157 protein-coding genes, 1 tRNA gene and 5 pseudogenes (2 of these 163 cut by a window edge) are annotated in these 230686 nt (G+C 71.2%); 60 read left to right on the top strand and 103 right to left on the bottom strand.

Features of this window, described 5'->3' with window-relative positions; genetic code table 11:
- The 3 genes in view from drmA to drmC are tightly spaced (each overlapping or abutting the next) and all read left to right on the top strand, a layout consistent with a single transcriptional unit that may run on beyond the window.
- On the top strand, positions 1–2150 hold the 3' portion of the coding sequence (gene drmA / locus WMF19_RS18855; protein ID WP_437900360.1) for a DISARM system helicase DrmA. Its footprint begins 1225 nt before the window's first position; only the last 2150 of its 3375 coding nucleotides appear in the window; the start codon falls outside the window, past its left edge; its stop codon occupies positions 2148–2150.
- A complete protein-coding gene (drmB, locus tag WMF19_RS18850; protein ID WP_437900359.1) occupies positions 2150–4030 on the top strand; it encodes a DrmB family protein in 1881 nt (626 codons plus the stop codon). The genes drmA and drmB overlap by 1 nt, the downstream gene beginning before the upstream one ends.
- Positions 4027–4824 carry a DISARM system phospholipase D-like protein DrmC gene (drmC, locus tag WMF19_RS18845; protein WP_437900358.1) on the top strand — a complete coding sequence of 266 codons (798 nt, stop codon included), beginning with the start codon at positions 4027–4029 and terminating at the stop codon, positions 4822–4824. The genes drmB and drmC overlap by 4 nt, the downstream gene beginning before the upstream one ends.
- A 195-nt stretch (positions 4825–5019) precedes the next feature.
- Here the strand turns inward: drmC and WMF19_RS18840 are convergent, their stop codons facing one another.
- The 4 genes and pseudogenes from WMF19_RS18840 to WMF19_RS18825 form a co-directional block, all read right to left on the bottom strand.
- Complete coding sequence (locus WMF19_RS18840; protein ID WP_437900357.1) at positions 5020–6255, bottom strand: AAA family ATPase; 1236 nt, start codon at positions 6253–6255, stop codon at positions 5020–5022.
- Positions 6256–6458: 203 nt separating this feature from the next.
- Complete coding sequence (locus WMF19_RS18835; protein ID WP_437900356.1) at positions 6459–6632, bottom strand: hypothetical protein; 174 nt, start codon at positions 6630–6632, stop codon at positions 6459–6461.
- 229 nt (positions 6633–6861) lie between these two features.
- Positions 6862–7559: pseudogene (locus WMF19_RS18830) on the bottom strand (phospholipase D-like domain-containing protein); the annotation flags it as partial.
- A gap of 44 nt (positions 7560–7603) precedes the next feature.
- A pseudogene (locus WMF19_RS18825) lies at positions 7604–8140 on the bottom strand (IS701 family transposase); the annotation flags it as partial.
- Positions 8141–8418: 278 nt separating this feature from the next.
- On the opposite strand from WMF19_RS18825, the gene WMF19_RS18820 reads away from it, so the two are divergent.
- Positions 8419–9405 (top strand): hypothetical protein, encoded by a 987-nt coding sequence (locus tag WMF19_RS18820; RefSeq protein WP_437900355.1) that lies wholly within the window; start codon positions 8419–8421, stop codon positions 9403–9405.
- Between the two features lie 2 nt (positions 9406–9407).
- Here the strand turns inward: WMF19_RS18820 and WMF19_RS18815 are convergent, their stop codons facing one another.
- Positions 9408–10151 (bottom strand): SDR family NAD(P)-dependent oxidoreductase, encoded by a 744-nt coding sequence (locus WMF19_RS18815; protein ID WP_437900354.1) that lies wholly within the window; start codon positions 10149–10151, stop codon positions 9408–9410.
- On the bottom strand, positions 10136–10936 hold the full coding sequence (locus tag WMF19_RS18810; RefSeq protein WP_437900353.1) for a 2OG-Fe(II) oxygenase: 801 nt from the start codon (positions 10934–10936) through the stop codon (positions 10136–10138). The genes WMF19_RS18815 and WMF19_RS18810 overlap by 16 nt, the downstream gene beginning before the upstream one ends.
- Positions 10937–11014: 78 nt before the next feature.
- Here WMF19_RS18810 and WMF19_RS18805 point away from each other — a divergent pair, with 78 nt between their 5' ends.
- The gene (locus WMF19_RS18805; protein WP_437900352.1) at positions 11015–11731 is read left to right on the top strand and encodes a hypothetical protein; all 717 of its coding nucleotides are present in this window, start codon (positions 11015–11017) and stop codon (positions 11729–11731) included.
- Positions 11732–11737: 6 nt separating this feature from the next.
- On the opposite strand, the gene WMF19_RS18800 is transcribed toward WMF19_RS18805, so the two are convergent.
- From WMF19_RS18800 to WMF19_RS18705, 20 genes and pseudogenes are all read right to left on the bottom strand, one after another.
- On the bottom strand, positions 11738–14389 hold the full coding sequence (locus WMF19_RS18800; protein ID WP_437900351.1) for a DUF2169 family type VI secretion system accessory protein: 2652 nt from the start codon (positions 14387–14389) through the stop codon (positions 11738–11740).
- 43 nt (positions 14390–14432) lie between these two features.
- Positions 14433–17321 carry a type VI secretion system Vgr family protein gene (locus WMF19_RS18795; protein WP_437900350.1) on the bottom strand — a complete coding sequence of 963 codons (2889 nt, stop codon included), beginning with the start codon at positions 17319–17321 and terminating at the stop codon, positions 14433–14435.
- 21 nt (positions 17322–17342) lie between these two features.
- Entirely contained in the window at positions 17343–19655 is a 2313-nt protein-coding gene (locus WMF19_RS18790) for a type VI secretion system Vgr family protein (RefSeq protein ID WP_437900349.1), read from the bottom strand.
- A gap of 14 nt (positions 19656–19669) precedes the next feature.
- Positions 19670–21988 (bottom strand): type VI secretion system Vgr family protein, encoded by a 2319-nt coding sequence (locus tag WMF19_RS18785; RefSeq protein WP_437900348.1) that lies wholly within the window; start codon positions 21986–21988, stop codon positions 19670–19672.
- 24 nt (positions 21989–22012) lie between these two features.
- Positions 22013–22417 (bottom strand): DUF4150 domain-containing protein, encoded by a 405-nt coding sequence (locus WMF19_RS18780; RefSeq protein WP_437294882.1) that lies wholly within the window; start codon positions 22415–22417, stop codon positions 22013–22015.
- Positions 22418–22422: 5 nt separating this feature from the next.
- Positions 22423–23130, bottom strand: a complete 708-nt coding sequence (locus tag WMF19_RS18775; protein ID WP_437900347.1) for a DUF3540 domain-containing protein — start codon at positions 23128–23130, stop codon at positions 22423–22425.
- Positions 23131–23156: 26 nt separating this feature from the next.
- Positions 23157–24179: a pentapeptide repeat-containing protein gene (locus WMF19_RS18770; protein WP_437900346.1), complete on the bottom strand. Its 1023-nt coding sequence runs from the start codon at positions 24177–24179 to the stop codon at positions 23157–23159.
- Between the two features lie 410 nt (positions 24180–24589).
- Positions 24590–24926 (bottom strand): annotated as a pseudogene (locus WMF19_RS18765) (IS66 family transposase); the annotation flags it as partial.
- Positions 24927–25049: 123 nt separating this feature from the next.
- Positions 25050–26570 (bottom strand): glycine betaine ABC transporter substrate-binding protein, encoded by a 1521-nt coding sequence (locus WMF19_RS18760; protein ID WP_437900345.1) that lies wholly within the window; start codon positions 26568–26570, stop codon positions 25050–25052.
- Positions 26567–27361: an ATP-binding cassette domain-containing protein gene (locus WMF19_RS18755; RefSeq protein WP_437900344.1), complete on the bottom strand. Its 795-nt coding sequence runs from the start codon at positions 27359–27361 to the stop codon at positions 26567–26569. The genes WMF19_RS18760 and WMF19_RS18755 overlap by 4 nt, the downstream gene beginning before the upstream one ends.
- Positions 27358–28647: an SUMF1/EgtB/PvdO family nonheme iron enzyme gene (locus tag WMF19_RS18750; RefSeq protein WP_437900343.1), complete on the bottom strand. Its 1290-nt coding sequence runs from the start codon at positions 28645–28647 to the stop codon at positions 27358–27360. Before WMF19_RS18750 ends, WMF19_RS18755 begins: the two co-directional genes overlap by 4 nt.
- Positions 28644–29555 (bottom strand): L-histidine N(alpha)-methyltransferase, encoded by a 912-nt coding sequence (egtD, locus tag WMF19_RS18745; protein ID WP_437900342.1) that lies wholly within the window; start codon positions 29553–29555, stop codon positions 28644–28646. Before egtD ends, WMF19_RS18750 begins: the two co-directional genes overlap by 4 nt.
- Positions 29556–29818: 263 nt before the next feature.
- Positions 29819–30475 (bottom strand): DUF1294 domain-containing protein, encoded by a 657-nt coding sequence (locus WMF19_RS18740; RefSeq protein WP_437900341.1) that lies wholly within the window; start codon positions 30473–30475, stop codon positions 29819–29821.
- A 337-nt stretch (positions 30476–30812) separates the two neighbouring features.
- Positions 30813–32132 (bottom strand): peptidylglycine alpha-amidating monooxygenase, encoded by a 1320-nt coding sequence (locus tag WMF19_RS18735; protein WP_437900340.1) that lies wholly within the window; start codon positions 32130–32132, stop codon positions 30813–30815.
- A gap of 1063 nt (positions 32133–33195) precedes the next feature.
- Complete coding sequence (locus WMF19_RS18730) at positions 33196–34740, bottom strand: hypothetical protein (protein ID WP_437900339.1); 1545 nt, start codon at positions 34738–34740, stop codon at positions 33196–33198.
- 221 nt (positions 34741–34961) lie between these two features.
- Positions 34962–35159, bottom strand: coding sequence for a hypothetical protein (locus WMF19_RS18725; protein WP_437900338.1), 198 nt, complete (start codon positions 35157–35159; stop codon positions 34962–34964).
- Positions 35160–35252: 93 nt separating this feature from the next.
- Entirely contained in the window at positions 35253–36029 is a 777-nt protein-coding gene (locus tag WMF19_RS18720; protein ID WP_437901646.1) for a transposase, read from the bottom strand.
- Between the two features lie 478 nt (positions 36030–36507).
- Entirely contained in the window at positions 36508–37365 is an 858-nt protein-coding gene (locus tag WMF19_RS18715; protein ID WP_437900337.1) for a hypothetical protein, read from the bottom strand.
- A 304-nt stretch (positions 37366–37669) separates the two neighbouring features.
- Positions 37670–39277: an SPFH domain-containing protein gene (locus WMF19_RS18710; protein WP_437900336.1), complete on the bottom strand. Its 1608-nt coding sequence runs from the start codon at positions 39275–39277 to the stop codon at positions 37670–37672.
- Positions 39278–39604: 327 nt separating this feature from the next.
- Complete coding sequence (locus WMF19_RS18705) at positions 39605–40444, bottom strand: SDR family NAD(P)-dependent oxidoreductase (protein ID WP_437900335.1); 840 nt, start codon at positions 40442–40444, stop codon at positions 39605–39607.
- 136 nt (positions 40445–40580) lie between these two features.
- Between WMF19_RS18705 and WMF19_RS18700 the strand changes: the two are divergent.
- Both WMF19_RS18700 and WMF19_RS18695 read left to right on the top strand, forming a co-directional pair.
- Positions 40581–40808, top strand: a pseudogene (locus tag WMF19_RS18700) (DUF3072 domain-containing protein); the annotation flags it as partial.
- The gene (locus tag WMF19_RS18695) at positions 40803–41048 is read left to right on the top strand and encodes a DUF3072 domain-containing protein (RefSeq protein WP_437901645.1); all 246 of its coding nucleotides are present in this window, start codon (positions 40803–40805) and stop codon (positions 41046–41048) included. The pseudogene WMF19_RS18700 and the gene WMF19_RS18695, both read left to right, overlap by 6 nt.
- 72 nt (positions 41049–41120) lie before the next feature.
- Here the strand turns inward: WMF19_RS18695 and WMF19_RS18690 are convergent, their stop codons facing one another.
- Positions 41121–41843 (bottom strand): hypothetical protein, encoded by a 723-nt coding sequence (locus WMF19_RS18690; protein ID WP_437900334.1) that lies wholly within the window; start codon positions 41841–41843, stop codon positions 41121–41123.
- 198 nt (positions 41844–42041) lie between these two features.
- Entirely contained in the window at positions 42042–43001 is a 960-nt protein-coding gene (locus WMF19_RS18685) for a LysR substrate-binding domain-containing protein (RefSeq protein WP_437900333.1), read from the bottom strand.
- Between the two features lie 123 nt (positions 43002–43124).
- On the opposite strand from WMF19_RS18685, the gene WMF19_RS18680 reads away from it, so the two are divergent.
- Positions 43125–43973, top strand: coding sequence for an oxidoreductase (locus WMF19_RS18680; protein WP_437900332.1), 849 nt, complete (start codon positions 43125–43127; stop codon positions 43971–43973).
- A gap of 329 nt (positions 43974–44302) precedes the next feature.
- Entirely contained in the window at positions 44303–44668 is a 366-nt protein-coding gene (locus WMF19_RS18675) for a LysE family translocator (RefSeq protein WP_437900331.1), read from the top strand.
- 225 nt (positions 44669–44893) lie between these two features.
- Here the strand turns inward: WMF19_RS18675 and WMF19_RS18670 are convergent, their stop codons facing one another.
- The 4 genes from WMF19_RS18670 to WMF19_RS18655 all read right to left on the bottom strand — a co-directional run bounded on the left by WMF19_RS18670 (position 44894) and on the right by WMF19_RS18655 (position 53571).
- Positions 44894–46705: a response regulator gene (locus WMF19_RS18670; RefSeq protein ID WP_437900330.1), complete on the bottom strand. Its 1812-nt coding sequence runs from the start codon at positions 46703–46705 to the stop codon at positions 44894–44896.
- Between the two features lie 118 nt (positions 46706–46823).
- Entirely contained in the window at positions 46824–52049 is a 5226-nt protein-coding gene (locus WMF19_RS18665) for an AAA family ATPase (RefSeq protein ID WP_437900329.1), read from the bottom strand.
- Entirely contained in the window at positions 52046–53083 is a 1038-nt protein-coding gene (locus tag WMF19_RS18660; protein ID WP_437894351.1) for an IS3 family transposase, read from the bottom strand. The genes WMF19_RS18665 and WMF19_RS18660 overlap by 4 nt, the downstream gene beginning before the upstream one ends.
- Positions 53080–53571, bottom strand: coding sequence for a hypothetical protein (locus WMF19_RS18655; RefSeq protein WP_437894350.1), 492 nt, complete (start codon positions 53569–53571; stop codon positions 53080–53082). Before WMF19_RS18655 ends, WMF19_RS18660 begins: the two co-directional genes overlap by 4 nt.
- A 131-nt stretch (positions 53572–53702) precedes the next feature.
- On the opposite strand from WMF19_RS18655, the gene WMF19_RS18650 reads away from it, so the two are divergent.
- Positions 53703–53861 (top strand): hypothetical protein, encoded by a 159-nt coding sequence (locus WMF19_RS18650; protein WP_437901807.1) that lies wholly within the window; start codon positions 53703–53705, stop codon positions 53859–53861.
- On the opposite strand, the pseudogene WMF19_RS18645 reads toward WMF19_RS18650, so the two are convergent.
- Positions 53816–54406: pseudogene (locus tag WMF19_RS18645) on the bottom strand (serine/threonine-protein kinase); the annotation flags it as partial. The gene WMF19_RS18650 and the pseudogene WMF19_RS18645 overlap by 46 nt on opposite strands.
- Before the next feature lie 245 nt (positions 54407–54651).
- Positions 54652–55128 (bottom strand): hypothetical protein, encoded by a 477-nt coding sequence (locus WMF19_RS18640; RefSeq protein ID WP_437900328.1) that lies wholly within the window; start codon positions 55126–55128, stop codon positions 54652–54654.
- A 336-nt stretch (positions 55129–55464) separates the two neighbouring features.
- Here WMF19_RS18640 and WMF19_RS18635 point away from each other — a divergent pair, with 336 nt between their 5' ends.
- Positions 55465–55962 carry a hypothetical protein gene (locus WMF19_RS18635; protein WP_437900327.1) on the top strand — a complete coding sequence of 166 codons (498 nt, stop codon included), beginning with the start codon at positions 55465–55467 and terminating at the stop codon, positions 55960–55962.
- 332 nt (positions 55963–56294) lie between these two features.
- On the opposite strand, the gene WMF19_RS18630 is transcribed toward WMF19_RS18635, so the two are convergent.
- Complete coding sequence (locus tag WMF19_RS18630; protein WP_437900326.1) at positions 56295–57392, bottom strand: hypothetical protein; 1098 nt, start codon at positions 57390–57392, stop codon at positions 56295–56297.
- Between the two features lie 304 nt (positions 57393–57696).
- On the opposite strand from WMF19_RS18630, the gene WMF19_RS18625 reads away from it, so the two are divergent.
- The 3 genes from WMF19_RS18625 (at position 57697) to WMF19_RS18615 (ending at position 61481) form a co-directional block, all read left to right on the top strand.
- Positions 57697–58284, top strand: a complete 588-nt coding sequence (locus WMF19_RS18625; protein WP_437900325.1) for a LysE family translocator — start codon at positions 57697–57699, stop codon at positions 58282–58284.
- A 3-nt stretch (positions 58285–58287) separates the two neighbouring features.
- Positions 58288–59727: a PLP-dependent aminotransferase family protein gene (locus tag WMF19_RS18620; RefSeq protein ID WP_437900324.1), complete on the top strand. Its 1440-nt coding sequence runs from the start codon at positions 58288–58290 to the stop codon at positions 59725–59727.
- A 491-nt stretch (positions 59728–60218) separates the two neighbouring features.
- Positions 60219–61481, top strand: coding sequence for a kelch repeat-containing protein (locus WMF19_RS18615; protein WP_437900323.1), 1263 nt, complete (start codon positions 60219–60221; stop codon positions 61479–61481).
- A 66-nt stretch (positions 61482–61547) separates the two neighbouring features.
- On the opposite strand, the gene WMF19_RS18610 is transcribed toward WMF19_RS18615, so the two are convergent.
- Positions 61548–62243 (bottom strand): O-methyltransferase, encoded by a 696-nt coding sequence (locus WMF19_RS18610; RefSeq protein ID WP_437900322.1) that lies wholly within the window; start codon positions 62241–62243, stop codon positions 61548–61550.
- A gap of 132 nt (positions 62244–62375) precedes the next feature.
- Between WMF19_RS18610 and WMF19_RS18605 the strand changes: the two genes are divergently transcribed.
- Together WMF19_RS18605 and WMF19_RS18600 are read left to right on the top strand one after the other, a co-directional pair.
- Complete coding sequence (locus WMF19_RS18605; RefSeq protein ID WP_437329939.1) at positions 62376–63287, top strand: LysR family transcriptional regulator; 912 nt, start codon at positions 62376–62378, stop codon at positions 63285–63287.
- Positions 63288–63625: 338 nt separating this feature from the next.
- Positions 63626–65143, top strand: a complete 1518-nt coding sequence (locus WMF19_RS18600) for a glycosyl hydrolase family 8 (protein ID WP_437900321.1) — start codon at positions 63626–63628, stop codon at positions 65141–65143.
- A 143-nt stretch (positions 65144–65286) separates the two neighbouring features.
- Here the strand turns inward: WMF19_RS18600 and WMF19_RS18595 are convergent, their stop codons facing one another.
- The 3 genes from WMF19_RS18595 to WMF19_RS18585 form a co-directional block, all read right to left on the bottom strand.
- On the bottom strand, positions 65287–66489 hold the full coding sequence (locus WMF19_RS18595) for a hypothetical protein (RefSeq protein ID WP_437900320.1): 1203 nt from the start codon (positions 66487–66489) through the stop codon (positions 65287–65289).
- A 139-nt stretch (positions 66490–66628) separates the two neighbouring features.
- Complete coding sequence (locus WMF19_RS18590; RefSeq protein ID WP_437900319.1) at positions 66629–71269, bottom strand: sigma 54-interacting transcriptional regulator; 4641 nt, start codon at positions 71267–71269, stop codon at positions 66629–66631.
- A 37-nt stretch (positions 71270–71306) separates the two neighbouring features.
- The gene (locus WMF19_RS18585) at positions 71307–72758 is read right to left on the bottom strand and encodes a hypothetical protein (protein WP_437900318.1); all 1452 of its coding nucleotides are present in this window, start codon (positions 72756–72758) and stop codon (positions 71307–71309) included.
- Positions 72759–73084: 326 nt separating this feature from the next.
- On the opposite strand from WMF19_RS18585, the gene WMF19_RS18580 reads away from it, so the two are divergent.
- The 4 genes from WMF19_RS18580 to WMF19_RS18565 all read left to right on the top strand — a co-directional run bounded on the left by WMF19_RS18580 (position 73085) and on the right by WMF19_RS18565 (position 77280).
- Positions 73085–73819 (top strand): type 1 glutamine amidotransferase domain-containing protein, encoded by a 735-nt coding sequence (locus WMF19_RS18580; RefSeq protein WP_437900317.1) that lies wholly within the window; start codon positions 73085–73087, stop codon positions 73817–73819.
- 866 nt (positions 73820–74685) lie between these two features.
- Positions 74686–75036 (top strand): hypothetical protein, encoded by a 351-nt coding sequence (locus WMF19_RS18575; RefSeq protein WP_437900316.1) that lies wholly within the window; start codon positions 74686–74688, stop codon positions 75034–75036.
- 220 nt (positions 75037–75256) lie between these two features.
- The gene (locus WMF19_RS18570; protein WP_437900315.1) at positions 75257–76237 is read left to right on the top strand and encodes an MbnP family protein; all 981 of its coding nucleotides are present in this window, start codon (positions 75257–75259) and stop codon (positions 76235–76237) included.
- Entirely contained in the window at positions 76234–77280 is a 1047-nt protein-coding gene (locus WMF19_RS18565) for a cytochrome-c peroxidase (protein WP_437900314.1), read from the top strand. Before WMF19_RS18570 ends, WMF19_RS18565 begins: the two co-directional genes overlap by 4 nt.
- A 138-nt stretch (positions 77281–77418) precedes the next feature.
- Here WMF19_RS18565 and WMF19_RS18560 read toward each other — a convergent pair whose 3' ends face one another.
- From WMF19_RS18560 to WMF19_RS18540, 5 genes are all read right to left on the bottom strand, one after another.
- A complete protein-coding gene (locus tag WMF19_RS18560) occupies positions 77419–78315 on the bottom strand; it encodes a hypothetical protein (protein WP_437900313.1) in 897 nt (298 codons plus the stop codon).
- Between the two features lie 86 nt (positions 78316–78401).
- Complete coding sequence (locus WMF19_RS18555) at positions 78402–79493, bottom strand: hypothetical protein (RefSeq protein ID WP_437900312.1); 1092 nt, start codon at positions 79491–79493, stop codon at positions 78402–78404.
- 427 nt (positions 79494–79920) lie between these two features.
- The gene (locus WMF19_RS18550) at positions 79921–82683 is read right to left on the bottom strand and encodes a hypothetical protein (RefSeq protein WP_437900311.1); all 2763 of its coding nucleotides are present in this window, start codon (positions 82681–82683) and stop codon (positions 79921–79923) included.
- Positions 82680–86633: an RHS repeat-associated core domain-containing protein gene (locus tag WMF19_RS18545; protein WP_437900310.1), complete on the bottom strand. Its 3954-nt coding sequence runs from the start codon at positions 86631–86633 to the stop codon at positions 82680–82682. The genes WMF19_RS18550 and WMF19_RS18545 overlap by 4 nt, the downstream gene beginning before the upstream one ends.
- 289 nt (positions 86634–86922) lie before the next feature.
- Positions 86923–88659, bottom strand: a complete 1737-nt coding sequence (locus WMF19_RS18540; protein WP_437900309.1) for a DUF6178 family protein — start codon at positions 88657–88659, stop codon at positions 86923–86925.
- 242 nt (positions 88660–88901) lie between these two features.
- On the opposite strand from WMF19_RS18540, the gene WMF19_RS18535 reads away from it, so the two are divergent.
- Positions 88902–89096 carry a hypothetical protein gene (locus WMF19_RS18535; RefSeq protein WP_437900308.1) on the top strand — a complete coding sequence of 65 codons (195 nt, stop codon included), beginning with the start codon at positions 88902–88904 and terminating at the stop codon, positions 89094–89096.
- A gap of 184 nt (positions 89097–89280) precedes the next feature.
- On the top strand, positions 89281–89406 hold the full coding sequence (locus WMF19_RS18530) for a hypothetical protein (RefSeq protein WP_437900307.1): 126 nt from the start codon (positions 89281–89283) through the stop codon (positions 89404–89406).
- A 457-nt stretch (positions 89407–89863) separates the two neighbouring features.
- On the opposite strand, the gene WMF19_RS18525 is transcribed toward WMF19_RS18530, so the two are convergent.
- Positions 89864–89939: transfer RNA gene (locus WMF19_RS18525), tRNA-Lys, on the bottom strand.
- Positions 89940–90168: 229 nt separating this feature from the next.
- Between WMF19_RS18525 and WMF19_RS18520 the strand changes: the two genes are divergently transcribed.
- Positions 90169–90924 (top strand): S1 RNA-binding domain-containing protein, encoded by a 756-nt coding sequence (locus WMF19_RS18520; protein ID WP_272098390.1) that lies wholly within the window; start codon positions 90169–90171, stop codon positions 90922–90924.
- A 488-nt stretch (positions 90925–91412) separates the two neighbouring features.
- Here WMF19_RS18520 and WMF19_RS18515 read toward each other — a convergent pair whose 3' ends face one another.
- Positions 91413–91607, bottom strand: a complete 195-nt coding sequence (locus WMF19_RS18515; protein WP_272098389.1) for a hypothetical protein — start codon at positions 91605–91607, stop codon at positions 91413–91415.
- 4 nt (positions 91608–91611) lie between these two features.
- Here WMF19_RS18515 and WMF19_RS18510 point away from each other — a divergent pair, with 4 nt between their 5' ends.
- Positions 91612–93132, top strand: coding sequence for a L,D-transpeptidase (locus WMF19_RS18510; protein ID WP_437900306.1), 1521 nt, complete (start codon positions 91612–91614; stop codon positions 93130–93132).
- 180 nt (positions 93133–93312) lie between these two features.
- Here the strand turns inward: WMF19_RS18510 and WMF19_RS18505 are convergent, their stop codons facing one another.
- Entirely contained in the window at positions 93313–93762 is a 450-nt protein-coding gene (locus WMF19_RS18505) for an acyltransferase (protein ID WP_272098387.1), read from the bottom strand.
- A 471-nt stretch (positions 93763–94233) separates the two neighbouring features.
- Between WMF19_RS18505 and WMF19_RS18500 the strand changes: the two genes are divergently transcribed.
- Positions 94234–94971 (top strand): hypothetical protein, encoded by a 738-nt coding sequence (locus tag WMF19_RS18500; protein WP_437900305.1) that lies wholly within the window; start codon positions 94234–94236, stop codon positions 94969–94971.
- Positions 94972–95175: 204 nt separating this feature from the next.
- Here WMF19_RS18500 and WMF19_RS18495 read toward each other — a convergent pair whose 3' ends face one another.
- On the bottom strand, positions 95176–95568 hold the full coding sequence (locus WMF19_RS18495) for a response regulator (RefSeq protein ID WP_437900304.1): 393 nt from the start codon (positions 95566–95568) through the stop codon (positions 95176–95178).
- Positions 95569–95776: 208 nt separating this feature from the next.
- A complete protein-coding gene (locus WMF19_RS18490) occupies positions 95777–96211 on the bottom strand; it encodes a DUF309 domain-containing protein (RefSeq protein WP_437900303.1) in 435 nt (144 codons plus the stop codon).
- An 82-nt stretch (positions 96212–96293) separates the two neighbouring features.
- On the opposite strand from WMF19_RS18490, the gene WMF19_RS18485 reads away from it, so the two are divergent.
- Positions 96294–96470 carry a hypothetical protein gene (locus tag WMF19_RS18485; protein WP_437900302.1) on the top strand — a complete coding sequence of 59 codons (177 nt, stop codon included), beginning with the start codon at positions 96294–96296 and terminating at the stop codon, positions 96468–96470.
- Between the two features lie 41 nt (positions 96471–96511).
- Here WMF19_RS18485 and hflX read toward each other — a convergent pair whose 3' ends face one another.
- From hflX to glgA, 6 genes are all read right to left on the bottom strand, one after another.
- Positions 96512–97942 carry a GTPase HflX gene (hflX, locus tag WMF19_RS18480; RefSeq protein ID WP_437900301.1) on the bottom strand — a complete coding sequence of 477 codons (1431 nt, stop codon included), beginning with the start codon at positions 97940–97942 and terminating at the stop codon, positions 96512–96514.
- A 219-nt stretch (positions 97943–98161) separates the two neighbouring features.
- Positions 98162–100084 (bottom strand): GAF domain-containing protein, encoded by a 1923-nt coding sequence (locus WMF19_RS18475; RefSeq protein WP_437900300.1) that lies wholly within the window; start codon positions 100082–100084, stop codon positions 98162–98164.
- A gap of 351 nt (positions 100085–100435) precedes the next feature.
- The gene (locus WMF19_RS18470) at positions 100436–101806 is read right to left on the bottom strand and encodes a WD40/YVTN/BNR-like repeat-containing protein (protein ID WP_437900299.1); all 1371 of its coding nucleotides are present in this window, start codon (positions 101804–101806) and stop codon (positions 100436–100438) included.
- A gap of 122 nt (positions 101807–101928) precedes the next feature.
- Entirely contained in the window at positions 101929–102390 is a 462-nt protein-coding gene (locus WMF19_RS18465) for a FixH family protein (RefSeq protein WP_437900298.1), read from the bottom strand.
- Positions 102383–103378 (bottom strand): hypothetical protein, encoded by a 996-nt coding sequence (locus WMF19_RS18460; RefSeq protein ID WP_437900297.1) that lies wholly within the window; start codon positions 103376–103378, stop codon positions 102383–102385. The genes WMF19_RS18465 and WMF19_RS18460 overlap by 8 nt, the downstream gene beginning before the upstream one ends.
- Positions 103379–103526: 148 nt before the next feature.
- Positions 103527–104981 (bottom strand): glycogen synthase GlgA, encoded by a 1455-nt coding sequence (gene glgA / locus WMF19_RS18455; RefSeq protein ID WP_437900296.1) that lies wholly within the window; start codon positions 104979–104981, stop codon positions 103527–103529.
- Between the two features lie 567 nt (positions 104982–105548).
- Here glgA and WMF19_RS18450 point away from each other — a divergent pair.
- The 5 genes from WMF19_RS18450 (at position 105549) to WMF19_RS18430 (ending at position 113218) form a co-directional block, all read left to right on the top strand.
- A complete protein-coding gene (locus WMF19_RS18450; protein WP_437900295.1) occupies positions 105549–106745 on the top strand; it encodes a vWA domain-containing protein in 1197 nt (398 codons plus the stop codon).
- Positions 106746–106833: 88 nt separating this feature from the next.
- A complete protein-coding gene (locus WMF19_RS18445) occupies positions 106834–107886 on the top strand; it encodes an RluA family pseudouridine synthase (protein WP_437900294.1) in 1053 nt (350 codons plus the stop codon).
- 253 nt (positions 107887–108139) lie between these two features.
- A complete protein-coding gene (locus WMF19_RS18440; protein ID WP_437900293.1) occupies positions 108140–109081 on the top strand; it encodes a hypothetical protein in 942 nt (313 codons plus the stop codon).
- A gap of 126 nt (positions 109082–109207) precedes the next feature.
- Positions 109208–111157, top strand: a complete 1950-nt coding sequence (locus WMF19_RS18435) for a molybdopterin-dependent oxidoreductase (protein WP_437900292.1) — start codon at positions 109208–109210, stop codon at positions 111155–111157.
- Between the two features lie 132 nt (positions 111158–111289).
- Entirely contained in the window at positions 111290–113218 is a 1929-nt protein-coding gene (locus WMF19_RS18430) for a hypothetical protein (protein WP_437900291.1), read from the top strand.
- Between the two features lie 98 nt (positions 113219–113316).
- On the opposite strand, the gene WMF19_RS18425 is transcribed toward WMF19_RS18430, so the two are convergent.
- Positions 113317–114900: a hypothetical protein gene (locus WMF19_RS18425; RefSeq protein ID WP_437900290.1), complete on the bottom strand. Its 1584-nt coding sequence runs from the start codon at positions 114898–114900 to the stop codon at positions 113317–113319.
- A 197-nt stretch (positions 114901–115097) separates the two neighbouring features.
- Between WMF19_RS18425 and WMF19_RS18420 the strand changes: the two genes are divergently transcribed.
- Positions 115098–115598 carry a DUF4112 domain-containing protein gene (locus tag WMF19_RS18420; protein ID WP_437900289.1) on the top strand — a complete coding sequence of 167 codons (501 nt, stop codon included), beginning with the start codon at positions 115098–115100 and terminating at the stop codon, positions 115596–115598.
- A gap of 212 nt (positions 115599–115810) precedes the next feature.
- Here WMF19_RS18420 and WMF19_RS18415 read toward each other — a convergent pair whose 3' ends face one another.
- The 9 genes from WMF19_RS18415 to WMF19_RS18375 all read right to left on the bottom strand — a co-directional run bounded on the left by WMF19_RS18415 (position 115811) and on the right by WMF19_RS18375 (position 127693).
- Positions 115811–116515: a Bax inhibitor-1/YccA family protein gene (locus WMF19_RS18415; protein ID WP_272098369.1), complete on the bottom strand. Its 705-nt coding sequence runs from the start codon at positions 116513–116515 to the stop codon at positions 115811–115813.
- Positions 116516–116793: 278 nt separating this feature from the next.
- Positions 116794–117138, bottom strand: coding sequence for a hypothetical protein (locus WMF19_RS18410; protein WP_437900288.1), 345 nt, complete (start codon positions 117136–117138; stop codon positions 116794–116796).
- Between the two features lie 214 nt (positions 117139–117352).
- Positions 117353–118798: a ParA family protein gene (locus WMF19_RS18405; protein ID WP_437900287.1), complete on the bottom strand. Its 1446-nt coding sequence runs from the start codon at positions 118796–118798 to the stop codon at positions 117353–117355.
- A gap of 191 nt (positions 118799–118989) precedes the next feature.
- The gene (gene purH / locus WMF19_RS18400) at positions 118990–120558 is read right to left on the bottom strand and encodes a bifunctional phosphoribosylaminoimidazolecarboxamide formyltransferase/IMP cyclohydrolase (RefSeq protein ID WP_437900286.1); all 1569 of its coding nucleotides are present in this window, start codon (positions 120556–120558) and stop codon (positions 118990–118992) included.
- A gap of 63 nt (positions 120559–120621) precedes the next feature.
- On the bottom strand, positions 120622–123114 hold the full coding sequence (lon, locus tag WMF19_RS18395; protein ID WP_437802429.1) for an endopeptidase La: 2493 nt from the start codon (positions 123112–123114) through the stop codon (positions 120622–120624).
- A gap of 206 nt (positions 123115–123320) precedes the next feature.
- On the bottom strand, positions 123321–124577 hold the full coding sequence (clpX, locus tag WMF19_RS18390; protein WP_437329885.1) for an ATP-dependent Clp protease ATP-binding subunit ClpX: 1257 nt from the start codon (positions 124575–124577) through the stop codon (positions 123321–123323).
- Positions 124578–125058: 481 nt separating this feature from the next.
- On the bottom strand, positions 125059–125703 hold the full coding sequence (locus tag WMF19_RS18385; RefSeq protein ID WP_012235778.1) for an ATP-dependent Clp protease proteolytic subunit: 645 nt from the start codon (positions 125701–125703) through the stop codon (positions 125059–125061).
- 295 nt (positions 125704–125998) lie between these two features.
- Positions 125999–127267, bottom strand: a complete 1269-nt coding sequence (tig, locus tag WMF19_RS18380; protein WP_437900285.1) for a trigger factor — start codon at positions 127265–127267, stop codon at positions 125999–126001.
- 264 nt (positions 127268–127531) lie between these two features.
- Positions 127532–127693 carry a transcriptional regulator gene (locus WMF19_RS18375; RefSeq protein ID WP_272098363.1) on the bottom strand — a complete coding sequence of 54 codons (162 nt, stop codon included), beginning with the start codon at positions 127691–127693 and terminating at the stop codon, positions 127532–127534.
- Positions 127694–128355: 662 nt separating this feature from the next.
- Here WMF19_RS18375 and WMF19_RS18370 point away from each other — a divergent pair.
- Together WMF19_RS18370 and WMF19_RS18365 are read left to right on the top strand one after the other, a co-directional pair.
- A complete protein-coding gene (locus WMF19_RS18370) occupies positions 128356–129291 on the top strand; it encodes a ParA family protein (protein WP_437900284.1) in 936 nt (311 codons plus the stop codon).
- Positions 129288–130199, top strand: coding sequence for a ParB/RepB/Spo0J family partition protein (locus WMF19_RS18365; RefSeq protein ID WP_437900283.1), 912 nt, complete (start codon positions 129288–129290; stop codon positions 130197–130199). The genes WMF19_RS18370 and WMF19_RS18365 overlap by 4 nt, the downstream gene beginning before the upstream one ends.
- Positions 130200–130219: 20 nt before the next feature.
- Here the strand turns inward: WMF19_RS18365 and WMF19_RS18360 are convergent, their stop codons facing one another.
- The 4 genes from WMF19_RS18360 to WMF19_RS18345 are packed head-to-tail and all read right to left on the bottom strand — an operon-like array spanning position 130220 to position 135322.
- Positions 130220–131308 (bottom strand): tetratricopeptide repeat protein, encoded by a 1089-nt coding sequence (locus WMF19_RS18360; RefSeq protein ID WP_437900282.1) that lies wholly within the window; start codon positions 131306–131308, stop codon positions 130220–130222.
- Entirely contained in the window at positions 131305–134166 is a 2862-nt protein-coding gene (glnD, locus tag WMF19_RS18355) for a [protein-PII] uridylyltransferase (protein ID WP_437900281.1), read from the bottom strand. The genes WMF19_RS18360 and glnD overlap by 4 nt, the downstream gene beginning before the upstream one ends.
- Before the next feature lie 19 nt (positions 134167–134185).
- Positions 134186–135019, bottom strand: coding sequence for a CheR family methyltransferase (locus WMF19_RS18350; protein WP_437900280.1), 834 nt, complete (start codon positions 135017–135019; stop codon positions 134186–134188).
- Between the two features lie 15 nt (positions 135020–135034).
- Positions 135035–135322, bottom strand: coding sequence for a hypothetical protein (locus WMF19_RS18345; RefSeq protein WP_044965043.1), 288 nt, complete (start codon positions 135320–135322; stop codon positions 135035–135037).
- 111 nt (positions 135323–135433) lie between these two features.
- On the opposite strand from WMF19_RS18345, the gene WMF19_RS18340 reads away from it, so the two are divergent.
- The gene (locus WMF19_RS18340) at positions 135434–136354 is read left to right on the top strand and encodes an ABC transporter ATP-binding protein (RefSeq protein ID WP_437900279.1); all 921 of its coding nucleotides are present in this window, start codon (positions 135434–135436) and stop codon (positions 136352–136354) included.
- 66 nt (positions 136355–136420) lie between these two features.
- Here WMF19_RS18340 and WMF19_RS18335 read toward each other — a convergent pair whose 3' ends face one another.
- Entirely contained in the window at positions 136421–136573 is a 153-nt protein-coding gene (locus WMF19_RS18335) for a hypothetical protein (protein WP_437901806.1), read from the bottom strand.
- Between the two features lie 49 nt (positions 136574–136622).
- On the opposite strand from WMF19_RS18335, the gene crcB reads away from it, so the two are divergent.
- Positions 136623–137006, top strand: a complete 384-nt coding sequence (gene crcB / locus WMF19_RS18330; RefSeq protein ID WP_437900278.1) for a fluoride efflux transporter CrcB — start codon at positions 136623–136625, stop codon at positions 137004–137006.
- A 69-nt stretch (positions 137007–137075) separates the two neighbouring features.
- On the opposite strand, the gene WMF19_RS18325 is transcribed toward crcB, so the two are convergent.
- The 4 genes from WMF19_RS18325 to rpsB form a co-directional block, all read right to left on the bottom strand.
- Entirely contained in the window at positions 137076–138077 is a 1002-nt protein-coding gene (locus WMF19_RS18325) for a hypothetical protein (protein ID WP_437900277.1), read from the bottom strand.
- A 546-nt stretch (positions 138078–138623) separates the two neighbouring features.
- Positions 138624–139568 carry a polysaccharide deacetylase family protein gene (locus WMF19_RS18320; protein ID WP_437900276.1) on the bottom strand — a complete coding sequence of 315 codons (945 nt, stop codon included), beginning with the start codon at positions 139566–139568 and terminating at the stop codon, positions 138624–138626.
- A gap of 9 nt (positions 139569–139577) precedes the next feature.
- Positions 139578–140528 carry a translation elongation factor Ts gene (gene tsf / locus WMF19_RS18315; RefSeq protein ID WP_437900275.1) on the bottom strand — a complete coding sequence of 317 codons (951 nt, stop codon included), beginning with the start codon at positions 140526–140528 and terminating at the stop codon, positions 139578–139580.
- A gap of 271 nt (positions 140529–140799) precedes the next feature.
- Positions 140800–141639, bottom strand: a complete 840-nt coding sequence (rpsB, locus tag WMF19_RS18310; RefSeq protein ID WP_437804226.1) for a 30S ribosomal protein S2 — start codon at positions 141637–141639, stop codon at positions 140800–140802.
- Between the two features lie 496 nt (positions 141640–142135).
- On the opposite strand from rpsB, the gene WMF19_RS18305 reads away from it, so the two are divergent.
- Both WMF19_RS18305 and WMF19_RS18300 read left to right on the top strand, forming a co-directional pair.
- A complete protein-coding gene (locus WMF19_RS18305; protein WP_437900274.1) occupies positions 142136–144238 on the top strand; it encodes an IPT/TIG domain-containing protein in 2103 nt (700 codons plus the stop codon).
- Entirely contained in the window at positions 144238–146292 is a 2055-nt protein-coding gene (locus WMF19_RS18300; protein WP_437900273.1) for an IgGFc-binding protein, read from the top strand. The genes WMF19_RS18305 and WMF19_RS18300 overlap by 1 nt, the downstream gene beginning before the upstream one ends.
- 10 nt (positions 146293–146302) lie before the next feature.
- On the opposite strand, the gene mutS is transcribed toward WMF19_RS18300, so the two are convergent.
- The 3 genes from mutS to WMF19_RS18285 form a co-directional block, all read right to left on the bottom strand.
- Positions 146303–149077, bottom strand: coding sequence for a DNA mismatch repair protein MutS (gene mutS, locus WMF19_RS18295; RefSeq protein ID WP_437900272.1), 2775 nt, complete (start codon positions 149075–149077; stop codon positions 146303–146305).
- A 117-nt stretch (positions 149078–149194) separates the two neighbouring features.
- Positions 149195–152074 carry a hypothetical protein gene (locus tag WMF19_RS18290; RefSeq protein WP_437900271.1) on the bottom strand — a complete coding sequence of 960 codons (2880 nt, stop codon included), beginning with the start codon at positions 152072–152074 and terminating at the stop codon, positions 149195–149197.
- Positions 152071–153801: a hypothetical protein gene (locus WMF19_RS18285; RefSeq protein ID WP_437900270.1), complete on the bottom strand. Its 1731-nt coding sequence runs from the start codon at positions 153799–153801 to the stop codon at positions 152071–152073. Before WMF19_RS18285 ends, WMF19_RS18290 begins: the two co-directional genes overlap by 4 nt.
- A gap of 465 nt (positions 153802–154266) precedes the next feature.
- Between WMF19_RS18285 and WMF19_RS18280 the strand changes: the two genes are divergently transcribed.
- The 6 genes from WMF19_RS18280 (at position 154267) to WMF19_RS18255 (ending at position 163449) form a co-directional block, all read left to right on the top strand.
- Positions 154267–155604 (top strand): PP2C family protein-serine/threonine phosphatase, encoded by a 1338-nt coding sequence (locus WMF19_RS18280; RefSeq protein WP_437900269.1) that lies wholly within the window; start codon positions 154267–154269, stop codon positions 155602–155604.
- A 402-nt stretch (positions 155605–156006) separates the two neighbouring features.
- Positions 156007–157014: a hypothetical protein gene (locus WMF19_RS18275; RefSeq protein ID WP_437900268.1), complete on the top strand. Its 1008-nt coding sequence runs from the start codon at positions 156007–156009 to the stop codon at positions 157012–157014.
- 56 nt (positions 157015–157070) lie between these two features.
- A complete protein-coding gene (locus WMF19_RS18270) occupies positions 157071–157226 on the top strand; it encodes a hypothetical protein (protein WP_437900267.1) in 156 nt (51 codons plus the stop codon).
- 97 nt (positions 157227–157323) lie between these two features.
- Positions 157324–161382, top strand: coding sequence for a serine/threonine-protein kinase (locus WMF19_RS18265; protein WP_437900266.1), 4059 nt, complete (start codon positions 157324–157326; stop codon positions 161380–161382).
- A gap of 33 nt (positions 161383–161415) precedes the next feature.
- Entirely contained in the window at positions 161416–162153 is a 738-nt protein-coding gene (locus WMF19_RS18260; RefSeq protein ID WP_437900265.1) for an OmpH family outer membrane protein, read from the top strand.
- Between the two features lie 120 nt (positions 162154–162273).
- The gene (locus tag WMF19_RS18255) at positions 162274–163449 is read left to right on the top strand and encodes a hypothetical protein (protein WP_437900264.1); all 1176 of its coding nucleotides are present in this window, start codon (positions 162274–162276) and stop codon (positions 163447–163449) included.
- A 30-nt stretch (positions 163450–163479) separates the two neighbouring features.
- Here WMF19_RS18255 and WMF19_RS18250 read toward each other — a convergent pair whose 3' ends face one another.
- The gene (locus tag WMF19_RS18250; protein WP_437900263.1) at positions 163480–164568 is read right to left on the bottom strand and encodes a PEGA domain-containing protein; all 1089 of its coding nucleotides are present in this window, start codon (positions 164566–164568) and stop codon (positions 163480–163482) included.
- 77 nt (positions 164569–164645) lie between these two features.
- Entirely contained in the window at positions 164646–166748 is a 2103-nt protein-coding gene (locus WMF19_RS18245) for a hypothetical protein (protein WP_437900262.1), read from the bottom strand.
- A gap of 64 nt (positions 166749–166812) precedes the next feature.
- On the opposite strand from WMF19_RS18245, the gene WMF19_RS18240 reads away from it, so the two are divergent.
- From WMF19_RS18240 to WMF19_RS18230, 3 genes are all read left to right on the top strand, one after another.
- Positions 166813–167265 (top strand): hypothetical protein, encoded by a 453-nt coding sequence (locus tag WMF19_RS18240; RefSeq protein ID WP_437900261.1) that lies wholly within the window; start codon positions 166813–166815, stop codon positions 167263–167265.
- 67 nt (positions 167266–167332) lie between these two features.
- A complete protein-coding gene (locus WMF19_RS18235; protein ID WP_437900260.1) occupies positions 167333–169018 on the top strand; it encodes a hypothetical protein in 1686 nt (561 codons plus the stop codon).
- A gap of 264 nt (positions 169019–169282) precedes the next feature.
- Positions 169283–171013, top strand: a complete 1731-nt coding sequence (locus WMF19_RS18230) for a glycoside hydrolase family 43 protein (protein ID WP_437900259.1) — start codon at positions 169283–169285, stop codon at positions 171011–171013.
- 47 nt (positions 171014–171060) lie between these two features.
- On the opposite strand, the gene WMF19_RS18225 is transcribed toward WMF19_RS18230, so the two are convergent.
- From WMF19_RS18225 to WMF19_RS18180, 10 genes are all read right to left on the bottom strand, one after another.
- The gene (locus WMF19_RS18225; protein WP_437900258.1) at positions 171061–173739 is read right to left on the bottom strand and encodes a hypothetical protein; all 2679 of its coding nucleotides are present in this window, start codon (positions 173737–173739) and stop codon (positions 171061–171063) included.
- Positions 173740–174035: 296 nt separating this feature from the next.
- Entirely contained in the window at positions 174036–178337 is a 4302-nt protein-coding gene (locus WMF19_RS18220) for an RHS repeat-associated core domain-containing protein (protein WP_437900257.1), read from the bottom strand.
- 70 nt (positions 178338–178407) lie between these two features.
- Positions 178408–178980 (bottom strand): hypothetical protein, encoded by a 573-nt coding sequence (locus tag WMF19_RS18215; protein WP_437900256.1) that lies wholly within the window; start codon positions 178978–178980, stop codon positions 178408–178410.
- Positions 178980–181745, bottom strand: a complete 2766-nt coding sequence (locus tag WMF19_RS18210; RefSeq protein WP_437900255.1) for a type VI secretion system Vgr family protein — start codon at positions 181743–181745, stop codon at positions 178980–178982. Before WMF19_RS18210 ends, WMF19_RS18215 begins: the two co-directional genes overlap by 1 nt.
- A gap of 13 nt (positions 181746–181758) precedes the next feature.
- Entirely contained in the window at positions 181759–184032 is a 2274-nt protein-coding gene (locus tag WMF19_RS18205) for a type VI secretion system Vgr family protein (RefSeq protein WP_437900254.1), read from the bottom strand.
- Positions 184033–184072: 40 nt separating this feature from the next.
- Positions 184073–186298 (bottom strand): type VI secretion system Vgr family protein, encoded by a 2226-nt coding sequence (locus tag WMF19_RS18200; RefSeq protein ID WP_437900253.1) that lies wholly within the window; start codon positions 186296–186298, stop codon positions 184073–184075.
- A 164-nt stretch (positions 186299–186462) separates the two neighbouring features.
- Positions 186463–187266, bottom strand: a complete 804-nt coding sequence (locus WMF19_RS18195; RefSeq protein WP_437900252.1) for a hypothetical protein — start codon at positions 187264–187266, stop codon at positions 186463–186465.
- Between the two features lie 302 nt (positions 187267–187568).
- Positions 187569–192383, bottom strand: a complete 4815-nt coding sequence (locus WMF19_RS18190) for a hypothetical protein (protein WP_437900251.1) — start codon at positions 192381–192383, stop codon at positions 187569–187571.
- Positions 192384–192829: 446 nt separating this feature from the next.
- Positions 192830–194758 (bottom strand): ATP-binding protein, encoded by a 1929-nt coding sequence (locus WMF19_RS18185; protein ID WP_437900250.1) that lies wholly within the window; start codon positions 194756–194758, stop codon positions 192830–192832.
- A gap of 108 nt (positions 194759–194866) precedes the next feature.
- Entirely contained in the window at positions 194867–195076 is a 210-nt protein-coding gene (locus WMF19_RS18180) for a hypothetical protein (RefSeq protein WP_437900249.1), read from the bottom strand.
- A 629-nt stretch (positions 195077–195705) separates the two neighbouring features.
- Between WMF19_RS18180 and WMF19_RS18175 the strand changes: the two genes are divergently transcribed.
- The gene (locus tag WMF19_RS18175) at positions 195706–199710 is read left to right on the top strand and encodes an RHS repeat-associated core domain-containing protein (protein WP_437900248.1); all 4005 of its coding nucleotides are present in this window, start codon (positions 195706–195708) and stop codon (positions 199708–199710) included.
- Positions 199711–199822: 112 nt separating this feature from the next.
- On the top strand, positions 199823–201475 hold the full coding sequence (locus WMF19_RS18170) for a hypothetical protein (protein WP_437900247.1): 1653 nt from the start codon (positions 199823–199825) through the stop codon (positions 201473–201475).
- Positions 201476–201710: 235 nt separating this feature from the next.
- Here WMF19_RS18170 and WMF19_RS18165 read toward each other — a convergent pair whose 3' ends face one another.
- The 4 genes from WMF19_RS18165 to WMF19_RS18150 all read right to left on the bottom strand — a co-directional run bounded on the left by WMF19_RS18165 (position 201711) and on the right by WMF19_RS18150 (position 206737).
- Positions 201711–202772 (bottom strand): beta-ketoacyl synthase N-terminal-like domain-containing protein, encoded by a 1062-nt coding sequence (locus WMF19_RS18165; RefSeq protein ID WP_437900246.1) that lies wholly within the window; start codon positions 202770–202772, stop codon positions 201711–201713.
- The gene (locus WMF19_RS18160) at positions 202769–203800 is read right to left on the bottom strand and encodes a DUF2169 family type VI secretion system accessory protein (RefSeq protein ID WP_437900245.1); all 1032 of its coding nucleotides are present in this window, start codon (positions 203798–203800) and stop codon (positions 202769–202771) included. Before WMF19_RS18160 ends, WMF19_RS18165 begins: the two co-directional genes overlap by 4 nt.
- Before the next feature lie 63 nt (positions 203801–203863).
- A complete protein-coding gene (locus WMF19_RS18155) occupies positions 203864–205321 on the bottom strand; it encodes a YkgJ family cysteine cluster protein (RefSeq protein WP_437900244.1) in 1458 nt (485 codons plus the stop codon).
- Between the two features lie 111 nt (positions 205322–205432).
- Positions 205433–206737, bottom strand: coding sequence for a DUF1566 domain-containing protein (locus WMF19_RS18150; RefSeq protein ID WP_437900243.1), 1305 nt, complete (start codon positions 206735–206737; stop codon positions 205433–205435).
- A 561-nt stretch (positions 206738–207298) separates the two neighbouring features.
- Here WMF19_RS18150 and WMF19_RS18145 point away from each other — a divergent pair.
- The 3 genes from WMF19_RS18145 to WMF19_RS18135 are packed head-to-tail and all read left to right on the top strand — an operon-like array spanning position 207299 to position 210965.
- The gene (locus WMF19_RS18145) at positions 207299–208318 is read left to right on the top strand and encodes a sugar-binding protein (protein WP_437329839.1); all 1020 of its coding nucleotides are present in this window, start codon (positions 207299–207301) and stop codon (positions 208316–208318) included.
- Between the two features lie 32 nt (positions 208319–208350).
- Entirely contained in the window at positions 208351–209853 is a 1503-nt protein-coding gene (locus tag WMF19_RS18140) for a sugar ABC transporter ATP-binding protein (RefSeq protein WP_437901644.1), read from the top strand.
- A complete protein-coding gene (locus tag WMF19_RS18135; RefSeq protein WP_437900242.1) occupies positions 209850–210965 on the top strand; it encodes an ABC transporter permease in 1116 nt (371 codons plus the stop codon). The genes WMF19_RS18140 and WMF19_RS18135 overlap by 4 nt, the downstream gene beginning before the upstream one ends.
- A gap of 286 nt (positions 210966–211251) precedes the next feature.
- Here WMF19_RS18135 and WMF19_RS18130 read toward each other — a convergent pair whose 3' ends face one another.
- Entirely contained in the window at positions 211252–212253 is a 1002-nt protein-coding gene (locus WMF19_RS18130) for a hypothetical protein (protein ID WP_437900241.1), read from the bottom strand.
- Between the two features lie 105 nt (positions 212254–212358).
- On the opposite strand from WMF19_RS18130, the gene WMF19_RS18125 reads away from it, so the two are divergent.
- Positions 212359–213435 carry a glycosyltransferase family protein gene (locus WMF19_RS18125; protein ID WP_437329836.1) on the top strand — a complete coding sequence of 359 codons (1077 nt, stop codon included), beginning with the start codon at positions 212359–212361 and terminating at the stop codon, positions 213433–213435.
- A gap of 50 nt (positions 213436–213485) precedes the next feature.
- On the opposite strand, the gene WMF19_RS18120 is transcribed toward WMF19_RS18125, so the two are convergent.
- On the bottom strand, positions 213486–213746 hold the full coding sequence (locus WMF19_RS18120; protein WP_437329835.1) for a hypothetical protein: 261 nt from the start codon (positions 213744–213746) through the stop codon (positions 213486–213488).
- Between the two features lie 110 nt (positions 213747–213856).
- Positions 213857–214648, bottom strand: a complete 792-nt coding sequence (locus tag WMF19_RS18115; RefSeq protein WP_437900240.1) for a Stp1/IreP family PP2C-type Ser/Thr phosphatase — start codon at positions 214646–214648, stop codon at positions 213857–213859.
- A gap of 58 nt (positions 214649–214706) precedes the next feature.
- Here WMF19_RS18115 and WMF19_RS18110 point away from each other — a divergent pair, with 58 nt between their 5' ends.
- Positions 214707–216092: an aldehyde dehydrogenase family protein gene (locus WMF19_RS18110; protein WP_437901643.1), complete on the top strand. Its 1386-nt coding sequence runs from the start codon at positions 214707–214709 to the stop codon at positions 216090–216092.
- A 112-nt stretch (positions 216093–216204) separates the two neighbouring features.
- A complete protein-coding gene (locus tag WMF19_RS18105; protein WP_437329833.1) occupies positions 216205–216633 on the top strand; it encodes a VOC family protein in 429 nt (142 codons plus the stop codon).
- 132 nt (positions 216634–216765) lie between these two features.
- Here the strand turns inward: WMF19_RS18105 and WMF19_RS18100 are convergent, their stop codons facing one another.
- The 3 genes from WMF19_RS18100 to WMF19_RS18090 all read right to left on the bottom strand — a co-directional run bounded on the left by WMF19_RS18100 (position 216766) and on the right by WMF19_RS18090 (position 221377).
- Complete coding sequence (locus tag WMF19_RS18100; RefSeq protein ID WP_437900239.1) at positions 216766–219510, bottom strand: hypothetical protein; 2745 nt, start codon at positions 219508–219510, stop codon at positions 216766–216768.
- Positions 219511–219815: 305 nt separating this feature from the next.
- Positions 219816–220427, bottom strand: coding sequence for a 30S ribosomal protein S4 (gene rpsD, locus WMF19_RS18095; protein ID WP_437900238.1), 612 nt, complete (start codon positions 220425–220427; stop codon positions 219816–219818).
- 167 nt (positions 220428–220594) lie between these two features.
- Positions 220595–221377 (bottom strand): class I SAM-dependent methyltransferase, encoded by a 783-nt coding sequence (locus WMF19_RS18090; protein ID WP_437900237.1) that lies wholly within the window; start codon positions 221375–221377, stop codon positions 220595–220597.
- A 535-nt stretch (positions 221378–221912) separates the two neighbouring features.
- On the opposite strand from WMF19_RS18090, the gene WMF19_RS18085 reads away from it, so the two are divergent.
- On the top strand, positions 221913–222455 hold the full coding sequence (locus tag WMF19_RS18085; RefSeq protein ID WP_272098307.1) for a PadR family transcriptional regulator: 543 nt from the start codon (positions 221913–221915) through the stop codon (positions 222453–222455).
- A 17-nt stretch (positions 222456–222472) separates the two neighbouring features.
- Here the strand turns inward: WMF19_RS18085 and WMF19_RS18080 are convergent, their stop codons facing one another.
- From WMF19_RS18080 to WMF19_RS18070, 3 genes are all read right to left on the bottom strand, one after another.
- On the bottom strand, positions 222473–223003 hold the full coding sequence (locus tag WMF19_RS18080; protein WP_437900236.1) for a GNAT family N-acetyltransferase: 531 nt from the start codon (positions 223001–223003) through the stop codon (positions 222473–222475).
- 132 nt (positions 223004–223135) lie between these two features.
- Positions 223136–224269 carry a UTP--glucose-1-phosphate uridylyltransferase gene (locus WMF19_RS18075; protein ID WP_437900235.1) on the bottom strand — a complete coding sequence of 378 codons (1134 nt, stop codon included), beginning with the start codon at positions 224267–224269 and terminating at the stop codon, positions 223136–223138.
- A gap of 425 nt (positions 224270–224694) precedes the next feature.
- Entirely contained in the window at positions 224695–226194 is a 1500-nt protein-coding gene (locus WMF19_RS18070; RefSeq protein ID WP_437900234.1) for an O-antigen ligase family protein, read from the bottom strand.
- A gap of 260 nt (positions 226195–226454) precedes the next feature.
- Between WMF19_RS18070 and WMF19_RS18065 the strand changes: the two genes are divergently transcribed.
- Both WMF19_RS18065 and WMF19_RS18060 read left to right on the top strand, forming a co-directional pair.
- Positions 226455–227060 (top strand): polysaccharide biosynthesis/export family protein, encoded by a 606-nt coding sequence (locus WMF19_RS18065; RefSeq protein ID WP_272098302.1) that lies wholly within the window; start codon positions 226455–226457, stop codon positions 227058–227060.
- A 194-nt stretch (positions 227061–227254) separates the two neighbouring features.
- On the top strand, positions 227255–228436 hold the full coding sequence (locus WMF19_RS18060; RefSeq protein WP_437900233.1) for a hypothetical protein: 1182 nt from the start codon (positions 227255–227257) through the stop codon (positions 228434–228436).
- 97 nt (positions 228437–228533) lie between these two features.
- Here WMF19_RS18060 and WMF19_RS18055 read toward each other — a convergent pair whose 3' ends face one another.
- Positions 228534–229070, bottom strand: a complete 537-nt coding sequence (locus WMF19_RS18055; protein WP_437329823.1) for a VOC family protein — start codon at positions 229068–229070, stop codon at positions 228534–228536.
- 342 nt (positions 229071–229412) lie between these two features.
- Here WMF19_RS18055 and WMF19_RS18050 point away from each other — a divergent pair, with 342 nt between their 5' ends.
- Positions 229413–230432 (top strand): AraC family transcriptional regulator, encoded by a 1020-nt coding sequence (locus WMF19_RS18050; protein ID WP_437900232.1) that lies wholly within the window; start codon positions 229413–229415, stop codon positions 230430–230432.
- Positions 230433–230452: 20 nt separating this feature from the next.
- On the top strand, positions 230453–230686 hold the start of the coding sequence (locus WMF19_RS18045; RefSeq protein ID WP_437900231.1) for a fused MFS/spermidine synthase. Its footprint extends 429 nt past the window's final position; only the first 234 of its 663 coding nucleotides appear in the window; the start codon lies at positions 230453–230455; its stop codon lies beyond the right edge, outside the window.

Raw genomic sequence — 230686 nt, 5'->3', positions numbered from 1 at the left:
TATTGAACCTGCCGTCGGTCGTGGACGCGAGCCACCCCGAGCGGAAGCTCGCGGAGCTCATCTACTTTCCTACCGGCGGCGGCAAGACCGAGGCCTACCTGGGCCTCATCGCATTCGTGCTCCTGCTCCGACGCCTCCGCGGGCGAGGGACGCCGCACGAGGGGCGCGGGGTCGCGGTCCTGCTCCGGTACACGCTGCGGCTCCTGACGCTGGACCAGCTCGGGCGCGCGGCCACCTTGATATGCGCACTGGAAGAGCTCCGGCGCCGGTACCCCAAGGAGCTCGGCAACGCCCGGTTCACCGTTGGCCTCTGGGTCGGCGCGAGCGCCAGCGCCAACCGGCTGAAGGACGTGCACGAGGCGCTCTCCGACTACACGCCGGGCAGGACCGACTCCCCCTTCCCGCTCACGACCTGCCCGTGGTGCGGCGAAGCCATCAAGATCCAGAACATCAAGCTCGTCGACGCCGAGGGGAAGCCGACTAAGAAGAGCTTCGCGCGCGCCGCCGTCTACTGCGACGACGCGAAGTGCCTTTACACCGAGGCGAGGACGCCCGGCCTCGGCCTCCCGGTACTGTTCGTCGACGAGCAGATCTACCAGGAGGTCCCCAGCTTCCTCGTCGCCACCGTCGACAAGTTCGCGATGATGCCCTGGCTCGGCGACGCCGGCATGCTGTTCGGCCGAGCCACGCACCTCGACGCGCAGCGGGCCTACGGCGTGATGCACGATCCCAGGCCCGGCGCCAAGCCGCTCCCCGAGGGGCTCCCGCCCCCCGAGCTCATCGTGCAGGACGAGCTGCACCTGATCAGCGGCCCGCTCGGCACGATGGTGGGCCTCTACGAGGCCGCGGTCGACTACCTCTGCGAGCACCCCATCGGCGGCGCGCCCCGGCCGCCGAAGGTGGTCTGCTCGACGGCGACGGTCCGGCGCGCGCGCGAGCAGATCAAGGCGCTCTTCGGGCGCACGATGGTCCTCTTCCCGCCCCGCGGCATCGCCGAAGGCGACACCTTCTTCTCCGAGGTCGAGCGCGACGAGCCCGGCCGGCTGTACGTGGGCGTCGGCGCTCCCGGCCGCGCGCTCCGCGCGGTCTCGGTGCGCTCCTACGCGGCGCTGCTCGCCGCCTCGCGGAAGCACTTCGATCCAAAGGGCGAGCCGAAGCAGCCGGCCGACCCGTACATGACGCTCATCGGGTACTTCAACAGCCTGCGCGAGCTCGGCGGCATGCGGCGCCTCGTCGAGGACGAGGTGCGCAACCGCGTCGACAACATCGAGGAGGAGAAGCGACCGTTGCTCTTCCTCGGGCCGCACCCGTGGGCCAGGAACCGCAACCTTGAGATGCCCGCCGAGCTCACGTCCCGGGAGCGGACGGAGAACGTCAAGGAGACGAAGCAGCGCCTCAACGCCCGGCGCACCTCGACCTCCCCCGAGCCGCTCGACGTGGTGCTCGCCTCCAACATGATCTCGGTCGGCCTGGACGTCGACCGCCTGGGCCTGATGGTCGTAACGGGCCAGCCGAAGACGACAAGCGAGTACATCCAGGCGACGAGCCGCGTCGGGCGAACCTACCCGGGCCTGGTCGTCACCTGCCTGAACGTCATGCGGCCGCGCGATCGCTCGCATTACGAGCGCTTCGTCGCGTACCACGAGAGCCTGTACCGCGAGGTCGAGGCGACGAGCGTCACACCGTTCAGCGGCCAGGCGCTGGATCGAGGCCTCGTGGGCAGCCTCCTGTCGATGATCCGGCACGGCGTCGCCCGGATGGAGCCCCCGACGGGCGTGATGAGCATCCACGAGCAGCGGCCCGCGGCCGAGGCCATGGTCGCCTGGATGGTCGCGCGGGCCAGCCATCACCGTCACTTCCCCGAGAAGCAGTCCGAGGACCGGATCGCCGAGCTGGTGCGCGCGCGCGGCCGGAGCTTCCTCGACGCGTGGGAGCGCGTCGTCGACAAGGCGCGCACGGGCGCGGCGAGGCGCGTCTACAGCAAGAACGACCGCGCCGGCCAGGAGGGCCTCCACCTCCTGTTCACGGCGAGCGACGATCCGCCCGACGACCACGACGCGCGGTACTTCCAGGTCCCGACGTCCATGCGCGACGTCGAGCCGAGCGTGCATGTCTGGCTGCGGTTCAAGCAGCTCGACGAGAGGGGCTGATGAACGATCCGAAGAAGAGGAAGGACGCCCGCAGGGCATTGCGTTCGGACGGTCAGCTCCGGCAGAGCCAGCTCGTCAGCACGTTCGGCCCCGGCGCGATGGTCGACCTTGTCGATCGCGCGGTCGTCATCGGCGGCCTGGAGCACTGGAGCTATGGCGCCAAGGGGTATGTCGCGCTGGACGACCCTCGGCTCCGGCGCTCGCTCATCCCCCGCCTGAAGGCGCTCGATCCGGACCTCGATCTGGCGCGCGAGGGCTATTTCCGCATGGCCCCCGAGGGCGACGCGCGCAACCACCATCCGAGCGTCGGCGTCCGCGCGCTCGAGTTTCCCCGGTGGTTCGTCTGCCAGAAGTGCCGCCGCCTGGCGCGGGCGTCGGAGCAGTTCGAGAACAAGAACGGTCGTTATCGCCACGAGTGCGCGAAAAACAAGTGGTCGAGCGTCGTGCCGGTCCGCTTCGTCGCCGCGTGCAAGCGCGGGCACCTGTCGGATTTCCCGTGGATCCCGTTCGCGCACCTGGGCCGAGAGGGCGTGTGCGACCGGCCGGAGCTCTACCTGGAGGAGAGGGCGATCGGCGATATCGCGCGCATCCTCGTGCACTGCAAGAATTGCGACGCAACGACGCCCATGAGCAAGGCGACGGTGCTGCCCTACAACTGCAACGGGGATCGCCCCTGGCTCGGCGGGCGCGCGGCGAGCGAGCCGTGCGACCAGCGCAGCGAGCTGCTCGTCCGCACGGCGTCGCACGCGTACTTCGGGCAGGTCGTGAGCGCGCTGCGCCTCCCGGACCCGGAGCCCGACCCGCTGCGCCAGCGGCTGCGAGACAAGGACGTCTGGAAGGCCGTCCAGAAGGTCAAGACGGCGGAGCAGCTCTCGATGATCGCCGGGCTCATGGAGCACGTCGCGAGCGCGATAGGCGACGCTCCGGCGGAGAAGGTGCTCGCGGCGATCCGCGCCGAGAACGAGGCCACGACCGCGACATCGGAGCGCCCCTTGCGCAGCGCGGAGTACGACCGGCTGGTCCACGCACCGACCGAGCAGCCTGGAGCGGTCCCTGACCGGGGTGTCCAGTTCGCGGCGTACCGGGTGCCGAAGCCGCGCATCGAGCTGCCGCCGGGTGTTGGTGGCCTCGTCGTCGTCCCCGAGCTCCGCGAGGTGCGCGTGCAGGTGAGCTTCAGCCGGTTCGACTCGATCGGCGCCAACCTGCAGGGGGAGTACGAGTTCGCGGGGCGCAAGGTAAAGCCGACCGTGCTCACGCTCCCCACGGGAAACGAGAAGTGGCTCCCGGCCGCCGAGGTCCGCGGCGAGGGCGTCTTCGTGGAGCTGGACGAGAAGGCGCTCTCCGACTGGGAGAAGCGTGACGCCGTGAAAGAGCGCACCAAGCAGCTCGAGCGAGCCTTTGGCTTGGACAAGAGGGGCGAGTTTCCGGGCATCCGGTTCTTCCTGCTGCACTCGCTCTCGCACCTCTTGCTCACCGCGGTGAGCCTCGAGTGCGGCTATGCCGCCAGCGCCATCCGGGAGCGCATCTATTGCGGCCAGGCCGAGGTCGATGGGCCCAACATGGCCGCCGTGATGCTCACGACGGGCACGACCGGCAGCGAGGGCACCCTGGGCGGGCTCGTCGAGGAGGGGCGGAGGATCCAGCATCACCTGCGCGAGGCGTGGGATCTCGGGCGGCTCTGCTCGAACGACCCCGTCTGCGCGGCGCACGACCCGAGCTCCGAGTCGAGCGATCGCCGCACGGAGGGCGCCGCGTGTCACGGTTGCCTCTACATCGCCGAGTGCTCCTGCGAGTGGTTCAACCGGTTCCTCGACCGCGCGCTCGTCGTGCCCACTATCGGCAACGACCCCGAGCTGGCCTTCTTCCGGGAGCGTCCATGAGCGGCGCCGCCGGCTCCCGGCCCACGTTGAAGCACGTCGGCACCGGGGTGCTCGCGGCGCTCCGGGAGGCGATCGCGTCGGGGCTCTTGCGGACCCCGGTGGACCGGGCGTCGCTGGTCGGCCTGGGCATCCGGCATCAGGTCGAGACGATCGAGCACGCGCTCGCCGGCCACAAGGTGGCCGCGTGCCTTGCGATCCTCGACGTCGCGCTCGCCGAGCGCGAGACCCGCCGACCGGCGCCGGAGCTCGTGTGGACGGGCCCTGACGTGCCCGTCGGGACCGCCCGAGACACGGCGGTCGTGCTGCGGTCGCTGTTCGAGGGCGCGCAGGAGAGCGTTCTCCTCGCCGGCTACAGCTTCGATCACGCCGAGGATGTGCTGGCGCCGCTGTACAGCGCGATGCGGAGCCGCCGGGTCGACGCCCGGTTCTTCATCGACATTCCGCAGATCGAGCGCCGCGCCTCCGCGGATGCGCACCTCACGCGGTACTTCAGCAAATTCCTCGCCGAGAGCTGGCCGTTCGGCGAGCCTCGCCCGCGCCTCTACTACGACAAGCGTGCGCTCGCGCCCGGCCCGCCGTACTGCAGCCTGCACGCGAAGTGCGTCGTCGTGGACAGCGCGAAGGCCTTCGTGTCCAGCGCGAACTTCACGCAGCGAGGCCAGGAGAGAAACATCGAGGTCGGCGTCCTCATCGAGGACCCTCGCTTCGCGAGCTACCTGGCTGGGCAGTGGCTCGGCTTGATCGACGCGCGCATCGTGGGCGAATACACAAAGCATAAGCTCGACCAGCCCTAGCGCAGCGCTGCCGGAGTCGATGGCATGAAGGATCGCGACGTCGCCAGCCAGCCGCGTGCTCCCGTCGGCTCCAGCTCAAGGCCCGAGCACGTCGAGGAGGCGACCGAGGTCCGGACAACGGCTCAGCACCTCGGCGCGTCGCGCGGCGTCTGGTTTGATCCGCAGGCTCGTCCTCGTAGGCGATGACGATCGATCTCACGACACGGACGTCCCGTCTTGAGGAGGCGACTCCAGCATGCCTCGGGCGCGCAGCTCCGACAGCGAATATTCCTTGAGCCAGGCGTCGAGCAGCTCGCCGTCGAGCGTCTCCACGGTGACGCCGGCGTCGCTCGAAAAGCGCGTGATGCCGAGCGACGCGGCGGGGTCCTCCAGGTGATCGAGCAGGCGGTCGGCGTGCGTGGCCACCAGGATCGGGGTCTTCTCCGCGCGCGACTCCATCACCTTCACGAGCCGCCGCATCGCCCTGGGGTGGAGGCTCCGCTCCGGCTCATCGAACGCGATCAGCGCGGGGCTGTCCGGCGCGTGCAGCGCGGCGAGCATCGCCAGGTAGACGCGCATGCCTTCGCTCATGTCGTCGAGGTAGAGGGTCGCCCCCGAGCGCTTGTCGCGCCACGTCAGGGTGATCACGCCTCGGCCGGGCCCGGGAGGGAATCGCATCTCGTCGCACCAGGGAAAGACGGCCTGCAGGTCGGCGAGCAGCGCGCTCCACGTGTCAGCGTATTCCTGCGAGAGGGTGTGAAGCGCGTTGAGGAGGTCGCGCCCAGACCGCTTGATGCGGCGCGTCCGCTCGACGGGCCGAGCGCCGATGGGCTCGTGCGCGCCCTCAACGCCGTCGGGGGCGGCGCCGAGGGCGAACGACGGATAGAAGGCGATGCTTTGCAGTGCCTCCTTGACGTGCATCGGCGTCGGGTAACGCACCTCGTCCGAGATGGCCGCGAGGCTGGAGTTCGTGAGCATCGCGCTGTCCGACTCCACCGGGGCCACGATATCGTTCTTCTTTGTCTGGACATTGGCCGCCCAGGACGCGGCGCCGCCCTTCAGCGCGATGAACGGACGCTGGTCGAAGCCGTTCTTGTAAACCCGGACCTCCTCGTCGAGGACGGTAGGGCTCGCCCTGACGCTCCCGAAGCGGATCATGTATTCGACCGGCGCCCTCTCCCGCTGAAAGACGGGCGAGCGCTCCGAGAAGCGGGTAAGCAGCTCGATCTCGGTGCTCGTCCCGGCCCACGCGACAGCGGCCCATCCGCCCCGATCGAGGATCGCCCGCCCGGCCCGCCCGCCCGCGGCTGCGCAGATCATCGCGACTCCATCCAGGATGGAGCTCTTGCCGCTGGCGTTCTCGCCGATGAGCACCAGCGGTTTGCCTGGAGGCAGCGAGATCTCCACGTCCTTGAGCGCGCGGAAGCCTTGGATGCGGATCTTCTCGAGCATGGCGGCGCTCGCCGTCTATCGCGCGGATGCGGTTCGTCGTCCAGATCTCACGCACGCCGAAGCCACGGGGACGGGCCCAGGACTCCCACGCGCTGCGCAGCGGCCGATCGCTCGGAGCGCCGCCGACGATCCGTTCGCCGCGTTCGACGAGGCGCCGAGCGCCTCGCAGGGCCGGGCACAAGCGACAAACGTGTGGACGCTGACTACACCGCCAGCCACCGCACCGTCCCCGCGACGTCGAGCAGAAAGCTCTCGACGACCTCCAACGCGAATCTCTCGGGGAGGCAGTCCTGGAACTTCGATAGCCGGTAGCCCGGCAACCTGGCGAGCACGGCCTGGCGCAGGTCGGGTGCGTCCCAGAAGGCCGATGACGACATCCTGCCGATCGTCCTACGAACGCTCTCGTGACCGATCCCGTCACCCTCGATGCGAAGCTGGAAGTTGTCGGCGACGACCTTCCAACCTTCCGCGACCTCGAACCCGTACTTGAGCGTGTGATTCACACGGCCGCCCGCGAAGGTCCACCAGCGGGCGACGCTGCCGTCGATCTGCACGGCGTGGCCCGCTCGCCGGAGCAGATCGCCCAGATCTCCTCGCTTCTCCTATCACCGATGGCGCGGCGTTCGTTGCCTGCTCGACGCGCGCGAGGAACTCCTCACGGTTGTACGGCACGAAGTCGCCGCTGTTCCAGTAGCTCTCGAAGACGGCGGCGACCTTGGCGATGACATCCGGGTTGCGGGCGCCGGACACGCGAACGTTCCACTCGAGCCCGCTCGTCTGCGCGGTGTGCGTCAGGTTGGAGGAGCCGATATAGGCGGTCGAGAAGCCCGACGCGCGATGAAACAGCCACGCCTTCGCGTGCAGGCGAGTCGTCCCCGTGTCGTACGACACGCACACGTCGGCGCCGATCTTGCGGAGCGCCTCGAGCGCCGTCGCTTCGGTCGATCCCGTGTACGTAGTCGTCAGCACCCGCAGCGCGCGGCCCGCCTCACAGTGCACGCGGAGCGCCTCGAGCAGCGGGGCGATGCCGCTCCGGCGGACGAACGCCATGACGACGTCGATGCGGTCCGCCGAGCGAACCTCGGTCAGGAGCTGGTGGCCCCCCTCGGCTCGCCAGGCGCGTTGGTGAGCAGCGCCGTGTCGAGGAGCGGGATGAGCGGCTCGGGGATCGTCTCCTGGCTGCCGCCCGGCTGGCGCCCGACAATGGCGTGGAGCACCGTCGCCGGCTCGACGGGCGCCTCGGGTTGGAGCTCCGCGCCGGCGATCTCCTGGTCGATCTGCTCGACGAGCCTCCGCGCCAGGCGCCATGCAGCATCTGCATCGCCAGCTGCGACTTGGTCTGGAACGCGACATCCTCCGGAACGTGAGCGTCCTGCCTCCGCGCCGGATCGCTGCACCACGCTTCTGGCAAGTAAAGACGACGATCCAGAATCACATGTCCACGTGGGCTCGTGTAGCTGAGGAACACACCGATCTGGCAGTTCTCGATCTTGCCTGCCGTCCCGCCGTATTGCCGCTGCACGCCGACAGACTTCGTGCCTTTCTTGAGGAAGCCCGTTTCATCCAGTACGCCGATGCCCTGCGGATCGCCGAACTGCTCGATCGTGAAGTCCAGCAGGAGATCGCGCGCCGCATCCGCGCTCCAGTCCGCACTGTACAGCAGCCGCTGCACGCGATCGGGCGTGCGGTCCCCGATGGCCTCGGCCAACTGCCAACCGTTCCGCCTCGCCGCCGGCCCCATCAGCGAGCGCACGTACTTGATCGCCTGCTTGCGCGGCTCGCTGCGCGCGAACAGCGCCGCGAATCGCGCGTGAAATGCCTCAAAATCTGCTGCCAGCGCGTCCCACGCGGCCGCTGCTGGCAGCTCGCTCGCCCCCGGATCCATGCGCGGACCCTGGGTCTAACCTGATCGATGTCGAGGTGCGGCTGTAGTACTAGCGCTTCCTACCCGCCACCGCGGAGATCAAGCTGGCCGATATGGGGCTCGACGCGTCCGCTGATGCCGGGCCTCCACCTGCTCGCGCAGGCCGGGGAGCCGACGACGACGCTCTGAACCTTGAGGTTGCCTCTTCCTCCCCGATAGCGCCGGGGTCAAGATGCCGATCGGGATGGTCGCGGTCAGGGTGACCACCGCTGCCTGAACTGGTCGCCGAGGGCCCCGTAATGCCGGACACGACGAACGACCCACCCCTCTCCCTCGAACGCTTCGGCGAGGTGTCGGCCTACCTGATTCATTTCAAGGGCGTCGATCAGGCGGTGGTCCTCGACCGGCTCGCCGTGCGCCCCGAGGACCTGCTCTCCGCCCGGAAGAAGTGGACGGACGTCCTCAGCCGCGACGTGGAGCGCGAGGAGACGTCGCTCGCGCTCGTCATGGCAAAGGCGTACCGGCGGACGAAGGAGCGCCTCGACGCAGAGCGCCCCGACCTCGCGTCCATCGGGCAGTGGTCCCGTCATCTTGAGCTGCACGACGACGAAACGTCGAAGAAGGACGACACGTCAACCTCCGCACAGGCTCCCCCTGTCGCCTCGACGAGCACAGCCTCCAGCGAGGGCTCGCTCACCGTGCCGGACCCTGGTCCACCTCCAGCGGTACGCGCGGACGAGCCGCGCTTTGCCATGGGCTCCGGTACGCCGGGGCCCCTGTCGCCCGCGGTCGAGGAGCGCGCGACGGGGGCGCCCCGTTCTGTCGGGCCGGTCGATCTCGACGGCACGTTGCCCGTGAACGTGACGTCTCCCTTCGCGCAGGCCCTCCCCGCCGTCTGGACGAACGCAGCCCGGCCCGCTCCTTCGAGAGCCCACGAGGGCCGCATGGAGACCGCCTTGCCGTTCAGGAGCCCTGGCACAAGCGCGCTGCCCCCCACGCCCCCGGGCTCCCCACCGCCGGACGGCGCGCCTGCTGCGCCCTCCGCGCCGCACGCCCCCATGGCCCTGACCCTCAAGCAGTACGCTTCGCTGTGCGTCGACTGCGAGCTCGATCCCGCGGGCCGCGCCGCCATCGCCCGGCGCTATGGGCTGACGCCCGAGCAGCATGCTCACCTCGACGTCCAGTTTCGCTGGCTGTTCGCTGCCCAGCCCGCACAGCTCGACGCCTTCCGGCAGGCGTGCTCCGTCTACCGGGCCTGGTGCGAGCAGAACGCCCGCCGCCGCTGAGGTCAGGGCGTGAGGCGCTCTCCGTGCTCGTCGATCACGAGCACCTTCCCCGCGATGTCTTCCTCTGCGAGCCGGATGATCGCAGAGACCACGCGCGCTGTCGCGATTTGGCCCGGAAAGCTGCCAGGCGCGACGGCGTTGGCGCGCACCCCGAACACCGAGAACTCCTCCGCCATGTGGCACGTGAGGTAGTTCAAGGCGGCCTTGGACGCGCTGTACATGCTCTGGTTGCACCCCTTGAAGATCTGGAGCCCAGAGATGCTCGACACGTTCACCACGCTCCGCGACCGGGCGAGGTTCTCGTCCCGGCGGTCGCGCCAGAATCGCTCGGCCACGAGCGCGGCGAGGCGGATGGGGACCATCACGTTCATCTCGAGCTGCGATCGCAGCCGGTCCTTCTGCCGCTCCGCGTCGAGCAGCGGGCCCAAGAACGTCACGTCCGCCGCGGCGTTGACGAGCACGTCGACACGCCCGAAATGGGCGAGCGCGAGATCCACGACCCGGCTCGGGCCGTCCTCGTGCGAGAGATCCTGCTGGATCGCGAAGACAGGGTGATCGTTCTCCGGCACCCGCAGAGAGGGGTCGAGCGGGTCGCGCAGCCACTCGAGCTGCGAGGGCGTGTCGGGGTGCCTCGCGCGATAGACCGCAGCGATATCGAAGCGGGCCGCCAGCCCGCGGCAGAACGCGGAGCCGAGCACCCCGCCGGCGCCGGTGAGGAGGCAGACCGGCTTCATCGGCTCCGCCATGGCTCGATGCTCCGCGCGCCGTGGCGCGCTTCGGCCTGCGCCCGGGGGACGTGCAGCCAGAGGATGACGCTGTTCCGCGGGCTCCGGCGGTTGCTCAGGAACGCGTGGCAGGAGAAAGGGGTGCAGGCGAAGCAGAGGAGCGAGTTGTTGAGAGGAGGCACCACCGCCGCGGGGCGCGACACCGGGCTGTGGAGGCTGGAGTAGAGGCCCGTCTCCCCACCGTCGCCCGGGGACCAGGGGTCGTTGGCCAGATAGAAGAGCAGCGCCGCCGCCCGGACCGTCTCGCGCGGGACGAGCGACGACGAGTCGAGCGGATCCGCGGGCCCATGCTGGTAGTTGCAGAGCGCGGAATCCGAGAGGTTCACCCCGTCGGCCTTCGGTTGATCGACGAACCACCCCGGGTTGAGATCGTTGTGGACCCAACCGTCTCCGCTGCCCACGGGGTGATGATGGAGCGCAGCGTCGACGTCGCCCGTGGCCTCGATGCCCCAGAGGCCCGCGATCATGTCGTGCCAGCCTCGTGAAACGAAGAGCGCGAGCGCCCCCGTCGTCTCCCGTGTCAGCGCCTTCACGTGGGCGCCGTAACCGGGGACGGTCCTCGCGAAGCGGTGGGTAGGGGGAGACGTGGTGGCCGCCTCGCCGAGACCGCGGCTGAGCTCGCTGCGGAACGCCTCCTCCACGTCGCGGTAAACGTCCGGTGCGAGCACGCCCTCCCCGACGATATGGGGGAAGGGGCGCGCTCGCTGCCAGAGCCGGCGTCCGCTGAGGATGGTCTCGCGGTGCATGGCCAAGCGCCGACGATACAACAGGGTGCGCGCCGCGTCGACCTGGCGGTGCGGGACCGCTCGTATACGATCGGACCCATGCGCAGGGCTGTGAAGGACATCGCCGGCTTCCTCGAGCGCGCCGAGATCCTCGATCCGGACACGGCGGTCCGGGGCTACATCGGCGATCAGCAAGTCACGGTCGTGCTGACGCAGAAGGAGCACGGGGACCTGGACCTCAGGTCGACCGAGGCGACTGTCCCCGTCGAGGATGGGATCCTCATCAACTTCTCTATCCGGCCGCTCACGTCCCAAGACCGGCGGGAGATCCAGCGCGGGCTCATGGTGACGCACCGGACCGGCGACGCATCGTTCGACGACGCCTTCGTGGTGGAAGGCGCGCCGGAGCGGCTGATCCGCGAGATCGTCGACGACGAGGAGGTCCGGCGTGACCTCCTGGCGCTCAAGCCTGACAACGTGCTCACCACCCCGACCGCCTGGATGGTCCACCTGTACCACTGGGTCGAGGATCCCGCCGAGGCCGCCATCATGGTGCGGCTGGCGGCGCGGATCGGCGCGCTCACCTCGGAGATCGCCCGGCGCCAGCGGGCCGACGTGGGCCGCCTGGACACCTCCGGCTTCCGCGGCGCGCTCCCGCTGGGGACGCGAGAGCGGGACGAGGAGGAGCTCCAGCAGTTCAGGCTCCGGATGGCGAAGCGACATGCGCACCGCAGGCGCGCCGCAATCCGCCTGGCGGCGATCATCCTCGCTTCCCTCCTCGCGGGTGGCATCGCGTTGGCTTGGTTCGCCCGTTAGCCCGCTTCAGTCGAGGTCCTGGACCTTGGTCGCGTAGAGCGGCTTCGTGCGCACGCGCGTGACGATAGCCTGATCGAACTGGACCCGCTCGTGCGCGTGCGTCAGCGCCATGTCGGCCTGGTAGAGGTTCGCGCCGCGGACGTCGGCGCCGGAGAGGTCCGCCTTCGAGAGCATGGCCTCGAAGAGATCGGCCCCGACCAGGTTCGCCCGGGTGAGGTTGGCGCGGATGAACCGCGACTGTCGCGCCGAGAGGTGGTAGAGGCGGGCGTCCTCCAGGTTGCAATCGCTGAAATCGGCCAGCGGCGCGCGCGCGCCGCTGAAGTCGCAGCCGACAAGGCTCGTGCCCCGGAGACAGGCCTCCTCCAGCACGGCATCGCGGAAGTCGCAGCCGCGGAGATCGGTGCCCTCCACCACCCGCAAACTCCTGGCGTGGCTCTTCGCGAATACCGCCTCGGAGGCGCGGCAGCCGAAGAGGGTGACGCCGGCGAGCTCGGCGCCGGTGAAGTCGACCCGGTCGAGCCCGCACTTCATGAACACCGCGTCGAGGAGGAACGCCTCGCGGAAGCTGGTCCCGGCGAGATCGAGGCCGTCGAGCATCAGCCCCTCGCCCCGGACGCCGCGGAACGAGCACGCGTCGATCGTAGCCTCGATCAGGACCACGTGCTCCAGGTTCGCCCCGTCGAAGCTCACACGCGCGAGCCGAGTGGCGATGAGCTGGGCTTCCTTGAGCTGGCAGCCGGCGAGGCTCGTCCGGGAGCACTCCGCCTTGGAGAGGTTCGCCCCCTTTAGGTTGGCCCCGTCGAGGCGCGTATCCACGAGGACCGCGCGCACCAGCACCGCGCGCTCCAGGTTGGCCCCGGAGAGGTTGGCCCCCGTGAGGTTGCAGCGCTCCATGAGCGCCTCGCGGAGGTCGGCCCCCGGGAGATCGATGCCGGCGAGATCCGCGCCGGTGAGATCCCGGCCGGCCAGGCTCTCCCCGCGGGCGTGCGCAGCGCGGAGCTCCTCCCACAGGCGGCGGCTCTCCGCGGGGCTACGCAGATCGGGCTCGGAGCGATCCTGGGCGTTCATCCGGTACGCTTCGAGCCGGCCACGGTCCTGTTCCCGGATCCTCTCCACGAACGCTGGATCGGCCAGGTACCCGTCAATCTCGCTGGCGTCGAAGCCGGCGGTGCGGCTGTCCTCCGCCAGCTTGCGCATCCTGGCGAGGTCGTTCTCGGCGGTCGGCTCGGGCGGCCCCCCCTTGAACGGCCCGCGCCACTCCTTCTTGATCTCCTTGAAGTCGATACCGTAATCCGCGCAGATCTGCTCGAGCGTCGCCTCCATCTCCAGCTGGGCCTCCTCGGCCTGCCTCTGCTTCTCGCGGAGATCCTTCTCGATCTGCTCGACCCGCTCCAAAAGCTCCTCGATCGGGCCATCGGTGTCGATGGGGGGGGTCGGGACGGGCCCGTGCTGGTCCGGATCGAGCCCGTACGCGACGAGCAGGGCGCGCGCGGCCTCCACGTGCCGCTCACCCTTCTTCATCATGTTCTTGTAGGTGATGTTCTCCTGCGCCACGAGATCCTCCACCTCGTCGCGCGGCGAGGGCGGCCGCTTCATGCCGCCCCGCAGATCGGACATGAGCGGCCGGTCGTCGAGCGAGGCGATGGCGCCGTGCTCCTTGCTGAGCCGCCGCTCGAGGACGCGGGCGTAGTGCTCCGCCGGCTTGGGCCGGCCCAGATCCTCGCACGCCATGTAGAGCAGCGACACGTCGGCGGCGTCGTCCTCGCGGATGGGCGCGCTGCCGTGGAAGACGAGGACACCGTGCGCGGCTTCCGGGAAGAGCCAGAGCGTGTCGAGCGACATGGGGACGTCGGCGTCGACCTCGTCGCCGCTCCGCCGCTTCCGCCGCATCATGCAGCGGAGCTGGACCTCCGGGAGCTTGAACTTGAGCTCCGGTTTCTCGGGGTGGAGGTTCCTGAGCACCAGCTCCTCGTCGCCGCGGAAGAAGCCCTGGATCTGCTGATCAGGAGGGGCGACGTTGAAGAAGCTCCAGTCGAGGTTTCTCGCGAGCCCCGGGTAGTAATTGTCGAGCCACTCCTTGTCGTACGTGCCCGCCTTCTGCATGCGCTGCGGCCACGTGATGTCGTAGGGATCGAAGCCGACCGGGTCGGGCGTCTGCGACATCGACGTGATGAGCCTCTTGGGGTTCTCGATGTTGGGCAGCGGCGTACCTTCCTTGGGCCGGTACCCCTTCCCCACGGGGTTCGGCTTGAACTCCTCGCCGCCGAACGCATCTTCCCACCGGATGCTCTTGGCCACGAAGGGCTCGGGCTCGGTGGGGACGCCTCGCTTCCAGACCCGATCGCCCACGACAGCGATCTCCTTGAGGAGCCTCCCGTCGAGCTCCAACGCCGCGCGCACCACGTGCTGCGGTTTGCCCTGCGGCGCATGGGCGGTGGCGCGTATCAGGATCTCGCCGTTGCGCTTGGGCATGGAGGCGTCGAGCGGCGTCTCCTTGAGGATCTTGCCGACGAGGAGCCACAACGCCGACTCGGTCAAGGGATACCGGGGCTCGGCGAACGGAAACAGGATGAGCCCCGTCACGCCGAGCTTGTAACGATTGTTGTAGTCGAAGGGTCGGGAGAGGATGCCGATCTGGTTGGGCTTTACGACACGCACGTCGTCACCTTGTCTGGAGGCGCATCGAGCGCTGGGGACTTCATCAGGGACCAGGACCAGGGCCGCCGGGACCGGGGCCGGGACCACCGGGGCCAGGACCAGGGCCGCCTGGACCGGGGCCGGGACCACCGGGGCCGGGACCACCAGGTCCAGGTCCTGGACCGGGACCGCCGGGGCCGGGACCCGGACCACCGGGGCCAGGGCCGGGACCGCCAGGGCCAGGGCCGGGACCGCCGGGACCAGGACCCGGACCGCCGGGGCCAGGGCCGGGACCGCCGGGGCCAGGGCCGGGACCAGGGCCGGGACCGCCGGGGCCAGGGCCGGGTCCGCCGGGGCCAGGGCCGGGACCGCCAGGGCCAGGGCCGGGACCGCCGGGACCAGGACCAGGACCCGGACCGCCGGGACCAGGACCCGGACCGCCGGGGCCAGGGCCGGGACCGCCAGGGCCAGGGCCGGGACCGCCGGGACCAGGACCCGGACCGCCGGGGCCAGGGCCGGGACCGCCGGGACCAGGACCCGGACCGCCGGGACCAGGACCCGGACCGCCGGGACCAGGACCCGGCGCACCGGGGCCGGGGCCGGGACCACCCGGACCAGGACCCGGACCGCCGGGACCAGGGCCGGGACCACCGCCGGGGCCGGGACCACCACCCACCTGCGTCTGCCCGGACTGCTTGGCCTTCAGCGCGGTCCGACGCGCGAAGAGCACCCCGTAAAGCTTCTCGTCGGCGTCGGCGTTTCGTGCATCGAAGACCTTGCCATCGATCTTCACGCCATAGACGGCGGCGTGCACGGCCACGCCCCGGATCCAGTTGATCGTGAGGGCTTGCGACATCACGCCGATGCCGACCTTGCAGAGGTAAGCCCACCCGTTCTGCCCGCCGATGCCCTCCCACCAATCGTCCACGGTCATCTGACCGCCCGTCGCGATCAGCTTCACGCCGCCGAGGCCCGTCACGGTCCCTGACGCGGGGGTCACCATCGTGATCCCCGCCGACGCGCTCTTCGTATAGGTCGCGGGGGTGGAGACGTTGATGGCGCCGGAGACGCTCTGGACCAGCGAGCCGCCGATCTTCTCCGTCGTGCCGCCCGAAATGGTCTGGGTGCGGCCGCCGTTGATCGTCTCGGTCAGGCCGGTGTTCACGGTGCGCGTCTCGCCGCCGGAGATCGTCTGCTCGAGGCCGCCGTCGATGCTCTGCGTCGAGCCGGCCGAGATGGTCTGTTTCATCCCCGAGTTGATCGTCTCGGTGAACGACCCGAAGACGTGGGTAGCCTGGTTCGAGCTGTATGTCTCGGTCAGGTCGCCCGTGACGTCCTCGTTCTGGGTGCCGTCCACGGAGAGGTCCCGCTTGCCGCCGGCGTTGTGCAGCCCGTCTCCGCCGGTGGAGAGCACGATGTTGTGATCGCCGAGCCCCTTGTGGGCGCCGAGGTGGAGGAACGTGCTCTCGGGCGGCGTCGAGACGTCGATATACTGCTCGCCCTCGCGATCCTCGATCTCGATCCGGCTCAGGCTGCCGGTCTGCACGACGTTCCGCGTACGGTTTCGCGAGGTGACCGTGCTCGGGGTCGTCAGCGCGGGCGCGGCGCCCACGATGTAGGGCCGGTCGGGGTCGCCGTGGACGAAGGCCACGAGCACCTCGGTGCCCTTCCGGAGGGGGAAGTGGTACCCTTCGGGCGCGCCGCCGTGGGGCTGCGCCATCCGCAGCCAGGCCGACGCCTTCCCGGCCGGGTTCTTGGCCTCGTCGAACAGGAGGCGCACGCGGTAGCGCCCCTCGGCGTCGATCTGCGCGTAAGGGCTCTCGGCTCCCCCGTCCACCACAGCGCTCTCGACCCCGCGCATCGCCGGCCACGGCGTGCGCCGCTCGGGCCTGTACTGCACGTCGCGGGGCTGCGTCTCCACGGTGACGTGGTAGCCGTCGTCATCGACCGAGAGGCCCAGATAGCGGGACAGCGCGGGATCGGCCCCGTGCTCCCTGCCCACGTGGACGATCCGGCAGATCTGGTACTTCTGGTTGAGGTCGTCGCGCGGATGATCCACGAGATCGAAGCAGAGCCCCGCGTGGAGCCCGCCCACCCGGCCGCGCCCGTGGAAGCGGACCTGGGCCGTGCGCTGCGCCTCCGCGCGTACGGAGGCGAGGCGGTCGGCCTCTTCCTGATCGTACAGGTTGTCCTCGAACCGGACGAGCCGCTCGAACCCGACGGCGACGTTCGACTGCATAGCGCGGATGCCGAGCGCCGGCTTGAGGTAGTCGTAGTCGCCGAGCTCGACGTCCGCGGTCACGCCGGCGTGCACGCGGCGCCACGTGATCATGCGCTCGCCGGCCGAGACGTCATCGAACCCGCTCGGGTAATAGCGGACTCTCCCCGCGGGCGCGTCCTCGTGCCGGTGGGATTCGTCGCAGATGACGAGCTTGTCGCCCCCGTCCTCCTGCAGGAAATAGTAATAGATGCCCTCCCGCTCCATCCAGCGGTGCAAGAAGTCGAGATCGCTCTCCTGGTACTGGCAGACGTGCTTCCGCGGGGCGTAGGCCGCGCCGAGCCGAAGCTCGTACGACGAGATCTCGTTCTCCCGGAGGATGGCCTCGATGATGTCGGGCACCGACTTGTCGACGAAGACACGGCTGTGGTGCCCGAAGGAGAGCGCGTGGAGCTTCGGGGCCAGGGTGAGGCGGTAGACCCGGTGGTCATCGCGGGCGAGCAGCAGTGCGACCTCGAACAGGAGTCCATGGAGCACACCGTCGCCGTACATGAGCTTGCCGGGCTCGCCCAGGGCTCCGTCGAGGTCGGAGGGCTCGACCGTCTGCTCCGGAGCAGGCTCGACCATCACGCGGAGGCTGTAGGGGCGGCCGAGCTCCTCCTCGCACGAGAACCAGAGGACGCGATACGGCCCGCCCGGGAGGGCGTCACAGACGAAGTGGAACTCGGTTTTCATGGTCCCATCCCCTCCATCGCCTCAGAGGAAGGTCACGAACCCGAGCACGAAGGTGGCCCCAAAGACCGTGCCGATCTTCGCCCCCGACTTCAACTGGACGCCGTTGTTCTGGAGCACGAGCCCTGCGCCCTCGTACTTCCTCCACACCCTGTCGAGCCGCGCGCCGGTGGCGGCGGCCGCGATGGCGGCGATGTTGATGTTGATGACGTTCGGCCGGAACAGGATGTTGTAGGTCTTGGTGTCCGCGCTCGCGACCGCGAAGAAGGAGCTGTCGATGTTCGTCTGGCCTCCGGGGGCGTTCATGAGCCAGGAGTTCGCCAGCATGTTCATGGGTCCGTCCGTCTTCAGGGTGAAGCCGCCGTCGGCCTTCACCGTGTACATCCCGCCGCTCGTGACCACGGCGCCGCCGGTGATGGTCTGGGACTGAGCCCCGTTGATCGACTCGGTCGTCCCGCCGTTGATGGTCTGCGTGCGCCCGCCGTTGATGGTCTCGGTGACGCCGCCGGACGCTGTGCGCTTCTCTCCCCCCTGGATTGACTGCTTGAGCCCGCCGGTGATGGTCTGGTTCAGCCCGGCGTGGATGGTCTGCGTGGCGCCGGCATCGATGGTCTCCTGGAACGCGGCGGAGACGTGGGTGGACTGGTTTGCGTGGTACGCCTCGGTCAGCTTCCCCTTCACGTCCTCGTTCTGATCACCGCCGATGGTGATGTCGCGGTTGCCCCCTGTGTGGATCAGGCCGTCGCCGCTCGTGGAGAGCACGACGTTGTGGTCGCCGAGGCCCGCGTGCGCGCCGAGGTGGAGGAACGTCTCCTCGGGAGGGGTCGAGACGTCGATGTACTGCTGCCCGTCGCGATCCTCGATCTCGAGGCGGCTTTTGCCGCCGGTCTCGACGACGTTCTGGGTGTTGTTGGCGCGCGTCACGGGGGAGGGCGTGAGCCTGTTGGGGACGGCGCCGGCGATCACCGGGCGATCCGGATCGCCGCCGATGAAGGTCACGAGCACCTCCGTCCCCTTGCGGAGAGGCAGGTGCCAACCCTCCTGTTTGCCCCCGTGCGGCTGGATCATCCGGATGCGCGTCGAGGCCTTGCCCGCGGGCGACGCGTTCTCGTCCATCATCAGCTTGACGAGGTAGCGGCCGTGCTCGTCGATCTGCGCATAGCGGTCGCTGCCCGGCCCGTCGACCATGCCGAGCTCGAGGCCGGCCCGCGGCCAAGGGGTGATACGCGGCAGGCGGAACTGCACGTCCGATTCGATCGCCTCGACCTCGATCCGGAGAGCTTCCCCCTCGAGCGCCGCCGTCTCTTCCGGCTGGAAGAAGGAGATCAGCCGACCATCCCGGTCGCCGATCTGACCGAGGCGCCGGAGGCGCACCGCGAGGTACGCTCGATTGAGCGCGAAGGTCGGGTGACGGTCGATCTCGAACGTGAAGCCCGCGTGGAGGAGCAGCACCCGGCCCGCGCCCAGGTAGCGCCGGCGCCGGCTCTTCTCCAGCTCGGCGCGCAGACCGGCGACGCGGGCGGCCCCGCCCTGATCCAGCTCGTTCGGCGCCCACCTCCGGACCTTCGCCGAGAGCCCCGGCGCGACGGGCTCGGAGGCGCCGATCGTCGCGTCGGGCGTGAGGTAGTTGTAGTCGGCCTCCCCCACCTCGGCGGGCAGCGCCCGCTGCGAGGCGCAGAAGAAGCCGAGGTGCCGCCTCGCCGAGACGTCGGCCCCGATCGTCGGATGGTAGGGGATCGGGTGATCGCTGCTCGGCTCGTGGTCCGCGGCCGAGTCGCAGAACGTGAGCTTGCTCCCCTGGTGCTTGTGATCGAAGAAGTAGTAGATCCCCTCGCGCTCCAGCCATCGCTGGATGAAATCGAGATCGCTCTCCTGGTACTGGCAGACGTGCTCACGCTTCGGGTACGACTTGCGGAGCTTGAGCGCGTATGTGCTCGCCGCGATGCCCGCCTTCTCCAGCACCTCCCCGAGGATGTCCGGGAAGGCCTTGTCGATGAAGACGCGGTTGTGGGCCGAGCGCCGCAGGAACCACAGCGCGGGGACGAGGCGGAGCCGGAAGACGGGGCTCGGGGCGTCCTCGAGCAGTTCGACCTCCGCGATCTGCCCGGCGATCTCCGTCACGCCGGCGTCCGCGACGCCCTCCGTCCCGTCCGATCCGAGCGCGAGCGTGCAGGGCTCGCCGAGCAGGCCCTCCGGGCTCAGGTCGAGGCTGTCGTCGGCCTCCAGGTGGAAGCAGACGTCGTACTCGAAGCAGCGCCCGAGTTCCTCGTCGCCGCGCAGCGCGAGCACGCGGGGTTGGCCGGGGATGGCGTCACAGGAGAGGGTAAAGAGATCCATTCACAGCCTCCGCCCTAGCCGCCCCACGCGTGGAACCCGCCCTTGTGCTGGGAGAACGCGTGGCTCGAGATGCCGATCCCGTCCGTGGTCAGCATGGCGAGGGCCGTCGCCCTGATGTAGTTGGAGATGGTGTGCTTGAGGCCGAACACATCGGCCTTGACGCCGATGAGCTCGACGTACAGCCCCATGGCGTCGATCTTGTGCCCGGTGATGGTGAGCTGCTTCTCGAAGAAGACCCTGTACTCGCCTCCGGCGAGCTGGAATTCGCTGTCGAGGCGCCGCTGCCCACCCGGGGCGAGGAGGTTGAAGCCGCCGGTCGCGATCATGGTCATGCTCGCGGGCGTCGAGACCTCGAAGCCCCCGGCGGCGGTGACGAAGTAACCCGCGGGGGTCGAGATGGTGGCGCCGCCCGAGATCGTCTGGGTCAGGTCGCCGGAGATCGTCTCCACCGACGATCCCGTGATCGTCTGGGTCCGGCCGCCCGAGAGCGTCTCCTGCTGCCCCCCGTCGACGGTGCGCAGCTCGCCGCCGGAGATCGTCTGCTGGACGCCGCCGTCGATGGTCTGCGTGGAGCCGGCGTGGATGGTCTGCGTCGCGCCGCCGTCGATGGTCTCCGTGAGCGAGCCGTCCACCGTCGTCTCCTGATCGGCGTGGTAGCTCTCGTTGACGTTGCCCTTCACGGACTCGTTCTGCTTGCCGCCGACCGTGATGTCACGCGTGCCGCCGGTGTGCATCGAGGTATCGCCGCTCGTCGAGAGGACGTAGTTGTGCGAGCCCAGGCCGGCGTGCGCGCCCAGGTGGAGGAAGGTCTTCTCCGGCGGCGTGGAGATGTCGACGTACTCGGAGCCTTGCTTGTCCTCGATCTCGATGCGGCTCAGGCCGCCCGTCTGCACCACGTTCTGCGAGTGGTTGGCCTGGACCACCGGGCTCGGCGTCGTCTTATTCGGCGTCACCCCGACGATCACGGGCTGGTCTGGATCGCCTCGCAGGAAGCCGACCTGCACCTCGGTGCCCTTGCGCAGCGGCAGGTGCATGCCCTCGGGATTGCCCGCGTGCGGCTGGAGCATGCGCAGGCGCGTGGAGGCGGCGCCGTCGGGCAGCCCGCTCTCGTCGAGCAGGATCCGCACGAGGTAGCGCCCGTGCCCGTCGAGCTGGGCGAACTCCGACTCGGCGCTCCCGTCGATGCGCGCCCGCACAGTGCCGGAGATCCGAGGCCAGGGCGTCAGCGACGGCGGGGTCAAGTGCTGGCTCGCGTCGACCAGCTTGACCTCGCACTCGTACAGCAGGCGATCGGAGGAGATGGCCTCGCCTCCGCCGGCACGAACGGGGCCGCCAGCCACGCGGGCCTCGCTGCCCCTGTGGACGATCTCCGTCACCAGATAAGCCTTGTTGAGCTCGCCGCGCGGGTGCTCCACGAGGTCGAATACGAACCCGGGCATGAGCCCGAACACGCGTCCCCTGGCCTGGCAAGTGGTGCGCCCGGCGAGGTATTCCAGCGCGCGCGTCTTGGCGTGGCTCTCCGACCGCTCGGGCCGGTCTTCGTTGACCTTGAAGAAGTGGACGTCCCCTCCCACGCTCGCCGGGGTGGCGTCCGCAGACCCCGTGACCGCGAGCTGGGGGTGGAGCGGATCGTAATCGGTGACGGTGACCCTCCGGGGCGTCACCTCGTGGCGCCACCGGAAGGTCCGCAGCGCCTCCCCCGCACTGACGTCGTCCTCGCCCTGCGGCACGAACCTCACCGGCTCCGTGCGAGCCTCCGAGTGGCTCGACTTGCAGTCGGTGAGGATCAGCTTCTCTCCGTCGTCGCCCTGCTCGAAGAAGTAGTACGCGCCCACGCGCTCGAGCCACCGGGTCAGGAAGACGAGACGGCTCTCGCGGATCTGGCACACGTGCGGGAGCGCCGGGTACTTGCCGGTCAGGCGCAGCTCGAAGTCGCTGGAGGAGAGCCCGCCATCCTGGAGCGTCTTCTCGAGGATGTCGGGGAGCGCCATGTCGATGAACACCCGGCTGTGCTCGCCCAGCGAGAGGCCCCACAGCTTCGGCACGAGGTCGAGCCGGAAAATCGAGTGCTGCGCCAGATCCTCGACGAGCTCGAAGGCGGCCACCGTGCCCGAGTAGGTGCTGTGGGGAGCGTCCGGGCGGTCGTGATGGATGGTGAGCTTGGCCCTCTGGCCCGTGGCACCGTCGAGTCCGAGCCCGAGGCCATCGGCCAGGGGCACGGAGACCCGGATCTGGAACCGGTAAGGTCGGTTCAGCGCCTCGTGGCCGTCGAACGCGACCACCATCGCGCTCTCGGGAAGGAACCCTGCCGAGATCTCGTAGAGTCGGGGCATGAGGGTGCCTCCAGGGTAGGGAGCCTACGGGGCGAGCAAGAGGACCATCACCTGGCTGGGGACCGCTCGCATGCCCGGGCAGTTGGTGTTGTTCTGGATACCGACGCTCGTGAGCCGGGTCGCCGGCTGGCCGCCCACGAGGACCGTGAACGCGGCGGTGACGTGCCGGTTGGGCCCCATGACGGTGCCCGACGCGACGCCGGTGGCAACGCCCGCGTTGTCGCCGTTCGACATCGCGGTGGAGCTCGACATGTTATGCGCGGGGGCGTACATGAAGAGCACGTTGGGCACGGGCTTCGTCACCGTGGGCCCCATGCCAACGTTGGGATAGGGAATGGGCACGGGCGCAGGCGCCGGGGGCGCGGGCGTCAGGCACACGTCGGGAAAGCCCATGTCTACTCCCATCATCTGCGTGTTGGCGAAACACATGGTCGTTACCCGACGTGGACCTGCGCGGCGTCGAACTTCACGAGCTGCTCCGCCGTGGTGACGGCGTTCTCCCCGTGGATGTGGACGAGGTTCTCGGCGCGACGGTCGATGTTCTTCGCCTCCACCCGGTCGAGCTCGTCGGTCCGGCGCAGGAAGTTGACGGCCCGCTGGTAGATCCTCCCGGCGATCGTGTCGAACGTCTCGGCGACCACCCGCACCTTCTTCGTCTTCGTCGTGATGGAGTGCCCGACCAGATCGAGGAGCGAGGAGAAGGCCACTCTCACGTCCGCCGCGTCGACCTCAACCGCGCCGACGTGCACCCCGAGCGCCTCGGGCGATGCGAGGTCGACGCCTTCCTTGGCGAGGACGCGGAGCCGGCCGTTGGGCACGCTCAGGGACACGTCCCGGTCGAAGACCAGCTTGGTCTCGCCGGCGTGACCGCGCCGGAGGACGGCGAGCACGTACGCCTCGTCCCGCGAGCCCACGACGAGCACGCGATCCCCGGGCGCCGGGGAGACGATGCAGGAAGGGGCGATCTCGACGTCTCGCTCGCCCGTCGACGTCGCCACCCGCACCCTCTGCCCGGCGCGGGCCAGCACCGTGCCTAGATCCGTTGTCACGTCCGGCTCGGTGGGGAAGAGCGCCCGCGCGGATCGAGCGGTGGGCAAGACATGCACGGGGGAGCTCTCCACAGTTTCGGCTGCGATGGCCATGGTCGTTCCTTTTGCTCGCGAGAAGCCTAAAGCGCAGGGGTGAAGTTCTCGGCCCGCGCGCGCTCTTCGTCGGTTCCGAGCGCCACGGCGCGCGTGGGGATGGTGGCGCCGGCATCCTTGACGCCGTGCAGGATGGCGCGAAACATCTTCGCTCGCATGAAATTCGCGTTCTCCAGGTTCGACCCCGAGAGATCGGCGTAGGTCACGTCGGCGCCCACGAAGGAGCCGCCGCGCGCATTGATGCCTCGGAGCGCCGCTTCACGGAGCCGGGCCCCCGAGAAGTCGGCCCGCGAGACGTTCGCGCCGTCGAAGAGCGCCTGTTCGAGGGAGGTGCCGCGAAAGCTCGCGCCCTCGGCGTTGGCTTCGATGAACATGGCGCGCGCGCAGCTCGCCTCGTCCAGCCTGGCACCGGAGAGGTTGGCCCCCTTGAAGTTCGCCTGGACGAGCTGCGCCCGCTCCAGGATCGCTCCGGAGAAGTCCGACTCCTGGAGCTGGCAGAGCTCGAAGACGAACCCGGCGAGGTTCATCCCACGAAACCCGCACTTGTTGAGGACAGCCATCTCGAGGCGCAGGCCATCGATGGCAATCGTCCGGAAGTCGACGTCGGAGACGAAGGTGCGCTTCAAGACGGCTCCCCGGAGGTCCATCCCGTCCATCGGAGCCTCGGAGATGATCGTCCGATCGATGGCTGACCGCGCGAACGAGGCGCCGGACAGGTCGCTCCTGAAGACCGTCAGCATGACGATGGGCGTCTCGTCGAAGCGGGCCCCCCGCGCCAGGCTCTCCGTGAGCTTGGTGAGCTGGACGTTGGCCCCGACGAACGAGGCACCCGACAGATCGCACTTGTGGAAGGCGGTATGGTGACAATCGGCGCCCGCAAGGACGGCATCGCGGAGGTCGCACTCGATGAGTACGGCCTCCTTGAGCCTTGCCCCGTTCAGGCGGGCACGAGCCAGGTTGCCCTTCGAGAAGAGGCCGCCCGAGAGATCGACGCCCGAGTAATCCTGGTCTGCGAGGTCCAGCCCATCGCAGAACTCGCCCGAACGCACGCGAGCTGCCAGATCTGCCCCCTTCACACGCCGACCGCTATCAGCTTCGTGCGTGCGCGTCAAGGTCCCCCCTGCCCCGCGATCGTCGTCCTGTAGAGCGACGCTATACTATTCCTCTCCGAAATCTGCCTCAAGGTCACACCCTGACCATGATCGTGTACCCTCAATCGTCCGCAACCACGAAAATCGCGGCGATTTCAGCGTAGCGCGCCTCGCCGCCGCGGCGTAGGTCGTCCGAGCGGTGGGGCCTTCGGACCCGCGCACCGCGCGGGGAGCGTCGCGCGGATGGCTTCGCCGAGGCTCGCGAATGCGGGAAGGCATCCCGCATCCGGCTCATCCATCTCCGCGAGCGTCAAGCGTCGCTGACCGGCATCGTCGTCGCGGTACGCGGGTCGTGCCGCTTCAACGTCAGCGCCCTTATCGGAGCCCACGAATAGATAGTTTTTTCTTCCGAGGGCTACACGTCTTAGCTGCCGCTCGACCTCGCCCGTTATCTATCTCGAAGCGTCCATCCGTGAAGCAGCGCCGCCACGCGGCCTCCTGGTTGATGGCGTACTGGGTAGCGATGTAGAGCGGCGTGCCTGGCACGAGCCGCAGGTGCAGCTCGTGAATCCACTGATACAGCTCGTCCACAACGGGGAGCGACCGCTCCTGCCGGTGCGTCAGGCGCGCGTCCGTGGACAGCGCCTCCTCTTTGCAGGTCGCCTCGATTCGGTAGATGGCCTTGAAGTACGAGAGCGCCGCTGACGTCGATACCCTTCGACATGGGCCGACGGTCTTAGAACGCGCGTTCCACCTCAAGGCCGATCGCGCCACGCCAAACGTGCGAGCCCCGACGGCCGGCCCGCGGGGGGCCCAGCGCAGAAGAACTCAGCGCCGCAATTCGCCGAGGAAACGGGCGGCCACCGCGGCCGGCGAGCCCTTCTTCTCGTCCACGGCCGCGTTCATCCGGCGCATCTTCTGCGCGTCGATCGTCCCCGACAGCCCGCGCAGCGCCTCCAGCACCTCCGGGCGGGTGCGCGCGAGCCGATCGCTCACCAGCACGAGCGCGTCGTACGGCGGGATGGCCCGGCGATCGTCCTCCAGCAGCACCAGATCGTCGACGATGATCCGCCCGTCGGTCGAGAAGGCGGTGATCACGTCCACCTGCTCCGCCCGCAGCGCCTCGTAGAGCAGCGACGGATCCATGCTCCGTGCCTCGCCGAACGCGAGGCCGTACATGCGCTCGATGGCGCGCCACTCCGGCCGCTGGAAGATCTCGTAGTCGCCCCCCACCCGCAGCGATCGCGCCCGCGCCCCGAGATCGCTGATGCGCCGGATCCCCAGCCGCTCGGCCTCGGCCCGCCGCATGGCGAGCGCGTAGGAGTTCTCGAACCCGAGCGCGGCGGCCACGTGGACGTCGTACCGATCGAGCAGCTCCCTCTCCACCGTGGCCAGCACCGACGCGCGGTCCGCGCCCTCCGTGCTCCGTCCCAGGACGTTCGCCCAGAGGGTGCCCGAGTAGTCGACGTAGACGTCGATCTCGCCGTTCTTCAGCGCGTCGAACACCACCGTCGATCCGAGCGATCCCAGCGTCCGCGCCGGCACGCCGGCGACGCGCTCGATCCTCCCGGCGACGATGCCGGCGAGGATGTACTGCTCGGTGAAGGTCTTGGCGCCGACGGTGATGGACACCTGATCGCGCGCGAGGAGGGCGCGCACGACCGGGGTGGCCGCGAAGACCGCGAGCCCGGCGAAGCCGCCGAGGCACAGCAGCACGAGGCGCCGGCTGTGGCGCGTGACGCCGGCGAGCAGGCCACGCACCAGGCCGTCCAGCACCAGCGCGAGCCCGGCCGAGGCCACACAGCCGATCAGCACGGCCGTGTAGTTGCGCGTCTGCAGCCCGCTGAAGATGTAGTCACCAAGGCTCGGCGCCCCGACCGGCGTGGAGAGCGTGGCGGTGCCCACCGTCAGCACCGCCGCCGTGCGCACGCCGGCCACGATCACCGGGAGCGCCAGCGGCAGCTCGACGCGGCGGAGCTGCTCGCGGGGCGTCATCCCCACGCCGCGCGCGGCCTCGATCACCGCCGGATCGAGGCCCGAGAGGCCGGCCGCCGTGTTCCTGAGGACCGGCAAGAGGCTGTAGAGGAAGAGGCCGATCAGCGCCGGCAGGTAACCGATGCTGCGCGCGCCCAGGGCCGCGAGCACGGGCACCATGAAGGCCAGGAGCGCCAGGCTCGGGATGGTCTGGACCACGCTCGCCACGCCCAGCACCGGCCCCTCCAGGCGGCGCGATCGCGTGACCAGCACGCCCAGCGGGACGCTCACGGCCACGCCCAGCGCCAGGGCGACCAGCGTGAGCCCGAGGTGGGCGGCGAGGTAGCGCGGGAGGAGGGCGAGCTGCTCCTTCACGAAGCGTCGCCTCCAGCGATCGTTCGCGCGGGCGCGCCCGCGATCAGCGACTCGACGGCGCGCGCCTGATCGAGCGGGCCGCGCACCAGATCGGCCACGTAGTCGTCGGCCGGCGCGCGCACCAGATCGCGGCCGGGCGCGAGCTGCAGGAGGCGCCCGCCGCGCATCACGCCCACGCGATCGCCGAGGAGCAGCGCCTCGACGACGTCGTGCGTGACGAAGATCGCCGAGAACCCCAGGCTCCGGCGCACCCGCGCGAACGATCGCTGGAGGCGCTCGCGCGTGATCGGATCGAGCGCGCCGAACGGCTCGTCGAGCAGCAGCACGCCCGGCTCGGCCGCCAGCGCCCGCGCCACGGCCACGCGCTGCGCCTGGCCGCCGGAGAGCGCGTCGGGCCGCCGATCGCGGACCTCGGCTGGATCCAGCTCGACCAGCTCCAGCAGCGTGTCCACCCGACAACGGATGCGCCTCGCGTCCCAGCCGAGGAGCGCCGGCGTGATGCCCACGTTCTCGGCGACCGTCAGGTGCGGGAAGAGCCCGAGCCGCTGGAACACGTAACCGATGCGGCGCCGGAGCGCGTGCGGCGGCACGGTGGTCACGTCCTCGCCCTCGACGCGGATGCGACCCGAGCTCGGCTCGATGAGCCGGTTCGTCATCTTCAGCGTCGTGGTCTTCCCCGATCCCGACCCGCCCAGCAGGACCACCAGCTCGCCCGGCTCGACGCGCAGGGAGACGCTGTCGACAGCGACGATTCCATCGTAGCGCTTGGTCACCTGATCGAGCTCGATCATCGCCGCCGAGAGCGTGGCTCCTCGCGTACGACCCGGAAGCTCGAAAAGACATGGGGATAGTCCCGGCGATACCAGTTGCGGAAGCTCGGCCGGAGGAAGCCCTCGTCGGTCGCCCACGAGGCGCCGAAGACGACGTCGTGCTCCCCGTCGAAGAAATCCGCCGAGTACCCGGGGTACGTGCGGGCGTACGCGACGAAGCCGGGCAAGGGCGCGAAGGGCGTGGACGTCCACTCCCAGCCATTGCCCACCAGCTCCTCGACGCCGAACGCGCTGGCGCCGTCCGGGTGGCTGCCCGTCGGCACCGGCGACCATCCGCGAAAGCCGAAGTGGCCATGACGCGGCTCGCCCGGCGCGTGCCCCCACGGACGCGCGCGCACACCGCCGCTCGGCTCGCCGAACGCGGCGCGGCGCAGCTCGGCCTCGGTCGCCAGGCGCCCACCGCGCCAGACTGCATAGGCGCGCGCCTGCTCGCCCGAGACCTGCGCCGGCCAGCCCGACGCGACCTCGAAGGAGACCGGCCCGAAGATCGTCTTCACCGCCAGCCCGCCTCCGCCGCGCACGAACGTACGGGGCGTGAGCGCGGCCCGCGCACCGTCTTCCATCGCCTCGAGGAAGGCCAGGTAATCGCCGTTCCGCACCGGCAACGAGTCGATGGTGAAGCCCGGGACATCGATCTCCGCACGCCCGAACTCGTTGTCCCAGCCGAACGGGATCGCCTCGAAGTCCGCGCCGATCACCACGCGGCCCGCCGGGACGCGCCGGGGCTCGGCCGCGCGCCCCCCGCCGCCCACGAACGCGGGCGCGCCGTCGGGGCGCCGCGCGTTGCCGTGCTCCTGGAGCATGTACATCAGCGTCTCGTGGTGCATCCGCTCGTGCTCGATCACGAGCTGGAGGATCCGCCCCCGCGCGCCGAGCACGTCCTCGGCGCGCGCCAGCACGTCGGGGATGCGCGCCCGCACGGCGCGGCGGACCTCGTCGCGGTACGCGATCACCTCGGCGACCGCCGGCCACGCGTCCCTCGACGCGGCGCGGGCGCCGTCCTCGCCGGCCGGATCGATGCCGCGCTCGAACAGCACGTCGAAATCGCTCCGCATGGGCCCGAGCCCGAGGACGCCTCGGCCGATCTGGTTCCACGCGAAGGCCGGGAGGTGCCCCAGGTAGAACGCGAAGGGATGTCGCAGCGCGATGGGCCGATGCCCCATCGACGCCTCCGGGACGAGCGCGAACAGCTCGTCGCTGCGGCGCCACGCGGCGGCGAGGAGCGCCTCGAACGAGGCCTCCGTCACGCGTCGCTCCGCCGGAGCAGGGCCAGCGCGAAGAGCTGGTCGGGATCGGTGTGCCACGAAGACACAACGAGCCCTCCGGCCCGGGCCGAGGCCTGGAGCGAGTCGCGCGTGAACTTGCAGCTCACCTCGGTGCGGATCTCGGCGCCGCGCTCGAGATCGAGCCGCAGATCGAGCGCCGGGATCTGCACGCGCATCCGCCGCGTGGCCACGAGGCGCATCTCGATCCACGCCCGCGCCGCGTCGTAGAAGGCGCGGTGCGCGAACGCGTCGGGCGCGAAATTCGCCCCGAAGCGCCGGTTGATCACGCGGAGCGCGTTGCGGTTGAAGGCCGCCGTCACGCCCTCCGGATCGTCGTACGCGGCCTCCAGGCGGGCCGTATCCTTGACCAGATCGACGCCGACGAGGAGCGCGTCCGACGGCTCCATGACGCGCGCGACCTCGCGGAAGAAGGCGCGCCGCTCGTCGGGGTAGAGGTTGCCGATGGTGCCCGCGAGGAAGAGCACGAGGCGCCCCCCGCCCCGGCCGAGCCGCGGCAGGTCGGTCGTGAAATCACCGATCACGCCGCGGAACGTGTACTCCGGGTAGTCGGTGCGGAGGCGGCCGATCGACGTCTCCAGGAAGAGCCCGTTCACGTCCAGCATCGTGCACGTCTCGCCGCCGCCCACCCACCGCCAGGCGTCGAGCAGGATGCGGATCTTGCGGCCCGCGCCGCTGCCCAGCTCGACGAGGCGCCGCGGCCGGACGGCGCGCAGGATGTCTCCGGCGCGCTGCTCGAGGATGCCGACCTCCGTGCGCGTCGGGTAGTAGACCGCGAGGTTGGTGATCTGCTCGAACAGCTCGCTCCCGAAATCGTCGTAGAAGTAGACGGGCGGGATCTCGGGCAGCGATCGTGTGAGGCTCTCGCGCAACCGAGCGCGCTCATCGGGTGAAGGGTACGCATCCTCCGCAAATGTGGAGCTCAACAGGACCTCCTTGAGGGAGCGCTGGGCAGCACGTCCATTGGGAGGAGAGCGGCGGACGTCAAGCCGTCGCGAGCTTGTCCGCCTCGGCGAGAATCAACACCGGCACCAGGGAAGTCTTGGAGGCATGTCCACCGCGAGACGAGTGCCACTCGTCTTTTCTTGGAGGCATGTCCACCGCGAGACGACATCAAAGCGGATGGGGGTAGCGCTCATGGGAGTCTCCGGGAGTCATTGAGGGGCAGGGCATCCCGGTCGGCGGCCAGCGGCGCCGTGACCCTGTCGATCCCCGCACGGGCGCCGGCGCCATGGTCGGAGGCCAGGTAGCCGAGGCCGGCGACGTTCAGCGCCAGCGTCAGCCAGAACACGACGCGGAAGGAGCGCTTGCTGGATTTGTGGCGCAGCAACTGCTGCGCATACAGCGCGCCTGGCCAACCGCCGACCAGCGCCAGCAGGTGCAGGGTCTGCTCCGGCGTGCGCCAGGCGCCGCGCGCGGCGGCGCGCTTGTCCTTGTAATAGACCAGCAGCGTCACCAGGCTGGCGCCGAGGTAGAGCCAGGGCAGCACACGCGGCACCCGCCCCAGGGCGGCCAGCGCTGTCACCAGCGCGAGGAAGGGCAGCGCCACCAGCAGGGCGCGGCTCGCCGGGCCCAGGCTGGCGCTGGCGCCGGCCAGTTCGACGTCCTCGGCGCGGGCGCGGCCCTGCGCGTCGCGAGCCGCACGATAGCGGACCGTGGCGCCCACCGCGGGGCGCTGGCCGCGCGGCAGCGACTTGATGTGCACAAAGGCCTCGGGGCCGCCGTCGGCCGGCGCGATAAAGCCAAAGCCCTTGTCGTCCAGCCAGCGGACGATTTTTCCGGTGTTGCGCATGGGGTCTCCTCGAAGTGCGGGCGCCGGGTCAGCTCGGTGCGGCGGGGCCGTCAGCGGCCCCAGCGGGGTCACCGGATGGGGCCGTGTTCCGCGCACCATCCTAACGCGGCCAGCGGGGGCGGCGGCACATCAAGCGGAAGCTCGAGGGTCTGAGCCCTGTCGGCGCCCTCGATTCCGGCGGCCTGAGCGGCCGTTCGGGGTGGCGCGCGGATCGAAGAGACCCTCGAAGGCGCCCGGCGGCGCGCGCGGTGCTCCTGTTCGCCAGGCTTACGAGCGCTCTCACCGAACGGCGCGCGCCTCCGCTCGGGCACAGGCCGCGCGTCTTTCACGAGCTGGTCTATTTTGTCGTCACACAGGACACGTCGTCCGCCGGAGAAGTCCAGTCCCCCACCGTTGACTCCAGCTCTTGAGACGGATAGTACATCACGAAATTATAACACATCTCATCCAGCGTCCGGTCCCCGAATTCCACGGCACTGTTGCCCGGGTTGTCCCACGCGCAACGCGTCCTCACGGTGTCGCCGCCTCGAAGGATGGTATCGTTATCGTACCAGATCTGGTTGTCGAAGTTCCACGGATCGGCGAGCCCCAGGTTGCTCGGCTCGCTGCCGTCCGTGGGCACCGTGTTGCTCGACAGGTGCTTGCCGAGGGTGTGCATGTGCGGCATGACACTGATTACCGAGAGCGCCCCCATATCCGGCGGGAACTGGTAATCGCAGCTCACGTCGAACGAGCCGTGAGGCGGGATGTTGATGTCTTCTGTGCCGAACATGAAGATGCCGGCGTCGTTGGGGCGGAGCTCCGTCGTCGTGCAGACGTCGAAGCCGGTGCTGTCTTGCTGCCCGTCGAGGCCCTTGATGTTGCTGTAGTGCACCTGGATTGTGAAGTGTGCCGTGTCTTCCAGCGGGAAGCCCGCCTCTGGCGGCAGCTCCATGGCCTTGCCGCCGGGCGCCCAGACGGCCAAAAGAGCCCCCATGATGTCGCCCCCATTGCACGGCGTGGGCGTCGAGGGAGACGCCTCATCCGCCTTGAAGAGCAGGATATGGTGTACAATGGTGCTGTTGTCGATGTGGGGCACGACCCCGACGAGGTGTCGTTTCTGGCCGATCTCTACATCGACCCCATAACACATATACTGGTCCTGGACGCCCTTCGGCATGACGTAAGGCGCGGACGGCGCTAGCAGGACATCCGGTGTGCAGCTCAGGGTCGGAGGGTCGATGGTTCCGCCGCCGCCCGGGTCGACGCACGTGTCTTTACCGGCCGGCATGCCGGCGGCGATCCATTGATCGAAGATCGCGAGCTCCGCGGCGGTCAGGCGCTCGGTCGGGGGCGGAGGCATGGGGCGCGCGGTGTCGCGGGCGCGTGCGGCGACGAGCTCGTAGACCTTCTTGTTGGGATCGCTCACCGCGGGCGCGACCAGATCGCTCCGGTCGACCAGCGGGAACGGCGCGCCGAACTTCGGGGACGCCCCGTGACAGGTCTGGCACTTCGTCGAGAGGATCTTGTCGACGTCGCACGGCAGCGCTTCCGCGTTGCCGTTCTGCGGACCGGAGCCGGATGAGCCGCTGCTGCCCTTCTCGGCGTCGCTGCACGCGACGACCACGAGAGCGGATAGGAAGGACAGCGCCGAGAACAAATAACGACTACGATTCATGCGAGCTCCTCGGGGAAAAGTGCGACCTGAACCGGCGTTCGAGGGTATCGATCGCTGATCTGCGGCTTTTCGGAAGGGCGGTCGAAGACCGAGATTCCGAAAAACGCCGTCGAATCGGGTGGAAGAAGAACGCGCGCCGCGAGCTCCCGAGAACAGCGGGAGACTTGGCGCGTGAGAGCACCGGCGACCCAGGTCTACGGACGGGCCGGCGACCTGGCGTCGGTGCTCCTTCGGTGAGTGCCCGCCCGCTCTGAGATCGTTCAACGGTGCGCGTGTACCTCGAAGATGTCCTCGCCTGCCCTTGTGGCGGTCGGCGTCGGGTGATCGCGGACCTTCACGATCCCGAGGTGGTGACCGCTATCTTGGTCCACCTGGGGCTGTAGGTCCGATCCGGCGGCACCGTCCAACCGGGTGATGAGGACGAGCTGCTGGTGTCGCTGCCCCCGGCGCCTGATGCTGACGTTCCGCCGTCGTCGCCGCCGTCGCTCGCGCCATGGCCGTCTTCGGGAACGATGACGGTGCCAGTAGGGTACAGCTATACGGTAGGATGCCTTCTTGGTGCTACGTCGCAGTAATTCCAGGCGTTTCAGGCGTGGAAGACCTGCCCCATCGCATAAGGCCCGTTCTGTCAATGAGCTCGTACAGTCGGACTGCACGAGTCAGGAACGGCTCCGAGAATCTTGACTTTGCGGAACGCGTTTGCTTGTCCTATCCTCCACGTCGAACCCGTCGCACGCCGCGGAGAAGCGTCGCTCTCGGCGCTCGAAAGCCGCGTCGGGACTGTCCTTGTGCTCGAAAGGCCGCGCAAGATACGCTCCACCTGCGAGTGCGAGCTGGGTACACGCATCGAGCGCGGAGGGCTCGGCTGCAGTTGCGACGCGAAGGCGGGTTCGGCTGGCGAATGTCGCTGCGGAGAGACGTGCCGCTGCAGCTCGTGTCAATGCGGTGCAGGGGCTGACTGCAGCGTGAGCACGAACACATCGGCGGCCGGCTCCGCCGATGCGTCATGACGACTGCACACTAGCCACGATGAGCCGGTCCGCATTTTCGCGGACCGGCTGCCCTAGCAACGTGCGGGAAGCCACGCGATCCATGCGACGCGATTTCCCCCTGCGTCACCGCTACCTGCGATCATCAGCGTGGAGCCGGTCCACACCTGGGACGCCAAGCTGAGGTGCACACCCGAAAGTTCGGCTCCGCCTTCGCGAAGCTCTCGACCGATGTCCCGCACTCCACCGCAATCCCACAGCACGGCGTCCCTAGCGGACCGTCCGAGTCTGCTCAAACCTACCTGAACGGAACCGTCGGAGCTCTGCCCTTGAATCCAGCTCTCGTCGTGTCCGGGCAGCGCATCGAGCCGAACGAAGCCATCCGCCTCGCTCCAACGAAACGAACTCCGCTCGGGTTCCAGAGCTGCTCCCGCGGTAACGGACAGCTGGCCGTAGATCGTGCTCCCGTCGTCGCTGAGGCTACCCAGCACGAGCTTCAGCCAGTAGGCACGCCCCATCACCCAATCGACGGGGGGCTCCAGGCGTGTGCTGCCCGCCGTCGCGCTCCAGCGGTATAGCGCTTCGCCGTCGGTGCCGAAGGCCAGGCGTCCGTCGCCCGTCGCGGAGACGACGCTCGGTACGTCGAGGGACACCATGCCCGTCTCCTCGGTCCAGCGAAATGCCGTCACTCCCTCGGAGCTCTCGTCATGACATCCCCCGAACGCGATGCTCCCGTCGTGGGAGATGCTGCTCGCCGAACAGTAGGGAAACTCAGGGATGCCGGTCAGGGGCAGGACGCGGTCCGGGGCTAACCACAGGAAGCCTTTTCCGTCGTCTCCATATCCCGCCATCGTGGCGAAGTCCTCGCTCACAGCCGAGCAGCCGGCGCGAGCAGGCCAGCCGAGCGTGGTGAGCAGCTCGAATCCGCGGCTCTCCGTCCATTGGAACCACCTCGAGTGGCCGTCGCCCGCCTCTACGTCAGCTTGGAGCTCGACGCTTCCGAGCGCGGCACTCCCGTCGGCGCTCACGAAATCGATTTGGCCGTTCCACATCGGCTCGGAAGGCCCGAACGGAACGTCGCCGGTCTCCTCGGTCCAGCGGTAGAACGAGACTGGGCCGAACTGGATCCCGTTCGGGATCGCCTCGATGTTCATCACTTCGCCGAAGAGGCTCTTGCCATCGCCGCTCAAGCGCGACGGGGCATACATTCCGACCGCAGGAGCGGAGTAGGGCAGCCGGGTTGTCCCTGCTTCGGGGGTCCAAAGGAACCGCACTCCGGTGGTGAAGTCGCTGTCAGTATCGGCCGACGCCGAGAATCCAGCCACGACCGACCCGTTGATGTCCGCGCCGATCCAATCCGTAGAATAGTAAACTCCTGCACGCGGCGTGGTGCTCGCCGGATCGATCGGACCGACAACCACGAATCGAACGTCGGGGTTGGGAGGCTCGCCGCCATCGCCGAGCTCGCCGGACGACCCGCCGTCTTCAGCACTGCCCGCCGCGCCGCCGTCTTCTGTCGCGGCGCCACCCTCGCCGGTCAAAGGTGCGTCTCCGAGCGGTTGCTCCACCTCCTGACAAGCGAAAGCTGCGACGACCAACGGTGCCAGCGTTCGGACCATGCGCGAGGTAGGCATCGGAGCTCTCATGTTGGGGCGGATAGGAAACCATAGAGCTCTCGCCCGCGTCAAGCCCCGCGGGAACGGCGCCGGGCGAGCCGTCTATCGCGCATCAAACACCCGGCCTGCCCCGTCGCAGGGCCCGCGCGCCGTGCATTGGGTGCAGCTCTGGCTCGACGACCGCGACGTGCGTTTGCCATGACGGGCTCGGGCCGGGTGCCCACCTACGCCGCGTCGAACCCGAACGCCATCGGTTCCCACGTTGGATCGCGCGCGGGTGCTGCCGTTCGGGGCTGCGAGGGCAAGTTCAGATGATCGAGGATGCGGCGCACCACCGCTGAGTCGGTGATCGTCGAAAGCACGCGCATCCTCCGTTCGCATCTCGGGCAGCGGAGCGCATCGAAGCCGAACGAACGCTTCATGAGCACGGCCCACTCGACGTAGCGCGACGTTGCGAACAACTCCCCTTCGAGCAGCCGCCCCCAGTGCAAGACCGAGATCAGGGTCGGCTCAACTCACACCGTGGGCTCGGCATGCGCGAGCGACCTCGCTGAGAGCGCCGGCGGAGCGCACGGCGACGCGGGCGCGGGCGATGCGGGCGCGGGCGCGGCGGGCAGAGGCGCGTGCCCCGCGCACGGCTCAGACTTCGCGGCGCGGGCCGGAGGTTTGGGTGTCACGAGAGAGCGCCACGACGAGCGAGGCGCGAACACGCCATGGTATCTCACAAGCGGGATCTTCGGCGGAGGAATCAAAGCCGCGAGCCGGGCCATGAACTCCATTGGACTCATGACGCGGTGAGTGCGTCCCCGCCGAGGTGTCTTCAGCAAGTACGCTATACGCCCATCGGGCAGGAGCTCGATTCGATCGAGTGCGAAGGCCGGGCGGGAGCAGTGCCGCACGAGCCTCTCGCGCGCGGATCGTCGACCGCCGTCATCCGCTGCGATGCGCACCGCGCAATGCACGTCGAACCCGTCGCACGCCGCGGAGAAGCGTCGCTCTCGGCGCTCGAAAGCCGCGTGGGGACTGTCCTTGTGCTCGAAAGGCCGCGCAAGATACGCTCCACCGAAATAAAGACACGGCTCTCGCCGTGTCTTCGTGGTGGAGGCGCTGGGAATCGAAACGCCTGCCGAGGGTGGGCATCCGCAGGGATCGCGTAGGTTTCCGCATGAATCGCGAGCGGCAACCGTGCCATCGACGGCGGCTAAGTGCGCGAAGCCTCGTGAGCCGGACGAATCGCAGACGAAACCGGCAGACCCCCGGACGGTGCTGCTCGGCCAGCTCGCGGAAGGCATCAGGGCGGCGCTCGCCGAAGGTGACTTGGAGGCGGCGCGCATCGCCCACGAGACCATCGGGCCGCTGCTCGGCGCGCCAGGGGCCGACGCGGCCGGCGTCATCGACCTCGCCGCCGAAAGCGGCCGGTTGGGCCCGCGTTGGGCCACACCGGAAGCTAGCGCGGTCGAGCATCGACCCGAACCAATTGAAATCATTAACCTTCATGCCGATCCCTCCGCGGCACCAGGGAAGTCTTGGAGGCACGTCCATCGCGAGACGAGTGCTACTCGTCTTTTCTTGGAGGCATGTCCACCGCGAGACGAGCGCCACTCGTCTTTTCTTGGAGCCACGTCCACCGCGAGACGAGTGCTACTCGTCTTTTCTTGGAGGCATGTCCACCGCGAGACGAGTGCCACTCGTCTTTTCTTGGAGCCACGTCCACCGCGAGACGAGTGCCACTCGTCTCCCGCGTGGAGGAGCCGGCTCACCCGGATGGGTTCACGGCGTGCTGCCCGCTCCGAGCGGTGGCGCCGGGACGGCTTCGGGCTTTGTGGCGGGGGCTCTTCGACGGGGCTTCGCGAGGTCGTCGGCCATCTCGACGTACGGCGCCAGCAGGAACGCGGCCAGCGCCTCGCTCCCCGGGATCTCCGGGTCGGCGTGGCTCTCGATCTTCTGGATCAGGCTCCGCAGCGCATCCCGGGCGGCGCTCCACTGCGGCCGGCCGTCGGTCGGCCCGCCCTCCTTGGCGAGGACCACGGTCGTGAAGCCGTAGGCCTCGCCGAAGCGCGCGTGGGCGGCGACGAGCTGCCGGTAGTGCCGGGTCCCGCCGAACTGCTCGATCACCGCCTGCGCGCGCTCCTCCTCCAGCGCCCTCATCCGCTGCACCATCGCGGCCCACTGGACCCGGGGCCGGCGCGTGATGAACCGAAGCCCCTCGGGCGCCGGAAAGAGCTGCCCGTACAGCCAGCGCGCATCGGACGGCGACGGCGTCTGCCCATCCTCCGAAAGCCCGGCGGCGCCCGCGTTCCACTGCTCGAGCGCGCGCCATCGGTCGTCGCTGTCGGTGTTCGCCGCGCTCCGCTCGGCCTCGCTCGTCCCGGAATGGCGCTGGTCGGCCTGCGCGCTCGCCCGCACGCCGCGGAAATCCTGAAGCTCTGTCGCGGCCGCGTCGAAGCGCTTCCACGGCCTGTCGATGTGCGGCGGCAGCGCCGCGATGGGCTCGATCCCCCTGGGCAGCGGCGCGTCGCCCTCCTTGCGCTTACCGCCCTTGGGCCGGAGCACCGCCGCGATGCGCGCGCTCATCTGATCTCGGAGACCGATCACGTCGTCCGCGACGAGCTCCTGGGGGAGGACCATGGTCGAAAACATCGGTAGTTCACTCACGGGGGAAACCTCCTGTGATGTCTGATCGGTTCTGGCCTGCCGCCGCGGCGACACGCCGTGGTTTCGTTGCGGCGTGGCTGCACGGCAACCCACGTGCCGGCGCGAGATGCGTGGAGGTCTCGGCGAAACGCCTCAGACAGCGAGGAGCTGAGCGCAATGCCCTGTCATGATCCGCAACGGATTGCGCTGTTGCGCAACGCTCCCGTCGGCGCGTCACGACCGCTCGTGTGGGGGACTCGCGACGCACATGGTTGGCCGATCCGCATGAAGTCGCGTTTCACGTCGCCGGGCTCAACGCCGGCTGCTGTCCGGCCCGCTCTCCTCGGTCAGCTCCGCCTTCTGCGCGCGCCGGCGGCACCTCGAGCCCTGCAGCGCGGGCCAGCCCCATCACTCCCTCCACGGCCGCCGCGATGTATCCGAACGGGTTCGCCCCATCGACGGCCGTGATGTGCACCTCTCCCATCCGCTGCTGGAACGCGGCGGCGAGCGCCGGCATCTGCTGCGCGACCGTCAACCGGATGACCTCCGGCGACACGGTGTTCTCGATCTCCCGGAGCGCCCGCGCGCGGTCGAGCTCGATCTCCTGCGTGAGCCGCGCCTTCCTCGCCTCGATCTCGGCGATGGCGAGCTCGGCCTCGGCCACGAGCCGGCGCGCGCCCGCGATCGCCGCGCGCTGCCTGAGCAGGTCGATCTCATGCGCGCTCGCGGCCATCTTCGCCGCGTGGCGCGCCGCCGCCGCCTCCGCCTCGAGCGTCGTCTTCTCGATCTCGGCCCTCAGCGTGAGCGCCGCGATCTGCTGATCGTGGGCCAGCCGCGTCTCCTTCAGCCGCGCCTCGGCCGCGAGCTCCTCGAGCTTGCCCTGCTCGCTCGTCGCCTGTCGCTGCTGCTTGAGGCCGACGTCGGCCGCGAGCTTCCTGAGCTCGATCTCGCTGTCGAGCGTGATCTGCCGCTCCCGGGCCGCCCGCTCGGACACGAGCTTCGCCTCCGACACCCGCGCCTCGGAGGCGAGCTCGTCGAGCCGGGCCTTCTCGCTGGTCTCCTGGCGTCGCGTGCGCAGCTCGACCTCGGCGGAGAGCTTGGTCAGCTCGATCGCGCGCTGCGCCTCGGCCTCGCCCTGCCGGACCGCGCGCTCGGTGAGCAGCGACGCCTCCCTGGCCTTCCGCTCCTGCTCCTGCCGATAGTGCGCCTGCAGGTTGCCGAACACCGCCGGAGAGAGGATGCGCACGTCCTGGATCTCGATGGTATCGATGAGGACGCCCCACCCCTTGTCGGTGGCGTCCTCGGTGCTGCCGCGCCCGGAGACGACGGGCACGATCTCTCGTATCAGCTCGCTGGCGAGCCCTTCCTTCCGCCGCGTCAGGCATTCCTCGACGGAGAGGTTCGCGACCAGCCGGCGCACGGCGCCGGCAAACATGTCCACGAGCAACGCCTCGAGCTTCTCCTGCGCGCGCTCCGGGAACGAGAAGTTCAGCATCCGGAACGCGATGAGCGGCTCCACGATGCGGTAGACGGCGAGCCCAGTGACCTCGACACCGACCTTCTCGAGGGTGACCTGGTCGGCCGTGAACTGGAGCTTCTGGACCGTGGTCGGCACGACGGCGACGCTGTCGCCCGGGAGCTTGAAGCACGACGCGCCCTGACCGGAGGTGGGCCGGAGGCTACCCCGCCGCATGTGAATCAGGTACTCGCTCGGCTTCGCGCTGATACGGCCCCACTTCTTGAGCTTCTCTGGATCTTCGGCCGGCTTGCCGGCGCGCCAGCCCTGATCGTACCGCCCGCGACCGGCCGCCCCGTTCCCGTGATCGTCCGCGTGGAGGATCGGCGCGGCGCCGCCCGGCACGCCGCCCTCGTGGATGATGACCCTGCGCTGCTCGATGTGCGTCATGACCTCTACCTCGCGAGTCCGGCTTTCGCAGGAAGCGGGCCACTCAGGGGGCACGGCGAAAGAGGCGTTTCAGGGCCGCGCCGCGCGCCGCCGACCCGCGATAGGCGAGGCGCCGATCCAGAATGGAGCGCAGCGCCGATCCAGGATGGAGCGCTGTCGCCCGGCCGCCCGGCCGCGGCGGTGGCCGCCTCCTCCTGCGGCGAGGCATCACGCCGATCTCGGCCGCCCGCCACGATGGTCCGGCCCGCCGGGTAGCGGCGAACAGTCCGGGCGATTTTCGTGACCCGATCGGCGTCGCGCGCTTCGCGCGGCTGCCCGACCGCCGCGTCACAACCAGGGAATTACCCGGCGGTGCTGTACGAGCTCACCATGAACCACGCGCGCCGACTCGGCGGGTTCCGTGCAGATCCAGAGGACGTTCTTTGCGGCGTCCGCCGGCGACTGCGCCGACGACATGTCGTCGAACCACGGGCGCGACGCGTCGGTGTCCACGAGCCCGGGGCAGAGCGCGGCGATGGTGAGCCCGCGCTCTGTGGCCTCGGCCTGTCGCTGGCGCGCATAGATCTTCATCGAGGCGACCTGCGCGACCTTGGACGGGATATTGATCCACGCCGGCCAGTGGTGGAGCTCTGCTTCGCCGCGCTCGACCAGCTCGACGTACTCGTCCATGACGCGCTCGATGTCCTCGAGAGATCGCGTGGCGGGGTCGAAGCGGTCGTGCAGCCGCGAATCCAGCTTGCCGAGGGAGCCGAAGGAGCTCGCGACCACGAGGAACCGCCCGCCGTCGCGCAGCAGGTGCCCGAAGGCGCGGATCATCCGGTAGGTGCCGTGGTTGTTCGTGTCGATGAAGGTGCGGACCTGGACCGCCTGGGGCACGTCCTTCCCGATGCGCGCGGCCGCGTTCGAGAGCACGATATCTATCCCGCCGTGACGGCGCGCCACCGTCTCGGCCAGGGCCTGGACGCTGGCGTCGTCGGTCACGTCCAGCCGGGCCAGGGACGGCTGCAGGCCTTGCTCGCGCAGGCGCGCCACGGCCGCCTCGCCGCGCTCCGGATCCCGGGCCCCCAGGTACACGGTGCTGCCCGGCGGCAACTCCTGGCACAGACGGGCCACCATCGCGTAACCAAGGCCCTGGTTCGCGCCTGTAACGAGTGCGATTTTCGACATCGATCCCTCCTCACCCTCGCGCCGCGAAGACGTGGTGTTCGAGGAGTGTTACCCCAGCCTGGCTCGGGGCGCGACGATCGTCGTTCGGCGTCCTCGCGGGCTTGCCACGCGCCCTCCCGGGATTAGGAAACCGGAGATGAGCACGAAAAGAGACCAGCAGGCCGCCGATCCCAGGGCAGCGGGGCAAGCAGGCGAACAGCGGCCGTCGAACGTCCAGAAGGATCCGCGCGACTGGAAGACGGGCGACGAGCCGATGACGGGCGCGCAGGCGTCGTACCTGCACACGCTCGCGGAGCAGCAGGGCGAAGAGGTCCCCGAGGACCTGACCAAGGCGGAGGCGTCCGAGAAGATCGACGAATTGCGGGACGCCGTGGGCGTCTCCGGCGGCGCGGAGGCGGCCGCCGGCGTCGAGAACACGCGCAAGGACCCCGAGCAGTGGAAGACGGGCGACGAGCCGATGACAGGCGCGCAGGCATCGTATCTCCAGACGCTCTCCCAGGAGGCGGGCGTGGACTTCGAGGCGAACCTGACCAAGGCGGAGGCGTCGAAGCGCATCGACGAGCTGCAGGCGAGGACCGGGCGCGGGCAGAAGCTGCGGGAGTGACCGGAAGGGCGCTTCAGCTCGCCGCCCCGGAGGCGTGGGATCTCCGCTGAACGTCGCGCGCCCGTTCGCCTTCTATTGCTGCGAGCGCTGATAGGTATTCCCGAAGTCGTCCTGCACCACGACGGCGAGCCCGTCCACCGCCTCCACCTCGAGCTTTTCGTCGATCACCCGCGTTCGAAAGGCCCAGCCGGCGGGGAGCGTCAACGTCTCGCCGAGCTTCGCGAGCGAGGCCTCGTCCTGCTGCACCTCCTGCACGCTGTACGACTGCATGTCGTAGATCGCGCCCTCCGGATCGACGAGCTCGTAAACGGCTTTGCCCGCGTCGTAGCCCCACGTCGTGTCCCGTCGCACGGTGCGTGTCTCGTATGGCTTCGCCTTGCTCGAGGCCTTGGCGAGCGCGACGGTGAGCGTGCCCGTCTTGCGCATCTCGATGCCGCCGAGCGTGCGCACCTCCGGATCGAGCACCTTCGAGCCTTCGAAGCTGTCGATCATCCAGTGGCGCGGGCCGTTCATGACCACCACGTCCGCCATCGTATCGGCCTTCACCTGGGCCTCATCGACCGCGACCCACGCCGCCTCGGGGCACTCGTTCAAGCCCTGCGTGTTGTACACGTCGATCCTCACCGATCTCGCGCCGAGATCCGCGTCGCCGAGCAGGATCTCGCAGTAACGGCTCCCCCGCAGGGCCTCCTGCGCGGGCACGGGCGTCTCGGTTTCGACGGGCGCCGTGCTGCCACAGCCGGCCGCAGCGAGAAGGAGCGAGAGGAAAAGGGGGAGCGACGACGGCTTGTTCATGGCGTGTACCTCGGGCAGAAGGCGATCGTGGAGCGCGCGGATCGCGCCCTCTTTCCCCTACTCCCGTAAAAGGTCCCGCGGACCCGACACGGCCTCGGTCGATTTTTCTCCGCGCTCCCTCCCGTTGTGTTGGCCTGGATCTCCAGGGAGGAGGAGAACATCACCTCTCCTCGACCCGGCGAGGGAAGGACGAGATCGTCACGCTCCACGTGGAGGCGCCCGGTCTGTGGAGCGTCGGGGAGCGCGACTGAGCGGCTTGGCCCCCTGCCCGCGGAGGCTCGTGACCGTCTCGATCAGCGCGCGAAGCTTCGGCTGCTCCTGGGTGCGCGCGGGAAAATAGAGGCAGAAGCCGGGTCCCTTCGTGATGAACGCCTCGAGCACGCGCTCCAGCCGGCCATCGGAGAGGTCGCGCTCGATGGCCTGGTCCGGCACGTACGCGAGCCCCGCCCCCGCGCAAGCGAGCGCGACCATGAGCCCGATGTCGTCGGTGACGATGCCGCCGGGGACGTCGACCGTGATCGTCTTGCCCCGGCGTTCGAGCTCCCAGCGATAGACGACGCCGCTCGCGAGGAGGCGCTGGCGGATCGCGTGATGGCGCACGAGGTCCTCCGGCGTGCGCGGCCGCCCCGCCTTCGCGAGGTAGGCCGGCGAGCCGACGATCGACCATGACGAGTGGCTCGAGATCGGAACCCGCACCATGTCCTTCTCGACCGAATCGCCGAGCCGGATGCCCGCGTCGAAGCCGGAGGCCACGAGATCGACGAAGGCATCGTCGAGCGAGACCTCGATCGACAGCTCCGGGTACGCCTCCCGCATCTGCGCCACGAGCGGGGCGACGAGCCACGCGCCGCTGATGCGCGGCGCGGTGATGCGGAGGTTGCCGGAGGGGCGCCCTCGGTAGTCGCCGAGCGCGGCGAGCGCGTCCTCGACGTCGGCGATCGCGGGCCGCAGGCGCTGAAAGAGGCTCTCGCCCGGCTCCGTGAGCGCCACGCGCCTCGTGGTCCGCTGGAACAGCACAACGCCGCACCGCCGCTCGAGGAGCTTGATCTTCTGGCTCACGGCGGTCGGGGTGACGCCGAGCGCGGCGGCCGCGGCGGTGAAGCTCTTGTGGCGGGCCACGGCGAGGAACGTCGTGAGCCCGTCGAGCGCGTCGGTCATGCTCGATCATGAACCGCAGGTTCATAAAGCATCAACCTCTTCGCGCATTTTCTTCATGCTCGGGATGTTGCATCTTCCGTCGTGTGAGGGGCGCAGCGCCCCGGCCACGAAGAGGAGATCCCCATGGAAACGAGCAAGCACGAGCGGGTGTGGTTCATCACGGGCGCGTCGCGCGGCATCGGCGCGGAGATCGCGAAGGCGGCGCTCGCCGCCGGAGATCGGGTGGTCGCCACCGCGCGCGATCCGAAGAGCATCACGGACCGCTTCGGGCGGCCCGAGGCGCTCCTCCCCGTCGCGCTCGACGTGACGGACGAGGCGTCGGTCGCCGCCGCGGTCGAGGCGGCCGTCGCTCGGTTCGGCCGGATCGACGTCCTCGTGAACAACGCCGGTTACGGCGTCATGGGCGCGATCGAGGAGACCTCGGGGGACGAGGTCCGGCGCGTCTTCGAGACGAACGTGTTCGGCCTCCTCGCGGTGACGCGCGCCGTGCTCCCGCAGCTCCGGAAGCAGCGCGCCGGCCAGATCTTGAACATCTCGTCGCTCGGCGGCTACCGGTCGGGCGCCGGGTTCGGCGTTTACTGCTCGACGAAGTTCGCGATCGAGGGGATCTCGGAGGCGCTCCACACCGAGCTCGCGCCGCTCGGCATCGCGGTGACGGTCATCGAGCCGGGCTACTTCCGGACGGAGTTCCTGGAGGCGAAGTCCGTCGTCGAGACGGGCAAGGTCATCGCCGATTATGCCGAGACCGCGGGCAAGGTCCGGAGCTACGCGAAGACGGTCAGCCTCCAGCAGCCTGGCGACCCGGAGCGGCTCGCGCGCGTGGTCGTCGAGCTCTCCCGCGCGAAGAATCCCCCGCTCCGCCTCCCGCTCGGCAGCGACACCGTCGCTGCGATCGAGGCGAAGAACGCGTTCGTGGCGCAGGAGCTCGCCGCGTGGCGCGCCGTCGCGGAGTCGACGGACTTTCCGAAATGAAGCGGGGTTGACGCCCCCGGAGGCACGAGCACGGCCAGAAGCACCCGTCGACGACGAGCATCGCGGCCGACAGCTCGAAGCGCATGTCTGCCCAACAGAAGCCCACCCCTCCCCTCGCCTCGTCCGGCAGGAGGTCGCGACGCTTCCCGGTGTCGAGCTCCACCACGGTCTGGCCCTGGTAGTCCTCGCCGGCTTGCCCCGGGCGCCAGGATCCGAGCTGTACCAACCGCGCGACTGACACAGTGCTTTCGCGCGGCGCGGCCCCTGTGCCTTCACCGGCGAGCGCCGCCTTCCTACGCTCCGGGCCACCCCTGACCGGAGCCACCGCGATGACCGAGCTGCTGCCCCTGGCCACCTACTGCTTCATGATGTCCAGCACCCCGGGGCCGAACAACATGATGCTCACCGCCTCGGGCGCCAACTTCGGCTACCGCGGATCGCTGCCGCACGCGCTGGGCATCAGCGTGGGCGGCGCGGTCCAGACCTTCGTCACCGGCTGGGGCTCGAGCGCCGCCAACCTGGCTCTTCTCGCGAACTTACGACGAAGCGAACCCATGCGTCGCAAACAGAAGCCAAGGGGACACATTGTTGTTATTCAGCAACCGGTCAACCTGTTTGGTCGTGTGCTTGGGGCTGCCACCTCTTGCCCACGCCAACCTTTGGGCTGCCAGGCAGCAGCGACCAACAGCAGGTGAACCTCAGCACTTTCGCGGTCTCACTGACCGCCTTTATCCTCTTGTCGGGGTGCCTGAAACGGCCATCGAGGGGCGCCTGAAACAGCGATCGGCGCGAGCTTTCCCGTGTGACGCCGCTCCAGAAGGAGAAGGATCGCCATGGTGGCGAGCCCAATCGGAACCGCCCAGAAGGCCTTTCTCAGGTCGAAGGCGTCCGCCAGGAGTCCCAGGTGCAGGGGAGCCGAGTCAACTTGCCGTCCCGGCCAGTGTGCACCTGTCGCGGGTGCCCAGCCTGGCGACTACGTTCATTAATGTGGTACGCTCGACGGGCTTGGGGATATGCATCTCGTATCCCGCCGATAAAGCCTGTTCGCGGGCGCGCTGGTCGGCGTAGGCGGTCAGCGCGATCGCGGGCGTTTGACCGCCCTGATTGACGGGCAGCGCCCGAACCGCTCGAATCAGCGCATAACCGCTCTCGTCCGGCAGCCCGATATCGCTCACGAGGACGTCCGGGCGCCACTCTTGGAGCAATTCAAGGCCTTCCCGAGCTGCCGCCGCCACGCGCACCTCCGCCCCTGCCTCTCCCAAGATGCACGTCAAAAGCTCCCGCACGTCGGAGTCGTCGTCCACCACGAGCACGCGCAGTCCGGTCAGCATTGAGGGGAGCAACCCGACGCCGCCTTCCCCTGCGCCAGCCAAAGGCGGCGTTGCGGTCTCCTCGACCACCGGCATCAGAGGCAAGTCGACGGTGAACACCGCGCCCTGACCCTCACCGCCGCTCTCCGCGCGAACCGTGCCGCCGTGCATTCTCACCAAATCCCGCACGATTGCGAGCCCCAGGCCAAGTCCGCCGTGCCGGCGCGTGGTCGAGCTATTGGCCTGACGAAACTGGTCGAACACATGGGGAAGAAAATCTGCGCTTATTCCCTCGCCGGTATCGCTGATGCGGAGTTGAGACATCGCTCCCACCTCCTCCAGCGACACAGCCACGCGCCCGCCTGGGGGCGTGAATTTGATGGCGTTGCTGAGCAGATTTCCCACGATCTGCTCGAGGCGGCCGCGATCGCCCCAGACCCTGCTGGTCGTCGAGCCGAGCGATAGCGAGATACAGACGCGCTTCGCTTCCGCAACTGGAGTTACAGATTCGAGGACCGCCTGAATGACCTCGGCCATGCTGACCGACTGCGGCTTCAGGTCCATCTTGCCGCGGATGACGCTGGAGACGTCGAGGAGCGTCTCGACGAGCCGCAGCTCGGCCATGCTATTGCGCTCGATAACCTTGAGCCCGCGCTGCACCTTGGGCACGTCGCGATTGTCCATGCGGAGGAGAAGCTGCGCCCAGCCGAGGATAGCGGTCAATGGGGTTCGCAGCTCGTGGCTGAGCGTGGAGAGGAATTCGTCTTTCAGCCGGTCGGCGGTCTCGGCCTTGGAGCGCGCCGCCTGCTCACTGGCCAAAAGCCTCTCCCGCTCTCCCTCTGCCCGCTTGCGTTCGGCGATCTCATGCCTCAGAATCTCATTGGCCGCGGCGAGCTCGGCCGTGCGTTCCGCCACTCTCCGCTCCAGCTTATCGTGGGCGCGCCGCAGCGCGGCCTCGAATCGCTCGCGATTCTTGATTTCCCGCCGCAGCTGCGCGTTCTGCACCTCGAGCTGCGCGCGCAGCGAATACAAGTCCAGGTGTACCTTGATTCGCGCTAAAACCTCATTGATCTCCAGCGGCTTGACGACGTAATCGACGCCGCCAGCGTCAAACCCGGCCACTTTATGCGCCGTCTCTCCCAGAGAGGTCATGAAGATCACGGGGATGCCTTTGGTGCGTTCAGATGCTTTCAGGCGCCGGCATGTCTCAAAGCCATCCATTCCCGGCATCAATATGTCGAGGAGGATCAGATCGGGCGAACGGAACTCGACCTGCTCCAGCGCGTCTTCACCATCCTGGGCGACTGTCACCCGAAAGCCTCGCTCTTCGAGTTGAGCCATGACCTCAGCCACGCTGGCGGGCACATCGTCAACAATCAGGATTGTATACGACTGAGCACAGGGCTTTGAGGTTCTGGTCATCGGGAAACCCACAACAAAGTAGCGGCAGTGTGAACCGGCGCAACAACCGTACACCCCAGCCAGCCGCAGGGGTTTCGGCCTGGGCGCGCCCGCCATTGTCCTCGATCGGGAGGCGCGGTCACGCGAGCCGCCGTGACGCCCTGTCGAGCTGTATCCGGAGCAGGGCGCGGAGCCGCTTGGTCTGGAAGCTCTTCGCCACCGCGCGCACTCGGCCGATCCATGCGCCGAGCCGCGAGCCGTCTGCCTCTTCAAGCCGATCGAGCTCGTTCAGCACCCCGGAGATGTACCCTTCATTGGCCAGCTCAAGGAGCCGCGCCAGCTCCTGGGCCGGTGGGGGCGTGAGCATGCAAATCTCCGCCTCGGTCATGGTGGGAAGGGCCACGGCCATGCCCGGTCCCGCTCGGCGTATCCACTCGAGCTGGAGAGTGGCTCGGAGCAGCTCCAGGAGCGCGGCGGCCTGCACCGGTTTGGGCAGAAAGTCATCGCATCCTGCGCTCAGGCTCGCGTGCCGCTCGGCCTCCGAGGTGCTGGCGGACGAGGCGAGGATCGCGGTGCTGGCGAGCTCGGGCCTTTGCCGCAAGCACCTCGTCGTCTCGTACCCATCCATGCCCGGCATGGCCAGGTCCATCAGGATGACATCCGGCGTTCGCTCGAGTGCCAGCGCGAGCGCCCGCTCGCCGCTGTCGGCCTCCAACAGCTCGAAGCCCAGCGGCTGGAGCAAGTCGCGCAAGAGCGCGCGGTTCTCGGCGTTATCGTCCACCACGAGAATCGTGCGGCGCTTGCCCTCGTACCCGAGGATCGCCTCCCACGACAGCCCCGCGCTGGCCTTGGCTGCGGCCACCTCGATCAGGCAAAGCGTCACCGTGAAGACCGTGCCTTGGCCGGGCTGGCTTTGGACCTCGATGCTGCCGCCCATCCGCTTGACGAGCTTCCTGGTAATCGCAAGCCCGAGCCCCGTGCCCTCGGCCTGCCGCTTCTCATCGCCGACCTGCTCGAAGGCCTCGAAGATGCGCCCCAGGTGCTCGGGGGCGATGCCGGGGCCGGTGTCCTTGATCTGGAAGCGCACTGTGCGCCTTTGGTCCTCCGGCGGCTCCAGCACCTCGACGTGCAACGTCACGCCGCCCTGCTCGGTGAACTTGATGGCATTGCCCAGCACGTTGAGCAGCACCTGCATGAGCCGCTTTTCGTCAACACGCACCCCGAGCCGCTCGGGGCCTGCATGCTTGTAGGCGAAGGAGATGCCCTTCTGCTCGGCGCGCACGCGGCACATGTTGACCACGGTCTTGAGGAGCGTAGGCAGGTCGACCGCGGTCGGGTGGAGGTCCAGCTTGCCGGCCTCGATCTTGGCCAGATCGAGCACGTCGTTGATGAGGCCGAGCAGGTGTGTGCCGGCGGTGTGAATGATCCGGGCTGAGTCTGCGGCTTTCGCGGGCAGATCGGGCAGCCGGCCGAGCACCTGCGCATAGCCGAGGATGCTGTTGAGCGGCGTGCGCAGCTCGTGGCTCATGCTGGAGACGAACTCGCTCTTGGCGCGGTTGGCGTTGTCAGCCGCCTCCTTGGCGGCCACGAGCTCGGCGGTTCTCTGCGCCACCTCGCACGCCAGCCGCTCGGTGTAGGCGGACAGCTCGGTGTAGAATGTGGCGTTCTCCACGGCCGTCGCCGCGAGCGCGCCGAGCAGCGTGACCAGCTCGACGCGCGCTTCGGGTAAGGCGTTCTCGACGCCCGGGTGCTCCATGTACATCACCCCGGACAGGCGCCCCTGGTGCACCAGAGGCACGGCGAGCACCGAGCCGGGCCGGTGGGCGAGCAGGTAGGGGTCCTCGTCGAAGCGGCTGTCGGAGGCGGCCTGCCCGAGCACCACCGGCTCCTTGCCGCGCGCGACGTACTGCACCAGCGTCACCGGCAGCCGTGTCGAGCTGGCGACGGGCTCGCTCAGCGATAGCTCCACCTGCTCGGGGTTGACGGTGAGCTGGGCGGCGATGACGAGCTCGCCGTTTTGCACGAGGGCGAGCACCGCGCGCTCGGCCCCGGAGTACTCGGCGAGCAGGCGGAGCATGCGGCCGACGAGCGAGCCGAGGTTGCGGTCGCCGGAGAGCGCCTGCGCGGCGCGCAGCGCGGAGGCGATGTCCAGGGAGGCGTTGAGCGTGCGGTTGATGATCGTCGTGCTCGTGGACGACAAGGACGCCCCGTCCTGCGGCTCGGCCGGCGCGCCGTCCGCGAGGACTGGTCGGCCCGGGGTCGCGATGCTGTCCGGGTAGCGCTGGGCAAGCCGCGCGGCGGCCGCGCGCGCTCCCCAGCGCAGGTAGGCGTCGTGCGCGGCCGAGAGATAGGCGCGGGCCAGGGCGCGATGCCCGCGGGCGAGGCGGTGCTCACCGGCCAGGCGCAGGCCGAGCGCCTCTGTGTTGATCAGGCCGTCGTCGCGGGCCTGCTCGATGGCCCGGTCGTACAGTCGGCCGGCCTCTTCGTGCTCTTCCCGGGCGCGGGCGAGGCCCGCCTCCATCAACAGGCGCATGGCCTCGAAGCTCTCGGGGCAGCTCTCGGCCCAGAGGGCGAGGCGCGCGCCGTGGAAGGCCAGCCGGTCCAAGAACAGCGCGCGGCGCTCGGCGGCGGCGGTGGGGAGGACATGCGCTCCGGCGACGCATAGCGTGAACGCGAAGGCAAGGATATGGGAAGCGCCCCACGACGCCTGCCAGACCGGCTCGACGGCGAGGACCGCCTCGGCCGCCCACGCGTCGGCACCGAGGTGGAGCCCGGTAAAACCCGCCATCGTGCCGGCCGCGGAAATAATCATATTCACGTTCACGTCCCGTGCGACCCACGCGATCTCATCGAGCGTCTGCTCGATGGCGTGCGCGGTCGAGGGCTGCGAGAGCGCGGCGACCGAGCGGGCGACGATGTTCCGAAACGCCGTTGCCATCAGGTCGCGGTAGGCCACGCGGTCGAGGTCGTGCGCGATGCGATCGAGGTCGGCTCCGGCGATCAGCTGGGAAATTATCCCGGCGAGCTCGCTGTGGGCCTCATGGTTTAGGTCGCGCTCCTCGGCGGCGGTGCGCCTCGCGCGCGCGTAGAGCTCCCCCATCTTCGAAGGCGGCGTCCAGTACTGGGAGGCCAGTGTGGCGATGAGGAGCGCGGCGGCGCGCAAGACGTCGTACTGATCGATGAGCGCCAGCACGGCCTCGTTCAGCCGGCGCGCTGGCGACACCTTCCCGAGGGCGAACGAAAGGAGCAAGGCCGTGCCTCCGCATCCCGCGAACGAGCTCTTCGTCAGCCCGTGCCGCAGCGTCTCCAGCACGATCATCGGCCAGCAGCACCGGCCAAGCGAGGGCATCCCGAAGACGCCGCAATGCGCCAGCACGTCCAGGAGACTGCACTGGAGCGCGTGGGTGCGGTCGGTGCTTATGGGCAGCGCCTTCCAGTCCTCGACGGTCATGCGCTCCACGGCGGGCTCGATCTCGGTGATGAGCGCGCCGGACAGCGCCTGCTGCTCCTCCGGGGTCTTCGGTAGCGGGCGCCCGAGCCACACCATCGCTTCAAGGCCGAGCTCGATGCCCTGCGCTAAGCGGCCGTCGACCAGAAGATACCCAACAAAGATGCTGGCCACGCGCGCGCGCTCGAGCGGGTCCCGCGCTCGCTCGAGGCAGCGCTGAAAGAGCCGCTCCGCTTCGTCCACCTGCGCCGCGAGCCAGTGCGCCTCGGCCATGCCAAGGTGCACCTCGAAGGTCGTCTCCGGGGCCTCGGTCCACCCCTCCTCGCCGAGCAGCGACGCGGCCGTCCCGAGGAACGCCACGGCCTGTGCATAGGCCGCGCTGGCGTTGGCCCGCTGCCCGGCGCGCAGGTTCTGCTCCGACAGGTCGCGCTTTTCCTCGGCCTCGGTCAGCCGCTCGGCAGCCCGGTTGCGGTGGTAGAGCGTCGCGAACAGCTCCCCGTCGGCGCACGCGAGGCCGTACCTCGCCCGCAGCGCTCGGCCGATCCCGAGGTGCAGCGACAGCCGCTCCTCTGGCGTGAGCGCCTCGTAGGCGGCCTGCTGCACCCGGTCGTGCACGAAGGCATAGGCTTCGTGCCCCCGCTCGCCCTCGTGCACCACAAGCCCCTCGCGCGCCGCCTCCGCCAGCAGGGCGGAGGCCGGCTCCGCCTCCTGCCCCAGCAGGTGCGCCAGAAGCTCCACGTCGAACCGGTCGCCGACGCACGCCGCTGTCTGCAACGCGCGTTGCAGCTCGGGCGACAGCCGCTCTAGCCTGCGGGTCAAAAGCGCGACGACGTTGTCGGTGATCCCCGCCCGCTCGATCGCCTCCCGCTCCCAGCGCCACCGCCCCGTCTCCGCATCGCGCACAAGCAGCTTCCGCTCGTGCAAGAGCTGCAGAAACTGCCCGACGAAAAACGGACTGCCGTCGGTCTTATCTTTGACCAGCCGCGACAGCTCCTCCACCTCGGCCTCGGGCCGATCGAGCATGTCGGCCACCATCGCCGTGATCGCTTCCGCACCGAGCGGCGAAAGCGCAATCCGGGAGGGCATGGCACCCGGGGCCGCGGAGGCATCCAGCAGCGCGTTCAGCGGGTGCTCGGGGCCCACCGCCTCGTCCCGGTAGGCCCCCACCACCAAGAGATGCTGGCCCGCAGGCTCCTTCAGCAGCTCGCCCAAGAGCGAAAGCGACGCCGGATCCGCCCACTGGAGGTCATCGATGAACAGCAAAAGCGGGTGCTCGGCCGTGGCCAAGGTCCGTACGAAGCGCAGCACCGTCGTCTGGAAGCGGAGCTTGGCCGCCATCGGCCCCAGCTCCAAAAGCGGCTTCGGCTCGCCCAGGAGGTGCACAAGCTCGGGCATGAGCTCGACGAGGATTTGCCCGTTCGGCCCAGCGGCTTCTTGCCACGCCTGCCTCCAGCGCTCGAGCACCTCGGCCGGGTCGGCCAGCCGCCGCCGCACCACCGATCGCAGCGCCTGCGCCAGCGCCGCGTACGGCGTGCTGCGCTGCAGCTGGTCGAACTTGCCGCTGGCGAAGATCCCTCGCCGCGCGCGCACCTCTGCCTGCAGCGCCTGCACCAGCGCCGACTTGCCCACGCCCGACGGCCCCGCCACCAGCGCAAGCACCGTCGCGCCGCCGCACGCCTGGTCGAACAGCGCCGCGAGCGCGGCGCTCTCGCGCTCCCGACCGAAAAGGCGCGAGGGCGCGCGGACCCGATCGTCCCAGTCGCGCTTCCCCAGCGGAAACGGCGCCACCGTCCCCGTCTCGACCCACGCCCGCGCCGCCCGCTCCAGATCCCAGGCCGCGCCGCCGGCGGTCTGGTAGCGATCCTCGGGGCTCTTGCGGTGACCGTCAAGGTAGTTGTCGCATCGGCCTCCACTCACGCTGTGAGCGCCTCCTTGTTTGAAAGTCCCCTGAGCTCGTCGGGTTTGCGCGGCCCCAGGCGGACAGCGCCAACCGGCGTCCAGTTGCGCGTCTCGCCCGACCAGCGCTCGGGGTGGCGCCGCCGGGCTCGCTCGTAGACGCGCGCGCGGGCCGCGAGCAGGGCAGCGTCACGCCCGCGATGGCGGTCGTCGGGGGTGACGAAGCGCAGCGCGCTGTGGCGATGGGTGCCGTTATACCAGGTCACGAAGGCGCCGACCCAGGCGCGCGCCTGCGCGAGCGAGTCGAAGGGGGCGGGATAGTCCGGCCGGTACTTCACGGTGCGGAACAGCGCCTCGGAGAAGGCGTTGTCGGCGCTGACGCCGGGACGGCTGAAGGAAGCGCGCACGCCGAGCTGGTCCAGCGTGGCGAGCAGGGTCGAGCCGCGCATGGGGCCACCGTTGTCGGAGCGGAACACCAGGCCCTTGGGGTCGAGCTGACTGGCGGCGCAGGTGGCACGGAAGAGCGCGGCCGCGTGCTCGCCCGACTCTTCTTCGTGCACCGCCCAGCCCATGATGCGCCGGCTGTAGATGTCGACGATGAGGTACAGGAAGTAGAAGCGGCCGCGGACGGTGGTCTTGAGGTAGCTGATGTCCCAGCTCCACAGCTGGTTGGGGCCGGTCGCGATGTGCTCCTCCACCTCGGTGCGCACCGGTGCCTTGGCACGGCCGCGGTGCGTCAGTTGCCCCTCATGGCGCAGGATGCGCAACACGGTCGACTCAGAGCCGATGTAGCGGCCCTCGTCGGCCAGGCGCGGCACGATCTGGCTGGGCGACAAGTCGCGGAACCGGGGCGCATTGACCGTGGCGAGGAGGACCTTGCGCTCGTGGTCGCTGAGCTGGTTGCGCGGCCTGCTCTTGGGCCCCAGCCGCCGGTCGTCACCGGTGTCTTGCTCGCGCCAGCGCTGCAGGGTGCGAGCGCTGAGCCCGAGCAGCGCGGCGGCCTGGGTCTCGGGCGCCCCTTGGGCGACGGCGTCGCTGACCATGCCGAGGATCACTTCTCGCTCCTGTCGTCGGTGCCGTCTTCCCCGTCCCCCCAGAGCGATTCGGCTTTTTTTGCGAGCACCAACAGCGCCGCCGTCTCGGCCAAGGCGCGGTCCTTGCGGCCCAGCTCCTTTTCCAGCTCGCGGATGCGACGCTGGTCGGCGGGCCTGGGCCCGCCGCCCTGCGCAGGGCGAGCGCCGAGCGCCTGGAGCATGGCGGCGCGCCAGACCTCCAGCTCGCTGTCGTGCACGCCCTGGCGTCGCAGGAAGGCGCCCCGCTCGTCGGGCGCGAGCTGCTCGGCAGCGAGCACCAGGCGCATCTTGTCTTCGGCTGTCTTCGGCTGGCCGCTGGGAACCGGTGGCTCCGGCGCCTTGGTCTTGGTGGTCATCGCGGCACGATGGGCCTCGCGCAGCCACTTCGACAGGGTCGGCTGCGTGACGCCGATCTGCTTGGCCAGCTGCGTGGCGGTCAGGGCGCCGGGCCCGACCATCCGCTGAACCATCTTCTCTCGAAAAGACTTCGAATACGGCGGTCTCAAGCGAGTTCTCCAACCTCGCCCTGGTCACGATCTCCCGAGCACCTCGGGCCGGACTGCCGGCCTGAGGAGGCGACATCTTCCCTGACGTATAGGGCTTGGCCATCAGCTTGAGCACGATCGCGCTCACGGCCTCGGGGATGCTCCGCTCGGGCGTGCGCTCGTGCGGAGGCACGGGCGCCCGGGCGATGTGCGCGTGGATAAGCTCCAGCGTGTCGGTCGCCTCGAAGGGCAGCGCGCCGGTGAGCATCTGGTAGAGCGTGGCGCCCAGCGCATACAGGTCCGCCCGGGCGTCGGGTGCTCGGCTCATTCGCCCCGTCTGCTCGGGCGCCATGTAGGCCAATGTCCCGGAGACCGCCGCCTCCAGCGACGTCTGCGCGGCGAGCTGAGGAGTCCAAAAGGTCGCGAGCCCGAAGTCGATCAAGCGCGTGTGCGTCCGCTCGGCGTCGACCAGCACGTTGTGCGGCTTGATATCGCGGTGCAAGAGGCCGCGCCGGTGCACCTCGCCCAGGCTGCGCGCGAGCGCGGCGCCCAGGCGCAGCGCGACCCCGACGGCGAGTGGGCCCTGGTCGAGCACGCGGGCGAGCGAGGTGCCATCCCAGTGCTCCAGCACGAGCGCCGGCTTCCGATCGTGCTCTTCGAGGCCCAAGGTCCGGATGATCCCGGGGACATCGAGCGCGCGCAGCACGGCGTGCTCATGCTTGAGCTGCTCCCGCGCGCGCGGGCTCGGCGGCTCCCCGAGCGGCAGCTTGAGCACCACCTCGCCGCCGGTCGTGGCGTGGGTGGCTCGCACGATGCACATGTCCGCTCCGGAGTGCAGGACCTCGCCGAGAACGTACTTCATGGGGAACGATTCTCGATCATGACCCGACGAGCGTCATGCTCCATCGTGTACGAGCTCGCTCGCGCCAAAGCGCTCGATGGGCTCGCCCGCACCTGATAGATCCCCTCGCTTTCTACGGCATTTTCGTCGATTCGCGCGCCGCAGGCATGATGCTCCCATCGATCGCCGACGTGGGCCAATCGTCCACATTGGGTCACGAATTTCTAAGGCTCCGGGTGAGTCGACGACGGACACGCGCGAATTTCTGGTCGCTGGTCGGAATCGTATCCGTAGGAGGCAATCTGCGGGTTCGGAGGAGCGGCCCTCAGCGCGTTGTTGGTGTCGCGCATCCGCGCGAGCAAGTCAATCACCAGATCGATGAGGTCGCTGACGGGCCCTTCTGCCGCGAGTTGCTCGAGCTTGCGCCGTACGTCGCGGAGGTCGTCCGCCAGCTGGGTTTTCGATGGGGCCGTGGGAGTCACAGGCCATTGGACATAACCATTGTCGAAGGGGCCAACCAAGCAGCCGGGCTCGCTCGGCTTGACCTGCTCGGTCCTCTGGACCGGCCGCCAGCGCTTGCGCCGCACCGCGCCTGACAGGTCGATTCCCTCGAGAAGGAAGCCGCGCTGGGGCGCATTCCTCAGCGAGCACGCAAACGATGTTAACAGGGGCCGGAGGATGGCTGGGCAGCAGAATGTCACGCTGCGGCTCCGCTCGCTGACGCGCGCGGTCAGAGGGCGAGGTTCCCGAGCTGCTCGACGCCATCGCGGGCTGGGTGATGGGACGCCTCCCGTAGTTTGACCTTCCCAAAGTCAATTAGAAAAATTCTTGTCAAATGGCGACCGGCCGGCTAGCGTCGCGCCATGGCCACCGGCCAGGTCGTCAGCGATCCCCGCCACGCCGCCCTCCTGGCCGCGCCGGTGCGATAGCGCATCCTGGAGGCGCAGGATGAACCGGGCTCGGCGACCACCGTCGCGCAGTCGCTCGGCCTCTCCCGCCAACGGGTCGCCTATCACGTGCGCCAGCTCGAGACGCGCGTGCGCTTCGTACAGTCCGCGTTCGACGCGAGCGAGGCCTGGGACGACCTCTTCGACGGCACGGAGACGGGCTGGACCTACTTCCTCTACAACCTGCGCGTCTACCTCGAGAAGCACCTCGGGCGGGTGCGCCGGATGATCTCGGACCGCATCCCGGTGGACATGCTGCGCCAGAAGTTCTGGCGCCATCTCCTCTCCGGCGCCGCGGGCTTCGTGGTCGGCGGCAGCGGCGTGGTGAAGGTGGGCGACTGGGTCGAGCTGAAGCTCTCGGAGCCGGCCACCGTGCGCGCGGTGGTGGAGGTCGTGGTCGAGGGCCACGGGCTGGGGCTGCGCATCGCGGAGCTCTCGGACGCGCTGCTCTTCATCGAGCTCGAGGGCAAGTCGGACCAGTTCCACGTCGGCTACTGGCTCTCGGTGTACGACGAGGACCAGGCGCGCAAGCTCGACTCGCCGGCGCGCCAGGCCTTCCGCCGCATCCACGAATCGCTGCCCCAATAAGAGCGCCGAACAAAACCGACCGAGCCGGCCGCGAACTCCTCGGCGCCCAGCCCGATCCTCTGCCATCGACCCACTCGCTCCGCGTCGCCATTGCAACCTCCCGTGCAGCGCACCTGCGCACGTAACTAGCCAGCGGCGCGGGGGGACGTCAGGGTGCCTATGGCCGGGCGGTTACGTTCAGCCAGCACGTGAGGGTGGCGGAGTACCTGGCGGAGCGGTTCGCGGCCGTGGCGAGCGCGCGGGGCGCGATGGCGAGGGCGGGGGTCGGGGCTGTTCTGCCCCCGCTCAGGTGGATACCCCCGGAGGTGCGAGAATGCAGGGACAGGCGGCCGTCATGCGCCCGCGGTCCCTGCGTCGCTCGCCATCAAGGATCTTGCGCAGGCGAAGGCGTCGCGCATCCCAGCGACGGAGTGCGCGAAGAACCTGGCCTCCGCGCGCTCGCCGTCCCTGTAGACGACGAGCTTGACCGGGCCCGTCTCCGCGCCCCATTCGATGTCGATCGTGTACCGGCTCTTCCCTTTCTTCACGAGTCGGCGGGTGATGCGCCGCTCCTGCGCCTTGAAGTCGGGACACCAGTCGTCGTAGGTGATCCCGATCCCGTCGTGGTCCTCGGGAGAGAAGGCCGGATCCTGCATCGCCTCGACGGCGGTACGGTAGAGCGGATCGTTCGCGCGAAAGTCCGCGAGCCACGCATTGAACCGCTTCCGCTCATCCTCCTGGGCCTTGCGCCTCGCCTGCTCCTGCTCGGAGATCCACTCGCTCTGGAGGACGAGCTTCAGGCCATCGCGCCGGAACGTCAGCATCGCGGCGATCGGCGTCTCGGCTGCGTCGCCTCTGGCCTCGCCGTCGGGTGCCGACTGGTAACAGACGATCGTCCCGTCGGCGTTGAAGGCCGGCGGGCGCCGATCGGCGTCAATCGGTACGGGCGCCTCGATCTCGGGCCATCCCAACATCGGGTCCGAGAAGTCGAAGAAGCGGAGCTCGTACGAGCACGCCCAGAAGCACCCCTCGACGACGAGCATCGCGGCCGGCGGCTCGAAGCGCATCTCCGCCCAGCAGAAGGCGATCCCGTCCTTCGCCTCCTCGGGCAGGTGGTCGCGGCGCCTCCCGGTGTCGAGCTCCACCACGGTCTGGCCCTGATAATCCTCGCCGCACACCAGGTAGTCGTGGCCGTTCGGGTGCGCCTCGACGAACAGGAAAGGGAACCAGTCGAAGTTCCTCTGAATGACGGCGATGGGGTCGGTCGACGCGGTCCTGTAGACCTCGCCCTGCGCGTGGTCCCAGGTGCCACGTCCGGTCGAGAAGCTCGACACCACGAGCCTGTACTTCCCCGTGGGGCTCGAGATCTCGCGGCGCGAGCCCTCCCGCTCGTTCTCCGGTCGGAAGAACGCCGCCTTCTCGGGCGCGCGTGCCGCTGATTCGTCCGTCATGTCTCCTCCGTGCCCACGGCCTCGTCCGGCTGCGCAGCGCCGAGGGTAGCAGAGGCACGCTCGAGCTGTCCCGGAGACAGCCATAACGTGCGTCTGGCCAGCTCGATGGCGATGGCGATGGGATCTGTTGGCACGTCGCAGCCGGGAGCTGCGGCCACGTCCGATGCGCACCCCGGGCGCCGGGCCCTTCGCTGTACCGGTCGCGCGACTGACACAGTGCTTTCGTGCGGCGCGTCCCCTGTGCCTTCACCGGCGAACACCGCCTCCTTACGCTCAGGGCCATCCCCGACCGGAGCGTTCTGCGATGACCGAGCTGCTGCCCCTCCTGACCTATTGCTTCGTGATGTCGAGCACCCCTGGGCCGAACAACATGATGCTCACCGCCTCGGGCGCCAACTTCGGCTACCGCCGATCGCTGCCGCATCTCCTGGGCATCGGCGTGGGCGGCGCGGTCCAGACCTTCGTCGCCTGCCTGGGCCTCGGCGCGCTGTTCGCCGCCTGCCCGGCGCTGCACGGCGTGCTGCGCGTGACCGGCGCGCTGTACCTGCTGGTGCTGGCGTGGAAGCTGACCGGCGGCGCCGCGGTCAAGGGCGCCGAGGTGCCGCGGCCGCTGTCGTTCGCGCAGGGGGCGCTGTTCCAGGCCGTCAACCCGAAGAGCTGGGTCAAGGCGATCACGGTGGCCTCCGTGTTCATGCCGTCGGGCATGGGCGTGGCGAGCGGCGCCCTGCTCGTGTCCGTCGTCAGCCTCGCCATCACCTTTCCGTGCACCTCGGCGTGGGCGCTGTTCGGCGTGGCGATCCGACGATTTCTGACCGATGCGGGACGGCACCGGCTGTTCAATGGCATCATGGCCGGCGCGCTGGCGGTGCTGGCGCTCCTGTTCCTGCGTTGACCCATGTTCTCGCTCGACCGCGACTCCGCCGTTCCCCTGGCCGACCAGATCGAGGCGCGGCTGCGCGCGCTGATCGAGGGCGCGCAGCTGCCGCCCGGCGCGCGGCTGACGTCGATCCGCCAGCTGGCGGCGCAGCTCGGCGTGAGCCCCAACACCGTGGTGACGGCCTACGATCGGCTGGTGGCGGCCGGGCTTCTCGAGTCGCGCGGCACGGCCGGGTTCTTCGTGTGCGAGGCGGCCTCGGCCATGCCCAGCGAGGCGTGGCTGGAGGCCGGCGAGGAGCAGGAGCCGGTGTGGCTCGCGCAGCAGTCCAACGACCAGCGCGCCGGCGTGCTGCTGGCCAGCAGCGGCGCGCTGCCGGCGAGCTGGCTGAGCGACGCCATCCCTGCGACGGTGCTCCAGCGCGCGCTCGCCCGCAACGACGCCGGCATGGCGGCGCGCTGTCCGCCGCAGGGGCTACCCGAGCTGCGGGAGCGCATCGCGATGCTGATGCGCTCCCAGGGCCTCGCGGCCGACGCCGGCCGCGTGCTCACGACCTGGGGCGGCACGCATGCGATCGACCTGATCTGCCGGGCCTTCCTCCAGCCAGGAGACGCGGTGCTGGTGGAAAACCCGGGCTATTTCCTGCTGTTCGGCCGCCTGCGGCAGGCGGGCTACCGCCTCGTCCCGGTGGCGCGAACGCCGGACGGCGTGGATCCGGGGGCGCTGGAGGCTGCGTGCCGCGAGCACCGGCCCAAGCTCATGTTCCTCCAGAGCGTGCTGCACAACCCGACCGGCTGGGGCTCGAGCGCCGCCAACCTGCACCGCGTGCTGACGATCGCGCACCAGCACGGTGTCCTCATCGCCGAGGACGACGTGCACGGTCACTTCCACCCAGGGCATCCCACGCGGCTGGCGCAGCTCTCGGGGCTGGACGGGGTCATCTATTACTCCAGCTTCTGCAAGGCGCTGAGCCCGGCGCTGCGCCTCGGCTACATCGCGGCCGAACCAGGGCGGCTGAAGCCGCTGCTGCGCGAGAAGATCTATTCGGTGCTGACGACCGGCGCGCTGAACGAGCTCGTGCTCCTGGAGGTGCTGTCGGCCGGCAGGTGGCGCAAGCACATCGACCGGCTGCAGCAGAAGCTCGGCGCGGCACGGAACGCAGCGGCGCGCCGGCTGAGCGACGCCGGCGTGCTGCTGGACCACCCGGGTGAAGGCGGGCTGTTCCTCTGGGGCGCGGCGCCGCGCGGGGTGGACGTCGACGAGCTGGTGCAGGACGCGTACCTCAACAAGATCCTGCTGGCGCGCGGGGCGACGTTCATGGCGGATGGGGCGGGCGATCCGCATATCCGGTTCAATGTGGTGTTCAGCCAGCATGTGCGGGTGGCGGAGTACCTGGGGCCGCGGTTTGCGGCCGTGGCGAGCGCGCGAGGGGCGATGGAGAGGGCGGTGGTGGGGGTTTAGCGGGCATAGGCGTTGACCAAGCTTGGTCAACGAAGCCCGCCCCCATCGGACACCAACGTGAACGTGAGCGTTTACGTGAACGTTTACGTGAACGTTTACGTGAACGTTTACGTGAACGTTTACGTGAACGTTTACGTGAACGTTTACGTGGTCGTGGTCGTCAACGGTTGGCCGTGAACGACCACGACCACGACCACGACCACGACCACGACCACGATTACGATTACGACCACGTAAACGTTCGATGTAGGAGAACGCGGTGCGAGGCTTGGTTAACGCCTATGGCGCGTAGCGGGTGGAGAGGGTCCCCGCGAGCGGGGTACAGAGTCCACGCTCGGCATCGCGGAGCATACGAAGCGTCAAAGCGCTCGCTCAACCAAGCGCGCCCCGTTCCAGCTTAGCGGCCATCTGATATGGTCTTCTGTTGCGCTCCATGGCGCGTCCCCAGCACGGGACGGCTGCCACTCCTCCAGCTCCTGACGAGGTCCTACATGTCCACCATCGGTCGTCGCCATCATCGTGGTCTGGTCGCCTTCGTTTCCCTCGCCGCGCTCGCGGTCGCCGGCTGCGGTGCTGGGGCGGAGCCTGAACCCCTCGCCTCGGATGCGCTCGAGGAGGGGGCGCTGGAGGTGAACTCGGCGCCTTTGGCCCACCACCACGCCAAGAAGAAAAAGTGCCGCCGCCACGTCGGCGTCCACGCGGAGTGGTCGTCCGTGGCGCCGCTGCCGGTGGCGCGAGAGCGGCACGTCGCCCTGCTCATGCCGGACGGCCATGTGATGGTCGCCGGCGGCAGCGGCGATTACCCCTACCCCACGACGGTCGATTTCTACAATCCCGCCGCTGACACGTGGACGACCGGTGACACGCTGCCCTACCCCATGTCCCCCGTTGGCGCGGCGCTCCTCCAGGACGGCAGGGTGCTCTTCAGCCCGGGCGGGCTTGTCTACGATCCGAGCACGGGCACGACGGCGAGCGTCCCACTCACGCCCGGCGAGGCGGCCCGTGGTTGGGAGTTCGCCTATACGGCGCTCACCCTCCTGCCGGACGGGAGGGTGCTGCGCACGGGCGGCAGCGACGACGACAGGAGCCTCAAGGAGGCCGTGTTCTACGACCCCGCCACGAACACATGGTCCAGCGCAGGGTCGATGTCGGTGACCCGCTACCTTCATACGTCGACGCTGCTCCAGGACGGGCGCGTGCTCGTCGTCGGCGGCTACACGTTGAACGGCAACGAGATGCCCCAGGGCCGCACCAGCGTGGAGATCTACGATCCGGCCACGGGCGCCTGGGCGGCGGCGGCGCCGACGAACCTGCCCCGCATGCAGCACACGGCCACGCTGCTGCCGAGCGGGCGCGTGCTGGTGGTGGGCGGCGGCGGCAGGATCTACGGCGGCACCGAGGAGGAGATCGAGATCCTCGTCGACGCCGGCGAGACCGCCGAGATCTACGATCCCGCGAACGACACGTGGACGTTGACCGCGCCGCCGAACTTCCTCCACACGTGGGCATCCGCCGTCACGCCCATGTCCCACGGCCGCGTGATGGCCGTCGGCAGCGACGGCGCCGAGATCTACAAGGAGGCGAACGGCACATGGACCGAGATCGACGAGCCGATCCAGAGGGGCTTCCACACAGCGACGACCCTGCAAGACGGCTCGGTCCTCATCACGGGCGGGTATGACGCGACGTACTTCAGCAACCCGCCAACCCTCGCGAGCGTGGAACGGTACGGGGGCTGCAAGAAGAAGCATTGATGAAGCATTGATGCACACGCGCCGCCGCGCGCTGCTCGCCTCGCGCGAGGAGCGAGGCGACCTGTCTCACGCCCCGCCCTCGCGCCCGTCGCGGCCATGCCAGCAGGAGACCTCCAGCCTGTCCCCCAGCGGGATCTCCACCGACCCGTAGCCGCTGCCCGCGCCGCGCACGTACTCGAGGTACGGCCGCAGGTCATCCGGCGCGATGTCGAGATCGTCCGCAACGATGAGCGCGCCCCTCCGCAACCGGGGCTCGAGCATCTGGAGCACCGGCAAATAAAGGTTCTTCCATCCGTCCAGCAGAACGAAGTCGATCGGCCCCTCCACGTCCCGCAGCGTCACCAGCGCGTCTCCCTCGCGGATCTCGACGAGCTCCCCGAGCCCGCTCTCCTCGAGGTTGTGCCGCGCACGCCGGACCTTCTCCGGGTGCATCTCGCTGCCGATCACCCGCCCGCCGCCCCCGGCATCGCGGACGGCCGCGGCCAGGAACACCGTCGAGATCCCGAACGACGTGCCGAACTCCACCACCGTGCGCGCCCTCGTCGCGAAGGCGAGCAAGTGCAGTAGCCGCCCGACCTCACGGGAAACCGGCAGATACGCGTCGGCGAGCATGTGGGCGAGCCTCTCGGGGTCGGGGCTCGGCCCGCGGCGCTCCAAGTCGCCGCGGACGCGGGCGATGATGCCCGGATCGCCGCTGTCGGCGTCCTGGAAGAGGCGGTCGAGGGTCCTTTGAACGCGCGGCGAATCGAGGGTGGTGCTCATGATGACAGGTCTCCTCCGGGCAGGCCCATGGCGACGGCTCCCCTGCCCTCGCGGCTGCCCTGTTCGACACCCAACCTGCGCCCGAACAGACATGACTTCCAGTGCATGTGCGGTAAGTTATTGCTGCGTCCCATGCACTCCATGGATCTGAACCTGCTCGTCGCGCTCGACGCGCTCCTCGAGGAAGAGAGCGTCCTCCTGGCCGCGAAGCGGATGCACCTCAGCCCCTCGGCCATGAGCCGCACGCTCGCGCGCGTCCGCGAGGCCGTGGGCGACCCGATCCTCGTGCGCGCCGGCCGGCGGCTCGTGCCCACGCCGCGCGCCGCGGAGCTGCGCCCGCGCGTGCGCGCGGTGGTCGCCTCGGCCAGCGCGGTCCTCCGCGAGCGGGGCGCGCTCGACGTCGCCGCGCTCACCCGCAGCTTCGCCGTCCGGACCGGCGACGGCATGGTCGGCCTCCTCGGCGCCCCGCTCCTCGACGCGCTGAGGGCCGAGGCCCCGGGCGTCACGGTCCGCTTCCTCCCCGAGGGCGACGAGGACGTCGCCGCGCTCCGGGAGGGCCGGATCGATCTCGACGTCGGCATCATCGGCGACATGGGCCCGGAGATCCGCGTGCAGGCGCTCGTCAAGGACCGCTTCGTTGGCGTTGTGCGCCGCGGCAGCCCGCTCGCGTCCGGCAAGGTGACGCTGCAGCGGTTCGTCGAGCACGCCCACCTCGGCGTCTCCAGGCTGGGCAAGACCTGGGGGCCCATCGACGAGGCCCTCAAGAAGAAAGGGCTCGCCCGGACCACCGCGGCCGTGGCGTCAGGCCACTACGCGGCGCTGTGCCTCCTCGCCAGCTCCGACCTCGTCGGCGCGTTCCCGTCGAAATGGCTCGCGCACGCCGCCCCGCGCTTCGATCTCGTCACGTTCCCGCTGCCCGTGACCACGCCGGCCATCACCATCTCGCAGGCGTGGCACCCCCGCTTCGACGCCGACCCCGCGCACCGGTGGCTGCGCGACCGGCTCCGCCGCGTCTGCCGGTCGCTGGCGGAGTTCAGGGCGTAGCCGCGCCCGGCCCAGAAGCGCCGATTCGAGGCGTGTGAACGTCGATCATGTCGACCGCGTCGACCCGTGAGCGAGCAGCGCTGTGACGTGAAGGAGGCCCCCTTCGACACATGAAAAGATGCTGGGATCACGCAACTTTTCTAGAAGAGCCGGATCGCAGTTGTCACGGTGTCCTCTCACCCCGAGGCAGACCCGGCAGTTGGGGCTTGACGCCTCCGAGCGGTTGGATTTCCTTCTCGCCGAGCAGCGTCAATACGTGGACGTCGCCAGCGATGTTCACGCCGAGCGCGTTCTCACAGGATGCGAGCTCGAACACGAGGACAGTGATGAACTTGCGAATGCTAACGTCTCCCGTCGCATCGGTATGGTTTGCGGTCACGGTGATCGCCTGCGCGCCCAGCAACCAGGGCACCCAGGTCGGCTCGCCCGATCCGGCGAGCTCCGCGACTCCGGCCGACAGCGCCGCTCCGGCCACCACCGCGAGCCCGAGCGGCACGGCCCAGGCGCCCGCCCCGGCGGAGCCCGCGCCCCTCGGTCCGCCGCTCAAGCCCGCTGCCAAGGGAGCGTTCGCGACGGGTGAGTATCGCAACCTGTTCGCCGAGCTCGGACACAAGCCCGCCGAGATCGACGCCAAGATCGCGAAGGCCTACGAGCAGCTGTTCCACGGCGATCCCAAGGAGCAGGCCGTCCTGTTCCCGGCAGGGAAGAACGCGAACGGCCCCAAGGCGTACATCATGGATATCGGCAACAACGATGTCCGCTCCGAGGGGATGTCGTACGGCATGATGATCGCCGTGCAGGTCGATCGCAAAGACGATTTCGACGCCCTGTGGAACTGGGCCAAGTCCCACATGTACCATGCGGATCCGAAGCACCCCGGCTTCGGCTACTTCTCGTGGCAGATGCACCCGGACGGCACGGCCATGGATGAGAATCCCGCGCCGGACGCGGAGGAGTATTTCGCCACCGCGCTGCTGTTCGCGTCGAACCGCTGGGGGAACGGCAAGGGGATCTACGACTACAAGAAGGAAGCCTTCGCGATCCTCGACGCGATGAAGAACCGGAAGCCGATCACCGGGCCGGTCAACAAGGACAAGCGCAAGACGACGCTGCACTCGCTCTTCAACACCGAGCACAAGATGGTCCGGTTCACGCCCGACGCGGACAACTTCGCGAAGAACGGCGATCACACCGATCCATCGTATCACCTGCCGGCGTTCTACGACCTCTGGGCGGCCTGGGGCCCCGAGGCGGATCGCGCGTTCTGGGCCGAGGCGGCCAAGGTGAGCCGCGATTACTTCGTCAAGACGACCCACCCGAAGACCGGGCTCGCTCCCGATTACGCCAACTTCGACGGCACCCCCAAGGGCGCCTCGTGGGACGCGGGGACCGCCAACTTCCGTCAGGACGCGTTCCGCACCGCGATCAACTGGTCGGTGGACGCGGCGTGGTGGGCGAAGGATCCGCGGCAGACCGAGCTGAGCGATCGCCTCCTCGCTTTCTTCGAGGCGCAGGGCCCCAAGTACAAGGGCAACTTCACCCTCGAGGGCAAGCCCACCGTCGACTACGACTCGCTCGGGCTCGTGGCGGCGAACGCCGTCGCGGCGCTGGCCGCTACCCATCCGCGGGCCTGGCGCTTCGTCGAAGAGCTGTATCAGCGCGAGGCGCCCACCGGCAAGTGGCGGTACTACGACGGCATGCTGTACACGATGTCGCTGCTGCACCTGAGCGGCAAATTCCGCATCATCACGCCGCAGGAGCATGCCGCGGCGCCGGCTGCCGGGAAGGCGCCGGCTGCTGGGAAGGCGCCGGCTGCTGCTGCGAAGGCGCCTGCTGCCGCTGCTGCGAAGAAGTAGCTCGGCAGGCGTGGGGGCGCTCGGATCACTCCGGTGATCGCGGGCGCCCGACACCGACTCCCCTCGCAAGGCCTGTCCCGCCGGGTGGTGGTGTTCCCGGACCTACACCGCGTCGCCGCGGGGCCAGCCTGCGCCCCCCTGGATCATCGGGCGACGCCGCGGAGCTCCAGCTCGCCTCCCGGCGAGCGCGCCGCCAGCACCGTGATCGTCGCAGAGGCCGACGGCCCGAACAGCTCGAACGCCGAGAGCCCGGGGACCTCGGCCGCGGGCGCCGAGAGATCGGCCGGCCTCCGCCGCAAGGACGCATTGCCGTCTGCAGGCCGCTCCACCCACTCGATGAGCTCGCCGCGGACCTCGGGGAGCACGTACGGCCGGCCCGACTGCTCGATGCTCGCGGCCAGGGCGTCGCCGTCCGCAGGAGCGGTGATGTCCCCGATCCGCAGATCGAACTGCTCGAACTTGGGCTCCGGATGAAACGGCGCCCATTCGAGATAAGCCACCACCGTCTCCCCGGCGCCGAGCATCGGGAAGGACTGTTGGCCTTCCCGGGAGCGCCGGGTGGCGCGCCTCGTGCGCCGGTCATAGACCACGATGTCCGCGAGATCGCGCGCGTCCTCGTCGAAGCGGCCGTCTGGATCCTCGGAGAAATCAGCGAAGGCGACGTGCGTCGCCGAGATGTCCGGGAAACGCTGCTGGCCCGGGCCGGACGCGATCGGGACCGCCTCCGCCTGGCCGATCTCGTACAGGAAGACGTCCGTGTCGCCGCTCTCGTCCGCGGTCAGCCAGCCTGTCAGCACCACGGCGTCTCCCTCCACGCGCGGCTCGCCCGCGTGATCGAACGGGCCGCGGATCGTCTGCGTCTGGCCACCCCGGCGCACGCGCACCACGCGTGATCCGCTGTCCGTCGCCTCCCAGACCACGACGTCGCCGGCGAGCGCAGGCCGGCGCGGCGTCTCGGCGGCCGGCGCGAGGAGGAGCTCTTCGCCCGTACCGAGATCACGCAGCCTCAGAGCGCCGCTCGCGTCGCCGGCCTCGCGCGGCGCGACGTAGGCCAGCCAGCAGCCGTCGATCGCGTAGGGGGGAGCTCCGGGCGCCTGCGGGGCGCCTGTGTCGACGTCGGAGGCGAAGACGGCGACGCCGTCGGCCGCGGAGGCATCGCATGCAGCGGGCGGGGGCGGCTCGGTGGGGGCGCCACCTCCGCCGTCCGGCAGGGGCGCCGGCGATCCGTCGACGGCCGCAGGCGAGCAGCCCGCGACGAGCAGCGCGAGGGCGAACCGCCCGCTCCACCCACGGCGAGGGCTCGGTCCTCGAGGGTGGCAGGGGCGCGGGAGGATCGGAAAGACCATTTGTCCTGCCGCGCAGCCTCGTTGGTGCTCTTCCTCGAGCCTCGATGTGTTCAGTGCTCCGGAACCGCTGCTCTTCATAAAGAGTCCTCCGATACTGCGTTTGCCTGCCTCTTTGTCAGCAGCGCCTCCACGAGGGGGTTCACCCCGCTTTTCCCTGCGATCCGGAGGGGGCGCGCATGCCGAGGCGCGCCATGCGCTTCTTCAGACCGTGGCGCGTGATGCCGAGGCGCTCGGCCGCGCGGCTGATGTTCCCGCCGGTCTCCGCGAGCGCGCGGCGGATCGGCTCGCGCTCGTCGTCCCCGGCCGGCGCGTGGCGCGCCTCGCCCGCGGGGCGCTCCGCGGCCGGCGGCGGAGCGGGGCTGGCCGGCGGTCGCGCCTCGCCCGCGGGGCGCTCGGCGGCGGGCGTCCGGCGCGCGCTCGCTCGCAGCGCGCTCGCCCGCACCCCCCGCGGGAGGTGCTCGAGGTCGACGCGGCGCACGCCCAGCGCGGCCAGGCGCTGGACCAGGTGCGCGAGCTCCCGCACGTTGCCGGGCCACGCGTAGGCGTCGAGCGCCGCGAGCGCGCGCGGCGCGATCTCGATGGGGGCGCCCGTCCGATCCAGGTACCCGGCCAGCAGCAGCGGCACGTCGCCCTCCCGATCGCGGAGCGGCGGCACGTGGATCTCGATCGCGTTCACCCGGAAGAGCAGGTCCTGCCGGAACGCCCGCTCGGCGACCGCCTGCGCGAGATCCCGGTTCGTGGCCGCGACGATCCGCACGTCGAACGGCCGCTCGTCGTCGCTGCCCACCGGGCGATAGCGCCGTGACTCCAGCGCCCGCAGCAGCACCGCCTGGCGCGGGAGCGGCAGCTCCCCCAGCTCGTCGAGGAAGAGCGTGCCGCCCTCGGCCCGAGCGAGCAGGCCGGGGCGCGCGCGCTCGGCCCCCGTGAACGAGGCCCGCGCGTGGCCGAAGAGCTCCGCCTCGAAGAGCGTGTCGGGGACCGCGCCGCAGTTGACGGCGACGAGCTCGCGGGAACGGCGCGGGCCGAGATCGTGGAGCGCGCGGGCGAAGAGCTCCTTGCCCGTGCCGGTCTCGCCTATCAGGAGCACGGGCAGATCGCTGTCGATCGCGGCGTCGAGGCGCGCGAGCGCCCGGCGCAGCGCGGCGCTCTGGCCCAGGATGCCGGGGAAGCTCCTCCGCAGCGGGGCCGTGGGCACGACCGTTGTGTCGGCGTGCCGGAGATCGGGCGCGGGCTCCGCGAGCGAGGCGAGGCAGGCAGGCGCCGGGCCTTCGCGGCGCGGCTCCTCCGGCGCTCCGGGGCGGGCGAAGAGCCGCAGGAAGAGCCCCGCGAGCGACGCCCAGCGAGCGGCCTGCACCTCCGTGACGGCATCGAAGCACGCCGGGCGGAACCGGTGCTCGACCACGAGGAGCGCGCGCGGAGGCCCGGGGAGCGCCGGCCCCGGCGAGACCGCGCTCGCCGCCGGGGCGCGCGCGCCCGTCGAGGCGTGGTCTGCGCCGCCGCGCACCACGAGCCGCGAGCCGCGGCCGCCCGGCGTCTCCACGTCGCGCTGGTAGTGGACGGGCGCGGCCTGGCTCAGCGCGAGCCGGGCCAGGTCGGGCGCGATGCGCCGCGCCGCCTCGGCGATCTCCAGCCCGTCGAGATCGGCGCCCCAGGCCGCGACCACCCGCCCCTGCTCGTCGACCACGGCGAGCAGCGCGCGCTCGGCCCCCGACTGCTGCACGAGGGCGCGGGCGAGCCCGATCGCTGCCTCCGCGGCGCCGTCCGCCGTGCCCCTCGCGCCGTCGCCCGCGGCCGCCACCGATGCGAGCCACGCCCAGAGCGCTTCATCCTCCCCGCTCGCCGCCGCTGTCATGCCTCGGCCAGCATACGCGCTGCCCGCCGCCGGTGCGCCCGGCCGCGCCGAGCGGAGCACGTCGAGCGCCTGCGCCTCCACCTCCGCGAGCATCGCCGCGCGCGCCCGCCGCGCGGCCCGGATCGCCCCCCGCGCCGCCCGCCGTGGCTCCGCTGGCAGCTTCGTGAGGTACACCTGCGCCTCCGCCACCTGGGCCCGCGCGTCCACGAGCGGATCGTTCGCTCGCACGCCCGGATCCAGCGCAGCGAGCGCCGCGAGCGCCCTCGGGCCGTCGCCGTCGAGCAACGCAACGTTCGCCCGCGCGATGACCAGATCGGCCTGGATCGCCGCAGGGAGCGACGCCGCGAGCGCCCACGCCTCCTCGATGCAGCGCTCCGCCGCGCGCGCGTCGCCGCGGCGCACCTCGATGTCCGCGCGCGCCGACAGGCACCAGCCGCGCCCCGCCACCTGACCCAGCGACCGCGCGAGCCGCATCGCCTCGTCGAGCGCGCGGAAGGCGTCCTCGTAGCGCGACGCCTTCCCGAGCGCGATCCCCAGGTTCATCAGGCACGAGCGCATGCCGGCTCGATCCCCGAGGCTCCGCTTGACCGCGAGCGACGCCTCGAACGTCCGCACCGCGTCGTCCACCTGGCCGCGGTAGAGCGCCACGATGCCCGCGTTGTGGTGGAGCCGCGCCACCTCTTCCACGTCGTCCACGCGCTCGCCTTCCATGTCGTCCACGCGCTCGCCCGCCGAGGGCAGCTTCGCCTGCGCGCCCGCGAGCCACGCCTCCGCCTCGCCCCAGTCGGCGCGCATGAGCGCCACGAGCCCCAGCGTCGACAGCGCGAACGCCTCGGCCGCCCCGCCGCCGAGCCTCCGCGCCGCCGCGAGCGCCGCGAGCGCCTGCTCCTTCGCCGCCGCCGCGTCTCCATCACGCGCGCGCCTCTCCGCGCGCCGCCGCAGCGCGAGCACGAGCACCCGCTCGTCCCCCTGCGCCGCCTCGTCGAGCCACGCGACGACCTGCGGGTGCGCCGCGCCCACGCCCGCGTCGCGCGTCAGCCGCTCGAGCCTGCACAGGAGCGCCGGGGTCCTCCGGTCCGCGTCCTCGCCGAGCGCGAGCAGCGCGTCGATCTCCTCCGACCGCAGCCCGGCCTCGCGCGCTCGCGCCGCCGCCCGCTCGTGGAGCTGCGCGCGGCGGGCGCTCGTGCACGGCGCCGCCGCCGCCGAGAGGAGCGCCGACGCAGGCGCGCCGGGGTCCGCGAGCAGCGCCGCGGCGACCTCCTCGGCGATCTCCGGCGTGGCGAGCGCCGCCGCGAGGTCCCTCGCCAGCGCGGGAGCGGACAGCGTGATGAGCGCGCCGGCCGCCGCCTCCCGCCTCGCGATCAGCGCGCCCGCGAGCAGCTCGCCGAGGGCTCGCTCGCCGGAGGCGCGCGGCTGCCCGCCGCCCAGCGCGTCGACCCGGCCGCCGCGCCCGAACCCGAGAGAGCAGCGCGCCTCGGGCAGGGCGCCGCCCGCGATCGCGATCGCGGCGAGCGTCGCGCAGGCGTCGGCCGACAGCCCGCGCACGCGCTCGATCGCCGTGTCCTTCGTGAGCGGCACGCGGCCGAGCGACGCGAAGAGCCACCCCGGGTTCTTCCCCGACGCCACGGCGGCCTCTCGCACGCTCGCCTCGTCGTCCACGCCGAGCGCGCGGCACAGCGCGCCGAAGCTCGCGTCGCCGAGCGGCCCGAGCGCCACGCACGCCGCGCCCTCGGGCGCGCTCCGGGCCGTCGCGATCACCTCGATCGCCGCGCCGCCGGGCGCCGCCGGCCGGCACCGGTACGCGTCGAGCGCGGCGCGGAGCTCGGCCGGGGCCTGATCCAGGTCGTCCAGCAAGAGCAGGAGCGGAGGCCCGTCGCGGGGCGGCGTCACGAACGGCGGCGCCTGCTCGGCGCCCCGGAAGAACGCGATGAGCCGCAGCAGGAGCGGGTCGGCGTCGCGCGGGAACGCCACGTAGCGGGCGCTCCGCCCGGCGAGCAGCGCCCGCGTCACGAGCTCGCGGCCGAGGTGGCTCTTGCCGGCGCCGCTCGGCCCCGTGACATAGCGCACGCGCCCTGACCGTGATGGCGCCTGCTGCAGCGCCTCGAGCTCGCGCTCCCGCCCGATGGGTGCGGGCGGCGCCCCGACGGCGATGCCGGCCTCCGCGGCCGCGACGCCGAGCTGCCGGAGCACCTCGCGGGCCTCGGGGGGGCGGTCTCGCGGGTGCAGCGCGAGCAGCGCCTCGATCACCTCGGCCACGCTCGGCTGGACCCACGGTGCGGCGTCGCGCAGCGGGCGCCGCGCGCGAGAGGGCCCGGGCGGGCGGCCCGCGGCCGAGCACCACGCGAGCGCCCCCAGGCTGTAGAGGTCGGACGCGGGCGAGGGCGCGCCCCCGGCGAGCAGCTCGGGCGCGGCGAAGGCCGAGGTGAACGCGACGGCGCCGCCCGGCGCCCGCGCCCTCGAGACCGCCGCCCCGAGGTCGAGGAGCACGGCCTCGGCGCCGCCCGCGCCGAGGGGCCGCATCCGCACGTGCGCCGGCTTGAGATCGCTGTGCACGAACCCCGCGTCGTGCAGGGCGGCGAGCGTCCTCGCGACGCCGCCGAGCACGCCCGCGAGCCGCGCCGGGCGCTCTGCGGCCGGGCCCTCCTGCACCCACGCCGCGGCGTCGTCGCCGGCCACGTACTCCTCGACGAGGAAGGGCGCCCCCGTCCGCTCGTCCCGCCCGAGATCGTGCGCCCGCACCACGCCGGAGATGCGCAGGCGCGCGAGCAGCGCGAACTCGCCGAGCAGGGTGTCCTCGCGGAAGGCGCCCTGACGGAACACCTTCGCGACGAGCTCGCGCCCCCGCGCCTCGCGGTCGATCACGCGCCCCACGACGCCCTGCGCCCCCTGCCCGAGGATCTCGCCCGGCTCGTACCGAGGATGGGCCATGAAGGGCTCGCGCCGCGGGGCGTGCATGGCCGAGAGGTTACTCGCGCGCAGCGCTCGCCGTCGCTCCGGCCGCGATGCGGGCGAGCAGGGGCTCGCCGTACGCAGGCTCGCCGAGGAGCGCGAGCGCGCGGCGGAGGCGCGGCTCGGCGAAGCGCCCGAGATCGTCGAAGTGGCGCGCGGCGTCGCCGGCGAGGGACGGGTCTGCGAGCCGCCGCGCCGCGCCGACGTCGGCCGACTCGATCTCGGGCGAGAGCACCTCGACGCGGAGCATCATCACGCGCACGACATCGGCAGGCGTGGGAGCGATGGTGATCGGGATCGAGGCGTCGGTCCACGTCTGAGGAGCGAGGTAGAGCACCCGGACGCCGGGCGTCCGGAACCACTGGCGCTTCCAGGTGTTCACCATGGCGACGGCCTCGTCGTGGTACAGGCCGGTCGCGTCGAGGGCGTCGATCATGCTCGCGCCGAGCGACTGGACGAAGTCGTCGAGGGGCGGCGCTCCGTCGAGCGAGGGGGCGCGCTCGACGAGCCTGCCGCCCGTGGCGATGCCCTGGGGGTGCGCGACGAACGCCCCCGTCGAGGCGCCGACGTTGAGGACGAAGACGGCGCCGATCGCCTCGTCGAGGGTATTCTCGGCGGAGATCGCCCCGCCGGTACCGGCCGTCACGCGGACGGGCAGGTCGAAGTTGCCGAGCCCTCGATAGAACAGGAAGCGCTCGTGCTGGGGCGTCTCCGTCGCGCCGGGCACGCCTGCGACGCGGAGCGGGTTGGCGCCGACCTGGCGCGCGTGAGCCCACGTGAACCGATCGAGCGGCGCATCGGGCAGAGGGATATCGCCGTCGCGCCCGAGGACCTCGATGTTACTCCACTGCAGGTAGCCGTTCGCGTTCGGGCCGTACGTCTCCGCGCACATCTGCGAGCTGAAGGGGAACTCGGGGTCGTACGCCGGGTCCGCGTACGTCGTCACGCCAACAACGGTGTTGGGCGCGATGATGGGCGGGGAGAACTCGCGGACGGCGGGGTACCACTGCGTGAAGATCCCTTTGCGGAACGAAATCTGGACGTGCGCGTTGAGCGGCTCCTCGGAGTAGAAGTAAGTGACCGGCGTCTCCATCTTCACATTGACGTTCGTCGAGATCGAGCCATCGAGCGAGCCGGCTTCGAGCCGGTCATAGACGAAGGCGGGGAGGTCCTCCTCTTCGTGGTGCAGCCCCGGTTGAAGCGAGCCGTCGGAGCCGACGACCACGGTGTCGGTGCCCCATTCGTGGACGATGAAGCCCTTGCCGGGGTACGCGAGATCCGGCGCCGGAGGCACGGCGGGCGTGGCCTGCTGGCCGGGAGAGGCGCCCTCGTGAGGCGCTGGACCGGGCGGATCGGCCGGCGCGTCGCCGGTCGAGCTGCCGCCGTCGGACGTGCCGGCGCACGCGGCGAGCAGGGTGGCGAGGAGAATGGGAAGCGTGAGGCGGTGGGATGTCGGTTCGGTTACCATGGTAAGATCTCCTGCCAACCCCTGAAGCAGCTCTCGGGCCACAGCGCCAAACCATTGAATCTCAAAGGATTTATCGCATCGCAACGGGGCGGTTACCAGAGGACGTGGTAACCGGAACGGCGGGGTGACCAGGAGCTGGTAACCGCTTGGCGTGCGCCTCCAGCTCCTCCGTTCGAAGGCCGTGGGCGTCGACCGGCACATGAACGACGTCGGCCGCCCCTGAGGCGTTCTCTCGGATGCTCCTGGACTTGGTCGCCGGCACGCCATCGAGCGCATAGACCTTGCAATGAGCCCGAGATGCGCGCTCGCGCGTCACGAGGTCGAAGATGCTGTTTCGGAAAAGGCTGAAAGGGTTGCATGTCGCGGTGCTCGCGACCGAGGGATTCGAGCAGGTCGAGCTGACGATCCCGACGAAGGCGCTCCGCGCCGAGGGGGCCCACGTCGAGGTGCTCTCGCTCCGACGCGGGAAGATCCGCGGCCTGAACCTGTACTGGCCCGGCCGTACGGTGCGCGTCGATCGGACGGTGGAGCAAGCGGCTCCGGCCGACTACGACGCCCTGCTCTTGCCGGGCGGCTTCATCAACCCCGACCTCCTCCGGCAGAGCCGAGCGGCGCGGGAGTTCGTCAGGGCCATCGACGAGGCGGGGAAGCCCATCGCCACGCTCTGCCACGGCCCGTGGGTGCTCGCGTCGGCGGGGCGCCTGAACGGGCGGCAGCTCACGTCATGGCCTGGCATTCGGGACGATCTCGTGCATGCCGGCGCCGTCTGGCGCGACGAGGCCGTCGTGCGCGACGGGAACTGGGTTTCTAGCCGCGGTCCGCACGATCTGGCCGCCTTCACGCGCGCGATGATCGAGCTCTTCGCGGAGCGCGATTCGGTAGCGCCGAAGGGAGCGGCGTCACACGCGATCTCGGCCCCGCAGCAAAGCGCGCCTCCGCCGTGGGCCGTGGCCGGGATGGTGGCCCTGTCGAGGGCCTACACAGCGCGCCGGCTCCTCGGGGCGGCGGCGGTGCTCGGCGCCGGGATCCTCGCGCTCCGGCGGCTCGCCAGGCAGGCGTGACGACCCCGCGCCATGGCACCTCGGCGCCTGCTGCCGGGCGCCCGCTGCCATCCGCGGTACGTGGGGCATTTTCCGACGTTGAATCAGGAAGGCGTGAGCCTCCCTCGACGCGGGTTCGACCCAAACGTTCGGCGCGGATGTGGAGCGTCGAGCCCACGCGCCTCGATGCCGAGCGGGCCCCGGCGGCATGGGCGGTGGCTTCGCGAACGGAGGATGGAGGACATCATGGTGCAAAAGAAGGTCTTCGGATTGATGGCCGGCGTCGCGCTCGCGGCCCTCGGGTCGGGCGTCGCGTTCGCGCAGGACAGCGGCCAGCCGGGAGGGACCGGCTCGGGCCGGGGACAGGGCTCTTCCTCCGGCTCCGGCACGAGGCAGGGCGGTGCCGGTCCGAGCCAGAGTCCCGCCGGCGGGGCGTCCGGCATGAGGCAGGGCGGTACCGGTCCGAGCCAGGGTCCCGCCGGCGGGGCGTCCGGCATGAGGCAGGGCGGTACCGGTCCGAGCCAGGGTCCCGCCGGCGGGACGTCCGGCATGAGGCAGGGCGGTACCGGTCCGAGCCAGGGTCCCGCCGGCGGGACGGGCAGTTCCGGCGGCCAGGGCGCCAGGTCGGGGACGTCGCAAGGCCAGAACATGTGCGAGTGCGCGTGCAGCACGCCGGGCGCGAAGCCCCGTGGCTCGTCCGGTTCGGGCAGCGGTAGCCCTGGCGGTGGAAGCCGCTCCGGCACGCCTGGCAGCGGCAGCAGCTCCGGCGCGCCCGATGGTGGCAGCGGCTCTGGCTCGCCCGGCGGCTCCGCCACGCCCGGCGGTGGCAGCGGCTCCGGCACGCATGGCGGCTCCGCCACGCCCGGCGGCGATCGCTGACAGCGGCGATGGTGAGCACGAAACGTGATCGGGAACAGGCGATCTTCCTCGCCGGAGCGCTGGGTCTCTTCTACGTGCTCGCCGGGATCTGGCCGCTCGTCAACCTACGTACGTTCGAGGCGATCACTGGCCCGAAGAGCGAACGTTGGCTGGTGAAGACGACAGGTCTGTTGATCGCGGTCATCGGCACGACGCTCGTGATCTCCGCGCAGAGAAGCCGCATCCCGCCCGAGGTCGCCCTGCTCGACGGAGGGGCCGCGGCGGGGCTCGGGACGAGCGCATCACGGTCGCACTTTGCCGGCGGCCCGCTCTGGAACGAACGCCTCTGTCGGAGCGCCGGAGGAGCGCCAGAGCGGTGATGGGGACGCCGCTTGGCTGCCCCATTGCCCTGCGTGTCACCGCCCGCCGTCATGCAGCAGAGCGCCCTTCTTCGCCCGCGCACCGCCCTGGCACAATGATGCTGGCCCGCCCGGCGGCGTATAGCCGCTCGCACCACCCATCGGCGTCTCGCCCAGCAAGATCCCGGCGATGCGTCATCTGTTCCCGTGGGGTGCGTCATCGCGTACAATCGATCCCACGATGAAATCTCCTGGCTTGTTCCGGTTGTTCGGATTGCTATTGGGCGCCGCAGCCGCTTGCGACGGGGGCTCGAATCAGCCAATCGAGTCCGGGACCGGCGGTGCGGGCGGCAGCGAGCCCGATGGGTCCGGTGGAGCGAGCAGCGCGGGTGGAGCGGCCGCCCAACCGGGCGCCGGCGGCGCGGGCGGCCAGGCCGAGGCCACATGGCCGACCGGTTGCGCAGAGCAGCCGGCGTCCATCCGGACCGAGGGCACACTCGTCGAGTTCGCGTTCGAGCTCGTCCTCGGCGGTGAGCCGTTCCTGTTCGGCGAGCCGAACGTCGCGCCGGACGGCAGCACGGTCACGCCGCTCAACGTTCGCTTCTACGTCTCGCACGCGGCGCTGATCGGGGCGGACGGCGACCTCGTGCCCGTCGATATCGTCGGCCCGGACGGCGCCCCTACCCCTTACGGGGTCCACTTCTACAACGCCGAGGACCCGGGCTCGGCCGCGCTCCGGCTGCGCGCTCCGGCTGGCAGCTACGAAGGCGTCAGCTTCATCTGGGGCTTGCACCAGGCCTGCAACAGCTCCCGGCCCGAAACGAGCGTCGCGCCTCTGGCGGAAGCCTCCCAGATGACGTGGCCGCACACCGGCCACCTCTTCCTGCGCTACGAGGGCAACGTGGCTCCGCCGGACGAGGGGGATCCCGTCGATCCCGAGGGAGAGACGGCCGCGGTTCCGCCGGCGGTCCACATGGGAGGCAACCTGGTCGAGGATCTCGCGCCCAGGGTCGAGGTACGAGGCGCGCTGTCCGTGCCCGCGAGCGGCTCGACGGGCAAGGTCGTCCGGATCGTCATGGACGAGGTCTTCGCGGGCGCCACGGCGGACGTCGACATGACCGGGTTCGTCCCGCCGCCCGGGCCCGTGGGAGACGAGCTCCTCGCGGGTGAGCGCCTGCGGCGCGGCCTCCCCGATCGGACGGTGTTCACCTTCGGTCCGTGACGCCGAGTTCCAACTTTGGCGGGGCCATCTGCCTGGCGGCGCTGCTCCTCGCGGGCGGATGCGGCGACGACGGGCCGGCGGCCCCTGGACCTTTGCCGCCGCTCGTCACGGACGCCATCCCCGCCGGGTTTCCCGCGCGCACCGCGGCGGCCAGAGCGCCGGCCGAAAACGCGCTCACCGAGGCGAGGGCCCAGCTCGGTAAAAGGCTCTTCTTCGACAAGCGCCTCTCTCGCACCGGCGAGATCGCGTGCGCGAGCTGCCACCGCCAGGAGTACGCGTTTGCCGATCCGGTCCCCGTCTCCCAGGGGGTCGACGGCCGCCCGGGACAGCGGAACGCGCCCGCGCTGGTGAACCTCGCCTGGGGCGAGAGCTTCTTCTGGGATGGCCGCGCGGCCACCCTGGAAGAGCAGACCGGGAAGCCCATCGAGAACCCCGACGAGATGGATCTACCGCTCGCCGAGGCCGTCGCTCGTGTCGCCGGCGATGACGTCTATGTGAAGGCGTTCATGGATGCCTATGGCCGGCCTCCCGGCGAGGAGTCCTTGCGCCATGCCCTGGCCAGCTTCGTCCGTTCGATCGTCAGCGCCGACAGCCCTTACGACCGGCACCGGCGCGGGGACGACACGAGCTTCGGAGACGCCGAGCGCCGCGGCGAGGCCCTGTTCCTGACCGAGCGGGCTGGCTGCTTCCATTGCCACCCGGCCGGAATGCTCACCAACGAAGGCTTCTTCAACAACGGCACTTACCTCGAGGGCGGCGACGTCGGACGGCAGAAGATCACCGGACGCACGGGAGACCTTGGCAAATTCAAGGTGCCCGGTCTGCGGAACATCGCGGCGAGCGCCCCCTATATGCACGACGGATCGCTGGCGACGCTGGAGGAGGTGGTCGACCATTACGATCGCGGCGGGCTGGGCCATTTTTCCACCGATCCGCAGATCGATGAGCTGGGGCTCTCTCCGGACGAAAAGGCCGATCTGGTGGCGTTCCTGCGGTCGCTGACCGATACTGCCTTTCTGGACGATCCGCGGTATCGCCCGTGAGCGGCGAGCCAGGGGCTTGGCGTCATGTCCCCGAAGGCCACCGGAGTGATGGAACAGGATTGGAACAGGTCTTTGGGTCGGGTGGGATGTGTGGGAAGGGTTGCGCCTCCAGTGGGCGAGGCCAGATCGCCGCGGTCCCTATCCCCAGGGGGTCAGCACCGCCTTGCGGAGCGTGAGCGCACGGGCGAGCTGGTCATCGAGGCGCTCTCGCCGCAGCTCCGCGATGATCCCGGAGAGCTCGCGGACGGCGAGGTTCGCGTGCTCCTCCTGGAGCGCCCCCAGGAAGGCGCCGACGTTGCGGAGCAACCCGTAATCCTCCCACACGCCGAGCTCGAGGAGGTCGCGCAGGATCCCGTCGAGCCCGGCATGGTCGCGGGCGAGCGCGAGGTACGCCCGCTCGCTCTCCGCGAACACCGCGCTCATGTCGGCGAGGGAGTCGTCGACCAGATCCATCCTCTCGATGATCACGGTCATCGCCGCCCGATGTAGCGCCAGGCGCTCCAGATCCGAGGCTGCCATCGCTCCGAGGAGGTCGACCTGGCTCTCGAGGAGGTGCGCGACCAGATCCGTGGCGCGGTGATCGTAGTACGCGTGGTCGCCGACGACGCGGTGGAGCTCGGGCTCGAAGCGCGCGGGCGACACCGGGAAGCGCGGCCAGTTCCCCCGGAGCGCGTGCGCCTCGAGCCGCCGGCGAGGCGTGTTGCGCATCGCGTCCGTGCGGCGGTTCGGGCCGTCATGCCAGACCCGCTTCCAGGCTTTCTTCAGCAGCCACTCGCTCGCTCGCTCTTCCGCATCGAGGACCTCTTCCGGAGTCCGCGCGAGGCGCGCGAGCCGGCCACGCAGGTCGACCACCTGCACGAGCATCGCCTCGGCGGCCTCGGTGCTGACGCGCCGACTCGCCGCGCGCGCACGGAACTCACGCGCGATCGCATCGAGGCCGCGCGGCTCCACCAGCGCGAGCCGCAAGAGCCACCGGTCCCAGTGGCAGAAGGCGACGCCGTCGATCTCGCGCCACGTCTCCGGGCCGTAGCGCACGCCATCATCGAGCGGAAGCTCCGCTGGATGCGGCAGGCGCCTGGCTCGACCAACGTCCCTTTTCACCATCCCCTCGGCTCGTCCTCCTACTTCCAGCGGTCGAAGAAGCCCCGGCGCCGCGACTGTCGCTTCCGCATCGCCTTAAACCTCTCCGTGAACGCTGCGTTCGTGCCGTCGCGGGCGGCGAGGTCGCGAAGGTCGATCGCCAGCTTCAGCGCCTCGTCGTAGGCGCTCTTGGCGACCAGGGCCTCCAGCTCGCTCCACGCGGCGTCGAGCCGCTTGGCGAGCGCGTCGAGCTGCTTCGTCCGGGCGGCCTCTGCGGCCTTGCGCGACCGCTCTGCTCGGAGCGCCTCGGCGCGCTCTCTCTTCTCGCGACGCTCCTCGGCCGCGGCACGCAGCTCCGCGACGGTCCGTGGAGCCCTCGTTGTCTTCGCCTGCACCCGAGCACGGAACGCGCGGCGCAGCTCGGCGCCGAGCGCGAGCTCCGGCTCGTCCACCGCGCGCCGTAGCCATTGATCCTTGGTGCGCGCGGGGAGCGCGCCGACCCACGCGCGGAGGGCGTCGGCGTCGTCCGGCTCCGCGCCGCTCGGCTCCGCGGCGGCCGACAGGAGATCGCCGTCGAGGAGAAGGAAGCCGGCCATCGCCTCGAGCGGCGCGGAGAGCTCACGGAGACCCGGCGGCAGCGGCGGCTCCGTTTCGTCGTCCTCGACGTCGCCTGCCTCGACCGCGAGGAGCCAGGCGAGGTACGCGGCGCGCAGATCCCCGCGCAGGAGCTCGCTCCGCGCCGGCGCCAGCGACGCGAGCGACACGTCGCTCGTGAAGTCGTCCTCGGGCTCCTCGGTCTCGCTCACCAGCTCGATCACGACGTGCTCGCCGGCCTTCGTCATGCGCGCTGCGCCGCCGGGGAAGTACGGGTGGAGCTGCTTCACGTCGACGCGCGCCGCCGGCAGCCGGAACATCAGCCGCCGCGTACCCCAGTTGGCGAAGTAGAGGTGCGCATCGAAGTAGCGCTCGAGGAGCTTCTCCGGGGCGGCCTTGAGGTTACCCCACTGGTACTCGTTCCAGAAGCGCGTGGGCGTGATGTCGGCGCGCGTCGAGATGTCCCTGAGCTCCGCCATCTGCTTCGGCGTGAGGGGACGATCGAGCGCAACGAACTCGTACCACTGGTACTCGCTCATGTGTGCCAGGTCGTCTCAGCGAGGAGAGCCTCGACGTTGTGCGGCGTCAGGAACACGACCGAGCGCTCGCCGGTCGTGCTCCCCTGTGCGGAGATAGTGAGCAACCTGGATTTCGATGTTCGCGTTCATGAAGCCGTTTCAGGTCACTCCTACCCTACCGGCCAGCGCGATGGGCACCCAAAATCGTCCGCATAGAGCGAGCGCGACATAAAAAAATAGGATGGTTGCAACGAGAAAATTAGTCGGCCTCTCGCAATGCTTGGTGAGCGGCGGGCGGGGTGGGCAGCTCACCCGGGCTTGGCCAGTTGACCCGTGTTGCGGCGCGTGCCATCGAGGCCTGTCAGCGACTATGGCCCGGTGGCAGCTGCGAATACGCCACGGAGAGGATGCCTGAAGGGCTCGGCGCGCGACATCTCCACGCGGACGCTCAGGGCAGCCATCGCGCGACGTCGACGATCTCCCGGGCCACCGCGACGACGCCCTGCGGTCCAGCGACGCGGGCGAACAACGGCGCCAGGTGCCCGAGGTCGTCCTTCGTCCAGTCGTCGAGGAGATCGGGCCGCGGCTTCCAGCCGAGCTCGTTCAGGAGTCTCTGGCAGAGGCGGCGCGCGTGCGGCTCGGTCATCCAGGCGGCCAGCGGGATCAGCGCGAAGAGCGCCTCGTCCTCGTCGCTCGGCTGCTCCAGAGCGCGCTCGACCAGATCGCGCGCAATCGCCGGCGCGTCGTCCGGCGAGGCCACGGCGATCGCGACAAGGTCTGACCACGGGGCGCCGATCTCGCGTGACAGGTCGAGGACCGCATCGGCCCCGAGAGCCCGGGTCCACGCAGCGGCGTTCCGCTCGAAGAGCAAGCGCGCGCCGTCGCTCGCCCGCAGATCGCCCGACAGCTGGGTCCAGGCGGCCTCGCGGACCGCGGCGGGCAGGTGCGCGAGCAGGGCGGATCGCACCCCGATCCGGTCCGACGGCTGGGGCAGCGTTTCCACCAGCGCGAGCGCATCCTCCACGCGCCCCAGATCGCAGAGGCGCGCGGCGACGGCCGTCACCACCGGGCACCGGAAGCTTGCCGCAGCCGTGCACGCCTGGACCAGCGCGGACGCGGCGCCGGCAGGTGCGTGCGGCGCGAGCGCGCAGACGCTCCAGCACGCGTCCGGCGGAAGCCAGTCGCCCGAGAGCAGCGACAGGGCGAGCCCCAGCGCCTCCGACGCGCCCGCTTCCCGCTCCTCCGCGGGCAGGCCCGAAGCGAGGCGAGCGAGGACCATGTGCCGCTCCGAGGGGGGCAGCGCCTGGGACCATGCCCAGAGCCCGCGCACCGCCGCGGGAGACCATCGCGCGGCGGCCTCCGAGAGCCGCGGCAGCTCGTCGCTCCTCGCGTCGGCCGGGACCTCGGCGAACGCCTCGCGACCGAGGTCGCGCGCCTCGTCCTCGGGCAGCAGCGCCGCCAGGGACACGCGCGCGAGCCGGCTCTCCCTGGTCCGCTCGCGACCGAGCCGCGCCGCCGCCTCGCGCGCGGCCGTCACGCGCGCCTGCCCGTCGAGCGCGTGCGCCAAGGCGGCGAGCGCGCCCCCCTCGGCGTGCTCCTCGCTGGCGGCCTCGAGCGCCCAGCCGAGCACGACGGCGCGCTCGGCGTCGGGCAGCTCGTACGCCAGCCGGATCAGGGCACCGGCGCGCTCGGCGGCGTCGGCGATCGGCCGCCCGACCTCGAGGACGTCCTCGCCGACGCGCGGCATCTCGATGTGGGGTCCGGCGGAGCCCTCGCCTCCCTCGGCCCCTTCCTCTTCCTCCTCGTCGTCCTGCGCGGCCTGCGCAGCCAGCACACGCCGCGTCTCCTCGAAGCCAAGGATCGTCCGCACCGAGCTCGTCACGAGCAGGCAGCGGACCCGCGCGGCCAGCACCGCCACGACATCGCCTCCGGCCGCGGCATCGACCAGAAGGCTCGCCGCGCACGCCGCCGTCGCGTCCACGTCGGCGATGAACCCGGACGAGCCATCCGGGCGTGTCCTCCACACGTCGAGCCACGCCCTCGAGACCAGCTCGATCCGCTCTGCGAGGCTCGCGCCGACCCGCTCCAGGTGAGCGCGCCAGTTCCGGCATACGTAGTCGGAGACCGTGCCCGAGGCGAACGCGCGCTTCCCGTGGTCGGCGAACCGGCGATCGACCACCGCACGCTCATGCGGCGCGAGCCGCCCTTCGATGGCCTCGGCCCAGGCCGGGTGACGGAGCGCGAGGCCCGGCTCTCCAGCGGCGACGAGCGGTCCGCTCAGCTCGTTCCAGGCGCCGCCGTTCACCGTCGAGATCGCGAGGAGCTCCTCCACCTCGATCGGCGCGAGCGCGCCTGCAAGCCATGGCAATACGGAGCGGATCATGCCGCCGGCGCAGAGATCCAGAACCCCCGGAGCTCCGGCGGGAGCGCTTGCGAGCGGCAGCGCCACAGCCGCGGGATCCTGCGAGAGGGCCTCGACGAGCGCCTCCACGAGGAGCGGCTCCCCGCCGCTCACCCGTGCGACGTCGTCCTTCACGCTGGCCGGCAGCTCGCCAAGCCTCCGCCCGATCGCCTCCGCGACATCGATCGGCGGCAGCGCGACCAGCTCCGTCCCCTCCCGGAGCCTTCCGAGCGCCTCGCTCGAGCGCGCCGAGAGCACCGCGCGCACGCCGGGGCCGAGGTCTCGCAGGAATCGCTGCGCTGCATCGAGGGTCCAGGCGACGCCCTCGTCGACCCCATCGAGAATGACGACGAGCGGCCTGCTTCCGGGCGGGCGGCCCTCCTCGATCATGGTCGCGAGGACGCGCCGCATCTCCTCGACCCCGTGCGGCCGTTTGCCGGTGCGCCACCGCGACCTGAGGAACAGAGCCACGCGCGCATAAAGGAGGTTCAGCGCCGTGGACTCCAGCGCCGTACCGAACCGGCGACTCACGGGGACGAACGCGATCTCGTGCCGGCCCGCGCGGGCCAGCTCCAGCGCCCAGGCGCCCAGAAGCATCGACTTACCGCGCCCGCTCGGCCCAAGCAGCGCCACGCGCGCGCCGCCGTGCTCCAGCCACGCTTCGAGGCCCGCCACGGCGCCAGCGCGCGCCTTCCCGCCGAGGGGGGCGCTGCGACAGCGCTCGACCTCGCGCCAGAAGGCGAGGACACCACGCTCCGCCGCCGCCGGGCCAGCGGCCGGCGCATCCGGTGCTCGCGAAGGAGGGATCATGTGCCTGCGAAGGGCGGCGTGCTCGAGGGAGCGGTCCTGAACGGCATGGAGCGTCCCTTGTGCCAGACATTGCCGTTCCACGCCTTGCCGTCCGAGCCGATGACACCGTTCTTCTTGCCCGTGCCCCCGTTGTTTGCCGGGTGAAGGCCGAGCTCACGCATGACCTGCGCGCAGAACTTGCACGGATCCATGAGCAGACCGTCCTTGTCTGTCTTGGTCGTCATCTTGCCCTCCTTCACCTGTTTCTGCATCTCCTTCCTGATCTCGGTGTCTTCGGACGCGGGGTCTTTCAATGTCTTACCGTTCTTCTGGCGGTCCTGCCGGATGTCTTTCGCCAGGTTGTTCAGCGCCTCGATCTCGGCACACTGTCCGGCGCTCGATGGCTTCGGCCCCGCCACCTGGCCGTCGTCGAACTTCTTGTGGGCATTGTTGACCGCGGTCTGGAGCGCGGGGTCGAGCGGCCCCCCGAACGCGCTCGATCCGCGGTGCGTCTTGCCGCCGGCGGTCTCGATCTCGGTCCCGGCCTTGGCCATGAGCCCGTCCGGATCGACGAGCCGCGTCGGCTGGTTCTCCGCGTAGGCGAATCCATTGAGACCGCCGAAGATCCCGATTGGATCCGCGCTGATATAGCGACCCACCTCTGGATCGTAATAGCGGTTGCGGTTGTAGCAGAGGCCGATCTCATCGTCCCAGTACTGCCCACGAAAACGGATCGGCGTCGACACCGACGCCGACGCGCTGCGCGCGGGCTCGACCTTTCCCCAGGCGCTCCGCCGCAGCTCGCACGCGACGGCGCCGTCGGGGCCGACGAGCCGCTCCGGCGTACCGATCTCGTCGTTCAGGTAATGATACCATTCGCCCTCCCCGGCGCGCTGCGCCCACGGCGCGCCGGCCTCGAAGACGTACGTGCGTGCCTCCACGGTGGGGGCAGCCGCGTCGCCCGTGACCTGCCGGATCTCGTGCACGAGCTCGGCGCCATCCCAGACGAACCTCGTCGTGCTCTCCGGCCGCAGCTCCCCGGTCGAGAGCCGCCGGGAGATCCGCTTGGCGACGCGCCGGGCATCCGGATCGTACGAGAACTCCACGACGGTGCCATCGGCGCGCTCGACCGACTGCAAGAGCCCACGCGCGTCCCAGGCATATCGGGTGACCTCGAGCGCTCCGGCGGAGGTCCTGGCCCGCGTCTCCTTGAGGCGCGCGTCGTCGTCCCAGAGGAGCTCGGTGTCTCCCTTCCTGAGCAAGCGATTTCCAGGACCGTACGAGCGATCCTTCTTGCCAGCGGCAACGTCGAACACGTTCCCGCAGGCGTCGTAGCGAAAGAGCTCCGCGCGCTCGTGCTCCGGGACGTTCGCCAGGATCTGGCTCGCAGGGTCGTACTCGAAGCGGCGCGTGCCGTACGCCTGGTCCCACGCCTCGACGAGCTCCGACGCAGGCGAGTATCGGTACGCCTGGTGCACCGTCACCGACGCCGGGGCCGGGCCCACCCATTCTGGTTCGTTCGGCCCGACGTGGACGCGGCTCGACGGCGAGCAGACGCGCCGCTCGACGAGGCGATCCATCACGTCCCACACGCTCTCGATCCGGCCGCCTCGCGGCAGGGCGCGGCAAACCTCACGCCCCGCGGCGTCGTACGCGATCCGGATCTCGTCTCTTCCGTCGAGGATCACCCTCTCGGCGAGCCCGCCGACGTTGCGAATCCACCTGGCGGAGTGACCGAGCGACGTGGTGCGTTCGACGACGTCACCCATGAGATCGAAGGTGCGTCGGACGGTCGCGGCCTCGCCGCCCACGATCTGGGTCTCCGACACGACCCAGCCAACGGCGTTGCGCTCATAGGTGAACGAGCCGGCGGGGCTGTCAGCGGCGATCAAGTCGCCGCGGGCGTCGTAGGTGAACCTCTCGACGCTGCCGTCGTCGAAGGTGCGCGCGATGAGCTGCCCGGCGAGGTCGTACGTGTACTCCGTCCTCTCGCCCGCAGCGTTCTGGAAGGAGATGATCCGGCCATTGTAATCGTACTTGGTTCGAGACACGCGCCCGTCGAACCCACGCTCGCTGGTCACCATCCCCGCGGCGTTGAGCTCGATCCTGTGGCGCTCCCCGAGCGCGTTCTGGATCTCGACAAGGCGCCCCTCACGGTTGTACCGGAACCGCGTGCTCTCTCCGTTCGGCTTGTGCACCTCGCAGAGCTTGTGGAAGCCGCCTCGCACGAACCGGGTCACCTGCTGGTTCGGCTGGAGGACCGCTGTGCAGTCCCCCATACCGTCGTATTCGTAGCGGGTCGTCCCGCCGTCGGGCCGGTAGACGCCGGTGAGGTTGCCGCGGTTGTCATAGGTGTACGACAGCACCGCGCCGCTCGTATCCCGGATCGAGCGGCACCGACCCCAGTAATCGTAGGCCAGCTGCGTCTTGCCCCCGAGCGCGTCGGTCTTCTCGACCATGTTCCCGAGATCGTCATAGAGGTACGTCGTGCGGCCGCCGTTGGGCGCCACCGTCTCGATGAGCCGCCCGCGCCCGTCCTGGCGCACCTGGAACACCGCCCCGAGGGGGTCGGTCCAGATGAGCCCGTCGGGCGTCCGCCCGATCTCGGTGACGCCGCCCGCCGGATCGATCGCTCGGCGGATGTGTCCGTCCGGATCGCGCTCGATCTTCGTCATTCGGCCGAGCGGATCGGTGATGGAGAGCTCGCGGCCGAGGCGATCCCGCTGCCAGACGGTCATGGCGCCGACCGGATCGATGAACGTCCGGAGGTGCCCGTGCTCGTCGTACGTCCGGCTGAACACGGCCCCGGCGCTCACGGCCTTGTCGAGCTTGCCGAAGCGGTTCCCGAAGTAGCGATGAACCGTGATGGAGTCCGCGACTTCGACGTATCCGTCCTCTCCGAACTCCAGCTTGCAGTGGTAGATGCCTCTGGCGACCGTCTTCCCGTCAGCCAGGTGCGTCGGGACGTCCTCCGCCAGGCTGCGGTCGGGCCCATCGTCGTAAGCGCCCCACGTCTCGACGCAGCGACGCCGATCGTCGTAGCGGAATGAGAACGTGAGCCCGGTGGCGCTCGTATGGGAGGTGAGGAGGTGTTCCTGGTACGTGTAGCGCGTCGTGTATCCGTCGGCGTCGGTCGCGGACGAGAGATCGCCGGCCGCGTCGTAGCTGTACTGCGCGAGAGGCACCCAGACACCGCGCTCCCGCGCGTTCTTGATCTCGAAGGCGCCGATGCGCCCGTCGGGCGTCCGCCGGACCCGGACGAGCCGTCCGACGCTGTCGGTGATCCCGGCGAGCACGCCCTCCCGGTACGAGAGCCTGATCTCGTTGTTGTATCGGTCCTTGATCGAGGTCAGCCGGTATCGCTTCCCCGTCGCTTCGGCGAACACGTACCAGCGGTCGCCGCCGGTATCGAGGACGAAGCCGCGCTCCTCCCGCGCGAGGACCCAGCCGTGGGGGCCCGGCGCGCCGGCGCCCACGGGCATCGCCTCGACATCGACCGGCCCATCGTCGGTCCAGACGCGGATGATGCGCTGCCGCACCTCGATCTCCCACGCCAGCGAGTGGCTCCACCCGAACCCCAGCCCGACGTCGCGCTCGAACGCCGCGGTGGTGTACGACCGCACGATCGACAGCGGCAGCGGTCCCGGAAGCTCGACATCGACGGCGGGAACCGTGAACACCCGGCCCGTCACCACGTCGACCGGGTCGCCCTTCGCAGCCATTCCCGATTTCTTGCCGCCGTGGTGGTTCGGGCAGCCGGCGCCGTCGCCGCCTGCACTGCCACACGCGGACTTCCCGCCGCCGCTGGCGTCCTTGCCACCGTTGGATCCATTGCCGCCCTGTTTACCGCCAGAGCCGTTTCCTCCAGCGCCACCGCCCCCGCCACCGGCCCCGCCCCCTCCCATGATGAAGACCCCCGGGTTCATTCCAGGGATGGCGGGGATGTTCGGTACAGGCGCAGTGCGGGCCATGGTCGTCTCCCGGGTCTCGTGCGGTCTTGCTGCCGTGTGATCCACACGAGCGTACACCGCCTGGCCCCCGGATGCACCCACGTGAGCCGCGGGCGGGGTGGGCAGCTCACCCGGGCTTGGGCAGTTCGGAGCAGCTCGACGTGCGCCGCATAGGTACACCGCGCGAGCTGCGCCGGGAAAGCCGCCCGCAGGATCCAGCCGGTGTTCGCCGATGTGGACCGCTGCACGCTCCGCGCGCGCTCTCGAGCGCCAGAGCGAAACCCGCTTCAGGAGTGATGAAATTCGAATCCTACTTCTGGCGGCCCGGTCCAGACCGAGGGCGCTTGAGTCGAGGCTTGGCGGGGGCGTCGGTGCGGGCTGCGCGCTCTGGGCCCTTTGCGCCGATCACCTCCGGCCGTTTCAGCAACGTCTGTATGGCCAGGACCTGCGCGGCCGTCGAGATGAAGCGCAAAGGCCGGCCCGCGGTGGTCCGCGATCCTTCGCCCACGCCGTGAGGCAGCGTCGGGTACTCGTCCAGGAGCGCCCGAAATGTCGATGTCGCCTCGGCCCCGAGCACGCCCTCGAGCCGGTCGAGCTTGCCGCGCGAGCGCCACGGCTTGCCCGCGTCGGCGTCCGCCCCGAGCCCGAGGGCCACGCGCTCGATCTCCCGGGCCGTCTGCGCGTCGGACTGGTCGGCGGCCAGCTTTGTCAGCGTTTTCCGTATCGCGTCGGCGGCGAAGAGCGATACCCGGTGATGCAGGATGTTCCACCCGGCCATGAAAATCTTCACCGCATCGTGCTCGATGATCGCCGACACCAGCTCGTCCGGGCTCGGTTTCTTGCGCGCCGATCGCTCCCCGAGGAGTTGTTCGAGCCCGAGGTTGCACGTGCAGATGGCGGCTTCGACTGCCTCGAACGGCCGGAACGCACCGCCGTTGTAGCTGCATCCGGAGATGAGGACGTTCACGAGGTAGCTCAGCTCCATCAGGCGCTTCCCATAGATCTCCGCGTCGCGCGTCTTCACCTCGCGGATCGCCGACGTGAACGGGAGGTCTTCCCCGTGCTTCGCGCCGGCCGTGAGGAGCCCCGGCTCGGTCGCAGGCGGCAGGACGTCCGCGTCGCGCAAAACCTCGAGGAAGCTCTTGAGGCTCTGCGGATTCGCCGCATTCTTCGCCTCGAGCGCGTCCGACCGCCGAGCCGCCGCTGCGGTGGGTCGAGCCTTCACCGCCGCCGCTCGGAAATGGGCGCGCGTGACGGCGTCGTACGTTCGGGACTGCAGTGTCTCTTCCAGGGGTGTGACCCTCGACAGATTGAGGAAGCTCGCCGCCGCCGAAGGGGCGACGAATCCTTCTTGCTCGCGCCGATCTTCCCGCTCACCGGCCACGTCAGACTCCAGCATTTCCTCGGAGGTGAGGACGTCGTACAAACCGCCGGATTCTTCAATGTACTCGGAGGAGATGGCGCAGCACCTATCGAGCAGCGTTCGTAGGAGGGAGTGATGCTCCTTGTCCAGCTCGACCAGAACCGAGAGAATGGGCTCCCAGCTCCGGTGGTTCTTGGCGATGACCCGGAACTCCTCGAACTCTTGGTACAGACAGCCCTCGAGCGCCTTTTCCACGAGATCGTCATCGTCCGAATGCGCCGAGCTCGACATCTGCACGCAGAGCCCGTCGATGTCGATCACCAGGACGTGCTTGCACAGGGCCAGCGTGACGAAGTCTTCGTCGAGCTCGGCGATCTTCTGCGCCGCGAACGCCTCACCGGCCTCGAGCATGACCTCGATCCAGAGGGCGAATCGATCTGCGTCGAACGTCTCGTCCTTGCCCGGGCGCTCGCTGCGCCACAAATCCTCGTCGAAGATTCCCTCGAGCTGCGCGGTGGTCGCGAGCGCGACGATCTCGCCCGCGTCTTCCAGGCCGATGTGATGAATAAGCTTGGTGAGCACCGGGGCCGGTAGGCCCTGCACGAGGTGGACGAGATCCGGCTGTTCAAGGAGTCGCGTCACGAGGTGGCGAGGACGGGTCGATGTGGTGAGCGGTGTTTTCATGATTTGCCTTCTTTAACGGTCTGGGCGCGCCTGTAAAGCGCGATCGTCGCGAGGGATGATGAGCAGGTGTCGCCGCTCGGCGCCCGCCCGAAGCGGTTTCCAGGTTAACTGTACGTCCTCGCCGTGCGGTGTTGAAGACCAAGCACGATCCGCACGTTTCAGCCCCTCTCGTCGTGATGTCGGGGGCGGGGCGGCGCCGGCGGAAAGGTCGCCCCAGCGAGGTGCAGCAGTGGAGAGCCCCCATGTTGGTTACACCGGCATCGCGCTTGCGGCTCTCGGCCAGGATCGCCGGGAGCGCCAGTTCGGCCGCGACCCCGAAGCAGCGCTGCCGCTCGAGCGGCATCATGAAGGCGCCGGAGCTCGGCCGCCGGCTCGCGGACGCCATATCGACGACGCGGCAGGCGAGCCACCCCCTCGACTCGGCGTGCGGCGGGTAGGCGAGACGGATCTCGTGGCCGTTCGAGGGGAGCCCGTTCGGCATTTGGCACTCCCGAACAAGACGTCTTGTCGGTCTGAAGCGGAGCCTTGTCAGACATCAATGGACAGGTTCAGCTCCCGTTCCGGGAGCGTGATGGAAGGGTGAGGCGATGGAACTTCAGGGCCTGGAGCGAGGACTCGTTCATGCCCACCAGGTCCACCCCCGATCCCTCGAACTCCGGCGCCACCGTCCCCCATGTCCCCCGCGTGCACACGGAGGTCCTCGCGCACGCCGAGGCCATGGTCGCACACGGAAACCACTTCCGCTGATCGGATCACGGAGCGCGTCAGACCGGCGCTGGATCGCGGTCACCCGCGTGCTCCGCGCCGCCACCTGACTGGACGACTGCGCCGAGGTCGAGCTCGATTACCTCGCCGTGCACCGGTACGGCCTCTGGCAGAAGCCCGACGATCGCGCCCGCGTCATCGCCGTGCTCGACACGGTGGACCGGAGCGCGGTATCCAAGTCGATCATGGCGGTGGACGACGCCCTGCGCGCCTGCGCCCACCGCCCCGCGGAGGCGGCGGCCTACCGGAGGCGCTCCCCACGCTCGCCCCCGACATCACCGACGCAGCCAAGCGGGTGCAGGAGCAGCTCGAGGAAGGCGTATTCCGCCGGGGGCAGGCGCGCATCCAGCCGAAGCTCGACTGCCAGGGCGGTCCCTGGAGAAAACCTGGAACAAGCGGGGATGCTGGTCGGAAAGGTCAGCAGTTCCGCGTAGTTACTTGGTGGGTCGACAGGGACTCGAACCCTGGACCTACGGATTAAAAGTCCGCAGCTCTACCGACTGAGCTATCGACCCGATTCAGCGGCGGCGAAGCTAGCAGAAGCCCCCGCCAGGTTCCACCTTTCCGTTCCCGCCGCCTCCCTGCTCTCCGCCCTCCCCGTCCTCTCCCCAGCCCCTCCCCGCCTCCCCCCCCTCCTTCCGCTTCCGCCCCCTCCCTCTCCACCGCCATCCTCCCGCCTCCCCCCTCGCTTCCCGCTCATCGCCGCCTTCCTCGCGCCCTCGCCTCGCGCTATGAGGTCGCGCCATGTCGTCGTCACGCCCTTCCGCCGCCTCCAAGGAATCGTTCGCTTCGCTCTTCGAGCAGTCCGAAGGAGCTGGCAAGCAGCGCCGCCGCCAGTACCACACGGGAGAGACCGTCGAGGTGACCGTGGTCGCGATCGCTCGCGAGGCGGTCTTCGCGGATCTTGGCGGCAAGCAGGAGGGCATGTTCGAGCGCGTCGCGCTCGCTGACGGCGACGGCAAGCTCCGCGTCGAGGTCGGCTCGCGCGTCTCGGCCGTTGTCGCCGGCGTCGACTCTGGCACCGGCCAGGTGCGCCTCACGCCGGTCGTCGTGCGCGCGAGCGACGGCGGCGACGGCGCGACGTCGCTCGCGGTCTCCGCGCCTGCCGCGGGCGGCGCGCCGCTGCTCGTCGAGGGAGCGCGGGTCAAGGGCAAGGTGACGGGCATCGAGCGTTACGGCGTCTTCGTCCAGATCGCAGGCACGTCGGGCCGCTCGGGCCGTGGGCTCGTCCCGACGGCCGAGACGGCGACGCCTCGCTCCGCCGACCTGAAGAAGCACTTCACGGTGGGGCAGGACGTCGAGGCGAAGATCCTCAACGTGGACGAGTCCGGCAAGATCCGCCTGTCGATCTCCGCGCTCCGCGTCGACGAGGAGCGCGGCCAGTTCGAGTCGTACGCCAAGGCCGAGCGCTCCGGCGGCGGCAACGACAAGGGCGCCAAGCCTGCGCCTCGCAACTTCGGCACGCTGGGTGACCTGCTCGCGAAGAAGGTCAAGCGCTAGCGCCTCTTCTCCCTCGTCCCGTCTCCCTCTCCCCCTCCCGTCTCCCTCTCCCTCCTCTCCTTCCCCGTCCTCACGCCGCCGGCAGGAGATTGCATCTCCCCCTCGGTTCAGCATACACCTCGCCCGCTCAGCCCCTCGCGGCTCCAGCTTCGGCTCCTCGTCGCCCGCTGGCTCGCTGGCCCCGCGCGCCTTCGCACCTCGGGCCTGGGTCTCCCTGCCTCCGCCTTCGCGTCGATGCCTTCCCTCGCTCGAGCCCCCGCCCCCGCGTCGCTGCCCGCACCGCAGCGCTCCCCGCGCACTCGCGCTCGCCCCCGCGTCGGCCCTCGCGCCACGGCGCCCTCCCGCTCGCTCTCCGGCGCCCTGGTCCGCGCTGGCGCTCTCGCCGTCGCCTTCGCCGGCGCATCCCCGCTCGTCCTCTCGACCGCGGCCTGCTCTCCGTCCCAGGATCCGCCCGGCAGGGCCACCGACGATCACCGCTCCGGCGCCGCTCACGCGACCGCCCCGCTCGCCACCGGTGCCGCCCCCGCGGCCCCGGGTCTCCCCTCGGCCGAGCCGCTGGCCCCCTCTCCTGGGTCCGCCGCGCCGGACGCCGTGTCGCCTGCGTCGCTCGCGTCGTCGGCCGCCGCATCGCCCTCCTCGAAAGAGACCACGCTGCCGGGCCGGGGCGCGAAGATCGCCAGCATCGCGATGCGCACCTGGATCTACGTCGCTCCCGACGAGCGCTCGACGAAGCTCGGCTACCTGCGCGCCGGCGCGGTCGTCGATCGGGCCGAGCTCCCTGCGGGCACCGACGGATGTGCTGGCGGCTGGTACCGGATCGCGCCGCGCGGTTACGTCTGCGTGGGCAAGGGCGCCTCGCTCGCGCTCGAGCACCAGGTGGTCGCCGCGGCCGTGCGCGGTCCGCGCCGTGGTGCGCCCGTGCCTTACTACTACGTCATGTCGGGCTCGCCCCCGCCGCACCTCTACTTCCGGCTCCCGACAGTCGAGGATCAGCGCCGCGTCGAGGGGTCCACGCTCAGCGCCCACCTCGCCCGCGCGGCTGTCGCGCCCTCTTCGTTGCCGCTCGATCCCGTGCCGGAATTCCTCCTCGCCGGCCGGGATCTCCCCAAGCCGTACGGCGCCGAGGAAAAGCTCCACTACTCCGTGCATACGGGCCGCACCAAGGAGAGCTCTGCGTTCGGCCTGATCACGACCTTCGAGTGGACCAATCGCCGCTTCGGCCTCACGACCGAGCTCGACCTCATCCCGCTCGATCGCACCCGCCCCGCGCGCCTCAGCGCGATGCGCGGCGTGATCATCAAGGATCTCGACGCCGACGGCGCCGAGGCCCCCGCGGGCGCGTCCGACACGGCATCCCCGGCCGCCGCGGCGTCGTCGGCATCCCCCACGTCGTCGGCCGCTCCGACGCCCGCCGCCGCTCCGACGCCCGCCGCCGCTTCGCCGGCCGATAACGCGAGCTTCTCCGTCGCCGAGCTGCCTGCCGACGAGCTCCCTCCCGCGCCGCCCGGCACCGATCCCCGCCCCGATCCCGCCTTGAAGGGCGCCCCTGCCTTCGTCCGCGTCCATGGCGCGACCCGGCAGCGCCCCTCCGCGTCGGGCCGCGCGCTCGTCGACGCGGGCCTCGCGCCGCACCGCTCGGGCTGGGTGCTCACCGGCCGCACGCGTGGCGGGGCCAAGGGGCTGCTCGAGACCACCGAGGGCTCATGGCTCGCCGCCGACCACCTCGTCATCGCCGAGCTGCGCAAGGACCCTCAGGGGTTCGCGCGCGATGGCAAGAAGTGGATCGACATCTCGATCCGCCGCCAGATGCTCGTCGCGTACGAGGGCACGCGCCCCGTGTTCGCGGCGCTCATCTCCAGCGGTCGCAGCGGCATGGCCGATCCCGAGGAGACCGATGCCACCGCCCGCGGCTCCTTCTACATCCACGCGAAGCACGTCTCGACCACGATGGACGGCGACAATGAGGCGTCCGAGGCGGCGTTCGACCTGCGTGACGTGCCCTACACCCAGTACTTCCACGGGGGTTACGCGCTCCACGGCGCGTACTGGCACGACGAGTTCGGCAAGGCGCGCAGCCACGGCTGCATCAACCTGGCCCCTGCCGACGCGGCCTGGCTCTTCGAGTGGACCGAGCCCGCCGTCCCGCCCGAGTGGCATGGAGCGCTGAACCTCGAGGGCGGCGGCACGCTCGTCTACGTGCACGGCTGATGCCTCCGTGCACGGCTGATGCCTCCGTGCACGGCTGATGCCTCCGTGCACGGCTGATGCCTCCGGCTGCCCCGACGCCCTCAGGACAGCCGGATTACCGGCCCAGCTCGCCAGACGCGTCCGGCAAGCTGGGCGGGGGGCCTGCTCACCCGACCGCTGCTGGCCCTTTCGTCCGTCCCGTTACTGGCAGGACGCCGGCATCTGCGCGCCGACCAGGAGGCCGCGCAAGGTCGAGAGCGCTTGCCGTCCCTGCGGCGAGTTCGCCAGGCCGTCACACGCCGAGGCGGCCGCGAGGTAGCCGCCCTGCTGCTCGGGCGGAGCCGACTTCGCGTTCTGGCGCAGCGCCGCGCAGCACTTGCGGATCCCGCTGGGATCGCCCGTGCCGACCACCTTCTTTCCAGCGTCCGCGTCCGCCGTGTCGGCGTCTGCCGCGTCCGCCCCGGCGTCCTCTTCGGGCACGATCTGCGTCGTGGGGGTCGGCGTCGGGGCCGGCGTCGGGACGACGGGCGGAGCCGAGGGCACCGGCGGAACGTCGTCCTCTTCCTTCTTGGGGCACCCGCTGGTGACCAGAGCCACTGCAAGGGGGAACATCAGCGCCCCCAGGACCGTGAAGAGCCGTGTAGATTTCATCTCACCTCAAGTATCCGATTCGCGTTTGCGTGGGAACTTCTGTTCGACGAGGAACGCCCCGATCGCAACCAACTTCCCCGAGCGCACGCGGTCATGAGGCCCGCCGGCTGCACGCCCTCGGCGATCCGAGCGGTCGAAGTATGGGCGTCACGAGCCCGCTCGCAAGATCGCGAACGCCGCCGACGGGCCTGCTTCAGGTGCTCCCCGACCTCGGTAGCAGGCGCGTGCGTCACGGCGAACGCGGCGAGCTCGGCGAACGCGAGGCACGCGGCGAACGCGGCGAACACCGGCGCGCGCGGGGCGGAATCGATCGCAACGCCCCGCGATCGCGGTCGATGAGCGTGGGCCTGGGCGCGCGGCGGGCCCAAGCGCGCGCGCGTGTGCATGTCCAAATCTCGAAAGGACATGCCGACCGGCGGCGCAGGCGCGCGACTCCAGCGCTCGACCGATACGGCTGAAGCGGGAGCAACCATGAAGTACACGCAGCACAAGGAGTGGGGGAACGAACAGCGAGCCGCCGTCACCAGCCCCGGAGAGGACACATCCGTCTCGTTCTCGGTGGACGCGCCCTCGCTGGATACGCCGGCGATCACGGAGGATGCCGCCGTCACGGCCCCGCCCGCGGCGCGCGCCGCGGGCGAGGAGCGCGACGCGTCCTCGGGACAGATCGACCTCACCGCGCTGAAGGCCGGCGAGGAGGGCGCCCGCCCCCAGGTCCTCGACCTCTTGCCGATCTTCCCTTTCGGCGAGCCGCCCGCGTCCGCACCCGTGCCTGAGGCGCCGGCGCTCGACGCGCCGGCGCGCGCATGGCGCGCCCGCTCGATCGCCGTCCTGCTCGCGGGCGCCGGCGCGATCGCGGCCCTCACGGCGGGCATCTCTGCCCCGGATGCCGCCGCCACCGGCCCTCGCGCGACGGCCGGCCTCGCCGCCGCCGCGCGCGCGGTCGAGGTGCGGCTCCCGCGCATCGACGCGCCCGCCGAGCGCGCGCTGGCCGCGCCTCCTGTCGAGCGCAACAGCGCTGGCAACGCGCCCGACGACGCAGTCGCCTCGCGGCGCGCGCCCGAGAACCGCACGCGGGCCACGGGTGCAGCCGCGGCGACGCGGGCCAAGCCTGGCCCAGCGGCGCCAGACACGACTGACCGCCGCGCTCCCACCGACCCGTGCCGCGGCGACCTCCTCTGCGCGATGCGCCGCGCCACGGGCGGCTGATCCACCGACTGTCGCCGCGGCAGATCCGCCGCGGCCTCGGCCGGGCTCATGCCACGGATGACCCCGCTCGGATAACCCCCTCACGCAGCGCGCCGGGCTCGCGCCCGGCATGACCCCGCTCAGATAAGTCGCTCAGCGCCGGGCTCGCGCCCGGCATGGCCCCGCTCAGGCAGCGCGCCGGGCCCGCGCCCGACCTGGGCCTGCTCAGGCGGAGGCCGGGCTCGGGCCGGGCGGGCACCCCGTGTGCGCCGCGATCGAATCGAGCAGGCGGTTCAGATCGAACGGCTTTGCGACCGACGCGCACGCGCCCACCTCGCGGGCCCAGGTGCCGGCGTCCACCGCGGCCGTCATCACGAGGATGGGCGCGCGCGGACCAGGACACGACGCGTACGCGCGGGCGAACCCCCAACCGTCCATCACCGGCATGCGCATGTCGAGCAGGATGAGATTCGGCCGGTTGCGCTCCAGCAGCGCGAGCGCGGCCTCGCCGTCGCTCGCTGAGAGGACGTCATAGCCCTCCTCCTCCAGCGTGATCTCGAGCATTTCCCGGATCTCCTGGTCGTCGTCGACGATCAGGATCTGCTTGCGCCGTGTCACGCGGCTCCTTTCGGTTTGCAGCTTGGCTCGAGGCTCGGCGCTCGCCGTCCCCTCCACTCCGGTTCCACAGTACCCGTCTGCCACGATATCCCCCCACACGGGCGCTTCCCATGCGCGAACACCACTCAGGCAAACGATGTCACGCCAGCGTCCCATGTCGCACGCGACGAGCGCAGAATCGACTGCGGAGCCCGTTCGGGTCAGAAGCTCACGGCCGCGGACGCGCCCCGGACGGCGATGGCGGCGCGACGTCGCCCGCGATCTCCATCCTGGGCAGAAGCGAGGCGTCGATCTCGGTTCTCTCTCCGCTCACGAGCTGCTCGATCGCGGCCGCTGCGCGGGTGATGTCGTCGACGAGCAACCGGATCGCCAGCCCGCCCATGCCGTCAGGCGTTCCCGCGAGCCGAGCGCGCGCCTTGTCGAGCAGGCGCAACGCCCCCGGTGGGCTCTGCATCCTCGTGAGCTTGTGCAGGGCCGCGGCGACGAGGATGAGCCCCTGGAGAAACGTCTTCCTTACGGGGTCCGGCTCGTCGCGCCATCCGGACTCCCACAGCTCGTGCGCCTCGAAGAACCGCCCCGCGCGGTAAGCTTCCAGCCCGCGTTGGACGATCGCTTCGAGCGCTGCGTCGGTGGAGGAGCTCATGGCGCGGAGCGACGGTGGACAGCGGAGCGTACCACGCGCCCCGGACGCCCGCGCTCCGCCGCTCCGGTGCTACGCTCCGCGCGTGCAGCGGTGGCTCCTCGTCGCGGTGATTGCTGGGCTCCACCTCCTGGCGTTCGCGATCGGCATCGTCCTGCGCCGCCGCCGGCGGCGGCGACGCCTGCAGGCTGACGAGGCGCGCGCCATCGCCGCCCACGCGCACGCCGACGCCGTGCGCGCCCGCGCCGCACGCCCGCGCTGACGCCGCACGCGCCAGCGCAGCCCGCCGCCCCCGCGGCGCCCTCAGCGCGCGAGCAGGCTGCGCAGCCGATCGAGCGCCGCCGCGTGCGCCCGCACCGAGAGCCGGCCGCCGACGTCGTCGTACTCCTCCGAGAGCACGCGCGCGTTCTCGTAGATCTCCCCGATGAGCCCCTGCTTCGCGTACGGCAAGAGCAGCTCGGCCTCCACCATCGACTGCTCGAAGAACGCGATGATCGCGTCCCGCAGCGCCGCCACGTCGGCCGGGGTCTTCGCCGAGAGCAGCGTCGCCTCGGGGAACTCGAGGCGCAGCGCGTCCCGCTCCTCCTCGGAGAGCCGGTCCACCTTGTTCAGCAGGAGCCGGCTCGGCACCTCGCTCGCGCCGATCTCGGAGAGCACGCCGCGCGTCACCGCGAGCTGATCGCGGAACGTCGGGTCCGACGCGTCGGCCACGTAGAGCAGGAGCGACGCCTCGAGCGCCTCGTCCAGCGTCGAGCGGAAGCTCGCCACGAGATCGTGCGGCAGCTTCTTGATGAAGCCGACCGTATCCGAGACGAGGATCCGCGGGCGCACCTCCGGGTGGAGCGCGCGCACCGTCGTGTCGAGCGTCGCGAAGAGCTTGTCGGCGACGAGCACCTCGCTGCCCGTCAGCGCCCGCATCAGCGACGACTTCCCCGCGTTCGTGTAGCCGACCAGCGCGACGCGGCGCTGCCCTTGCCGGAGCGCGCGGCGCGTCGACTGCTCGCGCTGGACCGCGGTGAGCTCCTCCTTCAGCTCCGCGATGCGGTCGCGGATCTTGCGCCGATCGAGCTCGAGCGCGCTCTCGCCGGCGCCCTTGCCGCCGATCCCGCCGCGCTGCCGGTCCCCGCCGCCGCCCGTCTCCCGGAGCCGCGGCGCGACGTAGTTGAGCCGCGCGATCTCGACCTCGAGCTTCGCCTCCCGGCTCCGCGCGTGGCGGTGGAAGATCTCGATGATCACGCCCGCCCGGTCGAGCACCTGCGCGCCCGTCGCCCGCTCCAGGTTGCGCGCCTGGCTCGGCGAGATGTCGTGATCGACCGCCACGACCGTCGCCAGGCGCGCCGCCTGCCCGGCGCCCCCCGCGCGCGGCTCCGCGCCGCCGTCGTCGCCCGCGTCGTCGCCGTCGTCTCCGCCGAGCTCGACGTCGTCTTCGTCGCCGTCGCCGCTCTCTGCGGCCCGGCGCGCGCGCGCCTTGTTCTTTCGCTCCGGCGCGCCCGAGGGCACGACGCCGCTGCCGCCCGTGAGCTCCGCGAGCTCCCTGAGCTTGCCCTCCCCGAGCACCGCGGCCGCCGCGAGCGCGCCGCGCCGCTGCGACACGGTCGCGATCACGTCGAAGCCGAGCGTGTGCACGAGGCGGCCGAGCTCGGCGAGATCGGCGTCGTGCTCGACATCGTCGACGCCGGGGAGCTGCACCCCGACGAGCACAGCGAGGGGACGTTCTTGGTTGGTGTTTGTCATACGGTCGTGTGCGAGAGCGGGAGCTTCGCCTCATCTATCCCCGCGACGCAAGCCGCCGCGCGCTCGCCCGCGCCTCCCGGCGTCGCCTCGGACGAACCCGCCGGGCTCGCTCCGGCGAACCGCCGAGCTCACCCCGACGCGGACCACGAGGGCGGGCAGGTATAGCCCGACGCCGCCAGCGGGCGTTGCCGTCCGATCACGCCCGAGGCACGAGCGGCGTCACCTCGATCGCGCCGCCTCGCCGTGCAGCCGCGCGCTCTCGATGGCCAGCGACGCGAAGCGCCCGAGCTCCGCGGCCACGCCCGTATCGTCTTGCCGGAGCTCGCGATCCACGGTCCAGAGGCTCAGCAGGCCGAGCCTGCGGCCGCGCGCCACGAGCGGGACGAGGATCGCCGAGCGGGCGCCGAGCTCTCGCAGCGCCGAGAGGTGCTCCGGCCCGCGGGCGATCCGCTGCAGCCACGGATCGGTGACCAGCGGGATCAGCGTCGCCTCCCTGCGCGCCGTCGCCTCCGCCAGCGAGGCGGCGTCGCTGAGCAGCAGCGGCGGGTGCTTGAGCAGCCTCGGCAGGAGCGCCCGCGCCTCGGGCAGGCGCGCGGACGCGACGAGCCGCGGGGCGCCGCCGCCGTCGTCGAGATCGAGCGCGCAGAGGTCGGCGAAGCGCTCGCCCCCGAGGCGCACCACCTGCTCGATCGTCCCGTGGTGGTCGAGCGACTCCGCCATCAGCGCGCTCGCCTCGAGCAGGAGCTGCCGCGCGCGCTCCGCCTTCCTGAGCTCCGTCACGTCCTCGAGCGTCATCACCGCGGCGGTGATGCGCCCGTCGGCGTCGCGCACGGGGGCCACGCTGAAGCTCCCGAGGCGGCGCTCTCCGTCCGCGCGGATGAACTCCATCTCGTCGCGGGAGACCGTCTCGCCGCCGTGCAGCGCCCGGTGGAGCAGCCAGCGCGCGCGCTGGTCGTCGTCGGTCTCGCTCAGCAGCGTCCGCAGCGGCGCGTTGCTCGGGGTCTCCTCGGGGCCGCGGACGATCTCCGCGAACCTCCGGTTGTTGAGCGCGATGGCGCCCGACGCTCCCTCCGCGACGACCACGCCGACCGGGAGCCTCTGGATCGCCGCCTCGAACCGGCCGCGCTCCGCGGCGAGCTGCTCGCGCAGCTGGGCCTGGGTCGCGAGCGCGGCCGCGCGCTCGGCCGCCTTCTTGAAGAGCAGCCGGTCTCCCTCGGAGAACTCCGCCACGCGGCGGGAGCTCACGACCGTGACGCCGACGAGGCGCCCCTCCGAGAGCATCGGCACGCCGTAGAGCGCGTGGAGCGCGTCGCTCGGGCGCTCGCTCTGCGCCCCCGACTCGGGCCCCGCCGCGCCGCCCCCGGCGTCGGTGGCCAGCGGATCCGGCGCCGCCGAGCGCAGCGCCACCGGGCGCCGCTCGCGGACCACGCGCCCGACGAAGCCCTCCGCCAGCCTGTACGCGCGCAGGCCCCACAGCGCCTCGTCGACGCCGATGCCGGCGCGGATCCGCAGCACCTCGCCCTCGAGCAGCAGCATCACCGCCCAGTCGACCGACCGCGCCGACTCGACGAGCACCTCGACCAGCCGCCGCAGCAGCCGATCGATGTGCACGTTGCCCATGCCCTCGGCCGAGACGCGATCGAGCGCGCCGAGCGCGCGCTCGCGGAGCGCGGCGCTCCGCGTCGCCGGATCGATGATCACCTGATCGAGCACCTCGTGCAGGATCGTCATCTCGATCCACGACGGCTGCGTGCCCGTCCGCTCGAGCATCCGGAGCACGCAGCGGCGCAGCACCGAGTAGTGAGCGGCGACGTCTTCCAGCTCGAACCCGTCGCGGAGCTTGTCGAGCACGCGGAAGCCGAGCAGCGGCTCGGGGAACTCGACCGACACGGACTCGACGCCGCCCCACGCGTCCGGCTCGTCGCCGCCCGGCGGCGCCGCCGCCGCGGCCACGGCCGCCTCGAGGCGCTCGGCGAGGCGCGCGAAGATGGAGGGCAGCTCGTCGCGCAGCGCGATGTAGCCGGGGGACTGCTCACCCGGCGCGCGGCGACGCTCGGCGCGCTCCCATGCCTCCAGGATCTCCGCGCTGTGAGCGCGCAGGAAGACGGCGAGCGGCGATCTGGGAAGGTCTCTAGGGGCCATTCACGCGCTGGCCGGAGCCGAGGCACCCTCAGTCTACGCCAGCCCACGAGGACGTAGATCCAGAAACGAACCAGGTGACGGCTTGCCCGTTCGGCTCTCCCGCGGACGGCGCCGAGTCGGTCCGGCCTCTCCGTCCGTACCCTTCTTCCTGGGCCAAGCGAGCGCGCTTCCATAAGCGGTTATGTGGCGCTCGCCTGCACACGAGCGCCGTCACGCTCGCCAGCGCGCCTGCGCCGTCGCGCTCGCTCGTGTGCCGTGGCGCTCGCGCTCCCGGCCGCCGGCGTGCTCGCTCGTGTGCCGTGGCGCTCGCGCTCCCGGCCGCCGGCGCGCTCGCTCGCTCGTGTCGCCGCGCTAGCGAGCGCGCCTGCGCCGCCGCGCGCTCGCGACGCCCGCCGCGAGCGCGAACCCGATCGCGCTGCTGGCGAACGGCGCGGCGCCCTCGCCCCTCGCCGCGCCTGCCGCGCCGATCTTGCACCCGCACCCGTCCGACGCCTCCGCTGGCGGCGGCTCGGATCCGCCGCCGCTGCCGGTCGCCGCGGCGCCGTCGCACTGCTGGGAGCCGATGGTGAGCTCCGTCGCACCCCACAGCGGAGCGCAGGTCGAGGTCGCGCCGCTCTCCGGCGCGCACTCGATCGGCCCGCAGAGCCCGTCGAGGTGCAGCAGCGCCGAGAAGCTCTCGCCGTCGTCGATCGATCGGCCCACCGTGAAGCCGTCGGCGAACTCGTCGCCGCAGGCGAAGAGCGCCTCGGCGGTCCAGGTCAAGCACCGCGCGCCGACGTCCGAGATCTTCTCGAACTCGAGCGACGCGGCCGGCGCGCGCCAGATCCCGTCCTGGGGCCCGCCCACGATCACGGTCGCGCCGTCCGGCGAGAGCGCGAACCCGAGGAGGTCGCCGGCGCTCTCGAAGGCGGTGGTGAAGCTGCGCCCTCCGTCCTTCGAGACGAGCAGCGCATCGGTCGGATCGCCGTCGAGCCGCACGTAGACGATGTCGGGGTCGACGGGATCGATCGCGCCCAGGAACGGCAGGCGCATGTCGTCGCTCCCCGGGATGTCGAGCCGCTCCCAGGTCGCGCCGCGATCGTCGGTGCGCTGGAGGGCCCCGGCGTAGTCGGGCGCGCCGTAGCGGCCGCTCACGTAGACGCGAGCGCGGTCCGAGGGGGCTGCGTCGACCGTGTGGGCGAGGAAGTCCTCGGGCAGATCGACGCCGGCCTGGGTCCAGCTGTCCGCGTTGTCGCTCGTCTCCCAGAGCTGGGTCAGGAACTGACCCGCCCCGAGCCCCATGCTGATGACGAGCACGGCACGGGAGGGGTCCTCGCGATCGGCCGAAAGATCGATGACGTAGCGGTTCATCAGATCGCCCTGGGCGAACGACCAGTCGCAGCCGCCGTTCTTCGACGCGCTGAGGCCGTCGAAGACCCCGGCGATGATCGTCCCGTCGGCGAGGAAGGAGATCATCGGATCCTCGTTCCCGCCGAAGCCGACGACCGGCTCGCAGATCCAGCGCCAGCGCTCGCCGCCGTCGTGCGAGACGAGCAGGCCGTAGGTCGCGCGGACCATCAGGCGCGACGGATCGCTCGGGTGCGACGCGATCAGGCCTGCGGCCGGGAAGCGTCCGTTGGCCGACGCCGGCGCCGGGAACGCGGCGACCGAGAGCAGCGCCGCGACCGAGAGCAGCGCCGCCGCGCAGGACGAGAGGGGGCCGCGCCGCCGCGCGCCCGGCACGCTGCGGGGGTGATGCGTCGGCGCAGGGAGGGCTCGCTCGGAGCGTTCGGTAGAGGCTCGCTCGGAGCGTTCGGTAGGGGCTCGCACGGAGCGTTCCTTAGGGGCTCGCACGAGGCGTCAGCCTAGTGGACGTCGAACTCGAACGCCGCCTCGTCGATGAGGGACGAGGCCAGGGCCCGGTATTGCACGTCCCAGAGGCCCCCCATCCCGAAGGGCACGTCGGCGACCTCGTACAGGCCGGGCTCGATCTCCTTACCCTCGTGCACGGACCCGTGCCCCATGCTCGTCATGCTCGCGTAGACGCGGAGCTTGATCCGCTGCACCGGGTTCCCCGAGTCGGTCCACGTGAGCCGCACGTGGAAGGTGTTGAAGCCTCGCTTGATCGGCTCGATCGACTCCACCGCGAACTCGATGCGCCCGTTCACGCCGACGTCCAGCCGGTTGCCGGCATCCGGCTCCACGTCCCGGGAGCCGCAGCCCATCGGCGAGAGGACGGCGAGCGCCGCGATCAGCGCGGCGCAGGCGCTCGCCGCGCGGCGCCTGGCGGGTGACTTCGGCGAAGGCTGTTCACGAGGTTCAATCACGTCTTCCCCACACGTAGCGAAGGCCTGCGGACAGGGCGGCGAACGCGCCCTCGTTGCGGCCGATCCCGGAGATCGGCACGTCCACCTGGAGGTTGCCGACGGCGGTCCAGCGCGCGCCGATGTCGTGGGCCAGCACGGCGAGCAGCGCCGTCCGCACGCGCTCCTCTCCCATGGGCATGCGGGGGCCCGGGCCCGGCTCGACCTCGCGCGGCGCGCCCTCGCGCTCGTGGAGCACGCCCACGGTGAGCGACGCGCCGGAGGGCCACGCGGGCCCCGCCGCGGCGAGGAGCTGCACGCGGGGCGCGGACCGCACCGCGTCGCCGTCCGGGAGACGGTGGCTGGTGCGGAAGCTGGTCGAGGCGGAGAGCAGCGCGTGGAACGAGCCCCACGACTTCTCGAGGACCATCCCCGGCCGGATCTCGGCCACCCCGAGGCCGGTCGTGTCGGCGCCCGTCATGTCGACGCCCATCGCGCGGGCGCCGGTCTCGCCGCCCACGCCCGCGTCGAACGGCGCCGTCCCGGTGCTCGGGCCGCGCCCGGTCGGGAGCGTCACGCCGAGCGTGAACGCGGCGGACGGGATCCACGGCGACGCCGCGCCCTCGATGAGCGCGATCCTGGCTGCCGCGCCGAGGTCGCCCGGCCCGCCGCCGGACGACGCCCCGCCGAGCCCCACCCCGCTCCAGGTGACCATCATCGGGACGGAGATGGCGAGCTGGAGGTGCTCTCCGGCCCGCACCAGCCACCCGGCCTCGGCCCTCAGCTCGCGGTGGTAGACGCCCTCATCGGACGCATCGAAGCCTCCGTCCACCGCCCACGCCCCGAGCTGCTCCGTGAGCCGGACGGAGAAGCTCGCCGCGGCGCGCTCCGAGGGGGCGAGCCACTGGGCCATGCCGTGGCCCGCCCCGCAGCAGGCCGACGCCCGCGCCTCCCTCGGGTGCACCGCGAACGACAGCAGAAGCACCACACCGGCAACGGCTCTGGCCAGCACGGCCGCTGCTATAGGCGAGGCTCCTGCCCCGCGCCAATGCGACACGTTGTCGCGCGGACGGCTCCTGAGCTCGGTCGGGCCGCACCTTCACGCGGTGTCCCGAGCCGCTTCCGTTCCGCGCGCAGAGCCAGGCGACCGCGCGCGGGGCTCAGCTGGCGAGGGCCTGGCGGTAGACCTGGACGTAGCGGCGCGCGGGGCGGTCCCAGCCTAGGTCGAGGCGCATGATGCGGCGCTGGACCGCGGGCCAGCGGGGAGACGTGAGGGCCGCGAGGGCGCGCTGCACGCCGCCGAGCAGCGAGGTGGCCGTCGGCTTGTCGAACAGGAACCCCGTGCCGGTCTCCAGGGCGGCGTCGACGTCGACGATCGTGTCGACGAGGCCTCCGGTCCTGCACGCCACCGGGGCGGCGCCGTAGCGCTGCGCGTACAGCTGCACGAGGCCGCACGGCTCGAAGCGCGACGGCACGACGACGAGGTCGGCCGCCGCCATGAGCCGGTGCACGACGGCCTCGCTCACCCCGCCGAGGAACTTCGCCCGCTCGGGCGCCTTGGCCGCGGCGGCGGCGAGCTTCTCCATGAGCTCGGGATCGCCCTCGCCGGCCACGACGACGCTGACGTCGCCCTTCAGGATCTTCGGCATCGCGTTCGCGAGCAGGTCGCTGCCCTTCTGGGCGACCACCCTGCCGACGGACACGAGGAGCGGGCGATCCGGCCGGATCTCGAGCCCGAGCTCCTGGAGCAGCGCGCTCTTGCAGCGGCCCTTGTTGCTCACGTCCTCCGCATCGTAGCGGGCGATGATGGCCGGATCGGTCATCGGGTTCCAGACGGCGTAGTCGATGCCGTTGACGATGCCGGACAGCTGGTTCGCCCGGGTGCGGAGCACGCCGTCGAGGCGCTCGCCTTGCTTCGGCGTGAGGATCTCGTTCGCGTAGGTGGTCGAGACGGTGGTCAGCGCGTCCGCCGCCAGGATGCCGCCCTTGAGGAAATTGAGCTGGCCGTAGAACTCGAGCCGCTCGGGCCGGAAGTGGTCGTCGTCGAGGCCGAGGTACGCGAGCGCGTCCTTCGGGAAGAGGCCCTGGTGCGCGGCGTTGTGGAGCGTCAGCACGGTCCGGCCGGGCGCGGACTGCTGGTGGCGGAGCAGGTACGGCACGATGGCGGTGGGCCAGTCGTGGGCGTGGACGATATCGAACGGCGAGCCTGACCGGGCGCGCTGGCGGACGAGCTCCACGACGGCGCGGGAGAACAGCGAGAACCGGCGCGCGTTGTCCTCGTAATCGCGCCCTTCCTCGCCGTAGATGCCCGGCCGATCGTGGAAGCCTGGCACATCGAGGACGACGAGCTCCACGCCCGTGCTGAGCCGCCCGTCGAAGAGCGTCACCTGGATCGGCCCGCCCGGCGACACCTTCGCATCGACCTCGAGCGGCATCGGCGTGAGGCGGCGCGCCATCATCAGCCCGCTCGAGTCGAGCGCCTGGTAGCGCGGCAGCGCGATCGTCACCTTGTGCCCGAGCAGCCGGAGCGCCTTCGAGAGCGACGACACGACGTCGGCCAGGCCGCCGACCTTGACGATGGGCGCGATCTCGGACGCAGCGAAGAGGATGTCCATGCGGGCGCCGTGTGTAGCACGAACCGGGGCGCGTACAGCGCGGCTTCCGAACCCACTGGCGGGGTCGCACGACCGGCGACACGCCCTCGCGAGCCCCGCTCGATGTCCCTCGTCGCCGTGCACGACCTCCGCTGTCCGCGAGCCCCACGGTCGAAGAGCGCCGCGAGCCCAGCGCCACGCCGGCGACACGCGCTGAACCGGCGCCGCAGGCAGCTCTGGCTCCTCGATCTCACCCGGAAGGGCCGATCGCACTCAATTTGCATTTTGGATTACTTTTTTACGAGATCCCGCAAGCAGATTTGTATGATTTTTCACTTCAAAGCCGGCCCGCGCAGGCACCTCTGCATGCTGCGCTACATCCAGGTGCCTCTGCGGACGTGCTCCCGCACACCGGTCGACGCCGAGAGGGGGCGACGGAGGCGGCGCTGAACGCTGACCTGCGCCCGGGTCTCGCCGAGGAGGCAGCGCCGCACGCGTCGTTTCGAGCAACTTTTCACCTGCGCCCCATCCACGTCCTGGGCCCTGCATGGCGCAGACGCGCCGTCCTGGCCTGTGTATCGTTTCTCCATGAGCAGCACCCTTAACTTTCCCAGGTTTTCCTTGCTCCTCGCCCTCCTCGCCACCGGCGTCGCCGTGAGCTGTGGTGGCAAGAACGACGGCGACGGTTCGACCCAGGGCTCTGGCGGCAGCGCCAGCAGCGGCGGCATCGGGGGCGCGGGCGGCAGCGGCGCCAGCCCCGGCTCCGGTTCGAGCTCCGGCTTCGGCGAAGGCGGCGCGGGGCTCGATTTCGCCGGCTCGCACAGTTCGAGCGGCATGGGCGGCGGCGGCGGCGCGTGCCAGCAGCTCGACATCACGTTCGAGCCGCAGACGCCGACCGTGATGATCGTCGTCGATCGCTCGGGCAGCATGTACGGCAGCGGCTTCTGGAATCCGCTGAAGACCGCGGTGCTCAGCGTCGTCGACGGGCTGCAGGACAGGGTGCGGTTCGGGTTCCTGACGTTCACCGGGACCGCCAACCAGCAGTGCCCGCTGCTCGCCGGAGCCGACGGCATCGCCCTCAACCACCATGCCGCCATCGCGGCCGCCTACGACGAGGCCTCCACGGTGCCGCCCGGCAAGCTCGAGACGCCCACCGCCATGACGTTCAACGAGACGGTCGTCCCGGAGCTCCTCGCGTTCCCGGAGCCCGGCCCCAAGTACATCCTGTTCGTCACCGACGGCGAGCCCGATCGCTGCGACGACGTGCGGGCCGAGTGCGCGCGCGACGATGTCGTCGGCGCGGTGCAGGACGCCTACGAGCAGGGCATCGGCACGTTCGTCTTCGGCCTCGGGTCGGGCGCGCTCGCGCAGCACCTGCAGGACGTGGCGAACGCCGGCGCGGGCCAGCCGGTCCAGCGACCCAGCAGCGGCACGGACGCGGACTGCTTCACCGGCGCAGGCACTTACGCCGACGCCGGCGGCACCGCCACGTACTACACGCCGGACCCCACCGACGCGTCCGCCCTGGAGAACGAGCTCACCGCGGCCATCGCCGGCGCCAAGAGCTGCACGTTCGACCTCCAGGGCTCGATCCAGGTCGACCTCCGCAACGCGTCGCTCGGCCAGGTGCTCATCGACGGCGCGCCCGTGCCCTACGACGCACAGAACGGCTGGACGATGGAAAGCGCCACCCAGCTCACCCTCGTCGGCGACGCCTGCGAGCAGCTCAAGAACGCGCAGGAGATCTCGTTCGACTTCCCCTGCGAGATCCTCGTCCCTCAGTGAACCCAGTGGACAGCGCGCCGGCGCGTGCCGCCCCTTTTCCGCGCCACGGGCCGGCGCTTTTGCTAAAGGCGAAGGCCGGCTCGACCCGATGACCAGGATCAGCGCGCGAGAGCTCGCCGGCACGAGCGGCCCCTTCGGCCGCGGCACGCCGGTGGTGCGCCCCGCGGAGGTGCCGGAGGGGTCGGTCGTCACCGTGCTGCGCGTGCCGCCGGAGTCGGCCGGGATGCGGCTCGACCGGTTCGTACAGACCCAGCTCAAGCGGACGAGCCGCACGCGCGCCGCCGAGATCGTCGCCCGCGGCGCCTACTCGCCCGAGGCGCGGCGCCTGCGCGGCAGCGATCGCGTCCGGCCGGAGCAGTGCATCCTCCTCTGGCGCGAGCCGTGGGACGAGCAGGCACCCGACACCCCGATCCCGGTCCTCCACGAGGACGACGCGCTGCTCGCCATCGACAAGCCGGCGGGCCTGCCGGTGCACCCCACGGCGCGGTACCACAAGAGCACCGTGATCAAGATGATGGAGGCCGCGCGCCCCGGCGAGCGGCTGTTCCTGGCCCACCGGCTCGATCGGGAGACGAGCGGCGTGCTGCTGCTCTGCCGCACGCCCGACGCCGACCGGACCGTGAAGGCGCAGTTCGAGGAGCGCACAGGCGTCGTCAAGCGCTACGCGGCGATCGCCTGGGGCTGGCCCGAGCACGATACGTTCCGGATCGAGCTGCCGCTCGAGCTCGACGACGCGAGCCGCTACAAGGTCAAGATGCGGGTCGCGCCGCCGGGCCGCGGCCTCGCGTCGGCCACCGCGTGCGAGGTGCTGGGCCGCCGCGCCGATCCCCTCACCGGTCGGCGCTACGCGCTCGTCCGCTGCACGCTCGAGACCGGCCGGCAGCACCAGATCCGGGTCCACCTCGCGACGAGCGGCCTCCCGCTCGTCGGCGACAAGCTCTACGGCCCGGACGAGGGCATGTTCGCGCGCGGCGCCGACGGCGTGCTCACCGACGACGACCGCCGCGCGCTCGAGCTCGACCGCCACGCCCTCCACGCCGCGCTCCTGGAGCTCACGCACCCGATGACAGGCGAACGCGTGCGCATCGAGGCGCCGCTCTCGGACGATCTGCGCACCTTCTGGGACGCGCTCGACGCGTGATCCACGCAGGAGGTGGACGCCCCCATCGCGGGCCACCCCTCCGCTCGTGTGTGTGTGCGGGGTGACGCTTGCGCAGCGATGACACCTGCGGACGAGGCGGCGCCCGCGGGTGCGCGATGGACGCTGGAAGCCGAGATCCTCCGCGAGGCGGAAGGAAGAGAAGGAAGAGAAGGCAGAGAAGGAAGAGAACGACGGCGAGATCGAGCGGCGGCGGATCTTGTGCCGAAGTACCGACTTACGTACGATGGCCGAGATGACGCGTGCGCGAGACGACCTCGAGGCGCTGCGGGATCCAGCGCTCCGGTCCACACCGCTCGAGGCCGAGAGCACCGCCCAGAGCACGACATCCGGGCCGGTGCCTGATCCGGGAGAGACGGGGCAGGACGCGGCGGCGGCGCCCTCTCCAGGAGAGCCTGCCGGCGCCGGAGAACCGCGGCAGGCGGGCCCGGAGCGATCCGCACCGGCCTCATCGGCCGGCGCGGCGCCGCTGCAGGTCGACCCGCGGGCCCGGGGCGACGAGAGCCTGGATCGGGAGCGCTACGAGCGGTACGCGATGCCGGCGAGCGACCTGCCCGCGGCCAACGTGCAGGCCTTTCGCGGCGACGCGAGCGGGGTGCTCGCGATCGTCCGGCGCGCCGTGCAGTCCGTCACGCGCGATCCGGCGCGCCACCGGCGCCGGCTGCCGAAGTCCCGCTTCGACGCGATCCGCAGCTTGCCGGAGCTCGCGATGGCGCTCGATTACGCGGTGACGCGCATGCAGCCCGAGAGCGCGCCGCCGCCCGAGGTCGTCGAGAAGCTCGATCTGCTCTACGGGGCGCTGCGCCCGACGCTCGCCACGGCCGAGGTGTACTTCCCGCGCAGCATCGTGCCCGAGACCTTCGGCATCGTCCGGCGCGCGCTCGTCGCCGGCGATCCCGCGAGCGCGACGGCCACCATCACCAACCTCATCCTGGACCGGTGGAGCCACGTGCAGAGCCGGATCCCGATCACCAGGGAGGAGCTGACCCAGCTGAACGGCACCGCGAAGTGGCTGCTCAGCAACACCCGCCCGCCGGAGCGGCTCGACTCGAGGGACATCCGCGATCGGCTGTGGTCGCTCCTGCGCGAGCGCTACGAGCAGCTGCGGGCCATCGCCCAGGAGGTCTCGGGCGACGACTCGCGCGACTACGCGCCCGAGCGGCTCGCGGCCGACTGATCCGGCGCGCGGAGCCGCCGCGGAGCGGCGTGGGCGGAGCGGCGTGGAAGGCCGGCCAGGTCCGGACGGACTTCCTGGGGGGCAGAGCGGGTGTACCGCCCTGCACGCCCGATCTACGCTGCTGCCATGCAGGAGCTCCGCAAGACCACCTGTAACCGCGACTGCCCCGACGCCTGCGGCATCGTGGCCACCGTGGAGGACGGCCGCGTCGTGCGCCTCGGCGGCGACCCGGACCACCCGATCACGCGGGGCTTCCTCTGCTACCGCACATCGCGCTTCCTGGAGACCCAGTACTCGCCCGAGCGGCTGACGACGCCGCTGCTCCGCAAGGGCGGCGAGCTGACGCCCGTCTCCTGGGAAGAGGCGCTCGACACCGCGGCCGAGCGGCTCCTCGCGATCCGGCGCGAGTCGGGCCCGGCCGCGATCTTCCATTACCGGAGCGGCGGCTCGCTCGGGATCCTTACGGGGATCGCCGACGCGTTCTTCGCGCGGTTCGGGCCGGTCACGGTCAAGCGCGGCGACATCTGCTCCGGCGCTGGCGACGCCGCGCAGCTCACCGATTTCGGGGAGGAGGAAAGCCATGACCTCGCCGATCTGCGGAGCGCTCGGCACATCCTCCTCTGGGGCAAGAACGTCTTCACCTCGAGCCCTCACACGCTCCCGGTGCTGCGCGAGGCGAAGGCGCGCGGCGCGGAGCTCGTGCTCATCGATCCGGTGCACCACAGGACGGCGTCGCTCTGCGGGGCGTTCTACCAGCCGCGCCCCGGCGGCGACTTCGCGCTCGCGATGGCCGTCGCCCGCGTGCTCTTCGACGAGGGGTGGGCCGACCCGCGCGCCGCGGACTACTGCGATCACCTCGACGCCTTCCGCGCGCTCGCGCGGCGGAGCTCGGTCGCCGCGTGGTGCCGCGAGGCCGACGTGCCCGAGCGCGCGGCCCTGGACCTCGCTCGCCGCCTCGCCGAGAGGCCCACGGCGATCCTCGTGGGCTGGGGCATGGGCCGGCGCACCTCGGGCGGAGCGATCGTGCGCGCCCTCGACGCGCTCGGGGCCGTGAGCGGGAACCTCGGCATCCCCGGCGGCGGCGTCTCGTTCTATTTCAAGCGCCGCGGCGCGTTCGACCTCTCGCCGTTCCAGGGCGAGCGCCCGGCGCCGCGCACCGTCTGCGAGCCCCTGCTCGGACGCGAGGTGCTCGGGATGAGCGACCCGCCGATCCGCGCCGTCTGGGTGACCGCCGGCAACCCGGTCGCGATGCTGCCCGAGTCGGAGACGGTCGCGGAGGCGCTCCGGACGCGCGAGTTCGTCGTCGTCGTCGACTCCTTCCTCACGGACACGGCGCGGGTCGCCCACCTCGTGCTGCCCACGACGACGCTCCTCGAGGCGGACGACGTGGTCGGCGCCTACGGCCACCATTACCTCGGCGTCTCCACGCCCGTGGTCCCACCCCCGCCCGGGGTGAAGAGCGATCTCGAGATCATGCAGGCGCTCGCGCGGCGCGTGGGCCTCGGCGACGCGCTCGACGGCAGCGCCCGCGACTGGAAGCGGCGGGTCACGGAGCCGAAGCTCGCGCCTCTCGGCGTCACCCTCGAGACGCTGGAGCGCGGGCCGGTGCGCAACCCGCTGGCGCCGAAGGTGCTGTTCGAGGACCGCAAGTTCCCGACCCCGAGCGGCCGGGTCAACCTCATCACCGAGGCGCCGGAGGAGCGCGTGGATCCCGACGCGAGCGAGTTCCCGCTGCTGCTCATGGCGCTCTCCACCGAGAAGTCCCAGTCGTCGCAGTGGGCGCGCCCCCAGCGCGGTCCGGCCGTCGTCACGGTCCACCCGGACGCGGCCGGCGGCGTGCCCGACGGCGGCGCCTGCCGGATCACGTCGCGCGTCGGCGCCATGACGGCGGTGATCCGCCACGATCCTGCCCAGCGCCGCGACGTCGCGCTCGTCCCGAAGGGAGGCCACCTCCGGGACGGCCGCTGCGCCAACGCGCTGATCACCGCGCGCACCACGGACATCGGCGAGGGCGGCGCGCTCTACGAGGAGCGGGTGCGCGTCGAGCCGATCGACCCGCCGGCGCCCCTGCCCTAGTTTCGCCCGCCAGGGATCCGCCTCCGGCGCGCCGTCGCCCGCGCGGTGGACGGAGCGCGGGCTCCGGTCGGGCCACGCCGTACCCGTGAGATCCCCTGGCCGGCGCGGCCGGCGATCTCTTACGCTCGCGGGATGGCGAGAGAGCTGCCTGCAAGATTCGGGATCACGCCGCACGCCGCGCGCCGCATCGCGAACCGGCAGATCGCGTTCGGCGGGGCGATGGCGCTGCTGGGCGCGGGCGTGAGCGTGGCGGGGTTCGGCAGCGTCGCGGCCGGGGTGCCGTTCGGGATGGCCGGCGCGCTCCTGATCGCAATCGGGCTCCGCACCCGCTCGACGGGCGTCGCCGTGCAGGTCGTCAACAAGGCGTACAACCTCGCGGCATCCGGCCAGCGCGAGGACGCCGCCGAGCTGCTCGACTACGCGGAAGCGACGTGCCGCTCGCGCTACGTCCTGCGCGTCATCGACGTCCAGCGCGCGCTCGCCGCCATGCAGCGCGGCGATCTCGCGGGCGCGCTCGTCCGCGCCGACGCCGCGGTGACCCGCCGCACCGACCCGCTCTCCTTTCACCTGGAGCACGCGACGATCGCCGCGGCGCGCTCGCTGAGGGCCCTTCTCCGCGCCTCGACGAGCGATCGCGACGGCGCCGCGGCGGACATCGAGATCGTGCGGGCGAGCGCCCTCGCGTCGCCCGAGGTGCTCGCCCGCGCCGAGCTCGCGGCCGCGGTGCTCCTGGAGCGCTCGGGCGACAGGGAGGCGCTGCGGGCGCACCTGCTCCGCGAGCGGAGCCTCCTCGTCGAGCACACGCGCCCGCGCGAGCGCGCCCTCGTCCGCGCGTACCAGCGCATGCTGAAGGCGAAGGCGAGCTCGGTCTACCGCACCGGCGCGAAGCGGGAGCCGGAGGCCGGAGGCGAGCTCTCGGCGGCGGACTGGGCGGCGCGCATCTCGCCCGACGCGGCGCCGTTCATGCGCGCCCCCGCGCTGGCCGCGGGCGGGGTGGAGGAGCTCTCGCGCGCGGAGCTGGACCGCGCCGACGCCTCCGCGCGCGCCGCGGCGGAGGGGCGCACCGGGAGCAGCCGCCAGCCGGCGGCGAAGGCGGTGCGCCGCATGCTGCTCCTGTGGGTGACCCTGGTGATGGTGTTCCTGGGGGTGTGGCAATTCTTGAACTCCGATCCGGCGCCGCCGGTCGCGGCCGAGGTCGAGCGCTTGCCGGCGGAGCCGATCTTCGGACCGCTCTCGATCGTCCTGGCGTTGCCGATCTTCTTCATCGTGATGCTCGTCGGTGCGGTGCTCGTGAACATGACGCGGGCGCGCAAGCTCTCGCAGCGCTTCATGGCCGCCCAGGTCGCCGTCGCGAAGGGCGAGCAGCAGCGGGGGAAGGGGGAGCTCGAGGCCCTCACGCGAAGCAAGGCGCCCGCGGCCGCGGCGCAGGCGCACCTCGCGCTCGCCCAGCTGTCGGAGCGGCAAGGAGAGCTCTCCGCGGCGCTCGCGGCGTGCGAGGCGGGGCTCGCGCGGCTGGGCACCGAGGCGGTGCGCGCGATGGCGGCGGACATCCTGCTGCCTGCGCTCCTGGCCGAGCGCGCGTTCCTGTTCGCGGCGATGGACCGGAGCGCCGACGCGCGCGCCGAGATGGCGCTGCTCGCGGAGCGGTATGCGTCGTACCCGTTCCTGGAGAGGGCCAGGCTGCGGGTGGCGCTCGCGCTGCGGGCGCGGGAGGGCGACATCGCCGGGGCGGCGCGCCTCACCGAGCGGGACGCGGACCTGCCGCTGAACGCGCGCGACGAGCTGCTCGCCGACGTGTGCCGCGCGGCGGCGAGCCCGGGCGCCGCGGGCGCTGGCGAGGTGGAGCGGCTCCGCGAGGAGCTCCGGCTCGACGCCGCGAGCCGGCGCTGGCTCTCGGCGGTCGCGCCGGCCGCGCTCGCGGCGTTCGAGCGCCTGAGGGAGCAAGGCGACGCCGAGGCGCTCGCCGGTGCCGAGGCGCTCGCGGAGACGGAGGCGCTCGCGGAGGCCGAGGCCCTCGCGGAGCGCGCCGCGGTGCGCCCGCGGAACGCCGACGTGGCGTGAGCGCCGCGGCGTGGGAGCGTCCTCCGGCGCAGCTGCGGGTGCCGAGACTCGCGCCGGACGAGCGCGGCGCCTGTTCGATCCACGGCGCGCGTCGCCGCTCAGTCTTCTCGAGCAGGCGCCCGCATCGGCTCCCTCGGCCTGGTCCGCTCGGGCGGCGCGGCGGCCGAGCCTTCCACGGCGTCGCCGATCTCGCGCGCCACGTCCTCCACGGTGCGCAGGCTGATCCTCCCGGCGAGCACCAGGGTCGCGCCGATCTCGCGGCAGTCGATGGGGTCGAGCCGCACCGGCGACGCGAACGCGTTGACGGCCGCCATCTGCCCCGCGGCGTAATCGAGGCGCGCGCCGAACACGAGATCGCCGTAGCGGGTATAGGAGACCAACCCGAGCGACGCGTGGGCGCCGCTCAACCGCTCGAAGAAGAGCTTCGACTCGGCGGACATGGGGCCTCGCAGGCTGGACAGCGCGTTGAAATCGGAGGCGACTCCGCCCACGAGGCTGAGGTCGCGCGTGAGGAACACCTCGGCGCCGAGCCCGACGTTGACGATGGGCGCCGCCGCCTCGACGATGTCGAGGCGGCCCCGCGTCCGGCTCGTCACCGCGCCCCCCGCGATCGCGATCTCCTCACGATCGGCGGCGATCCGCGCGAACTCTGGCTGGCCCATGTAGAAGAAGCCGTCGAGCTCCAGCCGCAGCCTGCTCCACTCCGCGCTCGCGCCGATCGCGACGCGGGCCGGAGAGGGGGCCACGAACTCCCCTTCACCGGCCCAGTAGCGCGCCGCCGCCGTCCCGTCGCCGCGCGTGTCCACGTAGCTCGCATCCAGGGAGTCGACGGCATGAACGCTGGGCGTCCGCAGGCTGATCCCGGCCGAGAACACCCGGTTCAGCCGGTACGTGACGCCGAGGTGCGCGAGCAGGTCCCATGAATCGCCCGAGAGCGCGGCCTGGTAGGTCGCGCTGCTCGCCGAGCCCGCCCCGGTCTCCTCCACGAGGCTGGCGACGCCGAGCGAGCTCGTGTAGCGGGTGCGCACGAGCGAGAGCGAGGCGCCCAGGGCGAGGCGCGGGGTGGCGCTGTAGCTCCACGATGGACCGGCGCTGAAGCGACCCCATGCGTAGCGGAGCGTCTGCGCCTGGCTCACGCGCCGGGAGGCGGACTCCCCCGAGAATCGGAGCGCGTCGAACCCGAACTCGTTCTCCTCCGTCTTGCCGAGGCAGGCGGCGACGACCTGGCGGCCGACCGGCACCCGCGCCGAATCCGCGCCTCGCACGCCGCTCTTCCAGTTGAAGAAATAGCAAGTCGCGTCAGGGAGGCTGTCGAGCCCTTGATCGCTCACCGTCGTGCGATCGAGCCGGAGATCGCCGTACAGGGCGGGGTCGACCGGACCTGGCTGGTGCCACCGTTGCAGTGTGCGGTGCGCATAGCGGAAGAACGCCGACGAGAACGCGATGTTCCGGTCCTCGATGCGGACGATCGTGGCCGGGTTCAGGAAGGGCGCGGCGCCGTCGACGCCCAGCACGACCCCCGTCCCCCCCAGGAGCGCCGATCGCCCGCCCAGGAGCGCGGATTCGTACCGTCCCTGCGCGAGCGCCGCGGCCCCATCGAGCGTCCCGAGCAGCGCGCTGGCGAGGCCGAGCAGCGCTCTCCGCGCTCCGTAGCGGCGAACCAGGGCGCGCGGGCTCGGCATGGTAAGCGCCAGCATGGATCGCAGCGCCGCCGCCGCAACGGCGGCAGCGCCCGCCCGCCCTCCGGAGCCGGCGTGCTCCTGCCCGCTCCTCGCCCGCCGCGCGCCGCCGCCCTGCGGTCTCTCTTGAGTCGCCGTCGAACGGGGCGAGAAGTAGACTGCGAGGGATGTCTCACCCGCTTCGCCGAGATGGGTCCGCCATGCCCGTGCCGCCCCTCGCCCCGGCCATTGATCTCGAGGACGAGCGGCTGAGGCGCTTGAACGCGCTCGGGCACTTTCTGGACAACTCCATCCGCATCCCAGGAGTCGACTATCGGGTCGGCTACGACGCCGTGATCGGGTTGATCCCTGGCATCGGCGATCTCATCGGTTTCGCGCTCTCGATTTACATCGTGCTCGCGGCGACGCGTTACCGTCTCCCCGCCTCGGCGGTGCTGCGCATGGTGCTCAACGTCGGCCTAGAGACGCTGCTCGGCACGGTTCCTCTCGTAGGCGATCTATTCGACGCGACCTACAAGGCAAACGCGCGCAACCTCGACCTGCTGCGCGCGCACCTCGCCGCGCGCACGCAAGGCAGCGCGCCCCCCTCCAATCTTCGTTTCTACGCCGGCCTGTCCCTGGCGCTGGCAGGCATCCTCGCCCTGACGGCCCTCATGCTCTTCTCCCTGACAAGAGCGCTACAGTCTTTCTTCTCCCCCTGACGCCCCCCGCGTCTTCTCGGCAACGGATGCCCCCCGCGTCTTCTCGGCAACGGACGCCGCCCGCATCTTCTCGGCAACGGACGCCGCCCGAGCGGGGGGCACCCGCACAGGAGACGGGCCCAGATCGGCGTTTTCGGCGCGGAAGCGCACTCCAGTGCGCTGAGCACCGAAAACGTCGAGATGGGCCCGTATCCGCAGCGGGTGCCCCCCGCTCAGTTGCGGGAGGTGGTGAAGAGGCGGAGTACGTACCAGAACAGCAGGGCGACCGATGCGAAGAGCTGGAGCGCGGCGCCGACGTACCGGTCCTCGGGGAAGTGGTGCAGGACGTTCGACGTGTCGTACAGGATGGCGGCCCCGGCGAACGCGACCATGGCGACGCTGAAGAAGGTGCCGAGCTGGAAGCCGAACAGCGCCCCGGCCGCGATGAGGACGAGCGCGCAGATGCCGCCCCAGCGCAGGAGAGCCCCAAGGAACGAGAAATCCTTGCGGGTCACGAACGCGATCGCGGTGAGCCCGGCGAAGCCGGCCATCGTGGCGAGCCCAGCGCTCTGGATCGCGCCGGGAGCGACCATGTCCGCGATGTAGAGGAGCGGCACGAAGACGATCGCCTGGGCGAGCACGTAGCCGCCGAGCGCGGCGTACTGCGCCGGCTTCGACACCGACGTGTGCGCCGCGCGGCTGGCCAGCCAGCTCACGAGCATGAACGCCCCGAGAACCAGCAGCCAGCTCCTGCCCATCATCGCCCTGGCGATGACCGAGGCGACGCCGGTCTTGAACAGCGCGACCTCGATCGCGGCGAAGAGCACGATCGCACCGAACAGGTGGTTGTACGTTCGCACGAGGAAGCGCTCGCGCGACTCGGCACCGGCACGGTGCACCGACGAGCGGGTCCCGTATCCTACGTAGTTGTGGTCCATGTTCCCTCTCTGGTAGGCCTCGACTCTAGCACGTGAAGCACGCCGCATGCCCGCGGCGCGGCGGCCAGGGGCCAGGGGACGAGGCGCAGCGCCACGACGTCGTGAGCGCCGGCGCCGGTGCACGGGCCCTCCGCCGCTCGCCGGCTCCCGGGAAAGCCGGGCTACCAGCCCCCACCGGCGACGCGGGGGCGCCTGGGAGCCCGCGGCGCCCGCCGCACGATGATGGAAATGGGGACGTCGCGCCCTGCGTCCTGTCGAGGTCTCCCTGAAAGAAGGGATTAAATCCCCTTCGGGATCTTGTCGAGGTCGACCTGGGAGAGCGCATGCCGGATCAGCGCGCTCCTGTTGGCCTTGGTCATCCCGCGCGCCTTGAGCGAGCTGACCATCTCGTCCAGCCGCTCGAGATCCTCGGTGTACATCGAGATACAGATGACCTTGTAGTGCTGCGGTCTCTCGGGCGCCGGCGCAGCACCCGGCTCGGATGCAGCGCCGGTCGTCCGGGCCTTTGCGCGCACGCGAGGCACTTCCGTGGACGTATAGAACGCCCCGGACAAAACACCTTCCACTTCGTCGCAATCGAGCAGCGCCCGCGCGGCGCCCCCGAGATCGCCTTCGCTTTTCATTGCTTCCTCCAGCTCCCCTGCCCGGTCGAGGCTCCGCGACTGCGGGCCCGTCATTCAGCGGGACCCCGCGTCCGCGGGTCCCTTCATTCAGCGGGGCTCCGCGTCCGCGGGTCCCTTCATTCAGCGGGACTCCGCGAGTGCGGGCCCTTCATTCAGCGGGACCCCGCGTCCGCCGGTCTCTTCATCCAGCGGAACCCCGCGTCCGCGGGTCCCTTCACACCCCCGCCGCCGCAGCGCCCGGCCGCTCCGTACCCGCGTCCACCCGGTCGACGCTCCACGCCGTCCCGTCGCGCGACGCCCCTGCCTCGGAGCCCGTCGTGCCGCGCTCGCGGCTCTCGATGATGCGATCGACCACCGCGAGGTAGTCGTCCGCGGCGGGGGTTCCCGACGCGTACTCGAAGATCGTCTGCCCTTGCGCGGGCGCCTCCTTGACCTTGATCGCCTGGCGGATCGGCGCGAGGCAGCGCTCTCCGAAGTGCTGCTTCATCGTGCTCACCGCCTCGCGCGCGATCTTCGCGCGGCCGTCGTAGAAGGTCGGCAGCACGCCCCAGATCTGCACCGGGTGATGGAGCAGCGCGTTCACGTTCTTCACCGTCTTGATCACCTGCCGGACGCCCACGAGCGACAGGTAGTCGCACGCGACCGGGACGAGCACGCTGTCGGCGAACACCAGCGCGTTCTGGTTCATCAACGACAGGCTCGGCGAGCAGTCGAGCACCACGTAATCGTACTCGGCCGCCGCGGCGGAGAGGCGATCCGAGAGCACGCGGTCGCGGTTCTGGCGCCCCGCCAGGTAGAGCTCTGCCGCGGCGAGCGTCTCGTTGGACGGCAGGAGATCCAGGTTCGGGCGCACCGTCTTGGTCGCGTCCGCGACCCGGAGCCCCATCACGAGCACGTGATAGAGCGACCGCTCCGCGCCCGCGCCGAGAGAGACAGAGACGTTCCCCTGCGCGTCGGTGTCGACGAGGAGCACCCGTTTGTCGCGCGCCGCGAGCCCGGCCGCCACGCTCACGGCCGTCGTCGTCTTGCCCGTACCGCCCTTGTGGTTGAACACGGCCAGGCAGCGGGGCACCCCGGCGGGCCGCTGCGGCGGCTGCGCGGGCCGCTTCGCGCCACCCGCCGGCGACAGGGGCACCGCGACCGCGCCCTGCCCCTTGAGCTCCGCCGGCCGAGCAGCAGACGCGACCGGCGCGACGGCCGGCGTGGCCGGCCCCGTCGCCTCGCCCTGTGCGCTCGCGCGAACCGCCGGCGGCGCCGGCTCAGCTGCCTCCGTGGCGGCGCGCGAGGCGCCTCCTGCCAACGGCGCCTCGCCGCCGGTCAGCGTTGCCCCGTCGGCCGGCGCCGCGGCCGCCGCCGCGATGTCGCCGAGCCGCACCCCCTTCGCCTCACGGACCAGCTGCGTCCGGCACCCCAGCGAGCACGCGTAGTGCCGGCGCCCGGCGACGTAGAGCACCTGGGACACGAGATCCGGCGGAAACCGCTTCGCGCACGCGTCGCACGTGGCGAGCGCGGCGCCGTCCTGCCCGCCGAGATGGCTCTTTTCCAGGCATTTCTGCGAGCAGAAGAAGGAGAAGCCGCCGTCCTTCTCCTCCATCTGGTACCGGAACTGGACCTCGAATCCGGTCCCGCACACGCTGCACGTCTCGCTGATTCCGCCCACAGCTCGCTCCTTCGCGCCGCGCACAGCGCTTTGCCCAGGCGCAGCGTTGACCATCATCACAGTCAAGGCGCAAAGGTCAACTTTTCTGCGAGCGTGACCCACCCATCCGGCGCAAGGGAGAGGGAGCGCGCGCGCCCCGGGACGGGGAGACGCCAGGCCGGTCCGTGGCGGGACCGCGGCGCCTGGCCAGCTCAGTGACGGAAGTGCCGGGCCCCTGTGAACACCATCGCGATCCCCGCCGCGTCGGCCGCGGCGATGACCTCCGCGTCCTTCACGCTGCCTCCAGGCTGCGCGACCGCCGTGATCCCGTGCTCCGCGGCGAGCACCACGTTGTCCGGAAACGGGAAGAACGCGTCCGACGCCAGGACGCTCCCGCGAGCCCGCTCGCCCGCCTTGCTGCAGGCGATGCGCACGCTCTCGACCCGCGACATCTGTCCGGCGCCGATACCGACCGTCCTCCCGGGAATCGCGAGCACGATCGCGTTGGATTTCACGTGCTTGCAGACGCGCCAGCCGAGATCGAGCGCCTCGAGCTCCTGCTCGGTGGGCGCGCGCTTCGTCACGACCCGGCCGCCGCGCACCTCGCCGGCCGCCGAGGCGTCCCGCTCCTGGACCACCAGGCCCCCGCCGACGCGCTTGAACGTCAGCTCCCGGTGATCCGCGGGCAGGAGCGCGCCGGTCGCCAGCAGCCGGAGGTTCTTCTTGGTCCGGAGCACCTCCACCGCCTCGGGCGCATAGGCGGGCGCCACCACGCACTCCAGGAACGTCTCGACGAGCACCTCGGCGGCCGCGCGGTCGACCTCGCGGTTCAGGGCGACGATCCCGCCGAAGGCGCTGACGGCGTCCGCCTCACGCGCCGTCCTGTAGGCGGCCGCGAGGCTGTCGCCGGTCGCGACGCCGCACGGGTTCGTGTGCTTCACGACGACCGCGGCAGGCTGCGTGAACTCGCGCACCGCCTCGAACGCGGCGTCCACGTCGACGAGGTTGTTGAACGAGAGCTCCTTGCCGCCGGCGCCCAGCGACTCCGCCAGCGCCAGCGACCCCGCGGCCGCGCCCCGCTCCCGGTAGAAGGCGCCGGACTGGTGCGGGTTCTCGCCGTACCGGAGCGGATAGGCCCGCTCGAGAGCGAGCGTGAGGAAGCGCGGATAGGCCTCGCGCTGCGCGGCGTTCGGCTCACCGTCCTCGGGCAGCGAGGACAGGTAACCGGACACCATCCCGTCGTAGGCCGCCGTGTGCGCAAACGCCTTGGTGGCGAGCCGGCGGCGGGTGGCGCTCGACACCTCACCTTGCCTGTCGATCTCGGCGAGCACAGCATCGTAGTCGGCCGGATCGACCACCACCGCGACGCGCGCGTGGTTCTTGGCCGCGCTCCGCACCATCGACGGCCCGCCGATATCGATGTTCTCGATGATCTCGGGGTGCGTGACCCCCGGTTTCCTGACGGTCGCCTCGAAGGGATAGAGATTGCACACAACGAGATCGATCGGCGCCCCGCCGAGCCGCGCGAGGTCCTCGTCGTCGATCGCGCCGCGCATCAGGATGCCGCCGTGCACGCGGGGATGGAGCGTCTTCACCCGGCCATCCATCACCTCGGGAGAGCCGGTATAGGCCTCCACCCCGATGACGGGCACGCCGGCGTCCGCGAGCGCCCGCTGCGTCCCCCCGGTCGAGAGGATCTCCACGCCCTTCTCCGCGAGCCGCCTGGCCAGCGGGAGCAGTCCCGTCTTGTCGGATACCGAAATCAGTGCGCGTCGAATCATTGCGACGCACAGCTAGTGCGTCTCTGCGGCGACCGCCAGCCTATCCGACGGGCGCCGCCGCGCTCACGCGCCGGGCGGCGCGGCCGGCGTCGGCTCGCCCGCCGCGGCCGGCGGCGCCTTGACCGACGCCGCCTCGGTGACGAGCTCGCCGTCCCGGTACTCCAGGACGCCCTTGGGCGGCCCGAAGACCGCGTAGGAGTCGGGCAGGATGAGCGCCTCACGGAGCACGTCGTCGACGTGCTCGACGAGCACGAGCCGCAGCGCCTTCAGCACCCGCCGCGGCACGTCCCGGAGATCCTTCCGGTTCTCCTTCGGCAGGATGACGGTCGCGATGCCGCCGCGATGGGCCGCCAGCAGCTTCTCCTTGAGCCCGCCGATCGGCATCACGCGGCCGCGCAGGGTGATCTCGCCCGTCATCGCGAGATCCCTCCGGACAGGCACCTTCATGAGCGAGCTGACGAGCGCGGTCACCATCGTGACGCCGGCGCTGGGCCCGTCCTTGCGGACGAAATCGGGGAAGTGAATGTGGACGTCGACCTTCTGATAGACGTCCGGCTCGAGCCCGAGGCGATCGAGGCGCGAGCGGACGTAGCTCATCGCCGCGTGCCCGCTCTCCTCCATCCCCTTCTCCAGCAGCCCGGTGATCACGAGCTTGCCCTTGCCCGGCACCACCGTCGCCTCGGCCGGGAGCAGATCGCCCCCGACGTTGGTCACGGCGAGGCCGTTCACGAGGCCCACCTCGTCGCGCTCCTCGCGCCGGCCGAGCCGGTACTTGGGGACACCGAGGTACTTCGGGATGCTCTTCGCGACGACCTCGATCGGCTTCTCCTTGCCGTCGGACACCACCCGCCTGGCCACCTTGCGGCAGACGCTCGCGATCTCGCGCTCCAGCGAGCGCACGCCGCTCTCCTTCGTGTAGTGGTGGATGATCGTCCGGAGCGCGCCCTCCGTGAAGTCGAGCGACACGTCCTCGAGGCCGCACTCCTTTCGCTGCCGGGGCACGAGGTACTTCACCGCGATGTTCAGCTTCTCGAACTCCGTGTAGCCCGAGAGCTGGATGACCTCCATGCGGTCCTGGAGCGGCACCGGGATGCCAGAGAGCGTGTTCGCCGTCGTGATGAACATCACGTCGGAGAGGTCGTAATCGAGATCCAGGTAATGGTCGTTGAACGTGTGGTTCTGCTCCGGATCGAGCACCTCGAGAAGCGCAGCCGCCGGATCCCCGCGGAAGTCGGTCGACATCTTGTCGACCTCGTCGAGCAGGAACACGGGGTTGTTCGTCCCGACCTTCTTGAGCGACTGGATCAGCTTGCCGGGCAGCGCGCCGATGTACGTCCGCCGGTGGCCGCGGATCTCCGCCTCGTCGCGCACGCCGCCGAGCGACAGCCTCACGAACTTGCGCCCCGTCGCACGCGCGATCGACTTCGCCAGGCTCGTCTTGCCGACGCCCGGCGGCCCGACGAAGCAGAGCACCGGGCCCTTGAGCTTCTTCGTGAGCGCCTGGACCGCCAGATACTCGAGGATCCGCTCCTTGATCTTCTTGAGGCCGTAGTGATCCTCATCGAGGATCCGCTCGGCCTCGACGAGATCATAACGCTCCTCGCTCTTGTCGTACCAGGGCAGCTCCAGGATCCAATCGATGTAGTTGCGCACCACGGTCGCCTCGGCGCTCGTGGGGTGCATCATCTTCAGCTTCTTGAGCTCCTTCTTGACCTTCGCGGCGGCCTCCTTGCTCATCCGCTTGGTCTTGAGGGCCTCTTCGATCTCCTGGATCTCGTTCTTGAACTCGTCGCGCTCGCCGCCGCCCAGCTCCTTCTGGATGGCCTGCATCTGCTCGTTGAGGTAGTACTCCTTCTGCGTCTTCTCCATCTGCTTCTTGACGCGACTCCGGATCTTCTTCTCCACTTGGAGAATCTCGATCTCGGCCTGCATCAACTCGATGAGACGCTCGAGCCGCTTCTGCGGCTCCTCCATTTCGAGCAGCGCCTGCCGGTCGGTCAGCTTGATGGTCGGCAGGTTGGCGATGATGGTGTCGGCCAGCCGCGAGGCCTCGTCGATGGCCTGCACCGCCATCAGGACCTCGGGCTGGATCTTCTTGTTGAGCTTGACGTACATCTCGAACGTCGACTGGACCGAGCGCATCAGCGCCTCGACCTCGACGCTCGCGACCGAGCTCTCGACGATCTCGTCGTACTCGATCAGGAAGTACGCATCGCTCTGGACGTAGCGGCGGATGCGCGCCCGGCGCTTGCCCTCGATGAGCACCTTGACGGTGCCGTCCGGGAGGCGGAGCAGCTGCATGATGGCGCCGACCGAGCCGACGCCGAAGATGTCGTCCGGCGTCGGATCGTTCGTCTTCGCGTTGCGCTGCGCGGCGAGGAAGATCTCCTTGCCGCGGTTCATCGCCTCGTCGAGCGCGGCGATGCTGCGCTCGCGCCCGACGAACAGCTGCGAGACCATGTGTGGAAAGACGATGATGTCGCGAAGCGGGAGCAACGGGACGATCCCGCGCTCGGGTGCGTTCTTGCCGCGATCACTGTCGTTCTTAAAGAACATCCGCCGTCTTTCCGGGAGTGTCGGGAGGTCGGGGCACCCCCGCCTCGGTTGTCAAATGCCTTGGTTTGATGCTGAACTTCCGCCGGCTCGTCCCGCTGCCCTCCAGGGACACGCGGCGCCGGCACGCTCGGAGGAGCCTCCGGGGGGCGAGGGCTCGGCTCGGGCCGCGACTTGCGCCCCGGCCCGCGGCCCCCCGGGGGCGAGCGCTACGCGAGCTCCGCCTCCTTCGTGTACACGATGAGCGGAGGCTCGTGCTTCACGATCACGTCCTCGCTGACGACGACCTCCTTGATCCCCGTGCGGGACGGGACGTCGTACATGATGTCGAGCATCGCCGACTCGAGGATCGCGCGGAGGCCGCGGGCGCCGCTGTTCCTCTCGAGGGCCTGACGGGCCACCGCCACGAGCGCGCCCCGGGTGAACTTGAGCTTCACGCCGTCCATCTCGAACAGCTTCTGGTACTGCTTGACCAGGCTGTTCTTCGGCTTCGTGAGGATGTCGATGAGCGCCTCCTCGTTGAGCTCGTGGAGCGTCGCCACCATCGGCAGACGTCCGATGAACTCCGGGATGAGCCCGAACTTGAGGAGATCCTCCGGCTGGACGACGCTGAGCAGCTCGCCCAGCTTGAATTCCTTCTTCCCCTTGATGTCCGCGCCGAAGCCGAGGGTGTTCTGGCCGATGCGCCGCTGGATGATCTGGTCGAGCCCGACGAACGCGCCGCCGCAGATGAACAGGATGTTCGTCGTGTCGACCTGCAGGAAATCCTGCTGCGGGTGCTTGCGCCCGCCCTTCGGGGGGACGTTGGCGATCGTCCCCTCGATGATCTTGAGCAGCGCCTGCTGCACGCCCTCGCCGGAGACGTCGCGGGTGATGCTCGGGTTGTCGCTCTTCCGGCTGATCTTGTCGATCTCGTCGATGTAGACGATGCCGCGCTGCGCGCGCTCGACGTCGTGATCCGCGTTCTGGAGGAGCTGGACGATGATGTTCTCGACGTCCTCGCCGACGTACCCGGCCTCGGTCAGCGTCGTCGCGTCCGCGATGGCGAAGGGGACGTTGATGATCTTGGCGAGCGTCTGCGCGAGGAGGGTCTTGCCGGAGCCCGTAGGCCCCAGCAGAAGGATGTTCGACTTGGACAGCTCTACGTCGTCCGAGGAGACCCGGCTGTCGATGCGCTTGTAGTGGTTGTGCACCGCCACAGCGAGGATCTTCTTGGCGCGGTTCTGGCCGACGACGTACTCATCCAAGGTCGCTTTGATGTCGGCGGGCTTGGGCACCGGGGTCGACCCCGCGTACGGCTCGTCCTTCTCGACCTCCTCCGCGATGATGTCATTGCACAGCCCGATGCACTCATCGCAGATGTAGACCGTGGGGCCCGCGATGAGCTTCTTCACCTCTTTCTGCGACTTGCCGCAGAAAGAGCAGCTTAGATTGCCATTCGAGTGATCGTCCCGCCTTCGCTCCACTTCGACCCTCAGTGCGGTCTGCCGACGCTACCGCTTCAATGAGAGGTGGGGTCCCGCCGCGGCGGCGGCCCCTCCAACTTGCGCCGGGAACGGCTTCCACCGTTCCCTGGATTTTCAGCGATGCGCAGCCAAACGCCGCGCTCGGATTCTAGTGCGGTGCCCGTACCGTCGCAAGCTAACGGGGGTGGTCTCCAGCCTGTGCCGAAGTCAGGGAATCACCCGATGGCGCCCCGCTGTCGGCCGCCGACGAGGCCGCGCGTCGCACGAAAAGCGCGAAAAACAGCGGATCGAGCGAGCGCAGCGCGGCGCGCGAGGAGCCGCTCCCGCGTGCTCCGCTCCCGCGCGCCCGCGCGCAATGCCCCGCCCGCCACAGCGGCGGGGCATTGCATCGTGACGCCGCGCGCCGTCGCGCCGCGGCCCGGCGCGACGGCGCGCCGCGCTTCGGCCCCAGCACGCCCGCCGGACGCGGCGGCGCGGCCACCTACTTGTTCCGCTTCGGGAAGACCTCGTCGATCAGGCCATACTCCTTGGCCTGCGTCGCGCTCAGGTAGAAGTCGCGCTCGATGTCCTTCGCCAGCTCGTCCCGGTTCTTGCCGGTCGCATCGACGAGGATGTCGATCAGCGTCTCCTTGATCTTCTTGATCTCGCGCGCCTGGATCTCGATGTCCGTCGCCTGGCCGCGCGCGCCGCCGAGCGGCTGGTGGATCATCATCCGCGCGTGCGGCAGCGCGAAGCGCCGACCCTTGCGGCCGGCGCCGAGCAGCACGGCGCCCATCGACGCGGCCTGGCCGATGCACATCGTCGACACCGGGCAACGCACGTACTGCATCGTGTCGTACATGGCGAGCCCCGACGTCACGACGCCGCCCGGGCTGTTGATGTAGACCTGGATCTCCTTCTCGGGATCCTCGCTCTCCAGGAAGAGGAACTGCGCGATCACGGCGTTCGCGACGAAGTCGTCGATCTCCGTGCCGATGAAGACGATGCGATCCTTGAGGAGACGGCTGAAGATGTTCCACTCCCGCTCGCCGCGGTGGGTCACCTCGGTGACCGTCGGGAGGATGTAGGCCTTCTCGCGTTCGAGAAACTCGATGGCTTGGGTGCGGGTTTCGACTCGTCGGGTCATCCGGTGCTCCGAGGGGTTCGCTGCCGCGCGGCAGGGGCTCTACTCCTGGGCCAGACTGCGTCCGATCGCAAGACCGAACGCGCCCAAGGTTACCGGAAATATCGGCCGCTCGCCGCGCGTCGCACGGAACACGCGGCGCGTGGCGGCTCGCTCGATCCAGGCGCGCGCCCGATGTCGCTCGAGAGCGCGAGAGGCGCGACCTGGACAAACGGCGCACGCCGGCGCAGCAGAGCTGAGGCGCCGGCGTGCGGAGCAGAGGTCCGGCCATTCCGCGCCGGACTTTTGCTGGGCGGGGCTAGCTCGCGTCCGCGACCTTCGCCGCAGCCTCGATGATGTCGAGGATCTTGTCCTCAAGGATCATCCCGGCGAAGAGCTCGCGCTTCTGGGGCTCGCGGTACTCCGCCTTGATCTTCGCCACGTTCTTGCCGGTCTGCTCGGCGAGCTCCTCGTAGCCCTTCTCGAGATCGGCCTCGGTGATCTTGACCGCCTTCGCCTTCGCGATCTCGGCCATGACCAGGCCCGCGCGCACCTTCATCTCGGCGTCGAGCCGCACGCGGGCGCGGAACTCCGGCGTCGGATCGACGCGCTGCCCCTGCCTCCGCGCCGTCGCGAGCAGCTCGCGCTCGGCGAGCTGCGCCTGCTGGTCGACGAGCGACGGAGGGACCGGGATCGGGTTCGCCTTGCAGAGCTCCACGACGAGCTGCTCGGCGACGGCGTCGCTCGCCCGCTGCGTCAGCTCCTTCTCGATCTTCTTGCGGAGCGACTCGCGGAGCGCGGACAGGCTCTCGTCGCCGCAGTCCTTCGCGAACTCGTCGTCCACCTCCGGGAAGATGCGCTCCCGCAGATCCTTCAGCGTGATGTGGAAGGTCGCCTGCTTGCCCCGCAGATCCGCGTTGGAGTGCTGCTCGGAGAACGTGACCTGGACGTCCTTCGACTGGCCGGGCGTCATCCCGGCGAGGGCGTCCTCGATCTCCTTGAAGACCTGGCCGCTGCCGAGCTCGGTCTCGATCTCCTGCTCCTTCGTGTCGCGCAGCGCGCCGCCGACCTCGAGGGTGAACGCGAGCGTCGCGACATCCCCCTTCGCCGCGGGGCGCTCCGGATCGGGCGCCTGCAGCGTCGAGTGCTCGCGCCGGAGGGCGGTGATCTCGGCGTCGATCATCTCGTCCGTCGGCGTGGTCGAGGGGCGCTTCACCTCGAAGCCCTCCCACTTCACCTCGGCGATGTCGGGGCGGACCTCGAAGCGGGCCTTGTACGAGAACGTGTCGTCAGGGCGGAGCTCGGTGGGCGCGATCGCCGGCTGGGACAGGGGCTGCACCTGCTTGTCGGCGAGCGCCTGGTTCAGCGTGGCGTCGACGAGCCGCTGGGCGACGTCGGCATGGATGCGGCCGCCGTAGAGGTGCGCGAGCACCTGGCGCGGCGCCTTGCCAGGCCGGTAGCCCCGGACCCGGGCCGTCCGCTGGAGCGCCGTATAGGCCTTGTCGACCTCGCTCCGGACCCGGTCCGCGGGGACCTCCACCTGAAACTCCATCAGCACGGGAGAAAGCTTTTCGACGTTGACTTGCATGGCGGTTTTTTCGAAGGGCGGCACTCGTGCCACGCGTCGCTGGGGGGGTCAAGACGAGCGACAGGACGCTGCTTTAAAAAAAAGGAGCCCCGGCGGAGAGGCGGCCGCCGGGGCTCGGATCCCGGGAGGGATCGTGCAAGCTGATGTGCAGCGCTGGCGCTGGCGACGCGACGTCACGGGGCAGCAGCGCCGAGCGCGACCGCGAGGACGTGCGAGCACGTGCGAGGACGTTGAAAAGACCTCCCGCGCGCCGCGCCGCCGCGCTCAGTCGTCCGAGGCGTCGAACGGGTCCTTTTCGAAGTCGAGCTCGGCGTCGAAGGATCCCTCCTCCTCGACGATGTCCTCGAGCGAGAAGCCCACGCGGTTCGGGCGGAGAATCTCCCGCTCGAACTCTGCAAAGTTCTGATACGACCTGGGAAGCGGCATCTGTCCTCCTCACATGTGCCGAGGCGACGTCGGTGCGTCGATCTGCTCGGCGAAGCTGGGCACCACGTCCGTGATCAAGGGGCGGTCGGCGTCGGCCCGCGACTCGAGGTCGAAGGCGGACGACGGCGCGAACCGAGCGCCGACCTGCGTTGAAGCGAAGGCGAAAGCACAAGGACCTGCGCAGGCGCGAGCGGCGCAGGGCCGCGCCCGTCGCACCAGAAGGCGCGCGCGAGGACCCGATCGACGGGCCCCGGGTCGCAGCAGGCCAGCAGCGCCCCGCCGAGGCCGAAGCACCGGCCTCGCCTCGAGGCTCGCCCGCGCGCCCATGCCTTCGCCGCTCGGCTACCTTTGCCTACATCAAGCGACATGTGGGCACTGTAGATACGCCTGCCGTTCAGGCCAACAATCCGGCAACCGAACGCTGGGAAGGCGGCGAGCGGGTGACGACGCCCGCCGCGGTCGTGCCCCCGAGGGTGGTGCCGCAGCCCAGCGTCCAGGGCGTCCCAGGACGCCCGCGGCGGCAGCGCGCTGGGCCCGCGCGCTGGACCGACCGCGCAGGACAGACCCGCACGCTCGGTCGAACGTTTGTGTCGAGGCGCCCGCTTCTCTCGACGTGCCGATGGGGGTCGTGTAAGCAGCCTGGTCGGACGCGACACAGCACGATGCCATCGCCCAACGAGGGGGGCGCGCCCGGCAAGCCCGGCGCCGCCCCCAAGCCTTCGCCTGTCATCTTCGCCGTCGCCAACCAGAAGGGGGGCGTCGGCAAGACCACGACCTCGGTCAACCTGGCCGCGAGCTTCGCCGCGGCAGAGTGCCGTACGCTGCTCGTCGACTGCGATCCGCAGGGGAACGCGTCGAGCGGCGTCGGCGTGCGGCGCGGGAGCTTCGAGCTGTCCCTCTACGACGTCCTGATCGGGCGAGCGGCGCTGAAGGACGCGATCGTGCCGACCGAGGTGCCGCTCCTCGGCGTGGTGCCCGCGACCCAGGACCTCGTCGCGGCGGAGCTCGAGCTGGTCGACGCGGACGATCGCGCTGTGCGGCTGCGCAACGCGCTGCGCCCGCAGCTCGCGGGCTACGACTACGTCGTGCTCGATTGCCCGCCGTCGCTCGGGCTCCTCACGCTGAACGCGCTCACCGCTGCGCACCGGGTGCTCGTGCCGCTCCAGTGCGAGTACTACGCGCTCGAGGGGCTGACGCACCTGATGGCGACCATCGACCGGGTGCGGAGCGCCTTCAACCCGGAGCTCACGGTCGAGGGCGTCGTCCTCACGATGTACGACGGGCGCAACTCGCTCACCCACCAGGTGGCCGACGAGGTGAAGGCGCACTTCCGCGTCTTCGACGCGATCATCCCGCGCAACGTGAAGCTCAGCGAGGCGCCGTCGCACGGCAAGCCGGCGCTGCTCTACGACGCGCAGTCGAAGGGGGCGCAGGGCTACCTGAGCCTCGCGCGCGAGATCCTGGACGGCCCGCCCGCCGCCGCGGCAGACGCGAAGAAGCGGCCGCGCGGGGACGCCGTCGAGGCGGAGCCACCGGCCGAGCCTTCGCCCCCGCAGAACCCCGGAGAGCGCGCGAGGGACGCACGACCCAGATCATGAATGCCGATCAGAAAGGGGCGCGGCGCGCGCTCGGACGGGGGCTCGACGCCCTGCTCCCGGCGGCGCCGCCGGCGACAGCGACGGCGGCCGAAGGGCGCAGCGTGTTCGTGTGCGCGATCGAGAAGATCGTCCCGCAGAAGGGGCAGCCGCGGCAGCACTTCGACGAGACGGAGCTGGAGGAGCTCACCGGCAGCATCCGCGAGCACGGGCTCATCGAGCCGCTCATCGTGCGCCGGACGCAGGCGGGGAACGACGCCTTCGAGCTCATCGCGGGCGAGCGGCGGTGGCGCGCCGCGCAGCGCGCGGGGCTCAGGGAGGTGCTCGTCGTCGTCAAGGACGTCTCCCCCAAGGAGGCGTTCGAGCTCGCGCTCGTCGAGAACGTGCAGCGGGCCGACCTCAACCCGATCGAGATCGCCGAGGCGTTCGATCGGCTGCTGCGCGAGCACAGCTACACGCACCAGACCCTCGCCGAGCGCGTCGGCAAGGACCGCACGACGATCGTCAACTCGCTCCGGCTGCTCCGGCTGCCGCCGCGGATCCGCACCATGGTCATCTCGCGCGAGCTCAGCGAGGGCCACGCGCGCGCGCTGCTCGGCGCGCCCAGCGACAAGGTGATGGCCGACGTCGCGGAGCGGACCGTCCACGGCAAGCTCCCCGTCCGCAAGGTCGAGGCGCTGATCAAGGCGGCGAAGGAGAGGGAGCTCCGGGCGGCCGAGGGCGATGGCGAGGAGGCGGGCGAGAAGAAGCGCGGGGGGAAGTCGCCTGCGATCAAGGACCTGGAGGCGCGCCTCGCGCGGCGGCTCGGGACCCGCGTCGAGGTGCGCGACCAGGGCGGCCACGGCGAGCTCGGCATCACCTATGGCTCGCTCGACGAGCTCGACAGGATCATCGCGCTGCTCGGCGCGTGATCCTGCGCGGCCTCCGGGCGCTACTTCAGCCTGGCGCTGAGCTCTTTGACCTTGGCGCGGGCGCGCTTGCCGATCTCGGTGTCACCCCCGTGCTTCCCGGCCTCCGTGAGCGCGGCGATCGCGCTCTGCGGCTTGCGCTCGGCCAGGAACGACAGGCCGAGGTAGTAGTGCGCGGCCGCGAACCGCGGGTCCACCTTGATCGCCGCCTGGTAGTCGGCGCGCGCCCCCGGCTCGTCGCCGAGCTCGTGGCGGCACGTCCCGCGGCGCACGTGGAACTCGGCCTCCGGCTTCAGCTTGATGGCGCGGTCGAACGCCGCCACGCAGTCGGCGTAGGCCTTCGCCGGACCGAGCATCCGCCCGATCGTCGCGATCGTCGCCACGTCGTCGCCGGTCGCCGCGAGCGCCTTCTTGAGCTCGGCCGCGGCCCGGTCGAGCACCTTCGCCTCGAACAGCATCGCGCCGTAGGCGAAGCGCGTGGCGGCCGTGTCCTCGGCCTTGAGCGCCGCCTCGTAGTGCTTGCTCGCGTTCGCGACGTCGCCCTTCAGCCCGTACGCGTAGGCCAGGTTCTGGTGGAGCGCGGCCCGGTCCGGCGCCTGCTCGATCGCCTTCGAGAGGACCGCGATCGCGTCGTCCGGCCGAGGCGGCTCGTCGAGGTAGAGCGCGGCCAGGTTCAGCGCGGCGGCCTCGAGCTTGGGATCGCTCGCGAGCGCCTTCTTGTACGACGCCTCGGCGCCGGCGCGATCGTTCGTCTTCTCGTTGGCGAGGCCGAGGTAATAGTGCGCCTCGGCGCTGCCCGGCTCGTGCTCGATCGCCTGGAGGAGGTGCTGCTTCGCCTCCTCATACTTCTCGTTCTTGATGTACGCGATGCCCCGATCCAGCGCCGTGGACGACGCGCCCTTCGAGGCCGCCGCGTCGCTGCCTTCGGGCGGATCGGCCAGGAGCGGATCGCGCTGCGGCTCCTGCGCCCCCCCGCACGCCGCGACGCACGCGGCGAGCGCCACCGCCGCCAGGACCCGCTGCGCGGCGGGCCTCGCCGTCGTCGTCATCGCCGTCGTCGTCATCGCCGTCGCCCTCGTCCACACCGCGCGCGTAAACCACCTCTCGTTCATCCGACACTCCCTTCGCCGTCCAGACCCTGGAGGACGGCGTGCAGCCGCTCCTCGACCTCTTGCGTCCGCTTGCCGTTCGCGATCTTCGTCCCGTCCGCGTCGCTCACGTAGAACACGTCGGCCACGCGCGTGCCCTCCGTGTTGATCTTGGCGACCGAGATCGAGAGGCCGAGCTGGTAGAGCGCGTCCGAGATCGCGAACAGGAGGCCGGGGCGGTCGCGCGTGAGGACCTCGATCACCGTGTGGTGCGAGGCGCGATCGTCGATGGATATCTGCGTCCGGACCTTCGGCGTCGGGCGCTCGCGCAGCGCGCCGCCCCGGCGCTTCTTGGCGAGCTCGGCGCCGGAGAGCTGCCCCGAGAGCACCCCCTGGATGTCGGTCACGAGCTTCGGGATGGCGCGGGCCACCCCCCCTACCCCTTCGCCGCGGTCGCGCACCCAGAACAGGTCGACGGCCTGCAGGCGCACGCCCGCCGGCGGAGACGAGCCCGCCCTCGCGCGGATCACGCCGCCGTCGTCCATCCCATCGTCGTCGCACGCGCGCGAGTGGATCTGCGCCGCGTGGACCTCGAGGCGCGAGGCCGCGAGCGCGGCCGTGATCGCCGCGAGCAAGCCGGGGCGATCCGGCGCCACCACGCAGACCTCCGCGGCCTCCGGGTGGCGCGACGGGACGAGCGCGACCGAGACGCTGTTGCCGTTCGACTGCTGCTGCCGGGCGAGCTCCGAGTGCGCGGCGATCGCGGCCGGGCTGTTCGCGAGCAGGTAGCGCTCGGGCATCGACGCGAGGTAGCGGGCCAGGAAGTCCCGCTGCGCGCGCCGATCGGCCTCGCTCGCGGCCGGGAGGTCCTCGAGGGCGCCCACCGTGCCGCTGATCGCGCGGGCCATCCGCTGGTCGTCGATGCCGAACGGCCCCGCGTCCTCGCGCGCGCCGCGCAGGGCCCTGTCCGCGGAGAGGTACAGCTCGTCGAGCATGCGCGCCTTCCACGACGTCATCGACGTGGGGCTCGTGGTCGAGAGGTCGGCGACCGTGAGCAGGTAGAGATCGCGCAGCCCCTCGCGGCCGTGGACCTCCTGGCAGAACTCGGAGATCGTCGCGGGGTCATCGAGATCGCGCCGGGTCGCGATGAGGTACATCACGAGGTGCTTCAGCACGAGGTGGCACGCCTCGTCGATGTCCTCCTGAGGGAAGCCGAGCCGCGCCAGGATCTTCCGGGCCATCTCGGCGCCGCGCCCGCTGTGATCGGTGCCCCCGATCGCCTTGCCCACGTCGTGCAGGAGCGTGGCGAAGAACAGCATCGTCGGCCGCGTCGCCTCGGCGGCGAGCCGGCACGCGAGCCCGAACTCGCCCGCGAGCTCGCCCCGCACGAGCGACGCCAGCCGATCGACCGCGGCGACCGAGTGAACGTCGACCGTGTACACGTGGTAGACGTCGTGGTGGACGCGCCCGACGACCGGCAAGAACTCCGGGATCATCGCGAGCAGGAGGCCGAGGTCGTGCAGCTCGCGGACGACCGACCCGCTCTGCAGCTCCGTCTCCTTGCACGTGGCGACGAGGGTCCTGAACCGCTCGGCGGCCTCGGGGCTCTCGCGGAGCGCCGCGCAGAACGCCGGATCGCCGGCCGCGCGGACGATCGCGCCGCGCGCGTAGGGCAGGAGCGGCACGCCGCGCTCGACGGCCTCGGAGACGAGCCGCAGCGCGATCGCCGGATCGGTCCTCAGCAGATCCGGATCGCTCATCGTGATGCAGCCGTCGAAGAGGCGGACCCCGCCGCCGAGGTCCTCGTCGCGGCGGCGGCGCCGCGTCAGCGTCGGCGTGGCGCGCGAGACGATCATGTCGAGGGAGCGCGAGATGGTCCGGGCGCTCCGGTAGTAATCGCTCATCATCCGCTCGATCGCCTCGGGCGACACGGCGGACTCGTCAGGGGGCGGCGCGCCCTTCCGGCCGGCGTCGGCCGGACCGGCGCCCTTGCTGTAGCCGAGCGCGCCGGCGCACAGCTCCTGCTCGTCGAACGTCAGCCGGTCGGTCCTCCGCCCGGAGTGGGCGTGGAGCAGGTTGCGGATGCGCCAGAGCATCTCCGCGGCGCCCCGGATCTCCTCCGCCTCGCGCGCGACGAGCGCGCCGAAGCGGACGAGCGCGTCGAACTCGCCGACGCCGTAGCGCGCCTTCGCGGCCCAGCGGGCGACGTCGAGATCGCGCAGGCCGCCGGCGCCGTTCTTCACGTCCGGCTCCAGGAGGTAGACCGAGCCGCCGAAGCGCTCGTGCCGCTGCGCGATCTCCTTCCCGAGCCGCTCGATGAAGCGGGGCAGCTCCGAGTGCGCGAAGATGCCCGACGAGGCGCGCTGCCAGAGCGACTCCGACAGCGACGCGTCGCCGACGACGTGGCGCCAGTCGAGCAGGCTCGTCGCCGTGGGCAGGTCCTCGCGCGCGCCGTCGATGAGGTCGTCGATGGTGACGACCTGGTGCCCCACGGCGACCCCCATGTCCCAGAGCGGGTAGAGCAGCGCGTCCGCGATGGCGCTGGCGCGCTGGGCGTCGCGGGCGAGGATGCGCAGGTCGAGATCGCTCCGCAGGGCGGCCGCGCCGCGGCCGTAGCCTCCGACCCCGGCGATCGCGACCGAGTCCCACTCCTTGCGGCCGGGCCCGCCGGACTCGCGCAGCAGGTGGAAGAGGCGCGCCAGGAGATCGTCGAGCAGGCGCGCGTGGCGCCGCCCCAGGGCGACCCCGACGGCGGCCGGATCCGCGGCCGGCGTGGAGCCGCTCGGCGCCGTGCGATCGAGCTCGGCGCGCTCGCGCGCGTAGGCGGCGCGGAGCTCGGCGAGCCCGCTGGGCCTGGACGTGGGGGAGAGGTCGACGCTCATGCGGTGTCGTTCTGCTTTCTCAGGCGCCCGGGGCGCGGAAGGCGGTGACGTGCGCGTTCACCTTGATCGGCGTGAGGCCGGCGCCGCAGAGGCGCGGCGCCTCGCTCGCGGCAGAGAACAGGAGCCCGCCTGGGCCGAGCTCGGCCGCGAGGCGGCGCGCCACCGCGTCGCCGGCGGGCTCTGCGAGGTACAGGAGCACGTTCTTGAAGAAGATGATCTGGAACCCGCCGCTCGGCACGGCGTGCACCAGATCGCAGACCTCGAAGGAAACGACGTCGCGCAGCTGCTGGGCGACGTGCAGCGCTCCGCCCTTCTCTTCACAGTAGCGCTGAACGAAGGACGGGGGGAGCTGGTCGACGGCCTCGGCGGAGTAGACGGCCTCGCGCGCCGCCTCGATCGCCGGAGCGGCGCGGTCGACCCCGAGCACGCTGAAGCGGCGGCCCGCGCTCGCGAGCACCATCGCCAGGGTATAAGCCTCCTCGCCGGTGCTGCACCCGGCGGAGAGGCCGGCGATCGGCAGGTCGGGCGGGAGCCTTGGCAGCACCGAGGTGGCGATGGCCTCCCAGATGATCGGGTCGCGGTAGAAGCGCGTCTCGCCGACGCGCAGCGCGCTGACGATCTCCTCGATGGCCGCCCTGTCGTCCCGCAGCCGCTCGGCGGCCGCGAGCGGCGAGACGCCGTGGCGCGCGGCCACGGCGCTGAGCACGGCGAGGACCCGCTCGCGCACCCAGCCTGGGGCGGCGAGGCTGCGGCCCAGGCCGAACCGGCGCTGCAGCTCGGCGAGCGCGAGGTCGACGGCCCGCTGGGCGGACCGCGCCGCAGGACCTCCTCCCGCTCTCGACGATCGGGCCATGGAAGGTCGTCGCGATCAGCCGAGGAAGCCGGCTTTCCTGGCCTGGGCTCCCTTGCCGCCGCCGTCGAGGGCGATGGCGAACACGTCCTTCAGCGCGAGCACGAACGTCTCGCCCTTGGTGCTGCGCGCCTTGAGGAGCCCGCCCGCGCTCGACACGGCCTCGATCTTGGTCACCGGGAGCGACACGCCGTCGTGCGCGGCGTAGATCGTGAGCACGCGCCCTTCGGGGAGCTCGGCCCAGCCATCCTTATCGGTCTTCGCCTCTGCTGTCTCGAGGGCTGCCTTGAGTAGGTCGTCGGTCATGAGCAACGTTTCCGTCCCGCGCCCTGCCGCGTCAAGCACGTGCTCGCCCTTACCGTGATGCAAGGCGATCGGCGTCCTGCGGGGCCCCCTCCGTGGTACCGTACTGCGCGGATGTCGAGAAGGCCGCCCAGCCAGGTCTCTCCCCCCCCGCACGCGACCCCCTCGGAGGCGCAGCAGGTGGGCAACATGCCGCCGGGGTGGCAGGCGGGGGATCACCTCTTCGTCGACGACATCAAGAAATCGTTCGGGGCGACGAAGGTGCTGCACGGCATCACCATGCACCTCCGGCGGACCGAGACGGCGGTGATCATCGGCGGGTCGGGCGCTGGCAAGACGACGCTGCTCCGGCTGCTCATCGGGCTGGAGCGGCCGACCACCGGCCACATCTGGGTCGACGGCGTGGACATGGGCGCGCTCGGCGATTTCGAGATGAACCGGATGCGCCAGCGGTTCGGCATGGTGTTCCAGTACGCGGCGCTGCTCGACTCGCTCACGATCTTCGACAACGTGGCGTTCCCGCTGCGCGAGCACCGGAAGCACATGTCGAAGCGGGACATCCGCGACAAGGTCGTGGGCATGCTGAACTCGCTCGGCCTCGAGAACAAGGAGGACCGGATGCCGTCGGAGCTGTCCGGCGGGCAGCGCAAGCGGGTGGGCCTGGCGCGCGCGCTGATGCTGGAGCCCGAGATCCTCATCTACGACGAGCCGACCAGCGGGCTCGATCCGCTGACGAGCCGGCTGGTCGACGACCTGATCGAGGAGACGCGGGCGCGCTTCAAGGTGACGAGCGTGGTGATCTCGCACGACATGGCGAGCACGTTCCGCATCGCGCACCAGGCGTTCCTCGTGATCCAGGGGCGCGTCGTCGCGTCGGGGACGCCGGACGAGCTGGCGCACGGCGACAACGAGCAGGCGCGCCAGTTCATCGCGGCGTCGGGGGTGGCGACGGACGAGGTGTCGCGGGTGAACCGGCCTGCGCTGGCGGACGGCACGGGCGGGCGGGTGATCGAGTTCAGGAAGGCGGCGGAGTAGCCGGGGAGCGGTGGCTCCGGAGGCCCTGGCGGACCGCCCGGCCCGAGGAGAGGGTGCAAGCAGCGCTCAAACAGCGTGGCGACCCGAGGCCGTGAGCCGCTCGGCGACCGTGCGCAGGACGGTGGTCTTGCCCGTCTGCCGGAGGGCGTGGACGACGACGCAGCACATCTGCTCGACGAGCCTCGGTGCCTCGGGCAGGCGGCTCTCGGCCGGGATCATGTAGTCCGACGTTCGCGATCGTCGCGACTCGAGCGAGAAGGTGAAACGAATGGATCGGTGGTTCTGGATCGGTCTCGGTGGCGCAGCGGGGACCCTCGCCCGCTACGGGCTGTCGACGTGGTGCCAGCAGCGCTTCGGCGCCGAGTTTCCGTATGGGACGCTCGCGGTCAACGTGATCGGGTCGTTCTTGCTCGGCGCCATCGGAGAGGTCGCCGCGACGACGGAGCTCCTGTCGCCGACGCTCCGCCTCAGCCTGAGCACCGGCGTCATGGGCGGCTTCACCACGTACTCGAGCTTCAACAACGAGACGATCCGGCTCATCGAGTACAAGTCGTGGGCGGCGGGGCTCGCCAACATCGCGATCACGCTGGTCAGTTGCTTGGTCGCCGGCGTCCTCGGGATGGTCGTCACGAGGCGGCTCATCGCGGGCTGAAGGCGTCGAGACGGGCCGTGGGGCGCGCGGGCGGCAGGCGATGCCGCCCGTGGTCCTGGGGGATGAGGCTCAGCCGTCGGCGCCGAGGCTCGGCGTCGTCTCTCCCTGCGCCGGCGGTACGGCGCCCGGCGCTCCGGCGGCGGGCGGGGGCGTCTCTCCGTTGGATGAAGGCTTCTCTCCGGCGGGCGGGGGCTTCTTGGCGGAGCTGCCGGAGCGGGCCTCGAACATCCATGCGGCCTTGTTCAGCTCGGGGACCAGGATCGTTCCATCGACCCGGCGCGCCGCGCGGAAGGCACGGAGGATCTTCTCGATCACGACCGCGACCCGCCCGTCCTGCAGATCGAGCGCGCGCTGCGTCACCCGTCGCCCCGCGGCGATCTGGACGCTGGCGACGCCGCGCACCCGCTGCGCCGTGGCCCGGAGCGCGGCCGCGCACTCGGCGCCGACGCCGTAGTCCTCGAGGAGCTTCGCGTCCTGCGCGGGATCGGCCCGTCGGGTCTCGTCGATGAAGCTCGCGAGCGCCTCGAGGCCCTTGGCTAGGCTCTCGGGGGAGTCCGCGCGCCCCACGACGGCGTCGACCCGCGCCATGCGGCGAGCGCCGAGCGCGTTGCGCAGGCCGTCGTAGCAGAGATCGCGCTCGCCGATGCCGTCGCGCATCGCGCTCCGCCCCTGCACCTCGAGCGCGGCCCTCGCGCCTGCCGCCTCGGTCGCCGCCGCGTCGTGCGACCGCTTCATCGCCTGGAGCCTGCCCGCCTCGGCGACGAGCAGCGGCAAGAGCGCCGCGGGCATGCGCACCTTGGCGCGCTGCGCCTCGGACAGCGAGCCCAGGATCCGCCGCGCGGAGGCGACGAAGTGGGGGACGTCATCGATGAGGCTCTGCGAATCGATGCGCGTCCCCTCGGTGACGAGGTCCTCCTCGGGGATGCCCGCGTAGGTGCGCGCGGCGAACGCGCCATCCGCGGGGCCGAGCTCCCTCGCGAGCGCGTCGAGGGTGATGGTGGTCGATGAGACGATCGGTACCTCGGCCGGCGATGCCGCCGGCGCGGGCTTCTTGGTCTTGGAAATGGCCATGAAAGAAGAAGCTACGAGAAGGCGTCAATGAAAGGAAAGGGCGCACTCCAGCGAGCACAATCACGTCGCGACAGCCCGATCCGATGGGGCGCAGGGGCGCACCATGCCCGGGACACGGCACACAGCCGCCGGCGGGGACGCGCATGGCAGGATGCGGCGCGCGCGAAGCGCAGGATGAGCAGCGCCACGACGGCCGGGGATCGCGCGCGAGGCCGGCGGGCGAATGCGCGGGACGGCGGTCGAACCAGCGCACCGCGCGCCGGGATGCGCGCACCACGCGCCGCGACGCGCACACTGCGCGGAACAACGTCGCGCAGAGGCGGAACGAACCCGCACACGGCGCGCAGGCAGCTCGCGGGAGCCACCGCACGCCACGCGCAAGACACGCCAGGCCCCTGCGCACGACGCGCCAAGAACGCGCGCACCACACACTAGAAACGCGCGCATGACGCACGGGGATCACGCGCATGACGCAGAGCGTCTAATCGACTTCCCCTCTCGCTCAGCCGGCAATACTCGCTCTCGGAGTCGGCACCGCCCCCCGGGTCACTCCACGAGCCCGCGCTCCCTGCTCGCCTCGTCCAGCCGCACGAAGCTCGCTCCCCTCCGCGCAAGCTCCTCCACGAACGCCCCCAGCGCCTCGAGCCGCCTGCCCAGCGGCACCCGGAGCTCCGGCTGGTGCGGCGCGAGCGCCTCGAGGCCGTCGCTCCGGTCGAGGAAGTCCATGCCGTGCAGCTCCAGGTTCACGAGCGCCTCCCCGGCGCACGCGCGCGCCAGGAGCCGCGCACCCGCCGCGCCCGCGAGCGCCACGCTCGTCCCGATGACCGGCAGCCGGAGCCCCGGCGTCACCTGGATCGGCAGCTCGACGAAGCGCCGGCCGCCGCGCCGGTACCACGGCCGCCCCGGCCGGTACGGCCGGCGCGGCGCCGCGAGCACGCGCGGGGTGTCCAGGATCGCCGAGGATCCCCTGCCCTTCACCCGCTGCACGCCCATCGCGAGCGCCTTCGCGGCGTAGTACGGCGGGCACGGGAACACCGAGGAGTCGAACGCGACACCGACCGCGTCGAGCGCGTCGAACAGCGCGTCGCTCACCGTGTACCCCGGCGCGCGGAAGCCCGTCGGACGCCGGCCGACAGCCTCCGCGATGGCCTCGGCGCCCAGCAGCACCTCCCGCGCGATCGCGGCGCGCGGGAGCCGCGAGAGGTCGTAGCGGTGCCCGTACGAGTGGTTCTCGACCGCGTGGCCAGCGTCGCTCAGCGCGCGCAAGGCCGCGGCGCTCTCGGGGCGCGCGAGGTCGTGGCCTATCGCGAACAGCGTGACGGGGATGCCGTGGGAAGCAGCGAAATCAGCGATGCGGGGGAGCGCCGTGTCGTAGACGGCGCTCAGCGCGACCGCCGCCCCGGAGCGATCCGGGACGGCGAGCCCGTGGATGGCGAGGTAGTTCGGGACCTCGTCGAGGTCGATCGAGACGGCGGCGAGGCGCCCCCGCATCGGACCGCGTCAGCTCGCGGCCATCTTCGCCACCTCGGCGGCGAAGTCGTCCTCTTTCTTGGCGATGCCCTCGCCGCGCTCGTACCGCACGAAGCGCGTGAGCTTGAGCTCGCCGCCGGCGGCCTTCGACGCCGCCTGGAGGAGCTTCTCGATCGTCTGGCCGGACTCGCCGCGCGACGCGGCCTCCACCGACTCCTGCTCGAGCAGCGCAACCTCCGAGTACCACTTGTTGAACTTGCCCTCGATGATCTTCGGCCACGCCGCCTCCGGCTTCGGCTTCGGATCCTCGCGCAGCTGCCCCTCGAAGATCTCCTTCTGCTTGGCCTTCAGCTCCTCGGTGACCTCCTCGCGGCGGAGGACGAGCGGGCTCATCGCGGCGGCCTGCATCGCCGTCTCGTCGATGAATTTCTGCACCGCAGGGTGCTCCGCCACCGCCTGGCTCGACGCCTCGACCGCGACGAGCACGCCGATCTTGCCGCCGAGGTGCACGTACGCGTGCGTGACGCCGTGCTTGCCCGCCGGGATCGACACGCGATCCCACCGGCGCACAGCGACCTTCTCGCCGATGCGCGCGGTCAGCTCGGTGGCCGTGTCGGCGATCGACTTGCCGCCGATCGAGAGCTGAGCCGCGTCCGCGCCGTCGGGGGCCTTCTCGACCGCCGAGAGCACGTCGCCGACGAACTGCCGGAACGCGTCGTTGCGGGCGGCGAAGTCGGTCTGGATGTTGACCTCGACCATCGTCGCGCTCCGCCGGTCGGCCGCGACCACCGCGCGGACCTCGCCCTCGGTGGCGGACGCGCCGGCCCGCTTGGCGCTCTTCGCGAGACCCTTCTTCAGGATGATCTCGACCGCCTTCTCCATGTCGCCCTCGGCCTCCGTGAGGGCGCTCTTGCAGTCGCTCATCCCCGCCTGGGTACGCTCACGAAGCTCCTTGATCGCCTGCGCATTGATGCCGGCCATGGCTCTTTCTCCTTCAACCTGGAACCTAGATAGGAAGAGGCCGCGCCGAGCGGCCCCCGTTCACCACACGTCCGACTGCTGTTGCACGAACGGCCCGTGCGAGGGCGGGTCGAACCGCAGAGGCACAGAAGGCGCAGAGGCGTGAAATTTTCATTTCTGTCCCTGCGCCCTCTCTGCTCTCTCGCGGCTGCCACACCGCCCAGGCGACCGGTGACATCGTCGTCACCCCACCGCCCGGGCGCTGGGCCGCTCCGTCGCGGCTCGCGCCGGGCTACGACGCCTGCTGCTGGCGCGGGCCGCCGCCGCGACCGCCGCCGCGGCCGCCCTGGTAGACGTTGATCTCGTCGCGCTGGCCGCGACCGCCGCCCGCCCCCTGCTGCGCGCCCTCGCCGTGATCCTTGCGGCGCTGCGCGCCCTCGACGCACGCGTCCGCGACGCGGGCCGTGATCAGCCGGATCGAGCGGATGGCGTCGTCGTTGCCAGGGATCACGAAGTCGACGAGATCCGGGTCGCAGTTCGTGTCCGTGATGGCCACGACCGGGACGTTCAGCTTGCGCGCCTCGCTGATGGCGATCGACTCCTGGTGCGGATCGATCACGAAGATCGCCGCCGGGAGGCCGCCCATCCCCTTGAGGCCGCCGAGGTACTTCTCGAGCCGCTCGCGCTCCTTCTCGAGGCGGACGACCTCCTTCTTGAGCAGCTGCTCGTAGGTGCCGTCCTCCTTCATGCGCTCGAGGGTGCGCAGGCGATCGAGGCCCTGCTTGATCGTCCGGAAGTTCGTCAGGGTGCCGCCGAGCCAGCGGTTCGTGACGAAGTACATGCCCGCCCGGCGGGCCTCCTCCTGCACGATGTCCTGCGCCTGGCGCTTCGTGCCGACGAACAGCACGTGACCGCCGCGGCCGACAGCGTCGGTCAGGAAGTCGTACGCGCGCTTGAAGAGCCGCGTCGTCTGATCGAGATCGATGATGTGGATGCCGTTGCGCGCGCCGTAGATGAACGGCCGCATCTTCGGGTTCCAGCGCTTCGTCTGGTGGCCGAAGTGCACGCCCGCGTCGAGCAGCGAGCGGAGCGGGAGCGGGAAATCCCCCGGCTGGGGGGCAGCGGCCTGCATGGTGTCGACCGCGGGGACGGATGCGGAGAAGCTGGTATCGGTCACGGCAGTGTCCTTTCGGTTGGTCCGCCGCTCCCCCTCCCGCGACCAACCCCAGGCGCGGACAGGAGCGTCCGTGCTGCTGGGGCACCGGGCCGCGGAATGCCGTGGGTGCCAGGAGAGCGTGTGGATTCGGTTCAGCGGCAGCGAAGGTGAGAGGATTCAGCCTCCGCTGTCCCCCTCGTCACGAGACCGCAAGAAGGGGGCGGTTTGCTACCCCGAGGCCCATCGCTTGTCAAGCGACGAAGCCACCGCATCGCACCGCAGTATTTCCGTGTGTTTGCGTGTGTCTCCGCGCTCCCCGCGCTCCCCGCGCTCCCCGCGCTCCCCGAACGGTTGTCCGCTCCGCCGTCCGCGTGGTTGCGCCGATGGACCGCGCGGCGCGGAGCACGGGAACGCCGGGCCACGCCCCTTGGCGCGCCGTGGCCCGGCATCCGCGATGGCGTACACTCGCCTCGTGCGAACCGCATCACGAGGCTTTCTTACCGCACGCTTCGCTTCGGTCTGCGCAGGGCTCGCGATCGTCTCCGCCTGCATCGCGTCGGCGCCCGAGGGCATCCGCCGGCAGACCGACGGCGACGGCGGCGATTTCGGCGTGGACCCGCAGACCACGTCGACGTCATCGTCCACCGGCGCAGGGCTGCCCGGCGGCGATCCGCACGCGCTGCTCGGCGCGGACCCGACGCACGGGCCGTTCAACGGGGGCCAGCGCGTCCTGCTCCACGGCAACGGCTTCAGCTCCCAGGTCCGCGTCTGGTTCGGCGACGTCGAGGTCGATCCGTCCGCGATCGTGCCCGTCGATCCCAGCCGGGTCCAGGTGGCGGCGCCGCCGGGCGCGGCGGGCCCGGTGGAGCTCGCCGTACAGAACGGCGACGACACGTCGACCCGGCGAGCGCTGCCGGGCGGCTACGTGTACGACGCGCTCTATGCGTCCCCGTCGAGCGGACCGATCTCCGGCGGGACGACCATCGAGCTCATCGGGCAAGGCACGCGCTGGGACGAGACGACGGTCGCGAAGATCGATCAGAAGCCGTGCTCGTCGCTCGCCGTCCCGGAGCCGACGCGGCTCGTCTGCACGGTGCCCCAGGGCACGCCGGGCGCGAAGACGATCTCGGTGACGACCGGCGGCGAGACGATCCTCGTGCTGGACGGCTACACCTACGAGGACAGCGTGAACGGCTACAAGGGCGGGCTCAGCGGCGCGCCGCTCGCGGGACGGCTCAAGGTGCTCGTCTACGACAACTTCACGGGTGACCCGATCCCCGGAGCGAGCGTCGTCCTCGGCGCCGACACGACCTCTCCGATCGAGGTCGACGCGTCCGGCGTCGCGGTGATCGAGGACGCGTCGCTCGATTCGCCGCGCACCGTCACCGTGGCCGCGACGTGCCATAGCCCGATCTCGTTCGTCGACGTGCCTGTCGACACGGTGACCGTCTACCTGGATCCGGTGCTCACGCCCGCGTGCGGCGCGTCCGGCGATCCGCCGCCGCCGGTCGGCGGCAAGGTCGGCAGCGCCGGGGCGATCGAGGGCGAGCTCGTGTGGGACACGTCGCTGGACCCCGGGAGCGTCGCGTGGGGCAACATCCCGAGCCCGCGCCGCGAGACCGAGCGAAAGGCGGCCTACGTGTTCACGACGGGCGTCGATCCGCTCGCGACCTTCAGGCTGCCGTCCGAGTTCCAGGCCATCACGCCGGAGACGTCGGGCGAGCTCGGGCACGGGTTCACGATGTACGTCGCGCCCGGCAACCGCACGATCTACGCGCTGGCGGGCCTCGAGGATCGCTCGACGACCCCGCCGCGGTTCACCGCGTACGCGATGGGCGTGGTCCGCGGGATCCCGGTGCTCCCGAACGAGTGGACGAGGGAGGTGTTCCTGCGGATCAATCAGCCGCTCGACCACGCCCTCTCGATGGACGTCAGGGCGCCGGCGAAGGGGCCGAAGGGGCCGGACCGGATCCAGGCGAACGTGTCGCTGATGATCGGCAACGACGGGTTCGCGACGCTCCCGATGGGCGCGCAGAGCCCGCTGATCCCGTTCAACGGGGGGCTGACGTTCGTGGGCGTGCCGCCGCTCGCGCGCGATCTGCTCGGCGCGAGCTATCACTCGTCCGCGCGCGCCGTGACCGGCAAGGCCGGGCTCGCGCCGCTGTCCGTCGTCGGGCGGGTCCTCTCGACCAGCACGAGCGAGCCCGTGCGCATCGGCGACTTCGTGGGGGTGCCGACGCTCGAGGCGCCCGCGCAGAACAGCGCCTGGGATGGGTCCCACCTCGCGACCTCGTTCGGCGCGGGCGCGCCCGTCGACCTCAGCGTCTACGACATCGCGAGCGGAAACGGCCTCATCCGGTGGACCGTGGCCGTGCCGGCAGGGTCGCACGCCGTCGAGGTGCCGGACCTCCGGCAGCTCGAGATCGAGAACGGCGCGCTGCCGCCGGGGCCGCTCACGATCGGGGTGTACGGGGCGAAGATCGACGGCTTCGATTACGGCAAGCTCGTCTACCGGCAGCTCAAGCCGGCAGGGATGTCGGCCTACTCCCTCGACAGCTTCAGCGCACACCTGTGATGAGCGCCCCGCCCCACCCGACGCGAGCGCGCAGGCCGACGCGCGCCCGGAAGCCAGGAAGCCGCGCCCGATCGCGGTATGCCGCCGCCGCCGCCCTCATCGCCGTCGCCGCGGGGCTCGGGCTCGCGCCGAGCTGCTTCGACAGCGGCACGCGGTGGGGCGATCGGCCCGAGGAGCCGCCGCCCTGCACGGCCGGCGAGGTGCGCTGCGGCGCGGAGCTCACGCGCTGCGAGGAGACCGGCGCAGGGCTGGCCTGGGTCACGCTCGACGACTGCGCCGCTCGAGGGCTCGTGTGCGCGTCGCTCGAGCTCGGCTGTCGGCCGTGCGTGCCCGCCGCGCACTCGTGCCGCGAGCAGGACGTCGTGGTCTGCGACGCGGACGGCAGCTTCGGCCGCGTGATCGACACGTGCGACACGGAGGCCGGCGAGGCGTGCCGGAGCGGGAGCTGCCAGCAGCTGTGCACCGTCGCGGAGCTCGAGCGGAGCAACGTGGGGTGCGAGTACTGGGCGGTCGATCTGGACAACGCGCGGATCGACGCGACCGGAAACGCGGCGGCGCAGCAGTTCGCGGTGGTGGTCTCGAACCCGCAGCCGGACGTGCCGAACGAGATCCACATCTTCCAGGACGACGGCGCGCCGGGCGACGCGCCCGCCCCGGTGGAGATCGCGAGCGCGCTCATCGCGCCGCTCTATCTCCAGGTGTTCAAGCTCGGGCCGCGCGAGGTCGATGGCAGCCCGGAGGGCGAGTACAACACGGGCACGCACACGGCGCTCACGCGGCACGCGTACAAGATCACGTCGAAGTTCCCCATCGTCGCTTACCAGTTCAACCCGCTGGAGAACGCCAACGTGTTCTCCAACGACGCCTCGCTGCTGAAGCCGCGCGAGGCGCTGACCTACAGCCCGGGCGCGATGGCGACGGCGTACGTCGTCACCGGGTGGCCGCAGACCATCGCGGTCACGGACGATCCGGACACGAACTTCGATCCGCAGAACCCGATCGATCTTCGGGCGTTCCTGACCATCGTCGGGACGCGCGAAAACACGACCGTGCAGGTGACGACGACGGCGAGGGTCGTCGGGGGCGGGCCCGTCCCGGAGACGCCGGAGGGCGGGTCGATCGAGGTCAAGCTCGGCGCGTTCGACGTGCTCAACCTGGAGAGCGGCGGGTTCAACGCGGACTTCACCGGATCGATCGTGAAGGCCGATCAGCCCATCGCGGTCTTCACCGGAAACGAGGCCTCGGACGCGCCCCACTTCGACGAGCTCGCGGATCGCCGCTGCTGCGCCGACCACCTGGAGGATCAGCTCGATCCGACCCGGACCGCCGGCAAGCGGTTCGCGGTGCCGCACACGCCGAGCCGGTCCAAGACCGTGAAGGAGGCCGGCGCGCGGATCGAGGCCGTGCCCGAGCCGGAGTACGTCAGGATCGTGGCGGCGAGCAGCAAGGGCGCCGTGATCGAGACGACCCTGCCGCCGCCGGACGATCGGATCACGCTGTCGTCGCTGGGCGAGTTCCGCGAGGTGACGGCGTGGGGCGACTTCATGATCGAGAGCTCCGAGCCGGTCATCGTGTCGCAGATCATGGCCAGCCAGAACGCGACGGGGGTCAAGCAGGGGCTGCCAGGCGGAGATCCGAGCCTGATCATCCTGCCGCCCATCGAGCAGTTCCGGCCGGACTACGTGTTCCTGACGCCGGACAAGTACGCGTTCGACTTCATCTCGGTGGTCGCGCCGCGGTCGGCCGTCGTGCGGCTCGACGACGTGACGCTCGGGCCGGACGAGTGCGAGATCGCGCCCGCGGACGGGCTCACGGAGGAGCAGCGCGGGGGCCGCGCGCCGTCGTTCGTCGTCTACCGCTGCCAGCTGAGCTTCGCGGCGATCGATCCGGCGCGGCAGGCGCCGGACAACGTGCTGCCCGGGATGCAGCGCGACGGCGTGCACTGGCTCACGGCCTCCGCGCCCGTGGGGCTGCTCGTGACGGGGTTCGACTCGTTCGTGAGCTACGGGTACGCGGGCGGCACCGAGCTCCGCGAGATCGCGCCGCCGGACTGAGTCGCCGCGGTCAGCCGCCGCCGCCGAGCAGCCCCTTCAGCTTGGCCACGAGCCGCAGCGCGTCGAGCGGCGCGAGCCGATCGACGTCCACAGCGCGCAAGGTCTCGATGACGGCCGACTGCTCCGGCGGCACCGCGGCCTGCGCCGGGGCGAACAGGTCGAGCTGCGCGGCGCCGCCGCGCGTGCGGCCGCGGAGGGAGGCGTGCTTGCCGCCCGGCAGCGCGGCGCCCGACTCCAGCGTCGCGAGGATCGCGCGGGCGCGCGCGAGCACGCTCTCGGGGACGCCCGCGAGCCGCGCGACCGCCACGCCGTAGCTGCGGCTCGCGGGGCCCGCCTCGAGCTTGTGGAGGAAGATGACGTCGTCGCCGTGCTCGCGCGCGGCGACCGAGTGGTTCGCGATGCCCGGCGCGCGCGCCGAGAGCTCCGTCAGCTCGTGGTAGTGCGTCGCGAACAGGGCGCGGCAGCCGATCGCGTCGAACAGGTGCTCCGCCACGGCCCACGCGATCGCGAGGCCGTCGTACGTGCTCGTGCCGCGGCCGATCTCGTCGAGGATCACGAGCGATCTCCGCGTCGCGTCGCGGAGGATCTCGGCGGTCTCCCGCATCTCGACCATGAACGTGCTCTCGCCGCGCGCGACGTTGTCGCTCGCGCCCACGCGCGAGAGGATCCGGTCGACGAGGCCGATCTCCGCCTCGCGCGCGGGGACATAGCTGCCCATCTGCGCGAGGACCACGATCAGCGCCACCTGGCGCATGAGCGTCGACTTGCCCGCCATGTTGGGGCCCGTGATCAGCCAGAGGCGCTCGCCCGAGAGATCGAGGCGGGTGTCGTTCGGAACGAAGTGCCCCGCGGCCGCGTAGCGCTCGACCACGGGGTGGCGGCCGTCGCGGATCGCGAGCGCCTCGCCCGCCGTGACGTGCGGCCTCACGTAGTCGTTGCGGTGGGCGACGTCGGCGAGGGCGGCGGCGACGTCCCACGCGGCGAGCTTGCGCGCGAGCGCGCGGAGGCGGCCCTCGCTCTTCGCGACGAGGGCCCGCAGCCGGTCGAAGAGCGCCGTCTCCCGCTCCAGCGCGCGCGCCCCGGCGTGCTCGATCTTGTCGGCGAGCTCGTCGAGCTCGTCGCTCGTGTAGCGCTCGCCTGTCGCGACGGTCTGCTTGCGGCGGAAGGTCTCCGGGACCTTGGCGATGTGCGCGCGCGTCACCTCGATGTACCAGCCGAAGACGCGCGTGTACTTGACCCGGAGCGAGGGCGCGCCCGTCTGCGTGCGCAGCTTCGCCTCGAGCGCGAGGATGAGCTCCGTCGCGTTCTTCTCCACGCCGCGCGCGTCGTCGAGCTCCTTGTCGTACCCCTCGCGGAAGATGCCGCCCTCGCGCGTGTTCGGGGGCGGCCGCTCGATCAGCGCTGCAGTGAGCTCGGCGCAGACGTCGGCGACGACGTCCAGCGACGCCGCCTCGGCGAGGAGCGGCTCGGAGCCCGACGCGGCCGCCGCGCCGTCCTTGCCTCGCGCAGCGGCGCCGTCCTTGCCCCGCGCGGCGGCGCCGTCGTCGCCCCGCGACGCTGCCTTGCCGAGGTCGGGGATCGACCGGACCGCGGCGATCGCCGCCGGGGCCGCCGTGAGGCCGTCGCGCAGGAGGCCGAGGTCGCGCGGCGTGGCCTCGCCGAGGAGCGCGCGGACGCTGAGGCGCTCGAGGTCGCCGACGCCGCCGAGCGCTTGCCGCAGCTCGCCGCGGGCGCGCGGGTGCGACACGAAGAGCTCCACCTCGTCGAGGCGCCGGCGGATGCCGGCCAGATCCGCGAGCGGCGAGAGCAGGCGGCGGCGCAGGAGCCGGGCGCCGCCCGGGGTGACCGTGCAGTCGATGACGTCGAGCAGGGTGCCGCGGCGGCCGCCGTCCGCGGCGCGCACGAGCTCCAGGTGCGCCTGGGCCGTCTCGTCGATGCGCAGCGTGCCCGAGGTGTCGTGCGGGGCGATGCGGCGCACCGGGATGCGCGCGCCGGGGCTGCAGCGGCGCGCGAAGCGCAGCGCCCGCGCGGCGGCGCGCACCGCCGGGAGCGGGTGCTCGGCCAGCGCCGCCGCCGAGATCGGCTCGATCGCGGCGTCGTCGAGGATCGCCGCGACCTGCGCGCTGTCGAGCTCCTCGTCGTCGCGCAGCGCCGCGCGGCAGGCGAGCGAGGCCGCGGCCGCGCGGACGTCCGGGAGGTCCCGGGCGATCAGCGCCTCGCGCGGATCCGCCCGGGCGAGCTCCGCGAGCAGCGTCGCGGCGTCCGGGACCGAGGTGGCCGAGAGCTCGCCGGTGGAGAGATCCAGCAGCGAGAGGCCGTACGGGCCCCCGGCTCCAAGGGCGTCGCCGCGGGGCGCTCCGCCGCCGTCGACCGCCGCCAGGTAGTGGTTGGCGCGCGCGTCGAGCTGCTCGGTCTCGGTGACGAGCCCCGGCGTGACGACGCGCACGACCTGCCGCGGCACGAGCCCCTTGATCTTCGACGGATCGCCGCACTGCTCGCAGATCGCCACCTTGTGGCCGAGCGCGAGCAGCCGCGCGATGTACCCGTGCGCCGCGTGGTGCGGGACGCCGGCCATCGGGGATTCGTCGGGCTCGCCCTTGTTGCGGCTCGTGAGCGTCAGGTTCAGCGCGCGCGACACGAGGACCGCGTCGTCGTTGAACATCTCGTAGAAGTCGCCCATCCGGAAGAAGAGGATGGCGTCGGGGTGGAGCGCCTTCGCATCCTCGTACTGGCGCATCACCGGGGTCAGCTTCTTCCTGGCCGCAGGCTGCTCGGACGGCTGCATCGCCGGCGTCTTAGTCTCGACCGCCGGTGAGGTCTACGCGTGATTCGCGCGTTTGTTCCGCTGTTTTCGTGGAAATCTCGGCGCCGAAACCGCAATGCCGCGGTGCCGGCAGGCGGCTCAGCGGAACCGGCGCGCCACGGCGACGTCGCGTGAGCTCAGCAGGAACAGGCCCTGGACCGAGCCGTCGGTGACGGCGAGCTCGCCCGTGGCCGGAACGAGCTGGATGGCCTGCGGCTGGAGCTCCACTGTGTCGCTGATGTCCGCGAGGTCCAGGGCGAGCGGCGTGAACGCCCCCTGGGTGGTGAAGCGGAACTGCATGTCCTGCTCGGGCACGCCGCCCGTGACCGCGAACCGGAACATCGGGTTGATGAACGCACCCGGATCACCGTCGGTGACGCGCCCGTCGCGCGGTGTGTGGACGACCCGCCCGTTGAGCCGCGAGAGGCGCGTGTCGCACGAATTCCGGCAGGCGCCCGTCGCGGGATCGGCGATCACGTGGTGCAGGAAGCCGGCGCCGTTGCTCCGGACGACCCACTGCCCCCCTGCGCGGATGCCGAGCTGCACCGAGCCGGCGAAGCAGCACGCCGCGAACTTGGCCTCGGCCTCGGCGGCCGGAGCGAACTCGAGGTGGTCGTCGTAGGCCTCCTCGATGCGGAGCGCCGGGCGCGACGTGATGACGCTGCCGTACTTCGCGTTGCAGGTGTCGAACGAGCACACGGACGAGTCGACGTTGTTCCAGTAGGTGGCGTCCTCGTCCGGGAGCTCGGACGTGATCTGGGCGAAGTCGGCGAGCTGCTCGGCGCGGGTCTCGGCCTCGCCCTCCGGGACGCCCGCGGCCTCCAGCTGCGCCTTCACGCTGGTCAGGCTCTGGACGCCGCGGCGGCAGAAGCGGGCGTCCGCGCCCCTCAGGTAGAGGTTCTCGTCGAAGGCCACGGCGGCCCGGGTGATCGACGTGAACACCCCCTCGTAGGTCACGGTCCACGTCTCGTTGGCGATGTGCACCCGCGGGTCCTCGAGGTTCATCGTCAGCGCGTGCTGCGGTCCGCCGGACCTCAGCACGAGCCCCTGCTCGTCGAGCTCGCTTTCAGCGCTGTCGCTCGACGCGATCGCCTCGCGCTGCACCCCCACCGCGAGCGCGAGGTCAGGCGAGGCCCCCTCGGACGGGAACGTGGCGCGCATCTTCGGGCTCTCCGCGGAGAGCGGCACGACCGCGCCGCTGCGATCGTAGAGGATCGGCAGGCCCTGCACGCCGGGCTCGATCTGGCCGGATCCGTCGCTCGCCACGACGTAGGTCTCGGAGCGGACGGCGTGCGGGAGGACGACGTTGCAGGACGCCTCGCCGCTCGTCTCGAGCAGCGGGCTGCTCGGCGAAGCGTCGGCAGCGCAGCCCGCGCGGACGCTCTGGCGCTCCGGTCCGCGGCAGGCCCCGTCGAGGTCGTCGATGTCGACGATCGCGACCTGGCCGTTCGTGAGCGCCATGTACGCGAACGTGCCCCGGAGCTTCAGCGGGCCGGCGCCGGAGTCGCGATCGGCCGACGTGCGGTACAGCGTCTCGATGTCGCACGACGTGACGCTGCTGTCGCACGGCGTGAGCTTCGGATCGGGGCTGCACCGGATCCCCCTCGGCACCACGCCCGTCGCCGGGAGGCTCTTCGGGACGTCGCGCTGCACGATCGCGAGATCGCGGACAGGCGCCGGCAGGCGGACGCGGTCGGGCGGCTGGAACGGGTTCCAGTCCGGATTCTCGCGAGAGAGCGGCGACCGGCTGGGCGCGCCGTCGCTGACGTCGAAGACCATCACGCTGCCGTCGCCGGCGTCGACCGCGTAGAGGTAGCGGCTGAAGTCGGGGGGCGACGCCAGGCTCACCGCGAGGCGCGTCGTCGTGACGACGCGCCCTGGATCGAGCGTCGACGCGGGGAGCAGCGGGGGTGACTCGCGCGGCTCGCAGGGCGTCGGGAGGTCGACGACGTGGATCACCGGCGCGTCGAGATCCGCGATGAACAGGCGCTTGTCGGAGAGCGCGAGCCCAGCGGGCCGGGGCTTCTCGGAGGCCTGCTCCGGGCTGGTCGCGGCCGCCGGCTGGGCGCACTCGGGACCGCGCGGCGCCTCATCGGGCGTCTCGGCCGGCGGGAGCGAGACCCCGAGAGGGACCCACCGCTCCACGTCGCACGCCTCGAAGCCGCCGTCCTCGCCCTCGAGGAGCTTCTGCGCGTCGATCACGGCGATGCCGCCGAGATCGGGCAAGGTCACGAGGAGCTTCTGCCGGCCGCCGCCCTCCATGTCCAGGCTCCCGTTCGACGTGGAGCAGACGTCGTCCACGAACGCACCGGGGTCGCCAGGCTCGGTCGGCTCGACGTCGTAGCTGCCTTCGCACGAGCTCCGCAGCTTGCCGCTGCCCTCCGGGTCCGGCGGGTCGGCGACGAGCAGCATCTCGCCAGGCGCCGAGGGGAGCGAGCAGGCCGGCCAGGAGCTGAGCGACGGGACCGGGCAGCCTTCGCGCGGCAGCACCTTCGCCGACGGGAGCGCGTAGATCCCCGCGCGCCCCGGCTCCGCGACGGCGACGAACGACGCGGTCCCGCCCGGCGTCGCGACGATGTCGACCGGCTGCGCGCCGACCGGGAGGAAGCTCGGGGCGGGCGTGCCCGGGTCCCGATCGACGGTCAGCGCCGACTCGGTCGTCATGTCGACGATCGCGACCTCGCCGCGCGCTGTCTGCGTGACGAGGCCGTAGAGGTGCGGGAGCGTGGCCCTGCCCCCGTCCTCGGCGTCGACCTCGTAGTCGGTGGACGACTCGACGTTGCGGTACGAGCAGTCCGTGATCGGCAGCGAGCGCATCACGCCCGGCTTGTCCGGATCCGGCCGGTCGACGGCGAGGCAGACGAACGCGCTGCGGCCGGACTGCGCCAGGGCCTCGACGGTGACCGGCGTGGCCTCCCCGGCGCACCCGGCGAGCGCCAGGGCGGAGGTGGAGGCGAGGAGCGCGAGGCGCGGCTTCATTGGGACTCCCGGGGCGGGACGGGCGTGCCCACCGTGAGGATCATCGTTCCGAACGTGCTCGCCTTGCGCATGTCGAGGTCGACAACGCCGAGGTACGAGTCGGTGAAATGCGCGATGTACATGAGGGAATAGGTGTCGCGGCCGGCGCCGCCCTGCTCGCGGTCGCAGCGCTCCTTCTCGTCGCCGCACGCGGAGCCCGTGTCGAACGCGAGCGCCTGCGGCCCGCGCCCGGTCTTGATGACGGCGTCGACGCGGCGCGCTTCCGGGTCGTAGGAGAACGCGAGCCCCGCGTCGAACGCGAGCGCGAAGACCCTGCGGCGAGGCACGCCTTCCGGGTCGATCACCTCGCCGATCTCGATCCGAGACGGGTAGGCCCCGAGCGGGGCGGCGTCGCTGAACGCGATCGTGTCGTACACCGAGGCCCGCCCCTCCGTGCCGACGTCCGAGCCCTTCTTGACCAGCGTCGTCGTCAGCTCGCCGATGAGCAGCGAGTTCGGTCCGCGATGCGCCACGTACACAGGGATCGGGATCTCCACGCACCGCTCGAGGCACTCGGCCACGTCTGCGCCACCCGCGCAGCCGTCCTCGCACGCCTGCCGCTCGCTCGCGTCGAACGCGACCCCGCGGGAGTCGGTCCCCCTCGCGAGCGCGGTGATCGGCGTCGGGGTCGACTCGTTCAGGCGCGGCGCCGCGCCTGAAGCGGCGTCCTGATAGCGGAGAAGGCCGAGCTCCGACGACGCGATGTACGTGACCGCGAACGCGGGCTGGTAGTCGATCCCCCACCCGTTCTTCTCCAGCTCGCCGAGCACGCTCGGGCGCGGCACGGCCGCGAGCTCCGTCGGTCCGAGGCCGAGGTCGGTGAGGACGTACGCCAGCTGCGGCCTCTCGCTCGCTTCCCAGCGGTTCACGATGACGCTCGCGGCGTTCTCCGTCTGATGCGAGACGACGATGCTCGTCCCGTCCGGGCCGGCGGCGATCCCGAACGGCTCCAGCGGCAGCTTGCGCCGGATGAGCTCCTGGCCGGGGTCTTCCCCGATGCGGTGATCTCTGCCGCAGCGCCCGCCCGCCGCGCTCGCGCCGCAGTCCAGCCGAAAGCAGGCCTCGCCCTGGCAACGCTGCGCGCCGGCGTCGTCGAACCGGTCGTCGGCGACGTCGAAGAAGGTCACCGAAGGGTCACCGCGCACGGGCACGAACAGGCGCGCCTGCCGCTCCGCGCCGGGGTCGGCGGCCTCGCCGCTGAGCGGCCTGTGCACGAGGAGGAGGTTGGACGCGAACGCGCCGATCACGGCCGAGCTCCGGACGACCTCCTCGTCGCCCTGGAGGGCGGAGAGGTTGAGCGGCCCGCACGGCCCCGGGTAGAGCGACGACGCGGCGTTCGTCTTCAGCCCCACCGCATCGCACGCACCGCGCACGCCGCCGCTGGCGTCCTGCCCGCCAGGAGCGAGCCCCGACTGGAGCGTGAGCGCCCGCTTGCGCAGCCGCTGGAGGTCCAGCGCCTGGACCGTGCCGCCGTTGAACTGGAGATCGAAGTCCGAGTTCGCGACGTAGAGGACCCGTCCGCCGGGAGACACCGCCAGGCCCGTCGGATAGTAGAGCCCCTCGACCGGCGGCGGCAGCCCCTCGCCCTCGACGAAGCAGCCCACGCCCCCGAGCCCGCCCACGATCGAGGCCGCGAGGCCCACGCCAACGACGCGAGGTGTCTGGAGAAGTGTGCGGGCGAGCTTCATGCGGGCGCGGAGACTAGTCAGCACCTGGAGCACTGGCAACCCGCTCCTCTCCGCGGGTTCGTTTGCGGCGGACGCGCGCCGAGCGCGCGGCGCTCGCAGCGGTCCTCCTGGCGAACGAGCGGCAGACGCCGCTGCGAAGGCCCTCGTTTCTCGCCTGCACCTGCCGCAACGCAGCACGGCCGCACGGCCTGCCCCGGGTGAGCGCGCGCGGCCCGCCAGGCGCGGCCTCCTCCTGGCGAGACGCTCTGCTCCAGGCGAGGCGCTCTGCAGCGGCCGCCCGTCACGGGGTGGCGAGCCCGGCGGCGGGGTGAGATGGCGCTCCCCTGCGCCGGGTGGTGCCCAAGGTGCGCCCCTGCGGTGCGGGCTCCGCAGGTCAAGGTCGACCGGGATCGATCGCCGTCGTCCGTCCCCCTGCACGTTGATCTCGGAGACGCGGCGCGCCTTTGCTACGTTGGTCGCCGGGACATGGCCGATCTCGCAGCCGCCCTTGTCATGGGAATCGCCCTTCTTGGGCTGATCTATTGGTATTTTCGCTCGAACAACGGCGACCGGGCCCGGCCTCGCGCAGCGACGACGCTGACGCAGGGGGGCCCAGGAGCTCAAGCCCTCGACGAGGGGGAGGGAGATCTCGAAGATTCAACGACGAGGACAGGCGCAGCAGGGTTGCGGGGCGGCACGCCCGCGAGCGAGAGCGCCCACGCGAAGACCACCGGAAGTCACGGCCGCACCGAGCGGATCTCGAGCGCCGACTGGAAGCGATCGAACGGCTCGTCGCGCCGCGACGACGACGATGACGCGTTCGACGACGATGACGACGACCTCACGCTGATCACGCTGGCGCCGCCGGAGGTGCTGCAGAGCACGATCAAGCGCGCGAGCATCCCGTCCTACGGCGGCGACGATGACGACGACGACGATGATGACGACGGGCACGAGCGCGAGGAGCCGTCCGCCGTCCCCATCATCTACGACGACGAGGCGGCCGTCGACGAGCCGACCAGCTCGTCGCCGCTGCTGCTCATCAGCGCCGTCGGACAGACGGATCCCGGCCAGAAGCGCAAGAAGAACGAGGACTGCTACCTCTGCCTGGACGAGCACTACCTGTTCGCCGTGGCGGACGGCATGGGTGGCCACGCGGGCGGCGACGTCGCCAGCCGCCTCGCGGTCGACACGATCGCGCGCGCGTTCAAGGATCAGTCGTTCGTGGAGAGCGACGAGGAGAGCCCCTACCCCGACGTCCCGCGTCGCGGCAGCGAGCTCGCGGTCGCGATCCAGCAAGCGAACCAGGCGATCTACGAGCGGGCCCACGCCGAGCGGAGCCTCACGGGCATGGGCACGACCCTCGTCAGCGCGCGGTTCTCGCCCAACAAGCAGCGCCTCTACATCGGCCACGTGGGCGACAGCCGCTGTTATCGCCTGCGCGACAACGAGCTGACGCAGCTCACCACCGATCACACGATGGGCGCCGCGGGGATCACCGGGCCGATGGCGAACCACCTGAGCCGGGCGATCGGAATCTCCCCCGCAGTCAAGGTCGATCTGATCATCGCCCGGCCCCACCCCGGCGACGTCTACCTCCTCTGCTCCGACGGCCTCTCGAAGATGACGAGCCACGAGGCGATCCGCGACATCCTGCTCGCCGAGCCCGATCCCGAGAAGGCGTCGCAGGCGCTCATCGAGAAGGCGAACGCGGGCGGCGGGCGGGACAACATCACCGTCATCCTCGTCCGCGTCAGCGACCCCAAGGACCTCGCGCGGCTCGCCTCGCGCGCAGGCGCCAGCGCCGGCGCCAGCGCAGGCTGACCGCTCGCCGGCCGCTTCCCCCCTCCCTCCCCCTCCAACGAGATCGACCGCGCGCGACGCTGACCGAGAGGTCCGCGCGGCGGGCGGAGCACGCCCGCCGCCCGCAGGCCACTGCAGACAGCGTGTCTGCATTGCCACGAGTCCCGATGGATCCTCATGCTCCGCGCGGGTCGGCTGCCCACGTGTATACGGGCAAGTGATCACGCTCGTCACGGATTCGGATCCCGCTCACGCATAATCGCGATTTCGCGGCCATTACGATTCGCGGGCTTCGATTATCACTTCGATTGATGCTTGCCGGGCTCGCAAAGAGAAACGACGTGAGCTCTTGACGTGCTTTGGCTCGAGAGGGCTTCATGGCGGCCACGAATGGCTCGTCTATCGGAGCCGCTGATCGGGGATATGGCACGCTCGTTTCTCTGCATGATCGCCTTCGCCTCTCTGCTGCTCAGCGCGCCCTCGCTCGCGGCAGAGCCGGCGCGCCGCGCGCTGCGGCTGCGCTACAGCGAGGGTGCGCAAGCGGCCTCGTGCCCTGGAGAGAGCGCGCTGCGCGAGCGGATCCGGCTGCGCGTCGGGTACGATCCTTTCCGCGAGGACGCGACCGAGGAGGTCGACGTCGCGATCAGGCCTCACGGCGCCCACGTCGTCGCGACGACCACCTACCGGAACGCCGACGGGCGGGTCTCCGGCCGGGGCTTCGACCTCTCGCACGGAGACGGCGCCTGCGAGCAGCTCACCAACACCGTCGCGCTCGCGATCTCCTTCGCGCTGACGCCGTTCGCGAGCGACGAACGAGCGCCCGCAGCGCCGCCTCGCCCAGAGAGCGCGCCGGCGCGCCCGGAGCCTGCGGGCGGGCCCGGCGAGCCATGGAGTTCGGCGCGGGTCGGCACGGGCGCGATAGCGGGGCTCGGGGTGTCCGAGGGGCTGTTCGGCGGCGCCTCCTTGCTCTTCAGGGTTCGCTGGTCACAGAGCCTCTCCTTCTCGCTGGAGAGCCGGGGCACGTTCGCCGTCTCGAACCCGAGCGCGCGCGGAAACGGCGAGGTGTCGAGTCCATACACCCCGAGCCCCGGCGGGAGCACGAGCGTGAGAGCGCCGTACCTGCGCACGCACGCGAGCGGGGCGTTCGCTCCGTGCCTCCACACGGCCGACCTGCTCGTCACGTGCGCTCTCGTCGAGATGGGCGTGGCGCACGTCGGCGATCGGTCCGCCCCCGCCACCGACGTGTCTCTGCTGTTCATGGGGCTCGGGCTCCGCGGCGGGATCGAGCTCGCGCTCAGCGACGCGCTCTCGTTCTATTCGCACGCCGAGGTCCTCGTCTCCTTCGGGCTCCTCGACCCCCCGCTCGCCGGCGCGCTGAGACCTCCGCGTCCGAGCGCATCCATCGGCGCCGGGCTCCTCGCGGGGTTCTGAGCGCACGGAGGGGGGCGCGCGGGCAGGAGGATGGTGCGGACGGCGCGACGGCGCGGATGCTGGCTGGAATTTTCGAGCGCCGTGCCTTGCTCGCCCCGCTCATGGAGGGCGCCACGCTGCGGAGCAGCACGACGATAACGCGCGACTCGGGCTTCGGCCCAGGTCGCCCGCCGGCGCTCCGCGCCGCGCAGAACGCCTTCTCGCTGGCATGAAGACGCGAGGTTCGCGTAGCCTATCCGGACGGTGCTCCCGGAGTCCACCGACCCGACCGACCGCTTCATGATCGAAGCCCGCAGCCGAAGCGGCGGCATGGGTGATATTTTCAAGGGCACGGATCAGACCACCGGCGCCCCGGTCGCGCTCAAGGTCCTGCGCGCCGCCGCGTCGCCCCAGGAGCGCGCCCGCTTCGCGCGCGAGATCGCGATCCTCGCCGATCTGCGGCACCCGAACATCGTCCAGTACATCGCCCACGGCACCTGCCTCGACGGGCGCCTCTTCTTCGCGATGGAGTGGCTGGACGGCGAGGATCTCGGGCAGCGCCAGCGGCGCGCGCCGCTCGGCATGCGCGACTCGGTGGAGGTCGTCCGGCGCAGCGCCGCCGCGATGGCCGCCATCCACGCCCGCGGCGTCGTCCACCGCGACCTCAAGCTCTCCAACATCTTCCTCGTCCGCGGCAAGGGCACCGCGATCAAGCTGATCGACTTCGGCGTCGTGAAGCTCGCGGTGCCGGACGACTGCCCGACCGAGCGCGGCACCATCATCGGCACCCCGCACTTCATGGCGCCCGAGCAGGCGCGCGGCGAGGCGGTCGACGCGCGGGCCGACGTGTACTCGCTGGGCGCCGTGCTGTTCCGCCTCGTCACGGGCAGGAACGTGTTCGAGACCGAGAACGCGATCGCCCTGCTCAGCCGCCTCGTGATCGAGGATCCCCCGCGCGCGCAGCAGATCCGCTTCGACGTGCCCGAGGCCCTCGACGAGGTGCTCGCGCGCGCCATCGCCCGTGATCGCGAGCAGCGGTACGAGAACGGCGGCGAGCTGGCGCGGGCGCTCGCGCGGGTCGGGGAGCTGAACAACGATCCTCCCGCGACCGACAGGTCCGCCTCGATCGTCCGGCGCGCGGCCGCGCAGGAGAACATGCCGGGGCCCGCCGGGCCGGGCGACGAGCGGCCGCAGGTGCGGCTCGCCAACGGCGAGCGGCGCGTGATCGCCTGCGCGCTCTTCGAGCTGGGTGCCGGGCCGCTCCGCCCCGAGGTGGACGCCGCGCTCCGCGAGGCACTCGGCGACGATCCGCGGTTGGAGCCGCTCCCCGACGGGAGGCTCGTCGCGGCGCTCGGGGTGGAGCGCTCGCGGGGCGATGAGGTGGCCCGCGCCGCGCGGGCGGCGCTGACCGTCGCCCGATCGACGCCGGGCGCGCGGGCCTCGGTCGCGATCGGGCACGCCGTCCGCGGCCGGGCGAGCCTGGCCGGCGAGGCGCTCGAGCGCGCTGCCCAGCAGCTGGAGTACGCGGCGCCCGGCGCGGTCCGGATCGACGCGCACGCGACCGCGGCGCTGGAGGGGCGGTTCGTGGTCCAGGAGGACGCGCGCGGCGGCGTGCTCGTCCACGAGGACGCCGCCGGCTTCGACGCGCGCAAGCTCGCCGGGCTCCCCACGGCGACCCTCGGGCGCGAGCACGAGCTCGCGAGGCTCCAGGGCATCTTCAAGCAGATCGCCGAGGACGGCGCGCCGCGCGCGGCGCTCGTGACCGGCCCCGCCGGCATCGGCAAGAGCGGCGTCCGCGCCGCGTTGATCCAGCACCTCGAGACGGCGCCGCACGCGCCGATCATCCTCCTCTGCCGCGGCGACGCGATGAGCCAGGGCGCGGGCATCACGGGGCTGGGCCGCGCCCTGCGCTCGCTCATGGGCGTCCGCGACTGCGAGCGCCTCGAGGACCAGGTGCAGAAGGTGAGCGCCCACGTGGCGATGCGCCTGGCCCGCCCGCTCCGCTTCCTCGCCGGCTTCATCGGGGAGCTCGCCGGCGTGCCCTTTCCGGACGAGGACAACGAGCCGCTGCGCGCTGCCCGCGAGAGCCCGCAGCTCATGGAGTCGCGCACGCGGATGGCGGTGGAGGCGTTCTTCCGCTCGAAGTCCGAGACCACGCCGCAGATCCTGGTCATCGAGGACATGCACTGGGCCGACAGCACCACCGTCCAGCTCGTCGACTGGCTGCTCGGCTGCGCCGATCTCCGCTTCGGGGTGTTCGGCTTCGCGCGGCCCGAGCTCTCCGCCCGGTTCCCGTCGCTGTGGGAGCACCGCGACGTGACCCGCGTGACGCTCCCCCCGCTGTCCCCGCAGGCCGCGGATCGGCTCGTGGCGGACGCCGTCCCGCAGGCCGACCCGGCCACGCGCGGGGCCATCGTGCAGCGCGCCGGCGGCTACGGGCTCTTCCTGGAGGAGCTCATCCGGTCCGCGGCGGAGGGGCGGGACGGCGTGCCGCTCAGCGTGCAGGCCCTCGTGCAGGTCCGCGTCGACCGCATGTCGAGCGGGGTGCGCGGGGCGCTGCGCGCCGCCTCCGTCTTCGGCCAGGTCTTCTGGACGGCGGGCGTCGCTGCGCTGCTCGAGCGCGCCGTGGGCGCGGAGCTCGCCGAGCTGGAGGCGGGCGAGATGATCGCGCGCCAGCTGGAGCCGCGGGTCCCTGGGCAGGTGCAGTGGACGTTCCGGCAGGCGGTCGTGCGAGACGCGGCGTACGCGTCGATCCTCGAGGAAGACCGGGCCGCGCTCCACATCGCCGCCGCCGCCTGGCTCGAGTCCGCGGGCGTCGATCCGGGGCTCATCGCGCGCCACGCGGAGGCGGGCGGCGACAAGGCGCGGGCCGCGCTGCTGTACGCGCGCGCGACGCGGGACACGGCGGCGAGCGGCGCGGGGCTCGACGAGGCGCTCGAGCTCGCGACGCGCGGGCTCGCCTGCGGGGCCGAGGGGACCACGCGCGCCGCGCTCCTGGTGCGCCGCGGGGAGATCCTCGAGCTCCTCGGCCGCCTCGACGAGGCGCTCGACGCCGCGGAGCAGGCGTCGCGCCTCGCGCTGCCCGGCTCGGATCTGTGGGGCGAGGCGCAGGTCGTCGCGGCGACCTGCACGATCGAGACAGGCCAGAGCGCCGAGGGCGACGCGCGCGCCGCGTCCGCGCTCTCTCCGCAGTTCGCGGCGGCGCTCTCGCCCTCGATCCGCGCGAAGCTCCTCGCGTCGCGCGTCCGCGCCCTCGCGGCGCTGGGCCGGCCCGCCGAGGCGCTCCGCGCCGCGCACGCGGCCATGGAGGCCGCGCGCGGGAGCGGCTCGACCGACGCGCTCCTCCACGCCCGGGAGGCCCACCTGGCCGCGCTGATGCACGCCGGCGACCTGGCCGCCGCGGCCTCCCTGGGCGCGTCGCTCGTCGCGGACGCCGACGGGGCCGGCGACACCGTCATCGCGGCGAGGGCCCGCCTGAGCACCGGCTCGGCGCTGAACCAGCTCGGTCTGTTCGAGGAGGCGCAGGCGCTGCTCGAGCGCGCGCTGCTCGACGCGCGGAGCCGGAAGCTCCGGGCGATCGAGGGGTTCGCGCTGCACAACCTCGGCATGTCGCACGCGCGGCTCGGCAACATCGAGGAGGGCGTCGCGCTCGAGCGCCAGGCGAGCGAGATCGCCGACGCGTGCCAGATCTCCCGCCTCAGGTTCGCCGGCCGGCTGTACGAGGCGCTCTTCCTCGTCTGGCGCGGCGCCCCCGGCGACCACGCGACCGCCCACGCCGTCGCGCGCTGGCTCTGCGAGGAGGCGGCGCACCGCGCGGCCGCGCTGCAGGCGATGGCGAGCTTCGCGATGGCCCGCGTCCAGCTGGCGCGCCGCGAGCTCAGGGCCGCGGTCGACGCGGCGCGCGAGGCGTCGCGCCACCTCGCGGGGGGGCCCATCGAGGAGTGGAGCGACGCGATCCGCGTCACCCTCGTGGAGGCCCTCCTCGCGATCGGGGAGGAGCGGGAGGCGAACGCCGCGCTCGACGCCGCGTTCTCCGCCCTGGCCGCGCGCGTCGAGGCCCTGCGGGATCCCCGCCAGCGCGACGCGTTCCTTCGGGGGAACGACGACGTCGGGCGCCTGATCGCCCTCGCCCGAGAGCGCCTCGGCCGGTCGCTGCCCTCGACGCAGCGGCCGCCGCACGCGGCGGACGCGTCCGCCCAGCGGGCCGCCGGGGCGCCGTCGCGGAGCAAGATCACGAAGACCGCCGGCGCCTCGGGGCGGAAGGAGCGCGCCGAGGCGCCGAGCAACGACCCGGCTGCGCACCGGAGCGCGAGCCCTGCGCAGAGCAAGGACGCGCACGCCGAGGGCGCGGCGGCGGCAGCGCACGAGAAGGGCGCGCCACGTTCTTGACGTTGGGTGGCCGGGTAGCTAAGGCCATCCGCGATGCGAAACAACGCTCCTGAGCGGCTCGTCGCGCGCTGTTCCACGTTCTCCACCCCTGCGCGTCCGGCCGGCGCGACCCAGGGTGCTCCGCTGGCAGCCCGCCCGACCTCGGGCCGGCGGCTCACGGCGCGCGTCCTGCCGCTGCTCGCGGCCGCGGCGCTCGGCAGCGCGGCGCTGCTGTCGCCCACGCCCGCGTCCGCGCAGTCGAAGATCGCCGTCGTCGATGTGCGCCGCGCCATGCTGGAGACCGAGGAAGGGCTCCGCGTCCAGGCGACGCTCAAGAAGCTGTTCGACAGCCGCCAGGTGGAGCTCGACACGAAGCGCCGGGCGCTCGACGACGAGCGGGACAAGCTCGACAAGGAGGCCCAGGCGGGCAAGACGCCGAAGGACGTCCTCCAGCGCAGGTTCGAGACCTGGCAGCGCCAGGCCGCCGAGTTCCAGGCGACGACGCTCGACGCCCAGCGCGAGATGCAGCGCAAGGAGAGCGAGCTCACGACGCCGATGCTGCAGAAGGTGCTCGGCCTCCTCCGGCGCCTCGCGGCGCAGGAGGGCTACGACCTCATCCTCGACAAGTCGGCCGTGCCCTACTACCGCGCCGATCTCGAGCTCACCGATCGCGCGATCCAGCTGTACAACAGCGGGCAGGCCGGCGAAGCGCCGCCCGCGAAGGGCGCGCCGCCGGCCAAGGGCGCGCCGCCCGCCGCCCCGGCGAAGCCTGCCGCGCCCGCCAAGAAGTAGCCGCGTAGCTTACGTCGCTCGAGCGGCGCTCGTGGCTCACGCCGCGCGGCGCGATATCCTCCGGGCGGGGGCACGAGCGCGAACGGGCGCTGCGCGGCCACCTGTCACGGAGGTGGTTCGGTGGGCTCTTTTCTCGTCGGCCGGGGAGCGCGCCTCACGGCCTGCATCGGGCTCGGCGCCGCAGGCGCCCTGGCCGCTCCCGCCGCCTGTCTGTACCCCGAGTACACCTTCGATGAGCCCGAACCTTCCGGGAGCGCCAGCCGCAGCTCCAGCGGGGACGGGGCAGAGGACTGCGCGAACGGCGCCGACGACGACGGCGACGGCCGGATCGACTGCGCCGATCCCGCGTGCGGCGACTTCGCGTGCACGGCGGCCGTGCCGGAGGGCTGGAGCGGCTACTTCGCGCTGTTCGACGGCGAGCCCGCGATGGATCCGGGCTGCCCACCCGAGTTCGCCGCGGGGCCGCCGTTCGTCGGCAACCGCGGCCTGACCGCGCCGCCGGCGAGCTGCGCGTGCTCGTGCGGTCCCGCGGAGGGGCAAGGCTGCGATCCGGCGGACGGGATCACGATCACCGTCGCGGACGCGCCTTGCGGATCGGAGCCGCACTGCCTCTTCCCGCTCGAGACGCCCGGCTGGGAGGCCCAGGTGTGCAGAGGCCCCGATGGAGTCTTCAGCGACAGGCTGACCTGCGGGCCGAGCAGCAACACGGAGTGCTCGGCGACCACCGGCGCGCCGTGCGCCGTCTCGGTCAGCGTGAGCCCGCTCGCGGCCTCCGGCGGCGCGTGCGCGCCGAGCGCCGTGCAGGTGCAGAGGCCGGACCCCAGGTGGACTCGCCTCGGCCGCGCGTGCGCCGCGGCCGAGCCGCTCGGCCGGGGCTGCAACCTCGGCCAGGTCTGCGCGCCGAAGCCAGCCGCGCCGTTCGAGGGCGGCCTCTGCATCGCCAGGGACGGCGACGCAATCTGCCCGCCGGGCCCCTACACGGAGCGGCATGTCTTCTACACCGACGTCGAGGACAGCCGCGGCTGCGACGACGACTGCGCGTGCGGCGCGCCTTCGGGCGGGACGTGCCCGACGACCGTCGCCCTCTACTCCGACGCGCAGCTGCACACCTGCTCGATGCGGGTGACGGAGCTGCCTGCGGGCAGCTGCAAGGACCTCGAGGACAACCCCTCCGTCGTGGGCCGCAAGGTGACGTCGCTCGGCGCGCCCACCGGCGGCGCGTGCCTGCCGAGCGGCGGCACGCCCCGCGGAGAGGCCCGCGGCGCGAGCCCACGGACGTTCTGCTGCCGCACCTGACACGCCCGCTGGCCCGGAGGGCGCCCGGCCTCAGAAGCTGCCGGCGACGCTGAGCCCCGCGAGGTCGGCGCCAGGCGCCTGCGGCAGGACCTCCGCGCGGCGGACGCCCGCGCGGGCGCGCCGCCCGGCCGCAGCGGCGGCTGCGCGGCCGCCCGCGTCAGGCGCGGCCGCGCTGCCGCTCATCACGAGCAGGGTGATCCCCGCGGCGACGCCGACGACACCGAGCCCGATCGCCGCCTCGGCGACGCCCGTGTAGAGCCGGCCTCGATCGGCCACGGGCCTGGCGGAAGGAGGGCAGCTCCTGTCGCCGCCGCACAGCGCGTCGAGATCGCTCAGCGTGCCGGCGCGGAGGCCGAGGAAGACCGCCCCCACCGCCCCGCTCGCGATCCCGGCGCCGAGGACGGCGAGGCCCGGCGCCTTCGATGGACGCGTCGCCGGCAGGCCCTCCATCGCGGCCCTCGGCGGCACCTCCGCGGGCGCGCCTTCCGGTGACGCGCCCGCCGGCCGCGGCGCCGCCGGCGGATCGGCGAGCGCGATCTCCACGGTCTTCGCGTCCCGCTCCTCGAGCGTGACGGTCTCCCGCGCCGCCTCGCGATCGCCGACCCGGGCCGAGATGACGTGGGGCCCTGGATCGACCGGGATGTCGGCGCTCATCTCCGAGGCGCCGAGCGCGGCGCCGTCGAGCAGGATCGTGGCGGTGAGCGCCCCCGCGCCGCGGCGGATCGCGAGCCTCGGGATGCGCGCCTCGAGGTCCTCGATCCGCGCGCCGACGTTCGCGCTCACGTCGTTCGCCCGGGGGTCCCCGTCCGCCGCGGCCGCGGCGACGCGGTAGTTGCCGAGCGCCGAGACGAGCTTGCCGAGCCGCGCCTCGCACTCCGCGATGTTGAACAGCACCTGCGGCGTCCGCCGCACGCCCGCGACCGCCTGGAACTTCACGAGCGCCGCGGCGCAATGGTTCGCCGCGCTGAGCGCGACCCCCTCCTGGAAGAGCGCCCGCGCCTCCGCGAGCTCCTCCTTGGACTGGGCCCTCGCCGAGGGCGGCGCGCTCAGCGCGGCGCCGAGCGCCCAGGCCGAGATGACCAGCCGCCAGCCGCTCCTCCGAAGTCCGCGTCGCTCCATGCATCCCCCCTGGCGGGGCACCGCGCCCCTCTTCGCGCTCGGCTCGGCTCGCGTGCGTCCGAGCGCCGACGCGCCGTTTACCCTACGCGCCGGCGGGGCCGCGTCCAGCGGCCCGGGGCGCCGGACGCGCGCGCCGCGATCGGCCGCCATGCCTGGATCGCCTCCTCCTGCGCCACCACGAAGTCGTGCGGATCGAAGCGCACGAAGTGCCCGGTGCGGATGATCAGCTCGCGCTGGAGCAGCCGGCGCTCGCCCGGGGTGACCCGCCCCGTGTCCAGCTCGTCGAGCACGACGTCGGGTGTGTAGGGGCGCCCGCGGCGGTAGCGCGCGCTCATGTCCCAGCCCTGGCAGCGCTCGCGCCAGAAGGCCCGCCAGCGCGCGGCGTCCACCGTGGGCTGCTCCTCCATCTCCGGCGCCGGCGCCTCGGGCAGGTCGTTGGGATCGCTGACCAGCTGCGCGAGCTTGAGCTCGCGAGGCTCGCCCACGTCGGGCTCGGGCGGATCGGCGACGAAGATCTCCTCGTCCGCCACCGCGACCTCGTCCCACATCCCCGCGCCGGTGATCCGCTCCAGCGCGTAGGCCGCGGCGAGCTTCACGTCCCCGTCGACGTCGCGCTCGAGCAGGTCGATGAGCAGCGGCACCGCGGCGGCCGCGCCGGCCCAGCCCACCGCGAAGATCAGCCCGCGGCGCGGCGCCTCGGCGGCGCGCGAGGCGAGGAGCCGCGCGTCGGCGTCGTCGCCCGCGAGCGCGAGCAGGAGCGCCGCGGTGTCCGCGCCGTCGGCCTCGTCCAGCGCTCCGCGCAGCGCGAGCGGGGCGTGCGGGTGATCCGAGAGCGCCATGGCCGTCCAGGCAGCCTCGCGGAGCGCCGGGTCCGGCGCCGCGAGGGCCCGCTGGATCAGCTCGGGCAAGCGGGGGCCCGGCGTGCAGCCGAGGTGGTGGAGCGCGCACGCCGCCACGGGGGCCGCGTCGTCCGACGCCGCCGCGACGAGCTCGTCCTCGGTCGCGAAGCCGCGGTAGGCGAGGACGTCGATCGCCATCGCGCGGACCAGCGGCTCGGGCTCGCGGAGCAGGCTGCGGAGCGCGAGCGGCAGGAGCTCGTGCGGGACGAGCTTCAACGCAGCGCCCAGCGCGTCGATGAACGCCCTGTCCTTGCCGCTCCGGAGCAGCGCGAGCTCGGCCGCGGCGAGCGCGTCGCGGCCGGCGAAGCAGCCGAGCACCATCGCGCTCGCGAACGCGACGCTCGCGTCCTTCACGGGCGCGTCGGCCACGAGCCGCGGCACGTGCTCGAGCGCCGGCGCCCCGATCGCCGCGATCACGTCGATGGCCGCGAGCATGCGCCGCTCGAGGACCAGCGCCCCGCGGAAGGGGTCGCCGAGCAGCGGCGCCCGCTGCATGCCGACCATCGCGACCTCCTCGAAGCACTCGCGGGCGCGGGCGCGGAGGAAGGCGAGATCGTCGATCGCGTCGCCGATCTCCGGCGCGAAGCCCGGCGGCGCGGGGCGCGCAGCTCCCTCCTCCGGGCGCGCCGCGGGCGGCCGCGCCTCCGCCGCCGCGGGCAGCGCGCCGGGCGCGGGCGCCTGCTGCTTCAGCGCCTCGACGGCGGCCTTGAGCTCCTCGAACGTCCGCGGCGGCGGGATCGGCGGCGGCGGCTTCGCGACGAGCTCGGCCGGGGGCGGCTCCGGGACCTTGATGAGCGGCGCGAGCGACGCCCGCTGGACCGCGTGCAACCGCGGCCGGTCGCGGCTCGCGAGGATCGGCGGCAGGTCGAGCGGCGGCGCCGGCGGCACAAGGGCGAGCCGCGCCGCCGCTTGCTCGAGCCAGCCGCGCGCGCTCCGGAGCAGCTCGTCCACAGCTGCGAAGCCGGCGTCGAGCCCGATCGCCTGCCCGATCTGCGCGGCGATGTCGTCGGTCTCCGCCAGGGCGGCGCGCACCGCGCCGAGGGGTTCGGCGCGGCCGTCGAAGGCGTCGTAGATCGCGCCGAGGGCACGCTCCAGGGCGCGCGCGGGCCCGGTCAGGTCGGTCACGGGTTCGACGTCGTGCTCGAGCGACAGCGCCGCGCGGCGGAGCGCGGCGTGCGCGTTCTCGAGCTTGTCGTGGGCGAGCAGGTCCGTGCCGGCGGGCGCGGAGGGCTGCCCCTCCTGACCGCCGGGCGCGACGAAGGGCAGGTATGAGAAGGACACGCGCCATGAATACACCTGCGCGAAGGAGGCCCCAAGACGCGCGCTGAGGTAGCCTGGCCGGACGATGAAGGAACCTCCGCAGAGCGCGCAGGGCGTCGACGACGTCGAGGCGTACGCGACGCTGGCCGCCCGGCTCGCGGACCCGAGCGCCGACCGCGCGGCGCTCCTCGCGGCGCACGGGCTCGACGAGGCCGGCTGGGAGGCGCTCGACGACGCCTGGCAGGCGCGGCTCTCCGAGGCGGACGACGACGACGGCGAGGAGGCGGGCGTGCCGCCGCTCGTCGTCGCTTTCGCCGAGACGTTCGCGAGGGTCCAGCGCGCCCGATCGAAGAGCGATCTGTCGTTCGAGCGTTTCCTCGAAGCGGCTCGCGCGATGAAGCGCGGTACCGACATGGCGACGGTGCTGAGCCGCCTGGATCTGACGCTCGAGGACTACCTGAGCGCGCAGCAGCGATGGACCGCGGCGATGCTCGAGGACGACGCGCTCATGGCGCGGTTTCAGCGGGCGATGAGGTAACCGGGACGGCCGCGAGGCGACGTCGGCGGGGCCGCCGCGGCGCGCCGGCCGGCGGTGATGAGGGGGTATGTTCGTGGACATGGTGGAGCGCGACGAGGAGGTCCGATCGATCCGGCTCGAGGAGCTCGCCGCCGTGGCCGGGGCCCTCGAGGCGGGCCTGCCGCGCGACGAGGTGCTCGCCGAAGCGGGGCTCTCGGCCGCCGCGTGGGAGGCGGCGCGGGAGCGGTGGATGTCCAGGCTCGCCGCGCAGGCCGCGCGCGGGCAGCTGCGATCGAGCCGCCGGTACCTGGAGCTCGTCGCCGCGCAGAAGCGCCGCGCCGAGGAGAAGGCGCGGGGCGCGCGCAGGAAGCTGGAAGGGCCGATGCCGGTGGCGCCTGCTGCGCGCATCGCCCCGCTGCAGGGGGCGCCTCTGGATGGGGCGACGCCGCCGCCCGCCGCGGGCGTGAGCGACGAGGGGGCTGCGCGATCTCCCTGGGCCAGGCTGAATGCCGCCGCGCCGCTGCCCGGGGTCGTGCAGCCTTCCCCGTTGCCGCCGGCCGTGCCCTCCCCGTTGCCACCGGCCGTGCCTTCGCCGTTGCCGCCGGCCGTGCCTTCGCCATTGCCGCCGGCCGTGCCTTCGCCGTTGCCGCCGGTCATGCCTTCGCCGTCGCTGCTGCCGGCGGTGCCGTCGCCGCTGCCCATGCCGAGCCTGGAGCGGCTATCGACGACGACGCGAGCGCGCATGACGCTCCTCGGCACGACGCCTCTCCCGGGCCGGGATGCACTGCCGTTCCGTCAAGACGTGTCGAGCGCGCCCGCGGTCGAAGACACAGCTGCGTCACCGGCAGACAGCCCGGAGATGGCGATGACGGCCATCGGCACGGTCGGCGCGCTGGGGGCCGACAGAGCCTTGCCCTTCTCCGGCACGGCCCCGTTGCCTCCGCTCGATGCCGCTCTGCCCTTCTCGCGAGCGGCCCCCGTGCCTCCGGCCGACAACGCCTTGCCCTTTTCCGGCACGGCCCCTGTGCCTCCGCTCGATGCCGCTCTGCCCTTCTCTCGCCCGGCCCCTGTGCCTGCAGCCGACAACGCCTTGCCCTTCTCTCGCCCGGCCCCTGTGCCTGCAGCCGACAACGCCTTGCCCTTCTCTCGCCCGGCCTCCTCGCCGCCGGCCGCCAATCCCCTGCCCTTCTCGCGACCGGCCCCTGTACCTGCAGCCGACAACGCCTTGCCCTTCGCGCGACCGGCCTCCTCACCGCCGGCCGCCAATCCCCTGCCCTTCTCTCGCCCGGCCTCCTCGCCGCCCGCCGACAACGCCCTGCCGTTCTCGCGACCGACCCCCTCGCCGCCCGCCGACAACGCCCTGCCCTTCGCTCGTCCGGGCCAATCACCCGCGCCATCGAGGCCCGCCAGGGGGGAGATCGCTCCGCAACCGCCCCAGATCCCAACGGGGCGCTGGGCCCTGCCCTTCCTCCAGCCAAGCGCCGCCGAGCCGTCCGCGAGCCCGACGCCCGCGGAGCCCGCCGCGCAAGTGCACGCCGGCATGGAGGACGACGAGACGATGCGCCGCGTGGAGCGCATCTCCCTCGCGCGGTACGCGCGCCTGTGCGCCGACCTGCGCGACCATCCGAATCACATCCCGCAGATCCAGAGCCACTATGGGTTGACCCCGCAGAGCTGGGTCGCGCTGCACAGGATCTGGCATGAGCGCCTCGAGGCCGATCCGGCGCTCAAGGCGCAGTGGCAGGCGCTCATCGACCAGAGCGCGACGAGCTGAGGACACCCGCGCTCGAGTCGGGCGCCGCTCAGCACCGGCGTCGAGAGGTGCCGAGGCTCACCGCGCGCCGGATTTTGATTGACATCGGCCATGTGAACGTTCACATTTGACCCCCAGGGATATCCTTTCGCTTCGCCCTGGAAGCCTGCGCTCGGGACCTCGCCTGTACCAGTTCGGGGGCGAAGCGCCGCCCGAGCGGCCGTGATCAAGGGCTCTGGACCAACAGGTAAGGTGAACATGCGTCGCTCACGTACATTGGCGAGAATGGCTTGTTGCGGGTTCGCGCTCACCTCGGTCGGGCTCGTCGCGAGCCCCTCCGCGCTGGCCGATTACCCCATCGCCTCGCACCGCTACCTCGCCGATCCGGCCTCGCTGGTGCACGACGGGCGGGTCTACCTCTACGCCTCGAACGACGACGACAACGTCAAACAGGACGGCTCGGACGACGGCTACAAGATGGCCTCGTTCGTGGCCATCTCGAGCAGCGACCTGAAGAACTGGACCGACCACGGGGAAGTGATCCGCGTGCCCCGCGACGCCTCCTGGGCGGCCAACACGTGGGCCCCCTCGCTCGTGGAGCGCAACGGCAACATCTACATGTACTTCGCCAACAACGGATCAGGTATCGGCGTCGCCAAGAGCGACAGCCCGACCGGACCGTTCAGAGACGCGAAGGGCAGCGCCCTGATCACCTCGAGCACCCCCGGCGCCTCGGGCCAGAACATCTGGCTCTTCGATCCGGGGGTCTTCATCGATGACGACGGCCAGGCGTACCTCTACTTCGGCGGCAACGGCGAGCAGAACGCGCGCGTCATCAAGCTGAACAACGACATGGTGAGCGTCTCGGGCTCGGCCTCCACGATCACGGTCCCGTACTTCTTCGAGGCCTCGTGGATGCACAAGCGGAACGGCGTTTACTATCTGTCGTACTCGACGAACCCCGCGAACGGCATGCGGATCGACTACCTCACGAGCTCGAAGCCCACCTCCGGCTTCACCCACCGCGGCACGGTGGGGCCCCAGCCGCCGAAGAACAACAACAACAACAACCACGCGGCAATCTTCGAGTTCGGCGGCTCCTGGTACCACGCCTACCACAATCGCTCCGTCGCCAACGACGCCGGCGAGCCCCCGGGCTATCGCCGGAACCTCGGGATCGAGTCGTTCACCTACAAGGAAGACGGCTCGATCGTGCCGGTGACCTACACGACGGACGGGCTCAAGCAGCTCGCGAACCTCGACCCCTACGCGCGCGTCGAAGCCGAGACCTTCAACGCGCAGAGCGGTATCGAGACCGAGCGCTGCGAGGAGGGCGGGATGGACCTCTCGCTCATCAACAACGGAGACTGGGTGCGCCTCCGCGGGGTCGACTTCGGCGAAGGGGCGGAGAGCTTCGGCGCGCGCGTCGCGAGCGGCGCGCAGGGGGGCAGCATCGAGCTCCGCCTGGATGCGCGCGACGGCAAGCTCGTGGGCACCTGCGCGGTCGGGGCGACGGGGGGCTGGCAGAAGTGGAGCGACGTGTCGTGTGCGGTCGACGGCGCCGCAGGCGTGCACGATCTCTATCTCGTCTTCACCGGCGGCGGGTCGAACCTCTTCAACATGAACTTCTGGCAGTTCTCGCCCGTCGGGGGCGAGGGCGCCGGCGGGGGTGGCACGGGGGGAAGCACGAGCGGCGGTGGCGACGGCAGCGTCAGTGGCGTCGGCGGCGGAAACGGCAGTGCCGTCAGCGTCGGCTCCGGCTCCGGCTCCGGCTCCGGAGGAGCGCCCTCGACGGGCACGGCCACGGGTGGAGGGTCCCCCAGCTCAACGTCAGCCGCCCAGGCGTCGTCGGGGGGCACCTCCGGCGAGGAGTCGGGCGAGCCGGCTGGTTGTAGCTGCCGCTCGGCGAGCCGCGCGCCGTCCGGGGGTGCCCTCGCGCTGACAGCGCTGCTCGCGGCGTCCCTGGGGCTCCGGCAGCGCGGCCGGAGGGGGCGTCGTCCGGGAGTGACGAGCTGAATCGGTAACCCAGGCGGCGATGGCCACATCGCCGCGGACGCGTAGGGTCAGCCCTCTTCGGGTCCGGGCCCGATCTCCGAAAACCAGTCGTCGAGGCCGGCGAGCGTCCTGGCCCAGGCCACGAGCGCGGCTTCACCTCCCAGACGCAGGAGGAGCGTGTCCAGGCACGCGCCGTTGTCATAACGTCGATCGTACGTGAAGAGAGGCGTGATCTCGGCGATCGTCGGGCGCCACGCCTCGGGTGAGGCGCGCTCTCGCCACACGTCGCACAAGCTCTCCACCGACATCCAGGGGAACATGCTGCAGAGCGAGTCGTCGGACTCTTCGGGCGGCTCGCGGAGCGCCTCCTTTACCGTCTCGGCGACGGCGGTGGACAAGCTCTCCCTCGCTTCCAGGGAGAGCGACGGGAACACAGACGCCCACGCGGACAGCCTGTTCGATGCGCGGGCAGCGCCACGCACGAGCTCCGCGAAGCGAGCCGCGTGCCCCTCGCTCTTCAGCGCCTTCCCTACCATCTCAAGCATTCCAGATGGTTCCTCGTCTTCCAGATCCGGACGCACGAGGCGCTCCACGTCGGCAAACGAGCCCAGAACGAGCGCGATCTCCAACTCGGCCTGATGTCGGTCGTCGTCCCCTTCCATCGCGGCGCAAAAGCTGGTCGCAAGGTCCCTGTCGCCGAGCTTCACTGCACGGAGGGAGAGCGCCGCGAGCGCGTCGTCAATCCGAGAGCCCATGCACGGCAACATCTTCTGGTGAATGTACCGGAGCTCCTCCAGCGTCGCCGATTCCGCCCAGTTCTCGATGGCGCGGCCCTCGCCGCGAAAGGTCTCTGGCGGCTCCGAGAAGAACATGCGTGCCAGCTCCGCTCGGACGTCCGCTGTAACGAAGGAGACGAGCTCGGAGGCGACGTAGTTGCGGTCGGAGACGTCCGTCCGCTCTCTCACCTCCGCGAGGGGAACATCCTGCACCTCGGCCGCGAGCCACGGAGGCAGCCGCCCGCAGCGGAGCGGCCCGAGCGAATCCGTGGATCCTCTCGATTCGCCTTGCCAGCGGCGGACGAGCGCTCGGGCCTCCTCGGGAGCGAGCCGGTTCCATTCACTCTCGGGAACATGAAAGAGAAAGCGCTGCGCCGTGAGCGGAAATCGTTCGGAGGAAAGCAGCCATCCCATGGCTCGTTGAACGATCGCGCTCGCTCCCGCTGAGGTCCCCAGGAGCCGCTCCGTCAAGACTTCAAGGCGATCTCCGAGCTTTGGCAAGGTGGAGATCTGCTCATCCACGTCGTCGAGTCGCTCGGCGCGGCGCTCCTCGGGGTAGAGCGGCGCCAGCAGGGCAGCCCAGAACGCACGGCTCTCTGGACGGAGCCCAGCAAGGCGCCTGGCCGCCAGCAGCAGAACCTCCTCCCGCGCGGGGAAGCGCAGCCGCTCGGCGATCCGCCGGAGCGCACCGATCACGAGCGCTTTCACGACACGGCGCCATTTCAGCTCGCCCAATACGAAGCCTCTGCGGTCTCGCGCGTATGCCGAGGGGGTCTCGGTCGCGCCGGCGGCCTCGTTCCCTGCGACGGCGCGATCTGCTTCGTGCAGCAATGGCGTTGGCCATACCACATCCGCCTCGGACACGGCGGGCCGGACCGCACGCCACAGCCTTAGCCTATCTTTCTCGCTCAGCGGCTTGGCGAGTTCGATGCCTGCGCCCGGTTGAAAGATCCCCTCGTGGATGGCACCGCCAACCACGTCCGGGAGCGCGTGCAGGAACGAAGTGATGAGCTGCTCGAAGATAGTTCGCAACCGCAGCGCCTGCACCATGCAAGGGCCACGCGAGGCTTCCGACGTCGCTTCGCAGAACGCCGCGTGGCTTCGCCGCCACGCGGCAACGACGAGCGCACGAAAGCCGAACGCACCGCCGTCCAGGGGTTCCCAGGCGGCGCGCATCGGCTCGGCGATCACGCGATCGAGCTCTCCCGCCGTGGCATCATGTCGCAAGAAGTGCATCGCCCCGTATCGAATTATGTACTGCGATGGAGCGACCGGGGCGATGCTCCCTTCGGAGCAGCTATCGAGAGTCGCCCGAACATGTCCGGTCAAGAGCGCCCGCCCACGGGCGTCGCCCAGGCTGCTCAAGCGCAGAGCAAGGTCTTTCCCGAGAGCTCGATGACGGAACGCAGCGCCATGCGTTATGTGACAGAGCCATGGTTCTAGCTTCCGCAACGTGGCAGACACTCGGGTCTCGGCCTGATCGCCTCCCACGATCTGGACCAGCTCTGCCTCTGAGATCGGCCCGCTAGCGGCGCTCAAGACGCACACGGTATCTGCGTCAACGTCACCAGGCAACGCCGCGACGGAGCACTCCGGCGGCGTCTCCAAGACGACATTAGACCAATCGTTCAACCGATGAAGGACCTCACCCCATTGGGCGGCCGTGACACCGGCATCGTTGTCCGCAGACACCCACACGCGGACGTTCCCGGGCAGCCCCGCTGACCATCCGATGCGCGACCATACCGCCGGATCATCGTTCTCGTGGGCACCGTCGAGAACGAGCAGCAGCGGCATCTCGGGAATCTCATCACCGTCGAGGATCGGTCGGATGTCGTCTGCCACGCGCGGGGCGAGCGCGCGCTCGGACGCCTTCCTGGAAGTCAATGCTCCGAGCCGCGCATGCAGCGCGGTAACCCATATCGATGGATCCGACATGCCGCTGTGGACGGAGATCGGGATGAACGCCACGCGGGCCAGCCCTCGCCGCGTGAGATGAAGAGAGAACGCGCCGAGCAGCGAGCTCGTGCCAGAGCACGCGGGAGCCCTTATCAGGACCCGCTCGCCTGGGCGGGAGCTCGCCCAGAGCGCTTCCAGCGCTGACCACGGGCGCTGCGCCGGCGAGGCGGGAGCACGCGGCTCACCGTGAAGCCAGGCCGCCACAGCCGGAGAGGCGAGAAGGGCTCGCGTGGCGTGCCAGACCGAGCCCGGCGCGCGCTCTAGCCCGGTGAGCAAACCTGAAATGGCAGCTTCTTTGCCGATGTCTGTCATCTCTTCTTCCGGTTCGGGGTCGGGTCGGTGCTGTCGTGCTCAGGCGGTACGAACTTCGGGTCCGGCGGCGGAGGCGGCTTGTCCGGCCGCCTGTAATTGCCGTGCTCGTCCTGGAACGCGTTCGGATCGCGCGAGTTCTTCTGCTGCGAGCCGTCCGGATTCAGCTTGGGGACGACGTTGGTTGCGGATGGATTCTCCCGTGCCACATTCTTCCCTGGATCGTTCCTGTCCGGCTCGTAGACGCCGTCTTTCTTGTGATCCCATTTCTTGCCGTTGTACATGACGCCACCATCGGCGTCACCCGTGGTGAGCCCAGCTCTCTTCTTGGCCTCGTCGGACACACCCTTGTTCGGATCAGCATTGATATTTTCCGGGTGGATGCCCAGCTCACGGAAGACCTGCGCGCAGAACGGACACGGCTTCTCCGAGGAATTCTTGGGTTTCTCTTTCTTCGAGTGCGCCTCAATCTTCGCGCCGCGACGGTACTCCTCGCGTAGCTCGTTCCGGACTCGGGCGTTCCGCTCGGCCTCGGACATCTTCGCCCACTTCTCGCAATCCCTGCCGTTCGCATCTTTGCTAAGGCGCTGCCGGATGTCCTTGGCCTGCTGGTTCAACCCGTCGATCTCGGCGCATCTCCCGGCCTTGCTGGAAGCTTTCGGCTTGACCTTGCCGTCGGCGTCCAGGTTTCGAGGATCGCTTTCGGGCTTGTCAGGGTCCCTGAATTTCTCGCGGGCGTTCGATACCGCGTCCTTCAGCGCCGGGTCGAGGTCGTCGTCGCTCTGGACGGTCGAGCTCTTCCCCTGGATGTCAGGCCGCGGATTGCCGTTCGCGTCCTGCCGCCCCGTGGTGGTCGAGAACATCAACCCCGTGGGGTCCACCATCTTCGTGGGCCGATTCCCCGCATAGGAGAACCCGTTCTGCCCGCCGAGCAGCCCGACGGGGTCGACGCTGATGTACCGTCCTACCGCGGGGTCGTAGTAGCGATAACGGTTGTACGCGAGGCCCGTCTCGTCATCGTAGTACTGCCCGAGGAACCGCAGCGGCGTCTCCGTGCGCGCGCCATCCCGCGGGCGCGCGGCGCCCCACACCGTGCGGTCGAGCTCGCAGGCGACGTTCCCGGCGGCGTCGAGCAGGCGTTCCGGTCGGCCGACAGGGTCGTTCAGGTAATAATACCACTCGGCCGACACGGCGTCGCCTTCGCCGCTCCTGGCGTCCTTCTGCGCCCACGGCGCCGACGTCTCCTCGTCTGTGCAGTACGTCCTCTCCTGGGTGACCCGCTCGCCCTCCGGGCCCCACTCGCGTTTGATCTCATGAACGAGCGTGTCCCCGTCCCAGATGAACCGCGTCGTGGACAGCGTGTCCATGCGCCCGCCCTCGTCTCGCCTGACCACGCGCTTCTCGAGGCGTCGGGCAAAGGGATCATAGTCATGCTCGATCCGGACGCCATCGGGGCGCACCACAGCGCTCAGGAGACCCGCGCCGTTCCATTCGTAGCTCGTCGTAGCTTCCTGACCGCTCGGCATGACCACGCGGCGCTTGATCAGCCTCCCGTCGCCGTCCCATACGTACGACACGGGGCCGCGCCGTAGCAGCACGTTGCCGCGCCCGTACTCGCGCGCCGGCGCGCCGGGGCCGAGCTCTCGCACGTTCCCCTCCGCGTCGTACCGGAAGTGCTCGCCCTGCCCGTGGAGGTCGGTGCGCGCCAGCACCTGCCCGCGCGGATCGTGCTCCCATCGCTCGGCGCCCGAACGATCGTCGTCGATCGCGGCGACATCGCCCTGCGGCGTGTAATGAACCGATTGCCGCACGGTGAGGTCGTGGGGGAGCGCCCCGACCCAATCGGGCTGCCCCGCGGCCACCCGAGGGGCTGCGACCCCGCGAGACACGGTGCGCTGGACCATGCGGTCGAGCCCGTCATAGACCACATCCACACGGCCGCCGCCGGGCAAATAGCGAGCGGTCTCTCGCCCGAGCGCATCGCGGACGACGCCGAGCGCCTCGTTGCCGTCGAGCGTCACCCGCAGCGCGCGGCCGGCGACGTCGCGCACCCAGGTCTGGTGGTGTCCGCGGGAGGTCTTTCGCTCGACGACATTGCCCATCAGATCGTGCTTCGTCTCCACCGAGAACGTCTCGCCGCCGCTCACCTGCCGCTCACACGTCACCCAGCCCAGGAGATTGCGCTCGAAAAAGATGTCGCCCGAGGGGCCGTGCGCCGCGATGATGTAATCCAGCTCGTCGTACTCGAACGTCTCGACGCCGCCGTCGGGGTACTGGTGCTCCACGACGCGACCGACGAGATCGTACACATACCCGGTCTTCTCGCCGAGGCCGTTCTCGAACTGCACGACACGCCCCATCGCGTCGTAACGATAACGAAGGGTGCGGCCGTCGAAGGTGACCTCCTCCGAGACGAGCCGGGCGGCGTTCAGCCGGATGCGGTGCACCTCTCCGTGGCTGTTGTGCACCTCGACGAGGCGCCCCTCGCGGTTGTATCGATATTTGCTGATCCGCCCGTCGGGCTCTCGCGTCTCGACGATGCGGTTGTACCCGGCATAGCGGTGCGTGGTGGTGTGGCCGTTCGGGTGCCAGATCGACGTGCAGTTTCCCGACGGATCGTACTCGTAGCGCGTCACGCCGCCGTCCGGCGTTCGCTCGGATCGGAGGCGGCCGGCGTCGTCGTAGGCGTAGGTGACCATCGCCCCCGACGCGTCGAGCATGCTCTGGCGGCGACCCCAGTAGTCGTACGTGTACCGCGTCACCGCGCCCGTGGGATCGGTCCGCTCGATGAGGTTCCCGTGATCGTCGTACCTGTACAGCGTCTGCCCACCGTTCGGCGCGACGGTCCGCGTGGTGAGCCCGCGGCGATCGAAGTGCACCTCGAAGGTGGCGCCGATGGCGTCGCGCCACACGAGCCCGCCCGTGAGGCGCCCGGTCTCGATGACGCCCCCGGCAGGATCGACCGCCCTCCGGATGTGCCCGTCGGCGTCCCGCTCGAACGTGGTCACCCGGCCGAGAGCATCCGTAATCCGGAGCTCTCGCCCGCGGGCGTCCCGCTCCCAGCGGGTCGTCGCCCCCGTCGCGTCGGTGAACGACAGCAGGTTTCCCCACGCGTCGTACGTGCGGCAGAAGACGCCGGCGGCCGTGACCGCCTTGTCGACGCTCCCGAAGTCGTTTCCGAAGAAGCGCTCGACCGAGATCGAGTCGGCCGCCTCCACATAGTTGTGAGGCCCGTACTCGAGCTTCGTGTGAAAGATTCCCTTGGCGGCCGTGATCCCGTCGGCGAGCACCGCCGGGACGTCGGCGGAGAGGCTCTCGTCCTCGCGCCCCGGGTACGCGCCCCAGGTCTCGACGCACCGCCCTTCCCCGTCATAGACGAAGTAGAAGCAAAGGCCCGTCGGGTGCTCCTGGCACGTCAGGAGATGATCCGTATACGTGTACCTTGTCGCCGCGCCCATCGCGTCCTCGGCGAGCACCAGGTCCCCCGCGTCGTCGTAACGATACCGCGCGAACGGGACGAGCTGGCCCCGGTGCGCCGCGTTCTTCACCTCGAACGAGGCGATGCGCCCTTCCCTCGTCGAGCGGACCTCGACCCTGCGACCGACCGAGTCGACGATCTGCGCCAGGACACCTTCCTTGTAGAAGAACGAGATGCGGTTGTCGTGAGAGTCGGTCTCCGCCGACAGGAGGTAACGGTCTTGCCACGCGTGCTCGAAGACGAGCCACCGGCCGTCGCCCCGATCGAGCACGAAGCCTGTCTGGCCGCGGACGAGCAGCCACCCGGAAGGGCCCACCGCCGACTCGCCGACGCGCATCGGCGTGAAGTCGACGTACATGCCGTTCCCGGTCCAGAGCCTCGTCCGGCCGCGGTGCACCTCCACCTCCCACGCGTACGAGTGGTACCAGCCGCGCCCGAGCCCGACGTCGCGGTCGCGCGCGGCGCTCGTGTAGCTGCGGGTCAGCGTCAGCGGCAGCGGGCCCGGCAAGTGCACGTCGGTGACGGGGATCGTGAAGACACGCCCTGTCACGATGTCGACAGGGTCTCCCTTGGAGCCTTTGCCGCTCCCCTTCTTGCCATGATGGTTGGGGCACGCTCCGCCGTTCTGGCCGGAGCCGCAGGCGCCTTTGCCGCCCCCCGACGCGTCGTCGCCCCCGTTCTTGCCGTTCGCGCCTTGCTTGTCCTTGCCCGCGCCGCCTCCGCGGCCGCCGGCCCCGCCGCCGTCACCGCCGCCGCCGAGAACGAAGACTCCGGGGTTCATCCCCGGGATGGCCGGGATGTTGGGGACAGGTGCCGTTCGCATCGCTGTTTCTACGCTCCCTGAGTGAACGCTATGACAGCCGAGCCTTCCAGCGGACGCGCCGCGCGTGCCGTCAATTCAACCGCAAGAGCCTCCCGACGATCCGGAACAGCCCCCGCGACGCGGCGCTGATGCGGCTGCCCACGACCTCGATGTCGCCGTCCTGGCGAATGCGGACCGCGCCTCGGCCGGAGCGGAGCAGCAGCTCCTGCTCCGCCTCGATGGCGACGGTGGTCGCCTTGAGGTGGAGCGTGTGCGGCCGCTGCGTCGTCAGGGCCGCGACGATCAGCGGGGGCTCGCCCTCGCAGAGCTCGACGAGCACGGCGTCGCCGCGGGCGCGGGCGTCGGCGATCACCTCGGGATCGACGTCGGGCGCGATCTGGGCGTCGACGGGCCCCTCCGCGCCACGGACGTGGATCGACGCCTTCCGCCCCGCGATCGAGGCGACGCGCGCTGTCCGCATGGCGGCGCCGAGCGGCTGCGCCGTCCGCGCCGGGAGCGGCGCCGCGGCCGGCTCGGCGAGCACGTCGTCCAGGGTCACGCGCGGCGACTCGGACGCCTCCTCGGCCGTGGCCCCGGCGTCCGGCTCCTCCAGCGAGAGCGACGCAGAAGCCGCCCGCGATCCACCGTCGAACCGAGTCGCCATCAGACCTCCGAGACCTTCTTCGGCAGCTGGATCTTCGGCGCCAGGATGGTCACGAGCGGGGACGTGATGGTGACGCCGGCGCCGTCGATCACCACCTCGCTGGCGCCGCACTTGAAGACGATGGCGCCCTTCGCCTCCACCTTGTGGAAGGCCCCGATGAACGTCGCAGGCCCGACGGCCTGCACCACGTGTGACCCCTTGAGCTTGTCGACGACCGCGCCGCCCACCATCGCGGTGCGCGAGCCGGTGACCGTCTCGCTCTCGCCGCCGTTGCTGAGGACGACCAGGCCCGTCGCCTTCTCGCTCTTCGAGCCCGTGACGCTCTCGGCGTAGCTGCCGAACGCCACCTGCACGGTCGCGGCGCCGACGTCGATCGTCTTCTTGCCGGTCACGTTGTTGTCGATGTCCTGGATCGCGCCCAGGACCTTCATCGAGCCCACGTCCTCCTTGTGGGTGCCCGTGACCTTGGCGGTCGTGTGCCCGGGCCCCTTCTCGCGGTCGGTCGCGTCGACGCCATCGACGGCGCCGTCCGGCCCGCCGACGTTGGCCGTCGACCCGCCGCCGCCCCCGCCCCCGTCCATGCCGAGGGCCGAGGCGAGCGCCTCCGGCTTCACGAAGACCTTCCCGGCGAGGCTGCTCTGCGCCACGTTCGACGCGATCGAGGCGAGCATGTTGGGCCCCGCGGCGCCCGGCGCGCCGCCGGCGGCGCCGCCCCCGCCGCCGCCGCCCATCGAGGCCGCGAGCTGGCTCGCGCCGGGGATGCCCGACGCGCCCGCGATCATCCCGGGCATGCGGCTCATGTCCCCGCCGGCGACGGCCTGCATCGCGCCCGCGACCCCCGCCGCCTTCTGGGTCAGCCCGTTGATCGGCGCCATCACCTGGTTGATGGCGCCGTCGACCTGCCCCTGGACCGCCGCGATCGCGTTGTTGGCCATCACGCTCGCGAACTGCACCGCCGCCTGCGCCGCGAGCGCGAGCATCGCCTCGAGGGGGTTGCCGTCCATCTCGAACTGGTTGCCGCCCACGGTGGTCGTCGCGTTGCCCTTCGCCGTCAGGGCCGACACCGCGTTCACCTCGACGTTGCGGTTGCCTCCGACGCTGATCGTCTGGTTCGCGCCCACCGTGTTCTGTGAGCCCTTCGTGATCTTCGTCGTCTGGTTGCCGCCGACCTCGAGCGACGCGTTGTTCCCGACGACCGACGTCTCGTTGTTGCCGATGTTCCTCTTCGCGTTGTTCGCCGCGACCGTCTTCATGTCGCGCTGGGCGTGCACCATGATCTCCTCGGAGCCCGCCTTGTCCTCGAAGCGGATCTCGTTGGCTCCGCCGCCGCCCGGCGTGCTCGATGTCTGGATCGCCGTGCGGGTCTTGCCCTCCGGCAGCGCGTACGGCGGCATGTAGACGCCGTTGTAGAGGCGCCCGGTCACGATGGGCCGATCGGGGTTGCCCTCGAGGAACTCAACGATCACCTCCCAGCCGATGCGCGGGAGCATCATCGAACCGGAGGTCTGGAGCTGCGCGACCCGCATCCAGCACGACGCCTTGTCGTCGATCACGTCGCTGCGATCCCAGTGGAATTTCACCTTGCAGCGGCCGAACTCGTCGGTGTGGATCGCCTCGGTCTGCGAGCCTGCGGGCGCGACCACCGTCGCGGTCTGCGGCCCCTCGATGAGCGGGATCGGCGTGATGCGCCGCGGCCTGTACTTCACGGAGGCCGGCACGAGGCGCGCGCGCGCCCTGGAACGCGACGTCGCGCGCTCGCCGCCGCCGTGCGCGTCGTCGCCCTCATGGACGTAGGTGTGCTTCACCGCGAAGAGGAAGTACTCGCCGTCGAGCTCGCCGGCGTCCGTGATCGTGAGCTTCTGGCCGACCGCGAGGCGCGAGCAGACGGTGTCGATCTCGATCGTGTGCCGCTCGACCTGCTCCTCCTCCAGCCGGATCTGCGCGAGCCGCTGCCCCTCGCTCGGCTCGAAGTAGCCGCCCGGGTACTCGTAGCGCTCCAGCGCGTCGTTCTCGCCCGACGCCGCGGTCGACGTGAGATCGAGCTTCGGCCGCTTGAAGTCGAAATCGCGGAGGACGAACTTGCCGGAGCGCACCCGCTCGAGCTCGCGGATCGAGTAGATGGCGTCGCGCTCGTCGGCCGCGCTGAGCCCGGTGCGCCGGCGGAACGGCAGCGCGGGGTCGCCCGCGATCGGCCCGGCGACGGTGCTGTCGTCGTCGAAGACGAGGAGCTCGCCGTCGGCGTCCACCTCGACGAAGCTGTAGACGCCCTCGTGCTCCATGAGCCGCGAGATGAACGCGAGCGCGCTCTCCTGGTACTGCACGCAGTACTCGCGCTTCGGACAGTCGCCGCTCAGCCGCCACGCGACGCGGGTGATCCCGTGATCCTCGAGGACCTTCGCCACGATCTCCTTGGCGCTCATGTCCTGGAAGATCCGCGAGTCGACGCTGCGCGCGAGGAGCGCGAGCGAGGAGACGACGCGGACGGCGTAGCGGACGCCCAGCAGCCCCTCGATGCCGAGCTCGGTGGAGCCGATCGACGTCGCGGCCTCCACCGTGCCCGCGATGACGCGCGGCGCCTCCCCGGGCGCCCCGAAGGAGAGCGCCGCGGGCTTGCCGATCATCGCGTCGAGCTCCTGGTACGAGTGGAGGTACACCTCCACGTCGAGGACGAGCGGCCTGCCGGCCTCGTGGATCGCCTCGAAGCGGAGCACCCGGGCCGCGGGGACCTCCTCGATCGTGAAGTGCGCAATCGTCTCGCGTGCCACGTTCGCCTCCTCCTCAGTTGTCGAGCACCAGCGCGGCGGTGTCGGAGACGTCGCCGTCGAGCTTCGCGGAGACGCCGATGATCGCGACGCTCGCGGGCGTCAGCGAGAGGATCGACGCGCCCATGACCAGCGTGAGCGCGCCGGTCGCCTCGAAGACGGCGTTGTTCGCCTTGACGAGCTGCGCGCCCCCCGCGAGCTCGGTGTACGTGCCGAGCGAGCTCTCCACGCGGTTCCCGTTCGCCACGTTGACGATCGCGCCGCCGACCTTCACGTTCATCGATCCGCCGACCTGGACGCCGCGGCCCGACTTGACCGCGATCACCTTCGCGCCGGTGGCCGTCTCGCTCCGGTCGCCCTGGACCGTCACGGAGCGGTGCCCCAGCGCGAGCTCGACGAGCGCCGCGCCGACCTCGTGGTTGAAGCCGGCCAGGGTCTGATCCGTGACCGAGCCGACCACGAGATCGATCTGGTTGCCGGACACCGTGAGCGAGCTGTTGCCGGTGACGTCGCGCTTGTGATCCCCGCCGATCTTCATGTCGCGGTTCCCGCCGATCGAGAGCGAGTGATCGCCGCCCATGTCGTCCACGTGGAAGGTCTCGATCTTCATCGACTGGTTGCCGGAGACCGAGAGCGTCTGGTTCGACCCGATGCTGGTCGTCATGCTGTTCGTGACGTTCGTCGTCTGATCCGCGCCGATCTTCTTCTTGTGGTTGTTGCCGATCGACTCGGTCGCGTTGTTCTTCACCTCGGTGGACATGTCCTTCGAGGCGTTGATGAACATCTCCTCGCCGCCCTTCGAGTCCGACATCCGGAGCTCGTTGGTGCTGCCACCGCCCGGCGTCGTCGCGGTCTGGAGGGAGCTCTTCCCTGCCTCCTTCGGGAGCGCGTAGGGCGGCGGCGTGAGCGCGTTGTACATGCGGCCCATCACGAACGGCCGGTCCGCGTCGCCCTCGACGTGGCGCACGGTGACCTCCCACCCGACGCGCGGCAGCAGCATGGATCCGCCCGTCGGCACCTGGCTCGTGCGGATCCAGCGGCTCGATGTGTCGTCCTTCTTGCCGGAGCGATCCCAGTGGAAGGAGACCTTCACGTGCCCGCCCACGTCGGTGTGGATCTCCTGCCCCGAGGGCCCGGTGGTCATCGCGGTCTGCGTGCCCGGGATCACCTGCTCGCGGGCGCGCCGCGGGGGCCGGTAGCGCGTGCTCCCGGTCGGCACGCCCCAGAACTCGCAGATCGACTGGAGCCCGCGCGCGCCGTCCTCCGGGCCCGCGCTGCCGGAGAGCTCGAAGCCCCGCGGCCGGCTGCCGACGATGCGCGCGCGGACGACGAGGTACTCCTGGTTGAGCGGGTCGTAGGGGTGGCCGTCCACCGAGAAGCGTCGGCCCGGGAGCAGCGCGAGCGAGCCGCTCTCGCCGTGCACGACGTCGCGCTCCGCCTGCACCGAGTCGAGCAGCACCTTGGCGAGCCGCTCCGCGACGCCCGCATCGGCGGTGCGCGCCGGGTGCTCGTAGATCTCGAGCACGTGCTCCCCGGGATCGCTCCCCTCGGCCGACGCCTCCGGCTTCGTCGAGGGCTTCTCCGGGTCGTAGTCGCGGACGAACACCTTGTCGCTCCGCACGGAGACCTCCCGCGAGAGGCGGACGACGCGATCCGCGAAGCCCTCGACGCCGAAGTCCTGGAAGAACGGCAGCGACGTCGCGCCCTCGATGTCCTCGAGGCCGGTCGGCGAGTCGCCGAAGACGAGGACGTCCTCGTCGTCCTTCATGTGGATCGCGAAGTAGATCCCCTCCTCGGCGAGGAGGCGGTGCACGAAATCGAGGTCCCGCTCCCGGTACTGGACCGTGTAGACCCGCGTCGGGTGGGGCTCGGTCACGCGCCAGTCCTGCTGGCCCGCGGGCACGCCCGCGCCCTCGAGGACCTCCTTCACGATGTCGACGGCGCTCTTGTCCTGGAAGATCCGGCAGTCGGAGCGCTGCCCGAGGTTCCAGAGCGCCGGCGCGACCTCGATGCGCAGCGTGGGCACGTCGTCGGGATCGGGCACGAGCTCGGCGAGGACGATGGTCCCGGCGAAAGAGCGCGTCTGCGTGTCGTCGCTGCGCGACAGCGTGAACACCGCGCGCTTGCCGAGGACCTCCTTCGGCCTCGGCAGCGCCGCCTCGTCGTCGAGCAGCTCGCACTCGAGGCGGGTGAGCTCGGAGAGCTGCTCCGTGAGCTCGAAGCGCAGCACCCGGTAGATCTTGCCCTCCACGCTGAGGGAGGGGATCGCGAGGACATGATGATCAGCCACTCTTCACCTCTCTCTTCACGTCACTAGCGCCCATGGGCCCTCACGATCCGAGCTTCATCGACGCGCCCATCTTGACCACCAGCGCGCCCTTGACCGCGATCTTCGACCCCTTGATCACGACGGGTCCGCCGCCGAGCTTGAGCTCGCTGCCGCCGCCCTTGAAGACGCCGACGGCGCCGAGGAGGGTGATGAGCGGCGCCTGCACCACGAGATCACCGTCCAGCTTCTGGTAATGGAGGCCGCCGACCATGTTGGTGACGCCGAGCGCCACGTGGGAGAGCGAGCCCTTCGTGAGGTGGAGCTCCGCCGCCAGCGAGGTCTGGTCCTTGTTGGCCGTGATCTGCTCTCCGTGGCTGCCGTTGATGATCTGCGCCTTCACGGCGCCCACCGTCTCCGTCATCCCGCCGAGGACGTTGTCGTTGATCGAGCCCAGGCTGCCGGAGAGCTGCAGCGCGCCGACCTTGCGGCTCATGTCCCCGGTGATGGAGTGCCTGACGCCGTTCGAGATCGTGATCTGGTTCCCGCTCACCGTATAGGAGCGATTGCCGGTGACCTTCTCGACGTAGTTGCTGATCGCGTTGGTCGTGTCGTTGCCGCCGATCGAGATGCTCTGGTTGCCGGTGATCTTGTGCGAGAGCACCGCGCCGACGTCGAGCGATTGATTGCCGGCGACGGAGGTCGAGTCGTCGACCTTCACCGAGCGGGAGCCGTTCACGCTGATGTGCTGCTCCTCGTTGACCGTCACCTCCTCGACCTTGTCGTTCTTGATGGTGACGTTGAGGTCCTTCTGGGCGTGGATGCCGAACCCCTGGCTCCCCGCGGTGTCGGACATGCCGATCTGGTTGTGGCCGCCCGCGCCCGGCGACGACATGCTCTTGAGCGTGCCGGACGCCTTGGCGGCGGGGAGCGCGTCGGGCGGCGTCTTCTCCGCGTTGTACGTGCGCCCGAGCGCGAGCGGCCGGTCCGGGTCGCCGTCGAGGAACGCGACCGAGACCTCCCAGCCGACGCGGGGGAGGATCATCGAGCCGCCCATCGCGACCTGCGAGACGCGCAGCCAGCAGCTCGATGTGTGGTCCTGCTGGCCCTGCCGGTCCCAGAAGAAGCGGACCTTGATGCGGCCGTACTTGTCGACGTGGATCGCCTGCTCCTGGGTGCTCGACCCCGTGACGACCGCCGTCTGGATGCCGCGGATGCGCGGCCGCCTCGCGCGGCGCTCGGCCGCGAAGGGCGCGCCCTTGGGGACGCCGCGGAAAAGGTTCTCGACGTCGTAGTTCGTCACGCCGCCGGTGAGCGTCTGGTTGCCGCGCGAGACGAGGTGGGTGACAACGAACTCGCCGTTCAGGCACGGCTCCGCGGCGCCCTCGACGGCGAACGGCTCGCCCACCTTGAGCCCGGCCGCGCGGCTCTCGCCCTCGCACACGTCGGCGTCGGCGGAGAGCTCGCGCATGCGGGCCTCGGCGCGGCGGGCGCCCACGCTCCCCTTCGTGAAGCCGGCGGGGTACTCGAAGTAGGGCAGCGCGATGGCCTCCTTGCGGGGCAGCGCGGACTCCGGCTTCACGTCGGGCTTCTCGAAATCGTGGTCCCGGAGGTGGACGAGGCTCGTGCGCAGCGCGCGCGTCCTCGTGAACTTGGCGAGCGGCAGGCTCCCGGGCAGGCCGCCCTGCGCCATGCGGAAGCTCACCGGCAGCCCCTCCTCCACCTCGAAGGCGGCGGGGTCGTCGGTGATGATCATCGTGTGCCCGGCGGCCTCGTGCCGGAAGTAGTAGAAGAGGCCGTTGTCCTCGAGGAGCCGCGAGACGAAGTTGAGGTGCGACTCGCGGTACTGGACGATGAACTCGCGCGGCTCGTACTCCTTCGCGATCCGCCACTCGACCTTGTCGCCGAAGCCGGCGTCCTCGAAGACCGACTGCGCGACCTGGACGATGGTCTTCTCCTGGAAGATGCGGCACCCCTCGCGGTGCGCGAGCGCGGCCAGCGCGGGCCGCAGGCGGACGTCGAACTGGCGGCTCTCGCCCACGATGTGCGCAAAGCCGGCGCGGTCGACGATGCCGTCGTAGAGCCGCTCCTGGCCCGACGTGTCGACGACGCGCAGGCAGAGGCGGCTGCGCAGGCAGTCCTCGACCCGGAACGAGGCGTCCAGCGTCGCGAAGCGCACCTCCACCGTGTAGGGGGTGGAGATCGCCTCGACGGCCTCGAAGCGGGTCACGGCGACGTCCGCGGGGAGCTTGTCGCCCTCCAGGGAGAAGGTGGCGAAGGTAGCGGCCATTGGGGGCATGGTAGGCGATCGGCGGACGGCGCCAAGCCCTGGCGCCGGAACCCGACGCGGCGGGAGCGGCGTGGAGGCCGGATGGTGCGGACCTCGGGGCGGCGCGCGCACGGGCCGCTCCTTCCGAAGCGACCTTCACCCTCGCGCAAGCTATGCGCTGACCGTCAATCGCGGGTGCGGTAGCGGGAGAGATCTTCGGCCGTAGCCTCGCCGGTGTAGAAGCCGTTCGTGACCCACACCGCGCGCAGCCCCGACTCCTCGACGAGCCCGCGGAAGAGCGGCACGTCGCTCGTGCTCGGCGCGGGCACGCCGAGGGCGGGCTTTCCGTCAAGAGTACGCACGGTGTGGTTGTGGAGGACGACCCAATACTCCCAGCCGGCGGCCACGTCGCGGCGGACCTCGTCGAAGCCATAGAACGCCTTGGGCGGGAACATCGAGTCGCTCGCCCCGAAGTAAATCTTGAGCTCGGACCGGCCGCCGACCTCGCGGCGCAGGATCGACGCGATGAACTCGGTGGGCTGAGTGAGCTCCGAATAGCGCGCGTCCTGGGCCGCGAACAGGGCTGCTTCGAGGCAGCGGATAGGCCGGACGCGACCGGCGTCGCCGTACATCAGCGCGGCGTTCTCGTCCTCGCGGCGCCATAGCGCGCGCTCGGCGTCGTCGCGCGGCTGGGGTGGATCGGCGACCGGACGCTCGAGGTCACCGCCGGCCGCCGCGATCGCCTTACGGTACGCCAGGTACCCGGGCGCGCTCGGCAGCACCTCCTCGAACAGCACCGGAGCGGCCGGCACCTCCCATACCTGCAACACCGCGTTGCCCTCGCGACGCACCACCGTCGGCGCGCCGGGCAGCACGCACCTCGGCGGCGGTGCCTCGGCGGTGCCCGCGACGGCGGCGGGCGAGGGCAGCTGGGGGCCTCCGCAGGCGGCGAGGAGGAGCAGCTGCAAGAGCGTACATCGCGGGCTCACGGCCGGGATCGTGGCACGGAAGGGGGCCGCGCGCGCGGCGATCCGAGTTTGTGTCAAGGTGATCTCTTCGTCGAACGCTTCGTCTTCAATGGCGCCGTGTCACTGGAAAAGAGACGCTCCTATCAACAACCGATCATGACTCGAAGGGGCCGCCTCCCCTCCACAGCCTGCGGGCGCGCCGAAGCCGTGCCCTCGATCGATGCGTGTATATGAACCCCTGTGGCCGGGCATCGAACACGACTTCAGCCGTGTGCTCCTGCGCCGGCGCAGGCGGAGAGTGAACCGGTATCCAGGAGCGCCGATCACTCGATGAGGATCGGCCGCGCCGGGACCACCGCGCGCGGCAGCTCCTCCTGCGCCACCCGGGCCTGCGCCTCGGGCGCTGTGACCTTCCCGGCAAGGGCGAAGCGCACCGGGATCTCGACCAGCGTCGAGAGCCGGCTCGCCTCCACAGAAGCCCGAAGCGCGAGGACGCCGTTCACCTGCCGCACGCCCCCGAGCGGCGCGGCCAGCGACACCCCTGGCGGAAGCGGGATGCGCACGTCGACCTCGATCGGGCGGCCCAGCGTGTGGCGCATCGAGACCGCGAGCTTGCCCGTCGTTCCCGCGCGCAGGCGCTTCGGCCAGGAGATCTCCACCTGCACGGGGCTCGCCGCGGCGGCCGGCGGCCGGCTCCAGCGCCGGAGCGCCGGGCGCTCCAGGCGCGCCACGACCGCGGGCCCCGCCACCTCGACCGTCACCTCCGTCGCGCCAGCGTCGAGCGGCACCACGAGCCGCCCCGACGGCCCGACCTCCACGTCGCGGCGCGCGCCGCCCGACGTCACCGTGACCCGCGCCACCCCGCGGCCCTCGCCCCCGTGGGCCAGGAGCGCGCGCACCACCGCGCGCGTGCTGGCCGGCGCGCCGTAGCCGCCGCGCACGTCGCGCTGCACGCCCACCCAGCCGAGGAGCTTCGCGGGCGACGCCGCGCTCCGGCCGAGCCCGGCGGCGCGGAGGAGCGCCGCGTAGACCACCGCGCGCGCGCTCCGATCCTCGGCCTGACCCGGCGGCAAGGTGATGCCGCCGGTCGGGAGCAGCGCCACCCAGGCGCGCAGCCGGTCCGCCACGTTCGCGGCCAGCGCTGCCCGGTGCGGCCGCTCCGCGAGCGCGAGCAGGACCCGGGCGAGCGCCACGCGATCGCCGCTCTGGATCACGTCGTCCAGCGTCCTCGTGACGAGCGCGTCCCAGCACGCGTTCACCGCGCCCCCCGCCGGCGAGGGCTCGACCTCGAGCGCGTCGAGCGCTGCCGCGGGGTGCAGCGGCTCTGGCGGGCAGCGCGCGTCGATCTTCGGCAGCTCCTCCGCCGCGGACGCGGGCGCGAAGGTGCGCGCCCGGAGCGCCGGAGGCCAGAAGCCCCGGTCCTTCTTGCTCTCCTTGTACGCGAGCAGCCGGCCCACGGCGCGGCGGCCGATGTCCTCCGCGCGCGCGGCGATCGGCGCGCCATCGCCCCCCCGCGCGGCGGCCCAGCGGCCCACGAGCGCCGCGACCTCCACCGCGTCCGCCATCGCCCCGGCAGACGAGAGCCGGTCGGGATCCATCGCCTCGAGCGCCGCGGTGAGCGCGCCCGCGAGGCCGCGCTCGACGACGAGCCGCGGGCGGCCGGTGGGCTGGTAGCGCTGCGCGTCCGCCGCGACGCTCAGCGTGGCCGTGGCGCCGCCCTCGACGACCTGGGCGATGTTCAGATCGGTGGGCTCGCCCGCGGGGCGCACCTCCCACGCGTGCACGAGCGTGTCGCCCGGGGTCCCCTGCGCCTTCAGGGCGACCGCGAGCTCCGCCCGCCCGGCGCGCAGCGCCCGCACCCGCGCGCGCACCGGCGCCGCGCCCCCCGCGGGCACGTCGACCGCCACCGCCCGGCGGCGTGGGTCCGCGAGCGCGGCCACGCCGCGCGCCGTGAGCTCCACGATCGCGCGGAGCGGCCTCGGCGAGCGGTTCCGGACCGAGATCTCCACGTCGACCTCGTCGCCCTCGACCCACGCGGCGCCCGCCTCCACGCGCGCGGAGAGCGGCTGTGCGGTGGGCACGTCGAGCGTGGCCGTGGCCGGCGTGGCGCCGTCCGGCACGCCCACGAAGACGAGCCGGAAGGTCGTCTCGACGTCGCCGAGCGGGATGCGCATCCGCAGGCGACCATTCCCGTCCGTGCGCTGGGGCGGCGACCAGAAGAACACGCCCCGCGGCGCGCCGCTCGACGTGCGGTGGGCGCCGCCCAGCCTGCCGTGGCCTGAACCGAACCCGACGCCGGAGCCCGTGCCCCCGCCGCCGGTGCCGATGCCGCTCAGGCCGAGCCCCTCGCCAAGCGACGTGCCCGTGAGCTCCTCCAGGAGGCTCTCCCACGCCGACACCGTGGCGTCGCCGACCTCCATGTCGAACTTCGCGTCGACGAGGCGATCCTCGCCGACCGCCCTGGCGTACGGCGTGCCCGAGCGCAGCACGCGCTCGAACGGATCGCGCACGTCGTCGCCCGTGCCGATCCGGCCGTCGGGCCCCGGCGCGTGCAGGGCGAAGCCGCGCCGCACCGTGAGGAACGGCGTGGGCGGCGCGGTCGTCGGGGTGAACTGGATGGTGCCGCCCCAGGGATCGAGCAGGAGCGACTCCTCGAGCTGCGCGTCGCGCACCAGGCGGCGGAGCAGCGCGTTCGGATCGCGGAGCGCCGGCTCGTCGGGGTCGAGCAGCCGCTCGCGCCGGAACGCGCGCGCCGCCGCGAGGATGCGGAAGAGCTTGAGGCGGGTGACGCGGCGAGCGACGTGATCGAACGTGACCTGCGGGTCCACCGCCAGGAGGTCCGCGAGCGAGAGCGGCTCGCCGCCGGGCGTCTCGGGGGGCGCATCCATGGCGGCCGTGACCAGGGTCATCAGCTCGGGGTTCCATGCATAGGCGCCGCCCGGCCCGCGGCGGCGCACGTCGCGCAGCCGCTCCGGGTCGCTGGTGGCCTCGAAGACCGCCCCCTCGAGCGAGCGAAGCACCTGGCCGAACGCCTCGTCGAGCGCCGCCCGCGCGGAGCCGGCCGGATCGTTCGCCGGTGCGATCGCCTCGCGCGCCCGCGCGCCGAGTTCCGCGCGCCGGAGAGGATCGAGCGCGGGATCGCCCTGCAGGAAGGCGCCGCAGCGCTCGGGCTCGACCATGCCCTGGCAGAGCCGCGCGCGCGTGTCGAGCGCCGCGAGCCCGCCGACGCTGCCCCCGCCGTGCAGATCCACGACGACGGCCGCGACGGTCCCGGGCAGGCCGCGGCTGCCCCCGTCGGTGAGCGCGAGGTCCACGTCGACGGCGCCGCGCGGGGCCGCGCGGCCGCCGGTCATGCGGGCCTCGAGCCGAGGGAGGACGCGCGGCGTGACGAGCACCGCGCCGCCCGCCTGCCGCGCGGCGGCGCCCGGCCGAGGAGCGGCGGCGCTGAGCGTCCAGACGCCGGCCGCGCCCTCGGGCAGGCCGAGCGCGCCGCCCTCCGGGCCTCCGGCGATCCAGGCGCTCGCCGCGCGGGCCGCGTTGTCCGCCTGGACGATCACGCTCCAGCCGGCGCCGTCCGCTGCCCTGCCGCCGTCCCCTGCCCTGCCGCCCGCCGGCCGCCGGTCGGCGCGGGCGTCCGCGCCGCGGGCGTCGACCACGCGGAGCGGGAGCGCGTCGCCGGCGCGGGCGAGGAGCCGCTCGGGCCGGAGCAGCGCCGAGGCGTCGCGATCGACGGAGACGCACAGCGCGAACGGCTCGCGCCGCGACGCGAGCGCCGGGAGCTCGCCAGCGGGCCGCACGCGCACCGCCGCCGCGACGCCGCCGGCGCACGGCCCGACGTTGCGGAAGGCCCCGAGCTCGACGGGCGCCTCCCAGGTCACCTCGGCCTCGCCGTACGCGTCGGTGGTCACGGCGGCCCGGAGCCCGTCGCCCTCGACGGTGAAGGTGCCCTGCACCGGCTTCCGCCGCGCATCGCGGACGCGCAGGAGCATGCGCTGAGCGACGCCTGGAACGATCGCGCCCGCCTCCGGGAGCAGCGTCGCCTCCGAGGTGGGGCTCTCCACGGAGACGGTGGCCTCGCGCTCGAGCTCGTGCCCCTCGAACGTCGCGCGCGCGACGACGCGCAGCGTGGTCCCAGCGCCCTGCACCACGGTGGTGGGCGCCGTGGCCGCGCCCCGGACCTCGCCGGCCGCGTCGGTGCGCGCGGGCGTCGTGAGCTTCTCCCACGCGGCCCTGTCCTCGGGCGGGCTCGTGCCCTTCGGCCCGGTCCAGATCCGCACCGGCAGCCCGGCCACGGGCTGGCCGGCGCCATCGCGGATCCGGATCACGTAGCTTGCGCGATCCCCGGCGCGCAGATCCTGCTCGGACCACTCGGCCAGCATCTGCGGGGCGCCGGGCGTCTCTTCGCGCGGCGAGAGGGAGATCTCCGCGGCGTTCGACGAGGCCCCCGCCGCGCCCCGCGCGCGGGCGCGGAGGATCCAGCGCCAGCCGGGCTCGTCGATCCACGGGACGGGCACGCGTGTCATGGCGACGCCGGCCGCGTCGGTCGTGACCACGGCCGTGTGCCGGGCGACGCCGCCCTCGAGCAGGCTGACCTCCACGGGGACCCGCGGGGCCGGCTGCCCCGAGGCCTGGCTCTGCACCGTGATCCACGCCGACATCGCGCTGCCCGGCACCACGCGCGTGTCAGGGACGTGCAGGTCGACCTGGAGCGGCGCCAGTCGCTGCACGGTGAGCGTCCGGGTCCGCTGCCGGTCGCCGGCGCGCACGCCGAGCAGCAGCCGGAGCTCGCGCTCGGGCCCCTCGGGGATCGGGACGTCGAGGTGAGCGCGCCCCTTCGCGTCGGTGGTGACCCGCACGGGCGGCGGGACGGCGCTGACCTTGCCGAGGTGCTCTGGATCCCAGGTCGCCTCCACGGTGACCGCCTCGAGCGGCCGGAGCGTGATCGCGGTGGGGAAGCCGAGCGCGACGACCTGCACCGGCAGGGTGGCGCCGGGCGCGCCGCGGTCGGGCGCGTGAACGAAGAGGTCGAGGCCACGGGCGACCGCCTCGCGGCCGTCCGTGGCCGCGTCGGAGGTCGCGGCGGTGCCGAGGGCGGCGACGAGGAGGAGGCCGGCGAGCGGAAGGGAAGGCCTGGGCATGGCGCCTTTCGACACCGCGAAGGGGAGCAGGTTCCTGCGCTGTACGGCCCCGGCGCGAGGCGCGATCGGGCCGACTCGCCGTCTGGCGACGGGCTCCGGCGAAGGCGTCGACCACCTGCGGGTTGAGTTTCAAGTCTCAGGCGAGGGTGTCGACGGCTGGTGGCCGGATTCGGCCGCTGGAGGGGCTACACTTCCTTGCGTCGAAACTAGCGCACGAGATCGTCAAGCCGACCGGGTCCAGACAATTTCAGTCAAAACCAGCCACTACTCCCAGGATTCTCTCAGCCACCGCACACGGTCCCGCCAGTGCTCCCGGCTGCCTCCGGGACACCGCACACGGTCCAGCGGAGGCTCCCAGCTATCTCCCGACGACGGTACCAGGCCGTCGGTGAACACACCGGTTGGCATCGTGCCCGATCGCGCATGTAACTTGCGCGGAACCAGCATCAACGCTTCTTCGATCGCGAAGACTGCTCGAACAGCGTTGACACCTCGAGAACAGGGATGACGCGCCGCTTGCCGTCAACCTCATACTCGATCTCGAAGGTGTCCATCGGCGGCGACAGCAAGGACTTCTTGCGCTTCTGGAGAAGCCCCGTGGTATCGCCAGCGATTTGCTCAAAGATAGGCCCATGCCTATGCACTTTCCAGCAAACGACGGCATCTATGGCCTTGAAAAAGTGATCGAGCGGGTTCCCCGCAGAAACGTCGAACTTGAACTCAACCCGCGCCAATGTCGTCTTTGGAGTGATGAGCTGCTGCGCGTCATGTGCTACGCTCGCGATGGCGTCAACACCAATCTTGGCGTTATATTCGAGCACGTGAAGCGGCATGCGGTAACGGCTCGACAGAAGGCCGTACAGATAGAATAGCTCTTGTTCCGAACGTGGCGCCATCATGGGAATAGCCTCGTCCAGATCGAGCGGCGTGAGCCCTGGCACGTCTGAGGGATCGATAACCTCGGCCTTCTTCGGTTTGTCGAGCCAAGCTCGAACGTAGTCTCGCCGACGGTCCATCTGCTGAACCTCGCGCTCACGAAGACCCGAGTGCCTCGCGGAGCGTAGACGCTGGATCCAGTCCCTGAAAGATTCCTCTTTGAGCTTCTCCCGCAACCACTCCACAAGGTAGTTATGTATCGCCGGCGCATGCTCCGTGAAGTTCGAGACATCACCGCGGTTGGCCGTAGGTAAGAACCGCTGATGATTGATGAACACCTGCCAATTGCGAAGGTTCCCGAGATCGTAACCGAGACCATCCGGCGAGGCCTCCTCGAGCGCCCTCACCAGAAGCTCATTCTTGCGGACGACTGGAATATAGTCACGACAAAGCCAGAGACCGAAACGTTCCTCGAAGCCGTAGAGTCCGCGATGGTTCTGCCAGCTCGCCTCCACGTAATATTCCCGCTGACGACGGTTTCCCTCGATGCGACCGATAATCCCGTAGCCGTCTTCGCGCATCCAGTCAGCCGGCGAGCTCAAACGGAGCGCTGTCAGGTCGTCGCGCGCGCCACGTTTGTTGGCGGCCGAGCTCTCGTTGACGTCGGCGAAGCGATGGCCGAAGCTGTGCAGTTCCGGCTTTTGGGCATAGTGCTCGACGTCCTTTCCCCATGCGGCGATCAGATCCTTGTCACGCCCATACATGGGCGTATAGGTAGGTTCCCCATTCACACGAAGATCCACCCTTATCGGGCGCAGAGGGACCTCCTGCGTCGCTAGCCCCTCGACGTGGTCACCTTCGACAGCCTCGTGGAAGGACAGACGTGTATCGAACAGGCCACTCCTCAGATCTCCGATGACTGTGAACCAATCTATATAAGAACACAGGCCTCGACGGCGAAGCAGCTTGTCGGCATCGCCAAAGAGCAGCTGCTCTACCCAGATCGCAGTCCCGCTCTCACGCGCGAACAGACCAAGCTCGACGAGATCCCGTGCTCGCTGCTCATCCGACCCGAGCCAGTGGACATCGATGTCGGCATCCGCCTTCAACTCTGATGGACGCCGGACAGTGCATATCCGCCACGAGGAGTCGCCCTTGCACTTAGTGGCTACTGTCAGCCGTTCACTCGCGAAGAAGAGCTTGGTCCCATGACCCTTGTATCCAATGCGAAGCTGCGCGGCCTTCCTCGACGCACCGATCCCCCAAAACGCGCCCAGACGGTCGTCGTTCATGCCCTCGCCGTCATCCGCGAAGAGAATGCTCGGCTTGTCCGGCGTGGCCTCCCGCCAGGTCCTGATCCAGACCCGGTGCGCGCCGTGATCTTTCGCGTTCGAGAGCGCCTCCCGGACGATCTCGAGGGCGTCAACCTTGTTCTCTCGCAGCTCACGCACCAGATTTTCATGGTCGTGAATGCGCCTGACCTTCCCCGGTTGGCTCATAATTTCGAGCTTACCACGAGCTCGTCGGCGACGGGATCGAGACCTCAGGACCGGTGGGGCCAGGACGTGACAAAGTCCACGTCAGGTCACCTGTGACGTCCTTACGCTTCACCCCGGCGCCACGACCACCATCGCCGCGCGCTCCCCGCCGTCGCTCCCGGCGAGGGAGACCGCACACGGGTGCGGCGCGAAGCCCCGCGCGAACGCCTCCGACGCGATGGCGAGGTGCAGCGGCATGGCCGCGGCGCCGAGCGCGCCGATCCGCTGGGCGGGGCACTCCAGCTGCTGCGGATCGCAGAAGAGCTGCTGCGTGCGCACCGACGCGGGCCCGCGCGTGCGCGGTGGAGAGGCCGACGATCTGTCCCAGCTCGCAGAGGAGCGCGCGCCGCGCGACGCCGGGGCGCGCGAGGACCACGAAGGCCGCGCAGTCGCCGGGGACGAGGGCGTCGAGGTTGTCCGGCCGGAAGAGCCGGCCCGCGGCGTCGAGCGCGGAGGTGCGGCGCGAGGGCGGCGTCGTCGGTGCGCGGGCGCCCCTCGTCGACGCGCGATCGGTCCGGCGAAGGCTCACGGCTGCCTCCGGGACACCGGGATCGGTCCCGCCGAGGCTCACCGCTGCCTCCGGACAACCGGGATCGGTCCCACCGAGGCTCACCGCTGCCTCCGGACAACCGGGATCGGTCCCACCGAGGCTCACCGCTGCCTCCGGACAACCGGGATCGGTCCCGCCGAGGCTCACCGCTGCCTCCGGGACACCGAGATCGGTCCCGCCGAGGCTCACCGCTGCCTCCGGACAGCCGGGATCGGTCCCGCCGAGGCTCACCGCTGCCTCCGGACAACCGGGATCGGTCCCGCCGAGGCTCACGGCTGCCTCCGGGACACCGGACACCCGCCCGCCGCGGGCCCTGTCTTCAAACGCCGGGCGTTACACGGTACATCCGCAGGAGCCCATGGCCCGCACCGCTCCTGTCCCGAACATCCCCGCAATTCCCGGCATGAACCCTGGCGTCTGGATCATGGGAGGAGGAGGCGGCAGTGGAGGTGGCGGCGGAGGGAGGGGCAGCGGGAACGGCGACGGGCAGGGCGCAGGGCCGAACCACGGCGGCAACGGCGCCGGCGGCGGGGGAAAAGGCGCCGGCAGCTGCGGCCCGGGCAGCGGGAGCGGCTGTCCGAACCCGAGCCACGGCAATCGAGGCGGCACCGCGGCCGGGGATCCGGTGGATGTCACGACGGGGCGCGTCTACACCCTCCCGGCGGTCGATCTCGCGCTGGGCGGGCGCATCCCCCTGCTCGTCGAGCGCTCGTACTCGACGGCGCGCGTCGATCGCGACGTCGGCCTGGGCCACGGCTGGAGCCACTCCCTTGCGTGGGAGCTCGATCTGCGGCGGCGCACGGTCTTGATCTGGAGGCCCGACGGGACGTTCATCCGGCTGGACATCCCGGCCGTGGGAGAGGTGCTCCCCATCGAGGGCGGGATGTACTTCACCCGCGAGGAAGAAGGCTACGCGCTCACGCTCGATAGCGGCTCTGTCCTCGTCTTCTTCCGCGCGGAGGAGGAGGCGCGCGGCACCGTCCCGCTGGCGCGCATCGCCGACCGCGCCGGCAACTCCATCGAGCTCCGGTACGAGGCCGGCCGACTTCACACCGTGATCGACAGCGTGGGGAGGGTCATCCGCGTGCGCCGCCACCCCGACGGCCACATCGCGGCGTTCGAGGTGAAGAACGCGGCGGAGCAAGGACGCTGGGTCGCCTTTCGCCGTTACGAATACAGCGATCGCGGCGACCTCGTCGCCGCCGTCGACGCGCTCGGCTGCCGATCGACGTTCGCGTACGAGGAGCACTACCTCACCCAGCGCACCTACCCGGGCGGCCTGCGCGTGTCGTTCCGGTACGACGGCTCCCATCGGTGCGTCGAGACCTGGGCGGAGCACCCGGGGCGAACCGATCCCAGCCTCGCCGACGGGGTGCCCGAGCTCCTGGCGGACGGCGCGACACGGGCGCGCGGCGTCCTGCACTGCGCGCTCACCTACGGAGACGACTTCACCGAGGTCGCCGACTCGCGGCAGATCCGCCGCTACCACGTCAACGGCTTCGGCGCCGTGGATCTGGGCACGTGGGGTCCGGGGGCCCACAAGCTGGAGTACGACGCTCTCGGCAACATCACGGCCTACGTCGACGCGGTCGGCGCTCGATGGCTGTGGCAGCGGGACGGCGACGGCCGCGTGATCGCCGCAATGGATCCGCTGGGTGCGGTCACGCGGTACGCGCACGATCCAGCCGGCCACCTCGTCTCCGAGATCGACCCGCTCGGCAACGAGGTCCGCTACGAGGTGACGCCGTTCGGCAAGCTGCGCCGCGCCCACGACGCCTCGGGGCTGCTCGTGGAGTACACCTACGACGACCACGGGCAGATCGTGGGCGCCACGCTGCCGAACGGCGGGACCACGCGGTTCGTGCTGGACGAGCATGCGAACCGCGTCGAGGTCCACGAGCCCGACGGCGCACGGCGGCGCATCGCCTATGACTTCCTCGGGCGGCCGGTTGCGCTGACGGACGAGCGCGGCCTCGAGACGCGCTACGGCTACGACCCGCGGAGCGCGCTCGTGGCCATCCACCTGCCAGACGGCGGAGTTCACAGGTTCGAGTACGACGAAGATGGCAACATCTCGCGCATCACCAACGCCGACGGAGCGCGCTGCGAGCTCTCCTGGGCAGGCTTCCGCGTGGTCCACGAGCTGCGCCGGCCGGACGGGAGCCGGCTCCACCTGCGGTACGATCGCGAGGGAGATCTGGCGGCCGTCATCAACGACGCCGGCGAGGTCCACCGGCTCGTCCGCGACCTCAGCGGGCGCATCGTCGAGGAGCGCACCTTCGACGGCAGGACGCTGCGATACCGCCACGACGGGATGGGCCGCGTCACCTCGATCGACAATGGCTGGGGGGAGCGGACCGTGCTGGTCTACGATCTCGCCGGCCGCCTCACCGACCGGGTCTACCCGGACGATACCAGGGACCACTTCGAGTACGACGCCGTGGGCCGCGTCGTGGTGGCGGAGAACCCGGCCGCGTGCTGCGAGTTCTCCTATGATGAACGCGGCCGGTGTGTCGAGGAGAGGTCGACCGTGCTCGGCGCCACCGTCTCGGTGCGGAGCGCCTATGACCCGATGGGCAAGCGTGTGCAGCGCGCGACGAGCCTCGGCTACGTCGAGCGCATCGCGCGCGACGCGTCGGGGGCGCCGATCGAGCTCCTGCTCGGCGGGACAGAGGCGGTGCGGCTGCGCGGCGATGCGATGGGCGCGGAGGTCGCGCGGATGCTGCCGCTGGGCGGTGAGATCCGACATGAGCTCGACGCGCTCGGGCGCGTCGTGCGGCGCACCGTGGTGGCACCGATCGAGCGAAGACCCCGCCCCGGAGAGCCGGCCTGGGTCGGCCGGCCGCTCCATCTCGTACACGATCGCGCCTATGCGCTGTCACACGCCGGGGTGCTGCTCGAGACCATCGACATGGATGGGACGCGGACGCGCTACGAGCACGACGCCTGCGGGCGCGTCCTCGCGCTCGCGCGCCTGCCGGAGCGCGCACCGGGCGAGCGCTTCCGCTATGACGGGGCTGGCAACCGGTACGGCGCGCCGGGCGACCCGTCGACGTATGGCCCGGGGGGGCGGCTGCTCGCGCACGGCGACGTGACGTACGCTTATGACGGTGAGGCGAGGCGCGTCGAGAAGCGAAAGCGGCTGCCGGACGGAAGCGCCGAGCGATGGCGGTACGAATGGGGGCTTCACGGCATTCTCGATCGGGTGGTGACGCCGGATGGAGCCGCCGTGCGCTTCGCGTATGACGCGTTCGGCCGCCGCGCGTGGAAAGAGGCGACCGGCGCGGACGGGCAGCGCGCGCTGACGCGCTTCGTCTGGGATGGGGACGTGCTCGTTCACGAGATCCGGCAGACCCGCGACGAGGCGGGAGCACCCGTCGTCGAGCGGCGCACGTACGTCTTCCGGCCCGAGACGCCGTTCCCCCTCGCGCACCGAGACGAGCGCGTCGCCGGCGGCGAGCGGACGGAGAGCGGGTGGGTCCACTACGTCAACGACCACGCCGAGCGCCCCGAGCTCCTGGTCGACGGCGCCGGGCGCATCCTCGCGGAGCTCGATCCGGCGGTGTGGGGCGACGTCACGCCCCGCCCCGGCGCCAAGGCCGACACGCCGCTCCGCTTCCCGGGGCAGTACGCCGACGCCGAGACGGGGCTCGTCTACAACCGCTACCGGTACTACGACCCGGCCGAGGGGCAGTACATCAGCGCGGATCCCATCGGGCTCGCCGGCGGACTGGAGCCATTTGCGTACGCGGCGAACGCGCCGCTATTGCGGATCGACCCGAGCGGGCTCGTCTGGTCGACGGTCAGCGGCAGCGCGGGGCGGTTTGAGCGCGGGAGCCAGGGGACGTACCCGTTCGGAGATCCGGAGCGGGATGCGGGGAACATCCATCCCATCGTGCAGCAGGCGATGCCGCCGAATATGGGGACCGAGCGGGCACCGCTATATCCGGATCGGGACGGACGTCCCCCGACGACATGTGCCGAACCCCGTGCGCTGACCGCGTACATTCGTCAATGGGAACGCCAGAACAATAGGGGGCGCCCACTCGATCCGGACAACCCTCGCGACCACGAAAAGATCCGGGAGTGCCTTGGCTCGATCAAGTCCATCCGCGCGCGTGAGGAAGACGGAACGCCGAGACGTCCCTGCTCCAACTGCAGCCAGACGCTGGCGAACCTGAACGCGCGCTGGGGCGCGCCGCGGACGGATGGGAACGGGATCATCCCTGGCTACGGTCCGCCGGGGGAGCGCGGCCGCCGCTCCAATTGGTCGCGGCCGAATCCGGCCTGGCTTCGCGCAGCGATGGCCGCCGACACGGGGACCTTCACGCCCATGGTCGATTACAAGCAACCCGCACGCTGAGATGACGGCAATGCATGAGAACATCCTGGAACACCTCTCGGAGCGCGCGCGTCGCGGTTTCGCCTTCGAGCCCGACCAGCACGGCACCCCTAGCTCCCAGGATCTGTGCGCCATGCTCGCGGCACGAGGCCTACCGATCTACGATGCCGTCCTCGCGGCGCAGCGCGAGCTCGGCGGCGTCCGTTCCCCCATCCTGACGATCGACCCTGCCGCCACGCTCGAGGCAGGCGCGTTCAAGCCGCAGCCGACCCCGGCCGGAGAGCTCGCGATCCCCATCGGATCGAGCACACACGATCCGGAGGCTGTCATCGAGTACCTCATGGATTCGGCCGGCCGGATCTACCGCGCCCGCTTCCTTTCGAACGGCAAGCCCGCCACGCGCTGCACCCCTGTGGCTGACTCGTTGCTCGCCGCACTGGAAAAACTCGCGCTGCTCGCCGAGGTCCAGCCGCTCCGGCGAGGAGCGCTCTGCGTCACGGCATACGTTCGCGCCGGCAGCGCCGTCGCCGGACGGCTCGGCGCGGACATTGTCGAGAAAGCATCGGATGAGCAGCACCGGTTCTGGTCGCGTGGCTCGCTGCTCGTGGCAGAGGGCGATCCGTACGCCGACAGGCGTGGCGACATCACTCGGATCTTCGCTCCTTCCGTGGAAGAAGCCGCTCTGGCCATCGAGGCGCTCGCGACCCTCGCGCCGCGGCCCGCGGGGGCGGTCGAGGCCGGATGGATGGACATCGAGGAGCATGTGGAGCGCTCTCACCCAGCCGAGCCGCGGGTTCCCGCCGCGGCGCTCCCGGCCCGCCTCGACGATCCGACGGAGCAGGGCTTCCTCTGGGCAGAGCGCGGTGCGGCGGAGGGGGTGAGCGTTCACCTGATCCGCAAGGTGGGCGGCGCGCTCGCAGCGCGGACCTCGTTCAGCACACGCGGTTTCGTCCGGCGGTTGTTCGCCGACCCGCCGAGCTGGCTCGACGGGCTACTCAGCGAGCGGGCGGTGCGCGTGCTCGAGCGGGCCGGCGCGCGACGCGACCCATCCCTGATGACGGACCGCAATGATCTCGTGCGTCGGCTGCGCGCGCTCAAGCTACCGGTCTCCAAGCAGATCCTCGAGATGGAGGAGGCCATCGGCGGGCTCGTTTATGACGATCGCGTTTATGGGATCTTCGCGCAGATGAAGCGCGGCCGCACCTGGAATCCATCTTATCAAGGAACGCCGCTCATCTCGTTCTCGGACACTCACCGCTATGTCGACGCGAGCGGTCACATCTATCTTACAGACGACATCGCGCTCGGCGGCATCATCGCCGACTCATGGCCGGTGTATCTCGAGCGGGAAGCCCTCTCGATGCTCGACTTCGAGTCGGCCGGAAGGGTGCACTCCCTGCGGCTCAACGCGCGCTGGGGAGAGCGGCTCGCCGAAATGTTCGGCGCCACCGCGCTGCCGGAGTGCAGCGACAGCCGGGAGCGGTGCTGGCGCAGCCTGGACGTCTGGCTAACGGAAAAGGAAGGAGCCCTCGATTTCTGGCTGGCCGGCACATGGGTCGAGAGCTTCTCGCTCGATCCGCTCGTCGACGCGCTGCGGCTCGCCGCTGTGGCGGATCCGCCCATCATCGTGCACTATGGCCGCGCTCGCGAGGCCCCCGCTCGTCCCCGCGCTCCTGAGGGCCCTCCCATCGCCGCCGCGCCCCGCTGCGGCGAGCACTCGCTCAAGCTCCTCGGCGAGCTCACCGCCTATGGCGAACCCGGTCGCTACGTCCTCGTCGAGCGCTGAGGACACGTCGCCGCCTGCACGCGCCTCCAGCCGTCGTCTCGGCCGGATAGTGGTCAGATTTGAACATGAAGGCGGGAAGGAAACCTTAATGATCTTCCCGCCTTCCCGCCTTCATGTGGACTCTCTCTGGGCAAAGTTGACCACTACCCTCGGCCGCGAGGAGGCGCAGCGCGCGTCGATCGGCTCCTCGGCTCGACGTCGAGCGGACGCGCGCACGCGGGCGGCGCGCTCGCCGTCACTCCGGCGCCACGACCACCATCGCCGCGCGCTCCCCGCCGTCGCTCCCGGCGAGGGAGACCGCACACGGGTGCGGCGCGAAGCCCCGCGCGAACGCCTCCGACGCGATGGCGAGGTGCAGCGGCATCGCCGCGGCGCCGAGCGCGCCGATCCGCTGGGCGGGGCACTCCAGCTGCTGCGGATCGCAGAAGAGCTGCTGCGTGCGCACCGACGCCGCCTGGAGCTCGAAATGGCGGAAGGTCTCGAAGGTGATATCGGTGAGCATCCAGCCGGCCCGCAGCCCGCGCTCGGCGAGCGGCGCGAGCGCAGCGCGGAGCGCGGCGGTGAGGCCCGTGGCCTGGAACGCAGACTCGTCGTTGTCCGGGCGGGCCCGCTCGTGCGCGGTGGAGACGCCCACGATCTGCCCCAGCTCGCGGAGGAGCGCGCGCCGCGCGACGTCGGGGCGCATGAGGACCACGAAGGCCGCGCACTCGCCGGGGACGAGCGCGTCCAGGTTGTCCGACCGGAAGAGCCGGCCCGCGGCGTCGAGCGCGCCGATGCGCGCTGGGTCGTAGTCGGTGTGCACGCCGCCGAGCAGCGCCGCGTCGATCGCGCCTCGCGCCAGCGCGTCGCACAGCTCCGGCAGCAAGTACCCCGGCGCGGCGGGCCCTCGCGTCGAGACCTTCACCGCGATCTCCGGCGCGCACCCGTACGCTTGCGCCCGCGCGGCGAGCTCGGCGGCGACCCGCTGCGCCGGGGCCTCGCCGCCAGGCGGCCGCTGCCCCAGGTGCTCGTCGAGGCACAGGCCCATCTGCATGCGCAGCCCCCGCGCCGCGGGGCCGAGCTTCTCGAGCGCCTCGCCGAGCGCGCGCTCCGCGAGCAGGACGGCGCGCGCCGCGCCCGTGACCCGCGGATCGAGCGTGGGCAGGAAGCACATCGTGACGGGCTCGCCCTGCCCGTCCACGAGCGGCGACTCGCGCATCGCCGCGGCCGAGGCGCGGTGCGAGAAGGCGGTGTCGATCGAGCGCAGCCCGACGGGCGTGACCGCGCCCGCGGCCACCATGGCGGCGAGGGGCCTCACGCTCGCCCCCGCTCGCGCACGATCACGCGCGCGTCCTTCATCCGCCGGGGCGCCTTGACGTGCGCGCGCCAGACCATCTCGACGGCCACCGGCTTCTGCGGGCCGGTGGCGTAGAGGTCGACGAGCACGGTGTCGAGGTGGGGCACGAAGGCGACAGGCGCGCGGTCCTTCACGTGGAACTCGATCTCGACCTGCACCTTCGGGAGCTCGAAGCTGAGCGCCCCCTCGGGCGTGAGGTTGAGCGCCCGCACCGGCTCGCCGCCCGCGAGCGGCGGATCCGCGATGAGGCCCGGCGAGGCGCAGAGGTTGAAGCGGTGGTCGAAGTCCTCGGGCAGGAGCGGCGCGCGGTTCTCCCGCCACGCGGCGTCGTACGTCCCGGCGTACGCGCGGCGCGGCTCCCAGTGCCGGCCGACGACCCCGATCCCGGCGGGCGGCGGCGCGGTCTTCGAGGTCCGGATCGGGTACGAGGGATCCTCGATGGCCGGCGCCTGCTGGTGGGTGAGCGAGGCCGGCGCGCGCGTGACGCCCGTGCCGATCGGGTTGCGCGGCTCCTCGAGAGGCGCCGCGGGATCGTCGTCGTCCCGCCCGCCCCAGGCGTGGTCGTAGCGCATGTCGATCTGCTCGATGGGCGAAGGCGCGGTGAGGGCGGCGCCCTTGTCCACCCAGAGCCGCTTGCCGAACACGACGAGCGATTTGCTGAGCGGGCCCACCTCGACGCGCACGTCGAACGACGGCACCGCCTTGCCGTTCGGCGCGTACGCAGTGGCCACGAAGATCACGTCGGTCGCAGGCTTGAACAGGCAGACGTCGGCGGGGTACGCGACGCTCTCGGGCTTCTTCTCCTCCCAGGGCAGGTCGGCGAGGCGGACCCCGCGCGTGCGCTCGGGGGGCGCGAGCTCGAGGCTGCCGTCGCCCTGGAGCTCGAAGCTCGCCTTGACGATCGTGACCAGCTGCTCGCCGTCCCGGTCGACGAGCAGCTGTGGATGCGCGGCGAAGTCCGTCTTGTTGTCGAGCGGGGGCTGGCTCATCGCGGGCGCATTATCGACAGGATCGGAGCCGATGTCTCTCCGAGTTCGAGGAGACGCACGCGATCACCCGGCCGTGGCCGCCTCGGCGGCGTACGCGTCGAGGCCGTGGCCTCGCAGCGTCGCCTCCACGAGCGCGATCGGCTCGGCGCAGGCCGGGTCGTCCGCGCCCTCCCCGTCGACGACCGCCGGCAGCGCCCGGGCAACGACGAGCCGCACGGCGCGATCGCGGAGCGCGAGCGAGAGCGGCAGCGCCCCGAGCAGGCGGTGGCCGTGCAAGGCCGCGCGGAGGGTGAAGCGCTCGCGGTCGCCCACGCGCGCGGGCACGGGCGCGAGGAGCAGCGCGCCGAGCAGGTCGGGCTCGGCCAGCGCCAGCGTCGCGTCCGCGATCCACCGCGTGGCCCTCCCCGCGAGGTCCCGCTCGCTCCGCCAGGCGGCGTCCTCGCGCGCCCGCCGCGCCGCGCGGCCGTGGAGCGCGGCGAGCCAGGGCGCGAGCGCCGCCGGATCCAGCGGATCGGGCCGCTCGAAGCGCGCGATCGCCCCCTCGGTGAGGCCCTCGGCCTCGATCGCGCCGGCGAGCGAGAAGAGGCCCGCGGCGACGTCGGGCGGGGGCGCTGCCGCGGCGAGGCGCCGCGACCAGGCGACAACCTCGGCGCGGGAGGCGGTCGCGCCGGGCGCCACCTGCGCGCGGTCCGGCAGCCGGGCGACATCGATGCGCTCGTCCAGATCCCCCCGCGTGACGAGCCGCGGATCGAGCAGCGGCGCGCCGCCGGGGCGGCCCGCGCTGGCCAGCACGCAGGCGCACTCCACGGCGACCGAGACGCGCACCGACTCGCCGTCGTCGACGAAGCTGGTCGGGAAGGTGCGGCACCCGAGCGGCTTGGCCTCGGGCCCGCCCCTCGCGTGGAGCGAGCAGCGCCCCTCGCCCTCGAGGTAGGCGCACCGCCCGTCCCGCATCGCCACGACGGAGGCCGCGCACGGCCACGTCCCGCGCTCCGGCGTGAAGGCCCGCTCGCGCCGCGCGCCCCCGCTCAGCACATCGGGCCGCAATGCCCGCGCCCGCGCCGCCTCCTCGGGATCGAAGAGGATCGAGGCGTAGATCCGGCAGCAGCTCCCGCGGCCGTCGCAGTGCAGGCTGAAGTCGGGCAGCACCTCCAGCGGGCGCTGGCGGGGATCGCGCTCCCCCGGGTCGAGCGCCGCGGCCGCCGTGGACCCGAAGCGCGCCGCGTCCTCGCCGGCGTCGTCCGCTCCGAGCAGCCCCGCGGCGTGGAGCTCCGCGAAGAACGCCTGCGCCGCGGGCACACGCGCGTGCGCGCCCTCGCGGGCCGCCGCGATGACGATGCCCTCGACGTCGCGCGTCCCGTCGGCCGCGGAGAGCAGGACCCACTCCCGAGCGCCGAGCTGGAGCAGCTGCCCCGTGCGGGCATCGTGGAGGATGACGCGCTCTTCCTCGCCGACCAGGTGGCGCCGCGCGAGCACGTGGGCGGCGAGGCGAGGGCGCGCCGGCGGCGTGCTCGGGCTCACCCGAGCCACGCTATCCGACGCCGGCGGCGGCGCGCCACCGAAACGAGGCGCGGCGGCGCCGGCCTCACCGCCGCGCTCCCCAGGCGAAGCGCGACGGCCGCTGCGGCGCCCTCAGCGCACGCACTTCACCCACGCGGCCGTGAAATAGTTCCACTTGCCGCTCTCACCCGCGTTGAACCCGGTGAAGCCGTCGTCGAAATTGAGCGCCCAGGCCGCCGCGGCGTTCCCCACGGCCGCGTGGGAGCCCCAGTACCAGTCGTTGCTGCGGGAGCCGTACTGCGTGTCGGGGAACATCGTGCGGTTGATCGACGGCGCCACCTGCGCCTCGTCGACGAGGGTCGCGAGCTCCCGGATGCTGGGCAGGCGCCACGCGTGGCCGTTGAGATCGAGCGTCGCGCAGTAGCCCTCCGCCTCGGCCCAGGCCATCGTGGCCGGCGAATACCCCTGCTGCCAGACGAGGCCTGTGTACCTGTCCATCACCTCGCCGGGCGACACGACGGTGTACTGGTCGGGCGGGGCCACGGCCGGGCTGCTCGGCGCCTCGCCATCGCCGTTGCCTCGCACGCAGCGCAGGCTCGCCGCGGTCGCCTTGGAGTAGGCGTTGCTGACGATCCCGTCGCTCAGGTTGAAGGCCCAGGCATAGTCGCGCCCCGCGCCGGCGCCGGCCTGCCGGATGGTGAGGATCCAGTCGGATGCCGTCTTGTGGAAGCCCCCGCGCGCCCCCGGGAACGCGCCCCTGTCGATGGCCGGGCTCCGGGTGAAGTCGACGATCGACGTCATCTCGATGCGCGTGGGAAGGCGCCAGTCGGAGGACCCGCCGAGCGTCAGGCCGTCGCAATAGCCGATCGCCTGCTCCCACGTGTACGCCTCGGAAGGAGGGGTCTCTTGCCATTCGAGGCATGTGACGTTGTCGCGCACCACGCCGCCCCCCACATCGGTGTAGCTCGCGGGGTTGGGCAGGCCGCTGCCCGCCGGGTTGGGCATGGGCCAGCACGCCCACTTGTGCGTCCCGCAGGCAGCGGCCCTGCTGCAGGTGTCGCTCGCTCCGCCCGCGCCCCCGCTGCCCGGACCACCGCCCTCCCCGGCCGCTCCGCCGTTGCCCGGCGCGCCGCCGCTCACGGTGCTCTCCGCGCCCCCGCTCGCGGTGCCCTCCGCTCCCCCATCCCCTGGCGCGCCGCCGCTCGCGCTGCTCTCCGCGCCGCCGACCCCGGCGCCCGTCTCCGAGGCTCCGCCTGTCGCGAGCGCGCCGCCCGTCCCCCACCCGCCGCTCCCCGCGATCGCACCGCGGTCGCCGCCCTCCTCGCCGCACGCCGCGGCCGCGAGCACCACGCCGAGCGCGACCCCCGTCCGGGCACGCGCCGCGGCGACGGACATCACCCAGGTCGCGTCAACGACCCACCGCTTGCTTCGATTCACAGGCACCTCCGCGCGCTCAAGCCAATGTCGCAAGACAAATATGCTCGAACCGCACCAACCTATCACACGCTGCGCAAAGGTCGCCAACGCACGCACCGGAAGACTGGCATATTTCCTGCCAACCTACAGAAATCGCCCAGCGCCGTCATCTCAGCCCATGCTCGATGTGCTGAGTCGCAGACCCTGCGCGCCTTCGGCAGGCGCAACGCCCCGGATCGCACCGGGCGACCGTGCGTTCCCGTGCCCTGACAATTCTTCGATCAGCCTTAACCCGTGACGTCCCGCGCGCCCAGCACCCGCCGATCGGAGTTGACACCGAAAATGTGAACGTTCACAATGAATTCCTGCGGGCATCCTTTGTCCTCGGATACATTCCGATGGTGGAGACCGAGGAGTGGTTCGGCCTCCAGGGACGCGGAGGGTAGACCCCAGCCACCGGGGCGCACTGTGGAAAGACGCGCCGCCAGCTTTGCGGCAGATCACGGGGACAACGGCCGGGTAAGGGCGACGCCACGCGTGATGTCAACACGTTCTTGAAGTGAATCAGCAAGGAGACCAGCCGTGAAAGAGACGAAGTCCTGGGGCAAGGGTTGGGCGGTCGTAGCGCCCTTCCTGTTGGGGCTGCTCGCCATGACGGGGTGCAACGAGAAGAGCGAGGGGACGGGCGCCGCGCCAGCCGAGGGCGCCGGCTCGAAGCCGAAGGTCGTCAAGCTCGCTTTCGTCACCAACAACGCGTCCGAGTTCTGGAAGATCGCTCAGGCGGGCGTCCGGAAATACGAGCAAGAAAGCAAGGTTCAGGTCGACGTGAAGATGCCGTCGAACGGCACCACGGAGGAGCAGAACCAGATCCTCGAAAACCTCTCGAGTCAGGGCTACGACGCCATCGCCGTGAGCGCCATCGCGCCCGCCGATCAGGTCCCGGTGCTCAACAAGGTGGCCGAGAAGAGCAAGCTCATCACGTTCGACTCGGACGCCCCGGCGTCGAGCCGACTGCTCTACATCGGCACCAACAACCACGAGGCCGGCAAGGCGCTCGGCGCCTATATCGTGAAGCTCCTCCCGGAAGGCGGTAAGATGGCCGTGTTCGTCGGCACGCTCTCCGCGGACAACGCGAAGCAGCGCCTGCAAGGCATCCAGGACGCGATCGCCGGCAAGAACATCGAGATCGTCGACAAGCGCGAGGACAACACCGACCGCGCGAAGGCGCGCTCCAACGTGGAGGACATCATCAACGCGCACCCGGACCTGAAGCTCGTCGCAGGCCTGTGGTCCTACAACGGCCCCGCCATCGCGGCGGCCATCGAGGCGCTCGGGAAGAAGGGGAAGGTCCTCGCGGCGGTGTTCGACGAGGAGCAGGAGACGCTCACGGCCATCGAGAACGGCACGATCTCGGCCACGGTCGTCCAGAAGCCGTTTCAGTTCGGTTACCTGGCGAGCAAGTGGGCGCATGAGCTCTCGGTCAAGCCCGACACGGCGAAGGCGCAGATCCCGGCCAACAAGAGCATCGACACCGGCATCGAGGTGATCGAAAAGACCAACGTGGCGGCCTTCAAACAGCAGCTCGCCGAAATGAAGAAGTGAGCGTGACCGCGACCGCCCCGGATCTGCTCTCGATGCGCGCGATCACCAAGCGGTTTCCCGGCGTGGTCGCGCTCCAGGGCGTCTCTCTCTCGCTGAAGCCGGGCGAGGTGCTCGCCCTCATGGGCGAGAACGGCGCCGGCAAGAGCACGCTCATGAAGATCCTGGGGGGCGCCCAGCAGCCCGATGAGGGCGAGATCCGCATCGACGGAAAGAGCGTCGCCATCGAGAGCGTGCGCGCCGCCAAGCGCCTCGGCATCGCGCTCATCCATCAGGAGCTGATGCTGGCGCCAAACCTGGACATCGCGGCCAACATCTTCCTCGGCAACGAAGGCGGCGCGACAGGGCTGCTCCTCCGTCCGCTGAAGAAGGGCGACATGCACGCCCGCGCCAGGGAGCTGCTCCTGCGCGTGGGCCTGCCGCTCCCGCCCTCGACCCCGGTGTCCGCGTTGACCGCGGGCCAGATGCAGATGGTCGAGATCGCCAAGGCGCTCGCCCTGAGCGCGCGCATCCTCATCATGGACGAGCCGACTTCGTCGCTCACGAGCGGTGAGTCCGAGCACCTCTTCGGGATCATCCGCAAGCTCCGGGCGGACGGCATCGGCATCGTCTACATCTCGCACCGGATGGAAGAGGTCATGACGCTTGCGGACCGGGTGACGGTCCTGCGCGACGGCCGCTACGTCGGGGACCTCACGCGCGCGGAGGCGACGCGCGAACGGATCGTCGCCATGATGGTGGGCCGCGAGCTCAGCGCGCACTACTTCCCGGAGAGGCGGCCCCGCCGATCGACCGAGCCCGTGCTGGTGGTCGAGGGGCTCGTCGTGCCCGGCGCGCCCGCGCAGGTCTCTTTTTCGGCCGGACACGGGGAGATCCTCGGCTTCGCCGGCCTGGTCGGCTCGGGCCGCACGGAGCTCATGCAGACGATCTTCGGGGTGACGAAGGCGCTCGGGGGACGCATGACGCTCGAAGGCAAGGGGTTTGCTCCTCGAAAACCCAGGGATGCCATCGACCGCGGTGTCTACCTGGCGCCGGAGGATCGCAAGCGCCACGGCCTCGTGCTGCCGCTCAGCGTCGCAGAGAACACCTCCCTGCCCAACATCGGCAGCTACGGCCGCTGGGGCTTCTTGAACAGGGAGACGGAGCGCCGGGTCGCCGAATCGGAGGTGGAGCGCTTGAGGACGAAGACGCCCGGCATTCGTCAGCCCGTCGTGAACCTCTCCGGCGGAAACCAGCAGAAGGTGGTGCTCGGAAAATGGCTGGCCATGAACCCGCGCGTGCTCATCCTGGACGAGCCGACGCGGGGCATCGACGTCGGCGCCAAAGCCGAGATCTACCGCCACATGGCCGCCCTCGCGGATGAAGGCATCACGATCTTGATGGTCAGCTCGGACATGGAAGAGATCATCGGAATGAGCGATCGCGTCGCCGTCATGCACGAGCGACGCATCAAGGGCGTGCTGCCGCGGGAACGGCTCAGCCAGGAGCGGATCGCGACCTTGATGACGGGCCACGCGGACAAGGAGGCTCTGTCGTGAGGCGCGAGCTCGGGATGACCATCGCGCTCGTCGTGATGTGTCTGGGCCTCTACATCTCGAACCCGGATTTCCTCGGGCAGTCGAACTCGATCAACACCCTGCGGCAGATCTCGATGCTCGGGATCTTCGCGATGGGCATCGGGTTCGTCATCATCGCCGGCGGCATCGATCTGTCGATCGGGTCCGTGATCGGCCTGACGGGCGTCCTCATCGCCAAGCTCTCATCGACCCAGCTCGGCGGCCTGGGCTACCCGCTGTGGATCGGCATTCCGGTGGCGCTCGGCGTGGCGCTGCTGATCGGCCTCGGCCAGGGCTTGTTGATCACGCGGCTCAAGCTGCAGCCGTTCATCGTCACGCTCGGCGGCATGTTGTTCTTGCGCGGCGTCTCGCAGACCATCGCCCAGGGGGGCACCCTGAGCCTCGGTGGCTCGCCGCTGCTCGCCCTCGCGAACGGCGGGCTGCTCAAGAGCGGGAGCGACGCGCTCGTCCCGTACCCGCTCCTGATGTTCCTCGCCGTGAGCGCCGTGGCGACCTATGCGCTGCACTTCACGGTGTTCGGCCGTTACGTGTATGCGATCGGCGGCAACCGCGACGCGGCCGAGTACTCCGGCATCAACGTGAGGCGGGTGGAGACGTCTACCTATGTGATCTCCGCGGGCCTCGGCGGCGTGGCTGGCGTCTGTTACGCCTCGTACATCGGGCAGATGTCGCAGCAGGTCGGCATCGCGTACGAGATGTATGCGATCGCCGCGGCCGTGCTCGGCGGCTGCTCGCTTCGCGGGGGTGAAGGCACGGTGCTCGGCATCATCATCGGTTCCGCGGTGATGCGCGTCATCGACAACGGCATCAATATGTTCCAGCTGCCGTACCAGGACGCTGACCGCATTCAACGCATCTGGCGCCTGGACCCGAACTGGACCTTCATCATCATCGGCGCCGTGATCCTCGTCGCCGTGATCCTCGACCAGATCGTGCACATGGTGCAGACGAAGCGGCGCATCCGACATGCCTCCGCGGGCGCCGCCGAGGCGGCGCAGAGCCTGCAGGCGGCCGCGGCGATCAGCGCAGCGGAGTCGCCCGCCGCGCGAGCGCCCGATCGCGAGAGCGCCTGAGCTTTCCCGCGATGGGGACGAACCGGCAATCCGCCAAGAGCGCCCCGCCCTGACCTATCAGGGAAGTCGTCGCCTCCTCAGCCCGGCGGTCCGGCCTGAGCGGCGCTGGCGTCCGTGACCCCCTGTCGCCCGCCCCGTCTCGGCGCCATGACGGCGCCATGTCAGTGCACACGAAGAAGACGTCTATCGGCCTGTCCAACAACAGCAGGCCGAAGAACAAGAACAAGAGACATCACTGGAAGCGCTACCGCGGCCAGGGCAAGTCCCACCACGGGTGAGACCGCCGTCACGGCGAGGTGAGCCGGCGAGCGCAGCCCGCCGCCCGACCCACGAGCGCGGCGGCCGCGACCACGCCGCGCGCCCGCAGCGTATCCCGGGGCGAATGCGCCTCCGGCGGCGCCACGAACGCCTCCAGCCAGGCCTCGGCCGGCGGCCGCGCCAGCACCCCGCCGAGGTCGAACAGCGAGAGATCCGAGACCCCGGCCGCCTCCGCGGCGGCCACGTCCTCGCGGAGCTCGGCGACCGAGCGGTAGACCGGCTCGTCGCCGAGCGCGCCTTTGCCCACGGCGCCCAGCGAGGCGCCCGCCCTCGGACCGAACCGCCGGGCCGCGGCGCGGCACCCCCAGGCGAGCAGCGCGACCGCGTCCTCCCGGCCGAGCGCGCCGCGCGAATACCCCTCGAACAGCGATGTGTACAGCATCGCGCCGACGCGCCCCCACGGCGGCGCGGACACGGGCGTCCCGAGCAGCCGCTCCCAGCCGCGCGCCGGCCCGTCGGTCAAGACGAGCGGCACGATCGCGGCCGAGGTCGCCATCCCGCGCGCGTGCACCGCGCCCGCCAGCTCCGCGTACGCGCGCTGCGCCTCGATCCACCGGGGGCTCCCCCGCGCTTCCCGTGGCCCACCGCCGAGCAGATCGAGCGCGCCGCGCCCCCCGGCGAGCGCCCGCCGCACCGCATCGATCGGCGGCTCGAGGTCGAACACGATCTCCGCCGCGGCCAGGCGCCGCGCGTCGAGCGCGTCCAGCAGCCGCGCGACGAACGCGCCGAACGCCGCCGCGTTGCAGGCGCTCGCCCAGCGCCCGTCCTCGTCCGCGATCATCGGCCACACCGCGACCGCCACCCCCGCGTCCGCGCACGCCGCGACGAGATCCGGCAGCCCCGCCGCTGTGTCCGGCCGCACCGCGATCGAGAGCTCCAGCGCATACCGACGCAGCAGCGCGAGCGTCCCGGGCATCCGCACCACCTCGAGCGGCAGCAGCTCGCTCCAGATCCGGCGGCGGGGCGTCACGCTCGCCGCCCGCGCCGCGGCGCCGCCTGCGCTCGGTCGCCGTCCGCGCCGCGGCGGCGCCGTTTCCTTCCGAACGCCCCAAAGCCCCCGCTACACTCGCGCGTCATGAAGATCCTCTATGGCGTCGTCGGCGAAGGGATGGGGCACGCCATGCGCTCGCGCGTGGTGATCGAACACCTGCTCGCGCAGGGACACGAGCTCGAGATCATGGCGTCGGGCAGGGCGACCGACTTCCTGTCCAAGCGCTTCGCGGGGGTGAACCGCATCCACGGGCTCCACATGATCTACGAGGAGAACCGGGTGCGTCGCGGCAAGACGCTCTGGTCCAACGTGCTCTCCGGCGCGACGGGCACGCCGAAGAACATCGCCGCGTACTTCGAGCTCATCAAGGACTTTCGCCCCGAGCTCACCGTCAGCGACTTCGAGTCGTGGACGTACCTCTACGCCAAGCTCCACCGGCTGCCGATCCTCTCGGTCGACAACATGCAGATCATCAACCGGTGCACCCACGACGCGGAGATCCTCGCCGGCCACGAGGCGGGTTTCCAGCTCACGCGCGCGTTCGTGAAGAGCAAGCTGCCGTTCTGCAACCATTACGTCATCGCCACGTTCTTCCGCCCGCCGGTCCGCAAGCAGGAGACGACGCTGGTCCCGCCGATCCTCCGCCCCGAGATCATCGCCGCGAACCGCCGCCCCGGGGAGCACCTGCTCGTCTACCAGACCGCCGAGGGGAACGACGCGCTCTCGGCGACGCTCGCGAAGACCGGGCTCGAGTGCCGCATCTACGGGATGCGCCGGAACATCACGGAGGAGCAGGTCGAGGGCAACCTGCGCTACCGCCCCTTCAGCGAGGAGGGCTTCATCGACGACCTCGCCTCGTGCCGCGCCGTCATCGCCGGCGGCGGGTTCACGCTGATGGGGGAGGCGGTCTACCTGCGCAAGCCGATGCTCGCCGTCCCCCTCGGCCGCCAGTTCGAGCAGGTGCTCAACGCCCGCTACCTCGAGCGCGAGGGCTTCGGCCGCGGCGCCGATTCACTGGACGACCCGGCCGTCGTCGCCGATTTCGTGAAGGCCATCCCGGCCTGCGAAGAGAAGCTCGCGGGCTACTCCCAGGACGGCAACCGGCAGCTGTTCGAGGTGATGGACGGCCTGCTCGATCGCGCGCACGCCGGCGTGCTCTGAGCGCGGCGCGCTGGCGCGCCGCGCTCGCGGCGTGGACACCGCGCCCTCCCCTACTTCGGCCTGCAGCCCTTGAGGTCCGAGCCGGAGATGCCGTTGCACTCCTGCTCCGCGGGGCAGTCCGACTGCTCGACGCACGTCTTCAGGCACTCGAGCGCCGCGCTGTCGTCGGGCTTGCCGCAGACCGCCCCGCCCTCACACTCGCCGTCCGCGCCCTCTTCCTCGCACGCCTCGCCGAGCGCCGCCTCGCCGCCGCAGCCCCACGCGAGCAGCGCGCCGACGAAGAGCCCCATCCCGATCCACCTGGTTCGCATGCATGACCTCCCTTGTCTTCAGCCCACGTGCACGCGGCACGGGCGCGGCGGCGCCGCCCACGCGACGGCGCGGCGCGCTCCCGCCCCCCTCCGCACGCCTCCCTCCGATGCTACCGCGCGCTGCGGCTCTTGACGCCCTGGCGCTGGCTCCACGACGCCGATGCCGTCTCCTCGATCCGGATGAGCACGGCGGTGATGTTGTCGCGGCCACCGTTCTCGTTGGCGCAGTCGATGAGCTTGCAGCACGCGTCGGCGAGCACGGCGTTGTCCTCGACGATGCGCGCGATCTCGCGATCGTCCACGAGCCCGTGGAGGCCGTCGGAGCAGAGGAGGAACACGTCGCCGGCCTCGACGCGCTCCGCGCGCAGGTCGATGTCGACGCTGGGGGCGATGCCGAGCGCCCGCGTGATCACGTTGCGGGGCAGGTAGGCGAGGTCGCGCTCCGTGAGGTCGGGCCGCTCGAGGAGCGCGTCCGCGATGAGCGAGTGGTCGCGGGTCAGCTGCGAGATATCGCCGTTGCGGAGGAGGTAGCAGCGGCTGTCGCCGGCGTGGGCGACGTAGAACTTGCGCTCCCGCGGCGAGAACGCCGCGGCGACGACCGTGGTCCCCATCCCACGGTAGAACCGCGAGTCGTCGGCGTGCGCGAAGATGCGCGCGTTCGCGTACGTCACGGCGGCGCGCAGCCTGTCGCCGGTCGACGCCTTGCGCCGCTTGCCGTTCGCGTCGCGGAAGTAGCCGGCGATGGCGCTCGCGGCGATCCGGCTCGCGACCTCGCCGGCCTCGTGCCCGCCCATGCCATCCGCGACGACGTAGACGTTGAACTCGGGGAGGAGGATGTATCGGTCCTCGTTGTGGACCCGCTCCCTGCCGACGTCGGATAGACCTGCCGCGGTGGCGCGCATTCGCCCAGAGTCTAGACGACGCTTGGCCCCGCAGGGAACTGGGTTAATCTCCCCCGCCATGTCCGACCTTGTGATCGACAACCCGTATACCCTCGAGGAAGCCGTCCGCCGGCCTCTTGCAGACGAGGCCGCCGTCGACCGCCTCCTCGACACGGCGACCGCCGCCGCGCGGCGCTTCTCGCACACATCCATCGCCGAGCGCGCCGCCCTGTGCCAGCGTGCGGTCGAGCACATCGAGGCCAACGCCCCGTCGATCGCCGCCGACATCACCCGCATGATGGGCAAGCCGCTGCGCCAATCCCGCAATGAAGTCGCGGGGATGGCCAAGCGAGCCCGGCATATGATCTCGATCGCCGAGGGCGCGCTCGCCGATGTGATCCTGCCGGAGCTCCCCGGGCTCGAGCGGCGGATCGTGCGCGCTCCGCTCGGTGTGGTCTTCAATCTGCCCGCCTGGAATTATCCGCTCCTCACCGCCGTGAACGTGGTCATCCCCGCGGTGCTCTCGGGCAATGTGGTGCTGCTCAAGCACTCGCCGCGCTCGCCGCTCTGCGGAGAGCACTTCGCGACGGCGTTCGCGGAGGCCGGCGCGCCGCCCGGCCTCGTCCAGGCCTTCCACTGCGACCACCCCACGTCCGAGCGCATCGCATCGGACCCGCGGGTCAACTTCGTCGGTTTCACCGGTTCCGTCGAAGGCGGACGCAGGATCTATGCGGCCACATCGAAGAAGGTGGCCGTCGACGCCGGCCTGGAGCTCGGCGGGAAGGACGGCGCCTACGTCGCGGCCGACGCGGATCTCGAGAAGGCGGTGGACGGGATCGTCGACGGCGCCTGTTACAACGCGGGACAGAGCTGCTGCGCTGTCGAGCGCGCGTATGTTCACCGCGACCTGTATCCGAAGTTCGTGGAGGCCGCGCTGGAGCTGATGAAGCGCTATGTCCTCGGCGATCCGACCGACGAGCGGACGAACCTGGGTCCGATGGCGCAGCCGCATGCGCCGGCGTTCCTGGAGGCGCAGGTGAAGCAGGCGCTCTCCCGGGGGGCGAAGGCGCTCTGCGGCGGTCGGGCGACCCAGGTCGAGGGCCGCGGGCGCTTCTTCGAGCCGACGCTCCTCGTGGACACGGCGCCCGATCTCGACGTGATGCGCATCGAGTCGTTCGGGCCGGTGCTGCCCATCGTGCCGGTCTCATCCGACGAGGAGGCGCTCGCGCTGATGAACGACAGCGATCTCGGGCTCACCGCGTCGGTCTGGACGCGCGACCGCGAGCGCGCCGCGCGGCTCGCGCGCGAGCTCGACGTCGGCACGGTCTACATGAACCAGTGTGACACCCTGGATCCGGCGCTCCCGTGGACGGGCGCGAAGAACAGCGGCAAGGGCGCGACGCTCTCGACGCTCGGGTTCCTGCACCTGACGCGGCCGAAATCGATCAACTTCAAGATCGGCTGAAGGCCCGGGCGCGCGGCGCGCGGCGTAAACAACCGCGCCGCGCGTGGCCCGCGAGCCGATGAGCTCGAATGAGTCCGCTTGCACCGGGGGCGATGTGCGGTATCCCGGAGCAATGGAAATACGAGAGATCTATCGCGGGCGCCTCATCGATCACGTTCAGCTCGTCGTGGCCGACCTCGCGGCGAGCAAGAAGTTCTATCGGGCCGTCTTCGAGACGATCGGGATCCCGATCGGAGGCGAGGCCGACGATTACTTCTGGGCCGACGAGCTCTTCATCTCCAGCGTGGACTCGCCGTCCGCGGCCGGTGTGCCCACGGGCCGAGCGCACCTCGCCTTCCAGGCGAGCGACCGCGCGACGGTCGATCGGTTCCACGCCGCCGCGGTCGCCGCGGGCGGCAAGGACAACGGCGCTCCGGGCAAGCGCCCGTACCACCCTGGCTACTACGCGGCGTTCGTGCTCGACCCGGATGGCAACAACATCGAGGTCGTCCACCACGGCCAGGCGAACAAGTCGGCCGACGCGATAAAGATCACGTTCTGATCGCGAAGATGCCGCGAGATCGCTGAAGAGCCGACACAGAATCGAATGAACTCGATACGGGCGCCGGCGCACCACCGCGGCTCCTCCCGCGCTCCTTTCGCTGCTGCCCTCTCGGCGCCTCCTCGCCTCTCCTCAGACTGACTGTCCCGCTGGCTCGCCATCGATGCAGATCCGCTTCCTGACGACGGGCCTCGGCGCGACGTCGTTGAGGACCACCCCGAGGATGCGGCGATCGCCGAGCTGCTCGGCGGCCCTCGTCAGCGACGACGCCCGGGTCAGCGAGGCGCGCGCGACCAGGACGATGCCGTCAGCGGCATCCTCGATGACGTTGGCGTCGCCCGAGCCGAGGACCGGAGGGCCGTCGATGACGACGTAGTCGTGATAGCGCCGCAGCGTGCGCATCGCGGCCTCGAAGTGGACCGAGTGGAGCGCCGCGGGGTAGCTCGCCTCGAGCGATGGCTCCGCGAGCACCGAGAGCGACTGGCTGACGGCGATGACGCCGAGCGGGCGGATCTCGCCCGCCATCCGCCGCCGGAGCTGCTCCGAGAAGCTCGCGTGCGCGGGCAGCCGCAGGCCGAGCGTCGCCGCGACGCGGGGGCACGCCAGGTGGCCGTCGACGAGCAGCACCCGCGCGCGCTCGGCCTCGGCGAGCGTCATCGCGAGGCGGACCGCGAGCGCGGTCTTGCCCTCGGCCCGGCCGGGGCTCACCACCGCGACCGCCAGCGGCTCGCCCGCCCGCCGCTGATCGAGCCGGTGCCGGAGGACCCGGAGCGCCGCGAGCGCGGGCGCGGGCGCTCCCCGGAGCAGCTCGAACACCCCGTGCCCCTCGGGATCGAGGTCCGCGCCGATCATCACCACCTCGGGCCCGTCGAACGCGGGGCTGCCGGCGCGCGCGAACGAACGCACGCCCACGCAGGCGAGCGGCGCCTCGGGCGCGCTCCATGACGTCCGGTCGGTCACCTCGCAGTCGCCGAGATCGAGGCCATCCCGGAGCGTGTCCTCCGGATCCGGGACGGCGCCGGCCGGAGCGGCCTCTTCCGGCGCGCCGGAAGGCTCTGCGCCGTGCCCGTACCCGCCGGGCGGCTCCGCGCTGAGCCCAGCCGCGCTGGACGGCTCGGCGCCGTGCCTGGCCTCCCCCGGCGGCTCCGCGCCGGGCCCAGCCACGCCGGCCGGCTCCGTGCCGTACCCGGGCCCGCCGGACGGCTCCGCGCCGTACCCGGGCCCGCCGAGCGGCTCTGCGCAGTACGCCGGCACGATCGTGCGCTCGCGGAGCGGCGGGCACGCCGGGAGCTCCGGCATCACGGCCAGCAGGGCCGGGCCGCCGAGCGCGTGGATGTCGCCGCCGTCATAGAGCGTGTCGTTGAGCAGCACCCGGGCCCCGGCGACGCCGAGCGCGAAGAAGAACGTCACAGCGGCGCCCGCGAAGAAGACGCGGCCCCGCCCGCGGTCGGGGCGGCTCGGCAGGTAGGCCTGGTCGAGGACGTCGAGCTCGGTCTCGCTCTTGTTCTCGGCGGCGTCCGCGGACAGGTCCGCGGACCGCTCGTTGGCCTGAACGGTCTTCAGGTACTCGCGCGCCCGCTCGAGATCGAGGCGCAGCCGGTGCCACTCGGTCTCGAGCTCGATCACGCGCTCCTCGGCGGCTCCGTCGGCCGCCCACGGCGGGGCGCGCGGCGCCTCGCCCCTGGCCGCGCTCTCCGCCGGCGCGCGCGGCGCCTCGCCCCCTACGGACGCCCTGCCGCCTGCGGCGCGCGCGCGCAGGCCCGCGATCTGCCGGAGGAGCGCGGTCCGCTCCGCCGCGAGCGCCGCGCGCCGCGCCGGCGTGAGCGCGCGCTCCTCGCCGGCCGGCGCCTCGGTGACGCCCGCGCGCACGAGCCCGAGCGCGCTCTCGGCCGCGGCGAGCTGGCTCTTCGCCGCCTCGACGCGGCGCTTCGCGGCGACGGCGTCCGGGTGGATCGGGGTCACGGTCGTGAGCTTCTCGGCGAGCGCCGCCTCGGCCGACGCGACCGCGGCGACAGCGGCGGTGCGGGCCCGCTGCGCCTCGACGACGCTCTGGGGCAGCGGCTGCCCTGGCGCCACGGCCGGCGACCGCGCGGCCCCGAGCAGCGCCTCGACCCGGGCGAGCTGGCGCTCGAGCGCCGCGAGCTGCGGGTCGGCCGGGCGAGCTGGCTGCGCTGGCAGGGCGCGGGCGGCGGCGGTCGCCGGGGCGCCGGGCGAGCCGAGCGGCTGGGGCGTCGGCGCGTACGGAGAGTCGTTGAGCCCCCACTGGAACTGCGGATTCCTGGCGAGGAACGTCGCCAGCGCGCGGCTCGCCGCGTCGACCTTGGAGCTGGCCTCGGCGAGCTCCTTCCGCAGGAAGTCGCGGGTCATCGTCGCCGTGCCGAGGCTGTCGCGGCGGTAGTCGTCGAGCAGGATCTGCGTGAGGCGGGCGGCGACCTGCTGCGCCACGTGCGGATCGTCGTGGGTGAACGAGATGACGTACGTATCGCTGCTCTGCGCGCGGAAGCCGACGTGGGTCTTCATCTCCTCGACGGCCTCGACCATCGAGCGGGCGGACTTCTCCGGGTAGAGCCCGAACGCCTCGACGACGCCGGCGAGCGTCCCGCGCGCCGTGAGCGCGTCCTTCAGCTTCGACCCGAGGCGCGCCGCGCGCGCGGTGCCGCTCTGGGAATCGCGGCCGGTCTGGATGGTGTCGCGGTAAAGGATGGTGGCCTCGCTCCGCCACACCCGCTTCGTGGCGAGCGCCAGGGACAAGGAGATCGCGAGTCCGACGGCCATCATCGCGGCCGCTCCGCGCCAGTACATCCGGATCCGGCCGAGGACGCTTATCGCGCGATCCAGGCGCTCCCGGGGTGTGCTCTCCGTGCTCAGGCTGGCCATGGTGTTCCTCGCCCGTGTGGGCAGCGCGTCCGGCGCCGCGCGGCGCGGAGGGCCCGCGCGGGGGCGCTCCGCCCCCGCACGGCAAGGCGCGTGCTCGCGGGCGCGTCACCCCGGGACGCACACCGCTCGGCGCCACCACGCGCGCTGACCACGTGAGAGAGGGCCGACGCCGACGAACGCCATGGACATTCCGCGTCCGGCGCGCGCGGCTCGCTGCGTGGACGCTCCCGGGAAGGCGGGCGCTCGTCGCCGCGGCCCCGCTTCGGCGGAGGCCGGCTCGCCAGCGTGGCGAGCCCTGCTCCGCGTCACAGCCGCTGCGAGTAGTACTCGATGATGAGCTGAACGGCGATGGGGAACGGGATGCTCGTCTCGTCCGGCAGCGCGGCCACGCGCGCCTGCCGGGCGTCCTTGTCGACAGCGAGCCACGTGGGGGCTTCCATGTCGGTCTTCGCGAGGCCCTCCACGACGGTCCGGTGGTCACGGCGCTTCTCGCACACGCTCACCGTCTCTCCGGCGCTGACGCGGTAGGACGGGATATCGACGCGCTTTCCGTCGACGAGCACGTGCCCGTGCGCCACCAGCTGCCGCGCGGCCGGGATGGTGCGCGCGAAGCCCGCGCGGAAGATGACGTTGTCGAGCCGCCGCTCGAGCAGCTCGATGAGCTTCGTGCCGGCGGCCAGGTCGCTCCTGCGCGCCTCGAGCATGAGCGTCTTCAGCTGCGTGTTGGTGAGTCCATAGTTGAGCCTGACCTTCTGCTTCTCGCGGAGCCGCAGGGCGTACTCGCTGAGCTTCTTGCGGGCCTGTCCGTGCTGCCCGGGTGGGTAAGGCCTCCGCTCCGTCTTCCTGGCCGACAGCCCGGGGAGCTCGACCCCGAGCGCGCGCATGACCTTGACGCGAGGTCCGGTGTAACGGCTCATGCCCGGGCCCTCCCCAGGGACGCGCGCGCGTCGCGATGGTGGAGCGCGGCGCCGCAGGGCGCCGGTGCGTCGACGTAGTCCTGGATGTTCATCGAGCTTCTCTGTCCTTGTGCATGGGTCTTGCTGTTGCTTGTCATGGCGGTGTACCCGAGGGTGCTATCGAGGGCTCACACGCGCCGGAGGTGGCGGAGGATCGGGAACTGCGCTTTACGGAAGAAGCGCGCGAGTCCATTCGTGGTCCGGATGCGGGCGCCGAGCGGCTCGGGATAGTCGCTGTCGCCCAGGACGCGCAGCCATGGAAACGTCTCGACGACCCCTCCCTCTCGGTGGAGCTCGACGTGACGCGCGCCCCTCGCCGCGGTGGGATGGAGCTGGAGGCTCGGGCTCGCGTCGAGCAGGAGCTCCACGTCCTTGGCGAGGCGCAGGGAGACCTGGGTCAAGAAGGCGCCGATCCGCTCGGGGCCGAGGTGGGAGAAGAGGCCGAGGCCGAGGATCAACGTGGGCCAGTCGTGCGCGTCGGCGAGCTGATCGATCCAGTGATCGCAGCCTGGGGACGCGGTGGCCAGCGCGTACCGCGGCGTCTGCGGGGCGCGCCGGGACTTCCACGCGACCACGCGGGGAACGTCGATGTCGATCCAGTGGAGCTGACCGTTGTCGACGCGCGAGAATCGGGTGCACGGCCCGGAGAAGAGCCCGATGGCCAACCCGTCCGGGTGACGGCGGAAGAAGTCGTCCACGACGTCATCGACCAGCCGCGTGCGGGTCGCGAGGGGGCGGAGCTCCTGTTCCGTGAAGCCAGCGCGCTCGACCTCGAGCAAGCGGGCGAGCTGGCGCGCTTCCTCGTCGTGGAGCCCGAGGTCGGGAAACGCGTCGGAGGCGTACGCGCACGCGGCGACACCCGCGAGCTCGCGCCGAGCAAACGAAGGGGCAGCGTCGATAATGAAAATCATTTTCACTTTCGTTACAGGGACGTGCGTCCTATGTCAAGCAGCGAACAGCCGCGACCCACCCAGGTTGAGCTGGCGACCCACCCAGGTTGAGCTGGCGACCCACCCAGGTTGAGCTGGCGACCCACCCAGGTTGAGCTGGCGACCCACCCAGGTTGAGCTGGCGACCTCACCCAGGTTGAGCTGCGGCGGCGACCCCACCCAGGTTGCCGCGGCGCCTCTCCCCATCGCTGTGTCCTGCGGCCCTGCCCTGCCCGGCCGGAGCCTGCGGTCGTCCGCCCCGCCCCTTGACGGGCATCGGTCGAGAGCTATCTTTTAGATATATCTTTTAGAATATCGACCCGGCAGCCGCATGGCCGCCGGGCCGCGGAGCCGGGGTGGTCTGTGCACGAGCGCGCGGCAGCTGAGTGCTCGCCGCCGTGGCGGTCCGCCGCCGAGCCAGAGAGGGATTTTGTCTATGTTCTGGGGATACGAACACCATCACTGCGCAGGCCCGCGAGGGCCGAGGGGGGGTCCGTTCGGGAGGGGTCGGCACGGCATGGGCGGCGGCCCGCCGGGCTGGTGGGGCGACTGGTTTGGAGGGCCGCCGCTCCGCGCCGACCGCGGCGGCGTGCGGTACCTCGTCCTCGACGTGCTCGCCGAGCGAGCTCGCCATGGCTACGAGGTCATCCAGGCGATCGAGCAGCGCAGCGGCGACACCTACCGTCCGAGCCCCGGCGTCATCTATCCGACGCTGCAGATGCTCGAGGAGCTCGGCCACGCGCGCGTCATCGAGGCCGAGGGGCGCAAGATCTACGAGATCACCGACGCGGGCCGCGAGGACCTCAAGGCGAACCGCGAGTACGTCGACGAGTTCTACGAGCGCTTCGTCGAGACCTCGTGGGAGCGGTTCGCCGAGGATTTCGGCGACGTCATGAAGCGCATCGGCTCGCTCATGAAGATGCTGCGCCACGCGATGCGCCGCGGGCGCATCACGCCGTCCGTGCTCGCGCGCACCGTGAAGGTGCTCGACAAGGCGGCGGCCGAGATCGAGGAGCTGCTCGGCGAAGATCCGGAGGGGCGCGCCGGCCGGCGCCCGTGATCCGCGCCGCCGTGGAATCAGGGCGCGACGCGCTCAGGCACGCTCTCGAAGCAGAACACCCGCCAGGCGTTCGGCTGGCCGGGACGCACGAGCTCCGTCACAGCGCCGCTCGTGAACTCCGCGACGACGCCGCGCCAGAACGCCAGAGCGCCCCGGTTCCCCTCGGCGACGCGCACGGTCCACTTCCCGGGAAGACCGTTCCATAGGAGGCACGCCGCCTGGCGGCCCACGCCGGAGCGGCGATAGCGGCGAAGGACGAAGAACTCGGCGACATCGAGGGTGTCCGGATCCTCCACTGCCGGCGAACCGCGGGTCGCCAGGACGAACCCGGCGACGCGCCCGCCGCATCGAATGAGGAACGCGAACCGCCGCTCCCGCTCCGACCAGTAGAGAGGGAGCTTGGGATAGCCGAAGCGCCCATCCTGCCCCAGCTCGATAGCGGGGAACACATCGCTGAGATCGTGGATGTACAGCTCGAGAAGGTTGGACAGGATCACGGCGTCCGCTGGCGTCGCCGCGTCCAGAGAGACAGTCTGCGCATCTGCCATATCCAATCCTCCCGTCCGCCAGCGCGCACTCGGGCGCTTCTCCGCGGCGCGCGCGTCGTAATCACGATGACTGGCCCCCTCGGTCGTCAACCGCGCGCCGCGCGCCGCGCGCCGCGGCCTGTGCCCCTCGGCTCAGCCGAGGAAGCCGCGCGCGCGGGCGATCGCCTCGATCGCCGGCCTCCGCCGCTCCAGCTCCTCGACGTCCTTGACGGGAAGGAACCGCGCCGCGAGGCCCTCGCGCGGCACGCGAACGAACCGGGCCGGCAGGCCGAAGGTGACCTCGTTCAGGATGCGCTCGAACTGGATCGCCTTGCGGTCGTCCACCTTCTTCTCGACCTCCACGTAGATCCAGTCCAGCGCGAGGGCGTCGAGCGCCTCGGCGCTCGCCAGGAAGGTGTTGGTGTTGAAGACGGGCACGACCTTCGGGTCGAAATCGACCGGCAGCCGGAAGTCCTCTGCCATCACCGGTCGGCCGTTCCACCGCAGCGGCCCGCCGCCCTTGTCGCCGCCCTTGTCGACCACCTCGACGGAGAGGGGCCCGCCGTGGCCGAGGTGCCAGCCCAGGAGGACCGGATCGACGGTCGCGCCGAGGTTGTCGAGGTTGGCGATCCAGACGATCTTCCCGCCGCGGGCGATGAAACGGCCGAGGAGGCCGCTCTCGCGGAGGGCGTCCGGGAGGTCGCCATGGCCGGTGGCGTAGACGCTCGGCTCGCCGGCCTCGTCCAGGAACAGCCCGCCTTCCGGGGTCAGGCGCAGCGACACGTGCTGCTCGAACGTGGCGCAGAGATCGCCCCGCTCGTCGAGGCGCGCGCCGAGCGCCTCGCGGATCGGTCCGTTCGTCGCCTCGCTTGTCATCAGCCACAGCGGGACCGGGACCCCCGTCGTGCGCCGGAGGTGATCGCTCTCGGCGAGGCGCAGATCGAGGAAGGTCCGACCGGGCAGCACCTCGACGAGCGCCTTGACCACGCCGCCCATCCGGGTGGCCATCCCGCCGGCGAGGACGCAGAGGGCGACCTCGCCCCGGCGCAGCGCGGCCAGGCCCGCCTCGCGGCAGCGGGCGTGCTCGGGCGTGCCCTCGGCGGGCAGGTCGGCGATATCGCCGGGCGCGGGCGGCTCGACCGTGCCCTGGAGGCGGTTGCGGGCGTCCCGGTCCTTGCCGATGGACGCGGCCCACCGGGCGACGCGATCGGGGTCGAACCCGCGAGCCCGGAGGCGAGCGAGGAGAGGGCCAGGGAGCGCGGCGATCTGCTGGGCGAGGGAAGACACGGTATCCTCAAAAGACCACGAGACGATGCGCGTGGCAACGGCATCGTGCAACCGGTCACGCGCTTCAGAATGGGCGCCTCCTGGAGAGGCATCTCGCGCCTGCGCACACACCCGAGATCCGGATGGCGCTGAATGCGTCGTACGTGGCTCCCTGATGCCGCGTCGCTCGCCTGAAGATCGCCAGTTCCATTCCGAGAATGGACCATCTCCAGGAAATCACGCTGACCCGGGAGCCTCCGGTCAGGCTTCCGTCAGCGGCCGGTCAACTCAGGAACAGCTCCTCCGCCGCCGCCGCGCGCTGGAGCCAGCGTCCCAGGACGTCCACGTCCGTCTCGCCGAGGATCCGGCCCCTCGCCTCTCCGCCGTCCGACGGCCTGCTGCGAGGCCGCGCCGCCGCCGTCCCGCGGCGCCCGGCGCTCGCGCGCTCACCCGAGGAACCGGAGCACGATGTTGAGCAGCACGAGCACCACGACCATCCCGCCGCACACGAGCGCGACCTCCCTCCCCGACACGCGCACCACGACGCGGCTGTCCTCGGCCCGCGCGGCGCCATAGAGCGCGGCGGAGGCGCCGAGCACCATGTAGAGGATGTCCTTGTAGGCCCACGAGAGGAAGAAGATCCCGATCAGCGCGCCGCACAGGCTCACGAAGATCGCCGGCGCGAACCGCCTCGCCGTGGGGCCGGCATCGACGTCGCCCAGCCAGATCGACAGCGGTACCTTCATCGACGCGTACAGGACGAGCGCGAACAGGCACATCCCGAGCAGGCCCGTCTCGGCCGCGGCGAGGAGATAGGAGTTGTGGGCGGTCAAGCCGAGCGACGACTCGTCGCCGAACTGCCCTGCGCCGACGCCGATCCCCTTGGTCCGGCGGATCAGCTCGAACGCTTCCCGCAGCAGCTCGACGCGCTCGTCCGAGCTCTCGCTCGCCTCGTCGCCGCTCCGGCCGCCGAGCAGGAGCATGGGCGGCCCGATGAAGCAGGCAGCGATGACGCCGAGCGTCCCGCTCCGCCGGATGAAGCTGATGCCGAGGACCGCGAGGTACACGATGACACCCGAGCGCGAGCGCGACAGGACGACCATCGCGCCGATCGCCGCGATGATCGCCGTCACGGGGAGCGCGCGGAGCGCCGCGGCCATGCGCGAGATCAGCCGATCCGTGAGCAGGACGGGAAGCGTCAGCGCGCGGCGCGGCGCGCAGGGCGGCGCGCCGGCCGACGGGGGCGGGCCCCCACGGACGGGCCTGCGCGGCCGGCGCGGGCCGGCGCGCCGCTCCGCGAGCGCGATCGCGAGCGGGATCGACATGCCGGCCATCAGCGAGAGCTCGTTGGGATCGGCGAGCGAGCCGCGGTAGCGGACGCGGCCGTCGATGGTCGACGTGCCGAGCGGCCCCGGGCGCTCGCACCGGTAGTTGCCGTCGGGCACGGGCGCCTCGATGCGGCAGTCGAGGTTGGTCTCGCAGGGGCGTCCATCCGGCTCGAGCTCGCCCTTGCCTTCCCAGTCATCGGGCGCGGCGATCATGCAGCCGTGGGGCTGGAACGCTTGCACGATCGCGACCACGGTCGTGAGGACGGCGCAGCCGACGAGCGTGATCGCGAGCGCGCGCAGCCCTCGCGGCGAGGCGGCGGCGACGGCGACGGCGATGAAGATGCCCGCGACGGTCGCGAGCTGCATGCCGCGCTCCTCGAGCGCGGCCGGGCGCTTCAGCGCGGTGGTCAGCGCCGCCCAGGCGAGGAACGCGAGCGCATAGACGACCTGAGGCGCGAGCGTCGGCTTGAGCCGCCGCCACACGACGTCGAGGGCGACGCAGAGAAGGGTGATCCCGAACGCCGCGTGCACGAGCGGAATCCCCGCGAGCGCGGGGATGAACTCCTGCGGCTTGATGATGACGAGCGCGCACAGCGCGCACACGACCCACGCTGCCATGGTGTGGCGCGCCGTTCGCGTGGCGCGCGCCGCGCACAGGCGGCCCGCGCCGAGCCGTCGTGGCGGCCGCGCGGAGGCGCCCTGCGCGGGCGCGATGAGGCGCGGCGCGCATTCCCCCCTTCCGCGCGACGGATCTAGCACCGCGGGTCCGAGCGGCACGCGGGAAGAGCGCCAGTGCGCGCGCGAGGAGCAGGCGCGGAGCGCGGCCGCGGGATCGGCGCTTGCTGGAGCGCCATCGCATCAAGGAGGCTGGAAACCGCATGTGCTCCCGCTGTGTCCGGATTGCCCTGCTCTGCTCCGCGCTCACGGTCCTCATGGCGCTCCCGGGCTGCGGCGCGCGCGCCCCGCGGGTCGATTTCGATGCGGAGCGCCGCGCGACGAGCGCCTACGCCGTCGGCCCGGGCGACGTGCTGGAGGTGCGCGCCTGGAAGAACGAGGCGCTGAGCCAGCGCGTCACGGTGCGACCCGACGGGTTCATCACGATCCCGCTCATCGGCGACGTCCTGGCGTCGGGGCGCACCGTCATGGGCATCGCCGAGGACATCGCGACGCAGGCCGCCAAATTCTATCATGAGAAGCCGGTCGTCAGCGTCGAGGTGGCGGAGCTCCACAGCTACCGGGTCTACGTGATGGGCGAAGTGTCGCGTCCCGGCGAGTTCACGCCCAGGGGGCAGATCACCGTGCTCCAGGCGCTCGCGCTCGCGGGCGGATTCACCCGCTTCGCCGATCCCGACGAGGTGGTCATCGTCCGGCGCGACGCGATCGGCGAGCGCAGGATTCCGTTCGTGTTCGACGAGGTCGTCGGGAAAGGCGATCTCCGCGGGGATCTGCCGCTGCAGACGAACGATACCGTGGTGGTGCCGTAGAAGGCCCGCATCGGGGACACGTCGCTCCGGGAACAGGCTTATCCGCATGCGGCTGCGGCACGCGCGTGGGTAGGGGTAGCGCTCGCGTCGCAGAGGACCTGTTGCGCATCGCTGGGGGTCCTCCCCTGTCTCCTCCCCTGCCCCGACGGACATCGTTGGATGATCGCCGCACCAAGTTCTGGCATCCTGGCAGGATGCGTCCCGGGGCAACACCGCCGCTCGCCGTCGCGTTGCTTCTCGCGCTCCCGGCGCTCGCGACCGCGTGTGCCCCCGCGAGCCCCGGCCCCCCGGGCCCCGCCGGCAAGACCACGGCGCCGCCGAGCTCTCCGGTCCTCGCGACAGCCAGCGCGCCTTCAGGCCCGGGAGGCCCTGAGCCTGCCGGCGCGTCGTCCGCTGGGGGAGCGCAGGCCGATGGCGCGCAGGGCGCCGCGCCGTCCCCCGCCTCAACCGAGCCGGCCCCTGCCATCTCGGCGGACGAAGCCGAGGCCATCCTGTTCCCGGACGACGCCGCCGCCCACCGGGACGCCATCGACGCCTGCCGGCACGGGAACGCCGGGATCGCGGCCGCGCCCGGCTCGGGGCACGAGCGCATCCGCTGCCTGCTCGCGCTCCGCTACCAAGGCGACCCGCAGGCCTCGGCGAGCGCGACAGCGCTCTTCGACCAGAACGGCAGCGTCGCCGGGCTGGAACGGGAGCACATGATGGACGGCGGTTACCGCGGCATGCTCCACCTCGTCCCGGAGCTGCCGGTGCGCGCCGAGCGCCGCCACCTCGAGTGGACGGTCTCGGCGATCGCCGACTTCGACGCCTTCGTCGCGGATCTCGCGGCCGCGGCCAGCTCGCCCGTGCGCTACCGGCACCGCGCCCTCGCGCTCCGGTACTTCCGGTCCGTGCGGGCGCGGACGCCTTCCGCCTACGCCTCGGGTTGGACGGTCGCATACAACCTCTCCGGCTCGCTCCACCGCTCCGCGGACGACGTTCGAGAGACGCTCTTCCACGAGCTCTTCCACCTGAACGACGTCGCGCACGGCGGGTGGTCCCAGGCGGCGCTCTCGCCGATCTACGACGGCATCGTCGCGCGCTGCGGGACGAGGATCTCCTGCCTCACGCCGTACTCGCCGAACGAGACCATCGTGAAGGGCGGCACGTATTACTCGTTCCAGCCAGGAAACGGCGTCGTGGAGTACGCCGCCGAGCTGGCGATCCGCTACTACCGCGAGCAGCGCGCGGCGCTCCGCGGCAAGCGGCTCTCGAAGGCGCCGTTCAAGTGCGGCCCGCCGGAGAACGCGCGGGCATGGTCGCTGCTCTCGGGAGAGTTCTTCGGCGGCGCGGATCGGGTGGCGCCCTGCCGGGAAGGGGCGCCGGCAACGCCCTGAGCCACGTCGCAGCACGCGATCTCGCCGTCCCACGCGCCGCACATGACGTGACGATGGCGCGCGATCACCGCCGGAGGCCTGGTCGCGCGCAGGCGCATCACCCCACCTGCGATCGGTGGACGACCGAGGGTCGCGGCAGCTCGAGCGGCGGCATGGGATCGAAGAGCGAGCGCTCCGCGTCGGCCACCTCCTCGGCCGAGAAGGCCCGGAGCGTCTGGCAGAACTCGACCATGATGCCGTTGGGATCGATCGTGCAGATCGAGCGGCAGAACTCGTGATCTCTCTCGGTCACCTCGAGGCCGTGCGAGAGCCATCGCGCGAGCATCCGACCGTAGAGCTCACCCGTCGGGGCGCTGAAGGCCAGGTGGTTCATCCACACCGGCAGCCCGAGCCCTGTCGAGAGATCCGTCCTGAAGCGCCCCCGCACCGTCTCTTCGTGCACATCCCAGAATGCGAGCATCGGACCATCGGGCTCGCTGGTCCGATACAGGGCGTGCCTCGCCCAGCCCCCATCGCGGCTGCCCTCGTAAGGCACCGCGATGACCTTCACGAGACGGAACCCCATGGCCCGGGTATAAAACCGGTGTGTGGCGACCAGATCGCTGGTCGCCAGCGCGATGTGATGCACCGCCATCGTCCCCCCTTTGCGTGCATGGCAAGGATGCCACGAGCCGGAGCGCTCGTTCAAGCTGGATTCCATGCAATCGGTCGAGCGATCGCGAAGCGGGGCACGGGCGGTGGCCTCGGTTAGATCGGTTACGTCGGGTCTCCCGGTGTCCCCACCCCATCGAGCATGAGGGATTCCGGCGACGGGGAGTCCTTTGCGCAGGATGCCGGCCCGGCGCGCCGTGCCCCGGACGCTCGACCAGCCCTGGACAGCGAGGCGGCGGGTGCCTCGAGGGACCCGCAGCCGCCCGGGGGCTCGGCGGGATCGGCGCTGAGCCCCCGGACGGCTGCGCTATCCTCGGCGCAGGCCATGTCCGACGGCGATCTCGTGTTCGCATCCATGCCTGCCGGGCTCATCGCCTTCGCCTCGTCGTGCGGAGTCCCGCAGGAGGATCTCCTCCAGGCGGCCGGCGTCGCGCCCGAGATCCTTACCGCGCCCGACGAGCTCGTGCCGTATGCATCGCTCTTCTCGCTGTGGGAGCTCCTTCTCCAGCGCCTCCCCGGCGAGCCTCTCGGGCTGCGTTATGCGCGCTGCATCCCGGTTTCGGTCGTCGGCATCGTGGGGCACGTCCTTCGCCACAGCGAGACCGTGCGGCAGGGCGTCGCCGTCTATGGCCGCTTCTGCCGGCTGATGGACCCGTACCTCCGCATCATCCTTGAGGAGCACGGCGGGGTCGCGCGGCTCGCGCTCGAGCACGAGCCGCGCGTCGTCGCCATGGCCGAGCCGATCGAGATGATGGTCGCGACGCTCGCGCGCTTCATCGCGCTCTACCTCGGCGGCTCGGCGAGGCCGATCGAGGCGCTGTTCCGCCATCCTCGCCGGCACCCGCCGTCGCTCTACGAGGAGGCGATCGGGGCCCCCGCCCGCTTCGAGGCGGGCGCGACGGGCCTCGTCTACGATGCGCGCGTGCTCGACGCGCCCCTGGTCGGCGCGGACCCGTCGGTCCGCGATTACCTCGTTCGCCACGCCGAGCAGCTCCTCGCCGCGCGCGCGGCGCCCGCCAGCGCCGCGACGCTCGACGCGCGCGTGCGCGCCCGCATCGACGAGCGGCTCGACCACGGCGACGTGGACCAGGAGGGGATCGCGCGCGCGCTGGGCATGAGCACGCGCTCGCTCCAGCGCGCGCTCAAGGACGTCGGCACGTCGTTCACGGCGCAGCTCGACGAGGCGCGGCGGGAGAAGGCGCTCGATCTCGTCCGCCGGCCCGACCTCGCGCTCCAGGAGATCGCGTTCCTGCTCGGCTATGGCGAGCCGCGCCACTTCTATCGCAGCTTCCGTCGCTGGACGGGCACGACACCGGGAGAGTACCGGCGCGCCCGCGTCCGCTAGCTCCGTGTGGGAGAGCAAGCATGCCTTCGCAGACCCTCTCGACCAAGCTCGCCCCGCCGGCCGCTGAGCAGCTGAAGGCGCAAGCCATGGAGCCCTGGCTCTTCCCGGTGTTCTTCCTCTCGGGCTCGGCAGCGCTGGTGTATCAGGTCGTCTGGCAGCGCGCGCTCTACGCGATCTACGGCGTCGATATCCTGTCGGTCACGATCGTCGTCACCGCGTTCATGCTCGGTCTCGGCCTCGGGAGCCTCGCGGGT

It is taken from the genome of Sorangium sp. So ce124 (assembly GCF_051525235.1).
In the GTDB taxonomy this organism is placed as follows: domain Bacteria; phylum Myxococcota_A; class Polyangia; order Polyangiales; family Polyangiaceae; genus Sorangium; species Sorangium atrum.
The sequence above is the reverse complement of the archived record's forward strand: the minus strand, read 5'-3'. Positions and strand labels throughout refer to the sequence as shown.

Bases quoted from the DNA above. Each gene is read 5' to 3' on its own strand.
- drmB (WP_437900359.1), top strand. From the start codon at position 2,150: ATGAACGATCCGAAGAAGAGGAAGGACGCCCGCAGGGCATTGCGTTCG.
- drmC (WP_437900358.1), top strand. From the start codon at position 4,027: ATGAGCGGCGCCGCCGGCTCCCGGCCCACGTTGAAGCACGTCGGCACC.
- WMF19_RS18840 (WP_437900357.1), bottom strand. From the start codon at position 6,255: ATGCTCGAGAAGATCCGCATCCAAGGCTTCCGCGCGCTCAAGGACGTG.
- WMF19_RS18835 (WP_437900356.1), bottom strand. From the start codon at position 6,632: ATGTCGTCATCGGCCTTCTGGGACGCACCCGACCTGCGCCAGGCCGTG.
- WMF19_RS18820 (WP_437900355.1), top strand. From the start codon at position 8,419: ATGCCGGACACGACGAACGACCCACCCCTCTCCCTCGAACGCTTCGGC.
- WMF19_RS18815 (WP_437900354.1), bottom strand. From the start codon at position 10,151: ATGGCGGAGCCGATGAAGCCGGTCTGCCTCCTCACCGGCGCCGGCGGG.
- WMF19_RS18810 (WP_437900353.1), bottom strand. From the start codon at position 10,936: ATGCACCGCGAGACCATCCTCAGCGGACGCCGGCTCTGGCAGCGAGCG.
- WMF19_RS18805 (WP_437900352.1), top strand. From the start codon at position 11,015: ATGCGCAGGGCTGTGAAGGACATCGCCGGCTTCCTCGAGCGCGCCGAG.
- WMF19_RS18795 (WP_437900350.1), bottom strand. From the start codon at position 17,321: ATGAAAACCGAGTTCCACTTCGTCTGTGACGCCCTCCCGGGCGGGCCG.
- WMF19_RS18790 (WP_437900349.1), bottom strand. From the start codon at position 19,655: ATGGATCTCTTTACCCTCTCCTGTGACGCCATCCCCGGCCAACCCCGC.
- WMF19_RS18785 (WP_437900348.1), bottom strand. From the start codon at position 21,988: ATGCCCCGACTCTACGAGATCTCGGCAGGGTTCCTTCCCGAGAGCGCG.
- WMF19_RS18780 (WP_437294882.1), bottom strand. From the start codon at position 22,417: ATGTGTTTCGCCAACACGCAGATGATGGGAGTAGACATGGGCTTTCCC.
- WMF19_RS18775 (WP_437900347.1), bottom strand. From the start codon at position 23,130: ATGGCCATCGCAGCCGAAACTGTGGAGAGCTCCCCCGTGCATGTCTTG.
- WMF19_RS18755 (WP_437900344.1), bottom strand. From the start codon at position 27,361: ATGATCGAGCTCGATCAGGTGACCAAGCGCTACGATGGAATCGTCGCT.
- WMF19_RS18740 (WP_437900341.1), bottom strand. From the start codon at position 30,475: ATGCGCAACACCGGAAAAATCGTCCGCTGGCTGGACGACAAGGGCTTT.
- WMF19_RS18735 (WP_437900340.1), bottom strand. From the start codon at position 32,132: ATGAATCGTAGTCGTTATTTGTTCTCGGCGCTGTCCTTCCTATCCGCT.
- WMF19_RS18730 (WP_437900339.1), bottom strand. From the start codon at position 34,740: ATGGTCCGAACGCTGGCACCGTTGGTCGTCGCAGCTTTCGCTTGTCAG.
- WMF19_RS18725 (WP_437900338.1), bottom strand. From the start codon at position 35,159: ATGAAGCGTTCGTTCGGCTTCGATGCGCTCCGCTGCCCGAGATGCGAA.
- WMF19_RS18720 (WP_437901646.1), bottom strand. From the start codon at position 36,029: ATGCCTTCCGCGAGCTGGCCGAGCAGCACCGTCCGGGGGTCTGCCGGT.
- WMF19_RS18715 (WP_437900337.1), bottom strand. From the start codon at position 37,365: ATGGTCCTCCCCCAGGAGCTCGTCGCGGACGACGTGATCGGTCTCCGA.
- WMF19_RS18710 (WP_437900336.1), bottom strand. From the start codon at position 39,277: ATGACGCACATCGAGCAGCGCAGGGTCATCATCCACGAGGGCGGCGTG.
- WMF19_RS18705 (WP_437900335.1), bottom strand. From the start codon at position 40,444: ATGTCGAAAATCGCACTCGTTACAGGCGCGAACCAGGGCCTTGGTTAC.
- WMF19_RS18690 (WP_437900334.1), bottom strand. From the start codon at position 41,843: ATGAACAAGCCGTCGTCGCTCCCCCTTTTCCTCTCGCTCCTTCTCGCT.
- WMF19_RS18685 (WP_437900333.1), bottom strand. From the start codon at position 43,001: ATGACCGACGCGCTCGACGGGCTCACGACGTTCCTCGCCGTGGCCCGC.
- WMF19_RS18680 (WP_437900332.1), top strand. From the start codon at position 43,125: ATGGAAACGAGCAAGCACGAGCGGGTGTGGTTCATCACGGGCGCGTCG.
- WMF19_RS18675 (WP_437900331.1), top strand. From the start codon at position 44,303: ATGACCGAGCTGCTGCCCCTGGCCACCTACTGCTTCATGATGTCCAGC.
- WMF19_RS18670 (WP_437900330.1), bottom strand. From the start codon at position 46,705: ATGACCAGAACCTCAAAGCCCTGTGCTCAGTCGTATACAATCCTGATT.
- WMF19_RS18655 (WP_437894350.1), bottom strand. From the start codon at position 53,571: ATGGTTCAGCGGATGGTCGGGCCCGGCGCCCTGACCGCCACGCAGCTG.
- WMF19_RS18630 (WP_437900326.1), bottom strand. From the start codon at position 57,392: ATGACGGACGAATCAGCGGCACGCGCGCCCGAGAAGGCGGCGTTCTTC.
- WMF19_RS18625 (WP_437900325.1), top strand. From the start codon at position 57,697: ATGACCGAGCTGCTGCCCCTCCTGACCTATTGCTTCGTGATGTCGAGC.
- WMF19_RS18620 (WP_437900324.1), top strand. From the start codon at position 58,288: ATGTTCTCGCTCGACCGCGACTCCGCCGTTCCCCTGGCCGACCAGATC.
- WMF19_RS18615 (WP_437900323.1), top strand. From the start codon at position 60,219: ATGTCCACCATCGGTCGTCGCCATCATCGTGGTCTGGTCGCCTTCGTT.
- WMF19_RS18610 (WP_437900322.1), bottom strand. From the start codon at position 62,243: ATGAGCACCACCCTCGATTCGCCGCGCGTTCAAAGGACCCTCGACCGC.
- WMF19_RS18605 (WP_437329939.1), top strand. From the start codon at position 62,376: ATGCACTCCATGGATCTGAACCTGCTCGTCGCGCTCGACGCGCTCCTC.
- WMF19_RS18600 (WP_437900321.1), top strand. From the start codon at position 63,626: ATGCTAACGTCTCCCGTCGCATCGGTATGGTTTGCGGTCACGGTGATC.
- WMF19_RS18595 (WP_437900320.1), bottom strand. From the start codon at position 66,489: ATGGTCTTTCCGATCCTCCCGCGCCCCTGCCACCCTCGAGGACCGAGC.
- WMF19_RS18590 (WP_437900319.1), bottom strand. From the start codon at position 71,269: ATGGCCCATCCTCGGTACGAGCCGGGCGAGATCCTCGGGCAGGGGGCG.
- WMF19_RS18585 (WP_437900318.1), bottom strand. From the start codon at position 72,758: ATGGTAACCGAACCGACATCCCACCGCCTCACGCTTCCCATTCTCCTC.
- WMF19_RS18580 (WP_437900317.1), top strand. From the start codon at position 73,085: ATGCTGTTTCGGAAAAGGCTGAAAGGGTTGCATGTCGCGGTGCTCGCG.
- WMF19_RS18575 (WP_437900316.1), top strand. From the start codon at position 74,686: ATGGTGAGCACGAAACGTGATCGGGAACAGGCGATCTTCCTCGCCGGA.
- WMF19_RS18570 (WP_437900315.1), top strand. From the start codon at position 75,257: ATGAAATCTCCTGGCTTGTTCCGGTTGTTCGGATTGCTATTGGGCGCC.
- WMF19_RS18555 (WP_437900312.1), bottom strand. From the start codon at position 79,493: ATGAGCGAGTACCAGTGGTACGAGTTCGTTGCGCTCGATCGTCCCCTC.
- WMF19_RS18550 (WP_437900311.1), bottom strand. From the start codon at position 82,683: ATGATCCCTCCTTCGCGAGCACCGGATGCGCCGGCCGCTGGCCCGGCG.
- WMF19_RS18545 (WP_437900310.1), bottom strand. From the start codon at position 86,633: ATGGCCCGCACTGCGCCTGTACCGAACATCCCCGCCATCCCTGGAATG.
- WMF19_RS18540 (WP_437900309.1), bottom strand. From the start codon at position 88,659: ATGAAAACACCGCTCACCACATCGACCCGTCCTCGCCACCTCGTGACG.
- WMF19_RS18535 (WP_437900308.1), top strand. From the start codon at position 88,902: ATGTTGGTTACACCGGCATCGCGCTTGCGGCTCTCGGCCAGGATCGCC.
- WMF19_RS18530 (WP_437900307.1), top strand. From the start codon at position 89,281: ATGCCCACCAGGTCCACCCCCGATCCCTCGAACTCCGGCGCCACCGTC.
- WMF19_RS18520 (WP_272098390.1), top strand. From the start codon at position 90,169: ATGTCGTCGTCACGCCCTTCCGCCGCCTCCAAGGAATCGTTCGCTTCG.
- WMF19_RS18515 (WP_272098389.1), bottom strand. From the start codon at position 91,607: ATGCTGGCGATCTTCGCGCCCCGGCCCGGCAGCGTGGTCTCTTTCGAG.
- WMF19_RS18510 (WP_437900306.1), top strand. From the start codon at position 91,612: ATGCGCACCTGGATCTACGTCGCTCCCGACGAGCGCTCGACGAAGCTC.
- WMF19_RS18505 (WP_272098387.1), bottom strand. From the start codon at position 93,762: ATGAAATCTACACGGCTCTTCACGGTCCTGGGGGCGCTGATGTTCCCC.
- WMF19_RS18500 (WP_437900305.1), top strand. From the start codon at position 94,234: ATGAAGTACACGCAGCACAAGGAGTGGGGGAACGAACAGCGAGCCGCC.
- WMF19_RS18490 (WP_437900303.1), bottom strand. From the start codon at position 96,211: ATGAGCTCCTCCACCGACGCAGCGCTCGAAGCGATCGTCCAACGCGGG.
- hflX (WP_437900301.1), bottom strand. From the start codon at position 97,942: ATGACAAACACCAACCAAGAACGTCCCCTCGCTGTGCTCGTCGGGGTG.
- WMF19_RS18475 (WP_437900300.1), bottom strand. From the start codon at position 100,084: ATGGCCCCTAGAGACCTTCCCAGATCGCCGCTCGCCGTCTTCCTGCGC.
- glgA (WP_437900296.1), bottom strand. From the start codon at position 104,981: ATGGACATCCTCTTCGCTGCGTCCGAGATCGCGCCCATCGTCAAGGTC.
- WMF19_RS18450 (WP_437900295.1), top strand. From the start codon at position 105,549: ATGAGCAGCACCCTTAACTTTCCCAGGTTTTCCTTGCTCCTCGCCCTC.
- WMF19_RS18445 (WP_437900294.1), top strand. From the start codon at position 106,834: ATGACCAGGATCAGCGCGCGAGAGCTCGCCGGCACGAGCGGCCCCTTC.
- WMF19_RS18440 (WP_437900293.1), top strand. From the start codon at position 108,140: ATGACGCGTGCGCGAGACGACCTCGAGGCGCTGCGGGATCCAGCGCTC.
- WMF19_RS18435 (WP_437900292.1), top strand. From the start codon at position 109,208: ATGCAGGAGCTCCGCAAGACCACCTGTAACCGCGACTGCCCCGACGCC.
- WMF19_RS18430 (WP_437900291.1), top strand. From the start codon at position 111,290: ATGGCGAGAGAGCTGCCTGCAAGATTCGGGATCACGCCGCACGCCGCG.
- WMF19_RS18425 (WP_437900290.1), bottom strand. From the start codon at position 114,900: ATGCCGAGCCCGCGCGCCCTGGTTCGCCGCTACGGAGCGCGGAGAGCG.
- WMF19_RS18420 (WP_437900289.1), top strand. From the start codon at position 115,098: ATGCCCGTGCCGCCCCTCGCCCCGGCCATTGATCTCGAGGACGAGCGG.
- WMF19_RS18415 (WP_272098369.1), bottom strand. From the start codon at position 116,515: ATGGACCACAACTACGTAGGATACGGGACCCGCTCGTCGGTGCACCGT.
- WMF19_RS18410 (WP_437900288.1), bottom strand. From the start codon at position 117,138: ATGAAAAGCGAAGGCGATCTCGGGGGCGCCGCGCGGGCGCTGCTCGAT.
- purH (WP_437900286.1), bottom strand. From the start codon at position 120,558: ATGATTCGACGCGCACTGATTTCGGTATCCGACAAGACGGGACTGCTC.
- lon (WP_437802429.1), bottom strand. From the start codon at position 123,114: ATGTTCTTTAAGAACGACAGTGATCGCGGCAAGAACGCACCCGAGCGC.
- WMF19_RS18385 (WP_012235778.1), bottom strand. From the start codon at position 125,703: ATGACCCGACGAGTCGAAACCCGCACCCAAGCCATCGAGTTTCTCGAA.
- tig (WP_437900285.1), bottom strand. From the start codon at position 127,267: ATGCAAGTCAACGTCGAAAAGCTTTCTCCCGTGCTGATGGAGTTTCAG.
- WMF19_RS18375 (WP_272098363.1), bottom strand. From the start codon at position 127,693: ATGCCGCTTCCCAGGTCGTATCAGAACTTTGCAGAGTTCGAGCGGGAG.
- WMF19_RS18370 (WP_437900284.1), top strand. From the start codon at position 128,356: ATGCCATCGCCCAACGAGGGGGGCGCGCCCGGCAAGCCCGGCGCCGCC.
- WMF19_RS18365 (WP_437900283.1), top strand. From the start codon at position 129,288: ATGAATGCCGATCAGAAAGGGGCGCGGCGCGCGCTCGGACGGGGGCTC.
- WMF19_RS18360 (WP_437900282.1), bottom strand. From the start codon at position 131,308: ATGAACGAGAGGTGGTTTACGCGCGCGGTGTGGACGAGGGCGACGGCG.
- glnD (WP_437900281.1), bottom strand. From the start codon at position 134,166: ATGAGCGTCGACCTCTCCCCCACGTCCAGGCCCAGCGGGCTCGCCGAG.
- WMF19_RS18350 (WP_437900280.1), bottom strand. From the start codon at position 135,019: ATGGCCCGATCGTCGAGAGCGGGAGGAGGTCCTGCGGCGCGGTCCGCC.
- WMF19_RS18345 (WP_044965043.1), bottom strand. From the start codon at position 135,322: ATGACCGACGACCTACTCAAGGCAGCCCTCGAGACAGCAGAGGCGAAG.
- WMF19_RS18340 (WP_437900279.1), top strand. From the start codon at position 135,434: ATGTCGAGAAGGCCGCCCAGCCAGGTCTCTCCCCCCCCGCACGCGACC.
- WMF19_RS18335 (WP_437901806.1), bottom strand. From the start codon at position 136,573: ATGATCCCGGCCGAGAGCCGCCTGCCCGAGGCACCGAGGCTCGTCGAG.
- crcB (WP_437900278.1), top strand. From the start codon at position 136,623: ATGGATCGGTGGTTCTGGATCGGTCTCGGTGGCGCAGCGGGGACCCTC.
- WMF19_RS18325 (WP_437900277.1), bottom strand. From the start codon at position 138,077: ATGGCCATTTCCAAGACCAAGAAGCCCGCGCCGGCGGCATCGCCGGCC.
- WMF19_RS18320 (WP_437900276.1), bottom strand. From the start codon at position 139,568: ATGCGGGGGCGCCTCGCCGCCGTCTCGATCGACCTCGACGAGGTCCCG.
- tsf (WP_437900275.1), bottom strand. From the start codon at position 140,528: ATGGCCGGCATCAATGCGCAGGCGATCAAGGAGCTTCGTGAGCGTACC.
- rpsB (WP_437804226.1), bottom strand. From the start codon at position 141,639: ATGCAGGCCGCTGCCCCCCAGCCGGGGGATTTCCCGCTCCCGCTCCGC.
- WMF19_RS18300 (WP_437900273.1), top strand. From the start codon at position 144,238: ATGAGCGCCCCGCCCCACCCGACGCGAGCGCGCAGGCCGACGCGCGCC.
- mutS (WP_437900272.1), bottom strand. From the start codon at position 149,077: ATGCAGCCGTCCGAGCAGCCTGCGGCCAGGAAGAAGCTGACCCCGGTG.
- WMF19_RS18290 (WP_437900271.1), bottom strand. From the start codon at position 152,074: ATGAAGCCGCGCCTCGCGCTCCTCGCCTCCACCTCCGCCCTGGCGCTC.
- WMF19_RS18285 (WP_437900270.1), bottom strand. From the start codon at position 153,801: ATGAAGCTCGCCCGCACACTTCTCCAGACACCTCGCGTCGTTGGCGTG.
- WMF19_RS18280 (WP_437900269.1), top strand. From the start codon at position 154,267: ATGGCCGATCTCGCAGCCGCCCTTGTCATGGGAATCGCCCTTCTTGGG.
- WMF19_RS18275 (WP_437900268.1), top strand. From the start codon at position 156,007: ATGGCACGCTCGTTTCTCTGCATGATCGCCTTCGCCTCTCTGCTGCTC.
- WMF19_RS18270 (WP_437900267.1), top strand. From the start codon at position 157,071: ATGCTGGCTGGAATTTTCGAGCGCCGTGCCTTGCTCGCCCCGCTCATG.
- WMF19_RS18265 (WP_437900266.1), top strand. From the start codon at position 157,324: ATGGGTGATATTTTCAAGGGCACGGATCAGACCACCGGCGCCCCGGTC.
- WMF19_RS18260 (WP_437900265.1), top strand. From the start codon at position 161,416: ATGCGAAACAACGCTCCTGAGCGGCTCGTCGCGCGCTGTTCCACGTTC.
- WMF19_RS18250 (WP_437900263.1), bottom strand. From the start codon at position 164,568: ATGGAGCGACGCGGACTTCGGAGGAGCGGCTGGCGGCTGGTCATCTCG.
- WMF19_RS18240 (WP_437900261.1), top strand. From the start codon at position 166,813: ATGAAGGAACCTCCGCAGAGCGCGCAGGGCGTCGACGACGTCGAGGCG.
- WMF19_RS18235 (WP_437900260.1), top strand. From the start codon at position 167,333: ATGTTCGTGGACATGGTGGAGCGCGACGAGGAGGTCCGATCGATCCGG.
- WMF19_RS18230 (WP_437900259.1), top strand. From the start codon at position 169,283: ATGGCTTGTTGCGGGTTCGCGCTCACCTCGGTCGGGCTCGTCGCGAGC.
- WMF19_RS18220 (WP_437900257.1), bottom strand. From the start codon at position 178,337: ATGCGAACGGCACCTGTCCCCAACATCCCGGCCATCCCGGGGATGAAC.
- WMF19_RS18215 (WP_437900256.1), bottom strand. From the start codon at position 178,980: ATGGCGACTCGGTTCGACGGTGGATCGCGGGCGGCTTCTGCGTCGCTC.
- WMF19_RS18200 (WP_437900253.1), bottom strand. From the start codon at position 186,298: ATGGCCGCTACCTTCGCCACCTTCTCCCTGGAGGGCGACAAGCTCCCC.
- WMF19_RS18190 (WP_437900251.1), bottom strand. From the start codon at position 192,383: ATGCCCAGGCCTTCCCTTCCGCTCGCCGGCCTCCTCCTCGTCGCCGCC.
- WMF19_RS18185 (WP_437900250.1), bottom strand. From the start codon at position 194,758: ATGAGCCAACCGGGGAAGGTCAGGCGCATTCACGACCATGAAAATCTG.
- WMF19_RS18175 (WP_437900248.1), top strand. From the start codon at position 195,706: ATGGCCCGCACCGCTCCTGTCCCGAACATCCCCGCAATTCCCGGCATG.
- WMF19_RS18170 (WP_437900247.1), top strand. From the start codon at position 199,823: ATGCTCGCGGCACGAGGCCTACCGATCTACGATGCCGTCCTCGCGGCG.
- WMF19_RS18160 (WP_437900245.1), bottom strand. From the start codon at position 203,800: ATGAGCCAGCCCCCGCTCGACAACAAGACGGACTTCGCCGCGCATCCA.
- WMF19_RS18140 (WP_437901644.1), top strand. From the start codon at position 208,351: ATGCGCGCGATCACCAAGCGGTTTCCCGGCGTGGTCGCGCTCCAGGGC.
- WMF19_RS18125 (WP_437329836.1), top strand. From the start codon at position 212,359: ATGAAGATCCTCTATGGCGTCGTCGGCGAAGGGATGGGGCACGCCATG.
- WMF19_RS18120 (WP_437329835.1), bottom strand. From the start codon at position 213,746: ATGCGAACCAGGTGGATCGGGATGGGGCTCTTCGTCGGCGCGCTGCTC.
- WMF19_RS18115 (WP_437900240.1), bottom strand. From the start codon at position 214,648: ATGCGCGCCACCGCGGCAGGTCTATCCGACGTCGGCAGGGAGCGGGTC.
- WMF19_RS18110 (WP_437901643.1), top strand. From the start codon at position 214,707: ATGTCCGACCTTGTGATCGACAACCCGTATACCCTCGAGGAAGCCGTC.
- WMF19_RS18105 (WP_437329833.1), top strand. From the start codon at position 216,205: ATGGAAATACGAGAGATCTATCGCGGGCGCCTCATCGATCACGTTCAG.
- WMF19_RS18100 (WP_437900239.1), bottom strand. From the start codon at position 219,510: ATGGCCAGCCTGAGCACGGAGAGCACACCCCGGGAGCGCCTGGATCGC.
- rpsD (WP_437900238.1), bottom strand. From the start codon at position 220,427: ATGAGCCGTTACACCGGACCTCGCGTCAAGGTCATGCGCGCGCTCGGG.
- WMF19_RS18090 (WP_437900237.1), bottom strand. From the start codon at position 221,377: ATGATTTTCATTATCGACGCTGCCCCTTCGTTTGCTCGGCGCGAGCTC.
- WMF19_RS18085 (WP_272098307.1), top strand. From the start codon at position 221,913: ATGGGCGGCGGCCCGCCGGGCTGGTGGGGCGACTGGTTTGGAGGGCCG.
- WMF19_RS18080 (WP_437900236.1), bottom strand. From the start codon at position 223,003: ATGGCAGATGCGCAGACTGTCTCTCTGGACGCGGCGACGCCAGCGGAC.
- WMF19_RS18070 (WP_437900234.1), bottom strand. From the start codon at position 226,194: ATGGCAGCGTGGGTCGTGTGCGCGCTGTGCGCGCTCGTCATCATCAAG.
- WMF19_RS18065 (WP_272098302.1), top strand. From the start codon at position 226,455: ATGTGCTCCCGCTGTGTCCGGATTGCCCTGCTCTGCTCCGCGCTCACG.
- WMF19_RS18060 (WP_437900233.1), top strand. From the start codon at position 227,255: ATGCGTCCCGGGGCAACACCGCCGCTCGCCGTCGCGTTGCTTCTCGCG.
- WMF19_RS18055 (WP_437329823.1), bottom strand. From the start codon at position 229,070: ATGGCGGTGCATCACATCGCGCTGGCGACCAGCGATCTGGTCGCCACA.
- WMF19_RS18050 (WP_437900232.1), top strand. From the start codon at position 229,413: ATGTCCGACGGCGATCTCGTGTTCGCATCCATGCCTGCCGGGCTCATC.